The 230,686-nt window shown below is 41.4% G+C and carries 204 protein-coding genes, 1 tRNA gene, 1 other RNA gene and 1 riboswitch; of the genes, 183 read left to right on the top strand and 23 right to left on the bottom strand.

Annotation, left to right across the window (positions count from 1 at the left end):
- Nucleotides 1-423 precede the first annotated feature (423 nt).
- From DL92_RS21230 to DL92_RS20055, 26 genes are all read left to right on the top strand, one after another.
- Entirely contained in the window at nt 424-1,050 is a 627-nt protein-coding gene (locus tag DL92_RS21230; protein ID WP_242827188.1) for an excisionase, read from the top strand.
- 86 nt (nt 1,051-1,136) lie between these two features.
- Nucleotides 1,137-2,309, top strand: a complete 1,173-nt coding sequence (locus DL92_RS0103485) for a tyrosine-type recombinase/integrase (protein WP_026666907.1) — start codon at nt 1,137-1,139, stop codon at nt 2,307-2,309.
- A 135-nt stretch (nt 2,310-2,444) separates the two neighbouring features.
- The gene (ychF, locus tag DL92_RS0103490; RefSeq protein ID WP_026654307.1) at nt 2,445-3,542 is read left to right on the top strand and encodes a redox-regulated ATPase YchF; all 1,098 of its coding nucleotides are present in this window, start codon (nt 2,445-2,447) and stop codon (nt 3,540-3,542) included.
- A gap of 15 nt (nt 3,543-3,557) precedes the next feature.
- Nucleotides 3,558-4,559, top strand: a complete 1,002-nt coding sequence (gene lgt / locus DL92_RS18090; protein WP_242845831.1) for a prolipoprotein diacylglyceryl transferase — start codon at nt 3,558-3,560, stop codon at nt 4,557-4,559.
- Nucleotides 4,560-4,786: 227 nt separating this feature from the next.
- Nucleotides 4,787-5,227: a division/cell wall cluster transcriptional repressor MraZ gene (mraZ, locus tag DL92_RS0103500; RefSeq protein WP_026666908.1), complete on the top strand. Its 441-nt coding sequence runs from the start codon at nt 4,787-4,789 to the stop codon at nt 5,225-5,227.
- Between the two features lie 9 nt (nt 5,228-5,236).
- Nucleotides 5,237-6,175 carry a 16S rRNA (cytosine(1402)-N(4))-methyltransferase RsmH gene (gene rsmH / locus DL92_RS0103505; protein WP_026666909.1) on the top strand — a complete coding sequence of 313 codons (939 nt, stop codon included), beginning with the start codon at nt 5,237-5,239 and terminating at the stop codon, nt 6,173-6,175.
- Between the two features lie 38 nt (nt 6,176-6,213).
- The gene (locus DL92_RS0103510; RefSeq protein WP_026654310.1) at nt 6,214-6,654 is read left to right on the top strand and encodes a hypothetical protein; all 441 of its coding nucleotides are present in this window, start codon (nt 6,214-6,216) and stop codon (nt 6,652-6,654) included.
- Nucleotides 6,655-6,673: 19 nt separating this feature from the next.
- Nucleotides 6,674-9,034 (top strand): penicillin-binding transpeptidase domain-containing protein, encoded by a 2,361-nt coding sequence (locus DL92_RS18095; RefSeq protein ID WP_051199062.1) that lies wholly within the window; start codon nt 6,674-6,676, stop codon nt 9,032-9,034.
- A 20-nt stretch (nt 9,035-9,054) separates the two neighbouring features.
- Nucleotides 9,055-10,020 carry a phospho-N-acetylmuramoyl-pentapeptide-transferase gene (mraY, locus tag DL92_RS0103520; protein WP_026654311.1) on the top strand — a complete coding sequence of 322 codons (966 nt, stop codon included), beginning with the start codon at nt 9,055-9,057 and terminating at the stop codon, nt 10,018-10,020.
- Nucleotides 10,021-10,035: 15 nt separating this feature from the next.
- Nucleotides 10,036-11,406, top strand: a complete 1,371-nt coding sequence (murD, locus tag DL92_RS0103525; protein WP_026666910.1) for a UDP-N-acetylmuramoyl-L-alanine--D-glutamate ligase — start codon at nt 10,036-10,038, stop codon at nt 11,404-11,406.
- 34 nt (nt 11,407-11,440) lie between these two features.
- Complete coding sequence (locus DL92_RS0103530) at nt 11,441-12,598, top strand: FtsW/RodA/SpoVE family cell cycle protein (protein ID WP_026666911.1); 1,158 nt, start codon at nt 11,441-11,443, stop codon at nt 12,596-12,598.
- Nucleotides 12,599-12,605: 7 nt separating this feature from the next.
- The gene (locus DL92_RS0103535; protein WP_026654314.1) at nt 12,606-13,427 is read left to right on the top strand and encodes a cell division protein FtsQ/DivIB; all 822 of its coding nucleotides are present in this window, start codon (nt 12,606-12,608) and stop codon (nt 13,425-13,427) included.
- A gap of 121 nt (nt 13,428-13,548) precedes the next feature.
- Nucleotides 13,549-14,790, top strand: a complete 1,242-nt coding sequence (gene ftsZ, locus DL92_RS0103540; protein WP_026654315.1) for a cell division protein FtsZ — start codon at nt 13,549-13,551, stop codon at nt 14,788-14,790.
- Nucleotides 14,791-14,842: 52 nt separating this feature from the next.
- Nucleotides 14,843-16,804 (top strand): DUF2142 domain-containing protein, encoded by a 1,962-nt coding sequence (locus DL92_RS0103545; protein ID WP_026666912.1) that lies wholly within the window; start codon nt 14,843-14,845, stop codon nt 16,802-16,804.
- 173 nt (nt 16,805-16,977) lie between these two features.
- Nucleotides 16,978-17,490: a transcriptional regulator NrdR gene (nrdR, locus tag DL92_RS0103550; protein ID WP_026666913.1), complete on the top strand. Its 513-nt coding sequence runs from the start codon at nt 16,978-16,980 to the stop codon at nt 17,488-17,490.
- A 74-nt stretch (nt 17,491-17,564) separates the two neighbouring features.
- Complete coding sequence (locus tag DL92_RS0103555; protein WP_026666914.1) at nt 17,565-19,145, top strand: ABC transporter substrate-binding protein; 1,581 nt, start codon at nt 17,565-17,567, stop codon at nt 19,143-19,145.
- A gap of 32 nt (nt 19,146-19,177) precedes the next feature.
- Nucleotides 19,178-20,122 carry an ABC transporter permease gene (locus tag DL92_RS0103560; protein WP_026666915.1) on the top strand — a complete coding sequence of 315 codons (945 nt, stop codon included), beginning with the start codon at nt 19,178-19,180 and terminating at the stop codon, nt 20,120-20,122.
- The gene (locus tag DL92_RS0103565; protein ID WP_034468403.1) at nt 20,119-20,943 is read left to right on the top strand and encodes an ABC transporter permease; all 825 of its coding nucleotides are present in this window, start codon (nt 20,119-20,121) and stop codon (nt 20,941-20,943) included. The genes DL92_RS0103560 and DL92_RS0103565 overlap by 4 nt, the downstream gene beginning before the upstream one ends.
- Nucleotides 20,934-21,734 (top strand): ABC transporter ATP-binding protein, encoded by an 801-nt coding sequence (locus DL92_RS18100; protein ID WP_051594041.1) that lies wholly within the window; start codon nt 20,934-20,936, stop codon nt 21,732-21,734. The genes DL92_RS0103565 and DL92_RS18100 overlap by 10 nt, the downstream gene beginning before the upstream one ends.
- 2 nt (nt 21,735-21,736) lie before the next feature.
- Nucleotides 21,737-22,492, top strand: coding sequence for an ABC transporter ATP-binding protein (locus DL92_RS0103575; RefSeq protein ID WP_034461910.1), 756 nt, complete (start codon nt 21,737-21,739; stop codon nt 22,490-22,492).
- Between the two features lie 195 nt (nt 22,493-22,687).
- Nucleotides 22,688-23,083 (top strand): hypothetical protein, encoded by a 396-nt coding sequence (locus tag DL92_RS0103580; RefSeq protein ID WP_026666917.1) that lies wholly within the window; start codon nt 22,688-22,690, stop codon nt 23,081-23,083.
- Nucleotides 23,084-23,289: 206 nt separating this feature from the next.
- Nucleotides 23,290-24,699 carry a shikimate dehydrogenase gene (aroE, locus tag DL92_RS21430; protein WP_026666918.1) on the top strand — a complete coding sequence of 470 codons (1,410 nt, stop codon included), beginning with the start codon at nt 23,290-23,292 and terminating at the stop codon, nt 24,697-24,699.
- Nucleotides 24,700-24,741: 42 nt separating this feature from the next.
- Nucleotides 24,742-25,512, top strand: coding sequence for an epoxyqueuosine reductase QueH (locus tag DL92_RS0103590; RefSeq protein ID WP_026666919.1), 771 nt, complete (start codon nt 24,742-24,744; stop codon nt 25,510-25,512).
- 202 nt (nt 25,513-25,714) lie between these two features.
- Nucleotides 25,715-27,484: an arginine--tRNA ligase gene (gene argS, locus DL92_RS0103595; RefSeq protein WP_026666920.1), complete on the top strand. Its 1,770-nt coding sequence runs from the start codon at nt 25,715-25,717 to the stop codon at nt 27,482-27,484.
- An 87-nt stretch (nt 27,485-27,571) separates the two neighbouring features.
- Nucleotides 27,572-28,927, top strand: a complete 1,356-nt coding sequence (locus DL92_RS0103600; protein WP_034468405.1) for an MATE family efflux transporter — start codon at nt 27,572-27,574, stop codon at nt 28,925-28,927.
- Between the two features lie 1,072 nt (nt 28,928-29,999).
- Complete coding sequence (locus tag DL92_RS20055; RefSeq protein WP_051625218.1) at nt 30,000-30,797, top strand: PDDEXK family nuclease; 798 nt, start codon at nt 30,000-30,002, stop codon at nt 30,795-30,797.
- An 81-nt stretch (nt 30,798-30,878) separates the two neighbouring features.
- On the opposite strand, the gene DL92_RS0103610 is transcribed toward DL92_RS20055, so the two are convergent.
- Nucleotides 30,879-30,952 (bottom strand) — tRNA-Met (locus DL92_RS0103610).
- 157 nt (nt 30,953-31,109) lie between these two features.
- On the opposite strand from DL92_RS0103610, the gene DL92_RS0103615 reads away from it, so the two are divergent.
- The 19 genes from DL92_RS0103615 to DL92_RS18120 all read left to right on the top strand — a co-directional run bounded on the left by DL92_RS0103615 (nt 31,110) and on the right by DL92_RS18120 (nt 49,588).
- On the top strand, nt 31,110-32,420 hold the full coding sequence (locus DL92_RS0103615; RefSeq protein WP_026654326.1) for an alpha-amylase family glycosyl hydrolase: 1,311 nt from the start codon (nt 31,110-31,112) through the stop codon (nt 32,418-32,420).
- A 94-nt stretch (nt 32,421-32,514) separates the two neighbouring features.
- On the top strand, nt 32,515-34,425 hold the full coding sequence (locus tag DL92_RS0103620; protein WP_081816817.1) for an EAL domain-containing protein: 1,911 nt from the start codon (nt 32,515-32,517) through the stop codon (nt 34,423-34,425).
- Between the two features lies 1 nt (nt 34,426).
- Entirely contained in the window at nt 34,427-34,963 is a 537-nt protein-coding gene (locus DL92_RS0103625; RefSeq protein ID WP_242845832.1) for a GNAT family N-acetyltransferase, read from the top strand.
- A gap of 174 nt (nt 34,964-35,137) precedes the next feature.
- The gene (locus DL92_RS0103630) at nt 35,138-35,656 is read left to right on the top strand and encodes a CarD family transcriptional regulator (RefSeq protein ID WP_026654330.1); all 519 of its coding nucleotides are present in this window, start codon (nt 35,138-35,140) and stop codon (nt 35,654-35,656) included.
- Nucleotides 35,657-35,728: 72 nt separating this feature from the next.
- Entirely contained in the window at nt 35,729-36,931 is a 1,203-nt protein-coding gene (locus tag DL92_RS0103635) for an alanyl-tRNA editing protein (RefSeq protein WP_034468407.1), read from the top strand.
- 25 nt (nt 36,932-36,956) lie between these two features.
- A complete protein-coding gene (locus tag DL92_RS0103640) occupies nt 36,957-37,673 on the top strand; it encodes an AzlC family ABC transporter permease (RefSeq protein WP_026666925.1) in 717 nt (238 codons plus the stop codon).
- Entirely contained in the window at nt 37,666-37,968 is a 303-nt protein-coding gene (locus DL92_RS0103645) for an AzlD domain-containing protein (protein WP_026654333.1), read from the top strand. Before DL92_RS0103640 ends, DL92_RS0103645 begins: the two co-directional genes overlap by 8 nt.
- Nucleotides 37,969-38,021: 53 nt before the next feature.
- On the top strand, nt 38,022-38,573 hold the full coding sequence (gene ispF, locus DL92_RS0103650) for a 2-C-methyl-D-erythritol 2,4-cyclodiphosphate synthase (protein WP_026654334.1): 552 nt from the start codon (nt 38,022-38,024) through the stop codon (nt 38,571-38,573).
- 55 nt (nt 38,574-38,628) lie between these two features.
- Entirely contained in the window at nt 38,629-40,050 is a 1,422-nt protein-coding gene (cysS, locus tag DL92_RS0103655; RefSeq protein WP_026666926.1) for a cysteine--tRNA ligase, read from the top strand.
- The gene (locus DL92_RS0103660) at nt 40,035-40,475 is read left to right on the top strand and encodes a Mini-ribonuclease 3 (RefSeq protein ID WP_026654336.1); all 441 of its coding nucleotides are present in this window, start codon (nt 40,035-40,037) and stop codon (nt 40,473-40,475) included. The genes cysS and DL92_RS0103660 overlap by 16 nt, the downstream gene beginning before the upstream one ends.
- Before the next feature lie 60 nt (nt 40,476-40,535).
- A complete protein-coding gene (rlmB, locus tag DL92_RS0103665) occupies nt 40,536-41,285 on the top strand; it encodes a 23S rRNA (guanosine(2251)-2'-O)-methyltransferase RlmB (protein WP_026654338.1) in 750 nt (249 codons plus the stop codon).
- A 3-nt stretch (nt 41,286-41,288) separates the two neighbouring features.
- On the top strand, nt 41,289-41,915 hold the full coding sequence (gene sigH / locus DL92_RS0103670; RefSeq protein ID WP_026654339.1) for an RNA polymerase sporulation sigma factor SigH: 627 nt from the start codon (nt 41,289-41,291) through the stop codon (nt 41,913-41,915).
- An 879-nt stretch (nt 41,916-42,794) separates the two neighbouring features.
- On the top strand, nt 42,795-44,108 hold the full coding sequence (locus tag DL92_RS20060) for a hypothetical protein (protein WP_026666928.1): 1,314 nt from the start codon (nt 42,795-42,797) through the stop codon (nt 44,106-44,108).
- Between the two features lie 576 nt (nt 44,109-44,684).
- A complete protein-coding gene (locus DL92_RS0103685; protein ID WP_026666929.1) occupies nt 44,685-45,602 on the top strand; it encodes a zinc ribbon domain-containing protein in 918 nt (305 codons plus the stop codon).
- Between the two features lie 130 nt (nt 45,603-45,732).
- Complete coding sequence (gene rpmE, locus DL92_RS0103690) at nt 45,733-45,939, top strand: 50S ribosomal protein L31 (protein ID WP_026654342.1); 207 nt, start codon at nt 45,733-45,735, stop codon at nt 45,937-45,939.
- A gap of 66 nt (nt 45,940-46,005) precedes the next feature.
- Nucleotides 46,006-47,121 carry a DUF1385 domain-containing protein gene (locus DL92_RS18115; RefSeq protein ID WP_081670724.1) on the top strand — a complete coding sequence of 372 codons (1,116 nt, stop codon included), beginning with the start codon at nt 46,006-46,008 and terminating at the stop codon, nt 47,119-47,121.
- A 24-nt stretch (nt 47,122-47,145) separates the two neighbouring features.
- A complete protein-coding gene (prmC, locus tag DL92_RS0103700) occupies nt 47,146-47,988 on the top strand; it encodes a peptide chain release factor N(5)-glutamine methyltransferase (RefSeq protein ID WP_026666930.1) in 843 nt (280 codons plus the stop codon).
- A 63-nt stretch (nt 47,989-48,051) separates the two neighbouring features.
- Nucleotides 48,052-49,122: a peptide chain release factor 1 gene (gene prfA, locus DL92_RS0103705; RefSeq protein WP_026654343.1), complete on the top strand. Its 1,071-nt coding sequence runs from the start codon at nt 48,052-48,054 to the stop codon at nt 49,120-49,122.
- 94 nt (nt 49,123-49,216) lie between these two features.
- Nucleotides 49,217-49,588 carry an Hpt domain-containing protein gene (locus DL92_RS18120; protein WP_051199203.1) on the top strand — a complete coding sequence of 124 codons (372 nt, stop codon included), beginning with the start codon at nt 49,217-49,219 and terminating at the stop codon, nt 49,586-49,588.
- Here the strand turns inward: DL92_RS18120 and DL92_RS0103715 are convergent.
- Nucleotides 49,583-50,083 carry a DUF5721 family protein gene (locus tag DL92_RS0103715; RefSeq protein ID WP_026654344.1) on the bottom strand — a complete coding sequence of 167 codons (501 nt, stop codon included), beginning with the start codon at nt 50,081-50,083 and terminating at the stop codon, nt 49,583-49,585. The two genes, DL92_RS18120 and DL92_RS0103715, sit on opposite strands and share 6 nt — an antisense overlap.
- Nucleotides 50,084-50,291: 208 nt before the next feature.
- Here DL92_RS0103715 and DL92_RS0103720 point away from each other — a divergent pair, with 208 nt between their 5' ends.
- The gene (locus tag DL92_RS0103720; protein WP_026654345.1) at nt 50,292-51,317 is read left to right on the top strand and encodes a substrate-binding domain-containing protein; all 1,026 of its coding nucleotides are present in this window, start codon (nt 50,292-50,294) and stop codon (nt 51,315-51,317) included.
- 84 nt (nt 51,318-51,401) lie between these two features.
- On the opposite strand, the gene DL92_RS0103725 is transcribed toward DL92_RS0103720, so the two are convergent.
- The 4 genes from DL92_RS0103725 to DL92_RS0103745 all read right to left on the bottom strand — a co-directional run bounded on the left by DL92_RS0103725 (nt 51,402) and on the right by DL92_RS0103745 (nt 55,310).
- Nucleotides 51,402-52,238, bottom strand: coding sequence for a DegV family protein (locus DL92_RS0103725; RefSeq protein WP_026666931.1), 837 nt, complete (start codon nt 52,236-52,238; stop codon nt 51,402-51,404).
- A 776-nt stretch (nt 52,239-53,014) separates the two neighbouring features.
- Entirely contained in the window at nt 53,015-53,743 is a 729-nt protein-coding gene (locus tag DL92_RS0103735) for a response regulator (RefSeq protein ID WP_026666933.1), read from the bottom strand.
- A gap of 46 nt (nt 53,744-53,789) precedes the next feature.
- The gene (locus tag DL92_RS0103740; protein WP_026654350.1) at nt 53,790-54,083 is read right to left on the bottom strand and encodes a DUF1294 domain-containing protein; all 294 of its coding nucleotides are present in this window, start codon (nt 54,081-54,083) and stop codon (nt 53,790-53,792) included.
- 3 nt (nt 54,084-54,086) lie between these two features.
- Entirely contained in the window at nt 54,087-55,310 is a 1,224-nt protein-coding gene (locus tag DL92_RS0103745) for an argininosuccinate synthase (RefSeq protein WP_026513111.1), read from the bottom strand.
- 255 nt (nt 55,311-55,565) lie between these two features.
- Here DL92_RS0103745 and argC point away from each other — a divergent pair, with 255 nt between their 5' ends.
- The 15 genes from argC to DL92_RS0103820 all read left to right on the top strand — a co-directional run bounded on the left by argC (nt 55,566) and on the right by DL92_RS0103820 (nt 72,154).
- Complete coding sequence (gene argC / locus DL92_RS0103750; protein ID WP_026654351.1) at nt 55,566-56,618, top strand: N-acetyl-gamma-glutamyl-phosphate reductase; 1,053 nt, start codon at nt 55,566-55,568, stop codon at nt 56,616-56,618.
- Nucleotides 56,619-56,648: 30 nt separating this feature from the next.
- On the top strand, nt 56,649-57,092 hold the full coding sequence (locus DL92_RS0103755; protein ID WP_026654352.1) for a GNAT family N-acetyltransferase: 444 nt from the start codon (nt 56,649-56,651) through the stop codon (nt 57,090-57,092).
- 15 nt (nt 57,093-57,107) lie between these two features.
- Complete coding sequence (argJ, locus tag DL92_RS0103760; protein ID WP_026666934.1) at nt 57,108-58,331, top strand: bifunctional glutamate N-acetyltransferase/amino-acid acetyltransferase ArgJ; 1,224 nt, start codon at nt 57,108-57,110, stop codon at nt 58,329-58,331.
- A 4-nt stretch (nt 58,332-58,335) separates the two neighbouring features.
- Nucleotides 58,336-59,232 (top strand): acetylglutamate kinase, encoded by an 897-nt coding sequence (gene argB, locus DL92_RS0103765; protein WP_026666935.1) that lies wholly within the window; start codon nt 58,336-58,338, stop codon nt 59,230-59,232.
- Between the two features lie 64 nt (nt 59,233-59,296).
- On the top strand, nt 59,297-60,496 hold the full coding sequence (locus tag DL92_RS0103770; RefSeq protein ID WP_242827229.1) for an aspartate aminotransferase family protein: 1,200 nt from the start codon (nt 59,297-59,299) through the stop codon (nt 60,494-60,496).
- Nucleotides 60,493-62,184, top strand: a complete 1,692-nt coding sequence (locus DL92_RS0103775; protein WP_026666936.1) for a type 2 periplasmic-binding domain-containing protein — start codon at nt 60,493-60,495, stop codon at nt 62,182-62,184. The genes DL92_RS0103770 and DL92_RS0103775 overlap by 4 nt, the downstream gene beginning before the upstream one ends.
- Before the next feature lie 83 nt (nt 62,185-62,267).
- Nucleotides 62,268-62,921 (top strand): helix-hairpin-helix domain-containing protein, encoded by a 654-nt coding sequence (locus DL92_RS0103780; RefSeq protein ID WP_026666937.1) that lies wholly within the window; start codon nt 62,268-62,270, stop codon nt 62,919-62,921.
- 24 nt (nt 62,922-62,945) lie between these two features.
- Complete coding sequence (locus tag DL92_RS0103785) at nt 62,946-63,632, top strand: response regulator transcription factor (RefSeq protein ID WP_026654359.1); 687 nt, start codon at nt 62,946-62,948, stop codon at nt 63,630-63,632.
- Nucleotides 63,633-63,773: 141 nt separating this feature from the next.
- Nucleotides 63,774-65,162, top strand: coding sequence for a sensor histidine kinase (locus tag DL92_RS0103790; RefSeq protein ID WP_330365501.1), 1,389 nt, complete (start codon nt 63,774-63,776; stop codon nt 65,160-65,162).
- 30 nt (nt 65,163-65,192) lie between these two features.
- Nucleotides 65,193-66,230, top strand: a complete 1,038-nt coding sequence (locus tag DL92_RS0103795) for a GerMN domain-containing protein (protein WP_196803766.1) — start codon at nt 65,193-65,195, stop codon at nt 66,228-66,230.
- Nucleotides 66,231-66,244: 14 nt separating this feature from the next.
- Nucleotides 66,245-68,521 carry a DNA internalization-related competence protein ComEC/Rec2 gene (locus DL92_RS0103800; protein WP_081816818.1) on the top strand — a complete coding sequence of 759 codons (2,277 nt, stop codon included), beginning with the start codon at nt 66,245-66,247 and terminating at the stop codon, nt 68,519-68,521.
- 74 nt (nt 68,522-68,595) lie between these two features.
- Nucleotides 68,596-69,621 (top strand): DNA polymerase III subunit delta, encoded by a 1,026-nt coding sequence (holA, locus tag DL92_RS0103805; protein ID WP_051199201.1) that lies wholly within the window; start codon nt 68,596-68,598, stop codon nt 69,619-69,621.
- 121 nt (nt 69,622-69,742) lie between these two features.
- A complete protein-coding gene (locus tag DL92_RS0103810; RefSeq protein ID WP_081816826.1) occupies nt 69,743-70,348 on the top strand; it encodes a DUF1653 domain-containing protein in 606 nt (201 codons plus the stop codon).
- Between the two features lie 7 nt (nt 70,349-70,355).
- Nucleotides 70,356-71,381, top strand: coding sequence for a glycosyltransferase (locus DL92_RS0103815; protein WP_026666942.1), 1,026 nt, complete (start codon nt 70,356-70,358; stop codon nt 71,379-71,381).
- A gap of 62 nt (nt 71,382-71,443) precedes the next feature.
- Entirely contained in the window at nt 71,444-72,154 is a 711-nt protein-coding gene (locus tag DL92_RS0103820; RefSeq protein ID WP_026666943.1) for a phosphatase PAP2 family protein, read from the top strand.
- 37 nt (nt 72,155-72,191) lie between these two features.
- Here the strand turns inward: DL92_RS0103820 and DL92_RS0103825 are convergent, their stop codons facing one another.
- Nucleotides 72,192-73,160 (bottom strand): diacylglycerol/lipid kinase family protein, encoded by a 969-nt coding sequence (locus DL92_RS0103825; protein ID WP_026666944.1) that lies wholly within the window; start codon nt 73,158-73,160, stop codon nt 72,192-72,194.
- Nucleotides 73,161-73,293: 133 nt separating this feature from the next.
- Between DL92_RS0103825 and glyA the strand changes: the two genes are divergently transcribed.
- The 24 genes from glyA to DL92_RS0103945 all read left to right on the top strand — a co-directional run bounded on the left by glyA (nt 73,294) and on the right by DL92_RS0103945 (nt 96,984).
- The gene (gene glyA / locus DL92_RS0103830; protein ID WP_026654368.1) at nt 73,294-74,532 is read left to right on the top strand and encodes a serine hydroxymethyltransferase; all 1,239 of its coding nucleotides are present in this window, start codon (nt 73,294-73,296) and stop codon (nt 74,530-74,532) included.
- A 432-nt stretch (nt 74,533-74,964) separates the two neighbouring features.
- Nucleotides 74,965-75,258: a WXG100 family type VII secretion target gene (locus DL92_RS0103835; RefSeq protein WP_026654369.1), complete on the top strand. Its 294-nt coding sequence runs from the start codon at nt 74,965-74,967 to the stop codon at nt 75,256-75,258.
- A 176-nt stretch (nt 75,259-75,434) separates the two neighbouring features.
- Complete coding sequence (locus DL92_RS0103840) at nt 75,435-75,773, top strand: TIGR04197 family type VII secretion effector (RefSeq protein ID WP_026666945.1); 339 nt, start codon at nt 75,435-75,437, stop codon at nt 75,771-75,773.
- 60 nt (nt 75,774-75,833) lie between these two features.
- Entirely contained in the window at nt 75,834-77,597 is a 1,764-nt protein-coding gene (locus DL92_RS0103845) for a hypothetical protein (RefSeq protein ID WP_026666946.1), read from the top strand.
- 28 nt (nt 77,598-77,625) lie between these two features.
- Nucleotides 77,626-78,423 (top strand): hypothetical protein, encoded by a 798-nt coding sequence (locus tag DL92_RS0103850; protein WP_026666947.1) that lies wholly within the window; start codon nt 77,626-77,628, stop codon nt 78,421-78,423.
- Nucleotides 78,424-78,438: 15 nt separating this feature from the next.
- A complete protein-coding gene (locus DL92_RS0103855) occupies nt 78,439-78,714 on the top strand; it encodes a DUF4176 domain-containing protein (protein WP_026666948.1) in 276 nt (91 codons plus the stop codon).
- A gap of 45 nt (nt 78,715-78,759) precedes the next feature.
- A complete protein-coding gene (locus tag DL92_RS0103860) occupies nt 78,760-79,566 on the top strand; it encodes a hypothetical protein (RefSeq protein WP_026666949.1) in 807 nt (268 codons plus the stop codon).
- A gap of 17 nt (nt 79,567-79,583) precedes the next feature.
- Nucleotides 79,584-79,859 carry a DUF4176 domain-containing protein gene (locus DL92_RS0103865; RefSeq protein ID WP_026666950.1) on the top strand — a complete coding sequence of 92 codons (276 nt, stop codon included), beginning with the start codon at nt 79,584-79,586 and terminating at the stop codon, nt 79,857-79,859.
- Between the two features lie 50 nt (nt 79,860-79,909).
- Complete coding sequence (locus DL92_RS0103870) at nt 79,910-80,716, top strand: hypothetical protein (RefSeq protein WP_026666951.1); 807 nt, start codon at nt 79,910-79,912, stop codon at nt 80,714-80,716.
- Nucleotides 80,717-80,729: 13 nt separating this feature from the next.
- A complete protein-coding gene (locus DL92_RS0103875; RefSeq protein ID WP_051625219.1) occupies nt 80,730-81,005 on the top strand; it encodes a DUF4176 domain-containing protein in 276 nt (91 codons plus the stop codon).
- Nucleotides 81,006-81,050: 45 nt separating this feature from the next.
- Nucleotides 81,051-81,869, top strand: coding sequence for a hypothetical protein (locus tag DL92_RS0103880; protein WP_026666953.1), 819 nt, complete (start codon nt 81,051-81,053; stop codon nt 81,867-81,869).
- Between the two features lie 13 nt (nt 81,870-81,882).
- The gene (locus DL92_RS0103885; protein ID WP_026666954.1) at nt 81,883-82,158 is read left to right on the top strand and encodes a DUF4176 domain-containing protein; all 276 of its coding nucleotides are present in this window, start codon (nt 81,883-81,885) and stop codon (nt 82,156-82,158) included.
- A gap of 82 nt (nt 82,159-82,240) precedes the next feature.
- A complete protein-coding gene (locus DL92_RS0103890; RefSeq protein ID WP_026666955.1) occupies nt 82,241-82,588 on the top strand; it encodes a hypothetical protein in 348 nt (115 codons plus the stop codon).
- A 20-nt stretch (nt 82,589-82,608) separates the two neighbouring features.
- Complete coding sequence (locus DL92_RS0103895) at nt 82,609-83,022, top strand: TIGR04197 family type VII secretion effector (RefSeq protein WP_026666956.1); 414 nt, start codon at nt 82,609-82,611, stop codon at nt 83,020-83,022.
- Nucleotides 83,023-83,351: 329 nt separating this feature from the next.
- Entirely contained in the window at nt 83,352-84,755 is a 1,404-nt protein-coding gene (locus tag DL92_RS0103900; protein ID WP_155841007.1) for a hypothetical protein, read from the top strand.
- A gap of 51 nt (nt 84,756-84,806) precedes the next feature.
- Nucleotides 84,807-85,595 (top strand): hypothetical protein, encoded by a 789-nt coding sequence (locus DL92_RS0103905; RefSeq protein ID WP_155841009.1) that lies wholly within the window; start codon nt 84,807-84,809, stop codon nt 85,593-85,595.
- A gap of 12 nt (nt 85,596-85,607) precedes the next feature.
- Entirely contained in the window at nt 85,608-85,883 is a 276-nt protein-coding gene (locus tag DL92_RS0103910; RefSeq protein ID WP_026654378.1) for a DUF4176 domain-containing protein, read from the top strand.
- Nucleotides 85,884-85,928: 45 nt separating this feature from the next.
- Nucleotides 85,929-86,363 (top strand): hypothetical protein, encoded by a 435-nt coding sequence (locus DL92_RS0103915; protein ID WP_026666959.1) that lies wholly within the window; start codon nt 85,929-85,931, stop codon nt 86,361-86,363.
- 21 nt (nt 86,364-86,384) lie between these two features.
- The gene (locus tag DL92_RS0103920; RefSeq protein WP_026654384.1) at nt 86,385-87,188 is read left to right on the top strand and encodes a PP2C family protein-serine/threonine phosphatase; all 804 of its coding nucleotides are present in this window, start codon (nt 86,385-86,387) and stop codon (nt 87,186-87,188) included.
- Between the two features lie 72 nt (nt 87,189-87,260).
- Nucleotides 87,261-88,943 carry an FHA domain-containing protein gene (locus tag DL92_RS0103925; RefSeq protein WP_026666960.1) on the top strand — a complete coding sequence of 561 codons (1,683 nt, stop codon included), beginning with the start codon at nt 87,261-87,263 and terminating at the stop codon, nt 88,941-88,943.
- Between the two features lie 11 nt (nt 88,944-88,954).
- Complete coding sequence (locus DL92_RS0103930) at nt 88,955-89,206, top strand: EsaB/YukD family protein (RefSeq protein ID WP_026654386.1); 252 nt, start codon at nt 88,955-88,957, stop codon at nt 89,204-89,206.
- Between the two features lie 6 nt (nt 89,207-89,212).
- Entirely contained in the window at nt 89,213-93,751 is a 4,539-nt protein-coding gene (gene essC, locus DL92_RS0103935) for a type VII secretion protein EssC (RefSeq protein ID WP_026666961.1), read from the top strand.
- Between the two features lie 702 nt (nt 93,752-94,453).
- Nucleotides 94,454-95,782 (top strand): glycoside hydrolase family 3 N-terminal domain-containing protein, encoded by a 1,329-nt coding sequence (locus DL92_RS18125; RefSeq protein WP_051199200.1) that lies wholly within the window; start codon nt 94,454-94,456, stop codon nt 95,780-95,782.
- Nucleotides 95,783-96,033: 251 nt separating this feature from the next.
- Nucleotides 96,034-96,984: a hypothetical protein gene (locus DL92_RS0103945; RefSeq protein ID WP_026666962.1), complete on the top strand. Its 951-nt coding sequence runs from the start codon at nt 96,034-96,036 to the stop codon at nt 96,982-96,984.
- Between the two features lie 81 nt (nt 96,985-97,065).
- Here DL92_RS0103945 and DL92_RS0103950 read toward each other — a convergent pair whose 3' ends face one another.
- Nucleotides 97,066-97,578: a hypothetical protein gene (locus DL92_RS0103950; protein WP_026666963.1), complete on the bottom strand. Its 513-nt coding sequence runs from the start codon at nt 97,576-97,578 to the stop codon at nt 97,066-97,068.
- Between the two features lie 192 nt (nt 97,579-97,770).
- On the opposite strand from DL92_RS0103950, the gene DL92_RS20950 reads away from it, so the two are divergent.
- The 8 genes from DL92_RS20950 to DL92_RS18130 all read left to right on the top strand — a co-directional run bounded on the left by DL92_RS20950 (nt 97,771) and on the right by DL92_RS18130 (nt 106,949).
- Complete coding sequence (locus DL92_RS20950) at nt 97,771-98,004, top strand: hypothetical protein (protein WP_185750374.1); 234 nt, start codon at nt 97,771-97,773, stop codon at nt 98,002-98,004.
- Between the two features lie 343 nt (nt 98,005-98,347).
- A complete protein-coding gene (locus DL92_RS0103960) occupies nt 98,348-98,890 on the top strand; it encodes a hypothetical protein (protein ID WP_026666965.1) in 543 nt (180 codons plus the stop codon).
- 2 nt (nt 98,891-98,892) lie between these two features.
- Nucleotides 98,893-99,579, top strand: a complete 687-nt coding sequence (locus DL92_RS0103965; RefSeq protein ID WP_034461916.1) for a polyphosphate polymerase domain-containing protein — start codon at nt 98,893-98,895, stop codon at nt 99,577-99,579.
- A gap of 36 nt (nt 99,580-99,615) precedes the next feature.
- Entirely contained in the window at nt 99,616-100,302 is a 687-nt protein-coding gene (locus DL92_RS0103970; protein ID WP_026654393.1) for a DUF4956 domain-containing protein, read from the top strand.
- 26 nt (nt 100,303-100,328) lie between these two features.
- A complete protein-coding gene (locus DL92_RS0103975) occupies nt 100,329-101,969 on the top strand; it encodes a CotH kinase family protein (RefSeq protein ID WP_026654394.1) in 1,641 nt (546 codons plus the stop codon).
- A gap of 3 nt (nt 101,970-101,972) precedes the next feature.
- The gene (locus tag DL92_RS0103980; RefSeq protein ID WP_026654395.1) at nt 101,973-103,406 is read left to right on the top strand and encodes an MBOAT family O-acyltransferase; all 1,434 of its coding nucleotides are present in this window, start codon (nt 101,973-101,975) and stop codon (nt 103,404-103,406) included.
- Nucleotides 103,407-103,420: 14 nt separating this feature from the next.
- On the top strand, nt 103,421-104,641 hold the full coding sequence (locus tag DL92_RS0103985) for an alginate O-acetyltransferase AlgX-related protein (protein WP_026666966.1): 1,221 nt from the start codon (nt 103,421-103,423) through the stop codon (nt 104,639-104,641).
- A 1-nt stretch (nt 104,642) separates the two neighbouring features.
- Nucleotides 104,643-106,949 (top strand): glycosyltransferase, encoded by a 2,307-nt coding sequence (locus DL92_RS18130; RefSeq protein ID WP_051199199.1) that lies wholly within the window; start codon nt 104,643-104,645, stop codon nt 106,947-106,949.
- 42 nt (nt 106,950-106,991) lie between these two features.
- Here DL92_RS18130 and DL92_RS0103995 read toward each other — a convergent pair whose 3' ends face one another.
- Nucleotides 106,992-107,789, bottom strand: coding sequence for an AP2/ERF family transcription factor (locus tag DL92_RS0103995; RefSeq protein ID WP_026666967.1), 798 nt, complete (start codon nt 107,787-107,789; stop codon nt 106,992-106,994).
- A gap of 106 nt (nt 107,790-107,895) precedes the next feature.
- Between DL92_RS0103995 and thrC the strand changes: the two genes are divergently transcribed.
- The 10 genes from thrC (at nt 107,896) to DL92_RS0104045 (ending at nt 119,037) form a co-directional block, all read left to right on the top strand.
- Nucleotides 107,896-109,389 (top strand): threonine synthase, encoded by a 1,494-nt coding sequence (thrC, locus tag DL92_RS0104000; protein WP_026654397.1) that lies wholly within the window; start codon nt 107,896-107,898, stop codon nt 109,387-109,389.
- Nucleotides 109,390-109,429: 40 nt separating this feature from the next.
- Nucleotides 109,430-110,803: a citrate/2-methylcitrate synthase gene (locus DL92_RS0104005; protein ID WP_026666968.1), complete on the top strand. Its 1,374-nt coding sequence runs from the start codon at nt 109,430-109,432 to the stop codon at nt 110,801-110,803.
- A 14-nt stretch (nt 110,804-110,817) separates the two neighbouring features.
- Nucleotides 110,818-111,477 (top strand): deoxyribose-phosphate aldolase, encoded by a 660-nt coding sequence (deoC, locus tag DL92_RS0104010; RefSeq protein WP_026666969.1) that lies wholly within the window; start codon nt 110,818-110,820, stop codon nt 111,475-111,477.
- A 94-nt stretch (nt 111,478-111,571) separates the two neighbouring features.
- On the top strand, nt 111,572-113,395 hold the full coding sequence (locus tag DL92_RS0104015) for an aminopeptidase P family protein (RefSeq protein ID WP_026666970.1): 1,824 nt from the start codon (nt 111,572-111,574) through the stop codon (nt 113,393-113,395).
- A gap of 163 nt (nt 113,396-113,558) precedes the next feature.
- Nucleotides 113,559-113,766: non-coding RNA, 6S RNA (gene ssrS / locus DL92_RS20640), on the top strand.
- A gap of 80 nt (nt 113,767-113,846) precedes the next feature.
- Nucleotides 113,847-114,992 carry an AI-2E family transporter gene (locus DL92_RS0104020; RefSeq protein ID WP_026654402.1) on the top strand — a complete coding sequence of 382 codons (1,146 nt, stop codon included), beginning with the start codon at nt 113,847-113,849 and terminating at the stop codon, nt 114,990-114,992.
- Nucleotides 114,993-115,033: 41 nt separating this feature from the next.
- Nucleotides 115,034-115,225 (top strand): hypothetical protein, encoded by a 192-nt coding sequence (locus DL92_RS0104025; RefSeq protein WP_026654403.1) that lies wholly within the window; start codon nt 115,034-115,036, stop codon nt 115,223-115,225.
- 211 nt (nt 115,226-115,436) lie between these two features.
- A complete protein-coding gene (locus tag DL92_RS0104030) occupies nt 115,437-116,696 on the top strand; it encodes a 6-phosphofructokinase (protein WP_026654404.1) in 1,260 nt (419 codons plus the stop codon).
- Between the two features lie 142 nt (nt 116,697-116,838).
- Nucleotides 116,839-117,117 carry an HU family DNA-binding protein gene (locus DL92_RS0104035; protein ID WP_026513150.1) on the top strand — a complete coding sequence of 93 codons (279 nt, stop codon included), beginning with the start codon at nt 116,839-116,841 and terminating at the stop codon, nt 117,115-117,117.
- A gap of 258 nt (nt 117,118-117,375) precedes the next feature.
- Nucleotides 117,376-119,037, top strand: a complete 1,662-nt coding sequence (locus DL92_RS0104045) for a putative bifunctional diguanylate cyclase/phosphodiesterase (protein ID WP_026666971.1) — start codon at nt 117,376-117,378, stop codon at nt 119,035-119,037.
- A 219-nt stretch (nt 119,038-119,256) separates the two neighbouring features.
- On the opposite strand, the gene DL92_RS0104050 is transcribed toward DL92_RS0104045, so the two are convergent.
- Complete coding sequence (locus DL92_RS0104050) at nt 119,257-120,144, bottom strand: DegV family protein (RefSeq protein WP_026654407.1); 888 nt, start codon at nt 120,142-120,144, stop codon at nt 119,257-119,259.
- Nucleotides 120,145-120,676: 532 nt separating this feature from the next.
- Here DL92_RS0104050 and DL92_RS0104055 point away from each other — a divergent pair.
- From DL92_RS0104055 to DL92_RS0104115, 11 genes are all read left to right on the top strand, one after another.
- Nucleotides 120,677-121,309: a manganese efflux pump MntP gene (locus tag DL92_RS0104055; protein ID WP_026666972.1), complete on the top strand. Its 633-nt coding sequence runs from the start codon at nt 120,677-120,679 to the stop codon at nt 121,307-121,309.
- Between the two features lie 20 nt (nt 121,310-121,329).
- Entirely contained in the window at nt 121,330-121,581 is a 252-nt protein-coding gene (locus DL92_RS0104060; protein ID WP_026654409.1) for a GIY-YIG nuclease family protein, read from the top strand.
- 336 nt (nt 121,582-121,917) lie between these two features.
- On the top strand, nt 121,918-122,940 hold the full coding sequence (gene pheS / locus DL92_RS0104065; RefSeq protein WP_330365496.1) for a phenylalanine--tRNA ligase subunit alpha: 1,023 nt from the start codon (nt 121,918-121,920) through the stop codon (nt 122,938-122,940).
- Nucleotides 122,941-123,159: 219 nt separating this feature from the next.
- Nucleotides 123,160-125,583: a phenylalanine--tRNA ligase subunit beta gene (gene pheT, locus DL92_RS0104070; RefSeq protein ID WP_026666973.1), complete on the top strand. Its 2,424-nt coding sequence runs from the start codon at nt 123,160-123,162 to the stop codon at nt 125,581-125,583.
- 28 nt (nt 125,584-125,611) lie between these two features.
- Nucleotides 125,612-127,111, top strand: coding sequence for an aminopeptidase (locus DL92_RS0104075; protein ID WP_026654412.1), 1,500 nt, complete (start codon nt 125,612-125,614; stop codon nt 127,109-127,111).
- Nucleotides 127,112-127,139: 28 nt separating this feature from the next.
- Complete coding sequence (gene queA / locus DL92_RS0104080) at nt 127,140-128,201, top strand: tRNA preQ1(34) S-adenosylmethionine ribosyltransferase-isomerase QueA (RefSeq protein WP_034468411.1); 1,062 nt, start codon at nt 127,140-127,142, stop codon at nt 128,199-128,201.
- Nucleotides 128,202-128,207: 6 nt separating this feature from the next.
- The gene (locus DL92_RS0104085) at nt 128,208-128,972 is read left to right on the top strand and encodes a metallophosphoesterase (RefSeq protein ID WP_026654414.1); all 765 of its coding nucleotides are present in this window, start codon (nt 128,208-128,210) and stop codon (nt 128,970-128,972) included.
- 84 nt (nt 128,973-129,056) lie between these two features.
- Nucleotides 129,057-129,407, top strand: coding sequence for a PilZ domain-containing protein (locus tag DL92_RS18135; RefSeq protein WP_051199198.1), 351 nt, complete (start codon nt 129,057-129,059; stop codon nt 129,405-129,407).
- A 241-nt stretch (nt 129,408-129,648) separates the two neighbouring features.
- A complete protein-coding gene (locus DL92_RS20955; protein ID WP_155841011.1) occupies nt 129,649-129,825 on the top strand; it encodes a hypothetical protein in 177 nt (58 codons plus the stop codon).
- A 534-nt stretch (nt 129,826-130,359) separates the two neighbouring features.
- The gene (locus DL92_RS0104110) at nt 130,360-130,722 is read left to right on the top strand and encodes a VOC family protein (RefSeq protein WP_026666975.1); all 363 of its coding nucleotides are present in this window, start codon (nt 130,360-130,362) and stop codon (nt 130,720-130,722) included.
- Between the two features lies 1 nt (nt 130,723).
- Complete coding sequence (locus tag DL92_RS0104115; RefSeq protein ID WP_026666976.1) at nt 130,724-131,449, top strand: nucleoside/nucleotide kinase family protein; 726 nt, start codon at nt 130,724-130,726, stop codon at nt 131,447-131,449.
- A 22-nt stretch (nt 131,450-131,471) separates the two neighbouring features.
- Here the strand turns inward: DL92_RS0104115 and DL92_RS18140 are convergent, their stop codons facing one another.
- On the bottom strand, nt 131,472-131,870 hold the full coding sequence (locus DL92_RS18140; RefSeq protein WP_081816820.1) for a helix-turn-helix domain-containing protein: 399 nt from the start codon (nt 131,868-131,870) through the stop codon (nt 131,472-131,474).
- Between the two features lie 558 nt (nt 131,871-132,428).
- Here DL92_RS18140 and DL92_RS18145 point away from each other — a divergent pair.
- From DL92_RS18145 to DL92_RS0104135, 3 genes are read left to right on the top strand one after another with little or no spacing between them, the layout of a single operon-like run.
- Entirely contained in the window at nt 132,429-133,925 is a 1,497-nt protein-coding gene (locus DL92_RS18145) for a sensor histidine kinase (protein WP_051625220.1), read from the top strand.
- A complete protein-coding gene (locus tag DL92_RS0104130) occupies nt 133,906-134,940 on the top strand; it encodes an ABC transporter substrate-binding protein (protein WP_155841013.1) in 1,035 nt (344 codons plus the stop codon). Before DL92_RS18145 ends, DL92_RS0104130 begins: the two co-directional genes overlap by 20 nt.
- A gap of 38 nt (nt 134,941-134,978) precedes the next feature.
- Nucleotides 134,979-136,289: a response regulator transcription factor gene (locus tag DL92_RS0104135; RefSeq protein WP_026666978.1), complete on the top strand. Its 1,311-nt coding sequence runs from the start codon at nt 134,979-134,981 to the stop codon at nt 136,287-136,289.
- Here DL92_RS0104135 and DL92_RS0104140 read toward each other — a convergent pair.
- Nucleotides 136,277-137,293 (bottom strand): GntR family transcriptional regulator, encoded by a 1,017-nt coding sequence (locus DL92_RS0104140; RefSeq protein WP_026666979.1) that lies wholly within the window; start codon nt 137,291-137,293, stop codon nt 136,277-136,279. The genes DL92_RS0104135 and DL92_RS0104140 overlap by 13 nt on opposite strands.
- A 354-nt stretch (nt 137,294-137,647) precedes the next feature.
- Between DL92_RS0104140 and DL92_RS0104145 the strand changes: the two genes are divergently transcribed.
- The 9 genes from DL92_RS0104145 to DL92_RS0104195 all read left to right on the top strand — a co-directional run bounded on the left by DL92_RS0104145 (nt 137,648) and on the right by DL92_RS0104195 (nt 150,087).
- On the top strand, nt 137,648-138,769 hold the full coding sequence (locus tag DL92_RS0104145) for an ABC transporter substrate-binding protein (RefSeq protein WP_026666980.1): 1,122 nt from the start codon (nt 137,648-137,650) through the stop codon (nt 138,767-138,769).
- Nucleotides 138,770-138,853: 84 nt separating this feature from the next.
- On the top strand, nt 138,854-140,365 hold the full coding sequence (locus tag DL92_RS0104150) for a sugar ABC transporter ATP-binding protein (protein WP_026666981.1): 1,512 nt from the start codon (nt 138,854-138,856) through the stop codon (nt 140,363-140,365).
- A complete protein-coding gene (locus DL92_RS0104155) occupies nt 140,365-141,423 on the top strand; it encodes an ABC transporter permease (RefSeq protein ID WP_026654425.1) in 1,059 nt (352 codons plus the stop codon). The genes DL92_RS0104150 and DL92_RS0104155 overlap by 1 nt, the downstream gene beginning before the upstream one ends.
- The gene (locus tag DL92_RS0104160; RefSeq protein WP_026654426.1) at nt 141,420-142,451 is read left to right on the top strand and encodes an ABC transporter permease subunit; all 1,032 of its coding nucleotides are present in this window, start codon (nt 141,420-141,422) and stop codon (nt 142,449-142,451) included. Before DL92_RS0104155 ends, DL92_RS0104160 begins: the two co-directional genes overlap by 4 nt.
- A gap of 893 nt (nt 142,452-143,344) precedes the next feature.
- Nucleotides 143,345-144,154, top strand: coding sequence for a methyltransferase domain-containing protein (locus DL92_RS0104175; RefSeq protein ID WP_026666983.1), 810 nt, complete (start codon nt 143,345-143,347; stop codon nt 144,152-144,154).
- Nucleotides 144,155-144,283: 129 nt separating this feature from the next.
- Nucleotides 144,284-144,658, top strand: coding sequence for a BlaI/MecI/CopY family transcriptional regulator (locus DL92_RS18150; protein ID WP_051199197.1), 375 nt, complete (start codon nt 144,284-144,286; stop codon nt 144,656-144,658).
- The gene (locus DL92_RS0104185) at nt 144,658-145,749 is read left to right on the top strand and encodes a M56 family metallopeptidase (RefSeq protein ID WP_026666984.1); all 1,092 of its coding nucleotides are present in this window, start codon (nt 144,658-144,660) and stop codon (nt 145,747-145,749) included. Before DL92_RS18150 ends, DL92_RS0104185 begins: the two co-directional genes overlap by 1 nt.
- A 111-nt stretch (nt 145,750-145,860) precedes the next feature.
- The gene (locus DL92_RS0104190) at nt 145,861-148,782 is read left to right on the top strand and encodes a glycosyl hydrolase 115 family protein (protein ID WP_026666985.1); all 2,922 of its coding nucleotides are present in this window, start codon (nt 145,861-145,863) and stop codon (nt 148,780-148,782) included.
- Nucleotides 148,783-148,902: 120 nt separating this feature from the next.
- Nucleotides 148,903-150,087, top strand: coding sequence for a nucleotide sugar dehydrogenase (locus DL92_RS0104195; protein ID WP_026666986.1), 1,185 nt, complete (start codon nt 148,903-148,905; stop codon nt 150,085-150,087).
- A gap of 80 nt (nt 150,088-150,167) precedes the next feature.
- Here DL92_RS0104195 and aroA read toward each other — a convergent pair whose 3' ends face one another.
- Both aroA and DL92_RS0104205 read right to left on the bottom strand, forming a co-directional pair.
- Nucleotides 150,168-151,499 (bottom strand): 3-phosphoshikimate 1-carboxyvinyltransferase, encoded by a 1,332-nt coding sequence (gene aroA / locus DL92_RS0104200; protein WP_026654428.1) that lies wholly within the window; start codon nt 151,497-151,499, stop codon nt 150,168-150,170.
- A 23-nt stretch (nt 151,500-151,522) separates the two neighbouring features.
- Nucleotides 151,523-152,617, bottom strand: coding sequence for a prephenate dehydrogenase/arogenate dehydrogenase family protein (locus DL92_RS0104205; RefSeq protein WP_026666987.1), 1,095 nt, complete (start codon nt 152,615-152,617; stop codon nt 151,523-151,525).
- A gap of 241 nt (nt 152,618-152,858) precedes the next feature.
- Here DL92_RS0104205 and fusA point away from each other — a divergent pair, with 241 nt between their 5' ends.
- The 23 genes from fusA (at nt 152,859) to DL92_RS18170 (ending at nt 179,083) form a co-directional block, all read left to right on the top strand.
- Nucleotides 152,859-154,949 (top strand): elongation factor G, encoded by a 2,091-nt coding sequence (fusA, locus tag DL92_RS0104210; RefSeq protein ID WP_026666988.1) that lies wholly within the window; start codon nt 152,859-152,861, stop codon nt 154,947-154,949.
- A gap of 278 nt (nt 154,950-155,227) precedes the next feature.
- The gene (locus DL92_RS0104215) at nt 155,228-155,974 is read left to right on the top strand and encodes a DeoR/GlpR family DNA-binding transcription regulator (protein WP_026666989.1); all 747 of its coding nucleotides are present in this window, start codon (nt 155,228-155,230) and stop codon (nt 155,972-155,974) included.
- A gap of 29 nt (nt 155,975-156,003) precedes the next feature.
- Nucleotides 156,004-156,909, top strand: coding sequence for a 1-phosphofructokinase (pfkB, locus tag DL92_RS0104220; protein ID WP_026666990.1), 906 nt, complete (start codon nt 156,004-156,006; stop codon nt 156,907-156,909).
- Nucleotides 156,910-156,939: 30 nt separating this feature from the next.
- Nucleotides 156,940-158,853 carry a PTS fructose transporter subunit IIABC gene (locus DL92_RS0104225; protein ID WP_026666991.1) on the top strand — a complete coding sequence of 638 codons (1,914 nt, stop codon included), beginning with the start codon at nt 156,940-156,942 and terminating at the stop codon, nt 158,851-158,853.
- A gap of 75 nt (nt 158,854-158,928) precedes the next feature.
- Complete coding sequence (locus DL92_RS0104230) at nt 158,929-159,192, top strand: HPr family phosphocarrier protein (RefSeq protein ID WP_026666992.1); 264 nt, start codon at nt 158,929-158,931, stop codon at nt 159,190-159,192.
- A 34-nt stretch (nt 159,193-159,226) separates the two neighbouring features.
- Nucleotides 159,227-160,930 carry a phosphoenolpyruvate--protein phosphotransferase gene (ptsP, locus tag DL92_RS0104235; RefSeq protein WP_026666993.1) on the top strand — a complete coding sequence of 568 codons (1,704 nt, stop codon included), beginning with the start codon at nt 159,227-159,229 and terminating at the stop codon, nt 160,928-160,930.
- A 94-nt stretch (nt 160,931-161,024) separates the two neighbouring features.
- Nucleotides 161,025-161,897, top strand: coding sequence for a metallophosphoesterase family protein (locus tag DL92_RS0104240; RefSeq protein WP_026666994.1), 873 nt, complete (start codon nt 161,025-161,027; stop codon nt 161,895-161,897).
- A gap of 185 nt (nt 161,898-162,082) precedes the next feature.
- Nucleotides 162,083-162,757 carry a GNAT family N-acetyltransferase gene (locus DL92_RS20065; RefSeq protein WP_051625221.1) on the top strand — a complete coding sequence of 225 codons (675 nt, stop codon included), beginning with the start codon at nt 162,083-162,085 and terminating at the stop codon, nt 162,755-162,757.
- Nucleotides 162,758-162,810: 53 nt separating this feature from the next.
- Nucleotides 162,811-163,122 carry a TIGR04076 family protein gene (locus DL92_RS0104250; RefSeq protein ID WP_026666995.1) on the top strand — a complete coding sequence of 104 codons (312 nt, stop codon included), beginning with the start codon at nt 162,811-162,813 and terminating at the stop codon, nt 163,120-163,122.
- Between the two features lie 12 nt (nt 163,123-163,134).
- Nucleotides 163,135-163,719, top strand: a complete 585-nt coding sequence (locus tag DL92_RS0104255; protein ID WP_026666996.1) for a DJ-1/PfpI family protein — start codon at nt 163,135-163,137, stop codon at nt 163,717-163,719.
- 118 nt (nt 163,720-163,837) lie between these two features.
- Nucleotides 163,838-166,813, top strand: a complete 2,976-nt coding sequence (locus tag DL92_RS0104260) for a glycoside hydrolase family 2 TIM barrel-domain containing protein (RefSeq protein WP_034468417.1) — start codon at nt 163,838-163,840, stop codon at nt 166,811-166,813.
- Nucleotides 166,814-166,917: 104 nt separating this feature from the next.
- Nucleotides 166,918-167,286 carry a GntR family transcriptional regulator gene (locus DL92_RS0104265; protein WP_026654442.1) on the top strand — a complete coding sequence of 123 codons (369 nt, stop codon included), beginning with the start codon at nt 166,918-166,920 and terminating at the stop codon, nt 167,284-167,286.
- A 17-nt stretch (nt 167,287-167,303) separates the two neighbouring features.
- Nucleotides 167,304-168,182, top strand: coding sequence for an ABC transporter ATP-binding protein (locus tag DL92_RS0104270; protein WP_026666998.1), 879 nt, complete (start codon nt 167,304-167,306; stop codon nt 168,180-168,182).
- 3 nt (nt 168,183-168,185) lie between these two features.
- On the top strand, nt 168,186-168,839 hold the full coding sequence (locus DL92_RS0104275; RefSeq protein ID WP_026654444.1) for a hypothetical protein: 654 nt from the start codon (nt 168,186-168,188) through the stop codon (nt 168,837-168,839).
- A gap of 11 nt (nt 168,840-168,850) precedes the next feature.
- Nucleotides 168,851-169,501, top strand: coding sequence for a hypothetical protein (locus tag DL92_RS0104280; RefSeq protein ID WP_026666999.1), 651 nt, complete (start codon nt 168,851-168,853; stop codon nt 169,499-169,501).
- 196 nt (nt 169,502-169,697) lie between these two features.
- The gene (gene argH, locus DL92_RS0104285; protein ID WP_026654446.1) at nt 169,698-171,083 is read left to right on the top strand and encodes an argininosuccinate lyase; all 1,386 of its coding nucleotides are present in this window, start codon (nt 169,698-169,700) and stop codon (nt 171,081-171,083) included.
- Between the two features lie 30 nt (nt 171,084-171,113).
- Nucleotides 171,114-172,199, top strand: a complete 1,086-nt coding sequence (asd, locus tag DL92_RS0104290) for an aspartate-semialdehyde dehydrogenase (protein WP_026654448.1) — start codon at nt 171,114-171,116, stop codon at nt 172,197-172,199.
- A 6-nt stretch (nt 172,200-172,205) separates the two neighbouring features.
- Complete coding sequence (locus tag DL92_RS20070) at nt 172,206-173,582, top strand: ATP-binding protein (protein WP_051594055.1); 1,377 nt, start codon at nt 172,206-172,208, stop codon at nt 173,580-173,582.
- Nucleotides 173,575-175,728 (top strand): DNA topoisomerase, encoded by a 2,154-nt coding sequence (locus DL92_RS18165; protein ID WP_081816821.1) that lies wholly within the window; start codon nt 173,575-173,577, stop codon nt 175,726-175,728. Before DL92_RS20070 ends, DL92_RS18165 begins: the two co-directional genes overlap by 8 nt.
- A 32-nt stretch (nt 175,729-175,760) precedes the next feature.
- A complete protein-coding gene (locus tag DL92_RS0104305; protein WP_026667000.1) occupies nt 175,761-176,435 on the top strand; it encodes an LbetaH domain-containing protein in 675 nt (224 codons plus the stop codon).
- Nucleotides 176,436-176,621: 186 nt separating this feature from the next.
- Nucleotides 176,622-177,314 carry an iron-sulfur cluster assembly scaffold protein gene (locus DL92_RS0104310; RefSeq protein WP_026513780.1) on the top strand — a complete coding sequence of 231 codons (693 nt, stop codon included), beginning with the start codon at nt 176,622-176,624 and terminating at the stop codon, nt 177,312-177,314.
- A 22-nt stretch (nt 177,315-177,336) separates the two neighbouring features.
- Nucleotides 177,337-178,356 carry a GGGtGRT protein gene (locus DL92_RS0104315; protein ID WP_026654450.1) on the top strand — a complete coding sequence of 340 codons (1,020 nt, stop codon included), beginning with the start codon at nt 177,337-177,339 and terminating at the stop codon, nt 178,354-178,356.
- A gap of 154 nt (nt 178,357-178,510) precedes the next feature.
- The gene (locus DL92_RS18170; RefSeq protein WP_051199193.1) at nt 178,511-179,083 is read left to right on the top strand and encodes a VanZ family protein; all 573 of its coding nucleotides are present in this window, start codon (nt 178,511-178,513) and stop codon (nt 179,081-179,083) included.
- A 75-nt stretch (nt 179,084-179,158) separates the two neighbouring features.
- Here DL92_RS18170 and DL92_RS0104325 read toward each other — a convergent pair whose 3' ends face one another.
- Both DL92_RS0104325 and DL92_RS0104330 read right to left on the bottom strand, forming a co-directional pair.
- Complete coding sequence (locus DL92_RS0104325; RefSeq protein ID WP_026654451.1) at nt 179,159-180,199, bottom strand: GGDEF domain-containing protein; 1,041 nt, start codon at nt 180,197-180,199, stop codon at nt 179,159-179,161.
- Between the two features lie 201 nt (nt 180,200-180,400).
- A complete protein-coding gene (locus tag DL92_RS0104330) occupies nt 180,401-181,864 on the bottom strand; it encodes a sensor domain-containing diguanylate cyclase (protein ID WP_026667001.1) in 1,464 nt (487 codons plus the stop codon).
- A 174-nt stretch (nt 181,865-182,038) separates the two neighbouring features.
- Here DL92_RS0104330 and DL92_RS0104335 point away from each other — a divergent pair, with 174 nt between their 5' ends.
- The 5 genes from DL92_RS0104335 to DL92_RS18180 are packed head-to-tail and all read left to right on the top strand — an operon-like array spanning nt 182,039 to nt 187,906.
- Nucleotides 182,039-182,488, top strand: a complete 450-nt coding sequence (locus DL92_RS0104335) for an NfeD family protein (RefSeq protein ID WP_026667002.1) — start codon at nt 182,039-182,041, stop codon at nt 182,486-182,488.
- A gap of 22 nt (nt 182,489-182,510) precedes the next feature.
- Nucleotides 182,511-183,425, top strand: coding sequence for an SPFH domain-containing protein (locus DL92_RS0104340; protein ID WP_026654454.1), 915 nt, complete (start codon nt 182,511-182,513; stop codon nt 183,423-183,425).
- Between the two features lies 1 nt (nt 183,426).
- Nucleotides 183,427-185,211: an ABC transporter ATP-binding protein gene (locus tag DL92_RS18175; protein ID WP_034468420.1), complete on the top strand. Its 1,785-nt coding sequence runs from the start codon at nt 183,427-183,429 to the stop codon at nt 185,209-185,211.
- Nucleotides 185,208-187,016 carry an ABC transporter ATP-binding protein gene (locus DL92_RS0104350; protein ID WP_026667003.1) on the top strand — a complete coding sequence of 603 codons (1,809 nt, stop codon included), beginning with the start codon at nt 185,208-185,210 and terminating at the stop codon, nt 187,014-187,016. The genes DL92_RS18175 and DL92_RS0104350 overlap by 4 nt, the downstream gene beginning before the upstream one ends.
- The gene (locus DL92_RS18180; RefSeq protein WP_051199192.1) at nt 187,013-187,906 is read left to right on the top strand and encodes a metallophosphoesterase family protein; all 894 of its coding nucleotides are present in this window, start codon (nt 187,013-187,015) and stop codon (nt 187,904-187,906) included. Before DL92_RS0104350 ends, DL92_RS18180 begins: the two co-directional genes overlap by 4 nt.
- Here the strand turns inward: DL92_RS18180 and DL92_RS0104360 are convergent.
- Nucleotides 187,903-188,292, bottom strand: coding sequence for a hypothetical protein (locus DL92_RS0104360; RefSeq protein WP_026667004.1), 390 nt, complete (start codon nt 188,290-188,292; stop codon nt 187,903-187,905). The genes DL92_RS18180 and DL92_RS0104360 overlap by 4 nt on opposite strands.
- A gap of 277 nt (nt 188,293-188,569) precedes the next feature.
- Between DL92_RS0104360 and DL92_RS0104365 the strand changes: the two genes are divergently transcribed.
- Nucleotides 188,570-189,613, top strand: a complete 1,044-nt coding sequence (locus DL92_RS0104365; protein WP_026667005.1) for an SseB family protein — start codon at nt 188,570-188,572, stop codon at nt 189,611-189,613.
- Nucleotides 189,614-189,692: 79 nt separating this feature from the next.
- Here the strand turns inward: DL92_RS0104365 and DL92_RS0104370 are convergent, their stop codons facing one another.
- Entirely contained in the window at nt 189,693-190,019 is a 327-nt protein-coding gene (locus tag DL92_RS0104370) for a hypothetical protein (RefSeq protein ID WP_026667006.1), read from the bottom strand.
- Nucleotides 190,020-190,227: 208 nt separating this feature from the next.
- Nucleotides 190,228-190,314, top strand: a riboswitch (cyclic di-GMP riboswitch).
- Between the two features lie 68 nt (nt 190,315-190,382).
- On the opposite strand from DL92_RS0104370, the gene DL92_RS0104375 reads away from it, so the two are divergent.
- The 3 genes from DL92_RS0104375 (at nt 190,383) to groL (ending at nt 193,180) form a co-directional block, all read left to right on the top strand.
- The gene (locus DL92_RS0104375; protein WP_026667007.1) at nt 190,383-191,048 is read left to right on the top strand and encodes a hypothetical protein; all 666 of its coding nucleotides are present in this window, start codon (nt 190,383-190,385) and stop codon (nt 191,046-191,048) included.
- A gap of 199 nt (nt 191,049-191,247) precedes the next feature.
- On the top strand, nt 191,248-191,532 hold the full coding sequence (locus DL92_RS0104380) for a co-chaperone GroES (protein WP_026654460.1): 285 nt from the start codon (nt 191,248-191,250) through the stop codon (nt 191,530-191,532).
- 25 nt (nt 191,533-191,557) lie between these two features.
- Nucleotides 191,558-193,180, top strand: a complete 1,623-nt coding sequence (gene groL / locus DL92_RS0104385) for a chaperonin GroEL (RefSeq protein WP_026654461.1) — start codon at nt 191,558-191,560, stop codon at nt 193,178-193,180.
- A 302-nt stretch (nt 193,181-193,482) separates the two neighbouring features.
- Here groL and DL92_RS18185 read toward each other — a convergent pair whose 3' ends face one another.
- Entirely contained in the window at nt 193,483-194,130 is a 648-nt protein-coding gene (locus DL92_RS18185) for a peptidoglycan recognition protein family protein (RefSeq protein WP_242827228.1), read from the bottom strand.
- A gap of 700 nt (nt 194,131-194,830) precedes the next feature.
- On the opposite strand from DL92_RS18185, the gene DL92_RS0104395 reads away from it, so the two are divergent.
- From DL92_RS0104395 to DL92_RS0104475, 17 genes are all read left to right on the top strand, one after another.
- On the top strand, nt 194,831-195,547 hold the full coding sequence (locus DL92_RS0104395; protein ID WP_081816822.1) for a queuosine precursor transporter: 717 nt from the start codon (nt 194,831-194,833) through the stop codon (nt 195,545-195,547).
- Nucleotides 195,544-196,293, top strand: a complete 750-nt coding sequence (locus DL92_RS18190) for a radical SAM protein (RefSeq protein WP_051625222.1) — start codon at nt 195,544-195,546, stop codon at nt 196,291-196,293. The genes DL92_RS0104395 and DL92_RS18190 overlap by 4 nt, the downstream gene beginning before the upstream one ends.
- A gap of 274 nt (nt 196,294-196,567) precedes the next feature.
- The gene (locus tag DL92_RS0104405; RefSeq protein WP_026667009.1) at nt 196,568-197,953 is read left to right on the top strand and encodes a hypothetical protein; all 1,386 of its coding nucleotides are present in this window, start codon (nt 196,568-196,570) and stop codon (nt 197,951-197,953) included.
- A 149-nt stretch (nt 197,954-198,102) separates the two neighbouring features.
- Nucleotides 198,103-199,347 carry an MFS transporter gene (locus DL92_RS18195; protein ID WP_051625223.1) on the top strand — a complete coding sequence of 415 codons (1,245 nt, stop codon included), beginning with the start codon at nt 198,103-198,105 and terminating at the stop codon, nt 199,345-199,347.
- 114 nt (nt 199,348-199,461) lie between these two features.
- Complete coding sequence (locus tag DL92_RS18200) at nt 199,462-199,989, top strand: TIGR04002 family protein (protein WP_051625224.1); 528 nt, start codon at nt 199,462-199,464, stop codon at nt 199,987-199,989.
- Between the two features lie 11 nt (nt 199,990-200,000).
- Complete coding sequence (locus DL92_RS0104420; protein ID WP_026654474.1) at nt 200,001-200,597, top strand: TIGR04100 family radical SAM protein; 597 nt, start codon at nt 200,001-200,003, stop codon at nt 200,595-200,597.
- A 288-nt stretch (nt 200,598-200,885) separates the two neighbouring features.
- The gene (locus DL92_RS0104425) at nt 200,886-201,815 is read left to right on the top strand and encodes a hypothetical protein (RefSeq protein WP_026654475.1); all 930 of its coding nucleotides are present in this window, start codon (nt 200,886-200,888) and stop codon (nt 201,813-201,815) included.
- 210 nt (nt 201,816-202,025) lie between these two features.
- The gene (locus DL92_RS0104430) at nt 202,026-203,474 is read left to right on the top strand and encodes an aminotransferase class I/II-fold pyridoxal phosphate-dependent enzyme (RefSeq protein ID WP_026654476.1); all 1,449 of its coding nucleotides are present in this window, start codon (nt 202,026-202,028) and stop codon (nt 203,472-203,474) included.
- A gap of 23 nt (nt 203,475-203,497) precedes the next feature.
- Nucleotides 203,498-204,361 carry a polyamine aminopropyltransferase gene (gene speE / locus DL92_RS0104435; RefSeq protein WP_026654477.1) on the top strand — a complete coding sequence of 288 codons (864 nt, stop codon included), beginning with the start codon at nt 203,498-203,500 and terminating at the stop codon, nt 204,359-204,361.
- 90 nt (nt 204,362-204,451) lie between these two features.
- On the top strand, nt 204,452-205,714 hold the full coding sequence (locus DL92_RS0104440; protein ID WP_026667010.1) for a saccharopine dehydrogenase family protein: 1,263 nt from the start codon (nt 204,452-204,454) through the stop codon (nt 205,712-205,714).
- Nucleotides 205,715-205,830: 116 nt separating this feature from the next.
- Nucleotides 205,831-206,994 (top strand): carboxynorspermidine decarboxylase, encoded by a 1,164-nt coding sequence (gene nspC, locus DL92_RS0104445; RefSeq protein WP_026667011.1) that lies wholly within the window; start codon nt 205,831-205,833, stop codon nt 206,992-206,994.
- A gap of 13 nt (nt 206,995-207,007) precedes the next feature.
- On the top strand, nt 207,008-208,168 hold the full coding sequence (gene aguA, locus DL92_RS0104450) for an agmatine deiminase (RefSeq protein WP_026667012.1): 1,161 nt from the start codon (nt 207,008-207,010) through the stop codon (nt 208,166-208,168).
- A gap of 35 nt (nt 208,169-208,203) precedes the next feature.
- Entirely contained in the window at nt 208,204-209,103 is a 900-nt protein-coding gene (locus tag DL92_RS0104455) for a nitrilase-related carbon-nitrogen hydrolase (protein ID WP_026667013.1), read from the top strand.
- A gap of 107 nt (nt 209,104-209,210) precedes the next feature.
- The gene (locus DL92_RS0104460) at nt 209,211-209,921 is read left to right on the top strand and encodes a hypothetical protein (RefSeq protein WP_026667014.1); all 711 of its coding nucleotides are present in this window, start codon (nt 209,211-209,213) and stop codon (nt 209,919-209,921) included.
- A gap of 102 nt (nt 209,922-210,023) precedes the next feature.
- The gene (locus DL92_RS20075; protein WP_026667015.1) at nt 210,024-210,710 is read left to right on the top strand and encodes a zinc ribbon domain-containing protein; all 687 of its coding nucleotides are present in this window, start codon (nt 210,024-210,026) and stop codon (nt 210,708-210,710) included.
- 72 nt (nt 210,711-210,782) lie between these two features.
- Nucleotides 210,783-211,925: an SPFH domain-containing protein gene (locus DL92_RS18210; RefSeq protein WP_026667016.1), complete on the top strand. Its 1,143-nt coding sequence runs from the start codon at nt 210,783-210,785 to the stop codon at nt 211,923-211,925.
- A gap of 162 nt (nt 211,926-212,087) precedes the next feature.
- Nucleotides 212,088-213,044 carry a DNA/RNA non-specific endonuclease gene (locus DL92_RS0104475; RefSeq protein ID WP_026667017.1) on the top strand — a complete coding sequence of 319 codons (957 nt, stop codon included), beginning with the start codon at nt 212,088-212,090 and terminating at the stop codon, nt 213,042-213,044.
- 150 nt (nt 213,045-213,194) lie between these two features.
- On the opposite strand, the gene DL92_RS0104480 is transcribed toward DL92_RS0104475, so the two are convergent.
- From DL92_RS0104480 to hslO, 4 genes are all read right to left on the bottom strand, one after another.
- On the bottom strand, nt 213,195-214,349 hold the full coding sequence (locus DL92_RS0104480) for a metallophosphoesterase (RefSeq protein WP_026667018.1): 1,155 nt from the start codon (nt 214,347-214,349) through the stop codon (nt 213,195-213,197).
- Nucleotides 214,346-215,680, bottom strand: coding sequence for a metallophosphoesterase (locus DL92_RS0104485; RefSeq protein ID WP_026667019.1), 1,335 nt, complete (start codon nt 215,678-215,680; stop codon nt 214,346-214,348). Before DL92_RS0104485 ends, DL92_RS0104480 begins: the two co-directional genes overlap by 4 nt.
- Before the next feature lie 211 nt (nt 215,681-215,891).
- Nucleotides 215,892-217,511 carry a bifunctional UDP-sugar hydrolase/5'-nucleotidase gene (locus tag DL92_RS0104490; protein WP_026667020.1) on the bottom strand — a complete coding sequence of 540 codons (1,620 nt, stop codon included), beginning with the start codon at nt 217,509-217,511 and terminating at the stop codon, nt 215,892-215,894.
- A 99-nt stretch (nt 217,512-217,610) separates the two neighbouring features.
- The gene (hslO, locus tag DL92_RS0104495; RefSeq protein ID WP_026667021.1) at nt 217,611-218,498 is read right to left on the bottom strand and encodes an Hsp33 family molecular chaperone HslO; all 888 of its coding nucleotides are present in this window, start codon (nt 218,496-218,498) and stop codon (nt 217,611-217,613) included.
- 248 nt (nt 218,499-218,746) lie between these two features.
- Here hslO and DL92_RS0104500 point away from each other — a divergent pair, with 248 nt between their 5' ends.
- The 8 genes from DL92_RS0104500 (at nt 218,747) to DL92_RS20080 (ending at nt 230,682) form a co-directional block, all read left to right on the top strand.
- The gene (locus tag DL92_RS0104500; protein WP_026654486.1) at nt 218,747-219,385 is read left to right on the top strand and encodes a redox-sensing transcriptional repressor Rex; all 639 of its coding nucleotides are present in this window, start codon (nt 218,747-218,749) and stop codon (nt 219,383-219,385) included.
- Between the two features lie 18 nt (nt 219,386-219,403).
- Nucleotides 219,404-220,066, top strand: a complete 663-nt coding sequence (locus DL92_RS0104505) for a hypothetical protein (RefSeq protein WP_026654487.1) — start codon at nt 219,404-219,406, stop codon at nt 220,064-220,066.
- Between the two features lie 51 nt (nt 220,067-220,117).
- Nucleotides 220,118-221,674 carry a bifunctional ADP-dependent NAD(P)H-hydrate dehydratase/NAD(P)H-hydrate epimerase gene (locus tag DL92_RS0104510; protein WP_026667022.1) on the top strand — a complete coding sequence of 519 codons (1,557 nt, stop codon included), beginning with the start codon at nt 220,118-220,120 and terminating at the stop codon, nt 221,672-221,674.
- An 18-nt stretch (nt 221,675-221,692) separates the two neighbouring features.
- Nucleotides 221,693-222,850, top strand: coding sequence for an alanine racemase (alr, locus tag DL92_RS0104515; RefSeq protein WP_081816824.1), 1,158 nt, complete (start codon nt 221,693-221,695; stop codon nt 222,848-222,850).
- A 138-nt stretch (nt 222,851-222,988) separates the two neighbouring features.
- Nucleotides 222,989-224,158: a hypothetical protein gene (locus DL92_RS18215; protein WP_034468423.1), complete on the top strand. Its 1,170-nt coding sequence runs from the start codon at nt 222,989-222,991 to the stop codon at nt 224,156-224,158.
- Nucleotides 224,159-224,259: 101 nt separating this feature from the next.
- Nucleotides 224,260-225,621: a hemolysin family protein gene (locus tag DL92_RS0104525; protein ID WP_026667024.1), complete on the top strand. Its 1,362-nt coding sequence runs from the start codon at nt 224,260-224,262 to the stop codon at nt 225,619-225,621.
- Nucleotides 225,622-225,651: 30 nt separating this feature from the next.
- Nucleotides 225,652-226,389 carry a YebC/PmpR family DNA-binding transcriptional regulator gene (locus DL92_RS0104530; RefSeq protein WP_026654494.1) on the top strand — a complete coding sequence of 246 codons (738 nt, stop codon included), beginning with the start codon at nt 225,652-225,654 and terminating at the stop codon, nt 226,387-226,389.
- A gap of 42 nt (nt 226,390-226,431) precedes the next feature.
- On the top strand, nt 226,432-230,682 hold the full coding sequence (locus tag DL92_RS20080; RefSeq protein WP_026667025.1) for a hypothetical protein: 4,251 nt from the start codon (nt 226,432-226,434) through the stop codon (nt 230,680-230,682).
- Nucleotides 230,683-230,686 lie beyond the last annotated feature (4 nt).

Consider the following 230,686-nt stretch of genomic DNA (forward strand, 5'->3'; position numbering starts at 1 on the left):
AAATAGACTTATTATTCCCCTTATTTCTGTAGTTATTAGTGAAGGGATTTTCCCTTGTCTGTACTTTGACAAGAGAATATACATTCACTAAGTACGTTCCTGTAGTATGTAGCCCCAAAGGTACGCCTTGCGCGATATAGCCTCACTGGAATGTCGGTAGCACCGGCACTGGCGATGACAGCTACGGGTATAATGATACTTCCGCTCAGCCACAACTCATCGTAATGGGAGCGGTCTTGCGAGAACCGCAGGAAGGGTTGAGCCTATGGAGCTGTGCTGCAGCCGCTTAGTGATTTCCCGTTCTCCGGGGCGCCGTGGGCAAATAGGGGAACATATAACTGTTTGATTTTAAGAAGGTATTCCGCTGTGTACTGGCAGTGGGTGCCTTCTTTTTACTTCATAATTATAGGAGAGAATACACATATGAAAGAGATAAAACGTGGTGATATATATTTGGTAGACTTGGGAGATAATATAGGGTCTGTACAGCGAGGAGAACGGCCTGTAATCGTCGTTCAGAATAATAAAGGTAACAGATATTCACCAACAATCACCGTGATACCAATTACAACCAAAATTCATAGGAGCAAAGGATTCCCGACGCATGCCATCCTGGATCATATGGGAGGATTAGATGAGGAATCGGCATCCATGGCTGAACAGATAACTACAATTAGCCGCGGCAAGTTGGCACGGTATATAGGACATTTAAATGATAAATTCATGATTTCCCATATAGATAAGACATTGCAGATACAATTGGGACTTTTTACGCCAGCAAGTGGCGTAAATTACGCCAGGGGCAAAGCTGCAGAAATACTGGATTCTTTCGGTTTGGGGAGTGAAAAAAGTAGCGGAATTGGCGTACCGATATGGTACAAGGTTTCCCTAACCGTTGAGGAAGCTGCAGAATATTCCAATATAGGTGTCAATCGCATCAGGGAATTGTGCAAAGATCCCATGACAAAGTTTTCGTTTAAGGTGGGAAAAAAGGTTTTGATCAAGAGAGAAGCATTCGATGAGTATTTGCGTGGCATCAGCTTGCTGTAGTTGTGCTATGCTTGAAAATATCGCGTTTCTGTGTTATTTTGTTATACGCATGAGGATGCTCTTTTTAATATGAAAAGGAGCGTTTTATGGGAAAAGATTTAAGAGGCCGGGAGATGGGCGAAGGCATCATGCAACGCAAAGATGGTCGCTACTCGGCACGATTTACAAGCAGAAGAGGACGTAGAGTAGAGAAGTGTTTCGATACTGTTGCTGATGCAAGAAAGTGGTATATGAGAAACAAGCTTCAGGATGAGCAGGAAGGTGAAGAATCCATAGAGTATACCATGACGGTAGACCAATGGTTTCATTACTGGTTGAAGACTTTCAAGAGCAACCTGTCACCCAATACCATTCGTAACTATACAGATCGTTATTACAGCGATGTAAAGAATGCGATCGGTGATATGCTCTTAGTAGATGTGAAGGCAATGCATTGCCAGCAGATTTTAAATAATATGGAACCATATTACGCGAAATCCACCATCTATCAGACATACATCTGTATAGGCTCTATGTTTAAATCAGCATTGAAGAACGACTTGATTACGAGGCATCCGCTGGATGGTGTTGATTTCAAATGTAACAAGATGAAGAAGCCGATTCGATTCTTGGATTTAGAGGAACAGAACATTTTCCTTGCGTATGCCGACAAGAACAGCAATGCCAAGGCTTTTCGCTTAGTATTGCAAACGGGATTAAGAACGGGTGAACTGGTAGGTCTTACCTGGGATAACTTTGACAGAGTAAAGAGAACGCTTACAGTTGATAAGACGATGGAATATCGTTATGAGAGCGGAGCCTGGAGAGTCGGCCCGCCTAAGACGATGTCAGCATTTAGAACCATTCCTCTTACCAATGAAGCGTATGATATTCTTTTCGAGTTATATATTAAAAGGGAGACCAGAAAGGAATCGCCGGTACTGTCTCAGGTACTTACATTCAGAGATCCCAGAACCGGTTTGGTACGCGAAGTGTGCATGCAGGATTTGATTTTTATCAACTGCCGTACCGGCGAGCCAACCAAGAATTCAACGTATGATACCAATCTGGAGAAGCTTTGCAGAAAGGCTGATATTAAGCCATTCAGCATGCATGCGTTGAGACATACTTTCGCAACCAGATGCGTCGAAAGAGGAGTTAATCCTAAGTCTTTACAGAAGATTTTAGGACATGCACAGTTGTCAACCACAATGGATACTTATGTACATGTTACAGACGATTCATTACAGGTTGCGATGATGCAGTTTCAGGCAGTTTAAGTTGCCTTGTTTTTTTACACCAAAATTTTGGGGAGTAAAAAAATAATAAAAACTTATCATTTCTGGCGTAAAAATTGCGAAAATCAGACATGGTGAAACAAAAAAACCCGTATTTACGGGCATGGAGGAATAAAAATGAAACTAGGAATCGTAGGTTTACCCAACGTTGGCAAATCAACTCTTTTTAATTCACTTACAAATGCAGGAGCGCTTGCTGCGAACTATCCGTTTGCTACGATTGACCCTAACGTGGGCGTTGTTGCTGTTCCGGATAACAGACTTAAGCAGCTTGGGGACCTTTATCATTCCAAGAAGGTGACACCTGCTACTATAGAGTTTGTCGATATCGCGGGACTTGTTAAGGGAGCATCTAAGGGTGAGGGACTTGGAAACCAGTTTCTTGCAAATATTCGTGAGACTGATGCAATCGTGCATGTGGTTAGATGCTTTGATGACACAAACGTTATTCACGTTGACGGAAGTGTTGATCCCGTGCGTGATATAGAGACAATCAACCTTGAGCTTGTATTTGCCGATCTTGAAGTTCTTGAGCGCCGAATCGCCAAGACTGCCAAGACTGCAAGAATGGATAAGACTGCAGCAAAAGAGCTTGATATATTAAATAGGATAAAAGAAGTTCTTGAAGCTGATAAGATGGCAAGAGAACTTGAGTTTGAAGATCCGGAGGAGAAGGCATTTGTAAACAGTCTTGATCTTCTTACATGGAAACCCGTAATTTATGCGGCTAATGTTAAGGACGAAGATCTTGCGGATGACGGTGCATCAAACAAATATGTTGCTGCCGTTAAAGAACTTGCATCCAAGACAGGAAGCGAAGTATTCGTTATCAGTGCGCAGATCGAGGCTGAGATCTCAGAACTTGATGAAGACGAGAAGGCTGAGTTCCTTGAAAGCCTTGGTCTTACAGAGTCGGGACTTGATAAGCTCATTGCCGCAAGTTACAAGACTCTCGGACTTATGAGCTTCCTTACATCGGGAGAAGATGAGACAAGAGCCTGGACTATCAAGATCGGAACAAAGGCACCTCAGGCAGCAGGTAAGATTCACACTGACTTTGAGAGAGGCTTTATCAAGGCGGAAGTTATCAATTATCAGGATCTTCTTCGCGAAGGCTCTATTGCGGCAGCAAAAGAGAAGGGACTCGTACGTATGGAAGGAAAAGAGTACGTGGTTCAGGACGGAGATGTTATTCTGTTCAGATTCAATGTTTAATACGGGAGGAATACTATGACAGCCGGTGATATGGGGAGAATGGACATAGATTTTCCTAATCTGCACATATATCTGCACAATGTCCCTAAAAGCTTTGAAGTGTTCGGATTTACCATTGCACTTTACGGAGTGATAATCGGATTCGGCTTTTTGTTTGCTCTTTTTCTTATAGCGAATGTTGCGAAAAAGACAGACCAAGACCCCGATATTTACTGGGACCTTGCGGTATATGTAATTATCTTTTCCATAATAGGAGCGAGATTGTATTACGTCATCTTTTCGTGGGACAGTTACAAGGATGATCTTCTTGGAATCCTTGCGATAAGAAACGGCGGACTTGCGATATATGGCGGTGTTATTGCGGGATTTGCGACGATATACATTTTTTCAAGAGTGAAAAAATGCAAGTTCTTAAAGCTTACCGATACCGTTATGCCGGGACTTCTTCTCGGGCAGGTAATGGGAAGATGGGGGAATTTTACCAACAGAGAAGTTTTCGGTGAGTATACGGACGGACTTCTTGCCATGAGACTTCCTATTGAAATGGTCAGAAGCAGCGATGTTTCGGATCTCATGATAGAGCACATGAACGGAGCAAACTACATTCAGGTTTCTCCGACATTTCTTTATGAAAGCTTATGGAATCTCGGACTTCTTATAATAGTTCTTCTTTATACAAAGCACAAGAAGTTCGATGGTGAGATCACACTCATGTATCTTGGCGGATACGGAATCGGAAGAGCATGGATAGAGCATGTGAGAACGGATAGGCTCTTTTTTGCCAATACCAAGATACCGATTTCCATGATGATAGGATTGTGCTGCTTTGTATTTGCGGCTGTTGCTGAGGTAGTCACGAGAGTAAGACTTTCAAAGGTTGCAGTTGGTGGCACAGAAGCCGTGGTAGAGCAGGAAAAAGAAGCGGATAAAGAATCTGAGCCTGAATCCGAAGCAATTGAGGGTGAAAAAGCTCAGGAAGAAATGAATAACGAAATTGAATCAGAAAATAAAGAATAAAAAGATAACGGAAACACAATAGCAGAAATTACTTTAGCTTAAAATCGATTAAGAGGAGTCTCGAAAGAGGCTCCTTTTTTATGCTAAAAATGTGCTAATTACGACAATATCTAAGCTAATTACTTTACTAAAATTTTATGTTTTTAAGGTTGTTTAATGATTAATTTTGTTTTATAATGACTTCAGGTGGTAAAAAGTGTTAAAAAGTGGTTGAAAGTGGGAGATAAGTGGGAACAGCATTTAAAGGTGAATACAGCCATTCCATCGATGCTAAAGGAAGGCTCATAATTCCTGCTAAATTCCGTGAACTTCTTGGTGAACAATTTGTGGTTACCAAGGGGTTTGACGGCTGTCTTTTCGTATTCGCCGAAGAGGGCTGGGAACAGTTCGAAGAGAAGCTTCAATCACTTCCTATGGATAAACCCGAGGCCAGAATGTTAGGGCGTTTCTTTATCGCCGGTGCTATTGACGCAGAAATCGATAAGCAGGGAAGAATACTTCTTCCGGCAAATCTTCTGCAGCATGCCAAGATCGAGAAGGAGGCTATAATTGCCGGAGTCGGCAACAGAGCTGAGATCTGGAGTAAGGCTGAATGGGAGAAGGCAAGCACATTTGATGATATCAATTCAATTGCTGCCAAGATGAGCGAATACGGCTTAAGTATCTAAGGTAAACACATGGAATTCAATCACTATTCTGTACTTCTTGAGGAAGTGCTTGATAATCTGAATATTAAACCGGATGGATTATATCTGGACGGAACTCTCGGAGGAGCCGGACACTCTTTTCACATAGCGGAAAGGCTTACCGCCGGCGGACACCTTTACGGAACAGATCAGGATGCGGACGCTATCGCAGCCGCAACCAAAAGACTTGAGCCGTTTAAGAACAGAGTTACAGTCATCAGAGACAATTACGAGAATGCTGTCAAGAGACTAAGAGAGCTTGGGGTTACGGGAGTTGACGGAATCTTACTTGATCTTGGAGTGTCATCATACCAGCTTGACAACGCCGAGAGAGGCTTTACTTACAAAGAGGATGTGCCTCTTGATATGAGAATGGACCAAAGACAGCAGCTTACAGCGAGAGATATAGTCAACGACTATTCAGAGACAGAGATCTTTCATATTATAAGAGACTTTGGCGAAGATAAATTCGCTAAGAATATAGCAAAGCACATTTGCATAGAGCGTGAGAAGAGCCCCATAGAGACGACCTTCAGACTCAACGAGATCATCAAGGCTGCGATACCTGCAAAGATGAGAGAGAAGGGCGGACATCCTTCAAAGAGGACTTATCAGGCAATACGAATTGCTTTGAATAGAGAGCTTGACGTTTTGTCAGGTTCGCTTGACGGATTTATTGACTTTTTAAATCCCGGTGGAAGACTCTGCGTTATCACTTTCCATTCATTGGAAGACAGGATAACGAAGAATAATTTCAGGACCAATGAAAAGCCATGCACATGCCCGCCGGATTTCCCGGTCTGTGTTTGCGGTAAAGTTTCAAAGGGCAAAGTAATAACAAGAAAGCCTATTCTTCCAAGTGAAAAAGAGCTTTCTGAAAACAAGAGATCGCAGAGTGCAAAGCTCAGAGTTTTTGAGAGAGCGCTGTGACGGTCCGATCACACACTAAAACAGAAAGGAGAATGAATATGGCTAACGCATACATCTATGGCAACACAGTCAGACGAGTATATGAACCTGATCATGTGCGTAGAAGAGTCCATGTTCAGGAGCCTTTAAGAAGACATAAAAAACGCCATCATATGAGTTTTGGATACTTATTGTTCTTGTCTTTTGCAATGGTTGTAATGGTAGGAACTTTGGCTTTTTATATTTCGCTTCAGTCAAGAGTTACTGCCAGTATGAAAAATATAGCCCAGCTTGAGAAACAGCTGAACAGTTTAAAACAGGATAATGACGAGAACTATAACAGAGCCAACGGCAGGATGAGCCTTGATGAGATAAAAGAGGCGGCTATTGGCTTCGGTATGACTTATGCTGATGACGGCCAGATCGTAAAATACACTGACGATGGCGGCGACGATTATGTAAGACAGCTCGCACCTATACCGCAGGCGTCAAATAAGTAATAAGGAAATATCTTTTGCCATGAAAACTGTTAAAACTAAAAATGTGCAGAAATTTACAATAGGAATGAAGAAAAAGCTGGTAGTACTTTTTATGTTGGTATTACTGGCTTTTGCTGGATTAGGAGCGAGACTTATCAGTATCACTACCAATAACGGCAAGGAATATGAGAAAAAAGTTCTTTCCCAGCAGCGATATGATTCGACAACCATTCCTTATAAAAGGGGTTCGATCCTTGATTGTAACGAAAGCACGCTCGCGTGGAGTGAGAAGGTATATAATCTGATCCTTAATGCAAACGTACTTCTCAGTGATAAAGATAAAAATAAAGATAAGGATAAAGATAAAATCCAGCTTACGCTTAATGCGCTAAATAAGTATTTTTCCGCACAGATGAGTGCAAACGGGATCGACCTTAAATGGATACAGGATTATCTGGAAAAAAATTCGGATAAGAAGTATTACATTCTGGCAAAAAAACTGAGCTACGACGAGATAAAAGATTTTCAGGATTATGCGTCAAAAGAAAATCTTAAAGGTGTATATTTTGAAGCCAAATATATAAGAAAATATCCCGAGAATACTTTGGCAAGTGATGTTATCGGATTTACTTCTGCCGATGATGTCGGACAGTGGGGACTTGAAAAACAGTACAACGATATTCTGGGAGGAGTTGAAGGAAGAGAGTATGGTTATCTTGATGATGACTTAAAACTTGAAAGAACAACAATTCCTGCAATAGACGGTAATAGCATAGTTACTACTATAGACAGCCATCTTCAGGCGGTTGTTGAGAAATATCTCAATGTATTTAATGAAGAGAACAAAGGAAAAGTTCGTCCGGGAAACGGTGCAATGAACGTCGGATGCATTATGACGAACATCAATACCGGCGAGATTCTTGCAATGGCAAGCTACCCCAACTTTGACCTTAACAATCCGTGGGATGCTTCCAAACTTGTCGGAATGCCCGAGCTTCATAAATACACAGAAGATGTGTTGGATGAAGAAGGTAATATTAAAATCCAAAAAGGAGATGTAGAGCAGGTCGTAGATGATGATACTAAAAACCCTGTCTATATTACAGCGGAAAGAGCAGAGCAGTTAAATAATTCTGATGATGCCGAAACTTACGAGCAGAAAGTTACAAATCTGCAAGCGATGTGGAAGAACTTCTGCATATCTGATACCTATGAGCCCGGATCTGTCTCTAAACCTATTACTGTTGCCATAGGCCTTGACAGCGGAAAGATCACGGGTAATGAGACATATAATTGCGGAGGATATCTTGAAGTCGGCGGACATAAAATTCACTGCCATAACACAGGCGGTGACGGAATTATTTCTGTTCAGCAGGGTATTCAGAAATCATGTAACGTTGCAATGATGCATGTTGCTCAGGCGACGGGAATACATATTTTTTCAAAATATCAGAAAAACCTTGGACTTGGACTTAAGACCAATATTGATCTTCCGGGTGAACCTTTCATGGATACCGATGTGATGATACACAGAGAAAACGGTGAGAACAGTAAGAACGGGGATGTCGTAATGGTTCCGTCCGATCTTGCGACATACTCATTCGGTCAGGGTTACAACTGTACCATGATAGAAATGATAACTGCTTTTAATTCCTTAATTAATGGCGGTAAGTTTTATCAGCCTCATGTTGTAAAAAAGATTCTTTCAAGCAGCGGAAGCACAATAAAGAATATCGAGCCGAGACTCCTTAAACAGACTGTTTCCGATAGCACTTCAGAGAAGATAGTTGAGTACTGCAACACTGTTACTCAGGAAGGCGGTACAGGAACAACAGCCGTACCTGTCGGATATAAGATTGGCGGCAAGACCGGAACTGCCGAGATGAGTATCAATGGTAGGCGTGATAAGATAAACTACGTAGTTTCTTTTATGGGATATGCGCCTGCAGATAATCCGGAGATCTCGATATATGTTGTTGTGGACAGACCCAATACGATCAAGCAGGATAATGCTAGATTTGCTACAACAATTGTACATAATATTCTTACAGAAGCACTTCCTTATCTCGGATATCCGATGACAGAGGAAGTTACAGAGAAACAGCAGCAGGAACTTAATGAGTTCAGAGAAAAATACGGTATTACTTCCGCACCTCCCAAAGTAGAGGAAAATCAGGAAGACGAAGCTGCTGAGGGAAATTCTTCTGAAGAACAAAAAGAAGAGACAGAAGAAAATAAGGAGCCTATCTGGAAATCATTTGACGTTGACCCTGAGACGGGGTATTATATTAACCCGAACACAGGAAATTTAGTTGATCCTGATAGCGGATATGAATTGGGTAGCAGTGCATTTGAGGATGAGCTTTCAGATGACGCGCCTAAAGAAACTGCAAATAATTAAAATTCATTGGGGGTATTTACGTGAATGATTATATTGTAAGAACTTTGATACCGGTATGTGCATCATGCCTTATTGCAGTACTTGCGGGGCCTAAGATCATAGCGATTCTTAGAAAGCTCAAAGCGGGACAGACTGAGAGAGAAGAGGGGCTTGAGTCTCATCAGAAAAAGACCGGAACGCCTACCATGGGAGGGATTATCTTTTTGCTTCCCTTCTTTATTATAGGTGTTTCCTACGCTGCATTTCATAAGGAAGTAATTCCTATTCTTATACTGACTTTCGGTTTTGGTGTGATCGGATTTATCGATGATTACATCAAAGTTGTAAAGAAGCATAACCTGGGGCTTAGAGCCTGGCAGAAGTTTTTGGGACAGCTCCTTGTGGCAATTATCTTTTCATTATATGTAGAGAATTGCACGGATATGACACTTGCAATGAAGATTCCTTTTATAGGAAGCGAGATAGACTTTGGAATATTTAACATCCCGCTTTTGTGTTTCATATCACTTGGTACCGCTAACGGAACGAATTTTACTGACGGAGTTGACGGACTTTGTGCATCGGTAACGGCTGTTGTTGCAGGATTTTTTGTATTGGCAGCTATGCGCTACGGATCTACCGGAGCTGAAGTAATGGCTGCGGCTATGATGGGCGGACTCCTCGGATATCTCGTATACAACGTTTATCCCGGAAAAGTAATGATGGGAGATACGGGATCACTTGCAATCGGAGGTTTCGTTGCGGGGATATCATATGTTATGAATATGCCTCTTTTCATCGTAATCGTTGGATTCATCTACCTTATCGAAGTTATTTCCGTTATCATGCAGGTTACTTATTTCAAAATGACAAACGGAAAAAGAATCTTCAGAATGGCTCCGATCCATCATCATTTTGAAAAGGGCGGCTGGTCAGAAACAAAGGTAGTTAATGTATTTACAACAGTAACAATTATCATGTGCCTTATAGCATATGCAGGATTATAACAGAGGTTGAGAGAAATGAAAGCTAGTGAGATAACAGGAAAAAAAGTACTTGTGATCGGAACGGGATTATCGGGAGTAGGATCGGTAAGACTCCTTCATCAGGTTGGCGCCGTTCCCGTAATGCTTGAAGAAAATACAAAGGTCACAAGAGAAGATATAGTAAAAAAACTTAATGAAGAGGATAAAGAGAACACTGAGATTATCATAGGTGAGATCTCCGATGAGGTTCTCGACGAGCTTGCACTTGTGGTTCCAAGCCCTGCGGTTCCTCTTGATGCACCTACGGTACTTCGTATTAAGGAAAAAAATATCCCTATCTGGAGTGAGATAGAGCTTGCTTATAACTTTGCAAAAGGAAAGCTTGTTGCGATCACCGGAACAAACGGAAAGACTACAACAACAACTCTTGTAGGAGAGATAATGAAAGCTCACTTTAAGAGCAGCTATGTTGTTGGAAATATCGGTGTTTCATATGCTGAGAGCGCACTTGAAATGAAGGAAGACACCGTAACTGTCGGAGAGATAAGTTCTTTCCAGCTTGAGGCAGTTGATAATTTCCATGCACAGGTTTCGGCTATCTTAAACATAACACCCGATCACTTAAACAGGCATCACACTATGGAGTGCTATGCCGAGATGAAGCAGAACATCACAAACAACCAGACTAAGGAAGATACATGCGTACTTAACTACGATAATCCATATACAAGAGAGTTTGGAGAAAAATGTCCCGCTAAGGTGGTTTTCTTTTCAACAAGTGAAAAGCTTAAAGACGGATTCTACCTTGATGGTGAAGAGATATTCATGAGTATCGCCGGCGAAGCGGTTAAGGTAATGAATATTCACGATATGAATCTTGTCGGAATGTGTAATGTCGAGAATGCTATGGCTGCTATTGCGATGGCTGTGGCTATGGGAGTTCCTTTTTCAACAATTCTCAGAGTCGTTCGCGAATTCAAGGCAGTTGAGCACAGAATCGAGTTCGTTGCGACAAAGAACGGCGTAGATTACTACAATGATTCCAAGGGAACCAATCCCGATGCTGCAATTCAGGGAATCAAGGCTATGTCAAAGCCAACAATACTTATCGGTGGCGGCTATGACAAGGGCAGTGAGTACGATGAGTGGATCGAGAACTTTGGCGATACGGTAAAGATGCTTGTTCTCATCGGACAGACCAAGGAAAAGATTGCAGAATGTGCACAGAAGCATGGATTCAATAAATTTGTATTTAAAGATACTTTTGAGGAGGCGCTTGAATATTGCAGTGCCAACGCAAAAGAAGGGGAAGCGGTACTTCTTTCGCCTGCATGCGCAAGTTGGGATATGTTCCCGAACTACGAAACAAGGGGTAAGAAATTCAAGGAGTATGTAAACAGACTTTGAGAATATGACAAAAAATATGAGGGGATGATCTGATATGGCAAGAACCGGAGTAAACGTTTTAAGAAGGCAAAGAGAAAGAGAAGAAACATATGTTGACTACAGTTTGATATTTGTAATACTTTTTTTGCTTGCGTTTGGGCTTGTAATGATATATTCGACAAGTACATATTGGGCTAATCTTAAGATGAACGGTGACTCGTCATATTACTTCAAGCATCAGTTCGGAGCAGTATTTGGTGGAATTATTGCCATGATATTTATGTCCTATTTCCCTTATGGGTTCTTGAGAAAGTTTGCTTTTCCGTTGTATGCAACGTCAGTGGTCCTGCTTATCCTGACTCCTATCATAGGAAAAGAGATCAACGGTGCGAAAAGATGGATTCAGGTTCCTTTAATCGGATCTATTCAGCCGGCTGAGATAGCAAAGATTTCTGTTATCATTTTTGTTGCGGCTTTCATCTTAAGGCTTCAAAAGCTTCTTTTAACTCCCAGAGGATATGGAGTGGCAATAGGATTTCCGGCATTTCTTGCGATAATGATTCGTCTGTGTACCAAAAACCTTAGTTCTGCCATCATCGTAATGGGAATCGCGGTTATCATGCTTTTTGTTGCGACTCCGGGATATAAGAGATATGTAATGGCAGCGCTTTCGGTTGGTGCTTTTGCAACTGTTACGGTTCTTATAATCGCGAACGCGGGAGCAAAAGGAAATTTCAGATCCGAGCGAGTTCTCGCATGGCTCGATCCTCAGGGACATGCGACAGGTAAAGGCTTCCAGACGCTTCAGTCTCTTTATGCGATCGGTTCCGGCGGAACATTCGGAAAAGGTCTCGGCGAGAGTATGCAGAAGATGGGATTTATTCCCGAGGCACAGAATGATATGATCTTTTCCGTTATATGCGAAGAGCTCGGACTTTTTGGAGCCATTGCCGTAATGCTCATGTTCCTTCTTCTTATCTGGAGACTTATGATCATTGCAAACAATGCACCTGATATGTTTGGGGCACTGCTTGTTATCGGCGTTATGGCACATATTGCTATTCAGGTTATTCTTAATATAGCGGTTGTTACCAATACAATTCCCAATACGGGAATTACACTTCCGTTTATAAGCTACGGTGGTACCGCGGTTGTTTTCCAGCTCGCGGAGCTCGGAATAGCGCTTAATGTGGGAAGAAACATAGGAAGATAGTTTTGATATGGCAAAGAAGAAGCGTAAAAAGAGAAAAAAACGTTCATATACTGCCAGACCGGCTTTTCATCCTTTTGAGAAACTGAGAGACTCCTTTAGATATAAACGGAGTCTTTATGTTATTTCAGGTATAATCACTGCGTCTGCTCTGGTCGTCATAGCGATAGTCTTTTACATTGCGGACAATTACACCGTAAAGAATATCGTGGTTGACGGAAACACTCATTATACCCAAGAAGAGATCGCGGATATGGTTATAACCGATAAGCTGTGCCATAATTCAATGTTTTTGTCCATGAAATATATGAACAAGAGCATTGAAGATGTTCCTTTTATTGAGAAGATCGACGTGGACATAGTTTCGCGCGATACGGTCAAGATCAATGTATTTGAAAAAGCTGTCGCAGGATATATAGCATATCTGGGAAAATATATATACTTTGACAGAGAGGGCATTGTTGTGGAATGCTCTTCCGAAACGACCGAAGATGTCCCTCAGGTTATGGGACTTAATTTTGATTACATTACTATGCATGAAAAGCTCCCTATCGATGATGCTCATCAGGTGATTTTTGGTGAGATCCTTGATATTACGCAGCTTTTAAATAAATATCAGCTTCATGCGGATAAGATTTTTTTCGACAGTGATTTTAATGTTTATCTTTATTTTGGCGGAGTTGAAGTCAGTATAGGTAAAAATGATTATATTGACGAAAAAATTCAACAACTTCGATATCAATTGCCAAAACTTGAAGGACAGACTGGAATTCTTAATCTGAAAGATTTAAATGAAGACACTAAACTATTTACATTTACCCCGAAAAATTAAAGAATTGTGTCTGAGTAAAGTGAAATTTAAACAAAATTCTACTTAAAAAACGGGTTGATAATTGAGTAAAAAAATCGTATCATAGCTAATAAGGAGTCCAAGTTATGAAGGAGGAGAAAACTTGCTTGAAATAAAGTCAAACGATGCTGAAACTACTTGCAAAATCATCGTCGTAGGGGTTGGCGGTGCAGGTAATAATGCTGTTAATAGAATGGTAGACGAAAATATTACCGGCGTAGAGTTTGTCGGTATTAATACAGATAAGCAGGCGCTTCAGCTTTGTAAGGCACCCAAGCTTTTACAGATTGGTGAAAAGCTTACAAAGGGTCTCGGAGCAGGTGCTAAGCCTGAGATTGGTGAGAAAGCGGCAGAAGAGAGTGCGGAGGAGATTTCTGCAGCACTTAAGGGTGCAGATATGGTCTTCGTTACTTGCGGAATGGGCGGTGGAACCGGAACCGGTGCAGCTCCCGTTGTTGCCAAGCTTGCCAGAGAGATGGGGATTCTAACCGTAGGCGTTGTTACAAAGCCTTTCAGCTTTGAAGCACGTGTACGTATGCAAAATGCTATGCTTGGTATCCAGAATATCAAGTCTAATGTAGATACACTTATTGTGATCCCTAATGATAAGCTTCTTCAGATCGTAGACAGACGTACAACTATGCCTGATGCGCTCAAGAAAGCTGATGAGGTCCTCCAGCAGGCCGTTCAGGGAATCACAGATCTTATCAATGTTCCTGCTGTTATCAACCTTGACTTTGCCGATGTTCAGACTGTTATGAAGGACAAGGGCATTGCTCATATCGGTATCGGTAACGGTAAGGGAGACGAGAAGGCTATTGACGCTGTCAAGATGGCGGTTGAAAGTCCTCTTCTTGAGACTAAGATCAATGGAGCTTCAAGTGTTATCATCAATATTTCCGGTGATATCACACTTCAGGATGCATCCGATGCTTCCGAATATGTTCGTCAGCTTGCAGGAAATGATGTAAACATCATCTTCGGTGCAATGTATGATGAAAGCAAGACAGATAATTGTACAATAACTGTTATCGCAACAGGTATTGAAGAGAAGGTTCAGACCAGTACACAGACTAAGGCAGCTGCTGCACAGAGCGCAACAAACCGCGTATTTGCCGCATCTCAGCCTACACCTGTACCAACACCGGTCGTTTCAACACCTATAACACCTATCGCAACTGTACCTCCGGTACAGCCGATAATTTCACCTATCTCCGCTGTGACTGATGCTCCCGCCGCAAATCCATCACCAAGGCCGGGACTTTCAATTAACAGACCAAGCGAGATTAAGGCAACAGTGGAACCCAAATCACTCAAGATTCCGGATTTCCTGCAGAGAAAATAAAAATCTAAAAGCTGTCACAGAAGTGTGGCAGCTTTTTTTACGGGGAGTAAGTATGAAGGTTGCTAACGTTTTGAAAGAAAATGTAAGTTATATTGTTATATCAATCATTGTTCTGATTTTTTCTTTTTTGACTATCAAAGGGTCTGTAGGTGGAAGTTTGGAGTTTAGTTTTCCGGCGGAGGGAGTGGATTATTCTACTATTTCGTGGGGAGAGGTTCCTATAGATGGGAACGGACAGGAATTTAGTGTTGATTATAAGGCATGGGATATCGGGCAGTTAGGGCTTAGGATGTCGAATGAAGGCGACGGTGAGTTTGAGCTGCTGATAAAGGACTCCAAAGGCGGAGAGTTTGCAAGAACGTACAATACTTCGGGGCTTGAAGCGGATGATGAGGATGTGACTTGGATTGATGTGGACCGACATGTTTCGGCGGGTAATCTGAAGCTGGTCTTTAAGAATATAAGTGTGAACGGGCTTAAGCTTATTGGATATTCGCAGGAAGATGTCTTGGATGACAGTGGGAATGCGGCTTTGGGACTTAATATGCAGGTTAGGGCGGCTTCTTTTCCCAAGGTGAAGGCATATCTTTTTTCTACTGTATGGATATTGATAGTTCTTGCGGGATTTGTGGTTTTGAAGAAGAGGAGCATTTCCTATGAGAGGCTGTTCTTGGCGTTGTATATCGTAATGGGGATGCTTGCGTTTATGGTATTTACGCCTTTTGCGGAGCCGGATTCGGGCAATCATTACAGGAGGGCGTATGCAATTTCTGAAGGCGACGTGTTTCCTGAGCTTGATGAAAATAATGCGATAGGAAGGTCATTTGCGTGGCCTTTGACGTGGGGGACAGGAGACGGAGTCTCTGTTTCCTGGTATGAAGCACGTAACAGAATGGGCTTTGATGTAAAAGATGCCTCAAATATGCAGTACATAACATATACGAATATTGCGCTGTATTCGCCTGTATGTCACGCGGTTCCGGCTCTTTTTATGGCAATGACAAGGCTGTTTACGCATAGCATGATCGTAATCGATATGGTCGCTAAGATTGCGAATTTTATTGCGATAGGAGCTCTTTTGTATCTTGGAATCAAAATCTCGCCCTTTGGAAAAGAATATTTCCTCTGGATGGCGGTTCATCCTTTTATGATGAAGCAGTATACATCAATATCTCCCGATCTTATGACTGCCGCGCTTGTGTATCTCCTTACTGCGCTGGTTTTAAGACTTAGATATGATGAGAAAGCGTATGCAAAGAAGGGATATCTTGTGGCATTATATATAATTCCGTTTTTGCTGGGGCAGTTTAAGATTGTGTATGTCGCTTTCTGCCTGCTTCTTTTCCTTACTCCGATGGATAAGTTTGAGAGTAAAAAGAGCTATTTTACCCATGCGACGGCGATCGGACTGCTGACAGTCGTGCCTGCGCTTGCGTGGTTTAAGATTTCATCGCATATATTAAGCCTTGGATACTCAGACATAAATGCGACAAACAGAGTGATCGCGATGAATCCCGTTAAATATATCCCGATTCTTCTCAATACATTCAGGATAAAGGGATATGACTATATCATGCAGTTCTTTGGAAGTGCGCTTGTATTTAAAGACGGCACAAATGAGGCAGTGGTACTCATATTTATAATGCTTGTTGCGGCGTATATAAGCAGAAACATTTATATGAACAGGCATAATGAAGCGGAGATTGCTGTCAAGGTGCGAAAAGACGCTGCTTTGAAGGTATTTATGGCAGCGGCGCTCGCCATTACAACGGTTCTGATATTTACGGCTGAGTATGTTCAGTGGACGAATCCGGGAGCTTCAAGCGTAAACGGAGTTCACGGAAGATATTTCTTTCCGTTTATTTTCCCTTTGCTGATTCTTCTTACGGGAGTGTCTGGAACGAAGGAAATTGACGGTGAAGTCTTTATAGAACCATCGAGAAAGTCACTGTTTTCGCTGGTTTCGGTTACTCTTTGTTTCGTCGCACAGCTGTATATAGTGTACCGGCTGTGAGGCCGCTTTATATCGGGATCTGAGACTCTATGTTGTCCGCAATGCCGCATTTTACCTTGCGTCACAGAGTTAATTATAAATTGTGTGGAAAAATACGAAAAATGATGATACAATAATTTGTGGAAATGGATTATGTATAGTCAATATATTGTGGACATAATGGAGGATTCTTTATGAAGTGCCCATTCTGCGGAAAAGATGATACGAGGGTAATTGATTCAAGACCCGCCGATGAAAATACTTCGATCAGAAGGAGACGTGTCTGTGATTCATGTGGGAAGCGATTTACGACCTATGAAAAGGTCGAGACGATTCCTCTTATCGTCATAAAAAAGGGTGACATCAGGGAACCTTATGACAGAGCAAAGATTGAAGCTGGTGTTTTCAGAGCTTGCCATAAGAGACCTGTAAGCGCAGAACAGATAACCAAGATGGTTGACGCCGTTGAGACGGAAGTTTTTAATATGGAACAGAAGGAAATACCGAGCAGAGCTATTGGTGAGATAGTTATGGACAAGATGAAAAATCTCGATCCCGTAGCTTATGTAAGATTCGCCTCTGTATACCGTGAATTTAAAGATGTTAATACTTTTATGGATGAGCTTAAATCGGTTCTTAAGAAAGAAGCCGATGGAATAATAACTGACGCAACCGATAAGAGCACACCGCTCCTTAAAAAAGAGTAAACTATAGCCTTGACATTTTTTTGTCAAGGCTATAATGTATCTTAGGAAAATAAATTCAGGAAGGATGATTTAACATGATCACAAGAAGACATGGCAGAAAGAGAATCTGCGCACTTCTGACTGTTGTGTTAACGACACTGACTGTTGCATTGAGCGGTTGCTCAAGCGACAAGGCAGGGGATTCCGCAAAGAACTCAGGCGCAGGTTCATCTGCAGCTTCTGAGCAGGCAAATGCGGGAGATACTTCCAAACTTATCGTAGGAATACCTCAGGACATAGACAGTCTTGACCCCCACCACATGACAGGGGCAGGTACGAAAGAGGTAATGTTTAACGTGTTTGAAGGACTCGTTAAGCCCGATGAGAACGGTAATCTTAACCCTGCTGTAGCAAGTGAGTACACAATATCAGAGGACAATAAGGTTTACACCTTTACACTCAGAGACGGAGTAAAGTTCCACGACGGAACCGATGTTACAGCGGAGGATGTCAAGTATTCTTTGGAACGTAACGCGGGAGTTGACGGTAGCGAACCGCTTATTTCTTCTTTTTCAGAAATTGAAAGTGTAAATATTGTTGATGACAAGCATGTTGAGGTAGTACTTAATAAGGCTGATTCGGAGCTTCTTCCGCAGTTTACTGTGGCGATAATCCCTAAAGCCAATGCAAATCCCGAGACAAACCCTATAGGTACGGGACCTTATAAGTACGTTTCAAACGCGCCACAGGAGAGTCTTGTTGTTACAAGATTTGATGATTACTGGGGCGAAAAAGCTTTTATTAAGGATGTAGTTTTTAAGATCGAGGCAAATTCAGATGCGATCGTGCTTGACCTTGAGGGCGGTTCGATAGATATGTACGCAAGAATCCCTTCAGCACAGGTAGCTCAGCTCTCCGACAAGTTCGAGATCTACGAAGGAACCATGAATCTTGTTCAGGCTCTCTATCTTAATAACGCAGTTAAGCCGTTTGATGATGTGAGAGTTCGTCAGGCGCTTTGCTATGCGATCGATCCTCAGGAGATAATGGATTTTGTTTCCGACGGAGCGGGTACTGAGATTGGAAGTGCGATGTACCCTGCATTTACGAAATATTTTTTGCCTGAGCTCAATGATACTTACAACCATGATCCTGAGAAAGCTAAGGCTCTTTTGGCTGAAGCGGGATATCCGAACGGATTTGAGTTTACGATAACCGTTCCCTCCAATTACAAGCAGCACGTTGATACGGCGCAGGTTCTTGTTGAGGAGTTTAAGGCTGTCGGAGTTACGGCGAATATTCAGGAAGTTGAGTGGAATACATGGCTCAGCGATGTTTATACGGACAAAAAATATGAGTCGACGGTTGTAGGATTTGATGCTTCCACAGTATCGGCGGGAGCGCTTCTTGCAAGATATGAGTCGACTTCAAGCAAGAATACATTTAATTACAGCAACAAGGACTTCGACGAGGCGCTTCACAAGGCTACAGAAACAGCCGATGATGCACAGAAGACCGAGTATTACAAAGAGTGTGAGCGTATCTTGTCAAAAGATGCAGCGAATGTCTATATTCAGGATCTTCCCGAGTATGTAGCACTCAATAAGAAATTTACGGGATATGTCTTTTATCCTATTTATTTGCAGGACATTGCAAAGATAAGACCGGCTGAATAAGTCATTTTTAAGAGCTTGCGAGGAATATGCACATGAAATATATCATTAAAAAAGTCATTTCTATGATAATTACTATAGTGGTTGTTTCACTGTGTGTATTCCTCGCTTTTAGTATAATTCCGGGAGATCCCGCGCTCAAAAAGCTGGGAACGGAGGCTTCTCCCGAACTCATCGCTCAGACAAGAGAGCAGATGGGATTAAACGATCCTGTTATAGTCAGGTACTTCAGGTGGTTTGCAGCTTTTTTACACGGTGATATGGGGAAAAGCTACAACTACAGCGTTCCTGTTGCGGGAATGATCTTAAATAAGATATCGATTACGCTGACTATGGCGATCATGTCCTTTTTACTTACAATTGTGGTTTCGATTCCGATGGGAATCATCACGGCCAAACACGAGGGGGGAGCGCTGGACCGCGTAGTTACGGTTATAAATCAGATAATCATGGCCGTTCCGCCTTTCTTTTCGGGAATACTTATAACTTTTATTTTTGGAATGGTATTTAAACTCTTTACTCCGGGCGGATTTGTTTCGTACACGGATAATTTTGCGGGATTTGTGGGATATCTGATCTTTCCTTCAATCGCTGTTGCTCTTCCTAAGATCGCTATGACGGTCAAGATGCTCAGGGGAAGCGTCATTGACGAGGCGAAAAAAGATTACACGAGAACCGCTTACAGTAGAGGAAATAACACGAACGGCGTTCTTTACAGACATGTTCTTAAGAATGCGCTTATTCCGGTCATAACCTTCCTTGGCATGCTTCTTGCCGATATGGTTGCGGGAAGTATTGTAATCGAGCAGGTTTTCGGAATCCCGGGAATCAGCAGGATTCTTCTTACAAGTATAAGTAACAGGGATTACCCCGTGGTTGAAGCAATAATCATGGGAATTGCGATGATAGTTATTGTCACCAATCTTTTGGTGGACATTATTTATAGAATTGTTGACCCGAGAATAGGGATTGAAGAATGAGAGATAAATTTACGGAAGTTTTTAAGAAAATAAAAAAAGATCCCTATATGTGCGCGGGTGTCATTATTACCGGAATTATCCTTTTGATGATAGTAGTGGGACTTTTCTGGATGCCGTATGAACCGACCAAGATGAGTGCGGCAGAAAAGCTTCAGGGGATTTCTTTTAAACATATTATGGGAACCGATAACATGGGAAGAGATGTGCTTAGCAGAGTTATGTACGGAAGCAGGGTTACGTTTCTGATCGCTCTTGGAACCGTGTTTATCGGTGCGTTTGCGGGAACACTCATCGGAGCGCTTACGGGTTACTTCGGCGGGCTCTTTGATGAGATCACGATGAGAGTTATTGATGCGATGTTTGCGTTTCCGAGCATTTTGCTGGCTCTTGTGATTGTCAGTGTTTTCGGAACGGGATGGATGCAGCTTCTTCTTTCACTCGGAATAGCATTTATTCCGAGCTTTGCAAGGATTGTAAGGGGAGAAGTGCTTCGTTGCCGCAATACGGATTATGTGGAAAGTGCCAAACTCCAGGGTGTATCTGATGTCAGGATGATATTCGTGCATATTTTGCCCAATATAAAGGGAGTTCTGGCTTCGTCGATACTTATCGGATTTAACAATGCGGTGCTGGCGGAAGCGGGACTTAGCTATCTGGGCGTCGGTTCCCAGCCACCGTATGCAAGCCTTGGAAAGATGCTTTCGGATGCGCAGCAGTACATGTTTACGACTCCGAGTTATTGTCTTTGTCCCGGACTTGTGATTGTTTTGATGGTTTTGGGCTTTTCGTTTTTGGGTGAGGGAATCAGAAGATGGGAGTGATACTTGACGTAACTGATCTTCATATAGAGTTTCACGATCACGGGTTTCCTGAGGTCGCGGTGGAAGATTTTGATCTGATGCTTGAAGAGGGCGAGATTGTCGGTATTGTCGGAGAGTCCGGCTCGGGAAAGAGCATGAGCGCGCTTGCGATAGCGGGGCTCTTAAGCAGGCATTCGATCACCAAGACGGGAAGGATCATGTTTAACGGGGACGATCTTCTTACCTGCGACAGAAAGACTTTGAGGTCGTATCAGGGAGATGAGATCTCGATGATCTTCCAGGAGCCGATGACGAGTCTTAATCCGGTTAAAAGAATCGGTTGGCAGGTTGAGGAATCTCTTTTCATCCATCATCCCGATATCGATAAAAAGAATCGCAAAGAAATGGCGATAGAGATGCTGAAGGCCGTTGGCTTAAGCGATGCGGAGAATATTTATCACATGTATCCGCATGAACTTTCGGGCGGAATGAGGCAGAGGGTTATGATTGCGGCCGCGATGATAGGTAATCCCAAGATACTTATCGCTGATGAGCCAACGACGGCACTTGATGTGACTGTTCAGGCGCAGATAGTCGAGCTTCTTAAAAAGATTAACAAGGAGCGCGGAACGTCGATCATCTTTATTTCCCATGATCTTAGCCTTGTAAGTCAGCTCTGCGAGAGGGTTATCGTGATGCAGAAGGGAAATATTGTTGAGAGCGGCGATACTGCGAGGGTGTTTGGGGCTCCGCAGGATCTTTATACCAAAAAGCTGATCGCGGCTATCCCAAAGATTGACATAGGAAACTGATTATGAGCGAGGATAAGGTTTTAAGAGCCGCTAATCTTAATGTTTTTTATAAGAACAGAAAGAGAAAGCTCTTTTCCAAAAATAAAAAAATACAGATTCTTCACGATGTGACTTTCGAGATGGAAGAGGGTGAAGTGCTTGCGATCGCAGGCGAGTCCGGATGCGGAAAGTCGACGCTTGCAAGGACGATAGTCGGGATCAATAAGGACTACACGGGCGAGCTTATGCAGAAGTACGAGGGGCCGCAGATGGTGTTCCAGGATCCGTACAGTTCGCTGAATCCTTCCAAGAAAGTTGGCTGGCTTATGGAGGAACCGCTTAAGGTTGATAAGAAGCGGAAGTGGACGAAGGAAGAGCGCCTTGAGCGGGTAAAAGAGGTGATGAAGGATGTTGAGCTTCCTGTTGAGATGCTGGACAGATATCCTTCACAGCTTTCCGGAGGACAGAGGCAGAGAGTGTGCATAGGTATTGCACTTATGAGATATCCAAAACTGCTTATCGCTGATGAGCCTGTTTCTGCACTTGATGTGACGATTCAGTCGCAGATTATGGAACTGCTCAGGTCGCTTCACAAAAAGCTCGGGATATCCATAATTTTCATATCTCATGACCTTAGGGTGGTCTACCAGATCAGTGATCACGTGATGATCATGAAGGATGGCAGGATAATTGAGCATGGTAAGACGGATGAGGTGTACAGGCATCCTCAGGCTGAGTATACCGAGCGGCTATTGAAGGCGGCGGGCATCAGAAAGTGAGGCAAAAAGCATTTTTGACTTAGGGTAACTTTATGAAAGTAATATTTTATGCGAGATTTCATAATTTTTTTATAATTAACGCTTAATTTATGGGCTTTTCTTCCGATATATATTTTAAAAGGGCGACAGTGTGTTACCTTAAACGATTACGTTTTTCACAGTAGCAGATGTGGCAAGGAAAGGAGGCTTGGTGTTATGGCGATTAGCAGAGTTAGCTGGTATGGTGGAAGCAGTGCTTACAAATATCCGACAACTGTGGGTAATGACGCAAAAGATAATACCGAGTTCCTTGATAAAGCTGAGACCGGTGCACAGGATAATGCAGAAGAGGAGCTTTCAAGCGACCATGTGCAGAGGGGAAATGCTTCTATTGATAATGTTGCGATTTCTTTTGGAATCTATGACGATGCTTCGGGAAATCTTTTGGGAATGGATGGCCTTATATCAAATGACATGATGCAGGCTATTTCCGGAATGCAGAAAGATCAGATTCTTCGCGAGTATCAGTATTTTGTGGGAGACGATCTTTCGGGAAATAAGAGCAGTATTATTGCCAGTACCGAGGATGGACTTGTAATAAAGAAGAATTAAACTTTGGGAAAGTCAAATATAGAAAAGTGCGAAAGGGACGCTGTGATCGCGTCTCTTTTTCTTTATGCTTGAAGCAAAATTTTTTTACATGATAAAAAGCGATTTGCCATGGGCTCAGAGAATTGCTTTATTAGAGAATAGAAGGTACAATTTAGCATAAGACAAAAATGACCGTGAATATAAATGAACAGAAGAGGTGACAGAATATGAATCATACTGATGGAAATACATTGACATGTGGACTGATAGGGAATCCCGTGAGACATACATTGTCTCCTCTTATTCATAATTCAATCGCAGAGATGAAAGGAATTAACCTTGTTTATGTTCCGTTTGAGGTGCCGAAGGGCGGCGTGAAGAACGCTGTCAGGGGTGCAAATGCTCTCGGAATAAAGGGACTTAACGTTACGGTTCCGTATAAGAGTGATGTTATCGACCATCTTGTTGAGGTTGATCCGCTTGCGGAGGGAATCGGTGCGGTTAATACGCTTGTGAGAACGGAAGGTGGATTTAAAGGCTACAACACCGATATGTCGGGGCTTTACCATGCTATGCAGGATGAGGGCATAGTGCTTGACGGGGAATGTGTTGTTATACTCGGCGCCGGCGGAGTTGCAAGGCCTGTTGCATATCTTTGTGCAAGCAAAGGTGCAGAGAAGGTGTACGTTCTTAACAGAACATATGAAAAGGCTGAAGCTGTGGCAAAAGAAGTTAACAGCGCGCTTGATGAGAGCCTTGGTGAAAAAATAATTCCCATGCCGCTTGAAGATTATAAAGAGCTTTTGGAGAAAGAAAAGAGATTCTTTGTTGTCCAGTGCACGTCAGTAGGTCTTTTCCCCGATGTGAACAGTGCGCCGATCGAGGACGCAGAGTTCTATAAGCATGTGTACGCGGCGATAGATGTAGTGTACAAGCCGCTTGAGACTAAGTTTATGAAGATGGTTAAGGATGCCGGTGGAAAGGTCTTTTCCGGACTTAAGATGCTTCTGTATCAGGGAATCGATGCATTTGAGCTGTGGTTTGAGGAAGAGGGCGTTAAGATAAGTAAAGAAGAGGCTGACATCATATATAAGTCGCTTATGATGGAGGTTCTGGGCGCGACCAACATAATCCTTGAGGGCTTTATGGGAAGCGGGAAGAGCACGGTTTCTGAGATTCTTTCCGATAAGCTTGATCTTGAACTGATAGATACCGATGAAGCAATTGAAGAGGCTGAGGGCAGGAAGATTTCCGATATTTTTGAGCAGGACGGCGAGGAAGCTTTCAGGGATATGGAGACCGGACTTGTGGAAATGATGGTTTCGGATCATATGAGAGAAACTGTTATTTCGCTTGGCGGCGGGCTTCCTGTCAGAGAGAAGAACAGGGAGCTTCTTAAGAAGGTTGGCAAGGTCGTGTATTTAAGGACGGCGCCCGAGACTGTGTATGATAGGCTTAAGGGCGACGACACAAGGCCTTTATTAAAGAGCGAAGATCCTCTTGCAAGGATAAAAGAGCTCCAGGATAAGCGTGGAAAGATCTATGAAGAGGCGGCGGATATCATTGTTGATACGGATGGAAAGACACCTGCGGAAGTTGCGGATGAGATTATTTCTGCGATAGGCTTTGCGGATTAAAAGGAATATAATAAAAAGCACTTTTTAGAAAGAAATATAGAAGTGAACAAGGTTAACTATTCTAAGGAACTGGAAAAGAGAATACAGGAGTTTCAGAAAAACGGCGAGGTGCCAAAGCTTCTTTTGCATGCGTGCTGTGCACCCTGTTCTTCGCACTGTCTTGAGTATCTAAGAGACTTTTTTGATGTGACGGTATTTTTTTACAATCCAAATATTACTGAGAGTGCGGAGTATTACAAGAGGGTTGCCGAGGAGAAGAGGCTTATAGATGAGTACAACAGGCAGGTTGATGCGCAGGATTTTGCCGAGATGCACTCGGATGAGCGCGCGAGGAAGATAGGTATCATCGAGGGTGATTATGACGTGAAGGAGTATCTTGATGCCGTGCGCGGGCTTGAGGATGTTCCCGAGGGCGGAGAAAGATGCAGAAAGTGCTTTGAACTGCGGCTTAGAAAGACTGCTGAGATTGCGGCAAAAGAGGGATTTGAGTATTTTACGACGACGCTTACAATCAGTCCTTTGAAGAATGCGGATGTCTTGAATGAAGTCGGGGCACAGGCTGCGGAGTTTGTGAATGAGAAAATCGTAGCCGGAGAGATGGAGTCTTTGGATGCCGGCGGTGAAACTCGTGGCGACAGAGCAGTTTGGAACGGCGGGAAGGTAGTTTTTTTGCCATCTGATTTCAAGAAGAAGGAAGGCTATAAGAGGTCTATAGAGTTGTCGCAGAAATTCGGGCTGTACAGGCAGGACTACTGCGGATGCGGGTTTTCAAAGGCGGAAAGAGAAAGGCAGAAGACCGAGGCGGCTGATTGATGGCTTTGGGCCGATCGGAATAAAGCGGCGGAATGAGTGGTTTGTGGCTGATCTTGATAATGTGCGGCATAGCGGCGCGTGGCATTTGACGTTGCCATAGATAGTAGATTTTGATAAAATCGTGTAGTTGGTAATCTAAAGAAATACCGAATCGGTGTTTCTTTTTACGGAAATAAAAAGCTTTTAGAAAGAAGGTTTTGATTTGGATAAAGTATTAGAGATTATTTCAAAGGAAGTCGGAGACGCGTTTGAGAAGGCGGGATATGACAGGGAACTCGGAAGGGTTACCATTTCGAACAGACCCGATCTGTGCGAGTATCAGTGTAACGGTGCCATGGCAGGTGCCAAGAAGTACGGCAAGGCTCCGTTTATGATCGCTGATGATGTTGCCGCAAATCTTGCAGGCAATGAGATGTTTGAGAAAGTTGAGTCGGTTAAGCCGGGATTTCTCAATATCATCGTGAGCGGTGATTTTGCAAGAGGTTACATCGTAAAGATGCTTCATGAGAAGCACATGGGTGTTACAATGCCCGGTCATGAGCCTACATATATCATTGATTACGGCGGACCTAACGTTGCGAAGCCTCTTCACGTAGGACACCTTCGTTCTGCCGTTATCGGAGAGAGTATTAAGAGGATTCTCAGATATACAGGAAACAAGATCATCGGTGACGTTCATCTCGGCGACTGGGGACTTCAGATGGGACTTGTTATCACGGGGCTCAAGGAGAGAAAGCCAGATCTTTGCTACTTTGATCCCGATTATACAGGTTCTTATCCCAAGGAGGCGCCTTTTACCGTATCAGAGCTTGAGGAAATCTATCCTGCAGCAAGCAAGAAGTCCAAGGAGGACGAGGCATTTAAGGCTGAGGCTATGGAAGCAACCAAGCTTTTGCAGGACGGATACAAGCCTTACAGAGCTCTTTGGCATCACATTTTGAATGTGTCTGTAGAAGATCTTAAGAAGAACTATAACAAGCTCGGAGTATCTTTTGACCTCTGGAAGGGCGAGTCTGACGCGCATGTAGCAATCCCTGACATGGTTGAGTATATGAAGAGCAAGGGATATGCGCATGAGAGCCAGGGCGCGTTAGTAGTTGACGTTGCAGAGGAGACTGATACAAAAGAGATTCCGCCTTGCATGATTCTTAAGTCTGACGGAGCTTCTTTGTACAACACAACAGATCTTGCGACTATCAGACAGCGTATGGACGAGGTTCATCCTCAGGGAATCATCTATGTTGTTGACAAGAGGCAGGAGCTTTATTTCACGCAGGTATTCCGTTGTGCAAGAAAGACAAAGCTCGTTATGCCTGAGACAGAGCTTCATTTTGTAGGTTTCGGAACAATGAACGGCGCTGACGGCAAGCCTTTCAAGACAAGAGAGGGCGGCGTAATGCGTCTTGAGAATCTCATTTCTGAGATCGATGAGAAGATGTTTGCAAGAATCAAGGAGGGTAATCCTGAGATTTCTGACGAGGAGGCAAAAGATACAGCGCACAAGGTTGCCGTATCTGCCATCAAGTACGGAGACCTTTCAAACCAGCCTTCAAAAGATTATATATTCGATATTGATAAATTCACTTCTTTCGAGGGAGATACAGGTCCGTACATCCTTTATACAATGGTACGTATCAAGTCTATCCTTAAGAAGTTCGAGGAAGCAGGCGGAAACGTAAAGGATGCAAAGCTTGGCAATCCCGACAGCGATGCTATGAAGAGCCTCATGCTTCTTCTTACAAGATTTGCCGATTCGGTTGAGAGTGCAGCCAAAGATCTTGCTCCTAACAGAATCTGTGCATATATTTACGACCTCAGCAATGCATTCAACAGTTTCTACCACGGAACAAGAATCCTTGCAGAGACAGATGAGTACAAGAAAGAGAGCTACATCGCTCTTCTTGCGATAACACTTAAAGTATTAGAGACAGGAATAGACCTCTTAGGCTTCAACGCGCCTGAGAGGATGTGAGCGATATATGGAATGAGTAACCACAGTATTTTCGTGCTTGCACGAAAAATACTGTGGTTATATCGCTGTTTTTTATGGGAAATTGATATGAGTAAACAAATAAATGAGACAAATCATATGTTCAGCAACAGGAAACTCTTTCTGTTGCTGATTCCTATTATAGCTGAACAATTCCTCACTTCTCTTATGGGCATGGCAGATTCCATGATGGTAAGTACCGTCGGGCCTGCGGCTCTTTCGGGAGTGTCGCTTGTTGATGCTGTAAATCTCCTTGTTGTTCAGGCATTCAATGCCATGGCAACAGGCGGAGTTATCATATGCTCAAACTACATAGGTCAGAAAAATCTCAAGAAGGCTAATGACTCTGCAAGACAGGTACTTTTGGTTTCTCTTTCGATTTCTCTTTTTATGACAATTCTGGGACTGATTTTCAGGACAAGCCTTCTAAGCCTTATATTTGGTGAAGTTGATGCTGATGTAATGAGAGCTTCGCAGATTTATTTTCTTTTGACCATAATATCATACCCGTTCGTATCGCTTGCAGCGGCGGCCAGCGCGATTTTCAGGGCGCAGGCAAATACGGGGCTTCCTATGAAGATTGCTATTATTTCAAATATGCTTAATGTTGTGGGAAACGCCGTGCTCATCTATGTTTTCAGGATGGGCGTTGCGGGTGCGGCGACATCTACGCTTGTTTCAAGGATGTTTAACGCTGTTGTGCTACTGGTGCTTCTCAGAAGCAAGAAGAACGAGATATCTGTGAGAGATTATATGAAGATTCGTCCGCATAAGCATAGCATTAAGAAGATTCTTGCTATGGGTGTGCCGAACGGAATCGAGAATTCCATGTTCCAGTTCGGAAGACTTGCGATTCAGTCGTCTGTTTCAACGCTCGGGACAATAACCATTGCGGCGCAGTCTATGACTGTTATTTTGGAGAATGTAAACGGTGTGGCAGGTGTCGGAGTCGGAATCGGCCTTATGACTATTGTTGGGCAGTGCCTTGGCGCAGGCAAGAAGGATGAAGCTGTTTTTTATACCAAGAAGATGATCAAATGGGGATATATAGCGGTGCTTACGAGTTGCCTCATTGCATATGCGATTACGAGGCCGGTAACAGTGCTCGCAGGAATGCCTTCTGAGAGTGCGAGACAGTGTATCTATATGATGGGCTGGATTACGATCATTAAGCCTCTTTTTTGGGCCCCTTCATTTGTGACTGCTTATGGTATGCGTGCTGCAGGAGATGTTAGATTTTCGATGATCGTATCAACACTTACCATGTGGCTTTGCAGAGTTTCGCTTGCAACTTATCTCATTCGCGTTGCACATATCGGCGCTATGGGTGTTTGGATCGGTATGTTCTGCGACTGGGGAATAAGAGCAATCATATTCACGATAAGGTTTGCGAGCAAGAAGTGGATTCATAAAGTGGTGGAGTAAGTTGGGTGCGGACTCGCAGAATGTTGTTGTAAGAAAACGTCGGATGCGGATTCGCAGAATGTTGTAATGAGAAAGCGCCGGATGCGGATTCGCAGAATGCTGTAGTGAGAAAGCATCAGATGTGTAAAATAGCGTGTTGGCGCGGAGCTGTGCACCTGATTTACGCAAAGAAGTGAGGCGGACTTGTGGCAGAGTTTGCTTTGTGATAGAATAATTTCTGCTTTTATGTTGTTATGTATATTATTCGGTCGCCGGTTCCGGCGCCTGTATCTTGAGTTATCCGTTCGGATAAGGATTTTCACTGAGAATTTAGCAGTGTATTTGGGATGTATTTGAGAATGCTTTGCAGATGAGTTTTATTTGGGAGCATTTGTTTGAACAGGGCTAGTGTGATGTCTTGTTGACAATTTGATGAATTGCTTGTGAAATAATCCATGTACTGCGTTGTCGTCAATCGTCGATGCCCGCATCGACTTAATCCTCTGCCTTGTACATAAATCATTTCACTTCGCAATTGATCAAAAGTCAGCAAGACATCACACTAGTGTACTGGCACGATGATAATTTGGTAAACTACTTGCGAAATAATTGCATGCAGGACTATGTGCTGAGCATGAAGAAGCATGGATAATTGTGGCTGGCATGGAGGTGATATGACCCTATAGTGTTGTGAGTACAAATAGGACCATGCTATGTGCCGGAAATAAGTACAGAATATCAGGTCTGCAAAGGAGAAATATGACCCTACGGTGTAATGAGAGCAGATAGGACCATGCGTTGTGCTAAAAATGAGCATGTGAAATCAATTTTTTCAAGAGAAACTATGGCCCTGTGACTCGGAAAGAGCAGATAGGACCATGTGATGCGTTGAAAATGAGCATATAGAAGTATTTTTTGCAAATGAAACCATGACCCTATGGAGTGGTAGATAAAGATAGGACCATACGTATGCTTGAAATTGGTATAAATGAGTATTGAAGTAAAGAATTCTATAATCAAAGAACATAAGGGGCGTATTATTCATCGGTAAGAGGGGGGAAGCATTATTGTATTGTAAGAAAGGAAAAGAAAAATGGATAAACTGATTCAACTTATGGAACAACGTATAGTTACTCTGCAGAGAGCAATAAAGTTTGCGGAAAAAGATAAAAGAACACTTCCGGAAGGAAGGCTTAGAATAAGTAAATCACGTAAGCAAATGAGATATTTTGAAGTGACGGACGATACTCCTTCAAAGGGAAAATATATATCAATGAATAACATGAAATATGTTAGGAATTTGGCGCAAAAAATGTATAACGAGCTGTTTCTGAAGCGTGCAAAGAAGGAACTGAGCAAAATCGAAGAACTATTAACGTATGCAAGGAAGGGGACCGCTGAATCAATCTTCACAAATCTTTCATCCGAACGCCAAAAACTTGTTACGCCGTACATCATCACTGATGATCTATATGCCATGAAATGGCAGTCACAGAGCTTTCAATCAAATCCATATATGCCTGAAAATAAAAAATATGACACTATAAGAGGTGAAAAAGTAAGATCAAAGTCAGAAGCCATATTGGCGGATATGCTCTATAATCTGGGGATACCATATCATTATGAAAAGCCTTTGGTTATGGGAAGAGGAGTGGTGAGATATCCTGATTTTACAATACTGAATACCAAGAATAGGGAAGAGATATACTTGGAGCATTTGGGGCTTTTGGATGATGAAGAATATAGAAGAGGGTGTCTGAATAAACTTGATGAATACAGGAAAAGCGGTATCTTTCCGGGAAAGAACCTTATATTTACATATGAAACAAGTGATAATCCTTTAGATATCAAGGGGATAAAAGGAATGCTCAAAGAGCTCTTTATAGACTAACGAACAAGTCACTCTGTAAATGTATGACATAAAATATGACATGGAAAAATAAAAAGCCCTTAACCATAAGGTTAAGGGCAGTAGCGAGAGGGGGATTCGAACCCTCGACACCGCGGGTATGAACCGCGTGCTCTAGCCAACTGAGCTATCTCGCCATCTATTTGTCAGAGCTGTTTGAAACAGCCGACTTAGATAATATACATCGTGGTATGCTTGTTGTCAACACGTATTTTTCAAATTTGAATAAAAAATTGAGACAAATCGGTATATAATATAATTGTGATTTCAATATTGTAAACGAGGAGGCTTTTTATGTGGGCATATGAAACTTCTTTTTATCAGATATATCCTTTGGGATTCTGCGGTGCGCCTTATGAAAATGATGGGAAGCTTGAGCACAGGATCCTTAAAGTCATTGAATGGATTCCGCATTTCAAAAAACTTGGCGTGGGAGCGGTTTTGTTTAATCCTGTTTTTGAGTCGGACACTCACGGATACAACACCAGGGACTACAAGAAGATAGATGTAAGACTCGGCACGAACGAGGATTTTGCCAAAGTTTGCGACGCGCTTCATAAAGAAGGCATAAAAGTGATACTGGACGGAGTGTTCAATCACGCGGGAAGAGGCTTTTTTGGCTTTGTTGATGTATGCGAAAAGAAATGGGATTCACAGTATAAAGACTGGTTCAACATTAACTTCGACGGAAACAGCAATTACAACGACGGCCTGTGGTACGAAGGCTGGGAAGGTAACTACGATCTTGTGAAGTTTAATCTTAAGAACCCGCAGGTCACAGACTACCTCCTTGAGAGCATCCGCATGTGGGTAAAAGAGTTTGATATAGATGGACTTAGACTCGATGTTGCTTATTGTCTCGATCAGGACTTCATACGTACTCTCAGAAGAGAGACGACTGCGATGAAGCCGGACTTTTACCTGACGGGTGAAATGATAGGCGGCGATTATAACAGGATCATGGGCGATGACCTTTGTCACAGCGCCACTAACTACGAGTGCTACAAAGGTATGTTTTCTGCGCTTAACAGTATGAATCTTTTTGAGATAGTTCATTCCCTGCTTCGCCAGTTCGGTCCTGAGAACTGGACTTTGTACAGGGGAAGACATCTTTTGTCATTTGTTGATAATCATGATGTCAGCAGGATTGCAAGTATACTCACTCGTCCCGAGCATCTGAAGCTGATTTATACGCTTATGTTCGGAATGCCGGGGATTCCCACGATCTATTACGGAAGCGAATGGGGAGAAAAAGCTGACAAATCAATGGGAGATCCTGCGCTCAGACCATGCTTTGATGAGCCAAAGTGGAACGAACTAACCGATCATATTGCAAAGTTGTGCAAGGCTAAAGCAGAATCACAGGCGCTTAACTACGGAGATTTTTCATCGCTTCTTCTTACTAACAGACAGTGCATTTTCCGGCGTGCATGCGAAGGAGAGCGTGTTCTAACTGTGATAAATGCAGATGAAGCGCCTTTCCATGCTGATTTCAACGCGGGTGCGGGCTGTGGCGTGGACCTTATCACGGATGAAGACATTGATTTTGGCGGAGGTCTTGATATACCGCCGTACACATCCTATCTGATCAAGCTTGAGAAGTGAATTGTGCCATTTTGTGATGGGGAATATCACATTACTAAAAAATGAACAAGAGTATTTTATATACAACACCCAAAAGAAAGATTATAATTAAAATATGGAAATACGTACACTAATCATTGCAATTTTAGTTCTTGGAATTTTGATGCTTATCTATATGAGAAAGAGCATACTACAGCTTTCCACGACGCGTATGTTCTGTCTTTTCTTAGTGTTGTCTGCTTTAAATATAATTATTGAGATGGTGGAATACGGTGCATTTGTATATCCCGATGCATCGTTCTTGTGGGTGCAGGGGCTTTCCAGAGGCCTGTATCTGATCACACTTCTCGCAGTTATATTTGCACTTTGTCTGTACACATATTCAAGGTTTACAATTAAGAGGGGCATTTCGACAAAATATGCCTGTTTATCGGCAGCACCGGCGGGTATTGGTGTTTTGCTCGTTATAACATCGAAAGCTTTGTTCGGAGGAACTTCAAGTCCGGTACTTTTGACAATATGCTATGTTTTGGGCATGCTTTATTCGGTTTCGGCAATAAGCCTTGGCATAAATTATAACGGACGAGCCAAAAAGGAAGTTTTTGCCGCTATTTTGGTCTCACATTTTCTATGGTGTGCCATGTTCGTTTATCAGATTGTCAGGAAGGGCACGCAGATTTCGTCTGCTGCGATCATTCTTTCTGCAATAATCATCTACATATTTATTGAAAATCCCAAAGATTATTACGAAAAGAGTATTCCGGGTGTCAGGAACAAAGACGCATTCATAGCTATGCTTGCCGAGCGTTTCGCCCAGCCGAGATCATTTTTTATAATGTCGGTTATTTTTATTGAGAAGAATATTCTTTTCACCGACTCAGCGAGAAAAGCGCTTGAAGAGGAGCAGAGGAAGGTTGCAGAGTTTGCACGTTCCGACTATCAGCTGAATGCGTACATGTCGAGCTGGAATACGCTTAGTTTTATAACGAGAAGAGCGGATATTGTTGAGCGTTTCATGTCGGCAATCAATCTGTATAAGGGCATCGGCGCGGGAAGCTACAGGTTTACATTCTCGGTTGTTGAGGCTCCGCGTATTGTAAAAGAGCTTGATAAGGCCATGCAGATTCTTACATATGTGTCCGGAGAATACGCCTATGCACAGTCTTCACCCAACATTGTGATAGATGAAAACATAGTTGATAAGATGGTTTACAGAAACACGATAGAGGATGTTGTAAGACAGGCTGTGAAGGAGAAGAGTTTTGATGTTTATTATCAGCCAATCCTCAGCGTCAAAGAAGGATCTTTTTCCTCTGCGGAAGCTCTTGTAAGGCTTCGCAGACGCGACGGCGAAAAATATATCTCACCCGAAGATTTTATCCCGATTGCTGAGAGGTGCGGGCTTGTTCAGGAAATTGACGATCTTGTATTTGAAAAAGTCTGCTCTTTTATTGCAAAAGAAAATCTTTCTAGCTACGGGATTAAGACAATCGAGGTTAATATGTCGGGAAATGAGGCGGTTGATGCGCATACACATGAGAGACTTTTCAGAAAGATGGAAAAATACCACATTCCGCCTAACTACATCAATTTTGAGATTACAGATACGGCCCATATAACAGGCGATGCGACGTTTAAAGAGAATTTCAAAAAAATGCGTGAGCAGGGATTTACTTTCTCCATGGATGATTTCGGTGCGGGAGATTCCGATCTTCTGGAACTTCTTAAGCTTGACTATGTGCTTATTAAGATGGACAAGGAGTTTATATGGAACTGCTTTGATTCTGAGAATCCCGAGAAGCTCAACGTGCTTAAACATACGATAGAGTTTATGAAGAAAAACGGACTTCATGTGCTTGCGGAGGGTGTTGAGACCCTGGAACAGGCAAGAATTCTTATCGATAACGGTGTAGAATATCTTCAGGGCTTTTATTATTCGAGACCCGTTCCTGAAAACGACTATATAGAATTTTTGAATTCACAAAAAGGACTGGTTCATAAAGTGGATGGTACTGCAGACAGATAGGTTGTTATTAAGAAAATGGGAAAGTAGCGACGCGGCGGATTTATATAAATATGCCAGTGACGAAAGGGTGGGACCTCCGGCCGGATGGCCGCCCCATAAGGATGAAGCATACAGCAGGGCGATAATTAGGACTGTTTTTGCAAGGGAAGAGGTGTATGCTATCTGCATTAAAGAGCGTGGGAGAGAAGTTATCGGTAGCATAGGGCTTACGCTGGACGGAAGCCCCGAGCGCCCCATTGGAACAAACGAGGCTGAACTTGGCTACTGGATAGGCTACCCTTTCTGGGATAAAGGAATCGCAACGGAAGCGTCAATGGAGCTACTTAGACATGGCTTTGAGGATCTGAATCTTAGCCGTGTTTTTTGTGCGTATTTTGAGGGGAATGAGCGGTCAAAAAAAGTGCAGGATAAGTGCGGGTTCAAACTTCATCATATCAACCACATGACCAGAGTGGTACTTCTTGACGAGATGAGAGTGGAGTACGTGAATGTACTGACTTCTGAGGAGTGGAGTAGAAAATTTGGTTTGAATCTATAAAAATTTTGTAAAGTTTTTTGAACGATATACTATTACAAAAAATATTTTATTGTGATATACTTATTAAGGCTCGCGGATTCCGGACGTGGAATCATATATTTTTTTCTTGTTTGCTGAAAGCGCTTACATGAAAGATGTGTTGGCTTTTTTGAGAATTATTGAAGGAGGATCGGAATGTTGAATGTAGGTGAATGCGTAATTTACGGTAGCCATGGATTGTGCAAGGTTCGGGATATTCTCGTTCCGGCATTTCTTGAGAAGGGAAAAGAAAAGCAATATTACATGATGGTTTCCGCTGTAGACGCAGGCAGTGTTATCTATGTTCCTGTCGAAGGAGCTGAGGATAAGGTTCGCGATGTTATGAGTGCGGACGATGCCGAAGAGCTTATTTGTGACATTGAAGAAGTGGATGAACTCGAACTTCCCGATGGAAAGAAGGCTGAACCTGAGATCGCCGGCATTATAAAGAGAAATCTTGCCGATGAGATGATGAGCCTTGTGAAATCGCTTCATAAGATCAAGGCAACACGCGAAGCTGAAGGCAAGAAATTTGCTTCGCTCAACGAGAAATATTTGAATATGGCTGAGAAACTTCTTTACACCGAGATGGCATTCTCGCTTAAGACCGAGAAAGACGCCATTAAGGAAAGGGTAAAAGAGGTGTTATCGAGTTTGTATTTAGAGACTGTTTGATGCAGTCTCTATCTTTTTATATAGAGGCTAAAAAGTTGCAAAGCAACTCTTTATTCTGCTAAAATACAACCTATGGGTAAAACAGTTGAACTTTATTATGAAAGTGCATATATAACCGAGTTTGACGCAAGCGTTCTATATTGCAGCGGGCGTGAAGACGGTAAGTTTGAAGCTGTTCTTGATAAGACGGCTTTTTTTCCTGAACAGGGAGGCCAGACTCCCGATGTTGGAAGGCTTGAGGCCGCTGACGGAACGGGATTTGAAGTCCTTTACACAGGAATCAGGAAGACGGATTCGGGCGAAGATGAGATCTATCATGTGCTTGATAAGAGCATTGAAGCGGGAGCAAGTGTTCATGGCAGGATTGACTGGGAACACAGATTCAGCAATATGCAGCAGCACACGGGTGAACATATCTTTTCCGGCATAGTTAATTCAAAGTATGGCTATGACAATGTTGGTTTTCATCTGAGCGATACCGAAGTTACCATGGATTATAACGGCGTTCTGAGCGCCGAAGACATAAAAGAAATCGAGAAATGCGTAAATGAAGCTATCTGGAAGAATATAAGCGTTGTCGCAAGTTTTCCTTCGGAAGATGAGCTTAAAGACATTCCGTATCGCAGTAAAAAAGAGCTTACGGGTGCGATCCGCATTGTGAATATTGAAGGTTACGATTCCTGCGCATGTTGTGCGCCTCACGTTGAGAGAACCGGTGAGATAGGGCTTTTGAAGGTTGTGGGAGTGCGAGGTTACAAGGGCGGAGTCAGGGTTAATATTTTATGCGGTAAAAGAGCTCTTGAGTTCCTTTCGACTGAACATGATATTTTGTCGGATCTTGCGGCTGACTTTACTACTTCTTTTGACAATGTACCTTCATCCGTTGCGCGGTTAAAAGATGAAAATGCAGCTCTTAAAGCAAATCTTTATGCGGACAGGGAAAAGCTTCTTGAGTATGAACTGGCTGAGATAGACAAGGGGCTTAAGAATGTATTTCTTTTTAAGGGCGCAGATGCGGATACGAACCTAATGAGAAAAACTGTCAATCTGCTTGCGGCAGATCACGAGGGATTCTGCGGAGTGTTTGCGGGGAATCCCGAAGCAGGATACAGATATATAGTGGCTTCCGGAAAGGCTGAAGGCGATGCACGCACTGTTTCCGCACTTCTTAGAGAGAAGTTTGGAGCAAAAGGCGGCGGAAGCGAAAAAATGGTTCAGGGCAGCATATCGGGCGTAAACAGCGAAGAATTGACGGATTGCTGCAATAATCTATGATATTTGAGGGTGAAAAAAGTTTGGTATGAATGTTGGCAAATTCAGTGATTTCAGAGACGGAGTCAGGGATGCGGTTCCTATTTTTCTGGGATATATAGCAGTTTCTTTTGCATTCGGAATAGAGAGTTCGAAAATCGGAATGACTGTATTTCAATCGGCGATGACATCTCTTCTTAATGTCACAAGCGCAGGACAGTTTTCGGCGCTTGAAATAATCGAAAAAAACGGAAGTTTTCTTGAACTTGCCGTATTACAGTTTATAATCAATTTAAGATATATGCTTATGTCGGCGGCTCTGTCACAGAGACTTGACCCAAAGACAAGCACGCTGCACAGACTTGGGATTTCTTACGGCGTTACTGATGAGATCTTCGGAGTCAGCGTACTTAAGAAAGGCGGTCTTTATCCCATGTATTCGTACGGACTTATAGTGCTTTCCGTATCGGGCTGGGTGCTTGGAACCGTTCTCGGTGCTATTGCGGGACAGATCATGCCGCAGAGACTTATAAGTTGTTTGGGGCTTGCCATTTATGGTATGTTTATTGCAATAATCATTCCCGATACGAGAGAAGATAAAAATGTGCGCGCGGTAGTCGTTGCTGCGATGATATTTAGCACGATCTTTGCGTTTGCGCCGTTTCTTAACTGTATATCTTCTGGATTTAGAATTATAATAATTACAGTGCTTGTAGCTGCCTGTGCAGCGGTGATCGCACCTGTCAGGGAGGAAAAAGATGAATAACGTTTATGCATACATTCTTCTTATGGCAGTTGTGACCTATGCGATTAGGGCGCTGCCGCTTACTCTTATCAGAAAAGAGATAAAGAGTACATTTATAAGATCGTTTCTTTATTATGTGCCATATGCAACCTTGGCGGCGATGACTTTTCCGGCTATTTTGAATGCGACCGACAATCAGATTTCGGCGCTTGCAGGTTTTGGCGTGGCACTGATACTTGCTTTTAACAAAAAGAGCCTTTTGACAGTTGCGGGACTTGCCTGCGCGACGGCTTTTATAGTAGAACTTTTTATATGATTTATGCGATCGCCTCTGTGCGATTGGTTGTTTTTTAGAATCGGAGGATTAAGATGCACATAGGAATGGGATATGATGTACACCGCCTGGTTTCTGACAGGGACCTTATTATAGGTGGCGTAAAGATTCCGTATGAAAAAGGTCTTTTGGGACATTCTGATGCAGATGTACTGCTTCATGCGATAATGGATGCGCTTTTGGGCGCTGCGGCTCTCGGGGATATCGGTAAGCACTTTCCCGATACTGATCCCAAGTACAAGGGAGCTGATTCTCTTGCACTTATGAGAGAAGTTGGAAAAATGCTTGTTGAAAACCGCTTTCTTATCGAGAATATTGATGCTACGATAATTGCTCAGGCTCCAAAGATGAGGCCTTATATCGACGAGATGAGGCAGAATATCGCGGATGCGCTTGAGATTGAGATAAGCCAGGTAAATGTAAAGGCAACGACAGAGGAAGGTCTCGGATTTACGGGAAGCGGAGAGGGAATTTCTTCGCAGGCGATATGTCTTTTGACCAGTCCTATTGAACTGCACTCGACCAATGTTACATTTAATACGGGAGAAGAGCCAAAAAGCTGTTGCGGCGGTTGTAGTGAGAAATAAAAAAGACAAAATGTTGCGCTAAATAATACTTTTTTCCCAAGGAGATACTAAACAGATGGCAAATTTTAAGTTTTACAATACACTTACAAGAACAATTCAGGATTTTGTGCCCAGAGAAGACGGAAAGGTGACCATGTATACTTGCGGACCTACCGTCTATCATTACGCACATATCGGTAACATCCGCACATATATCATGCAGGACGTGCTTATCAAGGCGCTTATGTACGCAGGATATGATGTTAAGCGCGTTATGAACATAACTGATGTCGGACACCTTTCATCGGACGCTGATACAGGCGAAGATAAGATGCTCGCAGGGGCAAAAAGAGAGCACAAGAGCGTTATGGAGATTGCAAAGTACTATACTGATGCTTTCTTTACGGATTTTGACGCTGTCGGAAACAAGCGACCCGATATTGTTGAGCCTGCCACAAACTGCATACCTGAGTTTATCCATATGGTAGAGGTTCTTCTTGAGAAGGGCTATGCGTATGTAGCCGGCGGAAATGTATATTTTGATACAAGTAAGCTCGATGATTACTATGTTTTTTCATCAGATATCGAGAAAGAACAGCTTCAGGTCGGCGTTCGTGACGATGTTGAAGAGGATACAAATAAAAAGAACAAGACAGACTTTGTTCTTTGGTTTACAAAGTCAAAGTTTGAGGAGCAGGCGCTTAAGTGGGACAGCCCTTGGGGCGTTGGATATCCCGGATGGCATATTGAGTGCTCATGCATTTCAATGAAGCATCTCGGCGAATATATCGATATCCACTGCGGCGGTGTTGACAATATTTTCCCTCATCATACAAATGAGATCGCGCAGTCTGAGAGTTATCTCGGCCACGAGTGGTGCAAATACTGGTTCCACAGCAATCACTTGAATGACAAGTCGGGAAAGATGTCAAAGTCAAAGGGTGCGATCCTTACGGTTTCTGTTCTTAAGGAAAAAGGATACGATCCGCTTGTTTACAGATTTTTCTGCTTGCAGTCACACTATCGCAAGCCTCTTGAGTTCTCTTTTGAGGCACTTGATAATGTGACCGGCGCATTTAATAAACTTATAAAGAAGATCGCAGAGCTCAAGGAAGATGGCAGTGTTGATGAGGCTGTTGTAAAAGAATTCGAGGGCAAGTTCAGGGATGCAATCTCGGACGACCTCAACACATCAATGGCAATCACACTTCTTTACGATGTGCTCAAGGCTGACGCAAACGGCGCTACAAAGCTTACACTTGTAAAGAGTTTTGATAAGGTCCTTTCACTTGACCTTATCGGACATGCGGCTGCTTCAAAGGAAGAAAAGGCAGTGGATCCCGAGCTTGAGGCATATGTTCTTGACGCAATCGAGAGAAGAGCTGCAGCTAAGAAGGCAAAGGATTTTGCAACAGCTGATGCAATCCGCGACGAGCTTCTTAAAAAGGGAGTTGAGATCAAGGATACTCGTGAGGGAGTTAAATGGCAGCTCATTTGAATAAATATCTAAATGATAAATTCGGCATTGAGGGGAAGGACATTAGGACTTATTCCCCTCTTACGCTTGCTTATATAGGCGATGCGATCTTTGATGTTGTGGTAAGGTCGATACTTGTAAATAAGGGCAATACTGCGGTCAATAAACTCCATAAAAGAGCGAGTGATATTGTAAAAGCGGGCACACAGTCTGCTTTTATAAAGGCTCTTATGGACGATCTGACTGAAGAAGAGGCTGACATTTACAGAAGAGGCCGCAATTCGAAGCCGCATACCAAGGCAAAGAACGCCACGACTATGGACTACCTCGATGCAACAGGATTTGAGGCTGTTGTCGGATATCTTTATCTTACAGATAATATGGACAGGATATGCGAGCTTGTGCAGCTTGGAATAGAGAGGCTTGGGCTGGATATTCTTGAGTGAGAAGCGATTTATAAAGAGTATTGCCGGTGAAAAAGAATTGATATATTTTGAGGAATTATGATGGAAGAGAATTTTGAAAGCAGAATAATAGAGGGTAGAAATGCGGTTCTTGAGGCGTTTCGTGCAGGAAAGACGATAGACAGGCTCTTTGTCCTGGACGGATGCAAGGACGGCCCCGTTCAGACAATAATGCGTGAAGCAAAGAAGCACAAGGACACGGTTGTGAGCTTTGTGAAAAAAGAGAGACTCGATCAGCTCTCGGAGACAGGAAAGCATCAGGGAGTCATTGCTTATGCGGCTTCTTACGAATATGCGGAAGTTGAAGACATTCTCGCAAAGGCTGCTGCAAAGAACGAAGATCCTTTTGTGATAATTCTTGATGGTATCGAGGATCCGCACAATCTTGGAGCGATCATCAGAACAGCAAATCTTGCGGGAGCGCACGGCGTTATTATTCCAAAGCACAGAGCTGTGGGACTTACGGCGACTGTTGCAAAGGCTTCTGCAGGTGCACTTAACTACACGCCTGTTGCCAAAGTTACAAATATAGTAAAGACCATTGAGGAGCTTAAGGATAAAGGGCTTTGGTTTGCCTGTGCGGATATGGGCGGAACCGAGATGTACAAGCTCAATCTAAAAGGTCCTATCGGAATTGTTATAGGAAACGAGGGAAGCGGTGTTTCAAGACTTGTAAAAGAAAACTGCGACATGATAGCATCTATTCCCATGAAGGGCGACATCGATTCGCTTAATGCTTCGGTGGCTGCCGGCGTACTTGCATTTGAAGTTGTAAGACAGAGGCTTGGTTAACCTATGAAAACAAATTATGACGGACAAAGCGATGAGCAGCTTATAGTGAAGTTCCATGATGCGGGAGATAAAGAATCCGGCATCATGGATTTTATTATGGACAAATATAAGAATCTTGTCCGCAAAAAAGCTGCATCTATGTTTATTCTCGGCGCTGACAGGGACGACCTCATCCAGGAAGGGATGATAGGTCTTTTTAAAGCAATACGGGATTATGACATAGGAAGAGATGCAAGCTTTGCCACGTTTGCCGATCTGTGCATCTCAAGGCAGATGTATTCGGCAATCAAGGCATCTGCGCGCAAAAAACATGCGCCTTTAAACAGTTATATTTCTTTATATGCCGAGAACAGCGACAGCGCCACCGACAGTGAAGTGGCTCTTGAAGATGTTCTCGAATCTGATTCAAGTTCCATTCCCGAGGAGCAGATCATCGAGCGCGAAAACCTCGAAGCTCTTGAGAACGCCATCGAGCGCGACCTCAGCGACCTCGAGCGCCAGGTTCTTGATCTGTATATCACGGGAATGTCCATAAAAGAAGTATCCGCCGTTCTTGGCAGAGATGAGAAATCCACGGATAATGCGATGCAGAGGATAAAGACGAAGCTTAGGAAGTATTTGAAGAAATGATGGGGACGAGTTGACGCTTTGGGGTAACGGTGAGTGTGTTGCGGGGAGCGAGATGCTTTACTTTGAGTGGCTGAGGGTGCTATGGGAATGGCGCTGTGCGTGCTTGGAGGAGAAATATGCCTTGAAAGAGTGAAAAGACTGAGGTGAGGCATACTTTTTGCAGTGTTAGCAGTGCTTAGGAAAGTAAGATATGCCTTAAAATAGGAAAATTTCTGTGCTGAGGCATACATTACGCCGAGGAATCAGTGTGGAGAGAAGGAAAATATGCCTTAAAAGAGAGAAAAGCTTGAGTTGAGGCATACATTACGCCGAGGAATCAGTGTGGAGAGAAGGAAAATATGCCTTAAAAGAGAGAAAAGCTTGAGTTGAGGCATACATTACGTCGCGAAATAAGTGTGGAGAGAAGGGAAATATGCCTTAAAATATGAAAAAATCTGCGCTGAGGCATATTTCATTCCGAGAAAGCAGTGCAGAGGAGAGAAAAGTATGCCTTTGAAGAGGAAAAAGCATGATATAAGGCATTTTTTGTGCTGTGCAAAGGGCACTGCTCAAAGAAATCTATGCCTTATAACAAGAAAAGTCGTTGTATAAGGCATATTTGTCATTTGCAGAAGAGGACAAAAGAGAAAGATTGAGATGTCATTGAAAGGGAAAAATTATATTTTTTTCATAAAATAATCAATATTTCGCAAAAAGTATGTACAATTTGATATCAAATGTTCTATAATTCGATATAGTTCAGAAAAACGAAAATATATAAACAAATTAAAGGGCACTCTATTGAAATTTGAGGGGAAAGAGTAAAGGTGAGTGTGAGCTTTTTGTTTTTATATGAAAATTTTTTTCTGAATAAAAATCAAAGACTGGATGGATGAGTGTATGAAAAAAAGGAATCTTGGTTTTACACGGAATTTTATGAAACTGATGGGGGCAACATTGGCAGCATCTTTACTGCTTTCGGTAAATGTGCATGCTGAGGAAGAGAATGTTTCAGAAGATATTGCTGCAATAGAAGATGGAATCGACACTTTGGATGACAAGGTTGATGCTCTTAATGACAAATGTCAGGATGAAGAGTTGTCAGAGGATATTTCCGGGGTGTCAGATTTTATTGCTTATCTTAGCGAACAAATTTCAACGCTAACTATGAAATATACTAATGAATTATTGACGGCTGAGAGGAATAGGCATTCTATTATAAATAGTTTAAATAAAAGCGTTTATGCAAATAATAATATATCTGAAAATACATCATACTCAGATATCGTTTCAAAGATCAAAAGTATAAAGTATCAGGGAACTTTGGATGTTACTCTGGATGGCAATGATAAATTTACGCTTGAGAGCGGATACTACGAAGGTGGTACAATTGACGTTTCCGCAATAGTTGAGGCTGTTCGCGAGGAAGCTTACAATGCCGGAAAAGCAGATGGCTATAAAGAAGGAAAGGAAGCAGGCTTAAAGGAAGGAATAACAGAAGGAATTAAATCCGGAAGAGAAGAAGGCGTTAACGCTGGAAAAGAAGAAGGATTCAAAGCTGGAAAAGAGGAAGGCCTTAAGGAAGGAAAAGAAGAAGGATTTAACGCCGGAAAAGAGGAAGGCTTAAAAGAAGGCAAGGAAGAAGGTTTCAACGCCGGAAAAGAGGAAGGTCTTACAGAAGGAAAAGAAGAAGGATTTAATGCCGGAAAAGAGGAAGGCCTTAAAGAAGGAAAAGAAGAAGGATTTAATGCCGGAAAAGAGGAAGGCCTTAAAGAAGGAAAGGAAGAAGGCTTCAACGCCGGAAAAGAGGAAGGTCTTAAAGAAGGAAAAGAAGAAGGCTTCAACGCCGGAAAAGAGGAAGGTTTAAAGGAAGGTAAGGAAGAGGGCATTAAAGAGGGTAAGGATATTGCAATTACCGAGAATAAGCAGGCATGGATCAATGAAGGAAAACTGCAAGCTATCAATGAGAATAAGCAGACTTGGGTCAATGAAGGTAAAGCTTTAGGAGTACATACACCACTTTCATGGTCTTTGCAAGGAACACTTTCATCAAAAATAAATGCAGACAATAAAGGTGCAGATGCCAAAGGCTATGTTAATCTTTATATTAATGGAAATTATGTTGGAGCGCTGGATATGTTTAGATTTAACTGGGGTGGAGATTACTGGGTGTCATCCGGTACATATTCGTCAGGCGGAAATTATACACCATAAATAAAATACATAATTTGTAAATATGGATTTTTGAGGTGAATTGGATTGATAGTGCGTGTGTTTCAGCATGGTGTTTTGTGTGGGCGCAATTATTTCACTTTGTAATTGATTTAAAGCCCTCTTGTCAGTATTGGTAGTACACTGTAAAGCGAACATCAAAAAAGGTGAAAATGTCAGGAATTGATGCTTTTCGCCCTACTGACATGACCACTTTCACAGATAAGTTTCGCGGAAACTATATTATTATCTGTGAATTATGGCCTGATTTTGATTAAAAACAAGAAAAAACCGCAGATAAGAGAGGTTTATTTACTCTACTTATCTGTGGTTTCATGTTTTTTTAGGGGGGAATGTTGGAAAAATCACAGATAAAGAGAGTAGAATCCATAGATTTATCTGTGATTGTGTTATTGACACATCTGCATATCGGCGCTGCCGGTATCAGCACACTCAATCTATATTTGCAATGGCTATGTTTGTTTTGTGTATGTAAAACTTTTTACTTTTTTATTCACATGTCGTGTGCTATAATCAACAAAATGAGGGGTTAATGATTTATAGTAGGAGAGAGCAATAATGGTATGTGAAACATGCGGGTGCAATAATGAAGATGCATCTTTATATTGTGCAAATTGCGGTGCGCCTTTAAAGACAGATTCGTATGGAACGACTGTAGAAAATAAATATAATACGCAGAACAGCTTTTATGTGCAGGAAAGTTTTGACAGTAACAAAACGGAAGAGCTTAGCAGTGTCTATCCCCAGAACGGCAGTGATGGTCAGGGGAGAACAAATCCTCAGAATAATGCATATTCTCAGAACAGCATGAATGGGCAGAATGTAATGAACGGACAGGGAGGAGTGTATTCTCAGAATGCTGCATTTCCGCAGAACAATATGTATTCGCGGAACGGTACATATCCTCAAAATGGCCAATATCCTCAAAACGGCCAATATCCTCAGAATGGCTCATATCCCCAAAACAACATGTATCCAAACAATGGAGGATATCTGCAGAACGGATACGGCGTTCAGGGGAATTACTATGCGCAGAATGGTGTGGATGACCTTGATTCGCTTCTGGGAGCGAACAACGTTCCTTCAAACAGGATGAAGCCGTCCGATTATTTGAAGCTTCCTGCTATGGCGGGGGATAAAAAGAAAATGACCGGCACGGCAATTTCAATATATGTATTGATCGCCGTTTCTGCCGTGATTAGTTTTTCTCAAGGAAATTACTGGGGAATACTGGATTATATCCTTCTTATTATTCTGGCGGTTGTCATTCAGCTTAGGGGAAGTTTTGTTGCGGGATGTGTACTTCTGGGATATGGTATTCTAAATACTATAATATATATTATTGAGATGGGATTTCCGGCCGGATTTGGATATATTATAGCCGGAATATTTGCGGTTATTGCTACAAATAAATTTCGTAAATCGTACAAAGAATACGTGAAAACAGGCTATATCCCCAATAACACGGTTTTGTAAGGTTGAATTTTTTTAAAGAAAAAAAGCTTGCATAAAAAAACTGTCTATGTTATATTTATATAGCTGTTGTAAACGGCGATTAATTTTGTGATATGAGAAGATTCTTTGTATATAGAGAGGTGAGAAAGAGATGAGACAGGACATTCAGCCAGAATTCCATCAGGCCACTGTTACTTGCAACTGCGGTAACACATTTACAGTTGGATCAACTAAGAGCGACATTCACGTTGAAATCTGCTCAAAGTGCCATCCATTCTACACAGGCCAGCAGAAGGCTACAGCTGCTCGTGGACGTATTGATAAGTTCAATAAGAAATACGGCATGGACAATAAGTAATTTGCAGAAGTAAAAAAGAGAGGTTGAGGCTATGGCCTCAACCTTTTTTAAATAGTGAGGTGAAAGATGAAGAAACACAAGATAGATCACTATTCCGGAATTGGCGGACAGGCGGTTCTTGAAGGCGTTATGATGCGTAATAAGGATATGTACGCTGTTGCAGTCAGAAAGCCTGACGGAGATATAGCTGTTGAGATAGACGAGTTTCACGGAGTGGCTTATGGTAGTAAGCTTCTGAATATTCCTTTTATCAGAGGAGTGTTTGTGTTTATAGATTCACTTATGTTGGGCATTAAGGTGTTGACTTATTCATCATCTTTTTATGAGGAATTGCCCCAGAAGCCATCCAAATTTGACGAGGAGCTTGACAAGGTGTCGAGCGGACATGAAGACAGTGTGCTTATGATTTTGACTACAGTGGCTTCTTTTGTCCTTGCTATTGCTCTTTTCATGGTGCTTCCTTATGTGCTTTCGGAGCTTTTTATCGGAAGATATATCAGAAATGCGTCTCTTACAGCCATTATCGAAGGTGTTTTGAGAATTCTGATCTTTATCATTTATATATTGATAATATCGGGAATGAAGGATATCAAGAGGCTTTTCAGATACCACGGTGCAGAGCATAAGTGCATCAACTGCATTGAAAAAGGTAAGCCCCTCACTCCCGAGAATGTAAAGAAGAGTTCAAGACTTCACAAAAGATGCGGAAGTAGCTTTATTCTCTTTGTTATGTTCGTAAGTATTGTTGTATTTTTCTTTATCAGAGTTGATTCCGTTATATTTAAGGTTTTACTCAGAATATTGCTTATTCCTGTTATTTCAGGTATTTCATATGAGATAATAAGGCTCGCGGGCAGAAGCAACTTTATTCTTATCAGAATAATCTCAGCGCCCGGGTTCTGGCTTCAGAGACTTACGACCAAGGAGCCGAACGATGCAATGATTGAGGTTGCGATCAAGTCTGTAGAGGCTGTATTTGACTGGAAACAGTTCCTTATGGACTCTTTTGGCTACGATGTTGACGGCGGAGAATACAATGAAGTTGAGGCTCCCGCAAAGAAACAGAGTAAGAGAGAAGCTACAAGAGAGCTTTACGAGCGTAAGAGAGAAGAGACCAAAGAACTTACCAGAGAGATGAAGGTTCGTGAACGCTCAAGAAAACGCGACGAATACGACGATTGATGATAAAAAGACATTAAAAAGTATATGAATTATAAAGATTGTTTGGAAAAAGGAACAGAGAATCTTGAAAGAGCCGGAATCACAGAAGCTAAGCTTGATGCCCGGCTCCTTTTAGAATATGTATGTAAAACGGATCATAGCACTCTTTTTGCACATCCGGACAGAACTGTGACAGATGGCGAAGAGAAACTCTATGATGAGTTTATTGCAAGAAGGGTAAAGAGAGAGCCTGTTGCCTATATTCTTGGGAATATGGGATTTATGGGGCTTTCTTTTGGCGTGTCGAGAGATGTCCTTATACCTGAGCAGGATACTGAGATTCTTGTTGAAGAGACGCTCAGGTTTTGCGAAGACAAGATGAGAGTTCTTGATCTTTGCACGGGATCGGGATGCATAGCGCTTAGCATTTTGAATTATACAAATGAGACAAAGGCTCTTTGCACCGATATTTCGGAGAAGGCGATTTCTGTAGCAAAGAAAAATGCTGAGAAACTCGGGCTTTCCGATAGGGCAGAGATTATTTTGACAGATCTTTTCCCCGGAAAAGAAGTGGGTAAATTTGATATATTGGTTTCAAATCCGCCTTATATAAGGACTGACGTTATAGAAAGTCTTGCTCCGGAAGTAAGGGATTATGAGCCAAGGCTTGCTCTTGACGGTTCGGAGGACGGGCTTGTCTTTTACAGGAAAATTGCTGAAGAAGCAGGAGAATACCTGTACTCGGGAGCCTATGTTTTTCTTGAGATAGGATACGACCAGGGAGATGAGGTAAAAGAGCTCCTTGAAAAGCAGGGCAAGTATCATGATATTGAGGTTATAAAGGACTATAGTGGAAACGACAGAGTAGTTCGTGCGTGTTACTACTAAGTTGCCGGAAGATGCGGGGAGTGTCGTTTTTTACATAGCATTGACAGAAAAAGCAGGTAGATTATGTTTGACAGATTGGAAGATATTTTAAGAAGATACGAAGATATTACGATGGAACTTAATAATCCGGATGTTATTTCGGATCAGAACAGGTTCAGAGCTCTTATGAAAGAGCAAAAGAGCCTCGATGCCCTGGTTGAGTGCTATCGCGAGTATAAAAAGTGCAAGGAGACCATAGAGGAGAGTCTTTCTCTTCTTGAAGAGGAGTCCGATCCGGAGATGAAGGAAATGCTTAAGGAAGAGCTTGCTGATGCAAAGAGTATGATTCCTTCATACGAGGAGAAACTTAAGATACTTCTTTTGCCCAAAGATCCTAATGATGACAAGAACGTTATCGTAGAGATACGTGCGGGTGTGGGAGGCGACGAGGCGGCACTTTTTGCGGCAGATATGTACAGGGTTTACACACGTTATGCCGAGAGACAGAACTGGCGGGTTGAGACGATGAGCGTTGAAGATATCGGAATAGGCGGTATTAAGGCGGTAAGCTTTATGATCAAGGGCGCCGGCGCTTATTCGAGGCTTAAGTTCGAGAGCGGCGTTCACAGAGTTCAGAGAATTCCTGCTACAGAGTCAGGCGGAAGAATACATACATCGGCTATTACCGTTGCGATCATGCCTGAAGTTGAGGATGTTGAAGTCGAGATTGATATGAATGACTGCAAATTCGATGTTTTCAGAGCATCGGGTAACGGCGGACAGTGCGTAAATACTACGGATTCAGCCGTAAGACTTACGCATTTCCCTACGGGTATAGTTATTTCATGTCAGGATGAAAAGAGCCAGCAGCAGAACAAGGCTAAGGCTTTAAAGGTCCTTAGGGCAAAGCTCTATGAGATGGAACAGGCAAAGCAGCACGAAGATGCGGCTGAACTTAGAAGAAGCCAGGTGGGAAGCGGAGACAGGTCTGAGAAGATAAGGACTTACAACTTCCATCAGGGACGTGTGACGGACCACAGAATAAATTTAACTCTTTATAAGATCGATCAGATAATGGACGGAGATATCGATGAACTTATCGATTCACTTATAGCCGCAGATCAGGCGGAAAAGCTTTCTACAATGGAGAATTGAAGCTAATCCGCAGCGCTGATGGATAGCCTTGCTGTTAAAGATTTTATAGTGTAAAATTACACTGTAGAACGTTAATTTTTGTGAGGTATTATAAATGGATGCTGCTTTTAAAGAAGAACTGATTGGCTGGGGGGTTGATTGGGAAGATGTCCACAATCGGTTTATGGGCAACGAGGATCTTATTGCTAAGTTTATGATCAGATTTCTTGGCGATCCGAGTATGGCCAGCCTTTCCAAGTATTTGGGAGAGGAGAATGTTTCCGAAGCGTTTAAGGCGGTTCATGCACTTAAAGGAGTAAGTGCAAACCTTGGGCTTAAAGGTTTTTATTCTCAGGTTTATAATCTTACGGAGATTCTAAGAGCGGGATCTATGGAAGGATATGAGCCGTATTACGACCATATAAAACTTAAATACGACGATCTGATAGGGATACTCAGGAAATATCAAAGCAGCTGCGCATCATAATAATTGATTATCTATTCCACATGATTCAAGAAAGCTTGGGAAGTAATTGTCCCAGGCTTTTTCTGCGCTCTTATCAAGGGTGAATGTGCTGTATGCGGTTCCTGTGGTCAATATAAGCTCGTTATTTGCGAATTTGATATTTATCCCCAGATTTAGCATAGAAGGGTCTAAATCGCTCTCAGATTTGCTTATAACGGTTTCTTTTGTGAAGCTATCCGCATGGAGAATAAATTTAAAGCTGATCGGAGTTCTTTTACCCTTTATGAGATTCAGGCAGATGGGACGAAGTTCCGACCAAAGGGAAAAAGAACGGTTGTTATTATTAACGGTTTCGTCTTGTACGCCCGCATAAAATTCTTTATTTATATGTCCGTCGATTGAAAAAGTATTGAAAGTCTCAATCGTGACTTCTTCGACATCGAAATTGTCGAAAACCTCAGTTGTGAGGAGCTTTTCCATGAATATTTTTATATTGTTTATCTTGAGAGCTATCATAGTTTCTCCTTAATATTAATTCATCACAGAAAAAATTATATGATAAATATAGCTATTTGTGTGGATTTTTTTTATGAATTAAATAATGCGGATTTTATGGGCATGGCAACTACTTAAATGAAGATTAATTAGGATAATTTAAATTTGTTGTATATTTTTGTGAAGATATACGTTATACTATAAAAAAATGTCTAAAAAGAGGGACAATATGGCAAAGACAGTTAGACTTAAGGACATTGCTGAAAAGATTGGGGTTAGCACTGTCACAGTATCAAAAGCATTATCAGGACAGAAGGGCATGAGCGACGAACTCAGAGAGAAAATTCATGCTCTTGCAAATGAGATGGGATATATCCCGTCTATTTCTCGTAAGGTAGACATCTTTAGTAAGAGTTATACTATCGGTCTTCTTATTTCTGAAGATAATATGACTGAATACAGTTCTTACTATACAAAGATGCACCAGAAAGTTTCTCAGATCGCTATGGAGATGGGATGTTTTACCATGCTCGAGGTGGTATCTGAGCAGAGCGAGAAGAAAAAGAATTTCCCGCGTATCATTGCGGACAAGAAGGTTGACGGTATCATTGTTATCGGAAGATTAAGCGGAGAGTATCTTACTTCTATCAGAGAGAACTTCTCCATTCCAATGATATATCTTGATTTCTGCAACCACACAGGAGATGAGGATGCTGTAGTGGCCGACAGCTTCCACGGTGCATATCTTCTTACAAATCATCTCTTTGATATGGGACACACATCTATCGCGTTTGTGGGAACCATAATGGCAGAGGGAAATATTACAGACAGATATCTTGGCTATGTTAAGTCATTACTTGAGCACAGTCATCCTGTCAGAAAAGACTGGGTAATTCCCGACAGGGATCTCAGCACAGGTGAGATGGATTATAACAGATTTTTCAAGCTTCCGGAGGAAATGCCTTCAGCTTTCTTCTGTAATTGCGATGTATCTGCAAGTATGCTTATTAAGCGCCTTAATGAAAAGGGATATAAAGTTCCGGATGATATTTCCGTAGCCGGATATGACAACTACATCTTCCCCGGACTTTGTGATATCAAGCTCACAACATTTGAGGTTGATACTTACGAAATGGGAAGAAACGCAATCTACAATCTTATCCGTAAGATCGGAGGAGAACGTTACAGACAGGGCGTCATGATCCTTGAAGGACATATGGTTCTCGGAGATAGTGTAAAAGACTTAAATGCATAATGATATTTGAAAAAATAAGACCATCGGTTCGTTTGAATCGATGGTCATTTTTCTTAGGCTTAATGCTGATTTTTGAAAAAGAGATCAGCAAGTAACGATTATACCGCCGTCTGCCGCATATGTGGAAGAAAGCCCTGCCGTATCAACTATATGTGCATCTTTAAACGGTACTTTTTTTAGGATCATATCCTTAACAACAGCTGCTCTTTCAAAGCAATTTACGTTTGAGATCATAAGAGTTTTGGTCTCGGGATTTTTTACCTCGGCAGCGATGAGCTCAGTCATTTTGACAAGAGCTTTTTTCATGCCGATTCCCTGGCTCTTTTGAAGTATCTCACCCTTAACACCGTGGCACACAGGTTTAATATTAAGCGTTGAAGCTACAAGAGCCTTCATTCCTGTAAGTCTGCCGTTTTTTCTAAGTGTCTCAAGTGAATCAAGAACGAAATATGTGAGCATCTCATCACGATATGCTTCAACTTTTTCTACGACTTCGTTAAAAGGAAGTCCTGCTTCGGCAAGCTCTATAATTTTAAGAGCGATATTGCCTTCTCCGCAACTTGCGGACATTGAATCGAATATATGAATATTCTTTTCTCCAACTTCTTCGTGATACAGGTTCTTTCCAAGAAGAGCACTGTTATAACTTCCGCTGAGCTTGGATGTAAGTGTTACAACATATACATCATCAGCGTCTGTTTTGTACGCATTCATATAAAGATCGGGCGAAGGGCATGCAGTCTTAGGACAATCTTCGGAAGCGGCCACAAGCTCCAAATACTCTTTCTGGTTAAATGTATCATCATCAACGATCACGTGATCACCAACCTGCATAATGAGAGGAACGAACTCAAAACGAGAGTCCTTTCTATACTCAATAGGAAGATCACATCCGCTGTCTACAACTATTTTATAACTCATAAATCCTCCAAAAGCGTTAATAAACGTAGTTTTTGATACTACATACTGTATCATACCACGTATAAAATTCTCAGTAAAGCTCACTTTGGCATATGCAGGCCGCAGGCTCTGCGTGGACCACCCGGATTAGCCTCTGCCCGCCGCCCTCCGCAGATGTATATTCGCGCATTGTGAGGGAGCTTAGATTTCATGGGTTCTCGGATCTGCTCTGAAATTCTGTTTTGAGGCTCACTGTTTGACATTCGGCTCGCGGGAAAGGGCGGCCTGTAAGTTTATGTTTTTTCGCAATCACTTCATCTCACATTTTTATGCGGTTCCAACCGTTTTTCTTTTATTGCGCATGTATCGACTAAACTCGCATCCGGTTGCCTTTATCAGAATTGACATAGCCCGCATACGCGGGCGTATAAAAATAAACAAAGCCATCTCTGCAAGCTAAATAGTTTGCGAGAGTGGCTTTGCTTATTTTTATAGCTGCAAAGCAGCATATGTCAATTCTGATAAAGGCAACCGGATGCTCAAACAACGTCTCCACATGCGCGTTGAAAAACGGTTGGAACCGCATAAAATGTGGCCTCCGTGATAATCGCTCAAAAACATAAATTTACAGACCGCCCTTTCCTGCGAGCTGAATGGAGTTTTGAGCCGATAGAATTTCAGAGCGGATCCGAGAACCCATGAAATCAAGCGGAGGAACAGCGCGAATATACATCTGCGGAGGGCGGCGGGCAGAGGCTACTCCGGGGGGGCACACAGAGCTTGCGGCCGGTCGCCGGTCAGCTGTGCTTTTTGGAATCGGCGATGGCCTGCTTAACCATTTTGGAGTAGTAGAAGGCTACGAAAAAAGATACTCCGTTGTCCATTGTGATGTGGAGGGGAGAGCTCTTTTTTACGTGGTTGATGTTTATGATGCCGTCGTTGGAGACGGGACAAATCTGAGGGAATATGGAGCATTGGTCGTAGAAATTGAAGACTGAACTTACGAAAGTGATAGTGCGACCGTCTGCGAGATATACAAGGAGGTTTTCACCTTTTCTTTTGGCACATACGATATCATCGCCTGATGCGTAGATGGTTTCCTCGTGATAGCGAAGCTCCAGTGTTGAAGGCGGTGCAATTCTTTCAGCTACGATCTTATCGACGAGAGTTGTGAGTTCGTCAACTTTGATAGGTTTGTCGAGAAAATATAGATTGTCTGCTTGGAGATTTTCATCCTGGGCGAGCTTACGATAATCAATAGAAGAGCAGCACAAAATAATAGGCTTGGTGATGCCGATGTCAAGTAGTGTTTTGGCAATCGCAAAACCGTTTGTCTCATCTAAAGTCATATCTATGAAAAGAGCTTGATACATCTGTGGTCTGATCATAAAAGCTTCTTTGTTTCCGAAAGAATCTATGTAGACCTGTTCGCAGGATTCTTTTAGAACCCTTTCGGCCTGCCTTTTAAGCAGCCTTTCCGACTGTTTTCTGTCAGCGATGTTATCATCACATATTGCAAAATACATAATTACAAAACCTTTCGTCTTTTACAAAAATATTTTTTCCATATTATCATATAAAACTAAAATGTAATGGAGATAAACGTAAAAGAACAATAAAAAGAATCTGCACAAAGATAATAACCGGTATGCCGATCTTGAATGTCATGTGTTTGGTCTTATGCCTGAAAGTATACATTCCGATAAGTGTTCCGATACTTCCGCCTATTATTGAAAATGCAAAAAGGGTTGCCTCAGGAATGCGAAAGGCGTTTTTACGCGCCCTTCGCTTGTCATTTCCCATTAAGGCAAACCCTATAATGTTTACTGCTATGATATAAACGGTCAATAAAGAAAGTGAATCCATAAATTATTTGTTGTTGGCTACTTCCTGCATCTTCATGGCGCGAACCTTTGAAGAGAGACCGAAGAGGTTGATGAATCCCTCAGCATCGTGGTGGTCGTATAGGTCACCTGTCTTGAATGATGCGATGCTCTCGTTGTAGAGAGAGTAGGGTGACTTGGTACCTGCCTTGATGATGTTGCCCTTGTAGAGCTTGAATGTAACTTCACCGGTTACATACTTCTGAGTTGACTCGATAAATGCCTGCTCGGCTTCACGAAGAGGAGTAAACCATTTCCCTTCATATACTATGTCGGCAAACTTGTTGCCCATGTCTTTCTTCATTGTATAGGTATCACGGTCTAAAATCAACTCTTCGAGCTGCTGATGTGCTTCGTAAAGGATTGTTCCGCCGGGTGTCTCGTATACACCACGTGACTTCATGCCTACTACACGGTTCTCGACGATGTCAACGATACCGATACCGTTTTCGCCGCCAAGTTTGTTGAGCGTGCGGATGATGTCTGAAACCTTCATTTCCTTGCCGTTAACTGACTTGGGCACACCTGCCTCGAATGTCATTGTAACTGTTGTAGGAACATCGGGAGCATCTTCGGGAGTTTTGCCGAGCACAAGAAGATGCTTGTAATTGGGCTCAAGAGCGGGATCTTCGAGCTCAAGTCCCTCGTGTGATATATGCCAAAGGTTTCTGTCACGGCTGTAGCTTGAATCAGCTGAGAAAGGAAGGTTAATTCCGTGCTGTCTGCAGTATTCAATCTCTGACTCACGAGAATCCATTGTCCACTTGTCGTTTCTCCAAGCTGCAATGATCTTGATGTCGGGAGCAAGAGCCTTGATACCGAGCTCAAAACGAATCTGGTCGTTTCCTTTTCCTGTAGCACCGTGGCAGATAGCAACAGCGCCTTCTTTTCTTGCAACTTCAACGAGCTTCTTAGCGATAAGAGGACGAGCCATAGAAGTTCCGAGAAGGTACTTGTTCTCGTATACGGCATGAGCCTGAACGCAAGGAACTACGTATTCATCGCAGAACTCATCAACAACATCAAGGATGTAGAGCTTGCTTGCACCGCAGCTTACAGCTCTTTCTTCAAGTCCGTCAAGTTCTTCTTCCTGACCGCAGTCGATACAAACGCATACTACTTCGTAATCAAAATTCTCTTTAAGCCACGGAATGATAGCAGTTGTATCAAGTCCGCCTGAATAAGCCAAAATAACCTTTTCTTTTGCCATGTTATTCCCTTTCTTCCACGTAAAATGGTAACTTTATTTATTCGAATTTCTTAATTCCACTTACCATAATATACTCTCGGAAAAAATAAAATGCAACACTAAAATGAATAAATATTAAAAAAATCAACAAAAACTGCATAAATATTAAAAATGGGTTGCATAATTTTTTGGAGGGTGTATACTGAAAAAAGTTTATATGCCTAAATATTTATAATGAAAGTTCATTTAATGTAAAAACTGCGAGGTTGAATAAAAATGATTAAAGTCGGAATAATCGGTGCCACCGGATATGCAGGGGCAGAAATCGTAAGACTCATACAGGGACATCCCGAAGCTGAAGTTGTATGGTACGGCTCCAGAAGTTATGTGGATGAGAAGTACAGCAGTATATATGGAAACTTCTTTGATTTAGTAGATGCAAAATGTATGGATGACAATATGGAAGAACTTGCAAATCAAGTTGATGTCATCTTTACAGCAACTCCCCAGGGACTTTGCGCATCACTTGTTAATGAAGACATATTAAATAAGGTTAAGGTCATCGATCTTTCCGCTGATTTTAGATTAAAAGATGTTTCAGTATACGAAAAATGGTATAAAATAGAGCATAAAGCGCCACAGTTCATTGACGAAGCGGTTTACGGACTTTGTGAGATAAACAGGGATAAGATAAAGGGAGCGAGACTTATCGCAAATCCGGGATGTTATACGACATGCTCGATACTTACGGCATATCCTCTTGTAAAAGAAGGACTTATCGATCCGTCAACTCTTATAGTTGATGCACTCAGCGGTGTTTCGGGCGCAGGAAGAGGCGCAAAGGTTGCAAATCTCTACTGCGAAGTAAATGAGAGCTGCAAGCCTTACGGTGTCACAAGTCACAGACATACACCCGAGATCGAGGAACAGCTTAGCTACGCAGCGGGAAAAGATATAGTGATAAATTTCACACCTCACCTTGTTCCGATGAACAGAGGAATCCTTGCTACGGAATATGCTTCTCTTAAGGAAAAGAACGGTAAGCTTCCGACAGCTGAAGATATCAGGGCAGCATATGAAAAGTATTATAAGGATGAGTTCTTTATAAGACTTCTCGGAGACGGCGTTTGTCCTGAGACAAGATGGGTCGAAAACGCAAATTTCGTCGATATCGGATTTAAGATTGATGAGCGCACGGGAAGAGTGATCATGATGGGTGCGCTTGACAATATGGTTAAGGGAGCCGCAGGACAGGCTGTTCAGAATATGAACATTCTCTTTGGACTAAAAGAAACTACGGGACTTGAGTTTGCACCCAGCTTCCCGTAATAGAATACAGAAAGATAACAGGTGATATGAATGGTTCGTGCAATGACAATGGATGATTATGATGAAGTCTATGCTCTGTGGATGTCAATCCACGGCTTTGGAATAAGATCGATAGATGATTCCAGAGAGGGAATAGAGAGATTTATAAAAAGAAATCCGGGACTCAGCGCAGTTGACATAGAAGATAACAAGATAGTCGGCGCGATCCTTTGCGGACATGACGGCAGAAGAGCTTGTTTTTATCATGTTTGCGTGAGCGAAGAGTACAGAATGCACGGAATCGGTAAAAAGATGGTTCTTTTTTGCTACGAGGCACTTAAGAAAGAAAAGATCAACAAGGTGTGCTTAAATGCTTTTGTGACAAATACGGTCGGAAACAAGTTCTGGCAGAAGATGGGCTGGACACTTAGAGATGACATGAACTATTACGACCATGCTTTAAACGAAGAAAATCTTACAATCTTTAACAAATGATAATGGAGAAGAGATATGGAAGTTATTAAAGGCGGAGTTACGGCTGCAGAAGGTTTCAAGGCTGCAAGCTGCGAAGCAAACATCAAGTACAAAGACAGAACGGATATGGCTTTTGTTTATTCGGAAGCACCTTGCGTGTGTGCGGGAACTTTTACAAGTAATGTTGTAAAGGCTGCATGTGTTCAGTGGGACAAGCAGATAGTTGATTCGGGAAAGCCCATGCAGGCTGTTGTCATTAACTCGGGAATAGCCAATGCATGTACGGGAAAAGAGGGCTTTGATGCCTGCGAAGCTACGGCAAAAGCTGTAGAAAAGAGCCTCGGCGTGGACTACGAAACAGTTGCCGTTGCATCTACCGGAGTTATCGGAATGCAGCTTCCTGTAGATAAGCTTGTTGCCGGAGTTGAGAAAATGAGCAAGACTCTGGACGGAAGCATAGAAGCCGGAACCGATGCGTCAAAGGCAATAATGACAACCGATACCGTAAATAAGGAAGTAGCGGTTTCTTTTGAAATTGCGGGTAAAAAAGTGACTCTCGGCGGAATGAGCAAGGGCTCCGGAATGATCCATCCAAACATGTGCACGATGCTCGCATTTCTTACTACGGACGTTGTTATTGAAAAGAGTCTTTTGCAGGACGCGGTCAGCGAAGTTGTTTCAGATACGTTCAATATGATTACGGTTGACGGCGATACATCTACGAACGATACGCTTCTTTGCATGGCTAACGGCAAGGCCGGAAATGACGTTATAAAAGATAAGAATGATGACTATGAGACCTTTAAGAATGCTCTTTTCTATGTCTGCGAGTTCCTTGCCAGGAAGATGGCGGCAGACGGAGAGGGCGCGAGCAAGCTCTTTGAAGCAAAAGTTGTAAATGCAAAGACTAAGGAAGATGCGAGAACTCTTTCAAGAGCGATTGTAGGATCCAACCTTTCAAAAGCAGCAATCTTTGGCTGCGATGCGAATTTCGGAAGATTCTTATGCGCTATGGGATATTCGGGAGCGCAGTTTGATCAGAACGATGTTGAGCTCTTCTTTGATAGCAAGGCCGGAAGAATTGAAGTGTTCCATAAGGGAACTCCGCTTGATTTCGACGAGGATGAAGCACTTAAGATCATGAAAGAAGAAACAGTCACGGTATTTGTGGATATGCACGAGGGGGATGCGCAGGCAACCGCGTGGGGATGTGACCTTACATACGATTATGTCAAGATAAATGCAGATTACAGGAGCTGAGAAAATGGATAAGGATATGCAGGATGTATTAAAAAAAGCGGAAGTACTTGTTGAGGCGCTTCCATATATTCAGAAATTCAACAGAAAGATCATAGTTGTTAAGTATGGCGGAAGTGCCATGAGCAACGAAGAACTCCAGAAGAATGTGATAACAGATGTTACGCTTCTTAAACTTGTAGGATTTAAGCCTATCATCGTTCACGGCGGCGGAAAGGCTATCAGCTCATGGGTTTCCAAGGTTGGAAAAGAAGCTGAGTTTGTAAACGGACTCAGAGTTACCGATGCAGAGACAATGGAAATTGCAGAGATGGTTCTTGGAAGAGTTAACAAGCAGCTTGTTACAATGGTTCAGGAACTTGGTGTTAAGGCTATCGGAATAAGCGGCAAGGATTCGGGACTTCTTCATGTGAAAAAGAAGCTTTCGGACGGAAAAGACATCGGATATGTCGGAGAAGTTGATTCTGTAGATCCCAAGATTCTTTTTGACCTTCTTGATAATGACTATCTTCCTATCATTGCGCCCATAGGACTTGATGATAATTTTGATACATATAATATAAATGCGGATGATGCGGCTTGCGCGATCGCTAAGGCTGTAGGCGCCAATAAGCTTGCATTCCTTACAGATATCGAAGGCGTTTACAAGGATATCAAGGATCCTTCATCCTTTATTTCAAGACTTACATGTTCTGAGGCGGATGAACTTATCGCTTCCGGAAATATCGGCGGCGGAATGCTTCCCAAACTCAACAACTGTACCGATGCCATCAGAAAAGGTGTTAATAACGTACATATCCTTGATGGAAGGATTCCTCATTGCATCCTGCTTGAGATCTTTACCAAAAAGGGTGTAGGAACCATGTTCATGGCTGACGATGACGCACTCACGCAAAATAGTTGATCTACAAAAAGCGGATATTACCGGTATTTACAAAAAATGGCTTAATTAGCAGGGAGAAGCGAAAATGAGTGAGACAATGAAAAATTACATAGAAGAGGCCGAGAAGGCACTGCTTCATACATATAACCGTTATCAGATCGTCCTCGACAGAGGAGAGGGCGTATATCTTTATGATATAGACGGGAAAAAATATCTTGATTTTGTATCGGGAATCGCTGTATTTGCCCTTGGTTACAACTACAAGGACTACAATGACACACTTAAGGCGCAGATAGACAAGATTCTTCATACGTCAAATTATTATTACAATGTGCCTGCCATCGAAGCTGCAAAGAAGATAAAGAAAGCTTCGGGCATGGACAGGGTATTTTTTACAAACAGCGGAGCGGAAGCTGTTGAAGGAGCTCTTAAGGCTGCAAGAAAATATGCGTTTCTTAAGGACGGCAAGACGGATCATGAGATCATTGCCATGAATCACTCATTCCACGGAAGGACATTCGGAGCACTTTCCGTTACGGGCAATCCTCATTATCGTGAGGCGTTTGAGCCTATGATCGGAAATATTAAGTTTGCCGATTTCAATGATTTTGAAAGTGTTCTTTCATGCGTGACGGACAAGACATGTGCGATCATCATGGAGACTGTTCAGGGAGAGGGCGGTATATATCCTGCAACCGAAGAATTCCTTACCAAAGTAAGGGCACTTTGCGATGAAAAAGATATACTTCTTATTCTCGATGAGATTCAGTGCGGAATGGGAAGAACAGGCTCAATGTTCGCATGGCAGAAATTCGGAGTAAAGCCTGATATCATGACAACAGCAAAGGCTTTGGGATGCGGAGTTCCGGTCGGTGCATTCCTTATGACCGAAAAAGTTGGGGCAAATTCTCTTGTTGCCGGAGATCATGGAACAACTTATGGCGGTAACCCGCTTGCTTGCGCAGCTGTTAATAAAGTTCTTGATTTATTTAACAATGACAATATAATAGAAAATGTGAATAAAGTGGCACCTTATCTCGAAAAGAGACTTGATGAGCTAAAGGATCGCTACGATTTCATAGTGGACAGAAGAGGTTCAGGTTTTATGCAGGGTCTTGTATTTAACAGACCTGTTGCGGATGTGATCAATATGGCTCTTGAAAACGGACTTATCTTGATAAATGCCGGAGCCGAGATCATCAGATTTGTTCCTTCTCTTGTCATAACCAAAGAAAATGTTGACGAGATGATCGACATTTTGGACTCATGTTTGGGGAAGATATGAAATTTGAAACCAAAATTATTTCTATAGTTCTAATATTATGCATGCTGGCGGGCGTTTTTGTTAATGCCCGTTCAGATGAAAGCATATTTGAAGAATTTTCTTTTTTTTCAAATAAGACAACTCTGAGACTGTGGTACACGGATGATGCGATCACTCCATACCTTCAGAGTATGGCGATCAAGTTTTCCGAGAAAAACAGGAATGTTCGTGTTGAGCCTAAGCTTGTTTCGGGAATGGAATATCTCGAAGAAATAAACAAGGCATCTGTTGAAGACAAGAACTTTCCCGATATTTTTGTTACCACAAACGATACTCTTGAGAAAGTTTATTGTGCCGGCCTTGCGCTTGAAGCCGATAATTCAGAAGGCTTTTTTAACAAGGTTCTTTTCCCGAAAGCGGCGCTTGATTCCGTAACATACAAAGGTAAATATGTAGCTTATCCTTTCTACTTTGAGACCAGTGCTCTTGTATATAACAAGACATATCTTGAGAATTATGCAAAAGAGCAGATGGAAAAGAAAAAGCAGGAAGAAGAATCCGTAGAGCAGGAACCTGCGCTTGAAGAAAGCAATGAGAATGCCGGTGAGGGTGATTCTTCCGAAAATGCCGAGGATACCGAAAAGGCAAGCGAAGAGTCGAGTGAAGCTTCAAGTGAAGAGTCTTCGGATGAAGCCGGAGAGGAAAACAGCGGCGAAGGTGAAGAAGGAGAGGATTTAGAGGGTGAAGACGCCGAAGCTGAAGAGGTTCCGGAAGATGACGATTTCTCCACAGAAGCGGTTAACGAAGAAATCAATGATATTCTTTCTTCAGATTTCAAATCGATTCAGGATATCATCAATTTCTCACGTAAATACGAAGCTCCGGATAAGATCAAATCCATCTTGGAGTGGGATGTCAATGATATCTTTTATAACTATTTCTTCGTGGGCGCATATATGAATCTCGGTGGTGACGCCGGAGACAATATTAACGTAGAAAATATCGATCAGGATATAGCAATCTATAACGGTAACACTATCAGCTGTATGAAGGTTTATCAGCAGCTTAAGCAGTTCTTCGCTATTGATGCGAAAGAAATTTCTTATGATGATATGGCGACAAGATTCCTTAAGGGAGAAATCCTGTTCACCATTGCCACGACCGATATTTTCAAAAAGTATGACGAAATTAAGGTTGAAGATCCGTTGTCAATTACTGCCGATGGTGGTGAACTTTATGAGTTTGCCGTAGCTCCCGCTGTACCGGAGCTTCCCAACGGACTTAAGACAAGAACCATGTCTGTTACGAACTGTCTTGTTGTTAACGGATATTCGGAGCATCCGGATGTTGCGGAAGACTTTGCAAGAATGATCTGCATGGATGAAAAAGATGATATTTACAAAATGTCACATAAACTTGCAGCGCATTACGGAATTGATTACGGACACGACGGAATCAATAAGTTCGTAGATATTTATGCCGATTCGGTTTCCATGCCCAAGACTATTCAGACAAGTAATTTCTGGATGGAGCTTGAGATTGCTTTTGCGAAGATCTGGGATGATGAGGATGCGGATTGTAACGCCATACTTAAAGAATTGTCCGAGAGTATCAAAACTCAGGTAATGGGGCAGGAATATCATGATCAGGTTATCCAGGATCCGATTGATCAACCTATTACAGCCGGACTTTCCGAAGAAGGCGATTAACGAATGTTAAATTAGCTTGATAAATTACTTAATATATACTAGAATAAAGATTGCATGGCGGGGACCTCTGTAATGGAGGATACATGCAAAAAATCTTTTTAGTGTTGTTCGGTATAGTATGCATACTGACCGGATGCACTTCGACAAAGGCTGAAACAGAGCCTGTTATGAACAAGATGATAAGTGACGAAGGGGCAGAGTCTTATTCGGATGACAGTACCGGTGAGGAAAGCATCGGAAGTTCGGAAGAAATCAGTTCCCAAGTGCTTGTCGTATATGTATGTGGTGCAGTATCCGAACCCGGAGTATATGAGCTTTCTTTTGGAAGTAGGATAAATGACGCTGTTATTGCTGCCGGAGGATTTAGTGACGAGGCTGATACTACTTATGTCAATCTTGCAGCCGAAATATCCGATGGTGCTAAATTAAGAATTCCAACTCTCGAAGAGACGGAAGAGATTAAGGGAAAGGGCAATGTCTTGTCGGAAGATTTTAATTCTTTTGACAAAACCGGACATGATGTTGATGTAAAATCGGTTAACTGTGAATTGATTAATATTAATTCAGCTACCGAAGAGGAACTTAAGACTCTCCCGGGGATAGGCGATAGCATAGCGGCGAGAATTGTTAAGTACCGTCAACAGAATGGAAAATTCAATTCCATAGAAGATATAATGGAAATATCCGGTATTAAAGACAAGCTTTTTTCCAAGATAAAAGAATACATCACTGTATAACAAAATTATAGGAATGGGTGGATTATGAGTAAAAAAGTTTTGGTTGTTGATGACGAAAAGACAATTGTAAAAGGAATTAAGTTCAGCTTGGAGCAGGATGATTTCGTGGTTGACTGTGCTTACGATGGCGAAGAAGCCGTTGATATGGCTAAACACCATAAATACGACATCATTCTTCTTGATCTTATGTTACCTGTGATGTCAGGTCTTGATGCTTGTCAGCAGATCAGGGAATTTTCGAATGTTCCGATCATCATGCTTACAGCTAAGGGCGATGACATGGACAAGATTCTTGGTCTTGAAAACGGCGCGGACGATTATATCACAAAGCCATTCAATATTTTGGAAGTTAAGGCCAGGATTAAGGCAATAATCAGAAGATCAGCAAAGGCTACTCTTGATGATAAGTGCCTTCAGTTTGGTGATCTTAAGATTTATCAGGAGTACAGAAGAGTATTTATTAATGATAAAGAAATCGATGTAACAGTTCGTGAGTATGAGCTTTTGGAATATCTTGCGGTACATGCCGGAAAGCCTTATACAAGAGACATGCTTATGGATGTTGTTTGGAATAAGGATTGGGACTTCAAGGGCGATGCAAGAACTGTAGACGTACATATCAGAAGACTTCGTGAGAAGCTTGAGGCTAATCCGAGCGAGCCACAGTACATCAGAACAAAGTGGGGAAGTGGATATTATTTCCAGGCATAATCCACAGCTAAAAATATGAAACGTTATATTGGTGTGATTTTAAGTTTTTTTAAACAATTAAAGATCAGTAACCTATTAAAAAGTCTAAGAGCACGATTTTTCATAATTGTATTTCTGACAGGATTATTTTCATGCGTTATAATGCATATTCTGATCCTTCAAAGTTATGAAGATCGTGCTGTCAATGTCAATTCAAAAGGCGTTCAGACACAGCTGAGAATTTTGGCTAATCACCTTATTACGAATGAGTACTTTACAAATACATCATCGGAAGTCGTAAATGCGGAGCTGGATATGCTGACTACCATTTACGACGGACGTGTGATGGTTATTAATAATGAGCTTAAAGTTATTAAGGACACTTACAATATCAACGAAGGTAAGACTATTATCTCCGAAGAAGTTGTAAACTGTCTTAAAAAGGGCTCAAAAGGGGCGGTTTCCAGATATAACCATGATGATGGTTTTATCGAGGTAGTTACCCCTATTATTCAGGCGCCTATTATTCAGGAAGGTGATATATCGGATAAGAATGAGCCTACGGAGGTTGTTAGAGGAGTTATCCTTACGAGTGTGTCGACAGACTCGATTGAGGCGACTCTTGAGGTTCTTAGCAGAAGAGCTACAACCATTGAGGTCATCATTATTTTGGTTATATTCGTCTATGCTGCGGTTGTATCTGCAGCGTTGTTACAGCCATTTGACAGAATTACGGCTGCGATTGATGACGTTAAGGCTGGATATACCGATGAGCCTATTATCGGGCCTAACTTCCTTGAAACGGAGCAGATTATCAAAGCTTTCAATGCGTTGCTTAAGCGAATGAAGGTTCTTGACGATTCGCGTCAGGAGTTTGTTTCCAACGTGTCGCATGAGCTTAAGACGCCTATCACTTCAATGAAGGTTTTGGCGGATTCTCTTTTGGCACAGGACAATGTTCCGAATGAAGTTTATAAAGATTTCATGGTGGATATTGTAAGTGAGATAGACAGAGAGGATAAGATAATCAACGATCTTCTTTCTCTTGTTAAGATGGATAAAACAGCAGCGGACCTTAATATCACAAGCGTTGATGTTGTCGAGCTTGTTGAGATAGTCTGCAAGAGATTAAGACCTATTGCTGTTAAACATAACATTGAGCTTACACTTGAGAGTAAGCGTGCAGTAACGGCAGAGATAGATGAAGTAAAAATATCGCTTGTTGTTATGAATCTTGTTGAAAATGCGATAAAATACAACAAGGATAAAGGTCAGGTTAAGGTTGAAGTTGATGCCGACCAGCAGTTCTTTGTTGTAAAGGTTATGGATACCGGTATGGGTATTCCGAAGGAATCGCTCGATCATATTTATGAGAGATTTTACCGAGTTGAGAAGTCAAGATCGAGACAGATCGGCGGTACGGGACTTGGACTTGCAATCGTACGAAATGCGATCCTTATGCATAGAGGAACTATCGATGTAGACAGTGAAGTGGATAAGGGAACAACCTTTACCGTTAAGATACCGCTTATTTACACAAATCAGAAGTAAGAGAGATATGTTATGAGAACCAGCTGCTTTATGAAAAATAGAATATTGTTTTGTGCAGCAAGCATACTTACATCCGTTTTTCTGGTTTCATGTGGCGAAAAAAAGATCGAAGCAGACAACAAGATAAATGTTTACTACGTGAAAACGGATGAGACAAGTATTGTGCCGGTTGAGTACGAACTTAAGACAGATCCCACAAAAGATATGTACGGTGCGATAACAGAGCTTGTCCAGAAGCTTGAGGAGAGTCCGGGAAAGAGCCTGTATGAGGCTCCCATATCCGGCGATGAATCCGGAGAGAAGCCCAACGAAAAAAATGGTGATGTGGTCGGAGATGCCTGGCTTAATAGATACACTTACGTAAATAATGTTCTTAAGCTTGAGTTCGGTGCTCAGTACGATAAGCTTGGAATAACCAAAGAGGTTCTTACCAGAGCTGCGATAGTACGTACATTTACACAGCTTGAAGGTATAGATTATGTATATTTTTGTGTGGGTAAAAAAGAGGCTGTTCGTATGAATTCCGAAGGCGATGCCGATTCGGCAACAGACGATCCATATGAGCCCGCACCTTTAAAAGACCATTCGGGAAATGCTATAGGTCCTATGAAAGGTGAGGATTTTATCTACAATGTTGACAGCGAAATTAATAAAAATAAGAAAAAGGAAATCACGCTGTATTTTGCAAACAAGGCAGGAGATAAACTTAAGCGTGTATACAGATATGTTGTATATAACAGCAATATTTCCGAGGAAAAATTAAGGATTGAACAGCTTATAAACGGTCCTAACACAAATGATGCCTTTCCTACGATCAATAAGGATACCAAGATCAACAGTGTTAATATCAAGGACAAGGTTTGCTTTATTGATTTTGATTCATCCTTCCTTACTCAGTCCAATAATGTCACGGTGCAGGTTGCGCTTTATTCTATAGTAAATACTGCAACTGAGCTTCCGGATGTAGACAGAGTGGTTATTTCGGTTGACGGAGATTCTTCGTTTACCTTTATGGATTATAATATTTCCGGTGCATACGAAAAGAATACCGATATTATTTCAAAATAAGGAGTTTTATATAAGTGAAAAGACCGTTGTGTCCGGTTGCACTGGTCATTACGGCGATTGTCTTTATTTATCTTAGAATTTCTTTTACGAATTATTTATATGAATTACCTGATCGTCAAGATGGGGAAACGGGCTTGGTTACCGGCGTTGTGGCAAGGAAAGAAGCCCGTCCCGATCAGTCAGGTGAAAGTCTTTATGTTATTTATGTGGTTCCACAGAATATCTCAATCGGAAAAATGAAATATATAATGTGCAGTTTAAAAGAGGGAGATGTTTATGTCCCTTCTGTCGGCGAGCACGTTAAGATACGAGGGAAATTTACGTCGTTTAAGAAAGTAAGAAATCCAGGGGGATTTGACAGTCGCTTGTACTATGCGACCTTGAAGATTGCTTTTAAATTATATAATGCTGAAATTACGGAGACGGACGGAAGAGAGGATGTTCTGCGGGAGAGACTTTATGATCTTAAGATGCTTTTGGAAAAGAATCTTGACCGGAATCCTGTGCTCAGTGATGACGATTCGGCCGTGTTAAAGGCTATGATCCTGGGCGATAAGGCCTTTATGGATGATGATATAAAGGATATGTATAAAAACAGTGGGATAATGCATATTCTTGCCGTTAGCGGACTTCATATATCCATAATCGGAATGGGACTTTATAAAGCGCTTCGAAAGTGCAAGATTAAGCCGGTATTTTATACGGTGATTCCGATAGCTGTAATGTATCTGTATGGGGAGATGTGCGGTGTCGGATCGTCTTCTTTCAGGGCGATATGTATGTTTACAATAAGGTTGCTTGCTCCGTTCCTTGGGAGAACATATGATATTTTATCTGGACTTGCTATAGCCGAGATTCTGCTGGTTCTTGATTGTCCGCTCTATTTATATAACAGTGGATTTTTATTTTCTTTTTGTGCTGTCATAGGCGTTACGGTTGTAAGACCGGCGCTTGAAAAGCTTTTTGAGAAAAGAGAGAGCGGAAAGCTTAAGTTTTCAGGCGATGATGATAATGTCTTTCACAAAATGAATCAGGCAATCTGTTCGGGGCTTATTCTTGGTTTTTCTATCATGATTTCCACTTTACCGATATATATGTCGTATTATTTCACATATCCACTGTTTTCTTTAATATCAAATATGATAATAATCCCGCTTGTAAGTGTGCTGATGGTCATGGGGATTTTCTGCCTTTTTACAGCAGGTGTTCCGGGAACGGTTCCTGGAATCATTGCGCACTTGATACTTCTTTTTTACAAAGGTGTATGCGGAGTTCAGATTAATTTTCCGGGGAATACTCTATACATAGGTCATGCGGGCGAAATTAAGATCACATGTTATTGTATGATTGCAGGGCTGGCGCTCTTTTTCACAAAAGGCAGAATTAGAAACATTCATATATCATCGAATATGGAAAAAAACATAAGGCGGGCTTTGATAGCAATAGCTGTCGCTGTTTTGATATACAGCCCCAAACCTGAGCTGATGATATCTACACTTTATGTCGGGCAGGGCGACGGGATCGTGATAGAAGACGGAAGTGAGCGCATACTTATAGACGGCGGAAGTACTTCGGAAAAGAAAGTCGGAAGGTACTCGATAATCCCTTATCTTAAATACAGAGCGATAGGAAGTCTTGACGCGGCGATTGTTACGCATGAAGATAACGACCATATTTCGGGCCTTTTTGAAATAATGGATGATATGGAAAAAGGCGGGATAAGGATAAAGAGACTGATTCTTCCCGATGTCTCGGAAAAATCAAGAGGTGATAATTACAGAGAACTTGAGAAGAGAGCAGCGGGGCTTGGCATTCCTGTTTCTTATATTTCGACAGGAGAGGAGATTACCGTGGGAAAATCAAAGTTTTTGTGCATAAATCCTGATAAAGGAATGACTACGGATGGCGCGAATGCTTATTCTACAGTTCTTTTGATGAGCAGAGGGGAGTTTAAAGCTCTTTTTACCGGAGATGTGGAGGAGGAAGGGCAGGAGAATATCAAGGAGACCATAAGAAACAATCCACAGATTTTTAAGAATGTAACTTTGCTGAAAGTTGCTCATCACGGGTCTAAATATACGACTGATGCGGAATTTCTTGAGCTTATAAATCCGAAGATAGCCGTCATAAGCTGCGGGGAAAACAATACCTACGGTCATCCGCATAAGGAGACGCTTGAGAGGCTTGAGAATATCGGTGCGGAAGTATACAGGACTGACGAATCGGGGGCTGTCATTATAAACGTAAGAGACGGTGTGTTGGAAACAAAGAAATTTCTGAATGAAAAATAGAGCATCTGAAATGATATATTCGGGTGAGTTTTTGGCGCATTTGTGGTAACATATTGAATGGAGTGTGATTATTTATGGCAGTTAAGACATCAGATTTTCCGGTGAAGCAGAGACAGATAAATGAAGATATAGCAAGCGGGAATTTTAAGCCTTGCTATCTTTTGTACGGCGATGAGGCTTATCTGAGGCTCCAGAACAAGGATAAACTTGTTAAGGCCATGGGGGTAGACGCTTCTTCAATGAATTTCACCAGATACGAGGGTGATGGCTGCAATCCGGCTGAGATAATCGATATGGCTGAGACAATGCCCTTTTTATCCGATAAGAGAGTGATACTTATCGAGAACAGCGGATTTTTCAAGAACGGTTGTCCTGAACTTGCGGATTATCTTAAGAAACCGTCGGAGACAACCTACTTTATTTTTGTTGAGAAGGAAGTAGACAAGAGAAAAGACATTTATAAAGCTGCATCTAAGCTTGGACTTGATATCAGCTGCGATGAGCAGAGCGAAGATACCTTGAGAAGGTGGATCGCAGGTAAACTCAAAGCTGAGGGAAAAACAATCTCTCCACGTGCCCTTGCACTGTTTTTGGGACGCGTCGGAACAGATATGTCAAATATAAGTACCGAGATAGAAAAGCTTGTCTGCTACTGCATAGACAGAAATGAGATCACGGATGAAGATGTGGAGACTGTATGTGCGAACTGGCTTACAGGCCGTATCTTTGCAATGACGGATGCAATCGTAGAGAGAAAGAGGACTGTGGCGATAAATCTTTACTACGATCTTCTTGCGCTTAAGGAACCACCCGCAAAGATACTTGCTCTAATAACAAGGCAGTTTAATTTAATGCTCCAGATAAAAGAGATGACCCAAAATCACAAGGACAAAGCGCAGATTGCAAGTGCCGTGGGGTTGGCACCGTTCCTTGTCGGTAAATACGTGGGATGGGCAGGCAATTACACAATTGAAGAGCTGAGAGATGCGCTTGAACTGTGTGCTTCAAATGATGAAGCTGTTAAGACCGGAAAGCTTGATTATATTATCAGTGTTGAGATGGTCATAATAGGTTGCACCCGCGATCAAAAAGTTAAATGATATTTGAAAAAGAACGATTTTGGGCTTATACTAAACATTGTTTACGCTTATAGGGAGGTAGATTTTTTTGGAAAGACCGGTACCAAAACCACAGGAGTTATACAGACATTTTAAGGGGAAAATGTATCAGATAGTCACTATTGCAATTCATTCCGAGACAAGGGAAGAAATGGTGGTCTATCAGGCATTATATGGGGACTATTCGGTTTATTGCAGACCTCTTTCAATGTTCATGTCGGAAGTCGACAGGGAGAAATATCCGGATGTTGAACAGAGATTTCGCTTTGAAAAGGTTGATAGAGCTGAAAAAGCTGATACGGACGATTCTGTAGAAGTCACAAAAACCACAAAAACCGAAAATGAAGTAGATAACGAGATTAGTGAGGCAGGAAAGATGAGTGATGAGAAAAAAATGACTTCAGCACCGAAGTTTAAAGTAGATACTTCTTACGAACGCTCTGAAGTTATGGAGAAGAGCATTGATGATGAGGCGCGCGATCTTAACCTTGATCCGCTTGTGATAAAATTTTTGGATGCAGACCTTGCTTCCGAAAAGAATGATATTTTGTGCAAGCTTCATCCGATAATTACTAACGATATGATTGATATAATGGCGATGTCGGTTGGCGTTGTCATTAACGAGGGGGATGTAGACGGCAGGTACAATGATCTTAGGAACTGCCTTACAACGATGGAGAAATATGAAAGTACCAGATTAAGGAGTTAAATACAATATGAAATTACTTTCAGTTGCGATTCCCTGCTACAATTCAGAAGGGTACATGGCTAAATGCATAGAATCGCTGCTTGTTGGCGGTGAGGATGTAGAGATTTTGGTCGTTGATGACGGGTCAAAGGACAGAACGGCGGAGATAGCCGATGAATATGCGGCAAAGTATCCCACGATAGTAAAAGCAATTCATAAACCCAACGGTGGACACGGCAGTGCCGTAAATGCCGGACTTGAGCACGCTACAGGTCTTTTCTTTAAGGTGGTTGATTCTGATGACTGGGTAAAAGAGATTGCTTACAGAAAAATATTGTCGACACTTGCAGATCTTGCGGGCGGAGATACTCAGCTTGATCTTTTGATCAGCAATTTTGTATATAACAAAGTGGGCGAGAAGAGACATAAGGTTATGCGTTATAACACTATGTTTCCTGTTGAAGAGCTCTTTTCATGGAAAGACATAAAGAGAACTCCCAAGGGACATTATCTTCTCATGCATTCTGTAATATTTAGGACAAAGCTCTTAAAGCAGTGCGGATTAAAGCTCCCTGAGCACACATTCTATGTAGATAATATTTATGTGTTCAATCCGCTTCCTTTTGTAAAGACGATGTACTACCTCGATGTTAATTTCTATTATTATTACATCGGGCGTGAGGACCAGTCGGTTAACCAGAAGATCATGCTTTCGCGTATCGATCAGCAGATCAGGGTAAATAAGCTCATGATTGATTATTACGTTGAGAATATCGGAATGATCAAGTCGCAGCCTGAGAGATACAGATATATGTTTAATTATCTGGAGATTATTACAGCTATTTCTTCGGTGCTTCTTATTACTGAGGATACGCCCGAAAATCTTGCTAAGAGAAAAGATCTCTTAAACTACATCAAGGACAAGAATTACTGGTTATATGTAAGGATCAGATACAGTATTGAAGGCACATATATTTATTTGCCCGGAAAAGGCGGCAGAAAGATAACTTTGGCCGGATATAAATTATTGCAGAAAATTTTTCACTTTAATTAATATCGATAAAGTGATAAAGTAGTTTGAGATGCAGAAATAGCAAATACACCTATGAGGAAATTATGAAAGATATATTCGAAAGACTTGTTGGAAAAAAGCCTGACAAGGGCTATTTAAAGAATGTATTCGGAATGGCAATGCCGCTTCTTATGTATGGTGCTTTGTATATTACCTGGTTCTCAATAATAGAGAAACACAGATTTTCACACTATGCCGTTATACATACGGCGCTTGATGACAGGATTCCATTTATAGAAGCGTTTATTGTTCCGTATTATTTATGGTTCTTTTACGTATCACTTACGCTGGTTTTCTTTATACTGACGTTGGAAGTGGAGGATTATTACAAGAACTTCTTTTTCCTGACTACGGGAATGACATTGTTCCTTGTAATATCGACTCTTTTTCCGAATGTACAGCACTTAAGGCCGGCTGTTATGCCAAGGGATAATATTTTTACCGCGCTTGTGCAGATCATATACAGCAAAGATACGTCGGCAAACCTTTGGCCGAGTATTCATGTATATAACTCAATCGGAACCATGATTGCTGTCCGAAAAAGTAAGAAATTTAATAAGAGATTAAAGATTTCAAGTGACATTTTAGGAACACTTATTATTCTTTCAACCATGTTCGTGAAGCAGCATTCGGTTTATGATGTTGCGACCGCGATCTTGATGGCTGTTATCTTCTATATTTTCTATTACCGTACATCGGCAATGGAGAATTTCTGCAGAAGAAAAGAAGAGAAGCTTGCTTTCAGATACAATTGAATAAGATAGCACAATTATAATGATAAAAAGCTCTGTCTCAGGTCATGAGACGGAGCTTTTGTTTTAAACATTCCAATGTGATGTCATCTGATTTCACCGAAACTTCGCCGTCGGTATGTACCCACATGGGAAGCATGGTCTTGATTCTTATTCTGGATGTTCTGTATTTGTAAACGCCTTTAAAGTAGTAGTGAAGACCAAAGAATGAGAACGGAAGAGCAAGCATCATTTTTGCCCTCTTCATATCGCCCACAATGCATAGGTCAAATTTGCCGTCGGTCAGACTTGCCTTCGGGGCAAAATTAAATCCGCCGCCTTCGTAGCGGTGTATCATTGATGCGATAAATAAGAAGTGTGACAAATGTATCTGTTTGCCGTTTTCGAACTCAATATCGCACGGTATCTTATCTGCTTTTATCAGCTGTTTTATTGCGATTATTCCGTAGGTCAGCTTTCCGAGTCCCATTTTATTAAGGAAATTCTTTGTTCCCGATGAGAGGGCTTCTTCGCATACCGCTGCGTCAAATCCTATTCCCGAGCTTACGCCGAAATATCTGACCTTGTCAGGTGTTGTCTTACATAATCTGGATATCGGTTTTGTCATTGAACCGTAGGTGAGTTTTCCTATATCGAGGGTTCTTATGACTTTGCCGTCTATTATGCGCTCAAGAAGATCGTCGTATTCTTTCGGATAGCTAAGATCCCTTGAGAAATCATTACTTGAACCGAGAGGCACGTAGCCGACAATTACTTTTTCAAAATCGGTTATTCCGTTTATTGCTTCGTTGAGCGTTCCATCTCCTCCAAGGACGATAACTTTTATTGGATATTCTTCTTCGCTTGCAGATGTGATGAACTGTGTCATCAGTTTCGATGCGTGTCCGGGACCTTCCGTGAAGACAGGAGTGTATTCGATTCCCGCAGAAATAAATTTATATTCAAGGCCGGTCCAAATGTCTTTTCCCTTTCCGGATCTTGCTGATGGGTTGATTATACAGTAATACATATGCGTCCTCTGTTAAAAAAATAATTAATCCCCAACATTATAGCATTTTTTTCATATATATGGTACGATATGCAAGATGTTGCTTTAACACATTAAATTGTCGAATTTAACCAATTATTTCGGAGGAGTTGAAATGTATTCATTGGATGAAGTCAGAAAGATTGACCCTGAGATCGCTTCATTGATTGAGGCGGAAGTCGAGCGCCAGAATAATCATATCGAGCTTATCGCATCGGAGAACTGGACCAGCAAGGCTGTTATGTCTGCAATGGGAAGCCCGCTTACAAATAAATATGCTGAAGGATTGCCGGGAAAAAGATATTACGGCGGATGCCACGTAGTTGATGAAGTTGAGAAGATCGCCATCGAGAGAGCAAAAGAGCTCTTCCATTGCGATTATGCAAATGTTCAGCCTCATTCAGGTGCACAGGCTAATCTGGCTGTTCAGTTTGCACTTTTGCAGCCCGGTGATACCATCATGGGTATGAATCTCAGCCAGGGCGGACATCTTACTCACGGAAGCCCGGCTAACATTTCAGGAACATATTTCAAGGTAGTTCCTTACGGAGTTGATGATAACGGAGTGCTTGACTACGAAGAGATGTACAAACTCGCCGTAGAGCACAAGCCCAAGCTTATTATTGCAGGTGCATCTGCATACTGCAGAACAATAGATTTCAAGAAGTTCAGAGAAGCTGCTGACGCATGCGGAGCAATCCTCATGGTTGATATGGCACACATTGCAGGTCTTGTTGCTGCAGGTGTTCATCCCAGTCCTTTCCCTTATGCGGATGTTGTTACAACAACAACTCATAAGACACTCAGAGGACCCAGAGGAGGACTTATCCTTTGGAATCAGTCCGCTCAGGACAAGTTCAAGATCAACAAGGCTGTATTCCCCGGAATCCAGGGCGGCCCTCTTGAGCATGTTATCGCTGCCAAGGCTGTTTGCTTCAAGGAAGCTCTTTCTCCTGAATTTACAGAGTATGCAAAGAACGTTGTTGAGAACGCAAAGGCTCTCTGCGACGGCCTCATGAAGAGAGGCGTTAAGATCGTATCAGGCGGTACAGACAACCACCTTATGCTTGTTGACCTTACAAACTTCGGCCTTACAGGTAAGGAAGTTGAGGCATGGCTTGATGATGCTCATATCACAGCCAACAAGAACACTATCCCTAACGAGCAGCAGTCTCCTTTTGTTACAAGCGGAATCCGTCTCGGAACTCCTGCCGTAACAACAAGAGGAATGAACACAGAAGATATGGATCAGATCGCTGAAGCCATCGCCGTTGTTATCAAGAACAAGGGTGAGAAGAATGATGAAGCACGCGCTATCATCAAGAAGCTCACAGATAAGTATCCGCTTGACTAATACTTTGAAATAATATTTGAAACCCATGCAGTCTTTTGGGCGGCATGGGTTTGTTTTTTCGATTTTCTTTTATGATATTAAGGCTGACTCAAAAATGTAAACTTAATTTATAGCTTAACAAAAAAATGTAGTCAGATTAAGTTAATGCGTCTTGAAAAACATATTAAGTTAACACATTGTTTAACAAATATTTGTAAAATTTCGTAAAAAAAACCCCTTTACAACGGCAAAAACTCATGTAATAATAAAGCCTGGATATTTTAAATGTGAATAAAAAGCAAACGCGTAAACAACATATTCACAACATATTAAACATAGGATTTGAATGCAGATTATTTGTACTCGAAAAGGAAAGAGTCCTATAAATTCAGTTAGCTACTTGGAAACGAGTTAGCATATTTATTCTATTTATGCCACAAGGAGGATAAAATTATGGCAAACCAGATTAGAATTACACCTGCCCAGATGAGAGAGAGAGCAGGCCAGTACCGCACAGAGGCTGATACAGTAAACGGAGTCATCTCAAAGATGGACAGCTTACTTGGACAGCTTCAGTCTGAGTGGGAAGGTGCTGCAAGCGAGTCATACGCAGCACGTTATGAGGAGCTTAAGCCCGGATTTATTAAGGCTGAAGAGCTTATCAGAGAGATCGCATCTGCACTTGATTCTACAGCTACAATCGTAGAAGAGACAGATAACGATATCGCTTCTCAGTTCCGTGGATAACATGGAAACCTCAATTCAGGTTACAACGGGTTTTTCTGTTGTAACCTGATTTTGCTATATTCATGAGATTTTTTGTTTTTAATGAGTTGATTTATGTGATTTTTTTCAAAGATTATATAAATGAACTTATTATTACGGGGGATAAATAAAATTTAAAATATTGGGAGAGTGAGAAAATGGCAGGTCAATCAACGGAAATTAAAATTGATTATGAGGAGCTTGAAAATTTCAGAAAATCTGTTGTTACTAATGGGAGCTATTTAGGCAGAGATTTTAACGAGGGAAAAAAAGACGTTAAAAGTACGATAGTTGCCAATGGAAAAGCTCATAGTGCGATTGATAAGGAAAAGGATATTCGAATAAAAGAACAGCACATGACAAACACAGAAAGTACAAACATTGCAATTATGAGGAAGAGCTTTATAGATAATGAGAAATTGATTCAACAGAGTTTTACTGAACTGTTCAGCTCTGCGAATGTAACTTCAAGTAATGCAAATGGGACGACGCCATAAACAGGCTGTGTTCTAATGTGCAGTACATAGTAAATAATATCTGAACAGAGGAGTGAAAAAATGTTAGAGAGTGATTTCTTGGATATGAATCAAATGAATATTCAGTGTGATGAATCAATAAGTGTGTTATCAGACAGTAATGTAAGATTAAATGGTATAAGAGACGTATATAAAGCAGCTAATAAGACTAAATGTAAGGGAGTGGCATCGATTAGTTTTTATAAACATTGTGACAGGATTGTAACACTTATTGGTGCAATAATAGAAGCAAATGATAGTGATATTATGGATAATAAAACTCTTAAATCCTTCCTTACAGAAGGGCTTGTTTTGGACGGGAGAGTAATCCTGCCAAGTAAAAGGAGGGCAGCAGAAAACGAGCGGAGAGAGCGTGAAGCAGCTGATGAGTGTGAAAGTAGATCACATGGAGTTTCGCCGGAAGAAAAGCATTATTGGAGACATGAATATCGTTGTCATAAACAGGCTGCCGATAGCTATCGTAGAGAGAAGGAGTTTTGGGAATCTCGTGAAAGGATGTTTGATGAGATAAACAATTCAACACAAAATTTGTTTAGTGATAGCACCTCACGCAGAGATGCTGTCGATAGTGGAATAAACTCTTTATCTACAGAGTTTGTTGAGAAAAAGTGTACTTTTAAGTTTAATGACTCATGGAAAGACGGATTTGAGAATTTATATAAAAAAGTTTCTATTGAAGATAAGTGCAAAGAACAATGGAAAGATGAAAACGGTGTATATAAACTTGATGTTTTAAAAGCGATTTATGACAATAAGCTCAAAGGGTTAACTGCAACTGAAGTGGAGGCTTTCACTGCGACCCTTAAAGAACTGCATCCTGAGGCACAGAAGCGAGTTACCGGGCATGTTGCTGCCTCAGATGCTGATATAAAAGGTCTTGTTCAGGGACTTGTTAAGTCTACCGGAGGCGGAGGAAAAACCGGCGTTGGTGTATATAATACTTTAACTGCAAAAGATAATAGTGCTAAAAAATTGGCAGGCTTTAAACTGGCAAAAGATGCCGGAATGGCTGCTGCAACTTGGGCCGGAACATTTTGGTATAAAGGCTTTGCAAGAAATGCAATGAAAGGTACAAAGAAAGGCATTCAAAGAGGTATAGGAGTAGGTATAGGAAATGCAAACAGAACTCTCTATAAAGGTGGTAGCTATATTAAGTCCATCTCAAAAGCAAGTGATGATTTAACTAATGTAGGATTTAAAGAAATCGTCCGACGTACTGTGGAGTATGAACATAATTCATATAAGATGGAAAATGCATATGAAACTGCTAAAGCTGCAAGAAATGCTGTATTGAAGGAAGCGAATGAATTGGATGATTTTGTAGTTGATGATTTTGAAGCATTTATTCATGAGTCAGCTGCAACAAGAAAAGCAGCAGATAAGGCAGCAATTGCAGCAGGAGAAGCGACAGATTTAAGTAATTTTAAGGTTGGAGTTAAATGGTTTGGAGTAGTTGCAGATGTTGTATTTAGTGGTGTAGATAATTTTGCGGAGCAGAAACAGGCGCAAAAGTCCGGTATAGAAATGTCAAATGGAAGAGTGTTTGCGGAAACAGCGATTGAAGCAACTACCAATGTAGTTATAGGTGCTGCAAGCAATATTGTATCTGGAATTGTAATTGGTGGAGGAGCCGCACTGCTTGGACTTTCGGCTCCGGCGGTTGCGGTTGCAGCGGGTGCAGCAGTAGCAGTTTGGGGTATCAATGAATATTTTAAGGGGAAGACTGGAAAAAATCTTGGAGAATACTTATCTGATAGTGTGTGTGATATGGTTGGAATAAAATAATTTTTGAATTTGGTAGTGGAGGAAATAAATGCTTATTGTAACTATACTAATGATTATGGCGTGGTGGCTTATAATTTTGTTTTTTGCCTTCATACTGCAGCTTATTCCGTTGAAAAATTATCATAAGAATATAGCTAAAGTGCAAATTGCTTTATCTTCTATTTCGATTATACTTGGATTGATTTCCTATTTTTATGTAAAGATTAATTATAGTTCAGGTATTTTTGATGGAAGTGGTTGGGATGAAGAGTGGGTTGCACTTATGATGCTTTTCTATTTCTTATGCTTTATGTTATCGTTGGTCCGCTTGTATGCTGAAAAAAAAGCAAGTAAAAAAAAGATAGAAACTTTTTTATTGAGAGCGGAAGAATATAAATTAGTAAAGGAATTAGATTTTATAATGGCAGACTATCTATATTCGCCAAATATAAAGTCTTACTGTGAGTTTGACAGAGGAGTAATGGCTTTTACCGGAGGTATGCCAAAAAAAGAAGTGGACTGTTACTTTACATGCAGGAAGGTAAAGGATGGGATATATGAATGTATTTCGTTTGAGCCATTATTTGATGAAGATAAAAAGATAAGTTTTTCAAAGATTAAGCAGATTGTTTTTTTGGTTGTAACTGCAATATATTTTGCATTGGATGTAATTGATACATCCCAAAAGTATATATATCTTTCAAAAATAGTAGAGGGATTAAGATTAATTCTTTTAGGCACGTTTTGTTGCAACATTTTTTATCGAGTTAAGGGCTTTTTTGCTAAATATTTATTTCTGTTTTCGATTTTGATAATTATACTGGGAATTAGATGTTTTTTTAAATGATTGGAGGAAAATAAAATGGACGTTAAAGTAAAAGAATTACTGCCAATCGGCAGTGTAATATGGCTCAGGGATTCAAAGCATCCGCTTATGATTTTTGGAGTTAAGCAGCAGAATCTCGAGACTAAACAGGAATATGATTACATAGGTGTTCTTTATCCTGAAGGAAATCTCGGTGGAGAGTCACAGTTTATGTTCATGCATAAGGACATCGAAAGGGTGCTGTTCCGCGGATTTGAAGACGAGAGCAGAACAGAGTTTATTGAGAAGCTGTCTGAGTTCTACGGAGAGTAAGTAATATCTGGTATATAGGGCATTTAATAAAAAGGAAATGCTAATGTGGTGAAGGATATGCTCATAGTAACGATATTAATGATCATGGCGTGGTGGCTTATAATATTGCTTTTTGCCTTTATACTGCAACTTATTCCGTTGAAAAATTATCATAAGAATATAGCTAAAGTGCAAATTACTTTATCTTCTATTTCGATTATACTTGGATTGATTTCCTATTTTTATGTAAAGATTAATTATAGTTCAGGTATTTTTGATGGAAGTTATTGGGATGAAGAGTGGGTTGCACTTATGATGCTTTTCTATTTCTTATGCTTTATGTTATCGTTGGTCCGCTTGTATGCTGAAAAAAAAGCAAGTAAAAAAAAGATAGAAACTTTTTTATTGAGAGCGGAAGAATATAAATTAGTAAAGGAATTAGATTTTATAATGGCAGACTATCTATATTCGCCAAATATAAAGTCTTACTGTGAGTTTGACAGAGGAGTAATGGCTTTTACCGGAGGTATGCCAAAAAAAGAAGTGGACTGTTACTTTACATGCAGGAAGGTAAAGGATGGGATATATGAATGTATTTCATTTGAGCCATTATGTGATGAAGATAAAAAGATAAGTTTTTCAAAAATTAAGCAGATTGTTTTTTTGGTTGTAACTGCAATATATTTTGCATTAGCAGTAACTGCGTTATCCAAGAAGTATATATATCTTTTAAAAATAGTAGAGGGATTAACCTTTATTCTTTTTGGTACGTTTTGTTGTAATATTTTTTATCGCGTTAAAGGCTTTTTTGCTAAATATCTTTTTTTGTTCTCAATCGGTTTGATTATATTGGGAATTAGTTGTTTTTTTTGAATGATTGGAGAAATAAAATGGAGGTTAAAGTAAGAGATCTACTGCCAATCGGAAGTGTAATATGGCTCAGGGATTCAAAGCATCCACTTATGGTTTTTGGATTGAAGCAGCAGAACCTTGAGACTAAGCAGGAATATGATTACATAGGTGTTCTTTATCCGGAAGGAAATCTCGGTGGAGAATCACAGTTTATGTTCATGCATAAGGATATTGAAAGAGTGTTGTTCCGCGGATTTGAAGACGAGAGCAGAACGGAGTTTATAGAGAAGTTGTCTGAGTTCTACGGAGAGTAATATTTTGTATAAAGGGCATTAATAAAAAATAATGCTATGTGGTAAAAGGTATGTTTATAGTAACTACATCAATGATAATAGCATGGGAATTAATAGTTGTTATGTCTGCTTATATATACCATGTTATTCCACTTAAAAATTATTCAAGAACTATTACAAGAGTGCAAATAATATTATCTTCGTGTTCTGTTATGCTTGGGGCTTTTGCTTATTTTTACGTGAAGATTAATTATAATTCAGGAATGTTTGATGGAAGTAAATGGGATGAGAAAGGAATTTTGATTATACTTTTTTTGCTTTTTTTGTGCTTTCTCATGTCAATATTACGATTCTTTTTTAATAGAAATGCTTCGCAAAATAGTGAAGAAACATTTCTATTGAAAGCCGGAGAGTATAGAATAGTAAAAGATTTAGATTTGATGATGGGTGATTATTTTTATATGCCCAATGTAAAGTCCTATTGTGAATTTGACGGTGGAAAGATTTTTTTTGCAGGAAGTGTACCGGAGAAGGATGTCGATTGTAGTTTTACTTGCAGAATGGTTAAAGACGGAATATATGAATGTTTGTCATATGAAATCTTAAATAAAGATATAAAAGTTAGGCTTGCACAAATAATTCAGATTGTTTTCTTTATACTGATTGCTGTGGATTTTGCTTTGGCAATGATTTGGTTATCACAGGCACCGGAACTCAATATTGATCTTATAGGGAGGTTGACTTCTTTTTTGAGTTTGAGTTTATTCGGAATTGGTGGATTAAAATTGTTTAAAGGTGCTAAAGGCATAGGTGCAATATTGATGAAAATAACGGGGTATTTGATAATTCTTGCAGGAATTTTCAGTTTTATCAAATAAGGTGAGGTAAGAAATGGACATTAAAGTAAAAGATTTACTGCCAATCGGCAGTGTAATATGGCTCAGGGATTCAAAGCATCCGCTTATGATCTTTGGAGTTAAGCAGCAGAATCTAGAGACTAAGCAGGAATATGATTACATAGGAGTTCTTTATCCTGAAGGAAACCTTGGCGGAGAATCACAGTTTATGTTCATGCATAAGGATATCGAAAAGGTGTTGTTTCGCGGATTTGAAGACAAGAGCAGAACAGAGTTTATAGAGAAGCTGTCTGAGTTCTACGGAGAGTAAGTAATATCTGGTATAAAGGGCATTTAATAAAAAGGAAATGCTAATGTGGTGAAGGATATGCTCATAGTAACGATATTAATGATCATGGCGTGGTGGCTTATAATATTATTTTTTGCTTTTGCAATACAGCTTATTCCGTTAAAAAATTATCATAAGAATATAGCTAAAGTACAGCTTGCTTTATCTTTTACATCAATCATATTAGGGGTATGTGCCTTTTTTTATATGAAAATCAATTATAGCACAGGTGTGTTTGATGGAAGCAGGTGGAATGAGCGTGTTATGAAATTTTTTATAGGTGCATATTGTTGGTGTTTTGTTGGATCATTACTACGTTGCTATTTTGATGGAAAAGCGAGACATGATAAAGTTGAGACTTTTATATTAAGAGCTGAAGAATATAAAATTGCGAAGAAGTTTGATTTATTAATGGCCGATTATTTATATATGCTTAATGTAAAATCTTATTGTGAATTTAACAGGGGAATAATTGCTTTTACCGGAGGTATGCCTCAAAAAGAGGCAGACTGTAGGTTTACATGCAGAATGATAAAAGATGGTATATTTGAATGTCTTTCATATGATTTATTATCTGAGGAAGATAATAAACTTAATTTTTCAAAAGTAAAGCAGGCAATATTTTTTGTTTTAACAGCAATAGATTTAGCGTTTTTGATAATTTGGCTTGCTCAAGACCCCAATAACATAGAAATCATGTCGAGACTTTTACAAGGGTTAAGTTTTATTCTTTTTGGAGCTTTTGGATGTAATATGTTTTATGGGACAAAAGGTTTTTTAGCAAAATATCTTTTTGTTTTTTCGGTGTTATTTATTATCGTGGGATTTATAAGTTTTTTTAAATAATTAGGGGGCTAAAATGGACGTTAAAGTAAAAGATTTATTACCAATCGGAAGTGTAATATGGCTCAGGGGTTCAAAGCATCCACTTATGATTTTTGGAGTGAAGCAGCAGAATCTAGAGACTAAGCAGGAATATGATTACATAGGAGTTCTTTATCCGGAAGGAAATCTCGGTGGAGAATCACAGTTTATGTTCATGCATAAGGATATCGAAAAGGTGTTGTTCCGCGGATTTGAAGACGAGAGCAGAACGGAGTTTATTAAGAAGCTGTCTGAGTTCTACGGGGAGTAATGGTGATTAGTGATTTTTCATGGAATATGTAAATGAACTGAATTAATACAGTGGCTAAATATTGTAGATGAGAGGAATGGATATGGAAAAAGAAAAGCGTGACTATCGTAAGGAGCTTAATGCAATTCAGATTGAGAGAGAAGAAGTGCAAAGCAGATATGCCGGACTAAAAAGGGAGCTTGAAGATAAAAACGAGGAACTGGTTTACAGGATAGGAAAGGAATCCAGTGAATTGGATGATCCTAATATAAATCGAGAGAGCGAACTCGTTAGTATTTACGAAGAACGTCTTTCTTTATTTAGAAGACATAAAAATGAGCAGGAAGAGTATTATGATGTTCTGGAGCAGCAAGAAAGAGGAGCATTACAGAAGCTGAGTGACAAAGAACAGAATATAAAAGTTGAAATGAACAAGGATAATGAAAAATAAAATTTAGGGAGAGTGAGAAAATGGCAGGTCTATCACCGGAAATTAAAATTGATTATGAGGAGCTTGAAAATTTCAAAGTATCAGTTATTGCTAAGGGAAGCATTTTAGGCATGAATTTTAACGAAGGGAAAAAGGATGTTAAAAGTACGATAGTTGCTAATAAAAATGCTCATAGTGCGATTGATAGGGAAAAGTATATTCGAATAAAAAAACAGGACAAGACATCCAAAGAAAGTGAAAACATTGCAATTATGAGGCAAAGCTTTATAGATGCTGATGAAGCGGCTAAGCAGGGAATTCAAACGACATTTCAGTATGTTGTACCGTCGAACCTTGCGAATGGAACTTCAGGACAGCTTTCTCCAAAATATCAGTATACAGCACCGTCGAGTTCTGCGAATGGAACTTCAAGTAATTCAAATGGGACTCCATAAACAGACTGTAATCTAACGTGCAGTGTATAGTAAATAATATCGGAACAGAGGAGTAAAAAATGGTAGAGAGTGATTTCTTGGATATGAATCAACTGAATATTCAGTGCGATGAATCAATAAGTAAGTTATCAGACAGTAATGTAAAATTAAATGGTATAAGAGATGTATATAAATCAGCTAATAAGCTTGTATGCAAGGGAAACGCTGGGGATAATTTTTTAAAATTTTGCGAAGCGATTGTAATACTTATCGGTGCGATAATAACAGCAAATGATAGCGATATTGTAGACAATAAAACTCTTAAATCCTTCCTTACAGAAGGGCTTGTTTTGGACGGAAGAGTAATCCTGCCAAGTAAAAGGCGGGCAGCAGAAAACGAGCGTAGAGAGCGTGAAGCAGCTGATGAGTGTGAAAGTAGATCACATGGAGTTTCTCCGGAAGAAAAGCATTATTGGAGACATGAATATCGTTGCCATAAACAAGCAGCCGATAGCTATCGCAGAGAGAAGGAGTTTTGGGAATCTCGTGAAAGGAAGTTTGATGAGATAAACAATGCAACGACAAATTTGTTTTTGGATAGCGAATCATACAGAAATGCTGCCGATAAAGGAATGGATTCTTTGCCTACAGATTTTGTTGAGAAAACAGGCCCTTTTGTGCTTAAAGACTCATGGAAGGCCGGGTTTGAAAACTTATACAATGATGTTTCTATTGCAGATAAGTGCAAAGAAAGATGGAAAGATGAAAACGGCGCATATAATCTTGAGGCTTTGAAAGAAGTATTGAACACTCAAGCCACCGAAATATCTGCAACTGAAGTGGAGACTTTTGCTGCGGTTCTTGAAGAACTGCATCCTGATGCTCAAAAGCAACTTGTTGGAAAAGTAGTTAATGGAAAGCTTGACATCAAAGGGCTTGTTCAGGGGACCATTGGATCAATCGGAACGATTGGAAAGACGTTTAATGATATAGTTAATATGGTCATTTCCGGCGATGATATGAAAGCCAGAACAAAAGCAGGCTATAAGTTTATGAAAGACTTTACAACTGGAGCTGCAAATTGGACTGGAACATTAGCATTTACTGCTGAACTTGAAAAGAATAAAGATGATATATTTTTCGATGCGAAAAAAACGCTTTATTCAAGCTTTGAGAAGGGAAGTTTTATAAAATCAATTTCACAAGAAGGTGATGATTTAGTAAATGTAAGTGGTGCTGAAATAGCAAGAAGATCATTAAAGTCTGATCTTGACTCGTATTTATTTAAAAGTGTTGGACAAGCTCGCCAAAAAGCGGTTATTTCTGCAATACAAAATGATTTACCTGATGATGCAATGGAAGCGTTAGCAAATGAAGCGGAGGCAGCCGCAAAGGTAAAGAATTTCAAGACCGGAGTGAAATGGCTTGGAGTAGTTGCTGATGTTGCGTTTAGTGCTGTGGATAATTTTGCAGAACAGGAGCTTGCACGTAAATCCGGTATAGAGATGTCAAATGAAAGAGTTTATGCTGAGACAGCAATTGAAACAGTATCGAGTGTCGTACTTTCTTCAGTGGGAACTGCAGCTGCCGGAGTATTATTTGGTACAATACTTGGAGTATCAGCTCCTGCTGTTGCAATTGCTGCAGCTGGTGCAGGAGTAGTTTGGGTAATTAATGAAGGAAGTAAGGTGGTTACAGGGAAAAGTCTTGGAGAGTTTGCTTCAGATACAATTTGTGATGCTTTTGGAATATAATAATCTTTTAATCTAGGTGAATGGGGTGAAAATATGTTTTTGGTGACTATAATGACGATAATAGCATGCGAATTGGTAGTGTTAATGTTTGCTTTTGCAATGCATGTTATTCCTCTAAAGGAATATGTAAAAAAAATTTCTAAAATACAATTATTTCTATCGATAGTTGCAACTTTACTAGGAGTATTTGTCTATTTTTATTTAAAAACTAATTATAGTTCAGGTATTTTTAGTAAAAGTAAGTGGAATACTGAGCTGGCGGGGCTTTTTGTTTTTGGATATTGTTTGTGTCTTGTATGTTCCTTCTTTCGATTTTTTTCTGAAAAGAAAGATAAGTATAATGAAGAAACGTTTAGGTTAATGGCTGATGAATACAAAATAGTGAAGGAATTTAACTTTACTATGGGTGATTATATATATATGCCAAACGTAAAGGCATATTGTGAATTTGGAAAAGGAATAATGATATTTACTGGGAGAATGCCGGAGCATGAAGTTGACGGTGTTTTTAAATGTAGAATGGTGAAAGATGGAATATATGAATGTCTCTCATATGAAGTATTGACTAATGATTATAAAAAAATAATCATAAGCCAAATAAGTATTAGTGCGTTATTCATTTTATTGGTAATAGATGTTGCTTTATTTATAATGTGGATATCTCAAATGCCTGGATTTAATATGGTTTTTATTGCACGTCTTGTTAAGAGCTTAAGTTTTTCTCTTTTTGGTGCTGCGGCATTTAATTTGTATAAAGGCGCAAAAGGCATATTTGCAAAGCTTATGATGGGCTTTTCAATTTTTTTAATTATTATGGGATTTATTATTTTTTTTAAATAATTAGGGGTTAAAATGGACGTTAAAGTAAAAGAATTACTGCCGATCGGTAGTGTAATATGGCTCAGGGATTCAAAGCATCCGCTTATGATTTTTGGAGTGAAGCAGCAGAATCTAGAGACTAAGCAGGAATATGATTACATAGGAGTTCTTTATCCGGAAGGAAATCTCGGTGGAGAATCACAGTTTATGTTCATGCATAAGGACATTGAAAGGGTGTTGTTCCGCGGATTTGAAGATGAGAGCAGAACGGAGTTTATTAAGAAGCTGTCTGAGTTCTACGGAGAATAATGCCTGATACAAAGGGGATTGGCAGTATAATATGGTGAGGTTACTATGAACGAGAAGATAAAAATAAAGTATTCAGTTAGGGAAAGTGCATTAGTAGCAGTTGTAGCTATAGCAATATTAGTGGCAAGCGCTGTTTTTGATATTCATATAGGATCTACGAGAACATTTGCCAAGATGCTGTTTATTACTGCAGTTGTCAACTTCTTTAATGCAATAAGACTATGTTTTACCAGAATTGAGGTTGATGAATCGGGTATTCTTTATAAGGCATTTACGAAGAAAGCATTTATTAATTGGAGTGAGACTGATAGAATCTATATCAATTCGGACGGAAGCAACCCAAATGCTCCGATTATCATTCAGATAGGTGATTCTAAGATCACAGTTTCAAATAAGTGTAAGAATTACAGCGAATTAAGATCTTTTTTGATAGAAAGAAATATGCTTAAGTACCTCGGTGGGGTTGCTGTTGAGCAGTAGTAACAAGATGAGGGGAATGAATTGAAGTATTCGGTTGATGTAAATTCAGATATTGGAAACAGGAAGAAAGTTAATCAGGATGCTCTGCTGGTGAAGCATGCCCGGACCGAAAAAATGGGAAAGGTATGCTTTGCGTGTTTATGTGACGGAATGGGTGGCTTGTCTCAGGGAGAAGTTGCAAGCGCAGCATTCATAAACAGAATGGGACAGTGGTTTCAAAACGAATTTCCGTCTATACTGTCAAGAGAGGCTGAGGTGTCAATTAATGCAGAGACAGAAGAACTTGCAGCCTATAGAAATAGCAAAAATTACATTTACGGGCTTATTCAGAACGAGTGGGAAATGATTTCACGTCAGATGAATGAGGGACTTAAACAGTACGGAAGAGAAAGAGGCTTTCAACTTGGAACAACCGCTGCAGCAATAATTTTTCTCGGTGATGAATTTTTTGCTATGAGCGTTGGTGATTCCAGAATATATAAGATCAATAGGAAGGGAATCATACAGATATCGCATGATCACAGCTATGTACAGCAACAGATAGACATGGGAAGGATGACACCGCAGGAGGCAGCAGTAAGCTCGCAGAAAAATATTCTATTGCAATGTATCGGCGCATCTGATAATGTATATCCGGAATTTTATAAAGGGCCACTTGAGAAGAGGACAAGCTTTCTTCTTTGTTCTGACGGGCTTTGGAGGCTTCTTTTAAACGATGAGATCAAGGAATATGTCTCAAAAAAGGACGGAATTAAGAAAATGACAGAATTAGTTAAGGCTAGAGGCGAATCTGATAATATTTCAGGAATCGTAATAGGTATATAGACAATGTTAAAGATTATAACGTTGATAGACAGAAAATATAAAATACTCAGTAAAATTGGGAGGACACCTATTATGTCGATGAATAAGAGAATACTTAAGGGAGCTGTTACTTCTTTGATGATAATGACTATGGTTGCACAGTCAAATACGTTTGTAATGGCAAAAGAGAATGATGAAGCAGTGGAGGAAGCTTCTTTAGCTGAGATTCCTTCAGATTCGGCTTTAACCGATGCCACTTTTGAAGACGGAGCAGCTACAGGTATTTCAGTGACTGATGATGCAACGGCCGAGGATTCGGAAGATGACAATCCCATAGATGATCTTTCACAGCAGGAGGGAATGGAAAGAGCCGTAAACGGCGTTGTTCAGATTAACTATGTATATGTAAGCGATGACAATGCACATCACATTGTTAAGGGAGGCCCCGGAATCCTTATAGGTGATGCGGAGAAGGGCGAGTATGTTATAACAAGTCTTACCCAGATGACCATGACTGATGCGGAAAAAGACAAAATACTTGCTACATTCAAAGTTTCTAAGGATGACATGGAAAGAGAAAGGTCTAAGTTTTCATATGATGTTGTAATTGAAAATGATGTGACTGAGCCCGTTACTTTGGTAAATAGCAGCGGAAATCTTGATATGGCTGTATTCAAACTTTCGCAGACCTTATATAACAGAACACCTATGTTTTTCCTTTATTCCGAACAAAACGATAAGGAAGCATACAACGATGGCACTGTAGATCTTACAAACGCATTCGTTCTTGGTTTCCCTGACGAGATAGTATTTCAGAAAAACGAAGCATATTACTCAAATGAGAGAGTAAATAAAACAAACGGTCAGGTAGTTAATATAGTTAAAGACAATAATGATGTTCAGCTTATTGAGCATACTGTTCAGATAGGACGTAACAGTGTCGGTGGACCTCTTGTAAGTAAAGAAGGTTATCTAGTCGGCATGAATACCCTTAGAAGCGAGGGGAATTATTGCTATTCCGTAAGTTCTAATTCAATCGTTAAAGTGCTCAGCGGAATGGGAATAAAGTTTGACAGTATAAGTATTGAAAAACTGAAGGCAGATGCGGAAGCAAAAGAAAAAGAAAATGACAATAATAATTCTGCTTCAACAGTAGCGGTAACGAGCGTAGACCCGGAAGAAGATGTTACTCCGGCGCTTCCCGGCTGGATAATCCCTGTGATAATTGTTTTGGGTGTAGTAATAGTTGCACTTATAGCTGTAGTTGTAATCTACATTATAAAGAATTCTAAGAATAAGAAGGAGAGCCGGAACGGGGATATTTCGATTGCGGGAGCCAATCCGCAGGTTGTGGTTCAGGCTACAACACCTCAGCAGGATCTCTTTGGAAATACTTCCGGAGATACGACTGTTTTGGGAGCAGGTGGCGGATTTGACAATTCAATGACCGGCATGAATATGGCTACGCCTTCACAGAGACTTGATGGCGGACATCTTGAGAGAAAGAAGAACGGAGAGAGCATTGCGATTTCGAAGGCAAACTTCAGCATCGGTAAGGATGATCTTCACTGCGATTTCTGCATAAGGGACAACAATACGATCAGCCGCCAGCATGCGATCATATCGATTTCTGCCGGAAGAGTTTATATTGAAGACAATCATTCCAAGAACGGAACATTCTTAAATGATATTAAGCTTATTTCAGGCCAGAGGCAGGAACTTAGAGACGGTGACTGTTTGAAGCTTTCTAATGAAGAATTTATTTATAAGAGATAAAAGGGCAGATTATGGAAAATAAATTAATTATTAGATTTAAGAATGTAAAGCAGCGACAGGAGTTTGATATCGAAGTACCGGATGATATTACTGCAAATGAGCTTATATACGGGTTGAAAAACAGTTTTAAGCTGAACATTGATATGGATGATCAGGCTAAGTGTTATATGAGAGCGGAGAATCCGATAGCACTTATTAAAGGGGAGGTAGTCCTGTCAGATTTGGGCCTGCGAGACGGCTCAGTGGTCATTTTTGAGGGATAAAAGTACATGAACTATAAAATTACGATATTCAACAGCAGAATCTATAAGGAAATTGTTGTTGAAGATAAATTTACAGGTCTGACAATTGGAACGGGGCGTAACTGTCAGGTGCAGCTTTTGTCAGATGATTTTGGACGGGATTTTATTATTTCAGTCAGAAACAATGAGGGGAAACTTGAGATAACATCAGATGGTACAGTTGCTTTCGGACAGGCAATGTCGGATGTCGGATATCTTGAGATTGGTAATGTTCTTTACACATTTGATGCAAATGGCGGCAAAGAACTTCTTAACATTGAATTTGATGCTGATTTTGGAGTTGTTCAGGACAACTATAATTTCGTAATTAATTTAAGGGAACAGTCGATGATCACAATCGGCGGTGCACCTGATTGTATCATACGTTTTTTTGACAGAGAGATTAAGGACGGCAAGGTAACGCTCACAAGGACCGGAGACGGTTTTATAGTAGACGGAAGCGGTCTTTTATATGGTGTAACCATAAACGGCGTTCTTCAAAAAGGCTTGAATATTCCTGTTAAAAATAAGGATTTTATTGGAATATACGGTCATATCTTTTATCTATGTGATGACCTTCTTTATACATCTGATTCGCTTGGAATCGATACGAGACTTCAGGCGCAGATGATTGAATCAAACAATATTCATTTCCACTATCCACAATATACGCGTAGTGTGCGTCAGCACTACAAGATTCCGGATAAGGCAATTGAGGTTTTACCTCCGAAGTCTAAGCCGAATCCTGATAAAAAGAGCATCTGGCTTGTTCTGCTTCCTACCATATTGATGCTCAGTGTTATGGTCGGGGTGCGTGCTCTTGTGATGAAGAGTAATATGTCCTACGTACTTATGTTTGCTGCGATGGGACTTGTAACAGGCGTAACTGCGGTTATCAATTATTTTTATGAAAAGAAAAAGAATGCCAAGAACGCAGAAGACAGAATCAAATACTACAAGGATTATATAGCGAGAAAAGAGAAGGATATTCAGAAGGAGCGTGCGGATGAAAAGACGATCATGCTCAAGATGAATCGTTCTGTTGACGATACCATGAATTCAATCAGGCAGTTCGACGGAAATCTTTTTTCACACAGCAGGGAAGAAGAGGACTTTCTTGATGTCTGGATCGGAACGGGTTCTGTTGCATCGAGACAGCAGGTTGAGTTCAAGAAGCAGGAATACATCGATATTGATGATGATATGATGGATATTCCCGAAAAAGTGCATGACAAGTATGAATATATTGACGGCATGCCTGTTGTGCTTCATCTGCGCGAAGCTAACGCGGTTGGTTTTGTCGCTGAGAGAACAAAACTTTACCAGCTCATGAAAAACATGATGGTTACTATAGCTGGCGAGTATTTCTTTAAGGAAGTAAAGATGTTCCTTATCATAGGCGAGCACGATGTACCTGATTTTTCCTGGGCAAGATGGTTTAAAAATATGTCCTCGAATAACGGTGGCATGAGATACTTCATGTATGATGATGACAGTGCTAAGCGTGCGCTCGAATTTTTGTACAATGAATTGTCGGCAAGAGAGCAGTTAAGTGATGAGGTTATAGGGCAACTTCCCTTTTATGTCATTTTTGTATACCGTTCGGAAAAAATCCGTAAGCATCCCGTAATGGATTATGTCGAGAATGCGTCTAAGCTTGGATTTGTTTTCCTTTTCTGGGAAGAGCAGACAGAGCTTCTTGATATGAACTGTTCGCAGATTGTATTCCTTGAAAGCGGAGAGCACAAAGGATATATTCAGGATGTTGAAGACGGTAAGAAGATTCAGGCGTTTGAATATCCGCACACAAACAGGGCGGATGTGCAGAATCTTGCGCTTAGACTTTCATGCGTGTATATCGATGAGATGAGTCTTGAAGAGACACTTACCAAGCATATTTCGCTGTACAAGCTGCTGGGAATAATGAACGCATATGACCTTGATCTTGAGGAGAGATGGAACAGCTCGCAGATTTATAAGAGCATGGCTGCGCCGCTTGGTGTTCGTAGTGACGGTGAAACGGTTTATCTTGATATTCACGAGAAATATCACGGTCCGCACGGACTTGTCGCAGGTACTACAGGCTCGGGTAAATCAGAAATTATACAGACATATATTTTGTCAATGGCTACATTATTTCATCCGTATGAGGTTGGATTTATCATCATCGACTTTAAGGGTGGTGGTATGGCTAACCAGTTTAAAGAACTTCCTCACCTTAACGGAGCAATCACAAATATCGACGGAAAGCAGATCGATAGGTCGCTTCGTTCAATTAAGGCTGAACTTTTAAGGAGACAGACCTTGTTTGCTGAGATGAATGTAAACAAAATTGATGATTATATCAGTCTCTTTAAGAAGGGAACGGCTAAAGTGCCGCTTCCTCATCTGATTCTTATTGTTGATGAGTTTGCGGAACTTAAGAGCGAGCAGCCTGAATTTATGAAAGAGTTGATAAGTGCAGCCAGAATCGGCCGAAGCCTCGGTGTGCACCTTATTCTTGCAACGCAGAAGCCGGCAGGTGTCGTAAACGATCAGATCTGGTCAAACTCAAAGTTCAAGCTTTGTCTTAAGGTTCAGGACAAGCAGGATAGTAACGAGGTAATTAAGTCACCTCTTGCTGCTGAGATCAGAGAGCCGGGTAGAGCATATCTGCAGGTCGGAAATAACGAGATATTCGAGCTGTTCCAGTCGGCATACAGCGGAGATCCTGCTGTTGTAAGTAGTACGGAGAACAGACGTAAATTTGAAATAAGCAGCGTTGACCTTTCGGGAAGGAGAGCTGTTTTATACAGTCAGAAGGGTGAGAAGTCAAAAGGTGAGCAAAACCAGCTTGAGGCAATAGTTGCCAGAGTTAAGAATTATTGCGAGGAAAAAAATATCGCAAAACTTCAGGATATTTGCCTGCCGCCTTTGGCTGAAGTTATTAACTTCCCGTCTGAGATCGGCTTTCATCAGAATAAAGATACCGATATAATTTGCGAAATCGGTATCTTTGATGATCCCGATAATCAGTATCAGGGAGTTCACTCCGTTAATCTTACAAAAGAGAATCTTATGATTATCGGTTCTACTCAGGTTGGAAAGACTAATCTTTTGCAGACTCTTATAAGAAACGTTACAACGAAGTATACTTCGGATGAAGTAAACATCTTTATCATAGACTTTGCTTCAATGGTACTTAGAAACTTCGAAGGCTTAAAGCATGTAGGAGGTGTCGTAACATCTTCAGAGGATGAGAAGCTTAAAAATCTTCTTAAACTCCTGTATGCAGAGCTTGATGCAAGAAAAGAGAAACTCCTTTCTGTCGGTGTAAGTTCTTTTTCAGCATACAGAGAAGCCGGAAAGACGGATTTGCCGCAGATTATACTGATGGTAGATAATCTTACCGCTTTACGTGAGATGTATTTTAATGACAATGATGAACTTCTGGGGCTTTGTCGTGAAGGCCTTGCCGTAGGTATAAGCGTTGTTATTGCAAATACGCAGACTCAGGGCATGGGATATAAGTATCTCAGTAACTTCTCATGTAGAATAGCGATGTTCTGTAATGATACTAATGAATACAGTTCGTTGTTTGAACATTGCAGGGAGCGTATCGAGGACATCAAGGGAAGATGTCTTATCGAAGTCAACAAGAAATACATGGATTGCCAGACTTATCTTGCATTTGAAGGTGAGAAGGAAATCGACAGAGTTATGGCAATAAGGGCTTATATCGAAGAGATAAACGGCAGAGATAATAACGCAGCCAAGAAGATTCCTGTAATTCCTTCGCTTCTTACTGCAAAAGAGGTTGTGCGTGATTATGCGAAAACTGTGCGCAGAACATTTGATATTATCATCGGTCTTGATTATGCTACGGTTGATCCGTTTATCATTAATCTTGCAAATATCGGTGTTCTCGGTATCAGTGGTAAGGAAGGAAGAGGCAGACACAGCTTTATCAAATATGTTGTCCGTATGCTGAACGTCATGTACCGCGACAGGTCTGAGGTTCATATCTTTGACGGAATTGATAAGCGCCTTGCGTGCCTTGAAAATCTGCCGAACGTTTCGCGTTACAGCTTAAGTTCTGAAGTTGCAGTAGAAACATTTAAAGAAGCAGAAGAGGAACTTAAGAGAAGGTATGATGAGCTTGCGGCCGGAAATGAAGACATCATTGCAAAAAGCAAGCTGATTCTTATCATAATTAATCAGACTTCCATTGTTGAAGAGCTTCAATCAAATCCTACTGTAATGGCAGCTTACAGAAACATGATAGGTAAATATAAAAATATGCGTGTCGGTATCATAATCGGAGGCATAGAGAACGAGGCAATTCCTTACAGTGCACCTGATATGCTCAAGAGGGTTAAAGAAACACGCCATATGCTTTTCTTTGACGATCTTGCGAACTCAAAGGCTTTAGAGATTACTATGGTGCAGGGTAAGCCGTTCAGGAAGAAGACAGAACTTGGCGACGGCTTCTACTTAAAAGACAATTCTATTGTCAGACTCAAAATCCCGTTTTGGGAAGAACAGTAGAGTTTTTGGCCATATTGTCAAAAAACAAAATAAAATATCGTAAATTATTTTATGGAAAAATTGTCCGCATTTTAAATGTGTGACAATTTTTTCTTTTATAATCAGCTTTGTTACTGGGACTTTTTTGTCCGGAAATGAATATGTGTAATTGTTTGTAATGTACATACAATTTAGAATATACACAGAATATTTTACAATTATAAATAAAATATCAAAATAAATAAAGAAAAAATATAAAATGTCTTGACAAATTAAAGGCTTATAAATATAATAAAGGCAGATAAAGAAAAGGGAATTAATATAAAGAATACTTCTCCTGAGAGTTCTTTAGATGGAAAGAGCAGGGAGAAAGAATAGGAGGTACGGTCCAAAGGGATAGGTAATTAAAATATTCAGGGAAAGGATGGTACAGACCACCAAAATATTTTGAACTAAGTAATTAGGTATTGTTTAGGATTTATTTTAAGTTCAGCTCTTCCGGTACATGATTAGTGGTTATGACAATATCAATATCTTGCAACCACAGCATCTGAATGCGAAAATGAATGGAAAGATTGTAGCTGGGAAATTGGAGGACGGTCCATTGGACATGGAGAATTTTAGTTCAGAAGGGTACTCGGTATAGGGCAGAAGCATGTAAAAGATGAAGCTTCTGCCCTTTGATTATGCATATTTATGTGTTAAAATAATGGGGAAGAATAAATGAATAATGGGGATATGAGTGAAATGGATGAGCAAGTTTTAGATCAAAGAAGACTTGAGAGGAGACAGAGAAGAAGGCGAAACCAGAGGATTGCTTATTTAATTTTGGCAGGAGTAATGGCAGTTACAACTGCCCTGGTTTTCATAACGGTATATTCCCTAAATAGAGTATTTAAGTTTGTTAAACCAAACGGAGGAGGAGATCTTGTTGCGGCTGCCGAAATGAGCTCGGAGGGAGTGGTTATCGAAAGCCCTGAGGCATTTGGAGGAGACACGGCGCAGACGCAGGAGATGTCGTATGACGATCTTCTTGATGACAGTATTGATACGATTATCGAGGGGATGAGTTTGGAAGATAGGGTTGCGGGACTCTTTATCGTTACTCCCGAACAGCTTACGGGAGTGTCTACAGCCGTCAAGGCAGGGAGCGGAACACAGGAAGCTCTTATGAATTATGCCGTTGGCGGAATGGCTTATTTTTCAAAAAATATCAAAAATGAAGAGCAGATAACAGAAATGCTGGATACTACTTCTTCTATGAGTAAGTATCCTGTGTTTACTTTGGTTGCTGAAGATGGAAGTAAGAACGGAGCAATCTCTTCAAATCTCGGAATTGATGGCGTAACAGATGTTACTGATTCCGATTCTGCACGCGATAATGCGAAAGCAATCGGAAGTGCCATGTATAAGTATGGATTTAACTTCAATATTTCTCCTGTGCTTGATTCATCAAGCAGTGATAAAGAAGAAAAGGACTTTAATAAGGTTAAGGATATTGCAGTATCTTTTTCATCGGGGCTTAAAGACGCAGGAATGACTTCATGCCTTAACGCGTTTCCTGCTAAGGCTGATACGTCACGTGGAAAGACTGAAGTGGAGAAGAGTGTGACCGATCTTGAATCTTCTGAGTATAAGGTATTTGAGGAAGCTGTAAAGAACGATTCCGTAAATGCGATCATGGTTACGGGAGCATCTTATCCTAACGTAGACGGAGATGATACACCTGCATGCCTTTCTGAGAAGATGGTTACAGACCAGCTTCGTAATCACCTTGGATTTGACGGTATCATACTAACGGATGCACTTAATACATCTGCGATAACAAAGTTCTATTCTGCAGATGAAGCGGCAGTTGCGGCAATTAAAGCAGGTGCCGATATGATTTATCTTCCCGAAGATTTTAAAAAGGCATATGAAGGCGTTAAGAAGGCTGTCGAGGCCGGAACTATATCTGAAGACAGGATTAACGAGTCACTTAGAAGGATCTATAAGGTCAAGTATGCGGGCCGAGTTGATATGATCATGGATAAAAAAGATGATGCCCAGTAATGTGGACCAATCAAAGGCTGTAGCACTAAATATAGTGTTACGGTCTTTTTTATTTGATACGAGGAAATTCCTATCAAATAAAAAAACGCTCCGCTATGGATGCAATCAAAAATTTTATAAAAAGGCTATTAAATATCGTGAACATATCTTTCTATTTTCGTCAGAGTGAAGTACAATGAGGTTGCAAAACAGGATGAAATCTTTGCACGGTTATTTGAGGTGATGTACCGGTGCAAAGTGAAGGAGGTACTATGGCAGATTTAAGTATTAATAGTCAGATATCTAATTCGCAGAATTCATCCGTAAATACACGTGGTATTGAACTCCAGAAAACGGCAGATGCAAAGAGCATTGATACTCAGAATAGGAATCCCGATGAGAAGGCGCAAGGTATAGCGAAAGAAGCGCTTGCTAAGGCTGAAGAGGTTAAAACATCGGAGTATGGACCTATAATAGCGAAATCCGGTGATGGTGATACAGTTCGTGTAAAGAATGATAAGTCAGACCTTAAAGCGGATGACAAAGAAAATTCCGCAGCCATTTACGATGCAAATAAGGCAGTAAATGACAGGCGGGAAAAAGAAGTTGTTCCTAACATCGATCTTCCTGAGAAAAAACAGGATAAGGAAACAACGCGTGCTGCGGAGCTTAAACAAAAAGCTGAGGAAGCGCTTAAACCGGAGCGGAAAGAAGCGAAAATTCCTAAGCCTGAGGTAAAAGCAGAGGAAGCTCCCAAACAGGAGCAGAAGAGAAGCAAGATAGACCTTTCCGATAAAGGTGAGAGGGAAAAACTTGCAAAGGAAGCTGCCGAAAATGCCAAGAGGCAGACTATTGAAGAGACCAATCCCGGCCTTGTTGACAGAAAGAATCAGGAAAAGATAGCACAGGCGGGCTCAAGTGCCTATGCCGGCTACACAGATGCTCAGCTTCAGCAGATGTACTTAAGAGGAGATGTATCCCAGATTGAGTATAATTCCGAGATTGAAGCGAGAGACGCGGCAAGGGAAGCAAGGCTTGAAAGTGCCAAAGAAAACACTCGTGAAATAATTGAAGATGAGGCGGAAAGCAGGGAAATTGAGCGTACCGCAGAGGCGATAAATACGATTCAGACAGGAGAAGTTTTGGAAGGTGAAGGAACGGTTCCTATTGAAGTGCGTCTTCAGGCTATACAGAATGCTGATAACATGGTAGCATCCGGCTAAACAAGGCAAGATTATGCATACATAAAAGAAACAGCTCGGACTGAAAATAATCCGGGCTGTTTCTTTTTTTTTTCTTACTTTTCAATTAAGTTTTTTTATCATTTCATATATGCTTTCTCTCTTTAGATAAATGAGGTTGGCAGAGATCATTGCGAGGGTTGTTATGATAAATAATATGTTCTGCCAACGCATTTTATACATTGTGCAAAAAAATTCTCTGTACATAACGGATTTAATCGTGTACCCGAAAAATTCAAAAGCAAATGGTGCAGTGACCAGTGTTTCGAGGTTTTTTGCATTTTTTGTAACTGCTTTGAAGGCAATTAAGCATAGAGCTGCGACTAAAAGGTGCAGTAGAATCTCAACTATATCAAAAACAGCCCATTTGGTCATTGCTGCATTGCCGGGCTTTACGCTGAAATCGAAAGGAAGTGATAAAAATATATTTGAGATTGCATTGATTATATTGTAAGCACCAACACAGAAGAGTGTTCCGTATACGATCACTATTTTAAGAATGTCGAGAGATTCCGGATCAATGTCTGTATTGGATGTTAGTTCATTTAGATAGTTCTTGTTTTCCATAATCTCCATAGTTCTGTCCTAAATATATATGTAATACGCAGTGCGTAGAAATGTGTTTGGGTTATATCCCATCTTGGGATTATCGTATCAGCAGAAGGAGGTAACCTGATCGGGATAATCTCAAGATGGGTGGTTAAAAGTATATATACAGAGTCGTTTGATCACCCCTAGAGTGAGACGTCTGTTTAGTAAGTTATGGCAATGTCAGTGCCGGTAGATAGGATAGCTGAAATACCAATGTTCCCCGTTTTTGCGTCAGTAATGATGCCACATGATGAAGAAAGAGAGGACCCTGTAGATGCGGCATCTGAAAGTGATGATAAATCATCGCCAACAGAGAATGAAGAACCCGTATCTAGTGAAGGGGTGGCATCCGAAGGGGACGCGGTATTCTCTATATTTGTGCCTGACTCGGATGATTCTTCCGACGACTGACATGCCATAAGCGAAAAAGCTAATGTTGCTGCAACCAAAATTGCAAAAAATTTTTTATTCATATATTTAAACCTCCGAAATAATCGTGTACTAGTAATGTTAGTACAGTTATAACATAATTGATTATGGGTGTCAACAAAGTAATTAAATTTTTTTTTTAATTATTATTGGTTCCGCATATATCCTGAAAGGAAGGGTGTGATGTAAAGACTGACTTAATAAGAAATTATAAAAAAATTAATTTTTTCAAAAAAAGTCTACCAAAACGGATAAAAATGATGTATACTTGTGAACGTTGTGTGGTAAGAATGTGTTTAAATTGTGAAAACGGTGGTATTTGTTAATGTTTACGAAAGAAAAACTGATTTTTGAATTACCAAAAGTGGACTATGATCTTTATTTTACTAAAGATTCGATCCTCTTCCTGGCAATCATCGTATCGATACTGTTTTCGATATGTATGTGTCTTTGGGGACACCGTTGTTTTAAGGTGATTGCTTCTATTCTTATTGCGACCGGACTTATGGCCGGAGGAATGATCGTATTGGAACCGCTTGTTCCAAGTCCGACACTTAAAATGTTCTTGCTTGTGCTTTTTGTCTTTATAGTAATGAGCTTATTCTTGGGCTTGTTATCTCTTATTGAAAAGAAGAGACGCGAAAAGGGCGAGGACAAAACAGGAATGAAGCGGATTATCCGCGCGATTGCACCAATTGTAGGAGCAGGAGTTATGTTTGGCGTTATATACACGGGTGTATACAGCGACATAATCGTGGATGCTTGCATCGCTGCAGTATTTGCAGTATTGGGCTACATTATCCAGATGTGCTCAAAGGGCGAGGATATTCAGTTCCGCACCTATGATGATATATATTACGGGAGGTGAATATGCTTGATGTAAGTAGAAAAGAACTAAAGTATATCATTGGAACAGATGAGATATACATTTATAAGAGCAAGCTTGAGAAGATCATGGACGCCGATCCGCATAATAGGGACGGCGGTGGTTATACAATAAGATCACTTTACTTTGACACATTCCATGATAACGATTATATGGAGAAGCTGGACGGACTCGATAAGAGACAGAAGATCAGAATGAGGATCTACGACGGCCAGACCAATATAATTAAGCTTGAGCTTAAAGCTAAAGAGGGCGATTTCCAGAGAAAAAGATCGCTTAGTCTAAGTCTCGAAGAGGCGGAGAGTATGATAGATGGGGACTATACTTTCTTATTGGAGAGACCTGAGCATTTAGCTCACGGACTTTATACTTTTATGAATACGAAGGGATATGTTCCTAAGTGTATCGTTGAATATGACAGAATGGCTTTTATGAACGAATTCAATGATATAAGAATAACGTTCGATATGAATCTTAGAGCGTTGGAAGATCCTTCACAGTTCTTCAAAGATGACATTGAGTCATACAGAGTTGCCGATCCTTCGGAAACAACAATGGAAGTTAAATACAATGGGTTCCTATTCTCATATATTAAGCAAACACTTGATATTGTAGACAAGCCCAGAGTATCAAACAGTAAATATGGTCGTTCAAGATCATTTGCAAAATAAAAGGAAAAACGAGAAAGAGAAAGAGAGAGTAAAAAAATGAAAGAGTATCTTTACACAGGACTATTGGACAAAGCAGGAAGTTTATCAATTCAGAATGTAATTCTTAACTTTGTAGCAGCATGTATTTTGAGTCTTATGATATACATCTCATACAGAGTATCTCATTCAGGAGCAGTTTACAGTCGTAAATTCAATGTATCCCTTGTTATGCTTGCACTTGTAACAACACTTGTTATGAATGTAATCGGCAATAACATTGCTTTGTCACTTGGTATGGTTGGTGCGTTATCAATCGTTCGTTTCAGAACAGCCATCAAGGATCCCAGAGACACAGCTTATATTTTCTGGGCAATAGCAATTGGTATTACTTGTGGTGTATCAGACTATATCATGGCAGGAATCGGAACATTCATCATTTTCGTATTCCTTGTACTTTTTGGTGTTGTAAGAGACAACGAGAGAATTATGATCGTTATGAAGGCAGAGGCTGACAAGGTAGACGATCTTGACAAGGAAATTGCATCTTTCTTTGCCGGAAAAGCTGTCATGAAGCTTCAGAATGTCAACAAAGATAAGAATGTAGCAGAGCTTATCTATGAAATTTCAGAGACAATCCTTAAGAAGCGTGAGAAGGCTAACGGTTCATTTGTTCCTAATTTCTCTGCAAAAGTAGGAATCAAGTCAGTTAGTCTTGTAAGACAGGACGAAGAGATTAACCAGTAATTATAAAGAGTGAATGGGGCTACTAAATGCGTAAGAAAATTCATTTTAGTGAAAGAAAGGTTCTTATTGCCCTTTTTCTTCTTGTAATTGTGGTTATGGGAGTTTTGAGCATTTTTAGTTCGGATGAAAGCTTGAAGGAAAGAAATTCCGGAACATATGCAGAGCTTACTCCCGATTCATCAACTGAAGATCCGCTTCTTTATGTTAACAACGAATATAAAGTAAAAGCTGGTTTCCATACAAACCTTCCGATAGTCGTAATTTCAGTTGATAAAGAAATGCCTCAGTATAAGAAATACAGAGATGGCCAGGAGATCCTTTCGGGTGATGATCCCTATGTAACGGGAAACATCAAGGTAATTGACGGCGGAACAGGAGACAATAATCTCTCAACCCCCGTTTCATTTAACAGTCAGATACGTATCAAGATGAAGGGACATTCTTCAATCGGATACGATAAAAAACAGTATAAGATAAAGACCGTTTTGGCAGGCGGAGAAGAGAATAATTCAGATATCCTTGGAATGGGTAAGGGATCTGAGTGGGTTCTCAACGGAAGTATGGCTGATAAGAGCATGATAAGAAACTATCTTGCTTACAGGATTGCATCTGAGATTGATGGCAACAGCATGGCTCCCGACAGCAGATTCTGTGAAGTCCTTATGGAAAAGAACGGTGTTTATACGTATCAGGGCGTATATCTTTTTATGGAGACAATCTCAAGAGGAGATGAAAGAGTTAAACTTGACAAGTATAAGCCCAAAAACGTGTATTCAAGCTATATCGTAAGAAGAGACAGAAAAACATCTTCGGATGTAATGCTTGATACATATGGCAGACTTTCAGGAAAAGTTGAAGGCACTAATAAGCAATTTGATAACTGGATCGGTCTTAAGTATCCGTCTCAGTCTAAGCTTACTGATGCGACCAAAGAGTACATTGAAAAAGATTTTTCAAAAATGGAAAAAGTCATATATTCGGATGATTATTCAATATTCAGAACATACGATCAATATATTGATACACAGTCATTTGCGGATTATTTCCTGATAAATGAGTTTTTTGGAAACTATGACGCCGGTAAACATTCAACATACATGTATAAGAACTCGGGTGAAAAGCTTAAGATCGGACCTGTATGGGACTATGACCAGGCGATGAATAATAACCCTACTGTTGAGATGGATCTTGAAGATCTTGCGTTCCATACACGAGATATTTATACACAGATATGTAATGATAAGAAGTTCATGAAGCAGTTGAAGAGTCGATTTGCATATCTTCGCCAGTATCACCTTTCTGAGGAACACTTATTTGATGTTATAGATGAGACAACCGCGTACCTCAAGTCTGCACAGGTGAGAGAGTGGTACAGATGGGCCGATGATTATCTAGATCCTACAGATGATAATTCAGGTAATTATCATCTTGCATCATATGAAAAAGACGGTGTGACATTATCGAGATTTACGGATGACTATATGGATGAGATATATGTCATCAAGAATTTCATACAGAAGCACGGCAAGGTAATACAGGTTGACCTCGGATATATTCTTGATAGTGCCGAATATGACACATCGGTTGAGGGTATTAGAGAACTCTTGCTTATTGCAGCTTTGTTGTTACTTATAATTCCGTCATATCTGATTCAGAGAAAGGGGTAAAGAATGTTATTTTCCAGCATACCATTTTTGGTATATTTCTTCCCAATTGTGTTTCTGGGATATTATTTGCTCTCTTTTTCTAGGATGGCACAGAATATATGGCTATTATTAGCCAGTCTTTTGTTCTATGCATGGGGAGAGCCTGTTTACGTATTTCTTATGATCGGATCCATACTGTTCAACAGTATAATTGCGATCATTATTGAGAAAGTTGAAGATAGCAAGGTTAAGAAGGGATTGCTCATCACTTCGATAGTTGGAAATATTGCGGTGCTCTTTTTCTTCAAATACCTTGGATTTGTATTTGGAATAATTAACAGTGGTTTCAAGGGACTGTTGCCTGATTTGAAGATTGCACTTCCTATCGGAATCTCATTTTTCACATTCCAGGCATTGTCATATGTCGTTGACGTGTACAGGGGTGTGACAAAGGCAGAGAATCCTTTTTATGTAGGACTTTATATTGCATTTTTTCCTCAGCTCATTGCTGGACCTATTGTACAGTACAATACTATTGCAGAGCAGATCAGAGACAGAAAGAGCAGTATAGATAAGATTGCGCTTGGACTTTCACGTTTTGCAGTCGGAGTAGGAAAGAAAATCATAATTGCCAACAGTTTCGGTACGATCGCAGACAATGTATTTAACTGGTCCCGTATCGGTACCGATAAGCTTCCTGTTCCTGCTACACTTGCTTGGCTTGGATCAATCGCATACTCATTGCAGCTCTATTACGACTTCTCTGCATATTCAGATATGGCGATAGGACTTGGACTTTGCTTTGGATTTAAGTTTAAAGAGAACTTCAATTATCCATATATTGCCGGATCTGTTTCAGAGTTCTGGAAGCGCTGGCATATCTCTTTGACTGACTGGTTCAGAGAGTATGTATATATTCCTCTCGGAGGAAACAGAGTTGCAAACAGAGATACTATGGTAAGAAACCTTGCAATTGTATGGCTCCTTACAGGTATCTGGCACGGTGCGAACTGGACATTTATTATTTGGGGAATGTTCTTTTTTGTATTACAGCTTCTTGAGAGACTTTTGGATTTTGACAACCGTGTTCATAACACATTTTTAAAGCATGCATATACTTTGCTTATAGTTAATTTCCAGTGGGTAATCTTCAGAGCTGATGATATTTATCAGGCAGGACGTTTTTACCTTAATATGTTCGGAGCCAATAACAATGGTATATTGAGTGCAACAGCGTTTATGATGTTTAAGGAGTATTTGCCGGTATTCATTTTAGGAATTATTTTCTCAATACCGGTTATACCTATGATGAACAAGTGGTTCCATGAACATGAGGGTTCAGTTTGGCACAAGGTATACTCGATAGCATATCCGGTTCTTATGCTTGGGATGATTATAATTTGCGTGAGTTATCTTGTTATCGGAAACTACAATCCGTTTATTTACTTTAACTTTTAAGGGAAGGCGCCGTTATGAAATATTTTGTTAAAAAAAGAATATTTGCGGTAGTTTTCCTGCTGGCAATGTTTTCGTTTAGTGCCGTAAATATTTACTTGAATAAAGATGCTTTTATCAAAGAAGCAAACAAACATTTGAATGAACCCGACAAATTGCCCTCTGAGTTTGAAGAGGTCATGCAGGATGAGATTGTCGGTAAGAGACATTTTGTTGAAGCTTATGGTCTTACACAGAAGACTTTGGGTAAAAAAGAATTTAATTCTTTTGAATTTGTCAAAGACAATAATGGATTTCTTCATTACGCAGCATTTTATCGTGATGATGAAAAGAAAATTTTTGAGTGCGCGCTCAGAGTAAAGAGGCTTCAGAATTATGTGGAGAAGTACGGAACAAAGGTGCTCTTTGTTATGGCTCCTTCGAAGTACAACAGAAAGTACTCTGACTTTGAAATGGGGTTGCCGGTAAATAATCCCACTGAGGATACATATGAGATGATGATATATCTCAACAGACTCGGTGTTCCGAGTATCAATCTCGGAGAGGTTATTCCAAGTAAGGATATTCCTTATGAGCAGGCATTCTTTAAGACCGATCACCATTGGACCGTTCCGGCAGCATTCGAGGCTACAAAGGTAATGATCGATGAGCTCAATGACAGATATGGTGCAAATTTTGATCCTACAGGATTTTATTTGTCAGACAAGGCATATACTGTAAAGAAATATGAAGGTCATATGCTTGGATCAATGGGAAGAGATACCGGAATAGCATATTCCGGACTTGAAGATTTTACAGCTCTTCTTCCTAATTTTGACGGTCATTATAAGAGAACTTACATAATGGATGATGAGGAGACTTTGGAAGGTACATATTCGGAGACTCTTTTGGATATGGATGTTCTTGAGCCGGATATTGATTATTATGAGGATTCACAGTATTCACTTTATCTTGATCAGGTTACAAACCTTGAAAATATTGAGAATTTTGATAATCCTGACGGACCAAGTGTACTCATGATAAGAGATTCATATTTTGGACCTGTAATTCCTTTCATGGCACCTATGTGTAGCAAACTTGATGCTATATGGGCTTTGGAAAAGATGGACGACATGAATGTAGGTGAGTACATTAAGAAACAGTATGAGAGTGGGGAAAGATACGATTATCTTATAGTCGAATACTATCCTCATAACATCGACGAAGAAGCTTTCAAATTCTTCCGCGGAGATAACTAATATGAAAATTAAGATTTGCTTTTGGATAAATACATTTTTTTCTGTGCTGTATCTGGTCTGGAGAATATTTTTTACAATTCCGTTCAGAGCAGGTGCGTTGTCGGTAGTATGCGGCGTTATTCTCCTTGTTTTTGAAGTGCTTGGTATGGTAGAGGCTCTCATTCACTTTATGAACATGCATACATCGCATGATTATAAAGTTCCCGATGTGCCGAAGGACAGATTTCCTCACATAGATGTTTATATCTCTACATACAGTGAGGAACCGGAGCTTTTATACAAGACCATTAATGGCTGCAAAAATATGGATTATCCCGATAAGAGTAAGGTGCATATCTATCTGTGCGATGATAACAGAAGACCCGAGATGGAAGAGCTTGCCAAGAAGATGGGCGTAAACTATCTAAAGCGTGCCAATAATATTGGTGCGAAGGCGGGTAACCTTAACCACGCTCTTGCAAACTCCACATCTCCTTACGTTGTTACATTCGATGCTGACATGATACCTCAGAAGAGGTTCCTTATGCAGCTCGTACCGTATCTTGTTGATGCGGAGATGAAGAATGAAGGAAAGAGTGAGGAAGATAAGGTAAAGATCGGCTTTATCCAGTCTCCTCAGAACTTTTACAATCCTGACCTGTTCCAGTTTAATCTTTTCTCAGAAAACAGGATTCCTAACGAACAGGATTATTTCTATAAGGATATTCAGGCTGCCAGAACTAAGAGTAACAGTGTTATTTATGGTGGCTCAAATACTATTATTGCTAGGGAAGCTCTTGAGAGCATTGGAGGTTTTTATACAGAGGCTATTACAGAGGACTTTGCTACAGGTATCCTGATTCAGAGAGCAGGCTTTGTCTGCCTTGGAACAAGCGATCCTTTGGCTTCAGGTCTTTCGCCCACAGATATTCCTAACCTTATCCAGCAGCGTATCCGCTGGGGACGAGGTGTTATTGCAACAGGAAGAAAGATGCACATATACACTGCAAAAGATCTTTCTCTTTCTCAAAAAATGAATTACTGGGCATCAATTTGGTATTGGTATTCACCGGTTAAAAGACTTGTATACATGATATCACCTATCTTGTACGCTGTTTTCGGATTTACAATATTCAAATGTACCCTGCCGCAGGTATTGGCATTCTGGCTTCCGATGTACCTGACTTCAAATCTGGCTTTGAGCCAGCTCTCAGGGAACGTCCGCTCTAATAAGTGGACGGGCATATATGAGACTATCATGTTCCCTTATATGCTTCTTCCCATAGTTTTAGAGACTTTCGGAATTACTCTTAAGAAGTTTAAGGTTACGGCAAAGAGTCAGCTCAGTGGCAAGCAGCACTACGAGCTCTATATGATCCCGTTCCTGCTTCTTATAGCACTTTCGTTGTTTGGTATATTCAGATGTGTAGCTGTAATTTTCGACAGTTCATCGTTTGGTCCGGGAGTAGTTTTATTCTGGATGATCATGAACCTGTACTATATGGTCATGGCTGTTCTGTTTATTGACGGACGTGTTGCGTACAGAAGAACAGAGAGAATTCCTTTGGAAGTTCCTTGTACATTTACTGTTGACGGTGAAGAGATCCAGGGTACTACAGTTGATATTTCAGAAGAAGGTCTTTCGGTTCAGTTCGACAAGCCATATTATATCAACGAAGAAGCTATGGTTCCTGTAAGTCTTAATTGGGAGAATTGCGATACCAATGTTCTTACAAAGCTTGTTTATGTAAAGAGACACAAGAACACATGGCGCTATGCTATGGAGATCATTGATTACAAGGATAGCTACAATGATTGGCTCAACCTTGTATTTAACAGAATCCCGCCTCTTCCGTCTGAGATCATCAAAGACAGCGGAAGTTACGACGATATCCTGCTCAATACCAAGAAGAGACTCGATCCTCCTACATTCCAGAAGAGAATCTATCCGAGAGTGCTTCTTAACTATGATGCAACTGTACTCGGAGAAGGTGAGAGCAAGGTTCGTGTAAAGAACTTCAACTATGCATGCGTTAACCTGGCTATTTCAAAGGGACCTAAGAAGATGATGATAAAGCTCTTTGACGACGTTATCTTTGACTGTACATTCCAGTTTAAGAGCCGCGGAGAGAACTGCATCTATACTATCAACAACATGCAGGAGATAATCAAGGATAAAGAGAAGTATCACAAGTTCCTTGACTTTGTTGTTGAGAATAATGCTATAGCCAGAGGCGAAGCTAAGGCTGAGCAGATTGAAAAAAACAGAATGATAAAAGAATATGAGAAGAAGAGACTTATCGTATTCGATGAGATGAATTACGTATAAGATTACCATCAATTTCACAATTCACCATAACGGGCTGAAGGATCAAACCTTCAGCCCGTATATTTTGTCGGAAATCTTTGTTTTGTGATAGATGTCGGCATATTGAGACGGCGTCAGGTCTTCTACATAATTTACCGAGAAGTTCTTCTTTATGCCGTTTTTTATAAGTATATCTGCGGCTTTGTTGTATGCAATCGCAGCTTCGGCCTCGCTGTTGTATTTGCCGATGACATAGTTGCTCTTTACATGGATCACGGCTTTGTAGCGGACAAAGCCCTTTTCGGCAAACTGTCTTACGCCTCGATATCTGTTGAGAATGATTATGTTTTCATACCTAAGGTCTGTCGGATCGTCATTGGCAAAGCGGTAGTCACGTCCTCTTACCGAATAGCTGTTGATTCCGTATCTTTGAAGGACGGAGAGCTGACTTCCGTAGTCTGCAACAAACAGATGCGAGCCTCTTCTCATTATTTTATGAGATGAATAGTAGAAGAGATCGTCTATGTCGAATTTTAATTTTTCATCTTTTGAAAGGTAATAAGTGAAATATTTTTTTTCCAAATAGATCGGATTGGCGATATACATCCCTTTATCGCGGTAATTTATTAGCGAAACAAATTTTTCGAAGGGAAGCGTCATTGATGAAGTGTACGAATCAATATCTATAGATAAACGATTTAACACTCTTTTTGCTTCTCTGTAAACTTTGGAAGCGTCCTTCCTGCTTGGGAAAGAGCCAAGTGCGATGTGTTTTCCGCAATATGTTATGGAAGCCCTGAAGGATGGGGTTCCGTCTTTTAAAGTTGTCTCGTAAACACCTATTGAATTATTTTTTTTCACACAATCCCCCGGTTTGTATGTTATAATTTTAACTTAAGGGCTCTGTTTTTTTGTCCTTAAATCATTTATTTTTAAATATTGTATCAACAAAAGAGGAGTAAAAGCAATGGCAAAGGAAGTTTTGTACAGTAGCACCAGAGGAGCACAGGGTAATATTAAGGCTTCAGAAGCAATTCTCAGAGGACTTGCACCGGACGGAGGTTTGTATGTCCCTGATCATATACCGCATCTTGAAAAGACTTTAAGAGAGATCGCGCAGCTCGATTACCAGGGTACTGCATATGAGGTAATGAGACTTCTTCTTACCGATTATACAGAGGAAGAGCTTAAATACTGCATTTCACATGCATATGATTCAAAGTTCGACACAAAAGAGATAGCTCCGATTTCAGAGGCAGACGGTGCTTTTTATCTTGAACTGTACCACGGCGCAACTATTGCTTTTAAGGATATGGCACTTTCAATTCTCCCATATCTCATGACAACGGCTGCAAAGAAGAATAATGCAAAGAACGAGATCGTTATTCTTACAGCTACGAGCGGAGATACGGGAAAGGCTGCTCTTGCAGGATTTGCAGATGTTCCGGGCACAAGGATCATAGTTTTTTATCCCAAGCACGGCGTCAGCCCCATTCAGGAACAGCAGATGGTAACACAGAAGGGTGACAACACATGTGTTATCGGTATCGAAGGAAACTTCGACGATGCTCAGACAGGAGTAAAGAAGCTCTTTACAGACGAAAAGCTTGCAAAAGAAATGGATGAGAAGGGATTCCAGTTCTCATCTGCAAACTCCATCAATATTGGACGTTTGGTTCCCCAGATCGTATATTACGTATACTCTTACGCAAAGCTTTTGAAAGAGGGAAGAATTGCAGACGGCGATCCCATTAACGTAGTTGTTCCGACAGGTAATTTCGGTAATATTCTTGCCGCATACTACGCTAAGAACATGGGTGTGCCCATCGGAAAGCTTATCTGTGCATCAAATTCTAACAAGGTGCTTTTCGACTTTTTTAAGACGGGAGAATATGACAGAAATCGTGAATTTGTACTTACAGCTTCACCTTCAATGGATATTCTTATTTCTTCAAACCTTGAGAGACTCATTTATCATATCTCCGGCGATAATGCCGCAGCTGATGCTGAGTACATGGGCAAGCTCTCTAAGGACGGAAAATATGAGATAACAGATGATATGAGATCAAAGCTTGTTGATTTCTTTGGCGGATATGCGTCAGAGCAGGAGACTTTTGACACTATCAGAAAGATATTCGACAAGACAGGTTATCTTATGGATACACATACAGCTGTAGCCAGTGCGGTATACAGCAAATATATAGAAGAGACGGGCGATAAGACACCTACAGTAATAGCATCAACCGCAAGTCCCTTCAAATTCACAAGAAGCGTAATGAACGCTCTTGGCAAAGGGGATGATTCCAAGGGAGATTTCGAACTTGCAGACGAACTTTCCGAGGTTTCAAAAGTTAAGATCCCCGAGGCGGTATCTTCAATCAGAACCGCTGAGATAAGACACAAGAAAGTTGTGGATAAGACTGAGATGGAAGGTGCCGTAAAAGAATTCCTCGGTCTTTGATTCAAACATTTTATATAAAAATGCTTAAACGGAGGTGCGGATGGAAAACGGAAAGAATATTTACTCTGAAAACACACCTGAGATAGTTGAGCTTGCAAAACTGTCAGAAGCTGCTGATCAGATAGAAAATGAGCTTTTTGTCAAGTATGACGTAAAAAGAGGACTTAGAGATTTAAACGGAAAAGGCGTACTTACAGGCCTTACACGTATTTCAGAAATTGTTGCAAAGGAAGAAAGAAACGGACAGAGCATTCCCAAGGACGGTGAACTGTACTTTAGAGGATATGATGTAAAACAACTCATAAAGGCAGCATCGGATGACAACAGATTTGCTTTTGAGGAATGTGCATACCTGCTTCTTTTTGATAAACTTCCGACTAAACCGGAACTTGATGACTTTAACAGACTTCTTGGATTTTACAGAAGTCTTCCCACAAGCTTTGTAAGAGATATAATCATGAAGGCGCCGAGCAGGGATATGATGAATACACTTGCAAGAAGTGTCCTTACACTTTATTCTTACGATGATCTTGCGGATGATACATCGCTTCCGAATGTACTGAGGCAGAGCCTTCAGCTTATAAGTTTGTTCCCGCTTTTATCAATATACGGGTATCAGGCTTACAATCATTATCACGAGGGGAACACACTCTTTATTCATCCTCCTCTTGAGGAACTGTCTACAGCGGAGACAATCTTATACTTATTAAGACCTGATTGTAAGTATACAGAGCTCGAGGCAAAATTGCTTGATATTTGCCTTGTGCTTCATATGGAACACGGCGGCGGTAACAATTCATCTTTTACAACACACGTAGTTAGCTCAAGTATGACCGATACATATTCGGTTATAGCAGCTGCCATTGGCTCGCTTAAGGGACCCAGACACGGTGGTGCCAACATCAAGGTTGTGCACATGTTTGATGATATTGAAGCCAATGTAAAGAACTGGGAAGACGAGGAAGAGGTTGCCGCATACCTTAAGAAGATCCTTAATAAGGAGGCTTTTGATAAGGCCGGACTTATTTACGGTATCGGACATGCCATTTATTCCAAGTCAGACCCGAGAGCTATGGTATTAAAGGGCTTTGTTGAGAAGCTTGCGATAGAAAAAGGCCGTGAGGATGAGCTCAAATTGTATGAGCTTGTTGAGAAGCTTGCGCCGCAGATTATCAGCGGACAGCGCACTATGTATAAAGGTGTAAGTGCGAATGTTGACTTCTATTCAGGATTTGTGTATCGTATGCTTGGGCTTCCTGAGGAGCTTTATCCTACAATTTTTGCTATGGCGAGAATCGTCGGATGGAGTGCTCACCGAATGGAAGAACTTGCCAATAACGGCAAGATCATACGTCCTGCATATATGGCAATCGAGCCCAGAAAGGGCTATATGGATATGAAGGACAGGGATTAAGAAAGGGGTTCAATATGGACGAGAAAGAAATAATAAAACTTATTGACCACACTCAGCTTCAGGCAGATGCAACATGGGAAGACATCGTAAGTCTTTGTGACGAGGCAGTAAAGTATAAAACAGCGACGGTCTGCATACCGCCAACATATTTAAAAAGAACGCATGATAAGTACGGCGATAACCTCAAGCTCTGTACTGTTATCGGATTCCCTCTCGGCTACAGCTGCACAGCGGCTAAGGTTGTAGAGGCAAAAGAAGCGATTAAGGACGGAGCAGAGGAAATCGATACCGTTGTTAACGTTAGTGATGTAAAGAATCACAGATATGATGAAGTAAAGAAAGAACTTGAAGAGATCAGAAAGGCTTGCGGAGATAAGCTCCTTAAAGTTATCATTGAGACCTGTTATCTTACAGAAGATGAGAAAAAAGAGCTTTGCAAGATCGTTACCGAGGTAAAGGCTGATTACATCAAGACTTCAACAGGATTTGGCAGCGCAGGTGCAACTCTTGAGGATATCGAGCTCTTTAAGAAGAACATCGGCCCTGATGTTAAGATCAAGGCAGCAGGCGGAATCCGCACGATAGAAGATGCTGTGGCATATGCTGAGGCAGGATGCAGCAGAATCGGATCATCTAAGGTTGTTCCTCTTGTAGTTAAGAAGTACGGGCTTTAATATTTGAGAAAAAAATTCAACTACTACTCACAGTTCCGGTGCATTTGGTGTACCATGGATTGTGAGTAGTAATATTTTAGAGGAAGAAATCAATATGGGAACAGAAAACAAAACAATTAAAAACAGACTGGCGCAGCTCAGAAAAGCTATGAAAGAGAATGGGATCGACTATTATATGATTCCTACTTCAGATTTTCATAATTCAGAGTATGCGGCAGATTTTTTCAAGACAAGAGAGTATTTTTGCGGCTTTGACGGATCGAACGGAACACTTGTTGTAAGTGACAACGAGGCAGGACTCTGGACTGACGGAAGATACTTTATACAGGCTGAGAACCAGCTTGCGGGAACGGGAGTTACTCTTTACAAGATGGGAGAGGAAGGCGTTCCCACTATCGAGAAATATCTTTCCGATAATGTAAAAAAAGGTGAGGCACTTGGCTTTGACGGAAGAGTTGTTCCGGCTGAAGACGGTGAAGTGCTTGAGTCTATGTTTAAGCTTAAAAATGCGGATTTAAAGATTGGTAAGGATCTTGCGGAAGAAGTATGGACAGACAGACCGGCGCTTCCATGCCATGACATGTATGTTTTATCCGATGAACTTTGCGGTAAGTCTTTTAAGCAAAAGCTTGCGGATGTCAGAGTAAAGATGAAAGAGTACGGAACATCGATGCATCTTTTGTCAAAGCTTGATGATATTATGTGGCTTACAAATCTTCGCGGAAATGACGTTGAATGCAATCCTGTAGCGCTTTCTTATGCAATGATAACAAGCGATATGTTTATTCTTTTTGTGCAGAAAGATGAAGTTACGGATGAGGTTCGCGCATATTGCGAGAGTAACGATATTGTTCTTAAAGATTATGCTGAATATGCAGAGTACATGTCAGAGCTTGTTCTTACAGGAAATATCCTTATCGATAAGAGAAATACCAATTATCTTACATATAGGCTTATTGCTGATAAGGCGGGTGAAGCGGGATATGTCATTGAAGACAGGGAAAATCCCACAGAGATAATGAAAGCTATAAAGAACGAGACTGAGCTTAAGAATATCCGTGAGGTTTATTTAAGAGACAGTGCTAAGCTCACAGAGTTTATCTACTGGGTAAAAGAAAATGTAGGAAAGATCCATATGACTGAGTACTCCGCTGCGATGAAGCTTGACGGTATGAGAGCGGAGCTTCCGGGATTTATTGAGCTTTCTTTCTCTACTATCAGTGCATATAATGCAAATGCTGCAATGGCACACTATGAGGCTACTGAAGATAACGCTGCTGAAGTAAAGGCACAGGGAATGCTTCTTGTTGATTCGGGCGGAACATACATGGGTGGAACAACCGATGTTACGAGAACTATCGTAGTCGGAGAGATTTCCGATGAGATAAAGAAGCACTACACAGCGACTGTATCCGGTATGCTTGAACTTGCAAATGCAATATTTAAGGACGGATGCACGGGAAGAAACGTTGATATATATGCGAGAAGGGCACTTTGGGATATCGGAATTGATTATAACCACGGAACGGGACACGGCATTGGATATATGCTTAATGTGCATGAAGGCCCTCACAATATCAGATGGAGGAGCTCGGAGGGCGCTAACAAAGCAGAGCTTAAGCCCGGAATGATAGTATCTGATGAACCCGGAGTTTATATCGAGGGAAGCCACGGAATCCGTATAGAGAACATTGTTGAAGTTGTAAACCGTTCTGAAACCGAGTATGGTAAATTTTACGGATTCGACCACCTTACATATGTGCCTATCGATCTTGAAGCAATCGATAAGAAATACATGAAGCCTGATGCGGTCCTGCTTCTCAATAAGTACCATAAAGCAGTGTACGACAGGGTTTCACCGCTTATCGAGGATGAGAAGATCAAGAATTGGCTTAAGGAAGCTACAAGGGAAATCTGACGTATTGACGGGGAATTTTTTTGGCATCGTATTTTTATACGGTAAATTCACGTTTTATAAATATTAGGTATCTGTGAAATTACTCTTAAATCACGCGTAAACCCTTGAAAAATGCGCATGTATGGATATAATTATATTAGAACTACAAAGAACTACGTAGGTAGTTCTCCTGGGATGTCCGACAATTCCTGTGTAATTTGAACCTACATTACTTTAAACGGGACTCCTACATCACTGTTATAAATGTCACGCCTTCGGCCCTGCGCATGCGCAGACCAGCTACGGGAGAGGAAGACAGGCATAGCAGTTGCGGTAACCCACCTGGCGTCAGCTAGGAGTCAAATAACAGGAACCGGCATTTTGGGACTAAATTGGGAATAAAAGCAGTCATATCAGCTATGACTGCTTTTTCCATGACGTTTAACAGAACTTTATTTGATGGGAGAATGAAATGAAGTTAGATAACAAGTGGGTTAAAAAGAAGTGGGTTTCTTACACGATTGCTACGTGTTCAGCTGTTGTCTTGTACATGATATTGTCCAATTTCCCTTCCATAGTCAAAGGGATAAATTCTTTTTTCAGTTTCCTCAGACCTGTAATCCTGGGCATAGTAATAGCATATATATTTAATCCTGTGGCGCTCATGTTTGAAAGAGGCCTGTTTAAGAAAATAAAAAAAGAGAGCAGGAGATGGAAACTTTCTGTTGCTTTTACCATATTTTTTATTGTTCTTGCGGTAGTGCTTTTGTTTGTGGCACTTGTTCCGCAGCTTATCGACAGTGTATCGAAGTTAATTTCCAGTATCGGAGAATATGTCGATCCTTCAAATAATTTCTTGAAAGATCTTGAGAATAATAAAATAGTGCAGCTTATTGGTATAGATCTTACGGCTTTGGAGAGCTTTGAGAAAAATATCCTCGGTATTATCGGCGAGTATTTCTCTGAGAATATGGTGAGTTTTGTGAACGGATCCCTTAATGCGGGAAGAGGAATGTTTGATCTGGTTCTTGCATTTATTTTCGCAATATACTTTCTTTTGGATAACAGAAGACTTATCAGGGGATTTTCAAAGTTCTTAAGCCTTGCAATGAATGAAAAGACATATAAAAGAACCTGTGATGTCACGGACAGATGTAATACAATCCTTATCAGATATATCAGTTTCGATATTATAGACGGAATTATAGTCGGCTTTGTAAACCTTATCTATATGCTTATAGCGGGACAGCCGTATTCTGTGCTGATCTCCGTTATTGTCGGAGTGACCAATCTTGCACCGACATTCGGACCTATAGTCGGAGGAGCGATAGGTGCGTTTATCCTTGTTTTGGAGAATCCGTGGTATGCGCTTTGGTTCATTGTCTTTACTATCATTCTTCAGACTGTTGACGGATATATCTTAAAGCCCAGACTCTTTGGAGAGAGCCTTGGAGTATCACCTCTTATGATACTTGTGGCAATTGTCCTCGGAGGAAGGAAGTTCGGCGTTATCGGAATCGTTCTGGCGATTCCTTTCGCAGCGATAATTGATTTTATCTGGAAAGACTATGTGATAAAAAAACTTGAGGAAAAACATTCACAGAGGTACAATATATAGTAGATAAATGATTTAAATTGTTTCTATTTGGGGGTAATGTAATGATAGAGTTTGTACAAAACGCTATGGATTTTGGAAAGAAGAAGCTTGATAAAGCTATCAAGTTCTGGAACGGACTTGACGAGGACAAGAAGAGACTTTACACGGTGTGTGCCATCGTAGTTGTCAGCTTTGTTGTTGTGGCTTCTATTGCATATAGTTTGGGTAAGAGCCGCAGAGGAAGATTTATCTGATATTGCGTTGTACTTATAAGGAATGCGCTCTTTATGCGCGTTACATTTATTTAGATTGCTCGAAAGAGCTTGGTGAACGAGGAAACGTTAACCAAGCTCTTTTTTAGTAGAGCTCTTAGCGAGGTTTTTTCGAGTCTAGTGAAGCTTGTAGATGACACTTATCGTTTTTTCGAATATAATGGAAATATACTTTCGAAAGGGGACAGGAGTTATGGTGCAGAAAAAGAAAAGAAACGTAATTGTTGGGCAATCAGGTGGACCTACCGCGGCAATTAATTCTTCACTTGCCGGCGTGTACAGGACCGCAATGGACCGTGGATACAAGAAAGTTTACGGTATGATCCATGGCGTACAGGGTCTCATGGAAGGTCGTTATGTAGATCTTTCGGATCACATTCAATCTGGGCTCGATATCGAGCTTTTGAAAAGAACTCCCTCGGCATATCTTGGTTCTTGCAGATACAAGCTTCCGGAGATTTTTGAGAGTAAAGAGATATACGAGAAGATTTTTGAGATTCTTGTAAAGCTTGAGATTGATTGTTTTATCTACATCGGCGGAAATGATTCCATGGATACGATAAAGAAGTTATCCGATTATGCCATTATAACAGGCTCTGATATCAGATTTGTCGGATGCCCCAAGACAATCGACAACGATCTGGCGCTCACCGATCACACACCGGGTTACGGATCGGCAGCTAAGTACATCGGAACATCCGTAAAAGAGATAATAAGAGACAGTTGGTCTCTTGAGACAAGTCACGGACAGGTTATTATTGTTGAAGTAATGGGAAGAAACGCAGGCTGGCTTACAGGTGCGACAGCGCTTGCCAAGGGCGAAGATTGTGACGGCCCCGACGCCATCTATATGCCTGAGATTCCTTTTGAGATGGATGCCTTCATTAAGAAAATCAAATCTCTTTTGAAGACCAAAGCGTCTATAGTTGTTGCCGTTTCTGAGGGTATCAGGACCAAGGATGGCAAGTATGTCAGCGATCTCGACAACTCCGTTGAGTACGTTGACGCATTCGGACACAAGCAGCTTACGGGTACTGCGAGATATCTTTGCAATGTTGTTTCTACCGAGTGCGGATGCAAGACACGTGCAATCGAGCTTTCAACGCTTCAGAGAGCCGCAAGCCACTGTGCATCCAGAGTAGATATTCTTGAAGCATATGAAGTCGGTGGCGCCGCAATGAAATCCGCCGATGAAGGCGACAGCGGTAAGATGGTGGTTATCGAGAGACTTTCCGACGATCCCTACCAGGCAGGAACTGAGGTAAAAGACGTTCATAAGATTGCAAACGATGAGAGGCTTGTACCCAGAGAATGGATAAGCAAGGACGGAACTTATGTAACGAACGAGTTTATTACATATGTAAGACCCCTGATCCAGGGAGATGTAGGTCCTATCATGGTTGACGGTATTCCGAGACATCTATACAGACCGGGATTCCAGGATATATTATGATAAAAACGGCTAAAATTAAGCATTTTTTTGTGAAAAATCTTGATTTTTCCGCATTTTTCCGCTTTTTTTGGTTGTTATGCGCTTGAAATGGTGGTAAAATGGGCAATGTAGTAAAATAAATTTCTTTTTGGAGGGAAATTACATGAACAAGACAGAACTTATCGATGCAATCGCTAAGGAAGCAGGACTTTCAAAGAAGGATGCTGCCGCAGCACTCAACGCTTTCACAGAGACAGTTACTAAGGAGCTCAAGAAAAAAGGAAAGGTTCAGCTTGTTGGTTTCGGAACATTCGAGACAACAAAGAGAGCTGCTAGAACAGGTAAGAATCCTCAGACTGGCGAAGCTATCAAGATTCCTGCATCTATAGCACCTAAGTTCAAAGCTGGTAAGGCTCTTAAGGATCTTGTAAACAAGAAGTAATTTTATGCTATAAAAAGGCTGTGCCGTAGGGTGCAGTCTTTTTTTATAGCATAGGAATTTGCTTTCCTATGCTATAAAAAACGCTCCGCTATGGATGCGCACCTCGCGGAGATGAAAATTATTGCTTTGCAATACCGCTCGGGCGCGAAGAGTCGCAAGCGACTCTTTGTTCTGCCTCTATTTGTGTTGAAAAAACATAAATTTTTTATTAAAATTGTATTATACAAAACTGAAGAAAACCAATGAGGACGGGTATATATGAATTTTGAAAAGAGTTTTGAAAACTTTGTTCAGATACTTTCGGAAGAAGCCATAACCCCGGAAATATCGCCAAGTGCTATTGCGGATCTGGCCAAGGAATATTCTTTACGTTCTATTGTTTCTATAGTTTCTTATGCGAAGGGCTCAGATCATGAAGGTGAGCCTGACACCGTTATTCCTCTTTTTGGCCCTGTTCCTGAGGGTGAGCCACCGGCATACTACTTTCAGAATAAGATGGCTGGGCAAAAGATTGTCACCTATAACATTTATCTCTATGGTGATAAACACTGGGATGATGAGGAGTACAAGAGTTTTTCGGTTCTTATAGATATTCTTTCTTTCCATATGGAGAGATTTCTTCTTAATACAGTTGTCAGAGATAGCTCGCTTAAGCAATATCTGACAGGACTTCCCAATTCGGGAGGATTTTTCGTGTTCGCTAATAAACTCTGCGATAGCGGAGATATAATGCTTTATGATTCCTTTTATTTTAATTTAAAGAGTTTTGGCCTTTACAGCAGACGCTACGGGATTGCCGAGGGCGATGAGATCATGAAAAGATATGCCCGTAAGCTCAAAGCTTTTTTCCAAAAGGACGAGATAGTGGCTCATCTTGGAGGCGACAACTATGCTGCGCTCGTTAAGAAGGAGAGGACAAAAGAATTCCTGGAGTTCCTTTCGGGTGTTGATGTATACGGTGTCAGAAACGGCAAAGAGGAGCCGATAAAGATTGCGGCAGTGTGTGGTGTATATGCCGTCGATGATTCGCTTAAAGATCCGGGACAGCTTTTATCAAGGTCTGCGATGGCTCTCAACTATGCCAAAAATGTGGCAAGTAAGCCGTATGTGTTTGTAAACAAGGCTATGAGTACGCGGATTTACAGGCAGAAGCAGATAGAAGACAGATATGAAGAAGCGCTTGCAAGCGATGAATTCAGGATATATTTACAGCCAAAGGTCGATACGGTAACAGGAGAGATTGTCGGAGCGGAGGCTTTATCAAGGTGGTTCTGCAACGGTATTGTACTGTATCCTACCGAGTTTGTTCCGATCCTTGAACAGGAGGGAATGGTTGCTTCGCTTGATATTTATGTGCTCAAAAAAGCCTGTGAATTCATTAAAGACTGGCAGAGCCGCGGAATACCTGTTGTTCCCATTTCGGTCAATTTCTCAAGGCGTGATCTCAGTTATAAGCGTATTGTAGATGAGATTGTTGAAGCGATAGATGCTTGCGGAATTGACAGGAAGTTTATCGAAGTTGAAGTTACAGAGACCGTGAGTGAAGATGAGAGATCTCTTATGACGGGCTTTTTGTCCAAGCTAAAAGATGCGGGCATAAACACTGCCATAGATGATTTCGGAACAGGCTATTCGTCTCTTTCAACACTTAGAGATTTCCCTGTAAAGGTAATAAAGATAGACAGATCCTTTATAAGCAGCGATAACCTCAATAAAAACGATGAGATCGTCCTGAAGAACATAATCGCCATGGCTAATGAACTTGGAATCGGCGTTGTAACCGAAGGCGTCGAAAGAGAAGATCAGGTCGCCCTCCTAAAAGAAGTCGGCTGCCACATCGTTCAGGGCTTCCTCTACGACAACCCCATGCCCAAACCAGACTTCGAGAAGAGATTAGAGAAAAAATATTATTCTGAGTAGATAGAATAAAAATAGATATTGAAGATAAAAAAGAAAAGATAAAGATAGAAAAGCTTAGTGTACACAATTCATTTATGAACGCTGAGTAAATAAGTGTAAAGGTGGAATATAGCAAAATAAAAAAGCAGCAATATGCATTTGGAGCGATTTTTGGTGTTATACCAACGAGCGACAAATGCATATTGCTGCGTATTATTTCACTACATTCTGCTTTTGAGTTTACTCAGTACGTGTGTCTCCCCAGAAGAAGAGAGCGACTGTGCCGGGGCCGGTGTGGCTTCCGATTGTTGTTCCGATATCGAATATCTTAATCTTGCCCTTGAGCTTTGGAAGCTGAGCTTCGAGCATATCGGCTACGGCTCTCGCATCATCATAGCAATCTGAGTGAGAGATGAAGCAGCTGTTGTCATAATCTGTTCTGTTCTCGCAAAGCTCAAACATTTTCTTTACCTGAGCTTTCATAACTGCATTTTTTCCTCTTACCTTTGCTTTTACAGCAAGATGTCCTTCTCTGTCGATATTAAGAAGTGGGCAGATATTAAGTACATTTCCGATTGCTCCGGCTGTTTTTGAAACACGTCCGTTTCTTACGAGGTACTTGAGATCTGAAACAAAGAACCAGCTCTGAATATCATATTTGTGTTCTTCAGCCCAGTTATAGAGCTCATCGATATTTTTTCCCTCATCACGAAGGTCTGCGAGCTTGTCTGCCAATAAACCAAGTCCTGCTGAAGCAGCGTAAGTATCGATTATATAAATCTTACGGTTCGGATATTTTTCTTTTAACTGCTCGCTTGCAATAGAAGCGGAATTAAAAGTTCCGGAAATTCCAGAGCTGAGTGCGAGATGAATAATGTCCTTTTCTTCTTTAAGGAAAGGCTCGAAGAAATCAACATATTCTCCGATACTTACCTGAGAAGTTCTTGTCATGGCGCCATTAGCCATCATTTCATAGAATTTCTTGAAAGGAATGGAATCTCCAAGATCGTCCGGATAATCTTTTCCGTCTATTTCAAAGTGAAAGTAAACATATTTAATGTCTCTTTTATCAAAATGCTCACGCGAAAGATCCGCGGTGGAGCATGTGCTAATAATAAATTCGCTCATATTATCCCCTTTTTTGCTGTGTTTAATACCCTAATATCATACAATAATAACCTTTTTGTATCAAATTAATTAAGGAGCAAATTGTTTATGCGAATTCATGGGAATTGTTTGAATTGTCTGAATATAAAAATAATTATAAAAAGATGATTGACAAAACTATAGAGGGATGGTATATTATAGTTACAATCACTTAAGAGATAAAACCTAAGTATCTGAGGTGGCTTAAGCTTCACCAAAGGAGAACGGATGGTTATCGGAACGGCTGACATCTACAGCTAGGGTGGCGAGGCTTCACATACGCCGAGGGATGTCGAGGTGCCGTTGCAGTAAGTGATTTAATATAAATAAATTAAAAAGAGAGGACAGACCATTGGAAAACCAGACATGAGGGCGAGTGTTCATTAGTTTAATGGATGCTTGCCTTCTATTTTTTTGCTTTTAGGAAACATTATCTCCAGAGTGTTGCCTATAATATTGCTACAACGAATTAGGTTTGATATTATATAGAAATACTATTCTGTCGGAGATAATTATGGCAAATACAATATTATTTTTTGTAAATAGCGTTATGTTGGGACTTGGGCTCGCCATGGACGCTTTTTCTGTGTCATTGGCAAACGGATTTGCCGACACCAAAATGAACAGAAGAAGGAGGCTGGAAATATCCGGCGTGTATGCGGCTTTTCAGTTTATTATGCCGTTTATAGGATGGTTTCTGGTGCACAATGCCGCAAATATATTTAACGGCTTAAATGCGCTTATACCGTGGATAGCACTCTTTTTACTTGCGTTCATAGGCGGAAAGATGCTGATCGAGGGATGCCGCGAAAGAAAGTGCTACAGCGGCAAAAATTGCGATACATGTAAAGAAACCGAGTGCCTTAATAAAGAAACCGGTTCTTTTTCCAAGACATTATCCAATAAAACTCTTATGATACAGGGCATAGCTACATCAATTGATGCGCTTTCAGTTGGATTTACAATCTCACAGTACGGTGTTCTTATGGTTCTTGTATGCGTTGCGATAATCGGCGCGGTTACCTGGATCGTATGCTACGCGGGGCTTAAGCTCGGAATTAAATTCGGAACGAAGCTTGCGGGAAATGCGAAGATTATCGGTGGGCTTATTCTTATAGGAATAGGGCTTGAGATATTCTTTGGATGAATTTATTTGGGAAAAAATAGATGAATTATACATATATTGTTGAATGCGCCGATGGCTCTTTATATTGTGGTTGGACAAATGATCTTGATAAGAGAATAAAAGATCATAACGCCGGAAAGGGCGCCAAGTATACCAAGACAAGGCTTCCTGTTAAACTTGTGTATTTCGAGGAGTTTGATACCAAGGAAGAAGCCATGAGCAGAGAGTGGCATATTAAGCAGCTTAGGCGCGAGAAGAAGATGGAACTTATTGCTAAAATGAGCAAGTCTTGACAAATACGCCATCGCCAAATACAATAAGGTGTTGAATAAAGAATAAATGCTATGAAGGTGTGGGCTACGCCCAAGATGTTATGCTACATGGTTCAGAGAATGGAAGTCATCGGCTGTAAGCTTCCTACTACGGGTATATACGGAACATTCGCACCGGAGCAGTCCTTCTGAAGGCTATCTGTTTAGTATGCTTGTAGGTTGGACCGTGTTGTCTACGTTACAGATATAATGAGTGTCCGTACATAATTATATATGACGGGAACTTGGGTGGTACCGCGATAAATTCGTCCCATGTGTTTTTGACACATGGGACTTTAATTTTTTAGGAGGAAAAAAATGATTAGTGAACAGCTGGACAAAATCCGTGAAGAAGCCCTGAAGCAGATTAAAGGATCTGACGGACTCGAGAAATTAAATGAGATCAGAGTCAACTTCCTTGGTAAAAAGGGTGAACTTACAAGCATCTTAAAGAGCATGAAGGACGTTGCTCCCGAGGACAGACCAAAAGTTGGTCAGCTTGTAAACGAGACAAGAGAGGCGATTGAGAAAGTTCTTGAAGAGACCAAGAACAAAATGGAAGCTGCTGCAAGAGATGCCAAGCTCAAAGCTGAAGTCATCGACGTAACACTTCCCGCAAAGAAGAACAAAGTTGGACACTGTCATCCAAATACAATTGCTCTTGAAGAGGTAGAGAGAATCTTTACCGGAATGGGATATGAAGTGGTTGAAGGACCTGAAGTTGAGAAAGATTATTACAACTTCGAAGCTCTTAACATTCCCGCAGATCATCCCGCAAAGGACGAGCAGGATACTTTCTATATTAACGGAGACCTTCTCCTCAGAACTCAGACATCTTCAACACAGGTGCATGAGATGGAAAAGGGCAAGCTCCCTATTAAGATGATCGCTCCCGGAAGAGTATTCCGTGCAGATGAAGTTGATGCTACACACTCACCTTCATTCCACCAGGTTGAAGGTCTTGTTATCGACAAGAACGTTACATTTGCAGATCTTAAGGGAACTCTTGCAGAGTTTGCAAAACAGCTCTTCGGACCTGAGACAAAGACAAAGTTCAGACCTCATCACTTCCCGTTCACAGAGCCTTCTGCCGAGATGGACGTAAGCTGCTTTAAGTGCGGCGGAAAGGGATGCCGTTTCTGTAAGGGTGAGGGCTGGATCGAGATCCTCGGATGCGGAATGGTACATCCTCACGTTCTTGAAATGAGCGGAATCGACCCTAACGAGTACACAGGTTTTGCATTCGGTGTAGGACTTGAGAGAATCGCACTTTTGAAATATGAGATCGATGATATGCGCCTTCTCTATGAGAATGATATTAGATTTCTTAATCAGTTTTAGCGATATAGGGATTCATGTACATTCAATGCTGTGCTTGCACAAAGCATTGAATGTATATGAAGATCGAACGGAAATGAGGAAAAAAGATATGCGAATGAAATGAGCATATCGATTTCCGAATGAACGCAGGATTGCGAGAGCGAAGCGAAGCAATCCGTATATCGCTAAAAGAGCAAATAATATTGATCATCACTTTTTATATAAACAGGAGAAAAAAATATGAATTCATCAAAATCATGGATTAAAGCATATGTGCCGGATCTTTCATGCACCGATCAGGAATTCTTCGATGATATGACACTTTCCGGAACAAAGACTGAAACATATACAGCACTTGATAAGAACCTTGAGAAGATTGTTGTCGGCCAGATCAAGACAATCGAGCAGCATCCAGATGCAGATAAGCTCGTTATCTGCCAGGTTGATATCGGAACAGAGACAATTCAGATCGTTACAGGTGCAAAGAATATGAAGGAAGGCGATAAGGTTCCCGTTGTTCTTGACGGCGGACGTGTTGCCGGAGGTCATGACGGAAGCCCGAATCCCGCAGAGGGAATCAAGATCAAGGCAGGCAAGCTCCGTGGTGTTCCGAGTGCAGGTATGATGTGCTCAATCGAGGAACTTGGCTCAACAAAGGATTTTTATCCCGAGGCTCCCGAAGACGGACTTTATATCTTCCCTGAAGATACAGAGGTTGGCGCTGATGCCGTTGAGGTATTGGGGCTCCACGACACAGTATTTGAATTTGAAGTTACATCAAACCGTGTAGACTGCTACAGCATTCTCGGTCTTGCAAGAGAAGCTGCAGCTACATACAAGCTTCCTTTCAAGGCTCCCGTAGTTAAGGTTAAGGAAGACGGAAAAGGAAACGTCAAAGATTTCATCGACGTTGAGATTAAGGATACAGATCTTTGCACAAATTACTGCGCAAGGGTTGCTACAGATATAAAGATCGCTCCTTCACCCGAATGGATGCAGAGAAGACTTTCAAGCGTAGGAATCAGACCTATCAACAACCTCGTAGATATCACAAACTATGTAATGATGGAATACGGTCAGCCTATGCATGCTTACGACCTTTCAACAATCGCAGGAAACAAGATTGTTGTTAAAAGAGCTAAGGACGGCGAGACTTTTGTAACTCTTGACGGACAGGAGAGAAAGCTCGACAGCGAAGTTCTTATGATCTGCGATGCTGAGAAGGAAGTAGGACTTGCAGGTATCATGGGCGGTGAGAATTCAATGATCACTGACGATGTTAAGACAGTTCTTTTTGAGGCTGCTACATTTAACGGACCTAATATCAGAAAGTCTGCAAAGAGAGTCGGACTTCGTACAGACGCTTCAGGATTCTTTGAAAAGGGTCTTGATCCCGCAAATGCACTTGATGCTATCAACCGTGCTTGCCAGCTTATCAACGAGCTTGGATGTGGTAAGGTTGTTCCCGGCGTAGTTCAGGTAGGACTTCCCATCAAGCCTTTAAAGAGATTTGCGCTTGAAGCCGATAAGATCAACAACCTCCTCGGAACAGATATTTCCAAGGATGAGATGATAGAGATACTTAAGAGAGAAGAAGTTGAGTATGACAAGAAGACCGATGAAGTTATCATTCCTTCTTTCCGTCAGGATCTCAATCAGATGTGCGATATCGCGGAGGAAGTTGCTAGATTCTCAGGATATGACAAGATTCCTACAACTCTTCCCAAGACAAGCGCTACAACAGGCGGTATCTCATTCAAGATGAGAGTTGAGAAGAAGGCAAGAGAAGTAGCACAGTTCTGCGGATTCTCACAGGGATATACATATTCATTCGAGAGCCCCAAGGTATTTGATAAGCTTCTTTTACCCGAGGACGCAGTTGAAAGAAAGGCTATCAAGATTTCAAATCCTTTAGGAGAAGATTTCTCAATAATGAGAACAATTTCCTTAAACGGAATGCTTACAAGCCTTGCAACCAACTACAACCGCAGAAATAAGGACGTTCGCCTCTATGAGATGGGTAACATCTATGTCGCAAAGAGCCTTCCTCTTACAGAGCTTCCCGATGAGAGAATGCAGCTCACACTCGGATTTTACGGAGATGGCGATTTCTACAGCATGAAGGGCGTTATCGAAGAGCTTCTCGACAGCGTAAACATGCTTGATAAGGTTGAATACGACCCTAATGCAGGCAAGTCATTCCTTCATCCCGGAAGACAGGCAAATGTCATTTACGACGGCGAAGTTATCGGTTATCTCGGTGAAGTTCACCCTGCCGTATGCGATAACTATGACATCGATACAAGAGTTTATGTTGCCGTGATCGATATGCCTGAGGTTGTTAAGTACGCTAAATTTGATACAATATATACAGGAATTGCCAAGTTCCCTGCAGTTACAAGAGACATCTCAATGGTAGTGCCAAAGAACGTTCTTGCGGGTGATATCGAGAAGATGATCCGTCAGCGTGGCGGCAAGAAACTTGAAGAATTAACACTCTTTGACATTTACGAAGGTTCACAGATCAAAGAGGGATTCAAGTCTATGGCTTATTCTCTTTTGTTTAGAGATAAAGAAAAGACAATGGAAGATGATGAGATCAATTCAGCAATGAAGAAAATACTTAAGGGCTTACAGGATCTTGGCATAGAACTTCGTTCATAAGATAAGATTTATTTAAGAGGTACAAAATATGAATAAGAAGAATGTATGGACAACTTATAACCGTACACAGCTCAAGGAATGTGATAAGTTTGCAGAGAAGTACAAAAAGTTCCTTGATAATTCCAAGACTGAACGCGAGGCAATCGACACGATCGTAAATGAGATCGAGGCTGAGGGCTATAGAGAGCTTAACAAGCTTGTAAAGGAAAATACCAAGCTTAAAAAGGGTGATAAGGTTTATTCCGTGTGGATGAATAAATCCATCGTTATGTTTAAGATAGGTTCTGAGCCTTTGGAAAAAGGACTTAACATCCTCGGAGCACATATTGATTCTCCGAGACTCGATGTTAAGCAGAATCCTTTGTATGAGGATAACGGACTTGCATATCTTGATACCCATTATTACGGCGGTATCAAGAAGTATCAGTTCGTGACTATCCCCCTTGCTCTTCACGGAGTTGTGGCTAAAAAAGACGGTACGACAGTTATCTTAAATGTCGGTGAAGATGAGGACGATCCGGTATTCTTCATTTCAGATATTCTCGTTCATCTTGCAAGCGAGCAGATGGGCAAGAAGGCTTCAAACGTAATTGAAGGTGAAGCCCTTGATCTCGTTATAGGAAACAGACCCTTTGTTATTGAGGGAAAAGAGAAGTCTGAAGATAAAAAAGATGATTCTAAGCTTACAGAGGGTGAGCAGTACGCTGTTAAGGCTGAAAAAGAAGAAAAAGCTGAGGCCGGAAAGCTTTCAGGCGCTGTAAGAAGAGGAGTCGTAGCACTTTTATACGATCTGTACGGAATCGAGGAAGAAGATTTCATATCTGCAGAACTTGAGATAGTTCCTGCAGGAAAGAGCAGAGATGCAGGTTTTGACAGATCCATGGTGCTTGGTTACGGGCACGATGACAGAGTATGTGCATATCCTTCTGCAGTAGCTCTTCTTGAAGCAGGAGACCTTAAGAGAACGGGATGCTGCATCCTTGTTGATAAAGAAGAGATAGGCAGCGCCGGTGCTACGGGCATGAAGTCAAGATTCTTTGAAAATGCCGTTGCAGAGATAGTTGCTCTTGTAAACGGAAATTATGATGAACTTGTATTCAGAAGATGCCTTGCAAATTCAAGTATGCTTTCATCTGATGTAAGTGCAGCATTTGATCCTTGCTATGCTTCTGTTTTTGAGAAGAAGAATACTGCATATCTTGGCTTTGGCCCTGTGTTTAACAAGTATACAGGATCAAGAGGAAAATATGCTTCAAACGATGCAAATGCAGAGTACATTGCAGCGGTAAGAAAGGTATATGACGATGCAGGCGTATTGTTCCAGACTGCAGAGCTTGGCAAGGTAGATGCAGGTGGCGGCGGAACAATCGCATATATTCTTGCAGAATACGGCATGAATGTTGTTGATTCGGGAGTAGCAGTTCTTAACATGCACTCACCGTGCGAAGTGATCAGTAAGGCAGATCTCTATGAGTCTCTAAGAGGATATATCGCATTCCTTGAGAACATGGATTTTTGCAATGAATAAAAACGTTCTTTTTAGAAAGTAAGATATTATGTCAGAAACAACACAGATTGGATTATCAACCGCAGATTACTTCTTTGATCTGCCACAGGAGCTCATAGCTCAGGACCCTCTTGAAAAAAGAGATGAGTGCAGGCTCCTTGTGATAGACAAAGAGACAGGAAAGACGCAGCACAAGATATTCAGCGATATCATTGATTATCTTGATCCCGGCGACTGCCTTGTTCTTAATAACACCAAGGTCATACCCGCAAGGCTCCTTGGCGAAAAGGAAGGCACAGGCGCAGCGGTTGAGATCCTTCTTCTTAAGAGAAAAGAGAATGATGTTTGGGAAACCTTGGTTAAACCGGGAAAGAAACTTCGTCCCGGTGCAAGAGTTTCTTTTGGCGGAGGAATACTTACCGCAGAGATCCTTGATATAGTAGAGGACGGTAACAGACTCGTTAAGTTCTACTATGAGGGAATCTGGGAAGAAGTTCTCGACAGACTCGGCGAGATGCCGCTTCCTCCTTATATCACACATAAACTCAAAGATAAGAACATGTATCAGACAATCTATGCCAAATACGAAGGCTCCGCGGCAGCACCGACAGCGGGCCTTCATTTTACGGATGAGCTTCTTAAAAAGATCTCCGACAAGGGTATAGATATGGCCTTTGTAACTCTTCATGTGGGACTTGGAACATTCAGACCCGTTAAGGTGACCAATGTCAAGGAACATCACATGCACACCGAGTGGTACCAGGTTACCGCAGAGGCAGCAGAGAAGATAAACAGGGCAAAAGAAAGCGGGCACAGAGTTATCTGTGTCGGAACTACGAGCTGCAGGACTATAGAGAGCGCAGCTGATGAAAACGGCAGACTATCCGAGTGTAGCGGAGATACATCGATATTTATTTATCCGGGCTACAAGTTCAAGGTTCTTGACTGCCTTATAACCAATTTCCATCTTCCGGAGTCTACGCTTGTAATGCTTGTTGCAGCGCTTGCGGGAAGAGAGAATATTCTGGCGGCATACGAAGAAGCAATAAAGGAAAGATACAGATTCTTTTCCTTCGGTGATGCATGCTTTATAACTGACAGGATGGAGTAAGACAGCGTGGCAACTTACGTAATATCAGATCTTCACGGTCAATACAGATTATTTTTAAAACTGCTCGAAAAAGTAAAATTTTCGGGCGCTGACAAACTATATATGCTTGGAGATGCGATTGACCGCGGACCTGACGGCATAAAGATATTAAGACATGTAATGAATGCTCATAACATGCATTTCCTTTTGGGAAATCATGAGACTATGATGTTGCATGTGGCCGCTTCAGACGGAAGTGTCACTCCCAATCTCAATAAATTCCAAGGAAGAAGAGAAATCAACTGGCTTTTTCAGAACGGCGGCGCCATAACTTATCACAGATACAGGCTTCTTAGAAAGAAGGAGAGAAAAGAGCTTCTTAAATGGCTTAATTCCTGTCCTGTTTCAACAAAAGTTGAAGTGAACGGAACTACATTTTTCCTCACACATACCGCTTTTGTAAAAGAAATTATCGATACACCTTATAAAGATATCGATCCCGATGTTGCGCGTTACATTGTTTGGTATTCGCCGTTTAGGGAGGATATATATAAGAGCATTGATGACTATGCCGCATGCAAACCGTGGGTATTTGTCATCGGTCACGTGCCGGCTTTTTATCTCGGAGATGATAAATGTGCTCGCCCACTTTCGTCGTATCGGGAAGAGAACGTTATCGACATTGACGGCGGATGCGCCGAGCCTGATGAAAAAGAACTAAAGGGCGGAATTATGTTACGACTCGACGATCTGGAAGAATTTACTGTTTCTTTTGCGGAACTTGAGCAGTAATAATGGCCGAAATAGTGTAAAGTAGTTGCTATTTTTTTCTAATAAGGTATTATAATAGTAACACTTTTTATCGGGGGTTTTATAATGGATAATAGAAGAAGAACCAAGAGACTTGATTTGGCAGGCGAAATACTTCTTAAGGAAATTGGCGGTGAGAGCTTCGAAACAGTAGAGATTACAATTACCGATGCATCAAGAGACGGCGTTGGATTCTCAACAAACAAGCAGCTTACAATCGGTGCTAACTACGAAGCTAACCTTACAATATGGACAAAAGAAGTCCTTCACGTATTCATTCAGATCGTAAGAGCATCGAAGAACGGAGATACATTCCACTATGGTTCGATGTTTGTCGGAATGCCCGAAGATATGAAGGCTCGTATTGATGTTTATTCAACTATTCAGGAATATAATGAGAAGAACGGTGAGAATTGAATTTGAATAATATTAAGGCTCAATGCAGAGATGGCACTGCATTGAGCTTTTTTTGTTCTGAATTATTTCAGTTTTTCCAGGATGGCATCGTAGTCCATGGTTCCTGTAATTTCTTTTAAGATGTCATACTTTTTGCTTGTGTTAAAATCTCTTTGTAGAGATACTGACTAATATTTCTGTTTAATATAATAACATATGAAAGTTTGGGATGATATTAAATGAAGTTGGGGGTACTGTCTGAGTGAGAAAAAGGTTTTTACTAACATTGATCGTTTCTACATTTATGCTATGTGCTTGTGACGGAAAAGATAGCACTGTTACTGATAACGTAGACATAGAGAACGAAAATGGAACTGCTGATGTGAATGCTTCTGTGGATTCCGGTGAGGAATCTTCTTTTGAAGGGGTAATGGGATAGTGGGGAAATCAGCGGAAACAGATGAATCTATGATTTTCGGTGTCAAAAATAAAGTTTGTATTTGCAGCATAACAGCGGAAAATGCAGTTTTATAAAAGGCGCTGTTGAAAAAACAGTTTATGCCTTGGTAATGACAGCGGAATAAACAGCTTTATGAATCTTGCTGTTGAAAAGCAAGTATTTGCCTTGATTATGACAGCAAGAGATGCAACTTTAAAAATCCCGCTGTATGATGCTGTATAAGGATAATAGACATGGATAATTTTCAAAAACTAAAGTTAGAGAGCTTAAAAGAACAGGCACGAATAAAAGCTCAGAGACGTATGTGGATGGAGAATGAACTGCTTCAAGAATGCTTATCAGCACTGGAAACATACATGATTGTCGGGATGATGTGATGGCGGTGGCGTTTGATACTTATTATGTGACCGAATCCATGACTGAAGCAATTGGGGTAAGGAACTAGGTTCAAGCTTGTTGAAGTAGTATGGTATGCATCCAATTTTTATAGACAATAATGAAGAAAGGACCCCCATGAGACTTAAAAACTTCCTGATAGTTGTTAAAGATATCGAAAAATCCAGAAAGTTCTATCATGATCTGTTTGGCCTGGAGTTGCTCCTGGATAATGGAGGAAACATGATCTTGTCGGAAGGGCTGGTACTGCAAGAAGAGAAGTACTGGAAAGAGTTTTTGGGAAAAGAGATTATTTCGGAAAACAATTCCTGTGAGCTTTATTTTGAAGAGGTCGACATTGAAGGCTTTATTGAAAAGCTTGAAAGGTATTATCCGGAAGTGAAATATGTCAACAGACTCATGACGCACAGCTGGGGCCAGAAAGTCATACGCTTTTATGATCCGGATGGCAATTTGATAGAAGTGGGGACACCGATGTAAAATGGCAAATTATTCTGTAGAGATAAACGGCATACACGTGGATGCCACATATAGTGACGAGTTTGTTGAGCGGCTCTTTTTGCCGCTGCTTAAGGAGCTTTCTGATTTGCAAAAAGAAAAGGGAAGGAGAATTCTTGTGATGCTCGCAGCACCTCCGGGAGCGGGGAAGAGCACGCTTGTAAGCTTTCTTGAAAAGCTCTCAAGGGAAAATGATGACATTACGGACCTGCAAGCTATCGGAATGGATGGATTTCACAGAAGGCAGGAGTATCTGTTGTCACATACAACAATACGAGATGGCAAAGAAGTGAAGATGGTGGAGATAAAGGGAGCGCCGGTTACTTTCGACCTGGAGAAACTGACTGCTGCGATAAAAAAGGTGAGCTCCGGGGAAGATACCTTTTGGCCTATATATGACAGGCATCTGCATAATCCTGTGGAGGATGCGATTCATATCACAAAAGATATAGTTCTTCTGGAGGGGAACTACCTCTTACTTGATATGGACGGATGGAATAGGCTAAGGGCTATGGCGGATTACACTATCAGCATCACTGCAAATGAAGCTATGCTGCGGAAAAGACTCATCGACCGCAAGATGAAAAGCGGAAATGATATTGAGTCTGCTACAAGATTTGTTGAGTACAGTGATATGGCCAATGTCAGACTGTGTCTTGAGAAAACAGTTAAAGCTGACATGGTTTTGGAAGCGAGTGCGTTGATATAACTCTTATTCAGGCTGCTTTGCTTTAAATTACCGTATACCCTTCAGAAGCTAATACGCTAAGCGCTCGCTCCAAATTTTCTTCTTTTACAAGAATATAATCCGTGTTGTATGTCGATACGGCGAAGATGCCGATTTTGTGCCTCATTGCCTTTTGCCTTGCAAGCTCAAGCGTGATGACTTCAAGCTTTTCGGATATTACCTTCAAATCTTTCTGAGAATTTTCTGATATTGTTTCACCAAGAAGAGTACTGATGGGAGTATCCAGTATGTCAGAAATAGAAACAAGCATCTCCGAATCCGGAACTGACAGACCACGTTCCCATTTCGAAACGGTTTGTCTCACAACATTCAATTTGATAGCAAGTTCCTCCTGTGAAAGACTTTTTGATTGCCTAATCTTTTTTATGTTTTCGTTTAACATGAGCGAAAATCTCCTTTCGTAGCAACAGTACTATGAAAGCTGCCGTTGCTACAAGCAATGAATATTAACATCCCAGAAAAAACTATTCTATCCCATTAATCTATGCAAAAACATACGAAAGTAATCCTATATTGATTTTAATATATTTACGCCGGTGATAATCCCTATTTTTATTTTGTCGATGCAGTACTAAATACCGCGTTTCTATCAGTACAGATCCTGCAAGTAATCGTCCTCTGTCTTATCTATGCTTATGTCTTATGAACACCCCTCGCCATTTAGTGCTCAGTTCATACGCAGGACCATAGGGGCGGATATGCGTGTCTTCGTACGAGGTGATTGATTTTCAAAATTCATGAATCGGCAGATGCTGATTGTCCTGAGCAACGCGAAATGAGGCATCTGCCGATTCATGAATTTTAGAAAATCACACCGAAGACGTACACACGCCTATCCGCCCCTATGGCCCTGCGTCTGAACGTCCCCAAAGGCAAGGCGTCCAAAGGCAAAGTCTAAATCATTGACCGCCCCATTCCCGACAAGTATACTGAATTTAGTATGAAAAATAAGCCCGATAACAACAAACCACGAGTTAAGAAGCCTCTCAAAAGAAGGCTGATCATATTGGCGGCGATGATAACCGTGCCGTTCGTGCTGATTATTTTGTACATGATATTCTCGCTGATAAATTACTCCGATGCATACAATACCATCGTAAGTAATCTGACTGTTGCGAACAGTTACAATCTGACTTTCAAGGAGCAGATGGATGAGAGTGTGTACAGGATAATCGTCGGAAGAGACGCATTTGGAAGCGGAGATGAGACGGATCCTTATGTGCTTGTTACGAATATCCGTAAGGATTTTACGGAGCTTAAGACGATCACTACCGAGGTTAACAGCAGAACATGGCTTGAGACTCTTTTAAGAAACGTTGACACTTTGGAGAACAGGCTCGGTGATATCAGGAAAAGTGTAGAAGCGGGCGGCAATTACGATGAAGATGTCGAGATGCTTGATTCCAACATATATTCACTGACCGAGCTTATTCAGGACAATATCCAGTACTACATCTATTATCAGACCAAGACTATTGAAGTCATAAACAAAGGCCTGTTAAAAGAGATGGAAGATCTTCTTGTCCTTCTGGGAGTCCTTCTTCTCCTTGGAATACTGTGCACCGTCCTTACAACGGATAAGATCGCAAGAAGCATCGTTCAGCCTATCGATGCGCTTAGTTCTGCGACCAAGGAGATTGCGGAAGGAAACTTCTCTGTAAGAACATCATTTAATCTCGAGGATGAGATCACACTTCTTTCCGAGAGCGTAGATGATATGGCGGCGCATCTCGAGATACAGATGGAACAGATAAGAGAGGATGAAAAGAAAATGCGAATGGCGGAGGCAAGGCTTCTTCAGGAGCAAATCAATCCTCACTTTTTATATAACACGCTTGATACTATAGTCTGGCTTATTGAAGACGGAAAAAGTCAGGAAGCCGAAGACATGGTTGTTTCTCTGTCCAAGTTTTTCAGGATATCTTTAAGTCACGGAAAAGAGTGGATAACCATAAGGGAAGAAGCCCAGCACATACGAAGTTATCTTGAGATTCAGAGCGTGAGGTATTCCGACATACTGTGTTATTATATAGATATTGATGACAGTTTAAACAATTATAAGATCCTGAAGATGACGCTTCAGCCTCTTGTTGAGAACGCATTGTACCATGGCATCAAGAACAAGAGAGGGTCGGGGCTTATAAGGATAACCGGCAGAATAGAGGACGAACTCATCAGATTTGAAGTTAGTGATGACGGAGTCGGAATGGACGAAGAGACACTAGACCATATCAGAAAAGAACTGAATAAACCTGCCAAAGATACCGACACGGGATTTGGCATGGCAAACGTCAACGAAAGAATCAAGATGAATTTCGGTGACAGGTATGGAATTTCAATAGAATCGGAACTTGGAAAAGGAACCACTGTATCGGTGGTGCTTCCGGCAATTTTGTTCAATCATGAAGAGGATACAAATGCTGATAAAGAAATATAAGATCGCAGCTCTTTTGACGGCAGTAGCGGTAGCGATAACGGGGTGCGGGCCGTTTACCGGATTTTCTGTATATGATGTCACGTCGGGAGACAGCGGTATTGAGACGATGTCTGATGATGCGCTTATAAGTGTAGGCTTTTCGCAACTTGGAAGCGAATCGACATGGAGAAGTGCGAATACCGAATCGGTTAAGTCGGCGCTTTCTACGAATAACGGATTCTTTCTTATCTACGACAATGCAAGGCAGAAACAGGAGAAGCAGTTTAAAGCGGTCAGAAGTTTTATATCTCAAAGAGTTGACTATATAGTTATATGTCCCGTGATCCAGGAGGGATGGGATGTTGTTCTTACAGAAGCAAGGGACGCGGGGATACCTGTTATCCTGCTCGACAGAAATATTTCCGTAAATGATGAATCAATGTACACGTCTTTTATTGGGGAGGATATGTACGCTGAAGGGGCATCGGCAGGGAAATGGCTGGAAGAGCATCTTGAGAAACAGGGTAAAAGCGAGGATGACATCAATATCGTTGTAATTGAGGGTACAAGCGGATCTTCCGCGCAGGAAGGCAGAGCCAGAGGTTTTGGTGCCATTGCGGCCAGAAACATGAACTGGAAAATGATCGCATCCGCAAAAGGAGAATTTACTCAGACCAAGGGAAATGAGACCATGGCAAGGCTCCTTAGAGAGTTTGATGACATAGACGTGATAGTATGTCAAAATGATGATATGGCTTTCGGAGCCATTGAAGCTTTGAATGAAGCAGGGGTTAAGACAGGGGGCGCAGGAGATCCTATACTGATATCTTTTGACGGAACAAGGAAAGCGCTGGAGCTTGTCAAAGAAGGTGTTATAAATGTCGATGTAGAGTGCAACCCCAATTCGGGAGAGCTTCTTGCGCAGATTATAAATGGTCTTGAATCTGGAAAAGAAATAAAAAAGACCTATTACATGGAAGAAAAGGTATTTACAAAAGAAAATGTCGATGAGTACATCGAAGACAGGAATTATTAGGCAGTAATTGTAGTATGAAATAACGGGAAGGGGTTACTATGCTGAAGGTTTTTCTTGTGGAGGATGAAAGTGTTGTTAGGGAGAGCCTTAGAAACAACATTCCATGGAAGGAGTACGGGTTTGACTTTGTTGGGGAAGCAGGAGACGGAGAGATGGCGTTGCCGCTTATAAGGAAAACGGCGCCGGATGTTCTTATCACGGATATCAAGATGCCGTTTATGGACGGATTGTCACTCAGTCATATCGTGAAAAAAGAGTTCCCATCGATGCGCATTATCATCATGAGCGGATACGATGATTTTGAGTATGCAAAAAGAGCTATCAAAGAGGGCGTCGATCAGTATATCTCAAAGCCGATAACGAAGTCGGGAATGAAAGAGGTTCTTGACAGCGTAAAAGAGAAGATAGAAAAAGAGCGCATTCAGCAAGGGTATCTTCTGCAGTATCAGATGGAGACGCAGGAGTATGAGCAGCTTCAGAGAAGGGAATTTTTTGAGAAGGTTCTTACGGGAAGAATGCCGGTAAAAGATATCTATGTTGAAGCTGGGAAACTATCGCTTGATATCACGGCTTCCGCATTCAGTCTGATTCTTTTTTCCATAAAGGACAAAGAGAAGCCTATTGAAGAGATTGGCTCTGTCGAGTATTGCAAAGCGCTTGAGGAGCTTATGAGTTATTTCATCAGGTTTCCTGCGTATATATTGTCAAGATGGTCGCTTAATACATACATCGTTGTTGTTAAGGGTGAAAAAGATATCGTTGCAGATTACGTTGACAAAGGTATTTCCAAGATCACGGAGATCTGCGGGGACAAAGATGACAAGATAGAATGGTACGCCTCGGCGGGTGAGCCCGTTGAGAGATTCAGCGCACTTGAAAAGTGTTTTAACGCTGTAAACCATGCATTTGCCTGCAGATTTTTTGTTCAGGATACGCATATCCTTACGGAAGAGATAGCTGCAAAATATGAGTCATTGATAAAGGATGCTCCTGTCGGGATTGAAGATGAACCGACGGATAAGCGGGGAAATAAGCTTATAAGCGATGCGATAGCATATATAGATGAAAATTATATGAATGAGAGTTGCTCGCTAAGTGATGTCGCGGAGGCACTTTCTGTAAACAGCAGTTATCTCAGCGCGATATTCAGTAAGGAGATGGATACGACGTTTGTGAAGTTCCTTACCGCAAAGCGTCTTGATAAAGCAAGGGAACTTCTTGTGAAAAAGAGAATGCACACGGCCGATGTCGCGGCTGCAGTGGGATATAAGGATTCGCATTATTTCAGCTTTGTATTCAGGAAGACGTACGGAATGTCTCCCAAGGAGTACAGAAATCAGAACAGCTGATAAGGAAGGACAATCGAAATTTTTGGTTGTCCTTTTATTATTGATACGATCTTTTCTGCTATTGCGGACGCGAGTGGACTTCTGGGGTGCCCAAAGCTTTTTATGCGAAAAGAGTTTACTTGTGAAAGATAGCTGTTATCAAAACTGTATATTTTTTTATCGCCGTTATTTATCAGGTTCATATTTCTCAGCTGTTTTACATACGGATAAGCATATTCATCGCTTCCAAATATCAGGGCATCGCCGGATTCGCAAAGCTTCACGATATCGGAGTGCGGCTCGCCTTCAATGATATATCTGCTCTTGTCAAAAGGTAAACCTAAATCTCTGAGTGCGGATATGAATCCGTAGAGCATGGAAGATTCCTGAGGATTGCCGTTTCGAAATATGCCGGAGATTTTAACGGATCCGGTTGAGTGAAGGTGTGAGACCAGGCTGTATGCGGCGTCGTATGTTCCTTCCGTGACGGAAGGGAAGATTTCCATATTTCTGTAAGTGCCGTAGAGGAAGATGACGGCGCAGCCTTTTTCTTCAAGCATCTTGTAAAGGCCTGAGTTTGGATTGGCCATAAGTGAGAAGCACTCGGAGAGAATCGCAAGCGGTGGTTTTTTGAGAAGATCTTTTAAAATAACGCTTTCCTTGTAGAAGTCGGCACGTGTTTCAAATACAGAGACAGACACGGGGATATCAGCTGCTGATGAAAGATTTCTTTCTATGTCGTAGATAAGCGTGGGGTATATGTAATCGTCGGGACGCGTAAGAAGAAGGCAGATCTGATTTCTTCTAGGATTTGGATTTAGTCCTGTAAGGCGGTATCCGCTTCCCTGACGTGAGGTTATTAGCTTTTCTTCCTTTAGCTCAGCCATTACCTTGCGTATGGTCTGTCTGCTGCATGAGTATTTAGTGCAGAGCTCTTTTTCCGTCGGAAGGGACATGTTTCCCGATACTAATAGTTCGGATATTTCTGCTTTTATTTTTTGAGTAATATTTTCTGCCTTAGTCATTTTTTCCTCTAAATATTTAATAAATTCGGGTAAAAAAATTTGTCTTCTTGTGAATATGAAAAATATTCAACATAAAATTCTACTTGCTTATCAAAATTATCAGATAATTCTAAGGATAAATTTAAGCGTTCTGCCAAAAAAATCCATCTAAATACAAAGAAATTCAACCAAAATATTTCGATATAGTAATTTGCTATGAATTTGTATTTTTTATAAAAGTATAACATCTAAATTTGTATTGTCAAAATATAGAAAGTTGTGCATGTTGCATCCTAATTCTATGAAGAAAGCCCTGCTATAAGTACAATGTGTATATGAAACCATTATATATATTGTAAATGGAGGGTACAAAGTATGAAGAAGAAAGTATTGGCAACTATTATGGCTACAGCAATGTCAGTTTCGATGCTTGTAGGATGCGGCGGATCAGGCGCAGCGGATACAACGGCAGCTACCGATGCCACAGATGCAACGGAAGCAACGGCAGATACAGCCGATGATACCGGAGCAGCACCGGCAGCAGACGGAGAGGCAATAACAGTCGGATTTGCACAGGTTGGACACGAGTCGGATTGGCGTACAGCTTCAACAAATTCAGTTAAGGCAGCTCTTTCCAGTGAGAACGGCATCGATCTTCAGTTTGTAGATTGTGATAACGATTCGGCAGCACAGCTTGAGGCAGTTCGTAACTTTATCGAGCAGGACGTTGATTACATCGTTATTGACCCCATCGTATCAACAGGTTGGGATACAGTACTTACAGAAGCTGATGATGCAGGCATTCCTGTTATAGTAATTGACCGTACGATCGATGATTCAGATAAATATGTTTCATGGGTAGGTTCTGAGTTCACAAACGAAGGTCTTGCAGCAGGTGCATGGCTTAAGGCTTACGCAGAGGCAAAGGGCATCAAAGAACTTAATATCCTTGAGATCACAGGAACAACAGGTTCTTCAGCTGAGATCGGACGTACAAAGGGATTTCATCAGTTCGTAGATTCAGAAGGATGGAAGCTTCTTGATTCACAGACAGGTGACTTCACACAGGAAGGCGGACAGAAGGTTATGGAGTCTTACTGCAAGTCATATGCAGGCAAGTTCAACGTTGTTATCTGCCAGAACGATAACGAAGCATTCGGTGCTATCGATGCAATGAAGGCAGCAGGTGTTTCATACGGTGTTGACGGCGATGTAATCGTTATCTCATTCGATGCTTGTACCGCAGGTCTTCAGAAGGTTCTCGACAAAGAGATCAACGCAGACTTCCAGTGCAATCCTCTTCAGGGACCTGATTGCCTTAAGATAATACAGGCTCTTCAGGGCGGACAGACAGTTGAGAAGCAGACATTCATGGAAGAGCCTTGGTTCGTATCAGAGGATGTTCTTAAGGACATTTCTTACAAGAACAATTCAGGCAAGGATGTAACAGAACCCCTTATCGTAGTTGATAAAGCAACTGTTGATGAAGCGTACTGATTATAGAGATTTGATTATAGAAAAACTTATAGGGTAGTTCGCGAGAACTACCCTAATTATTCAATAAGAGAAGGGTATTATTTTATGGAGCAGAATGAACTTATTGTTATGCGTGACATAGTGAAAGCCTTTCCCGGTGTCATAGCACTCAATCACGCACAGCTTACACTTCATAAAGGCGAGATTCACGCACTGATGGGCGAAAACGGCGCAGGAAAGTCTACCATCATAAAATGTCTCACGGGCGTGTACGAGCGTGATGCCGGCGAGGTTTACGTGCAGGGTGTGGAAGGAAATGTTTTTAACCACTCTACAGAGGATGCACAGAAAGTAGGAATTGCAACGGTTTATCAGGAGGTCAATCTTTGTCCGAACCTCTCTGTTGCAGAAAATCTTTTCATTGGACGCGAACCTGTTACCAAGTTCGGTACCGTAGATTGGCGTTCAATGAATAAGCGGGCAAAAGAAATAATGGACAGCCTTGGCATATTTATCGATGTGACACTGGCTTTGGAGAATTACTCACTTGCGATCCAGCAGATGATTGCTATTGCAAGAGCAGTGGATATGGAATGTAAGGTACTCATTCTCGATGAGCCGACATCGTCTCTTGATGACAACGAGGTTGAAAAGCTCTTTGACGTAATGAGAGATCTTAAGGCAAAAGGAGTAGGAATCATATTCGTTACCCATTTCCTAGAGCAGGTTTATGCAGTCTGCGACAGGATCACGGTTATGAGAAACGGAAGCTTTGTAGGAGATTATTCTATAAGCGAACTTCCGAGAGTTAAGCTGGTAGCTGCCATGCTCGGTAAGGATTTTGACGATCTTGCGGCTATCAAACCCGAGGGTAATGTTGAGATAAATCCCGAGATCATGCTTAAAGCCGAAGGACTCAGCCATAAGGGAACAGTAAAGCCTTTTGACTTTGAGATTCATAAGGGCGAAGTAGTCGGAGTTACAGGTCTTTTGGGAAGCGGTCGAAGTGAGATGGTGCGCTGCATCTACGGTGCAGACAAGGCTCAGACCGGTAAAGAGTACATGAAGGGAAAAGAGATCAATATAAAGGCACCTATCGACGCAATAAAGGAAGGTATGGCATATCTTCCCGATGACAGAAAAGCCGACGGATGTATCGGTGATCTTTCGGTAAGAGATAACATAATTCTTGCACTTCAGGCAAGAAACGGAATGTTTAAGAAAGTATCAAGAGCAAAACAGATTGAGATCGCGGACAAGTTTATAGATATGCTTCAGATCAAGACTGCGAGTAGAGAAACACCTCTTTCACAGCTTTCGGGCGGAAATCAGCAGAAGGTTATTCTTGCAAGATGGCTGTGCACTCATCCTGATTTCCTTATCCTCGATGAACCGACAAGAGGTATCGACATCGGAACAAAGACAGAGTTCCAGAAGCTTATTTTGCAATTTGCTCAAGAGGGAATGAGCGTAGTATTCATTTCTTCTGAGATAGAAGAGATGCTTCGTACCTGCACCAGAATGTGCGTTATGAGAGACGGCGAAAAGGTTGGGGAAATCGACGGAGAGATGACGCAGGAGAGTGTAATGAGTGCGATCGCGGGAGGTGAGAAGTAATGGATAAAATAAAGAAACTAACGAAGCAGCAGTTATTTTTGCCCTTCTTCTGCCTTCTTTTGGTTCTTCTTATAAATTTGATAAAGAATCCGGCTTTTTTTAGTATCGGTATTCAACATGGAGTGTTGTATGGAAGACTTATAGATATATTGAACAGAGGAAGTGAGATAGCGATTCTTGCAGTGGGGCAGACACTTGTAGTTGCGGTGTCGGCAGGAACTGATATCTCTGTAGGTTCTGTTATGAGTTTATCGGCTTGCGGAACTTGTATGATGCTTGCAGGCTACGGTGTTAACTCAACCACAGAACTTGCAGTTCCGATGGGAGTGGGAATCCTTTTCGGAATTTTCCTCGGCGGTTTGTGCGGCGCCATGAACGGTGCACTTGTTGCTAAATTAAAGATTCAGCCTATGGTCGCTACACTTATTCTTTTCACAGCGGCGAGAGCCATCGGCCTTCTTATGTGTAACAACCAGATCACATACATCAGATACGAGCCTTATAAGTACCTTGGTAATTTCATACCGGGCTGTCCTATTCCGACGGCTATCTTCGTTACGATCGTTGTTATAGCGGTTGTGATGTTACTGCTAAAAAAGACTGCACTTGGATTGTACGTTCAGTCAGCAGGTATTAACAGCAGAGCTGCCAGAATCTCCGGTATAAATTCAGCGATGATATGCTTTGTCTGCTATGTGATCTGCGGTCTTTGTGCAGGAATTGCCGGAATGGTCGCAAGTAGCCGTATCTATTCCGCAGATTCAAACAACATAGGACTTAACTACGAGCTTGATGCCATCCTTGCGGTAGCGCTCGGTGGTAATTCACTTGGCGGAGGTAAATTCAATCTTGCCGGTTCGGTAATTGGAGCATATACAATTCAGGCTATCACGACAACCCTTCTTGCTATGGGTGTTTCGACCGACCAGGCGCCTGTTGTTAAGGCTATCATAGTTGTGATCATCGTAGTTGTTCAGGCACCTACATTTAAAGAGTGGATCGCAAACACTGAGGCAAAAAGAAAAGCACTTAAGACGGAAGGAGGTCAGGAGGCATGAAGAGTTTAAAGAAATTCAGCGGAAACACGCTGCTCCTTTTGATCACCATAGTCCTTTTTGTTGTGATGTATGCGGCAGGATGTGTTGTTTACTCGGCTAAAGGATTTACGCATGTACAGACTTTTTTGAATCTACTTATTACCAACGCGGGACTTATCTGCGTTGCATGCGGAATGACATGTGTAATGCTCACCGGCGGAATTGATATTTCCGTAGGATCGCTTGTAGCTATGGATTGTATGATACTTGCTTACGGAATGGGCGTTAAGGGGTGGCCCTGTATTCCGCTTATCATACTAATACTTGTTATTGGACTTGTATTCGGTGCTGTACAGGGATTTTTGATTGGTTACCTCAAGATTCAGCCGTTTATCATTACCATGGCGGGAATGTTCTTTGCAAGAGGCATGACGGCGGTTATCTGTACCGATCAGATTTCAATCACACAGCAGATGAATCCTACGTTTTACAAATGGGCAAATGCCAAGATCAATCTTCCGAAGTTTCTCGGATATGTAAATAAAAAAGGCAAGACGGTAGTTCCTTTTATCAGACCTACGGTAGTTATAGCACTTTTGGTTGTGGCACTTATTTTCTTCATACTTAAATATACAAAGTTTGGAAGAAGTCTGTATGCGGTTGGCGGAAACCAGCAGTCGGCTACAATGATGGGACTTAATGTTAAGGCTACAAAGATGAAGGCTTACATGCTTTCCTCATTCCTTTGCTCTATCGGAGGAATCTGTTACTGCCTCAACACTATGTCAGGTTCTGTTCAGCAGGCGCTCGGTTTCGAGATGAATGCGATTGCATCAGCGGTTATCGGTGGAACGCTTCTTACAGGCGGTGTCGGCAACGTTATCGGATCGCTCTTTGGTGTTCTCATAAACGGAACAATCTCGACACTTGTAACAACTAACGGAAAGCTTTTATCAAGCTGGAGTAACATTATGACGGCAGCGCTTTTGTGCTTCTTCATAATTTTGCAGAGTCTGTTCGCTTACTTCAAAAACAGGAACAGCAGATAATTGTATTGTGTGGGGCCCTCACGGAGTATTCAGCCGCGGGGGCTTTTTATAGCGGACGACCTGTATGGCCATTTGGTGTAGCCGACCGGCGGTATCAGTTTGGAAATGCTTGTGTTCGTCTGCGCAGTGATTTTCATAATTTCATAAAACCCGAAAATGCCTCCTTTCGACGTTGCTCAGAGAAGTCGGCATTTTCGGGTTTTATTCAATTTGAAAATCATCTTGCTCGTCCGAATCTTCGCATTTTCAAACTGATACCGCCCGGTCGGCTACGCCATATGGCCGTACAGGTCTGTTTCGCTTATAGAAAGGCTCCCTGCGCTGATTCTGAGGACTGTGCCGGCAAAGGTAATACATTTTTGGAAGCGGAAGGTGGCGATTGGATGAGAAAAATATATGCTTGATGAGGATGTAGAAGCTAATGATGGCGTGACATGACTTTTTTTAGAAATAATACTCAAAAAAGTCATGCGGCAAGCGACAATTGTAATGAAAAGAAAGGGGGAGGTATGACTTTTTTGAAAATAATACTCAAAAAAGTCATGCAAAAAGCGATAATCGGAATGATATGGAGGGTCAGGACATGACTTTTTAAAGCCAAAATATTCAAAAAGGTCATACATCAAGTGAAAATCATAAAGAAACAAAAGAGAATCCATGACTTTTTAGAATGAACTTGTAAGAAAAAGTCATATCGCAAGGAAAAAGTGCTTCAACGAGATTTTTTCAACTTCCGGTAGAAATGCTTGGCTAAACTAAACAGATAAGTTATAGGATATTCTGAGTGCATGAAGTATTATGTATTTAACAAAAACGTCTGAAAACATGCATTTAGCTGTGGAGGAGTGCAGACTTGATTATATTCAATAATGCATTTATGGAGGAGAAAATAGATGAATATAGGAAATGTGATCATGACAAAAAGAAAAGAGCTTGGCTTAACGCAGCAGGCGCTTGCCGATAAACTTCATGTGTCTTTTCAGGCAGTATCAAAGTGGGAAAAAGGCGTGAGTTATCCGGAGATAGAATTGTTGCCGATAATAGCCAGAGTACTGAATACTTCGTCGGATGCGTTGCTTGGTTATGAATTCAAAACTCACGGTTATTATGATGACAGATACAAAGAAGATGAGTATTACTGGGGAATACAACCAAATGAAACTTGCTATGAGATCATGAAGATGAAGCCTCCGGTTAAACCGCTGAAGGTGCTTGATATTGGATGTGGAGAGGGGAAAGATGCTGTGTTTTTTGCAAGAAACGGATATGAGGTGACAGCGTTTGATCTGTCAATCGACGGCATAGAAAAGGGAAAACGGCTGGCAGAAAAGTTCGGCGTGAATGTAGTTTTTTTTCAGGCGGATCTTAATGATTACAGATTGAAAGAGAATTATGACATTATCTTTAGCAGCGGTGTATTTGACTATATGAGACCTGAGCTTAGAACAGATATAACCGAACACCTGAAAGAGCATACCAATGAAGATGGGGTAAATGCGATAAAGGTTTTTGTAGATAAACCTTTTATTAAAGTGAATGACAAGAATAAAAAAGTAAATCGCTATCCGTGGAAATCAGGTGAGATATTTACGTATTATCATGACTGGGAAATATTCCGGATGGATGAAGTGATTTTTGATTGTAACAGTGGAGGCATGCCGCATAAGCATTGTATAGATATTATGATTGCAAAAAAAGTATAGATAGAAATGTATATAGATGCATTATGGTGGCTGTGTTGCAAAAACAATTAACGGTTTATTGACAATAACTACATTTTTGCAGTAAGGTATAACTACAAAAATGTAGTTATTATTTTAAAGGAAAGAGTGATGAAAAATTTATCAAATGCAGAAAAAGAAGTATTAGAAGTTTTATGTAAAATGCAGAAATCTATTACAGCAAAAGAGTTGCAAGAAGTTTTAATTAGACTGGGGATAGAATGGAAAATCCAGACTGTATCAACTCTTCTTGCCAGATTAGAAAGCAAAGGTGTAATTAAGAGCGAGATAATTAAGCATATTAAATATTACAAACCTCAATATAATACTTTTGAGCTGGCAGGAATAGAGGCAAAAAGATTTATTAAAGAGGTGTTTGGAGGATCATTGTCAAGTTTTTTTGTTGCTTTAACAGATGGCGCAATTTCAGATTCAAAAGCGATTGAATTGGAAAAGTGGATAAGAGAGCAACAGGAGGAAAAGTAATGACAGCGAGAATAGTTGAATGGGCTGTGGTTTTTTATCTGTTTTTTGGAATAATGGTTGTTTTGTTAGAAACACTTTTTTTCATTTTTAGAAAATCTATTTCATATAATAGGCAGTATTGTATTCGGAGATTGTTACCATTTATAACTACTGCGTTTATGATAGTGGTATATTTTCTTAGAAAGTTAAACACGGGTAATCGGATTATTGGGGAAACAGCTATTAAAGCGCAAAAAACATTGAATAGTTGTTTGAGTATAGAAAAAGTATCATATATAGTTGGAGTTTATTGTGCATTCGTAGCGCTTTTTATATTACATTACATTCTTTATTACATTATAATTTCTAAAAAAATTACTAAAAGTAAAGAGATTACTCAAAAATATGCTGGTGTGATAGACAAACAGGATGTTACGGTTTGTTCATGGGATAAGGCGAAGACCCCTTTTTGTTTTGGAATAATAAATAAAAAGATAGTGTTACCGGAGGGAGGGGCGTATGGTAGCAGTTATGTAATACATCATGAGTTATCACATTGTGAAAATAATGATCCGTTGTGGATGATGATATCGAAATTTTTTCTGTATATTTTATGGCTAAACCCATTGGCATATTATTATTATAGACAACTAAAATATAGTTGCGAATACGCGTGTGATGAAAGAGTGACAAAGCAAATGTCATTTGAAGAAAAAAAGATATATGCGAATGTGATATTGAATAATACACCGAGAGAACAAGGAATGTTATTTGGGGAAGCGTTGGTAACAGAAAAAACATTAAAAAATCGCTTCAAAAATATTCTGGCAAAACCCATTGCTAATAGCAAAAAATCGTTATTTATAATTGTTGTGACTGTTTTATCTGTATCAGCTTTAGTGGCTTTTGCTGTTGCCAAGAAGCCGGCTCAAATGATAAAGAGTGTTAAAGTGAATTATAGTAGTGAAGAGGAGGTGAAAGATTCAGTAGATTACGAGGAGTATATTGATGGGAAGTGGTTTAGAGGACAACTTCAATATGGATTCACTGAGGAACAAAAATATGGGATTAAGGTAGCAAATTATACCGGTGTTCTATATGAAAGCGAATAGTTAAGCAGGATTTTTGGAGATTTCATCATTGAATAGGGCCATGCTACGTGATAAGATGCAAATAATTAATTTGTATATATATACAAGGCAACTAAAAAGGATGGACTATTTATGGATTTTATTATTTCAAGGGCTAAGATTGAAAATGGTGGAAATGCGATCATTTATGATAAAGATGCATTGAGCGGCATTAAGAAGATTGCTGCGAAGATTTCCGGCGATATGGAGGCGGTTTTTGGAAGTGCGCCCCAAGTACATGAGGAAAAGGCTTCAGAAAGTCCTATATATGTAGGAACAGTCGGCGATGCGCTTATAGCAGGGCTTGGCGTTGATACATCTGATATTGAGGGAAAAAGAGAAGTCTATAAGATTACAGTTGTAGGTGATGCTCTTATTATTGTTGGAAGCGATAAGCGTGGAGCAATCTACGGAATGTTCAAGCTCTCCGAGATGCTCGGTGTATCTCCTTTTATCGATTGGCTTGACGTAAAGCCCGTTAAAACAGATGAATTCAAAATTCCTTCTGATTACTGCATGATCTCAAAAGAGCCATCGGTTAAGTTTAGAGGATTTTTTATTAATGATGAGTGGCCGGCTTTCGGAAATTTCTGTAATAAGAGATTCGGCGGTTTTAATGCCAAAGTATATGAACATGTTTTTGAACTGTTGTTAAGACTTAAGGGTAATTATCTGTGGCCTGCCATGTGGACAGCTATATTCCCTGACGACGGTCCGGGACTTGAGAATGCGATTCTTGCCGACGAGCTCGGAGTGGTAATGGGAATGAGCCATCATGAACCGTGCTTAAGACAGGGAGAAGAGTATAAGTACCTTAGGGGCAAGGATTCTATATATGGTGATGCATGGAATTTCCTTACCAACGAGAAAGGTATAACACGTTTCTGGGAAGACGGTCTTAAGAGAAGCGGTAAGTTTGAGAATGTGATTACCGTCGGTATGAGAGGCGAAGCTGATACCGCTATCATGGGAGCGGAGGCTACTTTAAAGGATAATATCGATCTTTTAAGGAAAGTTCTTTCAACTCAGAACAGACTGATAAGGGAAAATGTAAATGAGAACCTCGACGAAGTTCCGAGAATGCTTGCACTTTATAAGGAGGTAGAACCCTATTTCTACGGCGATGAGAATACGGAAGGTCTCATGGGCGATCCTGAATTGGATGGCGTAACACTTATGCTCTGTGATGATAATCATGGGAATTTAAGGACCGTTCCCACAGAAGAGATGAGAAGCCACAAGGGCGGATACGGAATGTACTATCATTTTGATTATCATGGTCTTCCGGTGTCATTTGAATGGTTTAATACATCGCACCTTTCCAAGGTCTGGGAGCAGATGACGACAGCCTATGACTTTGGTATAAGAGATCTTTGGATTGTCAATGTCGGTGATGTCTTCAGTAACGAATATCCTCTGGGATACTTCCTGGATTTGGCATATGATTTTGACCGCTATGGAACTTCTAATCCAAAGAGTGCAAAAGAATATACAAAGCTTATAGTTAAGCAGAATTTCGATGGCAAGCTTTCTGCGGCTGACATGGATAAGTGCGCAGAGCTTCTTGAAGGCTATACAAGGATAACTTCAAGCAGAAGAACTGAGGCTATGAATGATAAAGTCTATGCGCCTTTTGCTTATAACGAGACATTTGATACGCTTGAAAAAATTGAGAATCTCATGGCGGATGCCGATGAGCTTTTAAATAACCTTGAAGGCAATACAAGATTTGTTTTCTATGAACTTATATGGCTTCCGCTTACCGCAAATCTCAATGTTCAGAAGATGTGGCTTCTTACAACTTTGAACCATGCTTTTGCGGAGCAGGGAAGTACTTATGCAATGACTCTTGCAAAGAAAATAGATGATTGCATCGCATATGACAGAAAGATTGTAGATGAACTTCATACTATCGAAGACGGAAAGTGGTACGGAATGGGACTTTCAGAGCACATAGGATTTAATGACTGGTGCGAAGAAGGATGCAAGTACCCTGTGATCCATACGTTTGAGCCTGCGAACAAAGAAAGACTGATTGTTTCGGTAAAGGGCTCCGACTTCTATACGGAAGGAAAGTTCTGGACAGGACATGTAGGTGCTGCAGATGCGTTCCTCGATCCTTCAAAGGATGAGGCGGAACTTATACTTTCAACTGCGGGAAGAGTTGATTGCAGCTACGAAATTGAAAATCCCAATGAGTTCTTTGCTATATCAGAGGAAAAGGGAGTTGTTGCGCCTAATACGATCAAGATCTTAAAGATCAGACTGGACAGGGAAAAGTACAAAAAGGGCGATGTCACACCCGAAATATGCATTCACTGCTCTGATGGAAACGTAGTGATTAAGCTTCCGGTAAATACTTTGTCCGATATCGGATGCGGTGAAAAAGCCGACGGCACGTTCTACTGGCTTGGAAAAACACTCGACATGAACGAGAAGATGATAGATGCACCGCTTCATAAGAGAACATGGCCCGGTAAGCTTGAGCTGATGAATTATATCTCAATCGATGCTGTAGACTATGCAAATAAAACCGATTCAGTAAGCGGAAGTTTTGAAGTTATAGAAGATTACAGCAGAGGTCTTGATGCGGTTAAGGCATATCCGCAGGATGTTATTTTTGGAAAAGACAAAAAGGATTATCCGAAGCTTACTTATAAAGTTAAAGTTCCTTCAGAGGGCGATTACAAAGTTAAGCTCTATGTCAATCCGAGCAACCCTTACTCAAGGGATAATGTGATATACTTCGGAATCGGCGTGAATGACGGAGATGTAAATAAAATAAATATGATCGAGCCTGATTTTGCTGTCGGCGACGGAAATCCGTATTGGTCTTTGGTTGTTACAGAAAACAAGCGAGTTGTCGAAGCAGATCTGAAGCTTAAAGCCGGTGTCAATGATATCAATGTTTATGCGGTAGATCCAAACTTCGTTATTCAGAAATTGGTGATACATAAAGCAGGAGAGGAACCTTCACCGTCTTACCTTGGCCCTAAGGAGACATTCAAATTCTGAAACAGCAGCTATAATGTCGCATACAATTTGCTTTACCTGCCTTTTTTTATTAAAATGGTTCAGGAGTGTTTTGACTCTAAAAGACTTTAGAAAAATACTGAGAATTCAGAGGTAAATAGAATGAAGATAGCTGTTGTTGGAACAGGATATGTGGGACTTGCGATGTCGGTTCTTCTGGCGCAGTACAATGATGTTATTGCGGTTGATATTGTTCCTGAGAAAGTTAAGATGATAAATTCGGGAATCTCACCGATAGTTGATAAGGAGATAGAAGAGTATCTTAAGAAAGGAAACTTGAGACTTACAGCAACTTGCGACCTTGCGCAGGCTGTTAGGGATGCAGAGTTTGTTGTTGTTTCAACTCCGACAAACTACGATGAGAAGCTCAATTATTTCGATACGTCTTCTGTTAAGAGCGTTATTGATAAGGTGAGAAGAGAAAATCCGGATGCGTTTATTGTTATCAAATCAACGATTCCGGTTGGTTATACCGAGTCGGTGATGGAAGAGTATGACACCGATCATATTCTTTTTTCACCAGAGTTCCTGAGAGAGGGACGTGCGCTTTACGATAATCTCTATCCTTCAAGAATTATTGTGGGTTATGATACCGATTCAGAGGAAGCTGAGGAGAGGGCAGAAATGTTTAAGAGCCTTCTTGTTCAGGGAGCTTTGAAAAAAGACATTCCGGCGCTTCTTATGAATACGACAGAGGCAGAGTCTGTTAAGCTTTTTGCCAATACATATCTTGCACTCAGAGTTTCATTCTTTAACGAGCTTGATACATATGCTGAGGTCAGGGGACTTAACACCAGAAACATAATCGACGGTGTCTGCCTCGATCCGAGAATCGGAGATTTCTACAACAATCCTTCCTTTGGATACGGCGGATATTGCCTTCCAAAGGATACCAAGCAGCTTCTCGCAAACTATGAGGATGTTCCGAATAACCTCATCACTGCGATTGTTGATGCGAACAGAACGAGAAAAGATTTCATCGCAGACAGAGTATGGGCACTTCACCCCAAGAAGGTCGGCGTCTACAGACTTACAATGAAAGCAGGTTCCGATAACTTCAGACAGTCTGCGATTCAGGGCATCATGAAGAGAATCAAATCGCGCGGCATCGAGTGCGTGGTTTACGAACCCGCCCTCAAAGAAGACAGCTTCTTTAATTCAAAGGTTGTTCGCGACCTCGACGAGTTCAAGAGAGAGTGCGACTTCATTATCGCAAACAGAATTACACCCGATCTTCAGGATGTAGTTGATAAGGTATATACACGAGATCTTTTCGGAAACGAGTAATTTAGATATTATAAAAGGCTACCACACTAAGCAGGTGTGGTAGCCTTATTTTTATATCATAGGAAGCAAGCGACTCTTTTTTATCTTGTCAGTGCCTTCAGGTCTTCAAAGAAGGTCGGGTATGAAATTGATACGCACTCGGAATCCTGGATGACCGTAGGGCCTTCGGCGACGAGCGATGCGATCGCAAAGCTCATTGCAAGGCGGTGATCGGCGTGACAATTGATGTTTGCTCCAAAGAGAGGCTTGCCACCGCGAATGATCATTCCATCGTCTGTTGCTTCGGCATCACAACCCATTGCCGTGAGGTTTTCGACAACTGTAGTGATACGATTTGATTCTTTTACCTTGAGCTCCGCAGCGTCGCGGATAACAGTCTCACAATCTGCTGTTGCTGCAAGAACTGCAACTACGGGAAGTTCGTCGATCATAGTCGGAATGTCTTTTCCGCCGATAATGAACTTGCCGCTTTCGTTTCCGCAGAGCTTACTGTATCTTACAAGGATGTCGGCTCTTGATTCCTGAGAATTATCTTCGTTAAGGAGAGTGATGTCTGCTCCCATTTTTTTCAAAACATTTATTATACCTGCACGGGTCTTGTTGACACCGACGTTCTTAATAAGAAGTTCTGAACCGGGTACTACGAGCGCCGCTGCGATAAAGTATGCGGCAGATGAAATATCGCCCGGAACATTGATGTCGATTCCTTTAAGCGGGCGTCCGGGATGAAGAATGGCAGATGCCGTTCCAAGATCCGTAACTTCGTTGTGGATGTCCGCACCGAAAGCGGAGAGCATTATCTCTGTGTGATTTCGTGAAAGAGCGGGCTCGCGAACGATCGTGTCACCTTCTGCGTAAAGTCCTGCAAGGATGATCGCTGATTTTACCTGTGCTGAAGCAACGGGACTTGTGTAATCGATGCCCTTAAGCTCTTTTCCACCTTCGATATTAAGCGGAGCGCAGCCGTTTCCACGGGCTGATGATATGGATGCACCCATGAGCGTGAGCGGATCGATAACTCTTTTCATCGGGCGCTGCTCAATTGAAGAATCGCCTGTGATAGATGTATCGAAAGGCTGTGCCGCAAGGATGCCTGACATAAGGCGGGTTGTTGTTCCGCTGTTTCCTGTATAAAGAGTCTCGATGGGAGCGGTGAGACCGTGCAGGCCTTTTCCGTGAACGGTGATCTTCTTGGCGTTTCTGTATTCGTCCTCTTCGCGGTCAATCGATATTCCGAGCTTTCTGAAGCAATCGATGGTTGAAAGACAGTCTGCGCTTTCAAGAAATCCCGTGATTGTTGTGTCGCCCTCAGCGAGAGCGCCGAACATAATGCTTCTGTGAGATATTGATTTGTCACCCGGTACGGTAACTTCCCCTCTTAATGGACCTCTGGCTTTTTCTAATGTAGTCATGTAAGTCTCTCTCTCCTTGTTTTTTACAGATAGATGTTATAACCGTTTTTTTCAAGAACTTTGCCTGCTTTATCAAGGCCGTCCTGATCGTGGAGCTCGATTCTGAGTGTACCGCGCTCGTATTCCCTGTTGTGCACGATACCGATGTTTTTGATGTTTATCTCATTGTCGGATAGAAGAGTCGCAACCTTGGCAAGTCTGCCCGGATGATCGTCAATCTCGACTTTGATCGCGTAAACCTTCTGGATAGGCCCGCTTGATGTTGTTATAAATGACTCTCTGTATTCTCTTGCTTTTGAGAAGAATTCGAAGAGTTTCTCGCTGTCTTTTTCATCGATCGCAAGTTTGATATCGTACAGAGAATCGATGTATTTGGATAAAAGATCCGAGATATTCGCTGCGTTTGTAGTGCAGATTTGCTGCCACATAACGGGAGAAGATGAAGATATTCTGGTTATGTCCTTAAATCCGCCCGCGGCGATCGTCTTCATAAGCTCATCTTCCGAATCGTTGTCTTTTACAAGGTTGACGAGCGAAGCGGAGATCACATGCGGAACGTGACTTATTGCAGCCGTGATGTAGTCGTGCTGTCTGTATTCCACAACAAGCGGGATCGCGCCGATCATCTTAACGAGGTCATAATATCTTTTTATCCTGTCTTCATCAGTGACGCTTGTCTTGGTCAGAATGTAATAAGCGTTTTGCAAAAGAGAAGATTTCGAGTTGTTAAATCCGATCCTCTCGGTACCTGCCATTGGGTGGCCGCCGATAAACTGATCCTCGAGCCCGAGCTCTTTTATCTTCTCATGTATTCCGTTCTTGACACTTCCGATATCGGTAAGTGTTGTCTTCTTATTCAAAAAAGGAAGGAGCTTTTGGATGTTATCATTGTTGCACTCAACGGGAGCGCACAAAAAGATATAATCGCAATCGCTGAATTCTGCGCCGATCTCATAAAGGGGAGCGTCGATTATCCCTTCGGCATGAGCGGTGTCCACGGTTTCTCTGTGCGGAGTGTATGCGATTATCTTTGAAGACGGCTCATTTTCCTTTATCGCCCTGGCAATCGATCCGCCGATAAGCCCGAGGCCTATAAAACCATAGGTCATATTGTTCATAAAAGGTAGAACCCCCTAAAATCATGTATTCTTGTGAAAAAACTATAACACTTTAATGTGCGAAAATCAATTATGAAGGCTTACTATAAGAGATTGAAAAACATGAAGCAACTTTTGTGCATAATCGCTTAGAATACTTGTTTTGAGTACATGTTTTTAGTAAAATATTCTTATAAGTCTTTGGGGATCTGTATCATATCTCGTACATAATACCCAAATTTGAGCGACTGGAGGATAAGATATGAACGTTTACACAACTGATAAGATTCGTAACGTGGTACTGCTCGGACATGGTGGAGCCGGAAAGACAACCTTAGCTGAAGCAATGGCTTATCTTGCCGGTATTACATCAAGGATGGGGACTGTGGAGGATGGAAATACTCTGAGTGATTTTGATAAGGAGGAGCAGAAGAGGCATATTTCTATAAGCACATCGGCAATTCCTCTCGAGTGGGACGGACACAAGATCAACCTTTTGGATACTCCCGGATTTTTTGATTTTGTCGGGGAGGTTGAGGAAGCAATCAGTGTAGCGGATGCTGCAATTATCGTCGTTTCGGGAAAAGCCGGAATCGAAGTCGGAACAGAAAAAGCATGGGAACTTTGCGAAAAGTACAAGATTCCCCGCATGGTATTTGTTTCCGATATGGATATAGATGATGTTTCCTACAGACAGGTTGTGCAGGATATGACTGATAAGTACGGCAAGAAGATGGCTCCTTTTAACCTGCCTATCCGTGAGAACGAGAAGTTCGTAGGATACGTTAACGTTATTCAGGAGAAAGGTTTCAAGTGGTCGGGAAAAGAAGTTGTTGAGTGCGAAGTTCCCGATTACAATCAGCAGAACCTTAAGATATGCAGAGATACTCTAATTGAGACCGTAGCTGAGACTTCGGAAGAATTTATGGAAAGATACTTTAATGGTGAAACTTTCTCTGAGTCTGAGATAAGAGCAGCGGTAAGGACTAATGTGTGCGACGGAAGTATTGTTCCCATCGAGATGGGTTCAAGTACGCTCTGCCAGGGTATCTACACACTTCTTGACGATATCGTTAAGTACATGCCAAGCCCTGAGAACCGCAAGATGGCAGGTATCAACACCAATACAAATGAGATTTTTGAAGCGGACTTTGACTTCTCCAAGCCAAAGACAGCTTTTGTATTTAAGACAATGATCGATCCTTTCATAGGCAAGTACTCACTTATAAAGGTAAGATCGGGCGTTCTTAAACCCGACGATGTGATGTTCGTTGCGGATAAGGATATGGAACTTAAGATAGGTAAGCTCTATGTGCTTCAGGGAAATAAGACAACAGAAGTATCGGAGCTTCATGCGGGTGACCTTGGCGCACTTCAGAAGATCGATGTTGCGACGGGAGATACTCTTTCTACCAAGGGAACACCCATACAGTATGCAAAGATGGATATTTCACAGCCGTACACGGTTATGAGATATCATGCCCAGAATAAGAGCGATATTGATAAGATCGCACAGTCTCTTGCCAAGATTGCTGCGGAAGATCAGACCGTCAAGGTTGTCAATGACGCCGAGAATCGTCAGACGCTTCTTTATGGAATGGGCGATATGCACCTTGAGGTTATCCAGAATAAGTTAAAGGATGTATATAAGGTTGCAATAGACCTCACCAAACCCAAGGTTGCATTTAGAGAGACAATAAGAAAGAATTCCGATGTGGAATATAAATATAAGAAGCAGACCGGCGGACACGGACAGTACGGACATGTTAAGATGCGCTTTGCTCCTTTGGGAGATCCGACGGTTCCTTATACATTCGATCAGGAAGTTGTCGGCGGAGCTGTTCCTAAGAACTTCTTCCCCGCTGTTGAAAAAGGAATTGCGGAGTCGGTTCAGAGAGGACCTCTTGCTGCATATCCCGTTGTCGGTGTTAAGGCAACTCTATATGACGGATCGTATCACCCTGTTGATTCGTCCGAGATGGCGTTTAAGGTAGCAGCTTCCAATGCCTTCAAAAAAGGCTTCATGGATGCGACACCTGTTCTTCTTGAACCCATAGTATCTCTTAAAGTTACTGTTCCCGAGAACTACACGGGTGACGTAATGGGAGATCTTAACAAGAGAAGAGGAAGAGTGCTCGGAATGAATCCTTCGCTTACCGGTAAACAGGTTATCGAGGCCGAGGTTCCACAGATGGAGCTCTACGGATATTGCACACAGCTTCGTTCAATGACGGGCGGAAGTGGAGAGTACGAGTACTCGTTTAACAGATATGAGCAGACTCCTTCGGATGTTCAGGCAAAAGAGGTTGAGGCAAGAGCCGATAAGGTTGCGGCAGCCAATGCTGAAGAATAAAGTTGGTAGTTAAATAAAAAATGGCATAAAAAGGGCAGTTGTTTCGGTGGTTTCCGGAATGACTGCTCTTTTTGAGTGCTTTATTTTATGCGCAAAAAATATGAGTGAAAAATACTCAATCAAAAATTAACAAAAAGGCAAGTACAAAAATGTATAGTTTGAACGAAAATGATTATTTGTGATTATTTATGATTGGATATGATTGCAAATTGATTTTTTGAGTGCTATATTTTAATCAAGAAATCACAAATTAACATTTTTGCTCAAGGAGATTTTGAATGCTGACTGAAGAGAGAAGAGCACGTATTGTTGAGATTGTAAATGAAAAGAAGGCAGTTTCCGTCAATGAACTGATCGAGCTTTTGGATACATCTGCAGCAACCATACGCCGTGATATAAGCGCACTTGATCGCTCACGTAAACTGATCAAGGTGTTTGGAGGTGCGACCGCATTGTCTTCGAGGGATGTAGATACCAAGGAAGACGCGGTTAAGATGAAAGCCCGGAAGAATGTAGAGGAAAAAGACAGCATAAGTAAGTTTGCTGCCGATCTCATTGAGGATGATGATTTTGTTTATATTGACGCGGGCACGACAACTCTTGCGATGATCGATTATCTGACCAATAACAATGCGAAGTACATCACAAACGGTGTTGTTCATGCAAAGCGTCTTATGGACAAGGGATTTGAGACCACGATGATCGGCGGAAGGCTCAAGGCTTCAACGGAAGCGGCAGTCGGAACCGATTGTGTGGAGTTTATCCGCAAATATCACTTTACGAAAGCTTTCATGGGTACGAACGGAATTTCAGTTCACGCAGGTTTCACAACACCGGATGTTGACGAGGCGATGATCAAGACGGCAGCGATTAAGCATGCATACAGGTCGTATGTACTTGCAGATCATACCAAGTTCAACAAGGTCAACTCCGTGACTTTTGCGGACATAAAAGAATGCAGCATTATTACAGACAGACTTACGGCAAAAGAGTATGTGAATCATACAGAGGTACTTATACCATAGGTGTTGCAAGTAAAGATGGAGGATTATTGATGATTTATACGGTTACTTTTAACCCGGCGCTTGATTATGTAGTAAGAATGGACAAGGAATTGCTTCCCGACATGACGAATCGTTCAACAAGTGAAGAGTACTACTATGGCGGGAAGGGCATAAATGTATCCATGGTATTGTCGGAACTTGGATTTAAGAGTACGGCTTTAGGATTTGTGGCAGGCTTCATAGGACGCGCCATCGATGAAGGCGTTAAGGCAGCAGGCATTGATACTGATTTTATCGAACTTAAGGAAGGAATCTCCCGTGTCAATGTCAAGATTAAGGCAGTAGCTGAAACAGAGATAAACGCTCAGGGACCGAAGATTGATGAAGAGTCGCAAAAAGAGCTTTTTGACAAGCTCTCGCACTTGAAAGAAGGCGATCTTCTTATCCTGGCGGGATCTATTCCAAGCTCGCTTCCTGATGATGTATATGAAAGGATTCTTTCTATGCTCGACGGAAAAGGAATAGAGTTTGTTGTGGATGCGACGAAGGATCTGCTCACAAATGTTCTTAAGTATCATCCGTTCCTTATTAAGCCAAACAATTTTGAACTTGGCGAGATCATAGGAAAGACACTTGAAACGGATGATGAGATATATGAAGGCGCGGTCCGTCTTCAGCAGATGGGAGCAAGAAATGTTCTTATCTCAATGGCAGGTGACGGAGCGATGCTGGTTGATGAAAACGGCTTGAAATATCGCATCGGAGTTCCAAAAGGAACAGTAAGGAATTCGGTAGGTGCGGGAGATTCGATGGTAGCAGGTTTTGTAGCAGGATATTTGAAGACTAAGGACTATGAGACTGCACTTAAAATGGGAACGGCTGCAGGTTCTGCAACGGCATTTTCGGATGGCCTTGCAACAGCTGCAGATATAGAGAAGGTTTTTAAGGAACTTTAAACATGTAATTTGTTGTTTTAGGAGGGTATTATGAGAATTACAGAGTTTATCGATCCCAGGGGGATCAAGCTTCAGGTTAAATTGTCTAATCAGAATGAGGCAATAGACCAACTTATCGCACTTCATGAGTCAGTCGGAAATCTTAAGGATGTAGCAGGATTTAAGAAAGCTATCCTTGAACGTGAGTCTAAGGGCTCAACGGCAATCGGAAACGGAATCGCGGTTCCGCACGGCAAATCTGCATCTGTAAATAAGGCAGGACTTGTTGCAATCACATGTCCCAAGGGCGTGGATTACAAAGCACTCGACGGTAAGCCGAGCAATCTTTTGTTCATGATCGCTGCACCTGAAAATGGCGCAGATACACATCTCGAGGTACTTGCAAAGCTTATGGGAATGCTTATGGACACAGAGTTCTGCAAGAAACTTGTGGATGCCAAATCGGTTGACGAGTTCCTTAAACTTATTGATTCCAAGGAAACAGAAAAAGATGCTGAGAATGGAGCGGTTAAGTCTGAAGCACCTTCTAAAGCAGGAAAGAAGATCGTAGCGGTTACAGCTTGTCCTACAGGTATTGCACATACATTTATGGCTGCTGAGGCACTTGAGCTTAAAGCAAAAGAGCTCGGAATTACTTTCAGAGTTGAAAAAGACGGATCGGGCGGAGCAAAAGATCCTCTTACAGCAAAAGAGATCGCTGAGGCAGATGCGGTAATCGTTGCATGTGACAAAAATATAGATATGGGACAGTTTGACGGTAAGAAGGTAGTTATGGCATCAACGAAGGAAGCCATCCACGAACCCGAAAAGCTGTTTGAGAAAGTTGACAGCGCTTCCGTATATCATCACACGGGAGCAGTTACAAGAAAAGAAGACGCAGTAAATGAGTCGCTTGGCCGTAAGCTTTACAAGCATCTAATGAACGGCGTATCACATATGCTTCCGTTCGTTATAGGTGGCGGTATTCTTATAGCTATCGCATTTTTGCTTGATGATTATTCAATCGATCCGAGCAACTTCGGTACAAACACACCTGTAGCTGCATGGTTTAAGACAATAGGCGGAGCAGCATTTGGATTTATGCTTCCGATACTTGCGGGATTTATAGCAATGTCGATAGCTGACAGACCGGGTCTTGCAGTCGGCTTTGTCGGCGGATATCTTGCATCAACCGGTGCAACATTTGCAAATCCCGGAGGAGATATACCTTCTGCATTCCTCGGAGCGTTGGTAGCAGGTTTTGTATCAGGTTATCTTGTTCTATGGCTTGAAAAGATATGTAACAAGCTTCCTCAGTCACTTGAAGGAATAAAGCCTGTTCTTATATATCCTCTTGCGGGTATTACGATGATCGGTCTTGTTATGTGCGCTATCAATCCTATAGTCGGTGCGCTTAATAACTGGATTTCAGGCGTACTTACAGGAATGAGCAGCGGTTCAATCATCGCACTTGGCATTCTTCTTGGAGCTATGATGGCAACAGATATGGGTGGTCCTCTTAACAAGGCAGCATATGTATTTGGTACGGCAGCTCTTGCACAGCAGAATGAGACAGGATGGATGATCATGGCAGCAGTTATGGTAGGCGGTATGGTTCCTCCTATCGCGATCGCTCTTGCTACACTTATCTTCCCTAAGAAGTTTACAGTAGCAGAGAGAAAAGCAGGTCCCGTAAACTTTATCATGGGATTCTGTTTCATCACAGAGGGTGCTATTCCTTATGCGGCAGCAGATCCTATCCGTGTAATTCCTTCACTTATGGTTGGATCGGGTGTTGCCGGAGCTCTTTCAATGGCATTTAAGTGCACACTTATGGCACCTCACGGCGGAATCTTTGTATTCCCTGTAGTAGGAAACTGGGCACTTTATCTTGTTGCACTTGCAGCAGGTGCGGTTGTAAGCTGCCTTATGCTTGGTGTATTGAAAAAGACAGTTGAAGAATAAAAAATCATGTGATGTAGGTGTCGGAAAATATTTTTTGGCACCTGCATCGTAATTCATAAAAGGAGAAAAAGTGTAATGGTTTCAAGAACAGTAAAGATCGTAAATGAACAGGGAATGCATATGCGTCCTGCGACAGTTTTCAGTCAGGCTATGATGCATTTTTCATCAGAAATAAATCTTTGCATTAACGGCTCAAAGTATGACGGAAAGAGTGTCATGATGCTTATGGCGGCATGCATCAAGTGTGGTGCCGAAGTTGAGGTTACCTGCGACGGTCCTGATGAAGAGGAAGCACTTGCAAAAGCGGTTGAGCTTATTGAGAGCGGTCTCGGAGATTGAAGCAAAGGAAATCTTTTACGGGAGGTCATTATCTATGTATAAAGGCATAGAAGCATCAAGAGGAATAGGCATTGGCAGTATCTGTCTTATAACAGATTATGATCTGTCATTTGAAGCCAAACATATTGAAGATACAGAAGCAGAAAAAAGCAGACTTGGAGCGGCTGTTGAGGCTTTAAAAGTTAAAACGTCCGCTATGGCCGATAATATAAGGAAAACTATCGGGGCCAAAGAAGCTGAGATTATGGAAGGTCATATAGCAATGATCGCCGATCCCGCTATGTCGGGTGAGATGAACAAGATGATCGATGCGGGACAGTGCGCCGAGGCAGCAGTCACTGCTGTGTGCGATATGTTCATAGGTATGTTTTCCAAAATGGAAGATGATATGATGCGCCAGCGTGCATCTGATATTTCCGATGTGAAAACAGGTCTTTTGAAAGAACTTCTTGGAATAGAAGATGTAGACATAAGCAAAGTGCCGCAGGGTACTGTGCTTGTTGCTCATGACCTTACTCCTTCAATGACTTCACAGATAGTTAAAGAGAATGTTGTAGGCATTATCACGGAAGTTGGCGGAAAGACCTCACATTCAGCTATTCTTGCAAGAGCACTTGAGATTCCTGCCGTTCTTTCCGTACCGGGAATTACAGAGAAGGTAAAAGATAAAGATACTGCCGTTGTCGATGGTACAGAAGGCGTTGTATATATTAATCCCGATGGGGAGATAGTTTCAAAATATGTTATTAAGAGGGAAGAATTTATACGCGCGCAGGCTGAACTTGAGAGTTTCAGGGGGAAAGAAACTCTTACGGCGGACGGCATGAAGGTAGAGCTTTTCTGCAATATAGGTACGCCTAAGGATGCAAAGAAGGCTATAGAATGCGACGGTGAAGGTATAGGTCTTTTTCGTTCGGAATTTTTGTTCATGGACAAGTCGCATTTACCTTCCGAGGATGAACAGTTTGAAGCATACAAAGAAGCGATTGAGATCATGAACGGTAAGACGGTTATCATCCGTACTCTTGATATAGGTGGAGATAAAGAGATTCCGTATCTGGGACTTGAGAAAGAGGACAATCCTTTCCTTGGATACAGGGCGGTGCGCTATTGTCTTGCAAATCCGGAAATTTATAAGACGCAGCTTCGCGGAATCCTTCGCGCAAGTGCATTTGGTAAGGCAAAGATCATGGTTCCGCTTGTTACCTGTGTCGATGAGATCCGTGCAGTGAAGGCGCTTGTTGAAGAGTGCAAGAAAGAGCTTTCTTCTGAGAATATTGCTTTTGATGAGAAGATAGAAGTCGGATGCATGGTCGAGACGGCGGCAGCTTCGCTCATAGCCGATATGCTCGCAAAAGAAGCGGATTTCTTTTCTATAGGAACAAACGACCTTACGCAGTATACAATGAGTGTCGACCGCGGAAATGCAAAGGTTGCATATCTTTATTCCGCATTCCAGCCTGCGGTTCTTCGCTCGATAAAGAATATAATCGAAGCCGGAAAGGCAGTAGGAATTCCGGTGGGAATGTGCGGTGAGGCGGCAGCAGATCCGCTGATGATACCGCTCCTTATCTCCTTCGGGCTCGATGAGTACAGCGTGAACTCAGTACTTGTACTGACCGCGCGCAGCATCATCTCGAAGTGGTCAAAGGCCGATGCGGATGCTTTGGCTAAGGAAGTGCTTGCGCTTTCTACGGAGGCTGAAGTTGTGGCGGCGCTTAAGGCAGCGGCAAGATAATATGATATGTTAATTAGAGCAATCATTCGGAAAGAATGGTTGCTCTTTTTGTGGTATAGTGTAAATATGTTTGATTATTAACGGAGGAGATAACATGACTATTGCAGTATTATCAGACATCCACGGAAATCATGTTGCGCTTGAGAAGTGCTTAAATTATTTGAAAAATAAGGATATAGATACATATTGTTTTCTTGGAGATTATACGGGAGAGTTTCCGGGCATAGAGAAGGTGATGGAAACGCTCTATGATCTTAGGAATAATAAAAAATGTTTTTTTCTGAGAGGAAATAAAGAAAACTATCAATTGGATGATCTTGGAAAGGCACATCCTGAGTGGGATGCTTATCCAAGTACTGTAGGATTGCTTCGTTATGCAAATGCTCATCTTACCAAAAAGGATGTTGAGTTTTTTAACAGCCTTCCCATTACAATGACAATTAAGAATGAAGGCTTGCCTGATATTGTGATTTGTCATGGCTCGCCCAGGAAAGTAAATGAGAAATTTGCAATCAATGAGCAGAGTTTGAATGAAGTTACCTCTGAGACAGATGCGGATTACATTGTCTGTGGTCACACTCACATTAAGATGGAAAAGGAATGTGGCACAACGCATATTTGGAATCCCGGATCGGTGGGAGCTTCTATTGATGTGCCGTATAGTCATCAGTTTATGCTCTTGCACGGTGTCGGAGGTAAATGGGAGCCTGAGTTTGTTTTGCTTGAGGCAGATATTGATCTTATAATTTCAGAAATGAAAAAAGCGGGATTGTATGAGACGGCGCCTTATTGGACAAAGTTCACGGAACTTCTTGTTACGGGCAAGTGCGGTAAATATACGCATGCAGGTTTACTTGGAAGAGCAATGGATCTTTGCAACAGGAAGTATGGAAAATGCGATTGGCCGCAAGTTCCTGAGGAGTGCATGGCTGAAGCGTTTGATGAGATATGCGGAAGTTTGAGCTAAGACACAAAAATAACCGCTCATTGTCACGGCCATGACTGAGCGGTTATATAACAGCTTAAAATGGTGACTAACCGTCTATCGGTAGCACTTTTTTATTATATTAGCATTGAGGCAAATAATAGTCAATCGGTGTGTTTTTATGCTCTATATTAGAATTAAGAATATATAAATGAGGAATTTTAGCTATGGATTTAACTACAATTGAAAATTTGAATATAGATCGCGTGATCAAGCGCGGGACGGCACAGATAATCGAAAGGGCAGATGATGCGATATTGCTTAAGGATACTATGAGCAAGGCATTGATGTTGGCTTGTGATGATGTCGCAAAAGGGATTGAAATCTTAGAGCGGAATAACGGAGAAGCGAAGCCGCTTATAATGATATCCAACGCGGAACTTGGCAGGATGGCAGCGGATAGATTTGGCTATGAAAATATTATGGAATGCTATCAGTTGGCATACTTATCAAAAGAGCCACCTAAAGCGGATGATGTGCTCGAATACAAAACGGCAACAATGGAAGATTTTCCTCTTATTTCAAGAGAGTATGGCCTTGTGAGTAAAGAAGAGCTGAAAGAGCTTATTGAGCGTGGCAATATCGTTATGGGGTATGAGAACAGTAGTCCTGTCGGATTTATAGGAGAGCACATGGAAGGTAGTGTTGGACTCTTACTGGTGTTACAGGAACACAGAAGAAAGGGGTACGGCACAGCTCTTGAGATAGAGATGATACGAAGAACCCTCGAAAAGGGGTATATTCCTTTCGGACAAGTTGTCGTTGGCAACACAGCATCACTTGAACTTCAGAAAAAACTTGGCTTAACCAAGTCTGAAGGAACAATATTCTGGATGTGGTAACGAGAGAGAACGTTTTCAGGTATATGTGGTAGCGGAGGAGATATTTTTTAGGTATGAGAGTAAAAATTACTGTGATCAGGAAAGAGTTTTACGGGGATCTTGCCGAAGAGTATTTAGTAGATGGAAAAGAAGCAGGCGCATGTCCCGTGCTTGAAGTGGGAAACGAGTTTTACTATGAAGGCGGAGCTGTTATGCCGGAAGGCTTTTGCCCTGTTGCATGGCTTGATATATATTCTTCTCTATGCGCTTTGATGAGTGGAGATAATATAATCAACGACTGGTATAAGAATCCTAAAACAAAGATCTTATGCTGCACAGACGGAACAAGACCTGTAGTTTTTAAGCTGGAACAAGTTTTAGATTGATAGGAGCGAGATATGAAAATATTACTGTTTTGTTGTAAGGGCTTTGAAATGCTTGAGTTTGCACCGTTTTACGATGTGGCGGGCTGGGCAAAGAGCGAGTATGGATATGATATTGAGCTTGAGATATGTGGATATGAACGTGAGGTTTCAAGCGCATTCTGGGGAACGCAGATAAAAGTTGATAAGCTGATAAACGAGATAGATGTAAGTGATTATGATGCGCTCGCAATTCCGGGCGGGGATCATAATTACGGTTTTTTTGAAGAAGCTTATGATGAGAGATTTCTTGAACTTATTCGTAAGTTCAATGATAGAAAGAAGACCATCGCGAGTGTTTGCGTCGGTGCACTTCCTATAGGAAAGAGCGGCGCACTTGCGGGAAGAAAAGGTACAACATATCATCTGTGTGATGCTTACAGGCAGAAGGAACTCGCGGGATTCGGTGTGACTGTGATAAATGAACCTGTCGTGATCGACGACAATATCATAACATCGTACTGCCCGCAGACTGCTCCGCAGGTTGCTTTTGAGCTGCTTGAAAGACTTATCGGAGAAGAGAAGACAAACGTCATAAAATTCGGGATGGGATATATCTGAGAGAATAAAGAGTCGCATCCATAGCGTGTCAGCACAATTAAGGTCGAAAAAAAGTTATACTTAGTGTATGATTAAATGATCGACGAATTACGTTTTTTGGATAAAAGGAGACAAGTGTATGAAGAGACTCTTTAACGATGGCTGGAAGTTTTGGAAGTCTGAATATGGCACCGGATACGAGACTGCAGTAAAGAGTGCGGATAAATTTACAGATGTATTGATTCCACATGATTGGATGATCGAGGATCCACATAATCTGTATGCTACCAATACCGGATGGTATTGCAATAGATTTGAAGTTTCGGAGCCGGATAAAAAGACATTTCTTATATTTGACGGCATCTACATGGACAGCATCGTGTACATAAACGGTCAGGAAGCCGGAGAGTGGAAGAATGGATATACGCAGTTTGTGCTTGATGTCTCCAATTATGTGAAAAAAGGCGAGAATGATATATATGTAGGTGTTAGATGCAGGTATCCAAGCTCCAGATGGTACTCTGGCGCCGGTATTTACAGAAATATATGGATAGATGAGCTTAAAGATACATATATACCCGAGAACGGTGTTTATGTCCATTCTGAGAGAGCGGGAGATGCTTTCAAGCTCACGATACAGACTGAGATTATTGGGGAAGATACTGAAAGAGCGGAAATCTCTTACAAACTTAGAGATGGTCAAGATAAAGAAGTTTCACTGACCGAATCTAAAAAAGCGGATGCCGAAAATAAATCGGATGCACCGGATGAACAGAGAAGTTTGGTCGGTGTTAAAGAGACCTCTTTTACCATAAATAATCCTAAATTATGGAGTCCGGAGAATCCTAATTTTTATAAGCTCGAGGTGGCTTTATCGGTAGACGGAATGCTTATTCAGGAAAAAGAGATCAATATCGGTTTTAAGGATCTTAAGTTAGATCCCTCGGAAGGCTTTTTTGTAAACGGAGAGCATACCAAGCTTCAAGGCGTTTGCATACACCACGATCTGGGCGCTCTCGGAGTTGCTTTTAATAAAAATGCGATGAGAAGACGACTATGCCAATTTAAGGAACTTGGTGTAAATGCTATAAGGCTTACGCACAATGTATATGCTCCGGAACTTCTTGATCTTGCGGACGAGATGGGCTTTTTTGTCATTTCGGAAGCATTTGATATGTGGGAGAAAGCAAAGACCGAGTACGACTATGCACAGTTCTGGGAAGAGTGGCATGAGAAAGATGCGGAGAGCTGGGTAAAGCGCGACAGAAACCATGTGAGTGTTCTCATGTGGAGTATCGGAAATGAAATATATGACACTCATGCGTCAGAGCGCGGTGTGGAGATAACAAAAGAGCTCAGAGGGCTCGTCAGAAAATTTGATCCTTTAAAGAATGCCCTTGTTACATCGGGTTCTAATTATATGCCGTGGGAAAACGCCCAGAAATGTGCAGATGAGCTGGAAGTTGTAGGCTATAACTATGCAGAGAGACTGTATGAGAAACATCACGAGAAGCATCCCGACTGGATAATATACGGAAGTGAGACTTGTTCTCTGGTTCAGAGCAGAAACGTATATCATTTCCCGCTTGGTGAAAAGATATTGATGGATACGGATCTTCAGTGCTCGTCTCTTGGAAACAGTACGACCGGCTGGGGTGCTGAGAGCTTTGAGTATGCAATCTGCAATGACAGGGATATAAAGTACTCACTTGGTCAGTTTGTCTGGACGGGTTATGACTATATCGGCGAGCCTACGCCTTATCAGACCAAGAATTCATACTTTGGACTTGTTGATACTGCGGGATTTAACAAGGATGCTTATTATGTATGGAAATCGGCGTGGGTGAGCTGTGAGAAGAATCCTTTTGTACATGTATTTCCGTACTGGGATTTTAACGAAGGTCAGCGCATTGATGTCAGGGTGGCGAGCAATTGCTGCAAGGTGGAGCTGTTCTTAAACGGAAAGAGCCTTGGCGCACAGGAACTTAGCAATAAACCCGGAAGCGGAAATCATATCATGGCTGATTACAGTGTGATATATGAAATGGGAACGCTTGAAGCAGTGGCATATGATGAGGTGGGCAACATAATCGCAAGGGATGAAAGGAAATCCTTCGGAGATGTTTCTTCGCTCAAAATAAAGGCAGATGCGGAGAATACATTCGGCGATCTTGTTTTTGCGGAGATAAGTGCTTTTGACGCTGACGGCAATCCTGTAGAAAATGCAAATAATTATGTGCATGTTTCTGTAAAGGGCGGAAAGCTGATCGGGCTTGATAACGGTGACAGTACCGATTATGACAGATACCAATCCGATACCGGAAGACTTTTTGGCGGAAAACTTCTTGCGATTGTAAAGGCAGACAAGGAAGGTGCGCCTGTTAAGGTTGATGCGGAGCTGTCGCAAAAGACAGATATCAGGGCTATCAAGCTCTTTTCCGAAAGGGGACAGAATTTAAGTCCTGATGTGAAGACAACTGTTGTTACGGCGAAAATCTTCCCTGCAAGTGCATCTGCGCAGGATCTTAAATTCAGGGTGCTCAACAGAAAAGGAAAAGAAACAAAGCTTGCAACAGTAAGCGTGGAAGGCAATAGAGCAGAAATCACGGCAGTTTCGGACGGCTGTTTTAAACTGAGGTGCGAAGCTTACAACGGCGCTGATTCGGCGAAAGTAGTCTCGGAGCTTGATTTCACGGTTGAAGGAATCGGAGATTTTGTCGCAGACGGCACCGAAAAAGAGCTTAGGACTTATACGGAAATAATCGCACCGGATGCAGATTCAATCTACGGCGACAGCTTCCTTAGGTTAAATGATATTGTTCAGGGCATCGGAAACAATGTCACCGTGGGATTTGGTGTTCTTGATTTCGGAGACGAAGGAGCAACCTGCATTGATATAACCGGAAGAGCCATAAAGGGTGCCAATACAATACATCTTCGTTTCTATGATGAAGAGAGTGGAAATGAAGAGCGGGAAATACTTGAGTTTCCAAAGAGTCCCGATTATATGACAAAAACTTTTTCTATAGGAAAAAGAACCGGAAAATGGGATGTGTCGTTTATCTTTTTGCCGGGAAGTTATTTCGACTTCAGGTCGTTCATTTTTGGCAAATAATGCAGATAGAGGGAAAAGATATGTCACTTGATATATCTTTTCTTTTGTGATAAGGTCACTTACATAAGTAATCAACTATACAACCTGAAAGGAGAGTGGACTGCGTGCTGGATAATCTGGGCGAAGAGAAATCAATCTACTTGCAGATAAGCGAGATGGTAGAGGATGAAATATTGCGTGGAATATTAGGCGAGGAAGAACAGGTTCCGAGTACAACAGAGTTGTCCAAGTTTTATAAAATCAATCCGGCAACCGCGGCGAAGGGAATCAATATTCTGGTAGATAAGAAGGTTCTTTATAAGAAGAGAGGAATCGGTATGTTTGTTCAGACCGGTGCCAAAGACATGATAATGGAAGAGAGAAGAAATAACTTCTACGAAACCTTTGTAAAAAAGATAATAAATGAAGCGAAGCTTATCGGAATAGATAAGGAAGAGCTCAAGAAGATGATAGACGGAAGTAATGGAACCTGATAAATAAGGAGACGGTAATGGGAGTTTTAGCGGGTAAGAATATAGTAAAAAAATACGGAAAAGAAACCGTTTTGAAAAATATTGATATCAATTTGGAAACAGGTAAGATCTATGGCCTTATTGGTCGAAACGGCGCGGGAAAAACCACTCTTTTATCCATACTTACTGCGCAGAATCCGGCTACGGAAGGCACTGTAACTTTGGACGGAGAAGCTGTATGGGAGAATGAGAAGGCATTGTCACGAATTTGTTATTCCAGAGAGATTTCGCAGGTTACAATGCTTGGAACGAATAATCTTAAGGTAAAAGATTATATTGCTACCGCAAAGGCTTTTTATGTGAATTGGGATGAAGAATATGCAAAGGAACTTATAAAACTCTTTAAGATCGATCCGGGCAAAAGGATAAGAGGGCTGTCAAAGGGAATGCTGTCGGTAGTTACGATAATTGTGGCACTTGCAAGTAAAGCGGAGATAACAATCCTTGATGAGCCTGTTGCGGGACTTGATATTGTGGCAAGAGAGCAGTTCTATAATCTTGTCATTGATGAATACGCAAATACGGGAAGAACCTTTATAATAAGCACTCATATCATTGAGGAAGCGGCTTCGTTATTTGAGAGAGTTATCATTATTGATGGCGGAGAAATCAAATTTGAGGAAAATACAGAGGAACTTCTTGCGAGAGCATATCGTGTGAGTGGACCTGCGGAGGCGGTTGATAAGGCGGTAAGCGGATACAAAGTATATAACACTGAGACAATTGGAGGGTTCAAGGTAGCTGTTTTGCTGGCAGAAGAGTCCGGTATTGACTTTGGGGAAGAGGTTCATATAGAGCCCGTTTCACTTCAAAATCTTTTCTATGCTATGTGTATGAGCGCGGAAAAGGGGGCTTAATGTATGAGTAATCTTTTTAAAAGAACTGCAAAATACTATTTTAGGCAGGGAATAAAACTATTTTCTTATATGTCACTCGGGGTACTCGCGGTAGCAGTAATGTGGACTGTTACGCTACTGGGAGAAGGAGATGACTGGAGCAGGAGACTGTTTTTAATGCTTCTTGAATTTTTTGAATTTATCATGCCGTATGCTGCTTTTATGTTTTCATTATATGCAGCTACATTGAACGATGGTATCGTATTGTCTATGGGTGCCAGAAGAAAAGATATTTTCATTGGCAATCTGATAAAACAGGGCACGTACGCATTGTGTAATGCATTGGTATATTTATTGCTTGCTTTGCCGGTGTGGGAGCAAGGACGCATTAAGCATGTGCTTTTTGTAATTGCAATGTCGCTTGCGGCGGGAGCGTCGGGATACTTTTTCGGATATAAGGTTGATAAATACAATAATGCCGTTGCTGCTGTTGTTGCAATAGTTTATATGCTTCTTTATGTACTTATCAGGTATTCTTTTGTGATTATAGACGTCGGTTTTTCAGCTTATGCATTTGAGAATAACGTGGTTATATATGCGCTTGGAGCACTGCTGATATTTGCCGGCATGGAAGTGCTGATATATAGGGCAAATAAGTACAGTTCGGTTGTTACGTGACAGGGGGGAATATGCTTAGAGATTTCAAGACAGTTATATGCCTAAAAAAAACTAATATATTATTGAATATTGTGATGGTAACATTCGGAATATTGCTGGTTATCTTTGCTGCGAGATTACTGAGAGATGAGGAGTTTTTTTATCTGCAATGGGGATTTTTGACGGCTTCAATTGTGGCTGTCTGCATGTGCGTAAAATGGTGTATGTCGGCAACAGAAGTTCCGAGAGGATTGAGCTTTGGTATTACCAGATATAAGCTTTTTATCTGGAGCAGGGTGTGGGATTTTCTGGAACTTGTTATTATTATCTTTCCGGTCGTTTTTTGTTTAAAAGACGGATTTTATCCGTGTTTTAAGCTTGTGATAATTCTTTTTGGATTTGCTATGTGGCTTGAGGGACTGGCCGGAAACAGCGTAATACGGTTTGGAATGTTGGCATTTTGGTCGTATTACGTTACGATTATTGCCGCATTTGTTCTCACGGCAAGGGTTGTATTATCTGATTCGGTTGCACATTATATGGGAAATGGCTTTTTTGGCGTATTATTATCAACCGGATCCGACCGGTTGCAGGTTTGGGCAGGAATTATGGCGTTCGTTGCGGCCGGTCTTTTGATAAACTGGCTTACATTCAGAAAGATTGAAGTGATATTTATTTCGTAGATCCTGCGAACAATATTGGCTTATATGACTGCAAAATGTCCGCACATCGCGGACATTTGTTTTTTTATACAATAAAACAACTTAAACCAATTAAGATTTGAGCAATATTATACATTGTTTTTGAAAGTCTCTTATGTTAAGTTGTGATTATAATTTTTTGTACTTTACTATGAAAAAGTGGGAAGGATAAATAAATATGGCACAGCTTTGGGGAGGCAGATTCACCGGCAGTATCAATGAACTGGCTTGGAATTTTAATGCATCCATCAGTTTTGACAAGAGATTTTTGGAACAGGATGTAAGAGGCAGCAAGGCACATGCAACTATGCTTGCCAAGCAAAACATCATTTCAGAAGAAGAGAAGAAGCTCATAACTGAGGGACTTGATTCTATATTAGAGGACGTTAAGTCCGGGAAACTTGAAATTACCGGCAAATATGAGGATATTCACAGTTTCCTCGAGGCTAATCTTATAGACAGGGTCGGAGACGCAGGAAAAAAGGTCCACACGGGACGAAGCAGAAACGATCAGGTTGCTCTTGATATGAGACTTTATGCGAGAGGCGAAGTTGAGCACATGGCAGATCTTTTGAACAATATGCTCGTTACGCTTCTTGATATTATGAAAGCGAACACCGAGACTTATATGCCGGGGTTTACGCATCTTCAGAAAGCACAACCCGTTACACTTGCACACCATGTAGGTGCATATTTTGAAATGTTTAAAAGAGACCTTCTCAGGATGAAGGATATAAGAGAGAGGATGAACTATTGTCCGCTCGGAGCCGGAGCGCTTGCGGGAACGACATATCCGCTTGACAGAGATTATACGGCGCAGCTCCTTGATTTCTACGGACCTACATTAAACAGCATGGATTCCGTATCGGACAGAGATTATCTTATTGAGTTCCTTGCAGCTCTTTCAACTGTAATGATGCATCTTTCGAGATTTAGCGAAGAGATCATCATCTGGAACTCAAATGAATACAGATTTGTGGACATTGATGATGCATATTCTACAGGAAGCAGCATCATGCCGCAGAAGAAGAACCCTGATATCGCGGAGCTTGTAAGAGGTAAGACCGGAAGAGTTTACGGAGACCTTACGTCGCTTCTTACAACCATGAAGGGAATTCCGCTTGCATACAACAAGGATATGCAGGAGGACAAAGAGGCTGCGTTTGATGCCATCGATACGGTTTCCAATTGCCTGACTCTTTTTACCGATATGTTAAGGACGCTTAAGTTCAACAAAGAGAACATGGAAAAGAGTGCGATGATGGGCTTTACAAATGCCACTGATGCGGCAGATTACCTTGTTGTTAAGGGTATGCCTTTCAGAGATGCACATTCCGTTATCGGAAGACTTGTTCTTTATTGTATAGACAAGAAGTGTGCGATAGACGATCTTAAGATAGATGAACTTAAGAGCTTTTCGGAGCTTTTTGACGAGGACATCTATGATGCGATCAGTCTTGAAACTTGTGTAAACAAGAGGCTTACGGTCGGAGCACCGAGCCCTGTTGTAATGAAAAAAGTAATTGATGTTAATGAAGCTTTTTTAAAAGAATTTAAGCTTTAATATATTTTAGGAGAATCTTAGGAGGACATTATGAGCGAGAAATTGAAGGTTGCAGTACTTGGCGGAACAGGAATGGTAGGACAGAGATTTATTGATATTATCAAGGATCATCCCTGGTTTGAGGTCACAACAATTGCTGCAAGCCCCAGAAGTGCAGGACAGACATACGAAGAGGCTGTAGGAAACAGATGGAAGATGGACGGACCTATTCCTGATTCTGTCAAGAATATCGTTATCAAGGACGTTACTGATGTAAAGGGCGTTTCAGAGGACGTTGACTTTGTTCTTTCAGCAGTAAACATGTCAAAGGACGAGATCAAGGCTATCGAGGAAGAGTATGCTAAGACAGAGACTCCTGTAGTTTCTAACAACAGCGCACACAGATGGACTCCCGATGTTCCTATGATCATCCCTGAGATCAACCCTGAGCATATGGATGTTATCGAATTCCAGAAAAAGAGACTCGGAACAACAAAGGGATTCATCGCAGTTAAGCCCAACTGCTCAATCCAGAGCTACACACCCGCTCTTACAGCTTGGAAGGAGTTCGAGCCTTATGAGGTAGTTGCTACAACATACCAGGCTATTTCAGGAGCAGGAAAGAACTTTGATGAGTGGCCGGAGATGGTTGGAAATGTTATTCCTTTCATCTCAGGTGAGGAAGAGAAGTCAGAGAAAGAGCCCCTCAGAATCTGGGGTAAGGTTGAGAACGGTGTTATCGTTCCTGCCGATGATGTTAAGATCACATGCCAGTGCATCAGAATTCCTGTACTTTACGGACATACAGCAGCTGCTTTTGTTAAGTTTAAGAAGAATCCTACAAAGGAACAGCTTATCGAGAAGCTTGAGAAATTCTCAGGACTTCCTCAGCAGCTTAATCTTCCCAGCGCTCCCAAGCAGTTTATTCAGTATATGCAGGAAGATAACAGACCTCAGATCACACTTGACGTTAACTATGAGAACGGCATGGGTGTAAGCATCGGACGTATCCGTGAGGATTCTGTTTATGATTGGAAGTTTGTAGGTCTTTCACACAATACACTTCGCGGCGCTGCAGGCGGAGCGGTTGAGTGTGCAGAACTCTTGAAGGCAAGTGGATATATTAACAAAAAGTGATAGGTTATGGAAGAACAGAGGCAGGATGATTTAAATTTTTTAAACAGATACTATGAGAGTGGTTTGTCCAATATTCTTGTTGTCTACGGACACAGGAATATTGAACAGGACTCCTTCCTTTTGAAATTCATGGAAAACAGGAAGAGCTTTTTCTATTCGGCGCGCTCTGCGTCGTCCGGAGAACAGCTCAGACTGTGGACCGAGGAATTAAAAAATGATGGAATATCTGCGGGAAAAATAGAAAGTTATTACGATCTGTTTAGTGCCTGTGCGGATTCCGTGGGAAGAGCTCCTGTTGTTTTTGTGATCAGAAATTTTGAGAACATATTAAAGACAGACGCGGCGTTCATGGATCAGCTGACCGGTTATCTTGAAAAGAACGGCAAATTCAAGCAGGTTCTTGTTCTTCTTGTGAGTTACGATGTCAACTGGGTTGAGAACAGTATGGTGGCAAGTCTTGGTAATCTTGCGGCAAATATCGCAGGATTTAGGAAAATCAAGCCGCTTCCGTTTTCTGCACTCAGGTCTTTTTATCCCAATATGTCTTATAAGGATGCTGTGCTGACTTATTCGGTACTTGGCGGACAGACGGGACTTTGGAGATATTTTGACGATACACTTTCATTTAAAGAGAATGTTTGTAAGAATATTTTGAACAAGGATTCTTTTCTCCGCAGCGAAGCAATAAGGCTTACGTCAGAGAACCTCAGGGAAACTGCGGTCTATCACACGATTCTTTCCGTGATGGCACGCGGTATCAATAAGCTCAATGATATTTATCATGAGACCGGGTTCTCAAGAGCAAAGATTTCTGTTTACCTCAAGACTTTGATAAATCATGATTTTGCTTATAAGGCATATTCATTCGGAAATGTAGGAAGGGAAAATGTTGTTAAGGGAGTGTACAAGATAGCCGATCCTCTCATAGATTTTTATTTCAGGTTTATCTTCCCGAATGAAAGTAATCTTATACGGATGCCTGCCGAAAGATTTTATGATATATTTATATCTGCAGGAATTCAAAATTATGCTACGGAACATTTTAAGTCCGTTTGTCGCGAGTATATCTTGCACTGTGAGGAGAGAGGTCTTTTTCCTTTTGAGATCGAAGACGAAGGAGAATGGCTTGGCAAAGAGGGAAACCTCGATATTATCGTCCAGAGCGATGTGGGAGATACGGCAATCGGAATGTGCTGTTGGCAGAGACAGGCTACACATGATGACCTATTAGGCATAGAGTCCTGCGCAAAAAAAGCAAGACTTGAGGGAGATTATTACTATCTCTTTTCAACTGTGGGATTCGATGCGTGGTTGCAGGATGCGGCCATGAAGCCCGATAGTAAGATACGGTTGATTGGGATAGACGAACTTACGAATGGCTAAACAGGTTTATATAGCGGAAAAACCGAGTGTTGCCCAGGCTTTTGCCTCGGCGATGAAAATAAATTTTACCAGGAGAGATGGTTATCTTGAGTCAGATACCGCCATTGTTACATGGTGTGTCGGACACTTGGTAACCATGAGCTATCCTGAAGTCTATGACGAAAAATACAAAAGGTGGTCTTTGGACACACTTCCATTTATTCCGGAAACTTTTAAATATGAGGTTATCGGAAATGTCTCAAAACAATTCAAGATTGTAAAAGAACTGCTGAACAGAGAAGATGTAGACACGATATATATATGTACCGACTCGGGACGAGAGGGTGAATATATATATCGTCTTGTTGATATGCAGGCAAATGTAAAAGATAAGAAGCGAAAGAGAGTATGGATCGATTCCCAGACGGAAGACGAAATCTTGCGCGGAATCAGGGAAGCGAAGGATGACAGCGAGTACGATAATCTCGGAGCATCCGCGTTTCTTAGGGCAAAAGAGGATTATCTTATGGGTATCAATTTCTCAAGAGCCCTTACCTTGAAATATGCGTATTCTATCAAGAATTATCTCAATATAGATAAGTGCGTAGTATCCGTGGGACGTGTAATGACCTGTGTTTTGGGCATTGTCGTTGAAAGGGAGAGGGAGATAAGAGAATTCGTTAAGACTCCTTTTTACCGCGTTATTTCAAAGGTTGATATTGCGGGTAAAAAATGCGATGCGGAGTGGAGAGTAACTGATGACTCCAAGTATAACGGCTCTTTTGACCTGTACAGTGAGAAAGGCTTTAAGACCGAAGAAGGTGCGAATAAGCTGATCGCATCGCTTGGAGAGACTCCCGTCAGTGCGTCCGTACTTAAATGTGAGAAGAAAAAAGAAGCCAAGAATCCGCCTCTTTTGTATAATCTTGCGGAGCTTCAGAATGATTGCTCGCGATTCTTTAAGATAAGTCCGGATGAAACGCTTGCGGTTGCACAGGAGCTTTATGAGAAGAAGCTTACAACTTATCCAAGAACGGATGCCAGAGTTATGTCATCGGCTATCGCAAAGGTGATCGATAAGAATATCAACGGGCTTTCTGCATATGCTCCGTGTGCGATATTTGCAAAGTCGATATTGCAGCATGAGGCGTATAAAGGTATTGAGAAGACAAGGTATGTAAACGACAAGGCAATCACCGATCACTATGCGATTATTCCTACGGGACAGGGACTTTCGGCGCTTCAGGGGCTGAGTCCTACATCAGCCAAGGTTTATGAGATAATAGTAAGGAGGTTCCTGGCTGTCTTTTATCCGCCTGCGAATTATCAGAAGGTTGCACTTGAACTTGCGATGGACAATAAGGAAGAAGAGGGCAAAAGAGAACATTTTTTTGCAAACTTCAAGATCCTTACGCAAAAGGGTTATCTTCACGTGATGGATTATTCTTTTTTCAAGGATAAAGATAAGAATAAAAAAGCGGATGATGACAAAGAAAATGAAGGTGAGGATGAGACAGTAACCGATGAGGAGCTCTTTGAACATCTTCAAAAGCTTAAGAAGAACGATGTTTTAAGCGCTGAATCTTTTGAGCTTAAAGAGGGTGAGACGACTCCGCCCAAGAGATATAACTCGGGTACGATGATCCTTACGATGGAGAATGCGGGACAGTTTATCGAGGATGAGGAGCTCAGAGCACAGATAAAGGGTTCGGGAATCGGAACGAGTGCTACGAGAGCAGGTATTCTTACAAAGCTTGTCAATATAAAGTATCTTAATCTTAATAAGAAGACACAGATAATAACACCGACGCAGCTCGGAGAGATGATATACGAGACGGTTGCATGTTCAATGAAGCCAATGCTCAATCCCGCGCTTACCGCAAGCTGGGAGAAGGGACTTACCGGCGTTGCGGAAGGCAGTATTTCCGAAAAAGAATATATGGATAAGCTTGATGATTTTGTCAGCAAGAGGACAAATCTTGTAAAGCAAAATGATTACAGAAGGCTGCTGCTTTCAAGGTTTGACTATGTTTCGACCAATTATAAAAAGGCTGAGACAAAGAAAAGTTCAGCCAAGAAGACCGCGAAAAAGAAGGCAGTAAAAGAGGCTACAGCAAAAGAGAATGCGGTAGAAGGCTCAAACGAAGCATCAGCCCGTAATGAATAATTATATAAAAAACATGGTAACGGAGGCGTAAAATGGAAGAATTTAAGATTTCTAATATGTATGATCTTAATGAGACAATTGCGGCAGATTATATGAAGACTAAGGAGTATCCGTGGGAACTTCTTGCAGGGATCAAGGACTATATCATAGAGCTTGGAAATAAGATTCCCGCAGATAAGTTTGAGAAGCGCGGCGAGAATGTATGGGTCGCAAAGAGTGCAAAGGTGTTTGACTCTGCTTATATCGGCGGGCCCTGCATCATCGATGAGGATGCGGAAGTAAGACAGTGTGCATTCATAAGAGGAAGCGCAATTGTCGGAAAAGGTGCGGTTGTTGGAAACTCAACGGAACTTAAGAATGTAATTCTCTTTAACAAAGTTCAGGTTCCTCATTACAACTATGTCGGAGATTCTATTCTTGGCTTTAAGTCTCACATGGGAGCAGGTTCGATCACATCAAACGTAAAGAGCGACAAAAAGCTCATCGTTGTAAAGAACGGTGCGGACGATAAGGTCGAGACAGGCCTTAAGAAGATGGGAGCAATGCTTGGGGATAATGTTGAAGTCGGATGTAATTCCGTTCTTAATCCGGGAACGGTTATCGGCAGATGGTGTAATGTTTATCCGCTTTCATCGGTAAGAGGATGCATTCCTGCGCATCATATCTTTAAAGATAAGGATCATATCGTTAAGAAGATTGAAGAATAAATATTCCGTTAAAAATATAACATTGGCATTGAAATATACATGAATTTATGCCAAAATAAGTTTTGGCGGATTGTTGTTCGCCGTCTCTGACCGTGCTCGGCAAGCACATTTTTAATGGTCAGTCTAAATCACAGGTAGTTAGTAAGTAATGGTTCATTACTTTACAATATGAAAGGAGATTTTCACATGATTTACTCAACAGAGGTAAAGAATATGTGTCCCGTAACACAAGGGGTACATCATGGCGCTGCGCCTATTCCTGAAGAGGCTAAGTGGGTTCAGTCCAAAGAGATTAAGGACATTTCCGGCTATACACACGGTATTGGTTGGTGTGCACCTCAGCAGGGTTGCTGCAAGCTTTCACTTAACGTTAAGGAAGGTATCATTCAGGAGGCACTCGTAGAGACAATCGGATGCTCAGGAATGACACATTCAGCAGCTATGGCATCTGAGATTCTTCCCGGACTTACAGTTCTCGAAGCTCTTAACACAGACCTTGTTTGTGATGCTATCAATACTGCTATGAGAGAGCTCTTCCTTCAGATCGTATACGGAAGAACTCAGTCTGCATTCTCAGAGGACGGACTTCAGATCGGTGCAGGTCTTGAGGATCTTGGTAAGGGTACACGTTCAATGGTTGGTACAACTTACGGAACACTTGACAAAGGACCTCGTTATCTTGAGCTTACTGACGGTTACATCACAGAGGTTGCTCTTGATGAGAACGACGAGATTATCGGATACAAGTATGTTAACTTCGGCAAGATGATGGACTTCATCAAGGCCGGTGATGATGCTAACACAGCAATGGAGAAGGCTAAGGGTCAGTACGGACGTGTTGCTGATGCTGCTAGATTCATTGATCCCAGAAAAGAGTAATTAAGGTAAGGAGGAATTTAAAATGGCTTTATTTGAATCATATGAAAGAAGAGAGCCCCAGATCCTGGCTTGCCTTAAGGAGTATGGGATTTCTTCAATAGAAGAGTGTAAAGATATTACAATGGCTGCAGGCATCGATGTTTACAACCTTATCGAGGGCATTCAGCCTATCTGCTTTGAAAACGCTAAGTGGGCTTACACAGTAGGTGCTGCTATCGCAATCAAGAAGGGATGCCGCAAGGCTTCTGAGGCTGCTGCTGCAATCGGTATCGGTCTTCAGGCTTTCTGTATTCCCGGATCAGTTGCTGACCGCCGTAAGGTAGGTCTTGGACACGGTAACCTTGGAAAGATGCTTCTTGAAGAGGATACAGAGTGCTTCGCATTCCTTGCAGGCCACGAGTCATTCGCTGCTGCTGAGGGTGCTATCGGTATCGCTGAGAAGGCTAACAAGGTTCGTCAGAAACCTCTCAGAGTTATTCTTAACGGTCTTGGAAAAGACGCAGCTCAGATCATTTCTCGTATCAATGGTTTCACATATGTTGAGACACAGTACGATTACTACACAGGCGAGGTAAAGGAAGTATTCAGAAAGTGCTATTCTAAGGATGCAAATTCACCTCGTGCAAAGGTTAACTGCTACGGCGCAAACGACGTACAGGAAGGTGTTGCTATCATGTGGAAGGAGAACGTTGACGTATCTATCACAGGTAACTCAACAAATCCTACAAGATTCCAGCACCCTGTTGCAGGAACATACAAGAAGGAGCGTACAGAGGCCGGTAAGAAGTACTTCTCAGTTGCTTCAGGCGGCGGTACAGGACGTACACTTCACCCTGATAACATGGCAGCAGGCCCTGCTTCTTATGGTATGACAGATACTATGGGACGTATGCACTCAGACGCTCAGTTCGCAGGATCTTCATCAGTTCCCGCTCACGTTGAGATGATGGGTCTTATCGGCGCAGGTAACAACCCGATGGTTGGTATGACTGTTTCTACAGCCGTTTCTATCGAAGAGGCTGCTAAAGCGGGTAAATTTTAAGATTCCGATATAGTTGATAACAAGGTCGGTTCTGTTTCACACAGAACCGACTTTTTCTTTGCGAAACCCAGTCTTTTTTTGACTTTGCGGCGCTTCAGTGTTATTATTTTCGCATGTCATAGGCTCTTTTAATGGCTTGAAAGGAAAGTTTTATATGATTCAGATTACTTACATGGGGATGTTTGCTTTTATTACTATATGCTGGATCGTTGCAAGATTAATATGTGCCAGAGTTAATAAAAGTGTTAATATAAAAAATGAATTGAAACTTTTGACTGTATATGCCTGTATCGTTGTTATTGCAAGATATGTATATTTTCCGTTTCAGCTTGAAAACGGTCATATAACTCCTGTTATTTTTGACATTCATAAGGCATATCCGTTTAAATGCAATTTCAAGATGTTTCTTTTTCTGGAGCAGAAATATGCAGGTTATAAGATAAACATATTGGGAAATATTGCGATGTTTGTACCTGTGGGGATTGTGTTGCCTTTCTGCTTTAAGAATCTAAATAATATAATAAAAGTTACTTTGATTGGATTATGTTGTACGCTTTTTATTGAGATATCCCAGCTGCCTTTATATCAAAGACGCACCGATATCGACGATGTGCTGCTTAATACAATAGGAGTGTTTATCGGAGCTTTGGTGTATTTTGAAGCAAGAGCGGTATATGAATTTATTAAAGAAGACAGAAAAGACTCTAAGATGATCGCTGAAAACTGATCGTTGGAGAGTAGTTTTTACAAAATAAGAAACGCCTGCAAAACGTTGATTTTGCAGGCGTGATTTTTATAATGATTATTTGATCATATCGGGATAGTTATAATAGAATTCTTCGTTGAATTCCTGTTCGTACTTGTTTGCGTATTTCATAGCACTGTGCAAAGCGCCGTCTGTGTTGTCTGTGTAGTATCCGACTGTGAAATAGAGCCACTCGGGATCGCTTGCAAGATCTTTTAAGTTCTCAATTTTTTCCTCAAATTCATCTTCGGTACAGGTTGTTGATATGATCGCAAACTCGTCACCTGATGAGCGGTAGATATAATCGTTCTGGAATACCTCTTTTAGAACTTTTCCGGCCTCTTTAAGAAGAGCATTTCCTACATCATGACCCTTTTTCTCATTGACGGTCTTAAGTGTGTTGAGATAGCAGAATGCAACGCTGAACGGAGCAGGAGCAAGCTTTAACTGTGCTGACAGCTCATCGACCATATTATTCATGGCTGTTCTGTTATATACGCCTGTTCTTGAATCAATAAGGCTAAGGCTTCTTAATCTCTCTATAAGGAGATGGTGGGCTGCTTCTGATGAAACGAATATAGACATAAGAGTTATAGCCTCTTTTATAGTGTCGATGATCGATGTATCAAAGTTTGTGAGATACATATAGCCGATTATTGTATTCTGATGAATGAAAGGAACAAGGCATAGCGATTCAACTCCGTTTTCTTTAAGGGTTTCTACCCATTTCGGAGAGCGCTTTGCATAATATTCCATGTCGTCGCTGTTTTTTATTATGATAGAATCGTTTTCCAGGATCATTTCTTCCCAGGATTCAACTATTTCATAGGGAATTTTGTCAAAAACATTCTGAAGGACAATCTCATTGTTTCTCACACTTTCGCCAATAACGTCAAATCTGTAAAGGTCTCTTGAAATAGTCATGATGCATGAAGCATAGGAATTGGTGAATTCTCTGAGATCTTTTGCAACGTTATTCATGCTTGAGCGAAAATCTTCGCCTTTGCGCATGTGAAGACAAGTCTTTATTATGAATGCCGAGATATCGGCCGGTAATTCTTTTTCTTCAAAATGATCAAATAATGTGTCGAGTGACATTGTATACCTCCAAAATGCTTTCTGCCGCGTCCCTGCGGAGCTTATAAGGAAGTGCAGATTAAATCAATATTCCTTATATATATTATCCTTAAAACGATGAATAATCAAACAATAAAGTGTGAAAAATAATAAATAAAAAATTAAGGAATTGCATATATATCGGGCTTTTAGGAGGGATTTATCAAATGCGTATCAAAATGTTCAGCGTCTCATGTCGGGATGTCTTTCATAGAATTCGTTTTTGTCCTGATACATTCGCTCGTCTGCGTATCTCATTGCAAGCTCTAAAGGGCCTGAACCGCCATCGTGATAGTATCCTACTGCAAAGCACAGTTTGTTGGGATCGCTGGTGAGCTCGCGTAGTTTCTTTATCTTTTCCTCAAATTCGCGCTCGGTACTGTGTGTTGAGATAATAGAAAACTCGTCGCCACCTGCCCTGTAGATATTATCATCTTTAAAGATGTCCTTAAGGATATCGGCTGCGGCGGCAATAAGCTTATCACCGGCATCGTGTCCCTGATTGTCGTTTACTATCTTAAGACCGTTGATATCGCAAAAAGCAACAGAGAACGGCATTGGATTAAATTTGAATTTGATCGAAAATTCTTCAACATCGGCATTCATGCAGTTTCTGTTCTTTACACCCGTAAGAATATCTATATTGCTAAGGTATTCGAGTCTTTCAAGGAACAGATGGTTTGCAACCTCGGCTGATAAGAAGAATGATAAGAGCTCGAGCATTTCTTTGGCTTTTGTCATTATACGGGCATCAAAGTTAGAAATATATAAATAACCAATAATGGAGTTTTGGCGCAAAAAAGGTACGAGACAAAGATTGAACACATTACTGGCCCTTAGTGTTTTTACCCACGCAGGTGCTTGTGTCTCATAGTAGTTTAGATCGTCTTCGTTTTTTATGATTATCGCATTTGTGTGCTTAAGCAGCATTTCCCAGCTGGCAACCGTAGAGAAAGGAATATGAGAGAAGATTTCTTTTATACTTACATTATCCATCGTGGAGCCGCTGATAACTTCGTATTTTTTAAGGTCACTCTGGTATGACATTACGCTCGCACCATAGGCACCTGTATACTCTCTGATGTAATCCGTAACAAGCTGCATACTGGAATAGAAATCATTTTCACTTTGGAGCTCGAGACAGGCTTTAATGATAAAAGAAGCAATATCGGGAGATACTGCGGAAAACTTATTTACATCCATCTCTTTGTTGAGGGTGTATATAAAAAGGCAATAAGCAACATCCGGATCTTTTTCGTCATCGCTTACAGCGACAGGGAGGAAGAAGTCTTCGGTCCAGTAGCCGTACATTTTGGTTGTATCTACATAAGTATGGAGAGGTTCTTTTTTCCAGGCAGATTTATAGCAGGCATCCTCGAATTTGGGCTCTTTTTGCACGTTTATTGTGTAAAGAGCGCCTTCTACCTTGGATTCGACTTCTTTTTTCTTTTCATCAAGATCTTTGTTGTTGGATACTTCGTCCTGAAAAAAAATAGCAAGACAGTCATTGGTGAATGAATCATTTATGACAAAATAGCGCAGTTCGGCACAGTTACCGTGTTCGTCTCTTTTTATCGATAAAACGGTTGCAGAAAGAGGTATAGAATTTACTGCCACTTTAAGCTTGGAATAAAGATCACGATTCATATGCAAATGTCCTTTCCTCTCTATATATGATAACCGCGATTTAAATAATAATCAAATGATATAGCGATAAAAAATCAATAAACCAATTAAGACATATAATGGTTAATATATAAATAGCTTTTTTGCCTAAAAAACTGTATAATACGAGTAATACTAGGGAGGAAGGGGGCATCTATGGATTTAATTTCTACACCGGCCGGTTATTGGCTGATAATCACTGTTGTTTTTGCATTAATTGAACTTGCAACCGTAGGACTTGTGACAATTTGGTTCGCGGCAGGCAGTTTTGTAGCGATGATACTTGCGCTCGTGGGGGCAGGTATTCCGGTTCAGATTGCTGTTTTTGTGCTTGTTTCAGTCATATGCATTGCGGCGGTAAGACCTCTTGCAACCAAGCATTTTAATAACAAGCTGACCAAGACCAATATTGATTCGGTTATCGGAAAGAAACTGATCGTAAAGACCAGGATCGATAATATGAATGAGAGCGGTAAGGTTGAGCTTGAGGGCTCAATATGGCTTGCAAGGTCGGTTGATGACGACACTGTTATTTCCGAAGGAGAGGAAGTTGTCGTTGAGAAGATCGTCGGAAATAAGCTGATGGTAAAAAAAGTAACTGATTAAAAAATAAGGAGAGGACATAATTATGGCAGTGGTATCTATTGTAATCGTTCTTGTGATAATTTTGCTTGCGGCAAATATCAGGATCGTGCCTCAGGCACATTCATTCATAGTTGAGAGACTCGGAGCTTACAAGGAGACTTGGGATGTAGGTCTTCACATTAAGGTTCCGTTTATAGACAGAGTGGCAAGACAGGTTGACTTAAAGGAACAGTATTGTGATTTCCCGCCTCAGCCTGTTATCACTCAGGATAACGTAACGATGCAGATTGATTCAATCGTATTCTTCAGAATTTCAGACCCTATGGCTTTTGCATACGGTGTAAGAAATCCTATCGGGGCTATCGAGAACCTTACTGCAACAACACTTCGTAACGTTATCGGTTCACTTACACTTGATGAGACACTTACATCAAGAGACCAGATCAACGCACAGATGCAGGATGCGCTTGATATCGCGACAGATCCTTGGGGAATCAAGATTACAAGAGTTGAGCTTAAGAACATCAATCCTCCCGAGCAGATCCGTGACGCAATGGAGAAGCAGATGAAGGCTGAGCGTGAAAAGAGAGAGAAGATTCTTTTTGCAGAAGGTGAGAAGCAGTCACAGATCACTGTTGCAGAAGGTGAGAAGCAGAGTAAGATTCTTCAGGCCGAAGCTGATAAGCAGGCTACAATCCTCAGAGCTGAAGCTGAGAGAGAAAAGAGAATCCGTGAGGCTGAAGGTCAGGCTGAGGCTATCAAGAATATCCAGCAGGCTAATGCAGAGGGTATCAAGATGCTCAAGGAAGCCGGAGCAGATGAGTCTGTTCTTACACTTAAGAGCCTTGAGGCATTTGAGAAGGCTGCTGACGGACAGGCAACTAAGATAATCGTTCCTTCAAGTATTCAGAGTGTAGCCGGACTTGCGGGATCATTAAAAGAAATTGTAAAAGGATAATATGATTATTTTTTATTTTCTTGAGGGATGCTTGTTTCTATATTTTGTAAGTATATTCTTTTCAGTCATTGTGACTGTTTTGGACTTTTTGGGCCCTAAGATAATTCAATATACTGTTGATTATTGTATTGCGGACACTGCCTTGGAAAAGGGCAGTGTTCCGTTATTAATGGAAACACTGGTCGAAAAGGTCGGAGGAAGAGAGTTTCTGCGTGAACATCTTATATATGTCGCGGCTGTGGTTGCGGCTATAGCGGTTGCCGCAGCAATCTGCAGGTATCTGATGAAACTCATAAACTCCTACGCTGCGGAGAAATTCGTTCGCAGAATGAGAGACAAGCTTTTTGAACATATTATGGAGCTGCCTTTTTCATGGCACAGCGAGAATCACACAGGTGATATCATTCAGCGCTGCACTTCTGATGTGGACACGGTAAAGATGTTTATTTCGGAGCAGCTTCATTCTCTGGTAAGGATAATAATCAGGATAGTGGTCGCGGTTTATTTCATGCTAGGCATAAATAAGACCATGACACTTATTTCTGCGACGTTTATTCCTGTCATAGTTTTGTATTCATGCTATTTTCACAACAAAATAAGAGCAGGTTTCGAGAAGGCTGACGCCGAAGAGGGAAGGCTTTCGGCTACCGCACAGGAGAATCTTACGGGTGTCAGAGTCGTAAGGGCTTTTGGGAGAGAGAAGTACGAAAGAGACCGCTTTGAAAAAAGAAATCATGATTACACCAATCTCTGGATAAAGCTTATAAATATTTTGGCGGCATTCTGGGCTTCAAATGACCTTATTTCCGGACTTCAGGTCATGATGATCACGATTTTCGGCGCAGTATTCTGTGTAAGAAGCTATATTACTGTCGGCGAATATATTGCTTTTGTCGCTTATAATGCGATGCTTACCTGGCCCGTAAGGGCTCTGGGAAGGATAATTTCCGAGATGAGTAAGGCGAGAGTTGCCATAGACCGTATCGGTTACATCATAAACTCTGAAGCTGAGAAAGACAGCGAAAATGCGACTGAGCCCGATATGCGCGGAGATATCAGATTCGAGAATGTTTCATACAGATATGAGAACGGTTCGGATGAAGTTGTAAATAACGTAAGTTTTACAATAAAGGCAGGAACAACAGTCGGAATTCTGGGCGGAACCGGCTCGGGAAAATCAACTCTTATGTATCTTTTGGACAGGCTTTACAAGCTGCCTGAAGAAAACGGAAGTATTTATATAGGAGATATGAATATAGCCGATATCAAAGCGAAGTATTTAAGGAAGAACATAGGACTTGTGCTTCAGGAACCTTTTCTTTTCTCCGGAACTCTTTCCGAAAACATTGGAATAACCAAGAAGGATCCGGATATGAAGGAGATAAGGGAAGCTGCTAGGATAGCGGCGCTTGATGATACGATTCTTTCTTTTAACAAGGGATATGACACCTATGTGGGAGAGCGTGGCGTCACCCTTTCCGGTGGCCAGAAACAGAGAACGGCGATAGCACAGATGCTTCTGTCAAAGCCTCCGATCATGGTGTTTGACGATTCGCTGTCAGCGGTTGATACGGAGACTGACATCAAGATAAGAAAAGCGCTGTCCGAAAACTCAGGGGATTCCACGGTTATAATCATTTCTCACAGAATAACGACACTTATGCACGCCGATAAGATAATCGTGCTTGATAAAGGCAATCTTGTTCAGATGGGAGATCATGACAGCCTTATCAGGCAGGATGGAATGTACAAAAAAATCTACGAAATACAGACGCAGGGAATATGAACGAAGAAAAAAACGTAAAGCTGCCATTTTTTGGCATACCAAAACTATATCCGTACATTAAGCCTTATCTCAAAAAGATTTTGCTCATGATCTTTTTGGGTGTGATAAGTTCGCTTTTTGACTCAGTATATCCGATATTTAACAGATATGCGCTGGATAATTTTGTGGTAAAAAACACTTTGAAGGGACTTCCCTTTTTTATAATTCTTTATGTGGTCGTGCTGATTGTTCAGGTTGTCGATAATTTCGTTACCTGCGCACTGTGCGGACAGGTGGAGATGTGTATGGACAGGGACCTTAGAAATGCCTCTTTTAACCATCTTCAGGAGCTGTCGTTTGACTACTTTAACAGGAATAATGTCGGATATATACATGCGCGTGTCATGAGTGATACGGGTAAGATAGGCGTTATGGTGGCATGGAGAATGATGGATGTCATCTGGAACGGCTCTTATATCCTGTGGGTTTTTGTGATGATGACCATATTAAATCCAAGGCTTGCGGCTTATGTGCTCGTAATGGTGCCGATCGCTGCGGTGATTGCAATTTATTTCCAGAAGAGACTTCTTGTTCTTAACAGAAAGATCAGGGAAATAAATTCGACCATAACCGGTAATTTCAACGAGGGGATCACAGGTGCGAAGGCGATAAAGTCACTTGTCGTTGAAGGTAAGATTACAGACGATTTTGAAAAAGATACCGAGAAAATGAGAAGGGAATCGGTTCATTCCACGCATTATTCGGCTCTTTTTTCATCACTTATAACGATGCTTTCCACACTTTCGCTTGCGCTTATTCTCTGGAAGGGTGGAAAACTGTCAACCGAAGGATTTATGCAGATCGGAACGCTGACTGTGTTTATCTCATATGCACTTGGTCTTCTTGAGCCTGTGCAGAATGTCATTGTCACAATATCTGAGATGATCGCGGTACAGGTAAATGTGGAGAGACTTTTTAAACTCTTGGAGACGGAATCCGATGTTTCCGATTCGAAAGAAGTAATAGAGAAGTACGGTGATACTTTTAATCCCAAGAAAGAAAACTGGGAACCTCTGGTAGGAGATATTGAGTTTAAGGATGTGTCTTTCAGATATCCTGACGGAGATGAATATGTTCTTGAGAATTTTAATCTAAAGGTGCCGAAGGGAACAAATGTGGCGATAGTCGGCGAGACAGGTGCGGGTAAGTCTACGCTTGTCAATCTTGTCTGCAGATTTTTTAAACCCACCAAAGGTCAGATTCTTATTGACGGACGTGACGCTGCGGAGAGGTCGCTTCTGTGGCTTCACAGTAATCTGGGATATGTGCTTCAGACTCCGCATCTGTTTTCGGGTTCTGTCAGAGACAATCTCAGGTATGGTAAGGCAGATGCGACGGATGAAGAGATTATGGAGGCGTTAAGGCTTGTATCTGCCGAGGATATAATCAAAAAGATGGAGAAGGGCCTTGACAGTGACGTCGGCGAGGACGGAGGCATGTTGTCAACGGGAGAGAAGCAGCTGCTTTCTTTTGCGAGGGCTATACTTGCAGATCCCAAGATACTTATATTGGATGAGGCAACGTCTTCGATAGATACTGTTACGGAGAGGGCTATACAGGACGCTATAGTCACTGTTACCAAGGGCAGAACCTCTTTTGTTATAGCACATAGGCTGTCAACTATCGTAGATGCTGATATAATATTGGTAGTAAGAGACGGTAAGATTACTGAAAGAGGAAAACACAAGGAATTGATGGCGCTGAAGGGGTATTATTACGATCTCTTTACAAGACAGTTTGATGAACGGAGTTTTAGTCTTATATGATGGATATTGCGGTATTTGCCGATATACACGGCAATCATTCTGCGTTGCAGGCTTGCATTGATTATACGATGGAGAGAGGAATAACGAATTTCATACTCTTGGGGGATTATGTGTCGGATTGCCCGTATCCTCAGAAGACAATGGAACTTATTTATGTTCTCAAGCAGTACTTTAATACCTGCATAATCCGCGGAAACAGAGAAGAGTACCTTCTTAACTACAAGAAAAGAGGCGGAGAAGGCTGGAAAGCCGGATCTTCGAGCGGAAGTCTTCTTTATACTTATAATAATCTTACGGAGAAAGATTTTGATTTTTTTGCTTCGCTTCAGAATCAGGGAATATATGAGATGCCGGGAATGCCGAAATTTCAGTATTGTCATGGTTCGCCCGAGAATACCAGTGAGGTGCTTATCAGAGAAAAGAGAAATACGAAGAGGATACTTGCGCATATGAACACGTCGCTCCTTCTTCACGGGCATGTGCATATTCAGGATGCATATGTTTACAGAGGGAAAAAAACGGTAGGACCCGGATCTATAGGTATTCCGTGGTTCCATGGAGGAAAGACGCAGTTCTGCATTCTTCACGGAAACGGGAAGACATGGGAAGAAGAGCTTATTCAGCTTGAATATAACAGGAAAGAAATTTTAAAGGAATTTAAGGAGTCGGGCCTTTGCAATATTGCACCTGCCTGGGCCGCACTTGCGATGCACACGATAAGGACGGGAGTAGATCTTACTGAAACAGTTATGCTCCGCGCCATGCGATTGTGCGAGCAGGAGCGCGGAGCAGTTAAATGGCCGGATATTCCGGAAAAGTACTGGGCTATAGCTCTTAAAGAGAACTATATCGATCTTGCGGGAAAAGAGATTCCGCATAAAACAAATTAAGTTGTTGTATCAATTGATACAGATGTGTCGGCGGCAGTAGTTTTACTGCCGTCTTTTTCATATTGTTTAAGCTGGTTATCAAGCCAGTTTGATTTGAATTTCTCGTATTTGTCTGTAGTAACTTTGCTTGTGTCTTTGGTATTTGATGTAGAAGTTACTTTCTTTGAATCTGTAGCCTTGTCGGGATCTGAAACAGAAACGTTTGCAGTGCTTCCTGTTTCGCGATATGCATCAAGTGCTGCCTGATTGCCGACTTTTTTCACATATGATTTCATAAGCGACCTGTAAGAGCCGTTTTTTATGCTTGAATAATCCGAAATAAGATTGCTCATATCGGACATGTAATTGTATGAGCCCGATAGACTGTTAAATATATTTGTGCTCATAACATTGCCCTCCTTGTACATGCGATACATCTGTAAACTCAAAACATCCATGTTTTGAAAACGACATTTTCTTAACAGTATTATGTAATATAAGTGCCGTGGATGCAATTTATTTATTATTAAAAGAGTATGAAATAATTATGGCAGGTTTTAAGAGGGCTAATTATTGCTATAAGAGGGCGCACATGGTAAGATGTTAATAGGAAGTTTATATAATTAATTTCCTAATAACGTAGCAGAAGAAACAGCAAAAGACAAAAGGGATATTTTTTTATTAATGACAAGAGAAGAGAGAACACAGCATGCACATGCCATAAGTGACAGGTATGTGCCAAGGATAAGTCCGGATGAAACAGAAACCATGAAGGAGATTAAAAAGCTCCCAATCCAGGATATTATTACGATTCATTCAAATGCGTGTTATGCAGTCGAAAAGGGATTATTTGTAGGTATAAGCAAGGATACCTTAAAGAAGAAGGATGCGCACGCAGTCAGATTTGTTAAGGCAATAGACGTACTTAAGAAGATCATAATAGAAAGGCTTAAGTCAGCGGAATGTCTTTGGACGGTTACAGACAGGATAACTCATTCGCCGTTTATCGATGACGGAAACAGGGTCTGGGTTTTTACGGAAAGAGAGTATGCCGATGAATGTGTCGGTTACTTTATGAAACAGTTCAGAACAACATTTGAAGTAACTGAAATACCTCACAGCGATCTGTTCAGATTCTTTGGTATCTCGGCTTATATGCGCGGAGTAGAGGTTTTTCAGGTAGATATCCTGGCATATTCTGCGATATCTATTAAGAGCGAAGAAATAATCCCGGCGCCGGATTTTAGCAAGACGCCTGCAATAAACCGTCCTGTGATGAATCCGGATTTTTTCCGCTCGGTGGCAAAGTTCCAGGAAGAACGCCTTTACAGTGCCGATTATGACGGGAAAAAAGAAATGCTTAAGAAGCTTGAAGAAGATATAGTCAAAACATTTCGAAGTGCTTCGTTTCTGGTGCCTGTCAAAGGGATGGACCAGATTGCCAAAAGAATTGATGCAAAGGGTTCGGTGAAAAAGGGGACAAAGATTTCCATTCCCTGCCTTTCCAAAGGAAGCGGAAAGAATGAAACTAACGCAACTCCGGTATTTACCGACTGGGATGAATTTAATAAGGTTTATTCCCAGGAAGAGTGGGGCGGCTGGATCTGGAAAGCATCGGATCTTATGGGCGCGCCTGAAGATATGATTGTTGTTAATTCGGGATCGCTTGGCTTTGAGATGTCCAAGGGCATGATCAGAAAAATGCTCGGACGAAAGAAACTTATGTAAATATTTTAGGTATATAAAACCTCCTGTCATTAGAAGTTGGCAGGAGGTATTATTATGAGCTTTTTTGATGTTTTGACATTCAATTTTGGGAATGCTTTGTATCCGGACTTTCATCTTCGGTATCATTCGTAAGAAGCGTGTTTTTCATATATGAATAGTTGATGAGCCTTTCGGCATACTGCTCCGCGATATTATATGCAAAAGATATCTTTCGGATATTTGAATCAATATCGTGCATTGTTATGTTGATCTTGGCTGCCATCATGCGTACGTAGCTTTTGTTGGCGGGATCAAGCTCCATTTTTTCGAACTTTGCCAGGAGTTCATTGATCTCTTTTCTGCAGCTCTCAAGTTCTTTTTTATGCGATGTAAGTTCATCATTGATGAATATTATTTTAGTTTCCATAGCATTTTCCAATCTTAGAGACGAAGTTTCTCTACATTTTTGTAAAATATATGTTAATAAAATGATTATAAATAATTTTTCCGAATGATGCAAGAGTTTGTGCCATAAAAGTGGATTATAAGGCTGAAATATTTGCAAATAAAGGAGAATGCCTGATATGGGGTGGCTGAGATTGATAATATTTTACAGTTATGTTAAAATTAACATATATAAAACAGGGCAAACATATAGCAATGTATGGGCGCAAAGTCGTAAATCTTTTATATTTATATAAAGAGATGGTTTGACTGCAAAATAGCGGGGTGATCTGCTGTTTGTGCGGTCTTTTTTGTTAGTTGGGGTTTTTGAAAGGGAGTTGGTTGTATGAAAAAAAGAATTTTGACATGTTTAATGGCAACAGTGCTGATGTTCGCACTTTCCGGATGTGATGAGCTACCTGAAATAGAGGGACTGCCCGAAATCGAGGGATTACCGGATATAGAGGAAGTATCCGATATAGGTGAATTTGTTGAGTCTTTTATCAATGATGAAAAGGATATTGACATAGAAGGATTATTTAGTGAAAGCAGCTCGGAAGAATCATCCGATGGAGCTTCGGGAGAAGAAGCGGCTACGGAAGCAACTTCCGAGGAACCTGAGCTTCCTGCCGGTTCTTTTGAATACAACGGAAAAGTTGCTTCAATAAATGATGATATTGAAACGATACTGAGTGTTATCAGTACGGAAGATAATCAGACGGGCGATAATTCCGGAAATATCTATTATATTGATACCGATAGAATGATTCTTTTCACTGAAGAGGTCGATGGGGTTAAAAAGCCTGCACAGCTTACGGTTCATGATGAGAACTTAAAGACTTCCAAAGGCATTTCCGTCGGAAGTACGGAAGAAGAATTAAGAGCCGCTTACGGAGAGCCTTCAAGTGAAGCTGATGAGGGAAGCCATATCATGAATTATGATTTCAAGGACTGCGGAATCACGTTTGCAGTGGATGATAAGATTGTTGCGATTACGTATTTTAAGCCATAAAAAAGTATATGATGCAAAAGAGAGAAAAAAAGAGAATATGAAAGAAAAAACGCGAATATAATAAATATGGTATTATATTCGCGTTTGCACATATAAAGCGAAGTCACTAATATATGTTCTTAGAGGTTAGCACTCAACTTAAAAGAGTGCTAACAATTAAAAAGATTATTCAAACCATCATATAAAGGAGGCATTTGTAATGAAATTACAACCACTTGCAGACAGAGTTGTATTAAAGCAGCTTGAAGCAGAAGAGACAACAAAATCAGGAATCGTACTTCCCGGAGCAGAGAAGGAGAAGCCTCAGCAGGCAGAAGTTATCGCTGTCGGACCCGGTGGAGTAGTTGACGGTAAAGAAGTTACTATGCAGGTTAAGAAGGGTGACAATGTTATCTATTCAAAATATGCCGGAACAGAAGTAAAGCTTGATGATGTAACATACATTATTGTTAAGCAGAACGATATACTTGCTATCATTAAATAATCAAACACATTCGGAGGATAAATAAATGGCAAAGACAATTAAGTACGGCGCAGACGCCCGCACAGCTATGGTGGAAGGCGTTAATAAGCTTGCAGATACAGTCAGAGTTACAATCGGACCTAAGGGTAGAAACGTAGTTCTTGATAAATCATACGGTGCACCTACAATCACAAACGACGGTGTTACAATTGCAAAAGAGATCGAGCTTGAAGATGCTTATGAGAACATGGGCGCTCAGCTTGTAAAAGAAGTTGCTACAAAGACAAACGATGTAGCAGGTGACGGAACAACAACAGCTACAGTTCTTGCACAGGCAATGATCAATGAAGGTGTTAAGAACCTTGCTGCAGGTGCTAACCCCATCGTACTCAGAAAGGGCATGAAGAAGGCTACAGAGTGCGCTGTTGAAGCAATCGGAAAGATGGCTACAAAGGTTAAGGGCAAGGATCAGATTATGAGAGTTGCCGCTGTTTCATCTGGAGATGATGAAGTAGGACAGATGATCGCTGACGCTATGGAGAAGGTTTCAAACGACGGCGTTATCACAATCGAAGAGTCAAAGACAATGCAGACTGAGCTTGACCTTGTAGAAGGAATGCAGTTTGACAGAGGATATATTTCAGCATACATGGCTACAGATATGGATAAGATGGAAGCAAATCTTGAAGATCCTTATGTTCTTATCACAGATAAGAAGATTTCAAACATTCAGGATATCCTCCCTCTTCTTGAGCAGATCGTTAAGACAGGATCTAAGCTCCTTATCATTGCCGAGGATGTAGACGGTGAGGCTCTTACAACACTTATCGTTAACAAGCTTCGCGGAACATTCAATGTAGTAGCGGTTAAGGCTCCCGGATACGGTGACAGAAGAAAAGCTATGCTTGAGGATATCGCAATCCTTACAGGTGGTAAGGTTATTTCTTCAGACCTTGGCCTTGAGCTTAAGGATACAACACTTGATGACCTCGGAAGAGCTAAGAGCATCAAGGTAGAAAAAGAGAAGACAACAATCGTTGACGGTCTTGGAGAGAAAGATGAGATCGCAGCAAGAGTTGCTCAGATCAAGAAGCAGATTGAAGATACAACATCAGATTTCGATAAAGAAAAGCTTCAGGAGAGACTTGCTAAGCTTGCAGGCGGTGTAGCCGTTATCAGAGTAGGTGCTGCAACAGAGACTGAAATGAAAGAAGCTAAGTACAGAATGGAAGACGCTCTCAACGCTACAAGAGCTGCTGTAGAAGAAGGTATCATCTTCGGTGGTGGATCGGCTTATATCCACGCATCTAAGGAAGTTGAGAAGCTTGCAGCAAGCCTTGAGGGAGATGAGAAGACAGGTGCTAACGTAGTTCTTAAGGCACTTGAGGCTCCTCTTTTCCACATCGCTAACAACGCAGGTCTTGACGGATCTGTTATCGTTAACAAGGTTAAAGAGAGCAAAGTCGGCGTAGGCTTCAATGCATACTCAGAAGAGTACGTAGACATGGTTAAGGACGGAATCATCGATCCTGCCAAGGTTACAAGAAGCGCTATCCAGAACGCTACATCCGTTGCATCAAGCTTCCTTACAACAGAAGCAGCCGTAGCAACAATCAAAGAACCCGCTCCCGCAATGCCCGCTGGGGGACCCGGTATGGGGATGATGTAAGCGATAACGAGCAAAACTCGCCAAGCACATAATCAATCGCCACGTAGTGGTCAAAATAAAAAAGAGAACTGCCCTCAAGCTTGCTTGAAAGGGCAGTTCTCTTTTTTATTTTGAAAAGCTCCGAAGGAGCGTGATTGATTATGCGCTTGGCAGAGCTTTGCGACAACGGACGACAAGAGAAAAAGCACCACATCGTACTGATTATTTATAAGCAATGTACGATGTGGTGCTTTTTTCTTGTATGGGCGCTCGCACTATGCCATCATCGCATAGCCGCTCGCAATTCCCCAACTCACACTCTTTTAATAATAAATCTCTTCATACTCCTCAACCGGTGTCTCATACGAATACTCTATATATTCCGCATTATCTGCATAATAATCATTAGATTCACTATAATCTACATCCTCACTATTCTCCGCAGAATAATCTTCAGTATCATCTTCAGTATCATCACTATCATCCAGACCATAATTTATGTCGTCTTCAGATGCATGCTTGGGATATGTACTTGTAACTTCTTTTCCCTCTTCGGCAGCCTTTAGATCTGCCTTAAACTGATCCCACTTTTCCGGATTTTTTACATAATACATCGGACACTCTTTTCCGGTAACTTCGTAATGCCTTATAACATGGTCCGTACTGAGATTAAATGTTGCTCTGAGCCAGTTTACGAGCTTTATCAGAGACTGGTAAGACTCATCTGTAAATTCGCCTGTGACATCCGGGTGGCATACCTCAATAGAAATGGTGTCTTTGTTTCTGTCATTACTTGAAGCGGACTTTTCAGTGAGAGGAACGCACATTATTATCTCGCCATCCATTCCTACAACAAAATGTGAGCATACATCTGAATCCTGCTGGTTGTAGAAATCTCTGTTCTGCTGTGCGGTAGTCCTTGGGTTACCGACATAATGGATTACAATGTCATTTATACCTTCAAGAATCACACCACTTCTTGATGGGTTGCCTTGATCTATAAGTTGAACATCTATCCAAGATGGAATTTTTGTCTCTGCAGCAATCTCAACGTTACTTTTTTTGGATAAAATCAGGAATGCTTGTGCTCCGAGTGATATCAGTATGATTAATTCTATAAAAAGAAAAATTACATTTTTTTTGAGTTTGTTTTTCCTTTTTGGAGCAGTTTTTTTTGTTTGGTTCCGTTGCCTTATATTTTTACTTTCGTTAAAATTTATTATGCGATTGTTCGGCATGAATTGTGCCGGTTGTGCTGCCATGTGTCTGTTCATATCTTTATACTTTCTTTTGCTGTAATAGATTGAATAAATATGTTAAGGGGGGGTTATTGTTTAGTAATAGTGTATTAACACTCCTAGTACACTTATACCATGTTTTAGAAATAGTGTCAATGATTATCATTAAGAAAAATAATATACGAAATAAAACACGTCTTGACACCGCCCAAAACTCGTAGTACTATACCCAAGGTCATATCAGTAATGACCCGACAGTTCGTTTGCACCATCCTGTCGTTAAACAAAACCAGGGCTGATTGGAAATAACATGTATTATCATGCATTCTGATAGCTCTGCGTACATTCGCAGAGCTTTTTCTGTTTTTGTTTCTGATTTTCCCTGCGCAATTATTTGATACAAACTTTTATTATTAAAGAAAGGTCATAGAAAATGAATTTATTATTGGGCATATTGGAACTTATCGTATGTTTTTCGGGAGTCCTTGTAATGGACAAGCTTTTTGGAAAGTGGGGGCTCTATACATGGATGGCACTTGCAGTTGTTTTTGCAAATATTCAGGTTTCCAAGCAGGTTGATATCGGCGGTATCTCAACGGCTCTTGGAAATGTCATGTTTGCTTCGACATACCTTACGACAGATATTCTCAATGAGAAGTACAGTGACAAAGCAAGCAAGAATGCTGTGAAGATTGCGGCGGCAGCGCTCATTGCCTATATTATCTTTGCAATATTCACACAGCTTTTTGTTCCGAATTCATATGATACGGTAGATGGTGCTATGAAGAGCATCTTTGCTATGTCTGTGAGAATTACGACAGCATCCGGAGTAATGTTCGTGTTATCAAACTGGGTGGACGTTATTCTTTATCAGAAGATTAAGCAGAAGACAGGTGGAAAATATATGTGGTTCAGAAATAACATCTCTACCATCCTTTGCAACTGCGCTGAGAACTTTGGATTTTCAATACTTGCATTTATCGGAACATTTCCGCTTTTATATTGTCTCGAAGTTGCTCTTGCGGGATCTGTTATAGAGATGCTTATCGCGGCCTGCGATACACCGTTTTTGTACCTTGCGGGATATCTTAACCGCAAAAGCGGAATTCTTTTGGAAAAAGATGATGACGAGCAGGAGGCAGTTGCATGATCTACGATCTTGTACGCTATCAGCTTGTAGATGAAAACACGAGCTCTATGAAAAGAGAAAATGTATTATTGGTATCTCTTGGCTGTTCTTGGGGGAAATGTACTTTTTGCGATTATCAGGATGATAAATCTTCGTCAGTCCTTGCATGTGATTCGGTAAATAAAAAAGTACTCGCTCAGGTAAAAGGAGCGGAAGTGGGGGCATCGGTCCTTGAAGTTACATGTTCGGCGTCATATACAGAGCTTCCGTTTACTACGATCAACTACATCAGGGAAACTTGCAGGGATAAGGGAATTAAGACAGTTATCCTTGAAGGACATTATATTTATAGAGATGCAAATCGCTTTTTCACCGAGTTTTTTAAGCAGTATGGTATTAATACGGTTTTTCGCTGCGGCGTTGAAACCTTCGATGAGCATATCAGAGAAGATATTCTGCATAAAGGACTTCCGGGCGTTACACCTGAGCAGATAGCACAGCATTTTCAATGGATCAATATTATGTTCGGGATGGAAGGTCAGACTATCGAACAGCTCAAAAAAGATATTGAGATAGGACTGAAGTATTTTGACCGAGTTAATCTAAGTATATATACAACGGTAAAGAACGGGCCTGAGCGTGATGTTGACACGATAGAAAGATTCTATAACAGCGATTTCTACAAAGAACTTAAAATGAATCCTGCAATTGATATCTACGATGAATGGGATGAAGGGAACGAGCACAAAGTGGGGCATGATATATAGATGATAGAGCCGCTCTATCAACAAACGGAGATAACTCATATGAGCTGTCTCCGTTTGTTTTTTTTATATGTGGAAGAGAATGAGTATACAATATTTACGAGAAAATAGATGAAATCTTGTTTAAAAAAAGGAATATTCTGAATTTATAAAAAATTTACTGTTAATTATAGTTAAACTATAAGATAATAAAAACATACCGAAAGAATGATATGCTGTTATTAAATGACAGCAAGAAATATCTGTATAAGAGGATAGCTTTGAAAGGAGACAGTATATGGAAGGTATGGACACTCAGGATATTCTGAGCGAACAGGATTTGTCTAATGCAAATATTGACGATCTCTTGGCTGCCATGAAGGCAGAAGAGTCATCGGCAGGATTTTTGCGCGAAGATGTGGGAACTGCAACGGATGTGGGGAATGCCGCTGCAATTGATGATGCTCCAATTGATGTACTTAATGCGATAGCGGATGCTGCGCCCGGTTCTCAGGATATTCTTGATACTGATGCAGCGATTGCTGAGGCACTCGAGGGTATTGCTGCAGATGTGCAGGCGGAGGAAAAACCTGTTGAGACGTTGGGAGAAGGTGAATCTATTGATATTGAACCGATAGAAGAGTTGTTGGATACAGAGGAAACTGCTGAGGAAGTTACAGATGAAGCTGTAGATGAGGTTAAGGAAGCAGAACCGGCTGTTGATGTCGATGCAATGCTTGCTGCAATGGCGGAAGCCGAGACAGCAACTGATGTTGATGCGATGCTTGCTTCGATGGCGCAGGCAGATGCTTCCGGTAACGCAGAGTCTGAAGAGGTGAACCTTTCAGAGGAAGAGGCGGCGATTATGGATAATTTAGAGGCTTTGGCGGCAGAGATACCTGAAGTTGATAACGCTGCAGAAGTGCCGATTACCGAGACTGCAGATACCGGTATTACAGAGGCACCCATAACTGAGATTACAGAGAATATGTCGGCTGAGATTCCTATTACGGAAGCAACGGAACCTATGCCTGAGTTTTCGGAGGTAATCTTGGATGAGCCTGTTATAGAAGATAAATTAGAAACTCAGGAAATTCCTGATATAGAAGAAGCTATACCTGAAGCACCTGCTGCTGAAGATGCGTTTCTTGGAGAAGTTGTTGCAAAAGAGGCGGCGAATGTCGAGAGTGGTTTGCCCGATCCCGCTGAAATGGATGCTCTTATGGACGCAATGAAGGAGCCGGAGAGTGATCAAACTATTACTGAAGATATTGGAGGAGACATGTCAGCTGACGAGATGAATAATTTGGACGAAGTTTTGAATGCGGAGGTGGATGCTCTTACAGAGGCAGTTGTAGAGGAAGCAGCAACTTCTGCTTCTGATATGACTATGGCAGATGCCGTATCGGGAGATGCAAACCAGATTGAGAGCTTCCTTGAAAGCAACGGCTATGAATATACTGCCGTTAAAAACGGTGCAGAGACTATCTTTATTCTTAAGACAAGTGAGAACAATGCGCTGGCGATCACCTATGCTGATGGGGAATTCCAATCACTTGAACCCGGATTTAGCAAGGAAGATCAGCGTGGCTACGGAGATATCCTTACCGCATATGTAGAAGAAACGATCACATCAGGCGGTCAGTTTGAGATTAAGAGACATAAAGGCAGTACACTTGTATAAGAACTCAAGAAATCACACATGATATTTTCAGAGACCTTGGCGAACATGTCGGGGTCTCTTTTTAGTTTGACAGGAACTTGACTGTTTATTGTAAAAATGCTATCTTCTTGACTTAATACGTAGAGTTGCTTCGAGGAAGGATTGACATCATGGGATTATTTACACAATACAAGGGACTTAAAAGAGAAAATTACATTTTGTTTATAGGAAGGATAGCAACGAATCTTGGCGCGATGATCTGGCCGATTCTTACTATGATCCTAAACAAGAAGCTTGGAATGAATGCCACTGATACTGCGATGTTTTCAATAATCAGCGGATTGTTCTTTCTTCCGGCAAATATATGGGGCGGACATCTTGCAGACAAATTTAACAAGAAAAAACTAATAATATTTTGCGATATTATATCTATTATCCTTTATATCACAAGTGGTTTTTTACCGCTTTCCCTCTTTGCGATATGTGTAATAATGGCGGGATCATTTTTCCAGACACTTGAGCATCCTGCTTATAGTGCGCTTGTTGCTGATATAACACCCAAGGATAAAAGAGAAAAAGCCTTTTCGCTGCTGTACCTCGGAAAAAATATCGGACTGATACTTGCACCGACTATCGCAGGATTTTTGTTTAACAACCATTTGCAATTGTGCTTTATCATAAATGGACTTGCAATATCAATTTCTACCGTTCTGATTGGGCTTTTTGTGAAAGATAAAGGTTTTGCCGGCAGAGAAGCCAAATCGAACGCTATGGTAAAGAAAGCGAGCAATGAGACTATATGGAGTGCCATTAAAAGCAGCACTGCGCTTATTTTCTTTATTATAGCCATGTGTTTTCAAGAAGGGGCATATTCTCAGTTTGGATATCTAATGCCACTTGATATTTCCAAAGCATATCCGGAAACCGGTGCGGCGATATATGGTTCGGTTGCAAGTTTGAACTGCATAATAGTAGTTCTTTTTACTCCATTCATGACCATGCTGCTGGAAAAAGTATCTCTTGCAAAAAAATATATGATAGGAACAGTATTTCAGGTGCTCAGCTTTGCTTCGTTCCTTCTGTCATTTGGTCTGATCGGGGGATATTATATATCAATAATTCTCTTTACATTGGGAGAAATCCTGACGGCCACGGCTGTAGGCGCGTATCTGGCAGGAAAAGTATCTGCCGATCTGAGAGGAAGATTGTATGGTATTACAGACTTTGTTTCAGCGTTTATAACCGGTATTGTTAAGTATTATAGCGGATATCTGTTTGATAATTGCGGACTTAAATATGCGTGGACATTTTCAATAATTATGGCAGCATTTGCTGTGGTTGCGGCGATTGCTGCGGTAAAAGCCGATAAAAAAGAGATTGTCGATTGTTATGACGAGTCTCGAATGGCAAGTTGATTAAATCGTCGAAATCCATCTGGTCATATCAAAAAAACATAATCTGACTATTTCTATATAATCAGATTTACTGTAAAGTTTCATATAAATATTTGATATGGGAGGGATGTTTCCATGACAGAGAAAAAAGCAAATACAAAAATACGACTTATGACCCTCGCCGGAGCAATGACTGCGTTAACCGTCATATTTACGGCATATATTTTTCATATACCTGTTGGTGCGAACGGAGGATATGTGCACTTTGGTGATTCGGTCATATATCTTTCTGCGGTACTTTTGCCTGCGCCATATGCAATGATTGTAGGTGCACTCGGGGGAGGAATCGCCGATCTTTTGACAGCACCTATGTGGGCTGTTGCCACGGTGATAATAAAGATGCTTATCGTATTACCTTTTACAAGTAAAAGCGATGCGCTTCTTACGAAAAGAAATATTATAGCTCCAATAATTTCATTCTTTATCTCGGCGACCGGATATTATATTGCGGAAAAGATTCTGTTTGGAAGCGAAGTTGCACTATTGTCTGCTTTGTCGGGCAGCCTTGTACAGTCCGGCGGAAGCGCGATCTTTTTCTACATAGGAGCGGCAGCGTTCCAGAGCGCGGGAATAAAGAGAAATATTTTAAAATTTACATCATAAGGAGCAGAGAAATGGCAGATATCTTATATACATACAAAAACTCGGTTTATGCGAATATTACCAATAAATGTAATTGCAGTTGCACTTTTTGCATCAGATCACTAAAGAACGGACTTGGAAGTGCCGATAATCTATGGCATGAGAAAAATCCAACCAAAGAAGAAGTATTAGATGCGATACGTAATTATGATTTTTCCGGATATGATGAGCTTGTGTTCTGCGGATACGGCGAACCAACCTGTGCACTGGATACGCTTATTGAGGCGGCAGGGCTTGTGAAAAAAGAATTCGGATTAAAGACACGTCTTAATACCAATGGGCTTGGCAATGAGGAAAACGGCAGAAATATTGTACCTGAGCTTTCAAAGGTGATCGACAGCGTTTCTGTCAGCCTTAATGCACCTGATGCGGCAAAGTATCAGGAAGTGTCGAGACCCAAATATGAAAACGGTTTTGATAAGATGGTTGATTTTGCAGTGAAATGCAAAGAACAGATAAAAGATGTCAAATGGTCGATTGTTGATGTCCTTCCTGAACAGGATATCGAGAAATGTAAGGAATTATCTGAAAAAACCGGAATTGAACTTAGAATAAGACATTTTTCTTAAATAAGAAAAACTTGTGAAGCGCTACACCACGGGGATTGAAATGGTTTATTTTTTCTCTTGACTTTAGACTAAATTAATCATAAAATCCTTGCTGGATGTAGTGTTTTTTAGTTAATTATTCGGTAATGAGTAAGTTTATTATTGATTAAACGACTTTTCACAATCTTCACAATTTAGGTCGCATTATATGCTATAATATGACTCATGTATCAGATTGTGTGCGATACTAAGCAGCAAATGATGACACTTAATATTATGTTTTACGTTAAGCGGAGGAATTAGCCAAGTATGAAAATGTCAATTAATTCAATGTTACTGATCTCAACGCTATCAGTTGCCGTATGGGGATGTGCCGCAGCAGATACCGTAGTTGGGGTTGACCCGGCCAATGTTAAAATGGTCACTGCAAATGTAAATGCGAATGCAATACAGATTGCAGGAAGTGCGGATTCAGAAGATCCATCAAAGTTTGATTTTTTCAAGGATCACTCATTTGAAATCAAAGAAGAGATTAAGGATGCTATAGCTGATGCGACATCAATGCAGAATGAGATTGACAGAGTAGAGAAGATCGCTAAAAAGTACTCAGAATTTTCTTCAATGGCTGTTACAGAAGAAGAGAAGGATGTTGCTGCAGGACTTGTTCGTACTGTATGGGATTGCGAGTTAAATACACTTTGTACAAGAGTTGCCGGCATATCGGATGTCGCTAAGAGAGAAAAACTTCTTGAAGACCAGAAAAACTGGAATGCAGTTAAAGAAGATGTAATGAAGAAAAGTATCGGCGACAGCAAAAATGGCGAAGCCGTAGATCCTAAACTTGCAAGCAAATTCATGGAGGATACCACTCATAACAGATGCGTGGCTCTTGCATATGAAATTGCCCAGTCAAGAGAAGAGAAGTTTAAATTCCCTGACAGATCGGCATACGGAATATTTGTCGATACTCAGGATTCAGATACTCTCAGCAGTATACTTATAACACGAAAAGGTGCTGATAACACTAATGAGGCTGTAATTTCAATTCATCAGATGGCTCTTTTGGAAGGAACCTTTAAAGATAAAGGTAACGGAGAGCTTGAGTTTACCGGAAACAGAAACAATATTAAAGGAATCATTAAGCTGAACGGCTGGAAAGATGCGACATTAGAGATTACACAGAGCAATGATAAGATTTACAATGCGGGGCTCAATTACACATTTAATTTTGCATTTTGACACAGATATACAGAATAATAGAATAGTAGCTTAAATACTTTATTTCCTGCGAAATTTTACTTTCATAATGGGAAGATATATAGTATCATAATTTTGCTGCACAATTAGAATTGATTGGGGAGTAGTGCGTACGCTTTACACTGTACGCACCGCTCTTTTTTGATAGAGAACTTGTGCAACACCATTTCTCGATGGTAGGAGGAACGGCAGTTGGACCTTAGTAGACAAAAGAAAGCGCCTGTTTATGACGCTCTTGAAAAATTTCGCAAGCAAAGGGTTGTACCTTTTGATGTACCTGGGCATAAGAGGGGACGAGGGAACTCTGAACTGGTACGTTTTTTGGGTGACAGATGTGTTGGGATAGATGTTAATTCCATGAAACCTCTGGATAATCTCTGTCATCCGGTTTCTGTTATCAAGGAAGCTGAGGAGCTTATGGCGGATGCATTTGGCGCCGCGCATGCATTTATGATGGTAAATGGCACGACGAGTGCTGTTCAGGCGATGGTTCTTTCTCATGTAAAAAAAGGTGAAAAGATCATCATGCCCAGAAATGTGCATAAGAGTGCGATAAATGCACTTATCTTATGTGGGGCTGTACCTGTATATATTGATCCGAAGGTTGATACCAAGCTTGGAATTCCGCTTGGTATGGAGATTGCAGATGTAAAGAAGGCAGTGAAGGAAAATCCCGATGCCAAGGCTATTCTGATAAACAATCCTTCGTATTACGGAATTTGTTCAGATCTTAAAGCAATTGTCGATCTTGCACATGAAAACGGAATGAAAGCTCTGGTTGATGAGGCACATGGAACTCATTTGTATTTTGGACCCGGGCTTCCTTTAAATGCTATGGCTGCCGGTGCGGATATGGCAGCTATCAGTATGCATAAGTCCGGTGGAAGTCTTACGCAGAGTTCGATACTTCTTTGCGGATCGGATGCGAATATCGGCTATATCAGCCGTATTGTAAATCTGACCCAGACTACAAGTGCAAGTTATCTTCTTTTGGGAAGTCTTGATATTTCCAGAAGAAATCTTGCTCTCAACGGACATGACAGTTTTGAAAAAGTAACTAAGATGGCGCAGTACGCCAGAGAAGAGATAAATGATATAGGCGGATATTACGCTTATGGCAATGAGCTTATAAACGGAGGAAGTATCTTTGACTTTGATGAGACCAAGCTTGTTGTAAATACGAGAAGCATCGGTCTTACGGGAATAGAGGTATACGATCTTCTCAGAGATGAATATGACATTCAGATGGAGTTTGGAGACTTGTCGAATGTCATGGCATATATTTCTATAGGAGACAGACTTCAGGATATAGAGAGACTTGCGGGAGCGCTTGCGGATATCAGAAGACTTTATTCTAAGCCTGAGCAGAGCTTTTTCTCGGCAGAGTATGTTACACCTATCGTCAAGGCTACGCCTCAGGAAGCTTTTTATGCGGAAAAAGAGCAGCTTCCTATCGAAGAGTGTGTAGGAAGGATAAGTGCCGAATCTGTAATGTGTTATCCTCCGGGAATACCGATTCTTTCTCCGGGCGAAGTAATAACAGGGGATATCCTTTCGTATATTAAGACGGCTATGGAGAAGGGATGTGCGATGCAGGGACCTGAGAGCGAAGATATTTCGGAGCTTTTTGTATTAAAATAAATAGGAGATCGATAATGGCAGAGATGGATTATTGGTTCAGTGATATGCATACCGGAAATGTTAAGATCAGTATCAGGATCAGCAAGCAGCTTTTTTCCGGCAGCAGCGAATTTCAGAGAATAGATGTTTTTGATTCGCCTGAGTTTGGCAAATTCCTTACTTCGGACGGTAATATTATCTTTTCCGAGAAGGACGAGTTTACTTATGATGAGATGATCGTACATGTTCCTATGGCCGTTCATCCCAAGGTTCAGAGAGTTCTCGTTCTCGGTGGCGGTGACGGCGGTGTTGCCAGAGAGCTTACTCATTATGAGGAGATCAAGGTAATCGACGTAGTTGAGCCGGACAATATGTTTGTGGATGTCTGCAAGCAGTATTTCCCCGACAATGCGGTAGGTCTTGAGGATGACAGAGTACATATCTATTATCAGGACGGTCTTAAGTACCTCCGCAAATGTGATGATATGTACGATCTTATAATAAATGACGCGACAGAACCTTTGGGACATGAAGCGGGTCTTTTTACCAAAGAGTTCTACGGAAGCTGCTATAAAGCGCTTCATGACGATGGAATAATGGTATATCAGCATGGAAGCCCGTTCTATGATGAGGATGAAGAGAGTTGCAGGGCAATGCACAGGAAGGCGTACAGAGTGTTCCCGGTAAACAGGGTTTATCAGGCGCATATTCCCACATGTCCCGCCGGATACTGGCTTTTTGGCTTCGCCAGCAAGAAGTACCATCCGCTCAAGGATTTTAATCCCGACAGATGGGATGAAAGAGGAATAAAGACGTGGTATTACACTACACATTTACATAAAGGAGCGTTTATGCTCCCCAAGTATGTAGAAGATTTGCTTCAGGAAGAGGAGGACATGTCAAGATAACATGGCCATAAGTAATCGGCCAATTACAAGCTTGCTTGCAAGTGGGCGAATTACTTCATGATCCGTGTTATCTTATAGAAAGGAGATAATATGAGTAGATTATTAGTTATAGGTTGCGGTGGCGTCGCACAGGTTGCGATACAGAAATGCTGTCAGAACAGCAAGACATTTACTGAGCTTTGTATTGCGAGCCGCACAGTTTCTAAGTGTGATGCATTAAAGGAAAAGATAGAAAAGAGCGGTAGCAGTGTCAAGATTACTACAAAGTCTGTAAATGCAGATGATGTAAACGAGCTTATCGCACTTATTAAGGAGTATCAGCCTGACGCTGTTCTTAACGTTGCTCTTCCTTATCAGGATCTTGTGATCATGGACGCATGCCTTGAGTGCAAGGTTGACTATATCGATACAGCAAACTATGAGCCTGAAGATACAGACGATCCGAAGTGGCGTGAGATTTATGAGAAGCGCTGCAAGGAGAAGGGATTTACAGCATACTTTGATTACAGCTGGCAGTGGGCATATATGAATAAGTTCAAGGAGGCAGGAATAACAGGCCTTCTCGGAACAGGATTTGATCCCGGCGTAACAAGCGTATTTACCGCATATGCAAAAAAGCATTATTTTGACGAGATTCATTATATCGATATCCTTGATTGCAACGGCGGAGACCATGGTTATGCTTTTGCAACAAACTTTAATCCTGAGATCAATCTCCGTGAAGTAAGCGCAAACGGAAGCTACTGGGAGGATGGCCACTGGGTTGAGACAAAGCCTATGGAGATCAAGAGAGTATATGAGTTCCCTGAAGTTGGACAGAAAGATATGTATCTTCTTCACCATGAAGAGATCGAAGCTCTCGGAAAGAACTTCCCTGAAGTTAAGAGAATCCGCTTCTTTATGACATTTGGACAGAGTTATCTTGACCATATGCGTTGCCTTGAAGATGTCGGAATGCTTTCAACGACTCCTATCAAGTTTGAGGGAAGAGATATTGTGCCTATCCAGTTCCTTAAGGCACTTCTTCCGGATCCCGCAAGCCTTGGTCCCAGAACTGTAGGAAAGACAAATATCGGATGTATTTTCCGCGGAATCAAAGATGGAAAAGAAAAGACTGTATATATCTACAATGTATGCGATCATCAGGAGTGCTACAAAGAACTCGGAAGCCAGGCTATCAGCTACACAACAGGTGTGCCTGCAATGATCGGAACAGCCCTTGTTGTAAACGGTCAGTGGAAAAAGCCGGGCGTATATACAACAGATGAGTTCGATCCCGATCCATATATGGAGATGCTTAATGAATACGGACTTCCTTGGGTGGTTGACGAGAATCCGATTTTGGTTGATTGAGATTGTTTTAAGCGATTATAATATAGGCAAAGCTTCACTTTTTATTTTAGAAGTGGAGCTTTGTTTGTTTTTTGTTGTAGGAAATTGAGCAGTAAATAGGATTTAGGAGAGTTTTAATGAACATAACCGAAATAACAACGCCTGCTTATGTTATAGATGAGCAGAAACTTTTGAATAACCTGATAATTTTATCGGATATTGCCAAAGGCACGGGGGCAAAGATTCTTCTTGCACAGAAGGCTTTTTCTGCGTACAGTACGTATCCTCTTATAGGAGAATACCTTCAGGGAGCTACGGCTTCGGGACTTTACGAGGCGAAGCTTGCTTACGAAGAAATGATAAAGCCCTTTGAGGGAAAGAAAAAGCTCGAGAATCACGTATTTGAGCCGGCATTTAAGGATGAGGAATTTCCTCTTGTGTGTGAAGTTGCAGATCATATAGTTTTTAACTCTATAGCACAGCTTGAACACCACAGAAACGTATGGGAGAAAGCAGTCTCAGAGAAAAAACTTTCTGTTGGACTAAGGATCAATCCTGAATTTAGCACGCAGGAAGAACATGAGATATACGATCCTTGTGCACCCGGATCGCGCCTTGGAATAAGGAGAGAAAATCTTCCGGATCCGCTTCCAAAAGGAGTGGAGGGACTTCATTTCCATACTCTGTGTGAACAGGGATTTGAGCCACTTGAGGCGACTTTTAACGAAGTTGAAAATGACTTTGGAGAATTCTTTTCACAGATAAAATGGATAAACCTCGGCGGCGGACATCATATTACAAAGCCTGATTATGACAGAGAGGGGCTTAAAAATCTTATCAGATATATTAAAGAGAAGTATGATATTGATGTATATCTTGAGCCGGGTGAAGCGGTAGCACTTGATGCGGGATATCTTGTTACCACGGTGATGGATATTGTTGAGACGGAGGATTATCCTGTTCTTATTCTTGATACATCGGCTGCGTGTCACATGCCCGATGTGCTTGAAATGCCCTACAGGCCGCCTCTTAAGGATTCGGGCCTTTGCGATGAAAAAGAGTATACCTACAGATTGTCATCGAGAACATGCCTTGCGGGTGACGTTATAGGCGATTACAGCTTTGACCGGGAAATTAAGATTGGTGACAGGCTCACTTTTGAAGACATGGCAATCTACAGCATGGTAAAGAACAATACATTTAACGGTATGCCGCTTCCCGATATCGATATTATGCATAAAGACGGAAGTGTTGAAGTACTTAAGAAGTTTTCATATGACGATTTTAAATCAAGATTATGAGTAAGGAGTTAGGTTGAAGATAACGAGAAAGGGCGCATTGCCCATAAATGACGGCTTTCGTATGCAGGCGGAGTTTGACCGGCATGAAGGCACAATAATGATATATCCCACAAGACCGGGAAGCTGGGGAAAAGACAGAAGCGGAGCGCTTGCTTCTTTTGGAATGATCTTTTATGAGATATTAAAAAGAGAAGACTTATATCTTCTTGTTCCGAATAATCCTCTGTATTACGCGGAGGCAAAAGAGTTCACCGATCTGATAGCGAGAAAAATCTGCACAGACTGCGGAGGAAGACTTGATCATGCGATGAATCTTATAAAGATCGATACCGACGATTCGTGGGCAAGAGACGTTGCACCAATATTTGTTTCGGGAAAAGACGGATCGAAAAGAGGCGTGAATTTTGGCTTTAACGCATGGGGCGGCGAATTTGACGGACTTTATGCAAGCTGGGATAAGGATAATGCAGTTCCCGAAAAATTCTGCGATTTTTGCGGATATGAATATTACGATGCGGAGCCATTTATCCTTGAAGGCGGATCTGTTCATACGGACGGCGACGGAACATTGATGGTTACTGAGAGCTGTCTTTTAAGCAAGGGAAGAAATCCTTCTCTTTCAAAAGAACAGATAGAAGAAAAGCTAAAGACATATCTCGGAGCTGAGAAAGTTTTATGGCTTCCCAGAGGAATCTACAATGATGAGACGAACGAGCATGTAGATAATGTGTGCGCATTCACAAAGCCCGGAGAAGTTGTTCTTGCGTGGACCGATAATAAGAATGACCCTCAATACGAGCTTTCGAAGGCATCATATGATTATCTTATGGGTAAGACAGATGCGAAGGGCAGGAAAATAAAGATTCGCAAGCTTCCGATTCCCGATGTTCCCGTTCTTATAAATGAAGATAATCTCGCCAATTATGTGTTTGAGGACGGCGAAGATGAAAGAAGCGTAGGAGAGAGACTTGCCGCAAGTTACGTGAATTATTATTATATTAACGGAGCACTTCTTGTTCCTCAGTTTGGCGGAGCGAATAAGGAGAGCGATAAGAGAGCTCTTGATATATTAAAAGATATTCATCCGGACAGAGAAGTTGTAGGCATCCCTGCTACAGACATTCTGCTTGGCGGCGGAAATATTCACTGCATAACACAGCAGATACCGGAATAAATAAAAAACTTGTCTATAATACGGAGGACATTAAAATGTCAGATACTGTCAAAGTTGCATGTATCCAGTTTGCATGCGGAGAGAGCGTGGCATCCGATGAGGAGCAGGTAAAGCGCAATATAGAAAAAGCGGGAAAACTTGCTTTGGAAGCGGCACAGAACGGTGCAAAGCTCATTCTTCTTTCTGAACTTTTTGAAAGAAAGTATTTTTGCCAGGAGAGAAGATACGATTATTATGAGCTTGCAGAGCCAGCACTTACAAATCCTGCGGTAGTTTATTTCAAGGATTTCTGTAAAAAGAACAATGTGGTAATGCCAATAAGTATTTTTGAAAAAGATGAGAATGTATTCTATAACTCTGTTGTTATGATAGATTCTGACGGTGAGATAGTAGACATATACAGAAAGACTCACATTCCGGACGATCATTATTATCAGGAAAAATTCTATTTTACGCCCGGAAATACCGGATTTAAGGTGTTTAAGACCTCGGTCGGAAATGTAGGCGTGGGAATATGCTGGGATCAGTGGTTCCCTGAGACCGCAAGGTGTCTTGCGATAAACGGCGCCGATATTATCCTGTATCCGACAGCAATAGGATCTGAACCTATACTTGATGTTGACAGCTCGGGACACTGGATGAGAACCATGCAGGGACATTCCGCTGCAAACGTTATTCCTGTTGCTGCTGCAAACAGAATCGGAACAGAAAAGGTCAATCCTTGCGAGGAAAACGGCAACCAGACTTCAAGCCTGTGCTTCTACGGAAGCAGCTTCCTTACCGATGAGACGGGAGATGTGATCTCCAGGGCAAGTCGTGACAAAGAAGAGATTATATATGCGGAATATAACTTTGAAGAGAACAGAAAGATGAGATCTTCATGGGGGCTTTTTAGAGACAGAAGGCCTGAATGTTATAGAGATATAGTGAAGTAAATACAAGGACCTATTAGCATTTAAAGATATACGCTATGGAAAATATTGTTTAGAAAAATGTCCATAAATGTACGGCTTTAGTGAGGGAGACAGTTCTATAAAATGATATGAAAAAAAGAATATTGCTCATTATGCCTATCTTAATACTGATGTTAACAGCATTATATGCGTGTGGTCCGACTTTTTATGTTCATCGGTATAATATTAAATCGGTTCATAAGGAGTGGGCAGATGCTATTGGCTTATTTTCGCATGATGACCTTAAGGTACTCAGATATAATACGGACAATAATGCAATAAGTTTGAGCATAAAGTATCTAAATGGAATGGAAGGGTATGAGGAGTTTTGTGATGTAATTAATGCTCATAATAAGTTTGTAGCAGAGAATCCGGATTTCTTTCCGAATGATACAAAAATTACTATTAACAATGAACTAGAAAACGGAATGTATCTGTCCTATTTTTCTAATACCGTATCAGATGATTATATGAGTGAATTAGTTGAAGAAAATACAGCAAAACTGCAATATATGTACATAAATGTATTTGATGTAAATACTGAAATTCAAGAAAACCCTAACATAGAGATCGATGTTCCTATAGTAGTCGTAGCAAATGATTATACTAATGTCCCTGGTGGAAAAAGATTTGCGTTCTTGAGCGAATTTAAGAATGCAAAGTATGTTATAACCGATTTCCATAATGTTGAATATGATAGGAGTGACGTTTGTAAGGATATACATGAATACTTACCTGATGTTGAAGTTTATGATGTAGTGCATACTACAGGGCAAGATTACTTGGAAAAATGCCAATGATATTATGTGAGAGCCAGTCATAGGGACTGACTCTTTTTTGTGGTCGAAATAAACGTCTAGAGGTATAATTATAATCGAAGTATGGTTAACTGGAGGTGCAAAATGGCGTTTTTAAATGAAGTTGGAAAAGCTATTGGAAAAGCTTCACAGGGAATCAGTGATGCAGCGCAGACAATAAGTTCGGCGGCTCAAGAAACACGTGAAAATATAGCCAGAGATCGTCAAGAAAAAGACATGGAACGAGAAGCCAAAAAGTTATCTGAGCAAGAAAGAATTGCGGAAGAAGCACGTAAATGTCCTAAATGTGGACACTCGCTTAGTGCAATGTCTGCTGTTTGCCCTTTATGTGGCTATGAGATTCGGAATGGTAAGACTGCAGATGCCATCAGGGGGCTTACTACGGAAATAGAGAAACTTGAAAAGAAGCGCAATACAGTTACAGATGCTCTGGCAACCAAGCTTTCTGGAAGAAGTGATAATCCCACAGATGAGAAAATAGCTAGTCTCATCAGAAATTTTGTCGTTCCTAATACTAAAGAAGATATATTCGAGTTTATGATTCTTGCTGCCGGTTATATGGACGCGAGAGTTTTAGCAGGAAGAGAAGCTGCTAAAGAAGTTGCAGGAATAGTCATAAAAGCTTGGGAAACAAAGTTTCATCAGACTTATGAAAAAGCTAAGTTATCGTTTGGCAATGACGGGGATTTTGGCAAAATTCAGGAATTATACGATAAAAAGATGGCTGAAATAGAAAGCGCAAAGCCGTTTTCGTTATTTAAGAGGAAGTGATTTCAAAGACAGCAGTAATATTAGCTATGGTAGTTGTTTTGTATGATAATGCATTGTTCAGGAGGATTTACGATGGCTATATTTGGGAAAAATGATGGCGGATTTATGGATGTCATTCGATGCGATGAGACTGATTATCTTGTATGGAAGTGGCATCCGCAAGGTACAACGAGTCAGACAAGCCAGAGATCAAATGCAATTCGTTGGGGATCTTCTCTTAGGGTAAGAGATGGTTCTGCGGCTGTGTTTGTTTATTCTGGTGCAGATGGAAAAGCACAAGAATATATTGAAGGGCCTTATGATAAGGTGATTGAAACAGAGAACTTTCCTGTTCTTGCAACTTTGATTGGAACGCTTTATCAGGGAGGAAGTCCGTTTCAAGCAGAAATATATTTTATTAATAAAGCTAATACTATACAGATACCATTTGGTGTTGGGCCAATTAATTCATTCGATGGGAGACATAGAGATATAGCTGTTCCGGTAGCTGTACGCGGCTCGATGAATTTTAGAATAGAAGATGTTAATCAGTTTATAAAATGCCATAGCCTTTCGGAAATAACTACAGAAGCACTTAAGGAGAAAGTTCGTGATTTTATCAGCGGAAGAGTAAGAAGTGTTGTATCAACATTTGCTAAAGACAATAATATACCTTTAATCCAGATTGAAAGTATGATTCCTGATGTTGGGGGACATATAGAGGCAGATATAAAAGAAAAACTTCATAATGATTATGGAGTTGAATTATCGAGCATTAATATTTCTGCTATTGAGATAAATAAAACTTCTGCAGAATACAAGAAACTTGAAAAGCTGTCGCAGGGAAAAACGGCAATGTTTGCCAAAGGTGTGGTAACTGCAATTGGAGATATTAAGTCTCAGATAGCGGCGGAAAAGAAGCTTGATGAGGCAGAAAAAAGTGATGCACCAACGGTGACTGAGAAAGTTTCGGGTGCTATAGGAGGTCTTTTTAATAAAAAGGATAAAGTGGTTCCTCCGCCAATTCCAACAGCAGGATATTATCTTGCTGGTGATGGAAAGCAAAAGGGACCATATGACATAAGCAAGTTTAAGGAGATGCTATCAAAAGGAACTTTTGATAAGGATTCATTGGTTTGGAAAGAAGGAATGGAAAATTGGGTAAGAGCTGAGGAGGTTGCTGATATTGCACCTATTTTCGAAGGCTCCACTTCATCTCCGCCTATCCCAATGTGATTATATTATTTTCATGAATATGACTTAACCCTCGGTTAGTGCCGAGGGTTTTTCATATTTATATTATCATTTTGAATTTAGAATTTATCTTGAGTTAAGAGCGGTTTAAGTTTTCGCTGATATTATTAAATTGGTTTCATTGTTAGTGCGAAAGGGATTTTAATGAAGAAAGTACATTCCTTGATAAGCAAAGTATTTGCGATAGTTGTGCTTATCGGCATAACTATGAATATACCAGGAATAACCTTGGTAACGGTTAACGCGGATGGAGGGATTCCTAAGTATTCGGATAAGGCATCAATAGTGCTAAATGGTAATAGTCCATCATTTGATGCTGATGAGCTAACAACGGTTTCTTTTGAGAGTTACGGTAGACTTGATCGGCTTGGTAGATGTACTACTGCAGAAACATGTATTGGAAAAGACCTAATGCCAACGGAGGCGCGTGGATCTATTGGTTCTGTTAAAACTTCGGGGTGGAATCAGAATAAATATCCGGGGCTTGTAGATTCGGAGCCACCGTATCTTTATAACAGATGCCATATGATTGGTTATCAGCTTACAGGAGAGAATGCCAATGAGAAAAACCTGATAACCGGCACCAGATACATGAATGTTGAAGGGATGCTCCCATATGAGAATATGGTTGCTTCTTATGTTCACCGTACTGGAAATCACGTAATGTATAGAGTTACACCGATTTTTTCCGGAAGCAATTTGCTATGCGATGGAGTACAAATGGAGGCACTTTCCGTTGAGGATAACGGGAAAGGGGTGCGCTTTAATATTTTTTGTTACAATGTGCAGCCGGGCGTGATTATAAACTATGCTGATGGAAGCAACTATGCTGATGAAAACTATGTTTTTTCACCGGAAACACAAGATTTTAAGGTTTCTTCAGATTCAGCGGATCAGAACATCGAGAGTGGCGAGCCATCATCAGATAGTAATGGTGAACAGATAGCTACATATATAGCAAATAAGAATACAAAGAAGTTTCATTATCCATACTGCGGTAGTGTGTCTTCTATGAGTGAAAAGAATAAGTGGTATTATGAGGGAAGCAGAGATGAGCTAATCAGCAAAGGCTATCAGTCTTGTAAAAAATGTAACCCTTAAAATCTATTAAATCGGATAGAAAGCCGTGCTTGAAGTATTGTGATTGCGGCAAAAAGGAACCACCTGTTTGATGTTTAGCTATCAAACAGGTGGCTTTTTGTTGGGACATATGATTTGTGTTCTTAGTTGTTGCTTCCTTTATTGCTTATATTACTGTTTTTTGGAACCATTCTTTGATTCTTTTTTTACCTCTTCTACAACCTTGGCTGTAGCGGCAGCAGCATCGTTATTTTCAGGACTGATTGGTTCAAAGCTTTTAAAGACTTTTTCTTCTATAAGGAAGGCGTCTTTAATTGCTTTTTCATGATTGTCGATTATTACTACGCCGATGTTTTGGAATTCTGTTCCTGTAGAGAGGATGGGATCGTTATTTACATCATCGCCGTTTTCTTTTTTGTAGATAAGAGGCTTGCCATATTCGGGTGGAGTTATAATGCTGTGTGAGTGACCGTCAATCATAAGATCGATTTGGTTCACTTTTCTGTATATTTCATAACTTGATTCTCCACGATCTGCGAATTCATCTTCTAAACCTAAGTGAGAAAGACAAATAACAATATCGGCTTTTTCTTTCTCTTTTCCTTCTTCTATTTCTATTCCTTCATTTTTTAAAAGGTTATATTGAGCCTCGGCACATTCTTGCATGGCGCCTTCTAGCAGCATTTTGCTTTTTGAGCTTTCGGCGTCTTTGGTAGTTAGTCCAAAGAAACCGATATTTACGTTGTCTGCGCCTTCGATTGTGGTTTTGTGTATGGCACATGACGTATAAAGAGGAGTTCCTTTTGTGGGATCAAGTATGTTTGAAGAGATAATTTCAAACTTTGGTTTTTTTTCTGTATCGGCAATGTTTTTATTTAGGTCACCTAAGTTTGTTCCTTCGTGATTGCCTAAAGTAGCATAATTATAGCCTACTGAGTTCATACATTTAAAAGCAAGGCCGTTCTTGGAATTAATATATTTCTTCGTGGCCTCCGGTTTAGTCTGACTGAAGTCGCCTGCGTCAACGACAATGACATCTGCACCAAGTTTTCCAAAATAATCTTTCATTCCGGCAAGGTATGGGTAACCATCGACGGCTCCGTGCACATCGTTTGTTGTGAGGATTACAGTTTTATTTGAGAAGTTGTTATTATATTTTTCTTCTATTTCAGAAAAATTTCTGGTGATTTTGTGGTCGATACTGTATCTGATAGGTCCTACGCCGGCATGTGCAGTCGAACCATTGATATTTGGTGAAAAGAATAGGGTAGTGGCAAGGGTTAATGAAAGAAATGCCTTACCGGTTGCTTTTTTTAATATGTTCATGCTGATTTCCTCCTTTCGTTGTCTGACTGTTCTGCTGTATGATCGAGGAGATCATTTACATATGGATCTTGTTTACTGTCTAATAAACTGCTGTGATAGTTTTCCATCAGTTTTAAAACAACTTCAGCGGTTTTTTCGTCAGGGCCAATACTTTCTTTTATGTCATCGATTGTAACAAGGACTGACTTTTCGATTTTTGCTTTATTCTGCTCATCCTTACCGATTATTGTGATGCCGACTTCTCTGAGTAACATCTCTCCTGACAATAAGGGCTCATCGTTTTCACCTGCAGATACTTTGTTATGAGAGTGGCCGTCGAGTACCAGGTCGAGCGGATAAAGAGCTTTATATGGCTCTTTACTTGTAACAGCATCATATATGTCAATGCTTCTGTTTCCTTCGCGATCGTCTTCAAGACCTAAGTGTGAAAGGCAGATAACAATATCAGCGCTGTTGTCTCTCAATGATTCAATCTGGTATTTTGCGCAAGTAGAAGCCAGATCAAAATCTATTATGTTATTTTTATCCAGTTTAATATTTGATTTGAGTTTTTTATATTTATTTTTTAATTTACTGTTAAGGCTGGCTTCTTCTGTAAGAAGTCCGAAGAATCCGACTTTTATGCCTGATTTGGATTCATATATATAATTTGGCTGGCGATAATAATCTTTCTCGGTAAAGCTGCCAAATGTGTCCATTATTTTGCTGAATGTCTTTTTGGCGTCTTTGTCATTTTTTGCATTTTTATAGGAAATGGCCAGTTCTTCCAGTTTGTTATATGCATCTTTGGTAACCAAATTTGAATTGATAACCTTGAACTGTGCTTTTTTAAGATTATCATCAAGGGCAACAAAACCTTCAAATTCATGATTTCCTAAAGTTGCCATATCATAACCGGCGGCGTTCATAGCTTCAACACCGGCTAAACCTGCGGACTCTTCCATACAATAGGCGCTGTCGGCACCTTCATTGCCTTTGGGTTTTTTATCCTGACTGAAATCGCCTGAGTCAACGAGCAGGACATCAGCTTTAAGCTCTGTACTGAAGAATTTTTTTAGAGCCGCTACATATGGATATTTCTGAATTGCGCCATGTACATCGTTTGTGGAAATAATAACTGTCTTGCCGGAGAAATCTTTGCCTTCGTCCGCCATTTTTACGAAGTCGGATACGTTTCCGTTAACTGAGCTTTTATAGTTGTAGGAAACTTTTTTTTCTTCGGCATGTGCAACAGATGCACCGAGATTTGAAGAAAGAAAGAGAGAAGAAGCCATGACCAGGGATATTACAGCCCGAATGGCAGGCGCTTTGTTTACATTGTGTCTTTTCATACTACTACCTCCTTTGATGTTAAAATCTCTGTTGTGTCACGTAGTAAGCATCTTGGGCCCCAATGCTTAAATAATAGTATAACGTAAAAAGAAAATTAATTAAACCCCTAAATTTTTAACTTATATTTTAATATATTAATAAAAGAACCACTTCCCTGATATATGATCAAAGAAGTGGTTCGATATATATTAAAACTTTTTTATTCGAAAATTAGAACCAGAAGAAATCATCATCCTCTTCTTCAGGGAATAATTCGTCAAATAATGACTTGCTGTTCTGCTGATACTGAGGGGCAGGTGCTCCGTCGGGCTTAGCGGGAACGGTTTCAGCCTTAGGAGCGGCAGCTCCGTCAGGTTTAGCCGGAACAGTCTCACCCTTAGGTGCAGCAGCTCCGTCGGGTTTAGCCGGAACGGTTTCGCCCTTAGGTGCAGCGGCTCCGTCCGGTTTTGGAGTGGATGTGCCACCCTTAGGTTGTGGAGTGGGCTTTGGCTGTGGTGAAGGTTTGGGCTGAGGCTGAGGTGTGTCACCGCATTTAGGCTGTGGTGAAGGCTTGGGCTGAGGTGTTGACTTGCCGTTGGTCTTTCCTGTGCAGCTGTTGTAATCCCAATCCCAATTGCAATCGAAGTCGCAATCAGCATCGCCGAAGAGGTTGAAACCAAATCCACCGATCATATCACTTACGAACTTGGAGATGTTTGAATCACCACCAAGGTTCTTGATGATGTCATCGAGAGAGAAGAGGAAATTATCTTCGATAGACTTGCTGTTGTTATCAAGAATTGTTACACCGATATTACGAAGAAGCATATCAGCTAACTTAAGGGGCAGAGCGCTTTCGCCTTCAGCGAAGAGAGAGCAACCGTCGAGAAGAAGATCGATGAAATCCATGCCTGATCCGCCCTTGGATGCACCCTTTGAGGCACTCTTTCCGCCAAGGCCAAACAAATTGCCAAGCAGATTAAAGATTCCGCTGCCACCCTTAAGAGCATCACCCAAGCCAAGCTGGGACATGCAGATAACAAGGTCGGCACCATCTTCCTTAAGACTCTGAGCCTGCTGTTCGGCGCAAGTATACCATTCAGAATTCTTGGATAAGTCATAGTTTCCTAAAGCTTCATATTCGGGCAATCCGAAGAAGCCGATCTTCATGTCTGAATTAGCACAGTCATACATGAAGCTGTTGTCACAAAGGCTGTTTTGCTTCATAATGCTTGAGAAGCAATCGGATGACTGTGAGAAATCCTTTCCTTTGCCTTTGCAAGCAGCATTCATTGCCTTGTCGGCACAGTCGAAATTAACAATGCTGCAACCTGAATCAAAATAATTGTTTGTATTTATATCGGATCCGTAGTTGAATCCGTAATTTCCGAAATTAGCAAAATCATAGCCGGCTTCATTCATTGCAAGGAAAGCGGCATAATCGTTATCGTAAGTGTTCATGCACTGAGCACCACCGTTGGCACTCCAAAATTTTTCCATATCTTTACCTTCACAGAAATCACCTGTGTCGATAAGAACAACATCAGACTTCAAGCTATCTTCAAAAAAGTTCTTAAGAGATGCAACATAAGGATATTTATCGAAATTACATTGTGCATCATTGGTTGAAAGGATAACTGTTTTATCGGACATATCCTTTCCTTCTTCTACAAGCTTTTTGAAATCATTGATACTGGCTACACCAGAAGTGTTATTTATATGTACACCTTCTTTTCCTCCGGCATGTGCAACGGCTGCACCTATACCGGAAGTCAGAAAGATAGTCGATGCCAGAGTTAAGGACATGACGGTCCTGATGGCACGCGATTTTTTTACAGTGTGTCTTGTCATACTATTACCTCCTTTGTTAAAACCCCTGTAACTTTGTTAGTAAAATGTTACTAACATCTAAGCAATAGTATAACGCATAATCTGTTTTTATAAAAGGTGTTATTTCAAATTTCTTTGAATTTCAAGGAGTTCAGACGTTTTAAAGATATATTTTTTGTTACAAAAATGACAACATAATTCTATGGGTTTTCCATCGTCAATCAGCTCCTGAAGCTCTTTTCGGCCAATTAACATAAGGGCTCTTTCAACCCTGTCTTTGTCGCAATTGCAGAAAAAATTTAAATCAATTTTATCTGTGATCTCTATATCGAAGCCTTCGAGAATTATGTTAAGTAAATCTTCGGGAGCCTTTCCGGCCTTGAGAATATCAGTAACCGAAGAGAATTTTGTAAGATTTTCCTCGAGCTTTGATATTACTTCTTCGGAAGCGAAGGGCAGAAGCTGGATGATAAATCCGCCTGCGGCGATAACGGAAAGATTCTCTCTTTCAACAAGAACGCCGAGTCCGACTGAAGAAGGAGTCTGTTCAGACTTGGTAAAATAGTATGTGAGATCTTCGGCGACTTCTCCGGTATACAGAGGAACCTGGCCGACATAGGGCTCTTTTAGCCCCATATCCCTGATAACGGTGAGAGTACCTTCGCCGATTCCGCCTCCTACATTTAAATGTCCGGCCGCATTTGGTTCCATGACAACATAAGGGTTTGTAACATAGCCCTTAACATTACCAAACCTGTCGGCTGTTGCAAGAACTCCTTTTAAAGGACCGTCACCGTCCATCTTTACGGTTATGAGGTCCTGATCGTTATCCATCATTGTTCCCATCATTACAGTGCCTGTCATAAGACGTCCGAGTGCCGCTGCGGCAATGGGAGAGAGGTGGTGTGCTTTTCTTCCGTATTCGGCAAGATCTCTTGTTGTTGCAGCGAAAGCTCTTATCTGCGCATCTGCTGCGGTTGCGCGTACCATATAATCTTTATATGACATGATTTATCCTCAACTTTCTTTATTATCAATAGATGTAATTCGTATTGAATAATATATGATTTCACTATTAAAGTAAATGGCGCGGTAAATCAGCTGTTTTTGCGGAATATGTGGCTTTATCCGATTGACATAGATTTAACGCACAGATATAATTATTTTGTATAATCCTTAACAATCTATACTATTGTTTAAAAGAGAATTCTAAGAATTATTTCAGTTAAAAATAATACATAATAAAGGAGCAGAATATGGCAGATAAGGAAATTTCTCAGGCGGTCATTTCCAGACTTCCGCGTTATTTCAGATATTTGGGAGATCTCAAGGAGAAAGGTGTTGAGAGAATATCTTCTCAAGAGCTTAGCGACATCATGAAAGTCACTGCTTCTCAGATAAGGCAGGATTTTAATAATTTTGGTGGTTTTGGTCAGCAGGGATATGGTTATAACGTAGGTTATCTCTATGACGAGATCAGTAAGATTTTGGGAATAGACAAGGAACACAGCCTTGTTATTATCGGAGCCGGACATCTCGGCAAGGCAATCGCGGGTTACACGAATTTTACAAGAAGAGGATTTGTTTTCAAAGGAGCATTTGATTGTAACCCCGATCTTTTCGGATCAAAGATAAGAGATGTGGAAGTTCGTCCGATCGATGAAGTAGAAGATTTTGTAAAAAACAATAAAATAGAGATAGCTGTTTTGACCATTCCGAAGGATCAGGCAGTTCCGATGGCTCACAGACTATGCAAGTGTGGAATTAAAGCCATCTGGAACTTTGCACACGTCGATCTCGAGGTGCCTGACTATATTGTGGTAGAAAATGTACATTTATCTGACAGTTTGATGAAATTATCGTATAATATAAACAGGTCAGGAAAAAATGTTTAACTCAGGTGAGAAAAACTAATGGCAAAAGACAAAGAAGCTTATATGTCTGCGTTACAGGGAAAGAATATTCCCATTTTGACGCTGGATAACAAATGGCACCAGCTCTTTACGCAGACGGAAATGACACCGGAGATCTCGAATCTTGCGGATGAATTGAATGCACTTGTCGAGCGTGACGGGAAGTTGCGCAGTGAGACCAAGGACCTTAAGAAGGTTAAGAAAAAGCTTCTTGGTGAGATTGTGCCCCTTAGGGACGAAGCCAATAAAGCGGGTGATTCATCTGCTATCGAGAAAAAAATTGAAGACAGAACAAGACTTATCAATGACTGCAACGAGAGAATCGAATCCTACGATGATGAACTCAGGGATCTTTCGAAAAAGATATATGAAGCCGATTACGAGCTGATGATCGAAACGATGAAGGTTTGCTATGAGAGACTTCATGATAATACCGAGTACATCACGGAACTTGATAAATGGGTTTCGGATTTCAGAGTGCAACTTAAGAAGAATATAGTTCTCATGCAACAGGCGGAGATGGAAAATTATAATCTTTATTCCTATATGCATCAGATCTTTGGGCCGGAAGTTATTGAAATATTCGATATGAAATACGATCCGGACAGAAGACATCCTATCCGCAGGCCTCTTGCAGGCAATGACAAGGATTACACATCATAATTGATTTAAAAAGCTGCCTGATGGCAGCTTTTTTCAAAGGGGAGATAAGCTATGAAGTATGCGGTGACAAGCGATGAGATGAAAAGATATGACAGAAATACTTCGGAGGTCTTCGGAGTGAGCACTGAGATTTTGATGGAAAGAGCGTCTCTTTGCGTTGCTGATGAGATTGAAAAACATATTTCTTCCAAAAACGCAGACAGAAAGTACACAGCGCTTGTTTTTGCCGGAGTCGGAAATAACGGCGGAGACGGCATTTGTACCGCGAGGCTTTTAAAACAAAGGGGCATAAGAGTCAAGCTTGTGGTAGTCGGTGATATGACTAAGTGCAGCGACCTGTGCCTGAAGCAACTTAAGATCGCGGCAAATTACGGAATCAATGCTGACACTTTTTCCAATATAAGAGACAACAAAAGCCCTGCTGAATGGGATATTATAGTAGATGCATTGTTTGGTATAGGGATTTCCAGAAATATTACGGGAAGTTATGCTGAGGTTATCGGCTATATCAATGATTGCAAAAAAGACAGAAGAGACGATCTTTTTGTTGTGTCTGTCGACATTCCTTCGGGGATAAATGCTGATGACGGAAGGATCTGTTCTCTTTGTGTAAAAGCTGATGAAACTGTTACGTTTAACTGCGTAAAACTGGGACATATTCTGTATCCGGGATGCGAATATACTGGCAAGCTTGTTGTCTGCGATGCCGGAATTACAAAAGAAAGCTTTTGCGGAAACACTCCGGAATATTTCTTTTATGACGAGAAAGTTACAGCTCTTTTGCCCGAGAGAAAAAAGTATTCAAATAAGGGAACAAACGGAAAAATCCTTATAATTGCCGGCTCGAAGGAAATAAGCGGAGCATGTGCGCTTAGCGCGGGAGCGTGCCTTAAGGCCGGAGCAGGGATGGTAAAGGTGTTTACGGCTTCTGAAAATGCGGAAGTCATAAAGACTGTTATTCCGGAAGCCCTTATTGATACATATGAGGACTATGAACCTGTTTCGGAGAAGCTTGAAGATGCGATGAACTGGTCGACGGCAGCGGTTGTGGGCCCGGGAATCGGGATGACCGGTAGGGGGGCTGAGATCCTTAAAATCGTTCTTTCAAGATATGACAAGAACCTTGTTGTTGATGCGGACGGACTTAATCTTATTTCAACCGATAAGGAACTTAGGCGTCTTGCGGGCAACTTTGGAAGAAACGGCAAAAAGCTTATCCTTACGCCTCATCTTGCTGAATTTGCAAGACTTTTTGGAAGGGATATTAAGGAGTGTAAGAGGAATATTCTCTTTTACCCAAAAGAACTTGCCAAAGAACTTCATTGTACGGTCATTTGTAAGGATGCACGAAGCGTTGTTAGTGACAGTAACGAAAAAAAGATTTATATTAATATAAGCGGAAATGACGGCATGGCAACCGCGGGAAGCGGAGATGTGCTTTCGGGCGTGCTTGGAGCTCTTGTGGGAACGGAACTTAGTTCTTTTGAATGCGCCTGCATAGGAGCGTATCTACACGGGGCTGCGGGCGATCTGGCGGCTGCTCGTCACGGAAAGCTTTCGATGGTTGCTTCCGACATAGTGGATGAACTTGAGAATATTTTGAATTGAAAAACGGATGGAATGGAAATGTATGATGAGAATTCAAGGGTCTGCGCAAGAGTAGACCTTGGTGCAATAGAATATAATCTTGAAGCGATGAAGAACAATATCCCGGACGGAGTCAGGATCATGGCTGTCATAAAGACGGATGCGTACGGACACGGCGCTTTGAGAATTGCCAATTTTTTGGAAAATAAAGATTATATCTGGGGATATGCGACTGCGACGGCAGAGGAGGCGTTTGACCTCAGAGAGAATGGAATCAAAAAGCCGATACTGGTGCTTGGTTACACATTCCCTTATGCATATGAGAAAATGCTTTCTTTGGGAATAAGGCCCGCGGTATTTAGGGAAGATATGTTAAAAGAGCTGGGAGATTGCGCAGAAAGACTTATGAAGTCGGGCGTGATTAAGAATCCTGCTCCGATACACATCGCTGTTGATACCGGAATGTCAAGGATAGGAATCCGTCATGACAAGAGCGGAGAAGAGTTTGTCAAAAAAGCATTTGAAGTAAGCGGTATTGAGGTTGAAGGTATATTTACCCATTTTGCGAGAGCCGATGAGAAGGATCTTTCCAATGTAAAAGAAAGAGAACAGATCTTTGCTGAGTTTGTAAAAAGTGCAGAGGCTGCCGCAGGTAAAAAGATACCGATCCATCACTGCGCAAATTCCGCAAGCATCATTGCGGTTCCCGAATCTTCCATGGATATGGTAAGAGCGGGCGTTACAATCTACGGAATGTGGCCTTCGGATGAAGTTGCGAAGGATATTATTGATCTTAAGCCGGCTATGGAGCTTGTAAGCCATATAGTAATGATAAAGGATGTTCCTGAGGGAACACCGGTAAGCTACGGCGGAACCTTTGTTACCGACAGCGCGACGCGTATTGCCACAATACCTGTCGGATACGGAGACGGATATCCAAGAAGCCTTTCAAATAAGGGCTATGTTCTTATAAAAGGGCATCGCGCAAATATTCTCGGAAGAGTATGCATGGATCAGTTTATGGTCGATGTAACGGATATTCCGGATGCAAAAGAGGGAGACGAAGTTGTTCTTCTCGGAAAAGATCCTGTTTCCGGTGAAGAGATCTCGGCTGAGATGCTTGGAAACTTAAGCGGACGCTTTAATTATGAACTTACCTGCGATATTAACCACAGAGTTCCCAGAGTATATATTTAAGCATGAATTAAAAAATATTTTTTGTTTAGAGAGCTTTTTTTACGGCTCTCTTTTTTCTTTATCAAAAAGGCGGACACTCGACATGGGTACGTATTTCGTATAAAATTTTCATAGAAGTTTTGCAAGGGAGTTTATTTTATGATATCTATTCTGACTACAGCAGCCAATGCGATATTGGGTCTTGCCATAACCGCGCTTAAGGCTTTTTTATCCATGCTTACATGGTTTCTTAAGCTGTTTTTTGGCTTACTTAAATACCTGTATTGCGTGTTACCTGTGACTGCTGTTGTGTTCTGCGGATTATATTGTCTTAATACATTTCTTTTACTTTCGGGGAGTGCCGGCCCCGATAAGATTTCCACGGATGCTTTATCAAACGAGAGACTTGAACAGACTGCACAGGATTTTTTGAAAATCGGAAATTCTGAAGTCGGATATTTTTACAATGAACTTGTGACCTGGTGGAAGGGTGAAATAGGCAAATATAAGGGAACATTTTCGTTTGTCATTTTGCTTGTTTTAAGCTTTGTTCTGCTTGCTCCCGTTGTGGGCGTTATTCTTGGGATAACCGTGCTTTTTTCTTACGGAAAGATCCTGCTTTTTGCCGTCGCGGCTGACATGGCTTTCTACGTGGGATTTGCGGTATTGGGAAAAGGCTTTATGAGCGTGATGCAGAACAGGTATTACAGATTGTTTCCCGATGCGGGTAAAAGACATTTTACCAGAGAGTATGCGCAGTGGAAAAAAGAAAGAAATGCCGAAGCCGCTGAAAATGCGAATAACAGAAGAGAGCAGGAAGGCAGGAGCTTTTATGATGACAGCGCCGACCGCTATCCTGACGATGACTGCATAATCCGCCGAAGAAGACATGAGTATTACGATGAGAGAGCACGTTATGACCGCGGATATGATGAGAGGTATGACGATTCGCGATACGATGACGCCGGATACGAAGATTCGCGCTATGATGAGCCATATGGTGATGCATACGGCGACGCAGATTATGCGGATGATTATTCGGGAAATGAGTATTATGAAGAAGAGTACCCTGAAGAAGACTATTATGAAGACGAATACTATGAAGAAGAGGAGGAAGATGAATCTTACGGCTATGAAAGAGAACCTGAGGTAGCTGCGGCGGGTTCACAGACATTTGATTTCTTTGCCGGCTGTAAGAGCAGGGAAAGCGCAGAGCGAAAGTATAAAAGTCTTGTAAAACTCTACCATCCCGACAACATGGATGGCGATAACGGAGCATTACAGGAGATAAATGTACAGTATGATAAGGTAAAGAAGCATTTTAGCTAATATTGTCGGAATTATATATAGTACATTATGCTAAAATGTGGTATATTTTAATTTGAGGTTTTAGGTTTATTTTAATCAATCGCTTATCAGGAGGGCTGATTATGGACGAAGGCTTGCCTTCTGCCAGTTTTCTTTTACTCGCGGCTGTTCTTATAGCAGATATCTTCGTTTTCGGATTTGATGCAGCGATAACCCGCGTCAAAGAAGAGGATGTTGAAAAGAAAAGTCGGGAGAACAAAGATAAAGTTGCTTTGGGACTTCTTAATATCATGAAGAGCCCCGAGAAACATATAAGAGCCATGAATGTTTTTGCGGCAGCAGTGAACATGGTTCTCGGAGGATTTGTTACAAGAGATATCGGACGGTATATCGCATATGTTTTGGATCTTAGTGAATCCTTTATTGCGACCCGTTTTACATATTGTTTGACCGGTGCGGTTATATTGCTTCTTACAATGAGCTTTGGCGTAAGGATACCTGAGCGCCTTGCTGTCAGATGTCCCGAAAAATGGGCGGTGGCATGCTATTATCCGGTGGCGTTTATGAGATTTCTGGTGACTCCTTTTGTTGTGGTTATCAGAGCAATCTCCGGAACGGTCTTGTATCTTTTTGGTGTAAGGGGAGATGAGAATCTCACCGATGTAACCACGGAAGGAATCATCTCGATGGTTTCGGAAGGCCAGGAACAGGGCGTTCTTCAGGAAACAGAGGCCGATATGATATCCAATATTTTTGAGTTTTCCGACAAAGAAGCTCAGGATATTATGACCAACAGGAACGCCATGGTTGCCATTGATGCAAATATGACCCTTAAAGAAGCTGTTGGATTCATGATGGATACCAACAATTCCAGATTCCCGGTTTACCTTGACGATATCGATCATATAATCGGCATCATGCATATACGTGATGCAATGAAGAAGTTGTCCGAGGAAAAAGAAAAGGATCTTCCGATCAGGAAGATAAAAGGACTTCTTCGCCAGCCCAAGTTTGTTCCGGAGACCCGGAATATTGATTCTCTTTTCCATAATATGCAATCATCCAAAACGCAGATGGTTGTGGTCATCGATGAGTATGGTCAGACTGCGGGACTTGTTTCCATGGAGGACATTCTTGAAGAGATCGTCGGAAATATCATGGATGAATATGACGAAGATGAGAATTTCATTAAACCGACCAAGAACAGGGATGAGTTTATTGTAGAGGGCACAGCGCCTATTGAGGCACTTGAAAAGAAATTTGAGATGTCTTTCGGTGAGTCGGAGTTTGAAACTTTGAACGGATTTCTGATATCAAAGCTCGACAGGATACCGGAGGAAGACGACGAATTCAGCGTCGAAGTGGATGGCTATAGTTTCACGATTCTTTCCGTTGGAAATCATATGGTACAGAGCGTACTTATGAAGAAACTTCCAAAAGAAGAGGAAGCAGAAAGCGTGAAAGATTCGGAATTAGCAAAATAGTTTATATATGAGTAATGAAAGGAATTTTATATGTCAGGACATTCAAAATTTGCTAACATCAAGCACAAGAAAGAAAAGAATGATGCGGCAAAGGGTAAAATTTTTACTATTATCGGTAGAGAAATAGCGGTTGCCGTTAAGGAGGGAGGTCCGGATCCGTCAAACAACTTCAAGCTTGCAACGGTCATTGCAAAGGCAAAAGCAAACAACATGCCTAACGATACTATCGAAAGAGGTATCAAGAAAGCTTCCGGCGCAGAAGGTGGAGTTGACTACAAGAGCATCACATACGAAGGATACGGCCCCGGCGGAACAGCCATCATTGTTGAGGCACTCACAGACAACCAGAACAGAACTGCAGCTAACGTAAAGAGTGCATTTACAAAGGGAAACGGAAATGTCGGTACTCCCGGATGTGTATCTTATATGTTTGATAATAAGGGACAGATCCTTATCGACAAGGAAGAATGCAAGATGTCTTCAGACGATCTCATGATGCTTGTTCTTGATGCGGGAGCAGATGATTTCAACGAAGAGGAAGACAGCTATGAGATACTTACAACTCCTGAGAATTTCCAGGCTGTTGTAGAAGCTCTCAGCAAAGAAAACATCGAGACAGCATCAGCGGAAGTAACAATGATTCCTCAAAATTATGTATCTGTTACAGACCCCGATACTGTTAAGTATCTTCAGAGAATACTCGATCTTCTTGATGAAGATGACGACGTTCAGGCTGTATATCACAACTGGGAAGAGCCTGAAGAATAATTAAAGATTATGATGGGAATAAAATGAGGGGAGTCCTAAAGAATGAAACTGAGACGAAAAATACCGACATTGTGCATATGGCTTTTATTCATACTCTTTAATGCGGTGATGGTTGGTTGTTCAGGCTATTTTTTAGGGCTTTTTCCTGCCTCAAACAGACTTGGATTCACATTAATCTTTTCCACATTGGGAATTATCTGGACTAATGCGGTCGCGTTACTGGCCGGTAAGGTGTTCGACAGCGTCAAATTGTACAGATATACTCACAAAAAAGGTTTTGAGATTTTTTATAAAGTTGCCGTTGCCTGCCTCATTATTGCTGCATTTGTTTACAGATACAGGACTATTGCGGTGGGTGACCCGATCTTTACGGGAAATACGTCTTTACTTGACAATGCGATAGTTGGATCCGACAGCGTTTCGTACGAACAGGATCTTTTGTCCATTACTTATTCCAAACTTCTTGGATTCTTTATGATATTTACCGGAAATATGTCAGAGACCGTGTATGTTTATGAAGCGTTTCTTGCGTGTGTTTTCATAATGTTCACAGGTTCTGCGGTAAAACTTCTTTTAGGGCCGATAGCATCTATTGTTTACATTGGTTATGTATCTTTTATGCCCGCATTTCTTAAGACATTTGCAGATAAAGAGCTCAACACGGACAGAATCTTTTATGTTATGTTCGGTATCGAGATTTATGTTGTAATTCGTTATCTGAAGCAGATATATACCGTGGAATGTAAGGGACCGGCGTTTATGATACTGTTCTTCCTGGCGGGAGTAACAGTTGGATTTATGGGTTATGTCGATGCCGGAACTTTTGTTGCGGTCTTCCCGTTACTTATCTCGGTATTGTTCATGGCGGAAGGAAGTCTTGCGAATGGCGGAAAGAGTCTGCTGGTCGTACTTGGCGGAACGCTGTTCACCTTCCTTATCATGATGATACAGGAAGCCGGTATCGGACATGTAGGTGTTGTTTTTTCTAAATGGATGTCATATTATTTCCATGAAGTGGGAGCTATTAAACCTTTCTTCATATATTCGGAAAATAAGCTTGCGTACCTGATCACGGTTGTTATAATGTCAGCTGTTTTTGCCGGATACTTAAGAAGTAAAGACGCAGACAATATAATCCCATGGCTTTTTGGAATGATCTTTCTCTTTGTGATGCAGCCAAGTCTTGGTGAGACCAGGATGATCTCTCAGTATGTAGTAACCGTTTACTATGGCTTTATTCTTGCGTGTGTAGCCATGCTTGTTTCTCAGGGTCCCAAAAAGGAGACCGATATCATCGAGGAAGAGGAAGAAGAGGAAGAATCAAATCCCGAGAACAACTATGCATATAAGAAAGCTTCCGAGATGAGCGGCTTTGGAAATCATGGTGACAATTCTCTTGCTGCCCGCAATCGTCGTGCTACCGACCGAAGAGAAGGATTTATGACCGGCGAACTTATGGGCGAGGGAGAAATCATGGACAGAGGCGGAGCTTATGAAAAAGAGCTTCGTGAAAAAAAGCGCCGTGAAAGAGAAGAACGCGCAAGAGAACGTCGTGAGCGCCGTGAGCAGCTTGCCAGAGAAAGAGGAATGCGCTTACAGGAAGAACGTGAAGAGCGCGAAAGAGAGCGTGAGCAGGCAGAGCGCGAGGATGATCAGCGCACACAGCAGATTGATGTGGAAAAAGTTCGTGAAAGAGAACTTGCTGAAAATGAAGCCGTTGAAGAACGCGCAAAGGAGCTTCTCGAGCAGGAAGATGACAAAGAACGTCGTGAACAGGAAGAGCTTCAGGAAGAAGAAGCTCGTGAATTGGAGCGTCGTGACATAGAAGAACGTGCAAAGATTCTTCGTGAGAGAGCAAAGCAGGGTAAATTCAGACGAGACATGGATGCTGCCGAAGATGAAGAACCCGAGCAGGAAGATCTTGAACAGGCTGAGCGTGAAGATGCAGAACGCGAAGAGCAGGAAAGACTCGAGCGCGAGCAGGCAGAACGCGAGGAACAGGAAAGACTTGAGCGTGAGCAGGCAGAACGCGAAGAGCAGGAAAGACTCGAGCGCGAACAGGCAGAACGCGAAGAGCAGGAGAGACTCGAGCGCGAACAGGCAGAACATGAAGAGCAGGAAAGACTCGAGCGCGAACAGGCAGAACGCGAAGAGCAGGAGAGACTCGAGCGCGAACAGGCAGAACGCGAAGAGCAGGAGAGACTCGAGCGCGAACAGGCAGAACATGAAGAGCAGGAAAGACTCGAGCGCGAACAGGCAGAACGTGAAGAGCAGGAAAGACTTCAGCGTGAGCAGGAAGAGCGCGAAGAGCGTGAAAGAATTCTCCGTGAACAGGAGGAACTTGTCAGAAAGCGCCGCGAACAGGAAGAGCAAGACAGAATCAGACGTGAGCAGGAAGAAGAACGTGAGAGAATTCTTCGTGAGCAGGAAGAACTCGAAAGACAGCGTCGCGAGCAGGCTGAACGGGAAGAACAGGAAAGATTACAGCGTGAGCAGGCAGAACGCGAGGAACAGGAAAGACAGCAGCGTGAGCAGGAAGAACGTATGGAGCAGGAAAAGCTTCAGCGTGAACAGGCAGAGCGCGAAGAACAGGAAAGACTTGCGCGTGAACAAGCAGTACGTGAAAGGATCCTTCGTGAGCAGGAGGCAAGAGCCAGAATGCTCCACGAACGTGCAGCGCTTGCTCGTATTCAGCGAGAGCAAGAAGCGCAGGAGGAACAGGAAAGATTGGCACTTGAACAGGGAACACGTGAAAAGATATTACGTGATCGAAAAGAAAGAGAAAGATTACAACGTGAACAGGAAGCTCTCGAGAGAGTTATGCGTGAGCAGGAAGAGAGCATAAGGCGTCAGCGTGAACAGGAGAATCAGGAAGAACAGGCAAGAGTTCAGCGTGAACAGGAAGCACGTATCAGATTGCAGCGTGCAAGAATGCTTCGTGAGCAGGCAGAACGCGAGCGACTTCTTTTTGAAGCAACCATGGAACCTGAAGCTGAGCTTAGTGTACCTGAAGATCGTGAAAATAAATTCCGTGAAATAGAAGAGCGCAGAAAGAAACCGCGCGAACAGCAGGAACAAGAGATACGTCAGCGTGAACTTGAAGAACAGGCAAGAGCAATGCGTGCAAGAGAAGAGCAGGAAGAACTTGCCAGAATTCAGCGTGAACAGCAGGATCGTATCAGATTGCAGCGCGCTCAGATTCTTCGCGAACAGGAAGAACGCGCAAGGCTGATCGAGAAAGAAGAGCGTGAGCAGGCACTTCGCGAGCAGGCAGAACGTGAGAGACAGCAGCGTGAACAGGCACTTCGTGAAGAACGTGAAAGACAGCTTCGCGAACAGGCAGAGCGCGAGGAACACGAGAGAATCATGCGTGAACGCGAAGAGCGTGAAAGAATGATGCGTGAACGTGAAGAACGCGAAAGAATGCGTCGTGAGCAGGCAGAACGTGAGGAACGTGAAAGACTTGCACGTGAGCAGGAAGAACGCGAGCGACTTGAGCTTGAGAGACAGCGCCGTGAACAGGCAGAGCGTGAGGAACGCGAGAGACAGCAGCGCGAGCAGGCAGAGCGTGAAGAACGCGAAAGACAGCAGCGCGAGCAGGCAGAACGTGAGGAACGCGAAAGACAGCAGCGCGAGCAGGCAGAACGTGAGGAACGCGAAAGACAGCAGCGTGAGCAGGCAGAACGCGAAGAGCGCGAGAGACAGCAGCGCGAACAGGCAGAGCGTGAAGAACGCGAGAGACAGCAGCGCGAGCAGGCAGAGCGTGAAGAACGTGAGAGACAGCAGCGCGAGCAGGCAGAGCGTGAAGAACGCGAAAGACAGCAGCGCGAACAGGCTGAACGTGAGGAACGCGAGAGACAGCAGCGCGAACAGGCTGAACGTGAAGAAGAACTCAGTGAGGAAGAGGAACTCGAGAGAGAACGTCGTGAGCAGGAAGAACGCGAAAGAAAGATCATCGAAGAGGAAGAAAAGTTCTTTGCTGAGGAAAGAAAACGTCAGGAGCAGGAAGAAGAGGAAGCAAGAGCCCGTCGTGAGCAAGAGCGCATAAGGAGAATTCGCGCACGCGAAGAAAAGAAGAATATCCGCTTTGTTCCCGAGGGAATGGTTCTTCCGAAAGAAACTGAGGCAGATGCTTCCGATGGCAGAAGTGCCGAGCCCAGAATGAAGATGCCTGAATATAACGGCACAATCTCGATAAACAGAAATAATAAAGAGACTGTTAAAGTAAGTGCTGCCGGCTCAAAGACTGATTTCGACTTTGACTTCAGTTCCGGAGACGATTTTGACATTTAAGGAA

Source organism: Butyrivibrio sp. AE2005, assembly GCF_000686965.1.
Lineage (GTDB): Bacteria > Bacillota > Clostridia > Lachnospirales > Lachnospiraceae > Butyrivibrio > Butyrivibrio hungatei_A.

Coding starts and splice junctions, on each gene's coding strand:
- DL92_RS20080 (WP_026667025.1), top strand. CDS start 226,432: ATGAAACTGAGACGAAAAATACCGACATTGTGCATATGGCTTTTATTC.
- DL92_RS0103840 (WP_026666945.1), top strand. CDS start 75,435: ATGGCAGGTCAATCAACGGAAATTAAAATTGATTATGAGGAGCTTGAA.
- DL92_RS0104020 (WP_026654402.1), top strand. CDS start 113,847: ATGAAGTTAGATAACAAGTGGGTTAAAAAGAAGTGGGTTTCTTACACG.
- nspC (WP_026667011.1), top strand. CDS start 205,831: ATGAACATAACCGAAATAACAACGCCTGCTTATGTTATAGATGAGCAG.
- DL92_RS20065 (WP_051625221.1), top strand. CDS start 162,083: ATGGATTTAACTACAATTGAAAATTTGAATATAGATCGCGTGATCAAG.
- DL92_RS0103820 (WP_026666943.1), top strand. CDS start 71,444: ATGAAAGATATATTCGAAAGACTTGTTGGAAAAAAGCCTGACAAGGGC.
- DL92_RS18200 (WP_051625224.1), top strand. CDS start 199,462: ATGACAGAGAAAAAAGCAAATACAAAAATACGACTTATGACCCTCGCC.
- argC (WP_026654351.1), top strand. CDS start 55,566: ATGATTAAAGTCGGAATAATCGGTGCCACCGGATATGCAGGGGCAGAA.
- DL92_RS0104305 (WP_026667000.1), top strand. CDS start 175,761: ATGGAAGAATTTAAGATTTCTAATATGTATGATCTTAATGAGACAATT.
- DL92_RS0103950 (WP_026666963.1), bottom strand. CDS start 97,578: ATGGAGATTATGGAAAACAAGAACTATCTAAATGAACTAACATCCAAT.
- argB (WP_026666935.1), top strand. CDS start 58,336: ATGGATAAGGATATGCAGGATGTATTAAAAAAAGCGGAAGTACTTGTT.
- DL92_RS0103875 (WP_051625219.1), top strand. CDS start 80,730: ATGGACATTAAAGTAAAAGATTTACTGCCAATCGGCAGTGTAATATGG.
- DL92_RS18115 (WP_081670724.1), top strand. CDS start 46,006: ATGAAGAAACACAAGATAGATCACTATTCCGGAATTGGCGGACAGGCG.
- DL92_RS0103600 (WP_034468405.1), top strand. CDS start 27,572: ATGAGTAAACAAATAAATGAGACAAATCATATGTTCAGCAACAGGAAA.
- ychF (WP_026654307.1), top strand. CDS start 2,445: ATGAAACTAGGAATCGTAGGTTTACCCAACGTTGGCAAATCAACTCTT.
- DL92_RS0104375 (WP_026667007.1), top strand. CDS start 190,383: ATGAAAAAAAGAATTTTGACATGTTTAATGGCAACAGTGCTGATGTTC.
- DL92_RS0103925 (WP_026666960.1), top strand. CDS start 87,261: ATGTCGATGAATAAGAGAATACTTAAGGGAGCTGTTACTTCTTTGATG.
- DL92_RS0103785 (WP_026654359.1), top strand. CDS start 62,946: ATGAGTAAAAAAGTTTTGGTTGTTGATGACGAAAAGACAATTGTAAAA.
- DL92_RS0103715 (WP_026654344.1), bottom strand. CDS start 50,083: ATGATAGCTCTCAAGATAAACAATATAAAAATATTCATGGAAAAGCTC.
- DL92_RS0103825 (WP_026666944.1), bottom strand. CDS start 73,160: ATGTATTACTGTATAATCAACCCATCAGCAAGATCCGGAAAGGGAAAA.
- DL92_RS0103575 (WP_034461910.1), top strand. CDS start 21,737: ATGAGCGAGGATAAGGTTTTAAGAGCCGCTAATCTTAATGTTTTTTAT.
- DL92_RS20060 (WP_026666928.1), top strand. CDS start 42,795: ATGAAAAAAAGGAATCTTGGTTTTACACGGAATTTTATGAAACTGATG.
- DL92_RS0104190 (WP_026666985.1), top strand. CDS start 145,861: ATGGATTTTATTATTTCAAGGGCTAAGATTGAAAATGGTGGAAATGCG.
- DL92_RS0103545 (WP_026666912.1), top strand. CDS start 14,843: ATGAAGGTTGCTAACGTTTTGAAAGAAAATGTAAGTTATATTGTTATA.
- DL92_RS0103745 (WP_026513111.1), bottom strand. CDS start 55,310: ATGGCAAAAGAAAAGGTTATTTTGGCTTATTCAGGCGGACTTGATACA.
- DL92_RS0104255 (WP_026666996.1), top strand. CDS start 163,135: ATGAAAATATTACTGTTTTGTTGTAAGGGCTTTGAAATGCTTGAGTTT.
- lgt (WP_242845831.1), top strand. CDS start 3,558: ATGACAGCCGGTGATATGGGGAGAATGGACATAGATTTTCCTAATCTG.
- aroE (WP_026666918.1), top strand. CDS start 23,290: ATGAATCATACTGATGGAAATACATTGACATGTGGACTGATAGGGAAT.
- DL92_RS0103980 (WP_026654395.1), top strand. CDS start 101,973: ATGTTATTTTCCAGCATACCATTTTTGGTATATTTCTTCCCAATTGTG.
- DL92_RS0103485 (WP_026666907.1), top strand. CDS start 1,137: ATGGGAAAAGATTTAAGAGGCCGGGAGATGGGCGAAGGCATCATGCAA.
- aroA (WP_026654428.1), bottom strand. CDS start 151,499: ATGACTACATTAGAAAAAGCCAGAGGTCCATTAAGAGGGGAAGTTACC.
- DL92_RS0103615 (WP_026654326.1), top strand. CDS start 31,110: ATGTGGGCATATGAAACTTCTTTTTATCAGATATATCCTTTGGGATTC.
- DL92_RS0103810 (WP_081816826.1), top strand. CDS start 69,743: ATGTATCAGATAGTCACTATTGCAATTCATTCCGAGACAAGGGAAGAA.
- DL92_RS0104405 (WP_026667009.1), top strand. CDS start 196,568: ATGGAAGGTATGGACACTCAGGATATTCTGAGCGAACAGGATTTGTCT.
- DL92_RS0104145 (WP_026666980.1), top strand. CDS start 137,648: ATGAAGAAGAAAGTATTGGCAACTATTATGGCTACAGCAATGTCAGTT.
- DL92_RS0104280 (WP_026666999.1), top strand. CDS start 168,851: ATGCTTAGAGATTTCAAGACAGTTATATGCCTAAAAAAAACTAATATA.
- DL92_RS0103855 (WP_026666948.1), top strand. CDS start 78,439: ATGGACGTTAAAGTAAAAGAATTACTGCCAATCGGCAGTGTAATATGG.
- DL92_RS0104360 (WP_026667004.1), bottom strand. CDS start 188,292: ATGAGCACAAATATATTTAACAGTCTATCGGGCTCATACAATTACATG.
- DL92_RS0103930 (WP_026654386.1), top strand. CDS start 88,955: ATGGAAAATAAATTAATTATTAGATTTAAGAATGTAAAGCAGCGACAG.
- argH (WP_026654446.1), top strand. CDS start 169,698: ATGGCACAGCTTTGGGGAGGCAGATTCACCGGCAGTATCAATGAACTG.
- DL92_RS0103890 (WP_026666955.1), top strand. CDS start 82,241: ATGGAAAAAGAAAAGCGTGACTATCGTAAGGAGCTTAATGCAATTCAG.
- argJ (WP_026666934.1), top strand. CDS start 57,108: ATGGAAGTTATTAAAGGCGGAGTTACGGCTGCAGAAGGTTTCAAGGCT.
- DL92_RS0103965 (WP_034461916.1), top strand. CDS start 98,893: ATGCTTGATGTAAGTAGAAAAGAACTAAAGTATATCATTGGAACAGAT.
- DL92_RS0104505 (WP_026654487.1), top strand. CDS start 219,404: ATGGCAAAAGACAAAGAAGCTTATATGTCTGCGTTACAGGGAAAGAAT.
- DL92_RS0104260 (WP_034468417.1), top strand. CDS start 163,838: ATGAAGAGACTCTTTAACGATGGCTGGAAGTTTTGGAAGTCTGAATAT.
- DL92_RS18135 (WP_051199198.1), top strand. CDS start 129,057: ATGGATAATAGAAGAAGAACCAAGAGACTTGATTTGGCAGGCGAAATA.
- DL92_RS0103660 (WP_026654336.1), top strand. CDS start 40,035: ATGGCAGCTCATTTGAATAAATATCTAAATGATAAATTCGGCATTGAG.
- DL92_RS0104140 (WP_026666979.1), bottom strand. CDS start 137,293: ATGACTAAGGCAGAAAATATTACTCAAAAAATAAAAGCAGAAATATCC.
- prfA (WP_026654343.1), top strand. CDS start 48,052: ATGTTTGACAGATTGGAAGATATTTTAAGAAGATACGAAGATATTACG.
- DL92_RS0104025 (WP_026654403.1), top strand. CDS start 115,034: ATGATAGAGTTTGTACAAAACGCTATGGATTTTGGAAAGAAGAAGCTT.
- DL92_RS0103725 (WP_026666931.1), bottom strand. CDS start 52,238: ATGAGTTATAAAATAGTTGTAGACAGCGGATGTGATCTTCCTATTGAG.
- deoC (WP_026666969.1), top strand. CDS start 110,818: ATGGACGAGAAAGAAATAATAAAACTTATTGACCACACTCAGCTTCAG.
- DL92_RS0104475 (WP_026667017.1), top strand. CDS start 212,088: ATGAAGAAAGTACATTCCTTGATAAGCAAAGTATTTGCGATAGTTGTG.
- DL92_RS0103790 (WP_330365501.1), top strand. CDS start 63,774: ATGCATATTCTGATCCTTCAAAGTTATGAAGATCGTGCTGTCAATGTC.
- DL92_RS0103845 (WP_026666946.1), top strand. CDS start 75,834: ATGTTAGAGAGTGATTTCTTGGATATGAATCAAATGAATATTCAGTGT.
- DL92_RS18145 (WP_051625220.1), top strand. CDS start 132,429: ATGAAAAATAAGCCCGATAACAACAAACCACGAGTTAAGAAGCCTCTC.
- DL92_RS0104185 (WP_026666984.1), top strand. CDS start 144,658: ATGACAGCGAGAATAGTTGAATGGGCTGTGGTTTTTTATCTGTTTTTT.
- DL92_RS0104490 (WP_026667020.1), bottom strand. CDS start 217,511: ATGACAAGACACACTGTAAAAAAATCGCGTGCCATCAGGACCGTCATG.
- DL92_RS18120 (WP_051199203.1), top strand. CDS start 49,217: ATGGATGCTGCTTTTAAAGAAGAACTGATTGGCTGGGGGGTTGATTGG.
- DL92_RS0103720 (WP_026654345.1), top strand. CDS start 50,292: ATGGCAAAGACAGTTAGACTTAAGGACATTGCTGAAAAGATTGGGGTT.
- DL92_RS18210 (WP_026667016.1), top strand. CDS start 210,783: ATGGCTATATTTGGGAAAAATGATGGCGGATTTATGGATGTCATTCGA.
- DL92_RS0103885 (WP_026666954.1), top strand. CDS start 81,883: ATGGACGTTAAAGTAAAAGATTTATTACCAATCGGAAGTGTAATATGG.
- DL92_RS0103735 (WP_026666933.1), bottom strand. CDS start 53,743: ATGTATTTTGCAATATGTGATGATAACATCGCTGACAGAAAACAGTCG.
- rsmH (WP_026666909.1), top strand. CDS start 5,237: ATGGAATTCAATCACTATTCTGTACTTCTTGAGGAAGTGCTTGATAAT.
- DL92_RS0103535 (WP_026654314.1), top strand. CDS start 12,606: ATGGCAAAGAAGAAGCGTAAAAAGAGAAAAAAACGTTCATATACTGCC.
- DL92_RS18175 (WP_034468420.1), top strand. CDS start 183,427: ATGATTATTTTTTATTTTCTTGAGGGATGCTTGTTTCTATATTTTGTA.
- DL92_RS0103910 (WP_026654378.1), top strand. CDS start 85,608: ATGGACGTTAAAGTAAAAGAATTACTGCCGATCGGTAGTGTAATATGG.
- DL92_RS0104160 (WP_026654426.1), top strand. CDS start 141,420: ATGAAGAGTTTAAAGAAATTCAGCGGAAACACGCTGCTCCTTTTGATC.
- DL92_RS0104060 (WP_026654409.1), top strand. CDS start 121,330: ATGAATTATACATATATTGTTGAATGCGCCGATGGCTCTTTATATTGT.
- DL92_RS0104135 (WP_026666978.1), top strand. CDS start 134,979: ATGCTGAAGGTTTTTCTTGTGGAGGATGAAAGTGTTGTTAGGGAGAGC.
- rpmE (WP_026654342.1), top strand. CDS start 45,733: ATGAGACAGGACATTCAGCCAGAATTCCATCAGGCCACTGTTACTTGC.
- DL92_RS0104480 (WP_026667018.1), bottom strand. CDS start 214,349: ATGAACATATTAAAAAAAGCAACCGGTAAGGCATTTCTTTCATTAACC.
- DL92_RS0104275 (WP_026654444.1), top strand. CDS start 168,186: ATGAGTAATCTTTTTAAAAGAACTGCAAAATACTATTTTAGGCAGGGA.
- DL92_RS0103635 (WP_034468407.1), top strand. CDS start 35,729: ATGGGTAAAACAGTTGAACTTTATTATGAAAGTGCATATATAACCGAG.
- sigH (WP_026654339.1), top strand. CDS start 41,289: ATGAAAACAAATTATGACGGACAAAGCGATGAGCAGCTTATAGTGAAG.
- DL92_RS0103620 (WP_081816817.1), top strand. CDS start 32,515: ATGGAAATACGTACACTAATCATTGCAATTTTAGTTCTTGGAATTTTG.
- thrC (WP_026654397.1), top strand. CDS start 107,896: ATGGCAAAGGAAGTTTTGTACAGTAGCACCAGAGGAGCACAGGGTAAT.
- groL (WP_026654461.1), top strand. CDS start 191,558: ATGGCAAAGACAATTAAGTACGGCGCAGACGCCCGCACAGCTATGGTG.
- DL92_RS0103640 (WP_026666925.1), top strand. CDS start 36,957: ATGAATGTTGGCAAATTCAGTGATTTCAGAGACGGAGTCAGGGATGCG.
- pheS (WP_330365496.1), top strand. CDS start 121,918: ATGATTAGTGAACAGCTGGACAAAATCCGTGAAGAAGCCCTGAAGCAG.
- DL92_RS0104525 (WP_026667024.1), top strand. CDS start 224,260: ATGGACGAAGGCTTGCCTTCTGCCAGTTTTCTTTTACTCGCGGCTGTT.
- DL92_RS20950 (WP_185750374.1), top strand. CDS start 97,771: ATGTCAGTGCCGGTAGATAGGATAGCTGAAATACCAATGTTCCCCGTT.
- DL92_RS0104130 (WP_155841013.1), top strand. CDS start 133,906: ATGCTGATAAAGAAATATAAGATCGCAGCTCTTTTGACGGCAGTAGCG.
- DL92_RS0103865 (WP_026666950.1), top strand. CDS start 79,584: ATGGAGGTTAAAGTAAGAGATCTACTGCCAATCGGAAGTGTAATATGG.
- prmC (WP_026666930.1), top strand. CDS start 47,146: ATGAATTATAAAGATTGTTTGGAAAAAGGAACAGAGAATCTTGAAAGA.
- DL92_RS0104225 (WP_026666991.1), top strand. CDS start 156,940: ATGAGAATTACAGAGTTTATCGATCCCAGGGGGATCAAGCTTCAGGTT.
- DL92_RS0104035 (WP_026513150.1), top strand. CDS start 116,839: ATGAACAAGACAGAACTTATCGATGCAATCGCTAAGGAAGCAGGACTT.
- DL92_RS0104455 (WP_026667013.1), top strand. CDS start 208,204: ATGTCAGATACTGTCAAAGTTGCATGTATCCAGTTTGCATGCGGAGAG.
- cysS (WP_026666926.1), top strand. CDS start 38,629: ATGGCAAATTTTAAGTTTTACAATACACTTACAAGAACAATTCAGGAT.
- DL92_RS0104310 (WP_026513780.1), top strand. CDS start 176,622: ATGATTTACTCAACAGAGGTAAAGAATATGTGTCCCGTAACACAAGGG.
- DL92_RS0103915 (WP_026666959.1), top strand. CDS start 85,929: ATGAACGAGAAGATAAAAATAAAGTATTCAGTTAGGGAAAGTGCATTA.
- DL92_RS0104005 (WP_026666968.1), top strand. CDS start 109,430: ATGGAAAACGGAAAGAATATTTACTCTGAAAACACACCTGAGATAGTT.
- DL92_RS18180 (WP_051199192.1), top strand. CDS start 187,013: ATGATGGATATTGCGGTATTTGCCGATATACACGGCAATCATTCTGCG.
- DL92_RS0104110 (WP_026666975.1), top strand. CDS start 130,360: ATGAGACTTAAAAACTTCCTGATAGTTGTTAAAGATATCGAAAAATCC.
- queA (WP_034468411.1), top strand. CDS start 127,140: ATGTCAGAAACAACACAGATTGGATTATCAACCGCAGATTACTTCTTT.
- DL92_RS0103630 (WP_026654330.1), top strand. CDS start 35,138: ATGTTGAATGTAGGTGAATGCGTAATTTACGGTAGCCATGGATTGTGC.
- DL92_RS0104365 (WP_026667005.1), top strand. CDS start 188,570: ATGACAAGAGAAGAGAGAACACAGCATGCACATGCCATAAGTGACAGG.
- DL92_RS18125 (WP_051199200.1), top strand. CDS start 94,454: ATGAATAATGGGGATATGAGTGAAATGGATGAGCAAGTTTTAGATCAA.
- DL92_RS0103560 (WP_026666915.1), top strand. CDS start 19,178: ATGAAATATATCATTAAAAAAGTCATTTCTATGATAATTACTATAGTG.
- DL92_RS0104270 (WP_026666998.1), top strand. CDS start 167,304: ATGGGAGTTTTAGCGGGTAAGAATATAGTAAAAAAATACGGAAAAGAA.
- DL92_RS0104050 (WP_026654407.1), bottom strand. CDS start 120,144: ATGAGCGAATTTATTATTAGCACATGCTCCACCGCGGATCTTTCGCGT.
- ptsP (WP_026666993.1), top strand. CDS start 159,227: ATGTATAAAGGCATAGAAGCATCAAGAGGAATAGGCATTGGCAGTATC.
- DL92_RS0103780 (WP_026666937.1), top strand. CDS start 62,268: ATGCAAAAAATCTTTTTAGTGTTGTTCGGTATAGTATGCATACTGACC.
- DL92_RS0103795 (WP_196803766.1), top strand. CDS start 65,193: ATGAAAAATAGAATATTGTTTTGTGCAGCAAGCATACTTACATCCGTT.
- DL92_RS0103565 (WP_034468403.1), top strand. CDS start 20,119: ATGAGAGATAAATTTACGGAAGTTTTTAAGAAAATAAAAAAAGATCCC.
- DL92_RS20070 (WP_051594055.1), top strand. CDS start 172,206: ATGGAAGAACAGAGGCAGGATGATTTAAATTTTTTAAACAGATACTAT.
- DL92_RS0104380 (WP_026654460.1), top strand. CDS start 191,248: ATGAAATTACAACCACTTGCAGACAGAGTTGTATTAAAGCAGCTTGAA.
- DL92_RS0103555 (WP_026666914.1), top strand. CDS start 17,565: ATGATCACAAGAAGACATGGCAGAAAGAGAATCTGCGCACTTCTGACT.
- DL92_RS0103815 (WP_026666942.1), top strand. CDS start 70,356: ATGAAATTACTTTCAGTTGCGATTCCCTGCTACAATTCAGAAGGGTAC.
- fusA (WP_026666988.1), top strand. CDS start 152,859: ATGAACGTTTACACAACTGATAAGATTCGTAACGTGGTACTGCTCGGA.
- DL92_RS0104350 (WP_026667003.1), top strand. CDS start 185,208: ATGAACGAAGAAAAAAACGTAAAGCTGCCATTTTTTGGCATACCAAAA.
- DL92_RS0104460 (WP_026667014.1), top strand. CDS start 209,211: ATGAAAAAAAGAATATTGCTCATTATGCCTATCTTAATACTGATGTTA.
- DL92_RS18195 (WP_051625223.1), top strand. CDS start 198,103: ATGGGATTATTTACACAATACAAGGGACTTAAAAGAGAAAATTACATT.
- DL92_RS0103530 (WP_026666911.1), top strand. CDS start 11,441: ATGGCAAGAACCGGAGTAAACGTTTTAAGAAGGCAAAGAGAAAGAGAA.
- DL92_RS20075 (WP_026667015.1), top strand. CDS start 210,024: ATGGCGTTTTTAAATGAAGTTGGAAAAGCTATTGGAAAAGCTTCACAG.
- speE (WP_026654477.1), top strand. CDS start 203,498: ATGGATTATTGGTTCAGTGATATGCATACCGGAAATGTTAAGATCAGT.
- DL92_RS0104325 (WP_026654451.1), bottom strand. CDS start 180,199: ATGTCACTCGACACATTATTTGATCATTTTGAAGAAAAAGAATTACCG.
- DL92_RS0104330 (WP_026667001.1), bottom strand. CDS start 181,864: ATGAATCGTGATCTTTATTCCAAGCTTAAAGTGGCAGTAAATTCTATA.
- DL92_RS0103905 (WP_155841009.1), top strand. CDS start 84,807: ATGACGATAATAGCATGCGAATTGGTAGTGTTAATGTTTGCTTTTGCA.
- pheT (WP_026666973.1), top strand. CDS start 123,160: ATGAATTCATCAAAATCATGGATTAAAGCATATGTGCCGGATCTTTCA.
- DL92_RS0103850 (WP_026666947.1), top strand. CDS start 77,626: ATGCTTATTGTAACTATACTAATGATTATGGCGTGGTGGCTTATAATT.
- essC (WP_026666961.1), top strand. CDS start 89,213: ATGAACTATAAAATTACGATATTCAACAGCAGAATCTATAAGGAAATT.
- rlmB (WP_026654338.1), top strand. CDS start 40,536: ATGGAAGAGAATTTTGAAAGCAGAATAATAGAGGGTAGAAATGCGGTT.
- DL92_RS0104340 (WP_026654454.1), top strand. CDS start 182,511: ATGGCAGTGGTATCTATTGTAATCGTTCTTGTGATAATTTTGCTTGCG.
- DL92_RS0104055 (WP_026666972.1), top strand. CDS start 120,677: ATGGCAAATACAATATTATTTTTTGTAAATAGCGTTATGTTGGGACTT.
- DL92_RS18165 (WP_081816821.1), top strand. CDS start 173,575: ATGGCTAAACAGGTTTATATAGCGGAAAAACCGAGTGTTGCCCAGGCT.
- DL92_RS0104240 (WP_026666994.1), top strand. CDS start 161,025: ATGACTATTGCAGTATTATCAGACATCCACGGAAATCATGTTGCGCTT.
- DL92_RS0103960 (WP_026666965.1), top strand. CDS start 98,348: ATGTTTACGAAAGAAAAACTGATTTTTGAATTACCAAAAGTGGACTAT.
- DL92_RS18170 (WP_051199193.1), top strand. CDS start 178,511: ATGATTCAGATTACTTACATGGGGATGTTTGCTTTTATTACTATATGC.
- DL92_RS0103835 (WP_026654369.1), top strand. CDS start 74,965: ATGGCAAACCAGATTAGAATTACACCTGCCCAGATGAGAGAGAGAGCA.
- DL92_RS0104015 (WP_026666970.1), top strand. CDS start 111,572: ATGGGAACAGAAAACAAAACAATTAAAAACAGACTGGCGCAGCTCAGA.
- DL92_RS0103775 (WP_026666936.1), top strand. CDS start 60,493: ATGAAATTTGAAACCAAAATTATTTCTATAGTTCTAATATTATGCATG.
- DL92_RS0103740 (WP_026654350.1), bottom strand. CDS start 54,083: ATGGATTCACTTTCTTTATTGACCGTTTATATCATAGCAGTAAACATT.
- DL92_RS18150 (WP_051199197.1), top strand. CDS start 144,284: ATGAAAAATTTATCAAATGCAGAAAAAGAAGTATTAGAAGTTTTATGT.
- DL92_RS0104150 (WP_026666981.1), top strand. CDS start 138,854: ATGGAGCAGAATGAACTTATTGTTATGCGTGACATAGTGAAAGCCTTT.
- DL92_RS0103895 (WP_026666956.1), top strand. CDS start 82,609: ATGGCAGGTCTATCACCGGAAATTAAAATTGATTATGAGGAGCTTGAA.
- DL92_RS0104510 (WP_026667022.1), top strand. CDS start 220,118: ATGAAGTATGCGGTGACAAGCGATGAGATGAAAAGATATGACAGAAAT.
- DL92_RS0103970 (WP_026654393.1), top strand. CDS start 99,616: ATGAAAGAGTATCTTTACACAGGACTATTGGACAAAGCAGGAAGTTTA.
- DL92_RS0104420 (WP_026654474.1), top strand. CDS start 200,001: ATGGCAGATATCTTATATACATACAAAAACTCGGTTTATGCGAATATT.
- DL92_RS18215 (WP_034468423.1), top strand. CDS start 222,989: ATGATATCTATTCTGACTACAGCAGCCAATGCGATATTGGGTCTTGCC.
- DL92_RS0104175 (WP_026666983.1), top strand. CDS start 143,345: ATGAATATAGGAAATGTGATCATGACAAAAAGAAAAGAGCTTGGCTTA.
- DL92_RS0104030 (WP_026654404.1), top strand. CDS start 115,437: ATGGTGCAGAAAAAGAAAAGAAACGTAATTGTTGGGCAATCAGGTGGA.
- DL92_RS0104155 (WP_026654425.1), top strand. CDS start 140,365: ATGGATAAAATAAAGAAACTAACGAAGCAGCAGTTATTTTTGCCCTTC.
- DL92_RS0103510 (WP_026654310.1), top strand. CDS start 6,214: ATGGCTAACGCATACATCTATGGCAACACAGTCAGACGAGTATATGAA.
- DL92_RS0104315 (WP_026654450.1), top strand. CDS start 177,337: ATGGCTTTATTTGAATCATATGAAAGAAGAGAGCCCCAGATCCTGGCT.
- DL92_RS0104440 (WP_026667010.1), top strand. CDS start 204,452: ATGAGTAGATTATTAGTTATAGGTTGCGGTGGCGTCGCACAGGTTGCG.
- DL92_RS0104425 (WP_026654475.1), top strand. CDS start 200,886: ATGAAAATGTCAATTAATTCAATGTTACTGATCTCAACGCTATCAGTT.
- DL92_RS0103580 (WP_026666917.1), top strand. CDS start 22,688: ATGGCGATTAGCAGAGTTAGCTGGTATGGTGGAAGCAGTGCTTACAAA.
- murD (WP_026666910.1), top strand. CDS start 10,036: ATGAAAGCTAGTGAGATAACAGGAAAAAAAGTACTTGTGATCGGAACG.
- DL92_RS0103645 (WP_026654333.1), top strand. CDS start 37,666: ATGAATAACGTTTATGCATACATTCTTCTTATGGCAGTTGTGACCTAT.
- DL92_RS0104230 (WP_026666992.1), top strand. CDS start 158,929: ATGGTTTCAAGAACAGTAAAGATCGTAAATGAACAGGGAATGCATATG.
- DL92_RS0104250 (WP_026666995.1), top strand. CDS start 162,811: ATGAGAGTAAAAATTACTGTGATCAGGAAAGAGTTTTACGGGGATCTT.
- DL92_RS0103685 (WP_026666929.1), top strand. CDS start 44,685: ATGGTATGTGAAACATGCGGGTGCAATAATGAAGATGCATCTTTATAT.
- DL92_RS0103870 (WP_026666951.1), top strand. CDS start 79,910: ATGTTTATAGTAACTACATCAATGATAATAGCATGGGAATTAATAGTT.
- DL92_RS0104215 (WP_026666989.1), top strand. CDS start 155,228: ATGCTGACTGAAGAGAGAAGAGCACGTATTGTTGAGATTGTAAATGAA.
- DL92_RS0104335 (WP_026667002.1), top strand. CDS start 182,039: ATGGATTTAATTTCTACACCGGCCGGTTATTGGCTGATAATCACTGTT.
- DL92_RS20055 (WP_051625218.1), top strand. CDS start 30,000: ATGGATAAACTGATTCAACTTATGGAACAACGTATAGTTACTCTGCAG.
- DL92_RS0104195 (WP_026666986.1), top strand. CDS start 148,903: ATGAAGATAGCTGTTGTTGGAACAGGATATGTGGGACTTGCGATGTCG.
- DL92_RS21230 (WP_242827188.1), top strand. CDS start 424: ATGAAAGAGATAAAACGTGGTGATATATATTTGGTAGACTTGGGAGAT.
- glyA (WP_026654368.1), top strand. CDS start 73,294: ATGTATTCATTGGATGAAGTCAGAAAGATTGACCCTGAGATCGCTTCA.
- holA (WP_051199201.1), top strand. CDS start 68,596: ATGGCAGTTAAGACATCAGATTTTCCGGTGAAGCAGAGACAGATAAAT.
- alr (WP_081816824.1), top strand. CDS start 221,693: ATGTATGATGAGAATTCAAGGGTCTGCGCAAGAGTAGACCTTGGTGCA.
- DL92_RS0104395 (WP_081816822.1), top strand. CDS start 194,831: ATGAATTTATTATTGGGCATATTGGAACTTATCGTATGTTTTTCGGGA.
- DL92_RS0104045 (WP_026666971.1), top strand. CDS start 117,376: ATGAATTTTGAAAAGAGTTTTGAAAACTTTGTTCAGATACTTTCGGAA.
- hslO (WP_026667021.1), bottom strand. CDS start 218,498: ATGTCATATAAAGATTATATGGTACGCGCAACCGCAGCAGATGCGCAG.
- DL92_RS18190 (WP_051625222.1), top strand. CDS start 195,544: ATGATCTACGATCTTGTACGCTATCAGCTTGTAGATGAAAACACGAGC.
- DL92_RS0104485 (WP_026667019.1), bottom strand. CDS start 215,680: ATGAAAAGACACAATGTAAACAAAGCGCCTGCCATTCGGGCTGTAATA.
- DL92_RS0104500 (WP_026654486.1), top strand. CDS start 218,747: ATGGCAGATAAGGAAATTTCTCAGGCGGTCATTTCCAGACTTCCGCGT.
- nrdR (WP_026666913.1), top strand. CDS start 16,978: ATGAAGTGCCCATTCTGCGGAAAAGATGATACGAGGGTAATTGATTCA.
- DL92_RS0104075 (WP_026654412.1), top strand. CDS start 125,612: ATGAATAAGAAGAATGTATGGACAACTTATAACCGTACACAGCTCAAG.
- DL92_RS0104115 (WP_026666976.1), top strand. CDS start 130,724: ATGGCAAATTATTCTGTAGAGATAAACGGCATACACGTGGATGCCACA.
- DL92_RS18140 (WP_081816820.1), bottom strand. CDS start 131,870: ATGTTAAACGAAAACATAAAAAAGATTAGGCAATCAAAAAGTCTTTCA.
- DL92_RS0103755 (WP_026654352.1), top strand. CDS start 56,649: ATGGTTCGTGCAATGACAATGGATGATTATGATGAAGTCTATGCTCTG.
- asd (WP_026654448.1), top strand. CDS start 171,114: ATGAGCGAGAAATTGAAGGTTGCAGTACTTGGCGGAACAGGAATGGTA.
- DL92_RS0104530 (WP_026654494.1), top strand. CDS start 225,652: ATGTCAGGACATTCAAAATTTGCTAACATCAAGCACAAGAAAGAAAAG.
- DL92_RS0104370 (WP_026667006.1), bottom strand. CDS start 190,019: ATGGAAACTAAAATAATATTCATCAATGATGAACTTACATCGCATAAA.
- DL92_RS0103975 (WP_026654394.1), top strand. CDS start 100,329: ATGCGTAAGAAAATTCATTTTAGTGAAAGAAAGGTTCTTATTGCCCTT.
- DL92_RS0103985 (WP_026666966.1), top strand. CDS start 103,421: ATGAAATATTTTGTTAAAAAAAGAATATTTGCGGTAGTTTTCCTGCTG.
- DL92_RS18130 (WP_051199199.1), top strand. CDS start 104,643: ATGAAAATTAAGATTTGCTTTTGGATAAATACATTTTTTTCTGTGCTG.
- DL92_RS18095 (WP_051199062.1), top strand. CDS start 6,674: ATGAAAACTGTTAAAACTAAAAATGTGCAGAAATTTACAATAGGAATG.
- DL92_RS0103945 (WP_026666962.1), top strand. CDS start 96,034: ATGGCAGATTTAAGTATTAATAGTCAGATATCTAATTCGCAGAATTCA.
- pfkB (WP_026666990.1), top strand. CDS start 156,004: ATGATTTATACGGTTACTTTTAACCCGGCGCTTGATTATGTAGTAAGA.
- ispF (WP_026654334.1), top strand. CDS start 38,022: ATGCACATAGGAATGGGATATGATGTACACCGCCTGGTTTCTGACAGG.
- DL92_RS0104205 (WP_026666987.1), bottom strand. CDS start 152,617: ATGAACAATATGACCTATGGTTTTATAGGCCTCGGGCTTATCGGCGGA.
- DL92_RS0103770 (WP_242827229.1), top strand. CDS start 59,297: ATGAGTGAGACAATGAAAAATTACATAGAAGAGGCCGAGAAGGCACTG.
- DL92_RS18100 (WP_051594041.1), top strand. CDS start 20,934: ATGGGAGTGATACTTGACGTAACTGATCTTCATATAGAGTTTCACGAT.